This is a genomic window from Erythrobacter ani, from assembly GCF_019204025.1.
Classification (GTDB): domain Bacteria; phylum Pseudomonadota; class Alphaproteobacteria; order Sphingomonadales; family Sphingomonadaceae; genus Erythrobacter; species Erythrobacter ani.
The window spans coordinates 678,723-907,199 of the sequence record NZ_JAGSPB010000001.1 but is presented as its reverse complement, the minus strand read 5'-3'; the positions used below and the strand labels follow the sequence as shown (position 1 = coordinate 907,199).

Below are 228,477 nucleotides of genomic sequence, written 5' to 3'. Positions count from 1 at the left end.
GGTCGGGGATGCTCAGATTGCGAACATTGCTGGGCAGTTCGATCTCGCGAGCGAAGCTTTGATAGCCGCGCGCCGTACCCAGGTTGAACTTGCTGGATTTGAGCGATGCGATCGACTGGCCTGCTCCAGGCGCAGAATTAATGGCCGAACGTACCGAGATTGCCTGCGCAGTATCGGCGTCGACGCGAATTGCGACAGTCACCGTCTTACCGCTCAATGCGGGATTGGCGCGCGCCGGCGTGAACCGGATTCCCTTTTCGCGAGCCTTGCCAGCAACGCGTGCCGCAAGATCGGGATCAACCGACGCGGGGGTGAAGAAATCGAAAGCCGAAGCGTCCTCGGCAGACCCATCCGGGCCCAGACCAACAACGGCCAGACTTGCCGTTGGGAGAGCCAGCATCAGCGCACCGGCCATGCCAAGCAGCGGCAGCTGGCGCTGCACTTTCGCTGACTTGTTCACACCGCGTGACATGCTTGCTTCTATCCCTGTTGCCCGATCGTGACCGGGGTGCTCTGGTCGAGATCCGAATTAAACCACCACATGCCTTAACGCTGGCTGAGTGAGCTTTGATTCGAGTTACAACGACTTAACCGTAGAACTACGGAAACGATCCTAGCAATCTTTTCCCCGATTCCTCCGACTCTTATTGATAGGAGTGTTGCAACGCGCACACACGGTCATTGGGTCGGCCGAGCAATTCAGCAATGCTTAAGACGCCCAAGGGCTTGGTTAGCGCGGGTTTCAGGGCATTGGTGTGGGTAATTGGTCCTGCACAAAGCTTGCCGCGCGCGGTGTGCGGGTTATAGAGCCTGTGAAGACAAACAAAGGGATTTTCTTGCCGTGACACGCGCCAAAACCGCAATTTCGAAAACGACTCGGGCCGTTCTGGTCTGCGGCGCGCTCGCCAGCCTTGCAGCTTGCGGCGGTCGGGATCGTCCGAGGACCGAACTGCAATCGGCCCAGATCAACACGATCGGCGTCAATGCGTTTCTGTGGCGGGCAGCGCTCGAGACGGTGAGCTTCGCTCCGCTCGCGTCGACCGATAGCGCGGGCGGCGTCATCGCGACCGATTGGTATGCCAATCCGTCAAACCCCGAAGAGCGGGTGAAGGTCACCGTGACCATCTTGGACCAGGACTTGCGCGCCGATGCCTTGCGCGTCGCTGCAAGCCGCCAGGTCTCCCAGAACGGCAATTGGGTGGAAGCGCCGGTTCAGGCCGCGACCGTGCAGAAGCTGGAAGACATCATCCTTACCAAGGCGCGCGACCTGCGGCGCAAGGCTCTCGCTTCCTGATCTCGTTCGCATTAGCGGTGCGACATGACAGATAATCGATTCGATCCGTCGTCCGCCGACGGGCGCTGGCAGCGCGCGTGGGACGAGGCAGGCACATTCGTCGCCGATTCGGACAGCGACAAGCCCAAGAGCTTCATTCTCGAGATGTTCCCTTATCCCAGCGGGCGCATCCACATGGGCCATGTGCGCAACTATACGATGGGCGATGTGCTGGCGCGCTACAAGAAGATGCGCGGCCGCGAAGTGCTTCACCCAATGGGCTGGGACGCGTTCGGAATGCCTGCGGAAAACGCCGCGATGGAAAAGAAAGTCCATCCCGGCAACTGGACCCGGGCGAATATCGAAGGGATGAAGGCGCAGCTCAAACGGATTGGCTTCGCGCTGGACTGGACCCGCGAATTCGCGACCTGCGATCCCGAATATTATGGCCATGAGCAGGCCCTGTTCCTCGATATGTACCAGGCGGGGCTCGTTTATCGTCGATCGTCCGAGGTGAACTGGGACCCAGTGGACATGACCGTGCTCGCCAACGAGCAGGTGATCGATGGCAAGGGCTGGCGCTCGGGCGCGGAGGTCGAGAAGCGCAAGCTCGATCAGTGGTTCCTCAAAATCACCGACTTCGCCGAAGACCTGCTCGATGGTCTGGGTGAGCTGGAGGATTGGCCGGAAAAAGTGCGTCTGATGCAGGAGAACTGGATCGGAAAGTCATCGGGTCTGGAGTTTTCATTCGACCTCTCCAACGGCGAGAAACTGGCCGTTTACACGACACGCCCCGACACGATTTTCGGCGCCAGCTTCTGCGCCATCGCCGCCGATCATCCGATCGCGCAGGCCGTCGCAGCCGAAGATCCTCTGGCGGGCCCCTTCATCGAGGAATGCAAACGCGGAGGCACGACCGCAGCTGAGCTTGAAACTGCGGAAAAGCTCGGTTTCCGTACCGGCATCACCGCTACGCATCCCTTTAGCGGCGAAGCCATGCCGGTCTTCATCGCGAATTTTGTGCTGATGGATTATGGCACCGGCGCGGTCATGGGCGTGCCGGGGCACGACCAGCGCGATTTCGAATTCGCGACCAAATACGCGCTGCCGATCCAGCGCGTGGTCGCCAGCGACCCAGGTGAAGCAGGCGCGCCGATGGGCGACGAGGCCGAGCCTGGCGATGGAGTGATCGTCAATTCCGATTTCCTCGACGGAATGAGTGTGGAAGACGCCAAAGCCGCAGTCATCGGCCGCGCCGAAGATGGGGGCTGGGGTGAAGGCAAGACCGTCTGGCGACTGCGCGACTGGGGCGTCTCGCGCCAGCGTTACTGGGGCACCCCTATCCCCTTCATTCACTGCGCCACGTGCGGCGTGGTGCCGGTGCCCAAGGATCAGCTTCCGGTTACGCTTCCCGAAGACGTCGATTTCGAAACTCCGGGTAATCCGCTTGAGCGCCATCCGACATGGAGCAAGGTCGATTGCCCTACCTGTGGCGGGATGGCCCGGCGTGAGACCGATACGCTCGACACCTTTACGAATTCCTCGTGGTACTTCCTGCGTTTCGCCTCGCAGCCCGAGGGTGCGCCGTTCGACGCAGAGGAAGTCGCCAAGTGGATGCCGGTCGAACACTATATCGGCGGGATCGAGCACGCGATTTTGCACCTGCTCTATGCGCGCTTCTGGACCCGCGCGCTCAGCTCTATTGGCAAGCTCGACGTGAAGGAGCCGTTCGCCGCACTCTTCACGCAAGGCATGGTCACGCACGAGACTTACAAGCTCGGCGATGGCAGCTGGCTGTCGCCTGACGAAGTGCGGAAGAACGGGGCAGACTGGGTGACGATCGAAGATGGGCACCCAGTCACTGCCGGGCGCGTCGTCAAAATGTCGAAATCGAAGAAGAACGTCGTCGATCCCGACAACATCATCGACCAGTATGGCGCGGACGCGGTGCGGTGGTTCATGCTGTCCGACAGTCCGCCTGAACGCGACCTTCCCTGGTCCGAGAGCGGCATCGAAGGCTGCGGACGGTTCGTCCAGCGGCTTTGGCGCCTGTTTGACAGCTACGATGTGAATACGGCGGGCGCGGGAACAGGCGACGAAAAAGCACTGATGCGCAAAGCGCACCAGGCCATCGTCGCCGTGGCCGATGACATCGAGGCGCTCGGTTTCAACAAAGCGGTTGCGCGCATCTACGAATTGACCGGCGCTGCAGAGAAGGCCGGACCGAGCGAAGCCCGCAATTTCGCGATCCGCACCGTTCTGCACCTCGTCAGCCCGATGATGCCGCACCTTGCCGAAGAAGCCTTCGCCAGGATCGGCGGAAGCGGCCTGATTGCGGACGCTGCCTGGCCCGAGCACGATCCGGCTTTGCTGGTCGAGGATGAAGTCACGATCGCGATCCAGCACAAGGGCAAGCTGCGCGACACCATCACGGCGCCCAAGGGCGCGCCGAAGGAAGATCTCGAAGCGCTTGCGCTGGCGAGCGAGAACGTCCAGCGTTCGATCGATGGAGCGGACATTCGCAAGGTTATCGTCGTGCCCGACCGATTGGTGAATATCGTCACATGATGCGCCTGACGGGCCTTTGCGCTGCGTTGCTGGCGCTGACCGGCTGCGGACTGCAGCCGATGTACGCGGGCGGTAGCAGTTCCGGCATCGCACAGGGCCTTGCCGCGGTCGATGTGCCTGCCATTCCTGGCCGAGCCGGCTGGCTGGTCCGCAATGCGCTCGTCGAAAGGCTGGGCGCGGCGGGCGATGCCTCGCCCGCTTACCGCCTCGATGTCCGGCTCGACGATTCACTTCAGGCGCTCGGTGTTCTGAACGATGACACGATCAGCCGGGAGCGCCGCATCCTGCGCGCGCGTTACCAGCTTGTCGATCTGGCATCCGGTGAAATACTGCTCGATGCGACCGACGGCTTCGATGCCGGTATCGATGTTGTGTCGAGCGAATATGCGACGATCGCAGCGGAGCAGACGGCGCTCGAAGATCTGGCGAAGGAAATCGCGGACCGGATGACGACCCGGATCGCGCTGTCGCTCAGGAGCCAAGCCGAAGGGGCAGCCGCGCAGTGAGGCGGCGATGAAGGCCACGCAGAAAGACTTTGCAAGGGGCCTTCCGCGCGGTGCGGAGCAGGCCAGCATATTCTTCTTTTGCGGACCTGACGAAGCGGGCGCTTCGGCTGCAGCGGCAAAGGTCGTCGACGCCATACCCGATGCGGGAGAGCGGTTCGACATCGCCGGAGCCGATCTGAGGCGCGATCCCGCGATGCTGGGCGATGAGGCCCGCTCGGGATCGCTGTTTGGCGACAAACGGCACATCCTCGTGCGGGCCAGCGGGGACGAGGCACATGATGCGGTCAAGGCTTTGATCGAAACCGGTGACGCTGGCGGCGGCGACGCTGCGCCCGTGCTGATCGTCGCAACATCGGCGACCGATAAATCCCGCACCGCGAAACTGCTCGACAAGCGCAAGGACGCGCTTGTGGCGATGTTCTACCCTCCCGACATGATGAGCGTCGCGGCGTCGGTGCGGGCCATGGCGGATGCAGCTGGCCTCAGGCTCGGCGGCGATCTGGCCGAACGGATTGCCCGCGCCGCAGGTCTTGATGTGCGGCTGGCCCAGTCGGAAGTGACCAAGCTTGCGCTGTATTGCGATGCCGATCCGCAATCGCCCAAATCCGCCAGCGTCGAGGACTATGCCGAGATCGGCGCAGCGACCGAGGAAGACGGTTTCCAGCCGGTCGTCAACGCGGTGATGGGCGGAGAAGTCCAACGGCTCTCTGCCGAAGTTCGCCGGATGCGGGAGCTCGGCCTCAACCCGGTCGGTCTCCTGCTCGCCCTGGAACGGCGCGCGGCGCAACTTGCGCAAATCCTCGCAAAGCTCGGCCCAAGAGGCTCGTTCGACAATCTCAGCAAGGGTGAGAAGGCACAGCTCGGCATCTTCTGGAAAGAGGAGCGCGACATCCGCCAGCAACTCGCTCGCTGGCATCGCTCGAAGCTCGACCGGCTGATACCGCGCCTGGTTCGTCTCCACCGGAGCCTGCTTGCGAACAGCCAGTCGGCGGAAATTTTGCTCGCGCAGGATCTGGCCGAAATCGCGCGGTTTGCGATGAAGCGATGAATTATTGAGGAGAAGCAGCTGCCTGCGCTCGCAATGCGCGCGCTTTTGTGCGTAAAAGTGGACTTAGGGAAAACACTTAATTGGTGTTTATCGGGACGAGCACCGCATGAATAAGATAACGGGTCCGCTCCTCGAGGCAAAGAAGACCGACGGGATCGACGTGAAGGTTGTCCCTTCACTCGAGAAAACGCGCTTTCGCATCTACATCTCGATGATGGCGATGGATGCTGTCATCTTGCATCTTTCGTTTGTCACTGCAGCGTTCCTTTACGAAGGTTTTCGCTGGCAGAACCAGTCGCTGATCGCCGCACAGATCATCTTGCCGCTGTATTTCACGATTGCGCTTTACAACCGGTCGTACGGCGCACGCGCTCTAGCCGAATGGACTTACGCCGCACGGCAGGCGCTGACTTCGCTCATGCTGTCGGCGGCGTTCGTCAGTTTCGTCGCGTTCTACACCAAGTCGACAGCGCAGTTTTCCCGCGTCGGCGTGACTTTGGGGCTGCTGCTGACTGCAATGGCGCTGGTCGCCTCGCGGTGGCTTATCATCCGTCTGATCGAAAGGTTCTGGAACGGAAAAACGCGCAATTTCCTCATTATCCAGGATGGCGGTCCCGATTTCACGCTTGCCACGGCAGACGTGATTTCTGCGCGGGAATACCAGATCGATCCGGCTGCCGACGATCCCTATGTGCTCGACAGGCTCGGCAAGTTGCTTCGCAACAGGGACAAGGTCATCGTAAGCTGCCCGAGGGAGCGCAGGAATCAGTGGGCATTTCGCTTGAAATCCTCTGGCGTCCACGGCGAGATCGTAAGCGAACCGGCACGAGAATTGGGCGCACTGGGTGTACAGCGATATGATGATCCCGACCGCACGACACTGGTTGTTTCGACCGGTCCTCTCAGCGTCCGCGGGCGCGCCACGAAACGCGCCTTCGATGTCCTGGTCGCATCGTGCGGACTGATTCTGCTGTCACCGCTATTCCTGATCGTTGCAGCCTGTATCAAGCTGACGGATGGCGGTCCCGTCCTTTTCGTCCAGCAGCGAACCGGGCGCGGCAATCAGCTGTTCAAGCTGCTCAAGTTCCGCTCGATGCGGATGGATGGGCTCGACACGAATGGTGGCCGCTCGACAGCCCGGCGCGATGACCGTGTCACGAGGATTGGCGCGCTTATCAGGCGCACGAGCATCGACGAGCTGCCTCAGCTGATCAATGTCTTGCGCGGCGAGATGTCGATTGTCGGCCCACGTCCGCATGCCGTGGAAAGCCAGGCGGAAGACAAATATTTCTGGCAGATCCATGCGCTCTATTGGCAGCGTCATTGCTTGAAACCCGGCCTGACCGGGCTTGCACAGGTGAGGGGCCACCGCGGCGCGACCGAACAGGAGAAAGACCTGACCGACAGGTTGCAGTCGGATCTCGAATACATCGCTGGGTGGTCGCTGATGCGCGATTTTCAGATCATTGTGAGGACGCTTCGGGTGCTCACGCACGACAACGCATACTGATCGTCCTGCGGAGAGGGCCTTCCCGGGTTTTTCTAATCCTGCGGGACGGAGAACGATCCGGTAACGCGGCCTTCGGAAGTACCGGATGCGCCCGACCCGCCGGAGGCTCTTCCATCGACGCTCGAGACGCCGCTCTGCAGGTCGATGACGAGCCGACCGCCGTTCAAGGTATCGGAGCCGCGCCGCAAGCTGACATCGCCCGCCATCGTGATGATACGGCGATTGAAATCGTAAATCGCAACGCCGCCCGTGGCGCGTTCGTTTCCGCGCGTAACCGTGACTCCGCCTGTCGCCGTGATGCGCTGGATGTCGAGCGAGCCATCATCGGTGAAGTTCACCAGCATCCGATTGGATCGAACGGTCAGGCCTGCCTGCGTCACGATCACGCCGCCCGAAAGCGTCACGCGGTTCTGGCGATCCTGCAATTCGATCGAGCCAGCGTCGTAGGTCACCGGTGCGTTGGTGTTGTGCGATGCGATCCCCTGCGCCTGCAGTCCGATGTCGCCCGCGATTGCTGCGGTGAGCGCAAAGCCGCCCGCCATCCAGCCGAAGGCGACACTGCCAAGATGCTTTTTTCGGGTCGCAATATTGATCTTCGCGTTCATGGAATCCTCAACTCGCCAGGGATCATTTGTAGCCGGGCATTCCCGTCCAGCGTCACGGTGCGCGCCTCAAGACCGGCGCGCATGGTGTCTGCCGAAAAGCTTCCGGCCGGAACTTCGCCCTCGACACCGTTATCGCCGCTCATCGTGCGCTCTTCGAGATCGACAGAGACGCCGCGGGCCACCATGGAATAGCCATCGGCCGCTTGTAGACGGACTGCGCCGTTTATGGTGACGATTTCCTCGTTGATATCATACACTCCGCCAGGCGCGCTGATGCGGGCCGGGCCGTCCTGCAGCAGCATCTGCGCGATGAGCTCATCCATGCGGACCAGCCCTTCGGCGCTGGACCTCTGCACGGCCTCTCCGGCGCTGATCGAAAATGGCCTGCCTTCATTATCGCGACCGCGGTACATGGCGTTGTCGACGCTAAGGCGCTCATTGATCACCGCGACCTTGTTCCGGTCTAGCAGGAAACTGACTTCGCCGCGGGGGCTCAGCGGCGTGATGATCATCAGCGCCGCGAGTATGCCGACGCCCAATGGGAGTGCGCGCGCAAGAAAGCCGACGAGTTTGTCATGCGAGCCGCCGGGCGCAGCGAAGCGCTGGCGCCTGCTGCGCAGTTCCTTGGCTTCACTCGTTTCGATGCGGCGCTTGCGAACCATGGTGGACCCGAAAACCCTTATCCCTCAGGAATGGTTGAAGATATCGTGCTCGGCCCAGCCGGCAATGTCGAGCTCGGCGCGGGTCGGCAGGAAATCGAAACAGGCCTGCGCGATATGCATTCGACCCTCGCGCTCAAGCCGCGTGGTCAGCTCGTCCCTCAGCCGGTGCAGGAAGCGCACATCGGATGCAGCATATTCGCGCTGCGCATCGTTCAAGGCGGGGCCGCCCCAATCCGAACTCTGCTGCTGCTTCGAAATGCTCTCTCCGAGCAACTCGTCCGTCAGGTTCTTGAGCCCATGCCTGTCGGTGTAAGTCCGCACGAGCTTGCTCGCGATTTTGGTGCAAAACACCGGCGCGGCCATCACGCCCAGATAATAATGGATCGCGGCCAGATCGAAACGGCCATAATGATACAGTTTCGTCCGGTTCTGGTCGGCGAGCAGCGCGGTCAGATTGGGCGCTTCGTAATCGCTTCCCGGCGAAAAGCGCACGAGATGCTCATCCCCGGTCCCATCGCTGATCTGGACCACACACAGCCGGTCACGGTGCGTGATGAGGCCCATCGTTTCGGTATCCACGGCGAGCGCCGCTGTGCCTTGCAGGACGCCTTCGGGCAGGTCTTCTTCGTGAAAATGTACGGCCATATGTCCCTGCCCTACGCCACATGGGGATAGAGGGAAAGGGGCGAGTGGCATGGCGGACGGTCCTCGGTCTAAGCTGCGCCAGAGAATGGCCCACGACGATATCCCTGAAAGCTGGCGCCCTGCGCTTGAACCGGTGCTCCAGACCGCCGAAGCACGCAAGCTGGGCGGGTGGCTGCGTGCGCAAGAGGACGCTGGCAAGACGGTGTTTCCGCCGCGCGGTGAGCGCCTTACCGCCTTTGCCCTGACGCCGCTGGACGAAACGCGCGTCGTAATCCTCGGACAGGATCCGTATCACGGGCCGGGGCAGGCACACGGGCTCGCCTTTTCCGTGAAGGACGGCGTGAAAGTTCCGCCCTCGCTGGTCAACATTTTCAAGGAAATGGAGAGCGACATCGGTATCGAGCGAGCTCGAACCGGCGATCTGACATCTTGGGCAAGACAGGGTGTGCTGCTGCTGAACAACACGTTGACTGTCGAGGCCGCGAGCGCAGGAAGCCATGCGGGGCGCGGTTGGGATGCGATCACCGATGCGGCGGTGCAGGCGGTGGCGGAGCGCGGCGAACCGACCGTGTTCATCCTCTGGGGCAGCCATGCGCGCAAGAAAGCGGGGCGGGTAAAGGCACTGGGTTCCGGTCCGCATCATCTCGTCCTCACCGCACCGCATCCTAGCCCGCTTTCCGCGCATTCCGGATTCTTCGGATCGAAGCCGTTCAGTCAGGCAAACGCATTTCTGGAAGCGAACGGGCGCGGCACTATCGACTGGCGCCTGCCGTGACAGAGGGCGAAGCGCGTGAGGCTTTGCTCAAGCGTCAGGCCCAACTGGCGGAGGAGGACCGGATAAGTGCAGAGGGCCGCGCGCCAGTGACCCTGCAACAGGATAGCGTCGGCCGCCTCTCGCGAATGGACGCGATGCAGCAGCAGGCGATGGCACAGGCACAGGAGCGCCGCCGCGCAGCGGAGCGCGCCAGGATCGATGCAGCGCTGGAACGGCTGGATGCAGACGAGTGGGGCTATTGCGTGAAGTGCGGCGAAGAAATCGCGGCAAAGAGATTGGCGTACGATCCAAGCGTGGCACAGTGTGTGGGCTGCGCGGGCGGCGGATAGTCCTCTGGTATACCCCCGTTTTGTCTCTCTGGAGTGGGAAGCGGACGGCCTGGTTTTGGATTGTATGTCTTCGATGGCGGACACACGAGACATTCTCTAATAAGGCGCGCATGGATGGTGCTTCAAGAGTTCGAGAGGTGCTTAGGAATGACCCTGTTCGGCGAAAAGCGCTGGAGCTAGTCGCTGACCTAAATCTTCCAGACTGTTGGATCGCCGCAGGGTTTGTCCGAGACGCAGTGTGGGACCGTTTGCATGGCTATCCTATGAGCGAGCCATACGGAGACGTAGACGTGGTCTGGTTCTGCGACAACTCACAGGATGATGATGACGATCGGCTAATCGAACGTCGTTTGGTGACAAACATGCCCGAACTTGAGTGGTCTGTGAAGAATCAAGCCCGTATGCACCGTCGAAACGCCGACTATCCTTATCGGTCCGTCGCCGACGCCATGACATATTGGCCCGAAACCGCAACGGCCATCGCAGCGCGTCTTGACGGCGCGGGTGAAATTCAGATTACAGCTCCATTTGGACTTGAAGACTTACTTACGCTGAGGCTGCGGCCCGGGCCACGATTTTGGGACGAGAAGTTACCAATCTTCGTCGAACGCGTAGGTCATAAAAATTGGACCAAAAGATACCCAAAGCTCAAAATGAGTGTGGTTGCTTCTGGTGGGTCTTCGCTATCCCGCTGACATCAGCGATCAAGTTTTTGACACGACGCCCCTCGCCTCAGAACCTCGACGTTAAACGCATTCCCAGCAGTACGCCGGTATCGTCGCTGCCGATGGCGCCGTTTACCACCTGCGCATTGGCGGTCAATTCGAACCGTTTGGCAAAGCCGAGCGTGTAGAACACCTCGACTCCCTGCTCGTCTTCGAGGTCGAGGAAAAAGGCGACGTCATCGACCAGTTCGTCTGTCAGCGAGTAGCGGAAATAGGCGACCCCGAAACGGTCCTGCGGGCGGAAGCGCGGATTGCCCGCGATTCCGAAATATCCGCTCCAATCCAGAAAGGTCGGATCGCCGTCGGATAGCTGGAAGCGCGCGAGCAGGCCGATGCCTTTGCCAGGCGCCTCTGGATAGACCGAGAGAAACTGATATGCCGACAGCGAGACCGCGAGCTCGTCTTCCGCGTCGCCGAACTGGCCATTCGGCAGCAAGGGCAGTGGCAGCAGTTCTTCGTTGGGGGCGGAGCGAGTCGAACCGGCGAGGCCGATCGAATAAAAGCCGGGATTGTTTCCGATCCGGGTGATCTTGGTCGCGGCGGCAAGGAACGCGACACCGTCTTCGAAGGCGGTTTCGAAACCGGTCCGCTCGAATTGTGAATCAGGATCGAACACCCACGCCCTGAACACCCAGCCATTGTTTGTCGGGACGGTCAGATGAGCGCCGATCATCGTGTTTGGAATGATCGCGGTCGGCGGGAGCGCAATGCCCAGATTCTGGAATCCGGAATGCCCATCGCTGCCCACGATCGGGAGGGCACCTGCGATCGGCAGCGTGTTGATCTTTCCGATCTGTAGGCTGACGCCGGAATTCCATTGTTTCCTGAGATGGATCGAGACGTCGAAGTCACCTTTCCCGCCTGGGCGGAACAGGGCGGTGTTGGTCGGGATAACGCCGATCTCGCCGTTGGAATCCTCGCCCCATGTGAATTCTGGCTGGATGTTGAGCGTGAAGCTGTCGTCGAGGCCGAAGAGGCTCCCGCCAATATCGACATAGGCATCGGCCCGGCCGCTGTAACGAACGATATCAGGAGCATCGCCTGCCACGGGTATGTCGACGAATTGCGAGACCACAAGCTTGGCCCGGAACGATTCAGTCATCGGGGGAGCACCCGGCCCTCCAATGGGCATGGCGACGACGTTCAACATCGGCGCAGACGGATCGGGACTGGCTGTCGCGGCTGCAGCGGAGGCCAGGGAGAGCGACGGGCCGATCTGAAAATCGGCAGCGGGAAGCAGCGAATCCGCCGGGACAGCGAGCAAGCCGTGCTCTGCGCTCCCGTCACTCGCGTCCCCATTGGCCAGCGCAGGCGCGGCGTATAAGAGCGAAGCGGCAGCTAGCAGCGACCAGCGCCCGAAGTTCCGCGAGGCGCACGACTGGTTAGCCCCGCGATGAGGTGAAGCAATGACTGCCATAATCCTGTCCCGTCACGTTGACGATGAACAGTGATTCCATCGTCTTCTGTATAGTTTTCAGCTTTTTGCAGCCATCATTCTTGGGCTGCGCCAGCGAGGCTAACAGATTACGGACACAAGATTTTTCGAATTCGCGCGCGAATTATTGTAAAACCATGTTTGCAGGCAATTTATTTGAAAATGGGTGCCAATACTGCTCGCGACTTGCTCGACGCGAACCTAGAAAGCGGTCGTCAGCCGCATTCCGATCAGCACGCCGGTGTCGCGTGCGGCGATGGCACTGTCGATGATCTGCGCATTGGCCGTGAGTTCGAATTTATTGGCGACGCCAACCGTATAGAACAGCTCGACGCCCTCTTCGTCCTCCAGCCCGATGCGGGGGGCGAGAACATCCACCAACTCGTCAGTCAATGAATATCGGAAATATCCAGCGCCGAAGCGATCCTGCGGGCGGCCGCGCGGATTGCCGGATATGCCGAAGAAGCCGCTCTGGTCGAGAAAGGTCGGATCGCCGAGCGACGTGTAGACCTGACCGAAGAAACCCCAACCCTTGCCCGGTGCCTCGGGATACACTTGCAGGAACTGGTAGGCAGCGAGCACCGCTGCGAATTCTCCCTGAGTGTTGCCGAAGGTTGTGCCGGGCGGGGGGACCAGGACCGAAGGAAGGTTGGTCGCCGAGATGTCATCCCGTGTCGAGCCGCTCAATTTGAGCGCGTAGAATCCAGGAGCGCCGCCGATCTTGACCGGGAATGTGACCGAGCTGAGGAAGCCGACGCCGCTTTCGAAAGCGGTTTCGAAGCCGGTGCGCTCGAATTGCGAATCCGGATCGAACACCCACAGCCGGAACAGCGCATCATCGGTCGGCACGGTCAGCAGCGCGCCGGTGATGGTGTTGGGAATGACGGCCGAAGGCGGCAAAGCAAAGCTCAGGTTCTGAAACCCGTAATGCCCGTCGCTCCCCACAATTGGCAGTTGGCCGCCGAGATCGAGGACGTTGACCTTGCCCACGGTAAGGTTGGTCCCCGAATTCCACTGTTTGGAAAGGCTGACGGATACGTCGAAATCGCCCGAGTCCTCACCGCGGAACAGGGCCGTGTTGCTGGGGATGAGCCCGATCACGCCATTGGAATCCTCGCCCCAGGTGAATTCAGGCCTGATGGTCAGAGTGAAACTGTCATCCAACCCGAAAGCGCGGCCCTTGATGTCGATATACGCATCGACCCGCCCGGAATAGCGAAGCGTCTCCTCTGCATCGCCTGCGACCGGGATGTCCACGAATTGGGAGGCGACAAGGCGCGCGTCGATCAATTTGGGGGCGGCGGAAACGGGCGCCGATGCCTCCGCACTTGTAATTACCGGATCGCCTGCTGCGCTGTCTGCCTGCTGCTGTTCGTCATGGAAGGCCGCATCGAACGCCTCGGTAAGATCGAAATTCGCTTCATTCGCAGAAGCCGGCTGGCTGAATGCCAGAGCTGATGACGTCGCTCCGGCGAGACATGCTGCGCGCAGTATCGATCCACGAATTTCAAGTGAATGTGCGACCGTAATTTCCCCAACCCTGACAAACGAGCGCGATCCAGGCACCCGCCTATTTTTCGGTGCCCCCAATCGCAATTATCGCCTTCCCTCATCCATTCAGAGTGAAGTCGATGCGATGAAGACGTGCGGAGGATATTCGGGCATCAGCGCCCTGCAGGATTGTATTCAAGCGACATTTGGACGGGAATAACTGGGGCCGGGTAACTCGACACTAACCTTCACGCCGCTTGATGCACCCGTCAACGCGGCAATTCTGTCGTTCCCATCAACGCTTCATCCACGCTGCGCGCACATTGCCGCCCTTCGCGGATGGCCCACACAACGAGGCTCTGGCCGCGTCGCATGTCGCCGCAGGTGAACACGTTTTCGGCGCTGGTCGCATACCGATCGGTATCGGCTCTGACGTTGCCTCGCCCATCGAGTTCGACACCGGCCTGTTCGAGCAAACCGGCCTTTTTCGGGCCGACAAACCCCATAGCGAGCAGGATCAGATCGGCGGGGATCGTAAATTCGCTTCCGGCGACCTCGCGCATTTCGCGTTTGCCGTCTTCGCTCTCGACCCACTCGACCCGAGCGCATTCGAGCCCGGTAACCTTCTCGCCGTCGCCCACCACACGCTTTGTCAGGACGGCCCAGTCGCGCTCGACGCCTTCCTCGTGACTGGAAGAGGTGCGCAGCTTGAGCGGCCAGTCGGGCCAGGTCAGCGCCTTGTCTTCCTTCTCCGGCGGCTTGGGCATGATTTCGAGCTGCGTAACGCTCCTTGCGCCCTGCCTGTTCGACGTGCCTACGCAGTCGCTGCCGGTGTCGCCGCCACCGATCACGACCACGTCCTTGCCCGTCGCGAGCAGGCTGCCGCGCGGCGCGGCCCGGACTTCATCGTCACCCGCATTGCGCTTGTTCTGCTGCGTCAGGAATTCCATTGCGAGTCGGACGCCCGGCATTTCCGCTCCCGGGATCGAAAGCGCGCGCGCATCTTCGGAGCCACCGGAGAGGACGATGGCATCGAAATTCTCTTCAAGGCTCTTGAAAGAGACGTCGACGCCGACTTCCTTGCTTGTCCGGAATTCCACCCCTTCGGCTTCCATCTGGATGCAGCGGCGGCTGATGAGATGCTTTTCCATCTTGAAGTCCGGAATGCCGTATCGCAGCAATCCACCTACGCGGTCGCTCTTTTCGAACACGGTCACGCTGTGGCCGGCGCGCGCGAGCTGCTGTGCGCAGGCAAGACCGGCCGGGCCCGAGCCGACCACCGCGACCGATTTGCCGGTCTTCTTGTGGGCGATTTGCGGAGTGACCCAACCTTCTTCCCATCCGCGGTCGATGATGGCGCATTCGATGCTTTTGATCGTGACCGGCTGGTCGATGATGTTGAGCGTGCAGCTCGCCTCGCACGGGGCGGGGCAGATGCGGCCGGTGAATTCAGGGAAGTTGTTGGTCGAATGCAGCAGATCCAGCGCGTTCTTCCAATCGTCTTCGTAGACGAGATGATTCCAGTCCGGGATCAGATTGTTTACCGGGCAACCATTGTGGCAATAGGGAATGCCACAATCCATGCAGCGCGAGGCCTGTCCAGCCAGCGTTGCATTGTCCGGCTGGATCACGAATTCGCGGTAATTGCCTAACCGCTCCTTGGGATCGAGGTAATCGCGCTCACGGCGATCGAGTTCGAGAAAACCGGTATCCTTGCCCATTACTCGGCTGCCTCCATCTCGGCATCGCGTCGTTCTGCTTCGAGAGTTTCGAGAGCGTTTCTATAATCGCGTGGCATCACTTTGACGAAGCGGCTGAGCGCCGCGTCCCAATCGCTCAGAAGCTCGCCGGCGACCGTGCTTCCCGTGTGGAGCTGGTGGCGCTCGATCAGAATACGCAAACGATCCGCATCGTGACGCAGCATGTCGCCCATTCCGAAATCATGGACCGAGCGTGGGCGCTGAGACGGGCGTCCGGTGCCGTCATCCGTATCCGCTGCAGCGGAAATCGGCATCAGATCGACCTGCGCATGGTTGACCAATTCGCTGAATTCGCCGCCCGGATCGTAGACATATGCAACCCCGCCGCTCATTCCCGCAGCAAAGTTGCGACCTGTCTTGCCAAGCACGACCACGACCCCGCCGGTCATGTATTCGCAGGCATGGTCGCCCGCACCCTCGACCACGGCGATCGCGCCTGAATTGCGTACGGCAAAACGCTCGCCCGCGACGCCATTGAAAAACGCTTCGCCCGCAATCGCGCCGTAGAGGACGGTGTTGCCGACGATGATGTTGTTGTCGGAATCGCGCGGCACGCCGTCTGGCTGCCGTACGATAATGCGGCCGCCCGACAGCCCCTTGCCGACATAGTCGTTGGCATCGCCTGACAGATCGAGCGTGACCCCGTGGGCGAGCCACGCGCCGAAGCTCTGTCCCGCAACCCCGGTGAGGTTGATCCGGATGGTGTCGACCGGCAGACCTTCATGGCCATGCGCCTTGGCGATTTCACCCGACAGCATCGCGCCCACGGTCCGGTTCACGTTGCGAACCTCGTAATCGAGCTGCACCGGCTCTGCCGCCTCGATGGCGTCTTTCGCATCGGCGATCAGCGCATTGTCGAGCGCAGCGCCGAGCCCGTGATCCTGTGTCTCGGTGTTACGCAGCGGAGCGCCCTCCGAAATCTTAGGAACGTGCAGCAGACGCGACAGGTTTATGCCGCGCGCCTTCCAATGACGGTGCATGCGGCTCATATCGAGCCGGTCGACGCGGCCGATCATTTCTTCGACCGTACGGAAGCCCGTTTCGGCCATGATCCCGCGCAGTTCCTCGGCCACGAAGAACATGTAGTTCACCACATGCTCGGGTGTGCCGGTGAAGCGCTTGCGCAATTCGGGGTCCTGCGTGGCGACGCCAACGGGACAGGTGTTCAGGTGGCATTTGCGCATCATGATGCAGCCTGCAGCGATCAGCGGCGCGGTGGCAAAGCCGAATTCGTCCGCACCCAGCAGAGCCCCGATGGCGACGTCGCGACCGGTTCGCAGGCCGCCATCGACCTGCACGGCGATCCGGCTGCGCAGGTCGTTAAGCAGCAGCGTCTGCTGCGTTTCGGCGAGGCCGATTTCCCATGGTGATCCCGCATGGGTCAGGCTGGTGAGCGGTGAAGCGCCCGTGCCGCCATCGTAACCGGAGATTGTGACGTGATCGGCGCGCGCTTTGGAAACGCCGGCAGCCACCGTGCCCACACCGACTTCGGACACGAGCTTCACCGAAATACGCGCATCGTTGTTGACGTTTTTCAGGTCATGGATCAACTGCGCGAGGTCTTCGATCGAATAGATATCGTGGTGGGGTGGCGGAGATATCAGCCCGACGCCAGGGGTCGAATGGCGCACTGCGCCGATCCTTTTGTCGACCTTGTGCCCAGGCAGCTGGCCGCCTTCGCCGGGTTTCGCGCCCTGCGCCATCTTGATCTGGATATCGTCCGAATTGACGAGGTACTCGGTCGTGACGCCGAACCGTCCCGAGGCAACCTGCTTGATCCGGCTACGCATCGAATCGCCGTTGTCCAAAGGCGTGAAGCGAAACGGCTCCTCTCCGCCCTCTCCGGTGTTCGATCGGCCGCCAATGCGGTTCATGGCCACTGCAAGCGTCGAGTGCGCCTCATGGCTGATCGAGCCGAAACTCATCGCTCCGGTGGCAAACCGCTTCACGATCTCGCTCGCGGGTTCGACCTCTTCAAGCGGGATCGGTTCGTCGGCTTTTTTCAGCTCCATCAACCCGCGGATCGTGAGCAGGCGCTCGCTCTGCTCGTTTACGGATTTCGCGAATTCCTCGTAATTCTTGTGATCGTTGCCGCGCACCGCGTGCTGCAATTGCGCGACATTGGCAGGTGTCCAGGCGTGCTGCTCACCGCGCAGGCGATATTGGTAGATACCGCCGACATCCAGCATGTCCTTGTACAGCGGGTTGTCGCCATAGGCCTGCGCGTGGCGGCGCACGCTTTCCTCGGCGACCTGGTCCAGCCCGACGCCTTCGATGGTTGTGGCCGTGCCGGTGAAGTATTTCTCGATGAACTGGCTGGAAAGGCCGACAGCGTCGAAAATCTGCGCCCCGCAATAGGATTGATAGGTCGAAATGCCCATCTTCGACATGACCTTGCGAATGCCCTTGCCGATCGCCTTGATATAGTTCTGCTCGACTTCGTCGCGGGAGATTTCCGGGTGCTTGCGCGCCCTCAGGTCCTCGAGCGTTTCGAACGCCACATAGGGGTTCATCGCCTCCGCACCGTATCCTGCGAGGACACAGAAATGGTGGACTTCGCGCGGCTCGCCGCTCTCGACGATGAGACCGGTCTGCATTCGCAAGCCCTGACGGACGAGGTGGTGGTGGACCGCCGCTGTCGCCAGGAGCGCGGGCATGGGAACGCGGTTTTCGTCCTGCGCGCGGTCCGAAAGAATCAGGATGTTGTGATCCTGCAGGACCGCCTCTGTCGCGGCCCAGCACATCTCCTTCAGCGCGAGTTCGATACCTTCAACGCCTTCGCTGGCGTCCCATGTGATGTCGATGGTCTCGCAGCGGAATGCGCCGTCTACCATCGCTTCGACCGACCGAATTTTGGCCAGGTCTTCATTGGTCAGGATCGGCTGTGACACCTCAAGCCGCTTGTGCGTGCCAGCTTCGTGACCGAGCAGGTTGGGGCGGGGGCCGATCATCGACAGCAAGCTCATCACCAGCTCTTCGCGGATCGGATCGATCGGCGGGTTGGTGACCTGCGCGAAGTTCTGCTTGAAATAATCGTAGAGCAACCGCGCGCGGTCCGACAGGACTGCAATCGGCGTGTCGGTACCCATCGATCCGATCGGGTCGTCGCCCTTGACTGCCATCGGTTCGAGGAATCGCGAGACGTCTTCCTGCGTGTATCCGAACGCTTGCTGGCGCTGGAGCAAAGTCGTGTTCTCTTCCGGCAGATCCGAAAGCTCCGGCTCGATGTCGTGAATGTCTTCAAGCCGGACCTGCGCCTGCTCCAGCCATTTGGCGAAAGGTTCCGAGGTCGCGAGGTCGGCTTTCAGCTCGTCATCTTCGATGATGCGGCCTTGTTCGAGATCGATCAGCAGCATCTTACCGGGCTGTAGCCGCCATTTTCGGACGATGTCCTCTTCGGCAAACGGCAGCACTCCGCTTTCTGAAGCGAGGCACACGATATCATCCTTGGTCACGCAGAAACGTGCCGGGCGCAGGCCATTGCGGTCCAGCGTCGCGCCAATCTGGCGGCCATCGGTGAAACAGACAGCGGCCGGGCCGTCCCACGGTTCCATCAGGGCCGCATGATATTCGTAGAATGCCCGGCGCTCCGGATCCATCAAAGCGTTGCCGTTCCACGCCTCGGGGATCAGCATCATCATTGCATGGGCGAGGCTGTATCCGCCTGCGATCAGCAGCTCGAGCGCATTGTCGAGGCAGGCCGTGTCGGACTGGCCATGCGGGATGATTGGCCACATCTTGTCGAGGTCTGGCCCAAGGAGATCGCTTTCCATCGTGCGCCGACGCGCATTCATCCAGTTCACATTGCCGCGAACCGTGTTGATTTCGCCATTGTGCGCAATGAAGCGGAATGGATGCGCAAGCCGCCAGCTCGGGAACGTGTTGGTCGAGAAGCGCTGATGGACGAGGCCGAAGGCGGAAACGCATTCGGGATCACTCAGATCCTCGTAAAAGCTGCCCACTTGCGTTGCCAGCAGCAGCCCCTTGTAAACGATGGTGCGGCTCGAAAAGCTTGGCAGATAGGTTTCGGTCAGGCCTGGCAGACCGTGCTTTTCGGCGAGTTTGGCCAGGGGATTCAGAGTCTGCTTGCGAATGGCGAGCAGCTTGCGCTCGAAAGCATCCTGGTCGGCGCAATCCTCCCCCCTTGCGATGATCGCCTGCTGGATGACCGGCATCGAGGCAATCACCGCATCGCCCAAGCCATCGAGCGTGGTTGGGACGTCGCGCCAGCCGATGACGGTCTGGCCTTCCTTCGCCGCAAGCGTTTCGAAACGCTCGGCGACGAATTCGCGAGCCGCCTCGTCCTGCGGCAGGAAGCACATGGCCACCGCATAATCGCCTGCGGCTGGCAGCTCGATATCGTGCCCCGTCGCCCAACGCCGAATCAGGGCGTCTGGGATCTGCATGAGAAGCCCCGCTCCGTCACCGAGCAAAGGGTCGGCGCCGACGGCACCGCGATGATCGAGTTTCTCGAGGATTTCGAGCGATTGTTCGACGATGCCATGGCTGCGAGCGCCCTTGATATGGGCGACCATGCCTACTCCGCAGGCGTCATGTTCGTTGGCGGGGTCGTAAAGACCCTGGGAGATGGGGTGTCCCATGGCAAAATCCGATCTGTCAGATGCCGATACCCGAAACCGGTGGACCTTGGCCCTGCGGTTCGTGCAACGGCAGAATGTCGAGCGCACCGGGCGGATAGCCCGGACCGCGCTTCGTTCGCATTCCTATTGCCGATGGATTTGCTATTTTGCAACCGCGAAGAGCGAAGTTTTATTTCGCAGTGCCAAGCTTTATCTATGCTTTTAGTGCGCGTCTGCGACTGATCGGACCTGGATCAGGCTGCTCCGCGTATGCGCTGCAGTTTGGCGAGCGCTGCTCGCAGTTCTCGCGTGGTGTCCTGCAGATCCCCCATGGCCACAGGGATCGCATCGGATCGGTGTGCCTGGGCGTTGCCGCTTGCGAACTTTTGGCCCGTGAACATCGTGAGGCTCTTGAGCGCCTCGGCAAGCGTCGTGTCGCAATGCTTTCCAGCTATTTGATCGCGCCGCCCGGGCAATTTCTGCTGACGTTCATGCAATGCGGCGGCGAAGCGCTCAACCATCTGGATCAGGCTAAGGTCCCCGGGCGGAATGCCGCGCAGCTTCGAGATTGCGGCTTGCGGTCCCGGGCGCGAAGGCGCTTCTGCGGTTATCTCGGCTGACTCTGTTTCCGGGCTTACAGCAGTTGCGATAGGCTGGGCCGCAGTCGGCGCTGCTTCAGCCGGTTCCTGAACCCACACCGCATTCCGACCCGGTAGATCGGCAAAATCAGCGAGGCTCATATCGCGCGGCGCATCGTGATTGCTTTGAATGCTCGGGGCACAATCGCCTGCCGCGACGCTATCATCCGCAACGTGCAATCCTGAAGTCGGCTCGGCAAGCTGTTCCGGCGCATCGTCGCATTCTTGCCCGTCAAATTGTTCGGCTCCGTTGGCTCCGTCGCGGAGTTCGCCAGCTACATCGATGGATGCGGCCGAGATATCTTCCTCCAGTTCTACATCCAGATAGAGCAAATCATCGACGAGTGGTTCACCGAGCGTTTCGCTACCAAGGTCGGTCGCTAAGTCGAAGGGTTCTATTTGTCGATCGGTGCCGAATGCCATGCCCGCCCTGTTCGGCCACGCTGTGCGCTTTTGCACTGCGACCGCAGATCCCCAGGCCAGGAGACATCCCACGCAAGCTGCCAGAGCTGTCATCACGATCTGCGGAATGCTTGCCGCGATCCCGAGGCCCGCACCTGCCAGAAACTTCGATACCAGACTGTGCGGTATAACGAGCACGGACAGGCCGAACAACAATGCGCCCCAGACCGCCAAAAGGGGTGCGAACGCCCTGTGCCCGGCAATCGATCCGACATGGTCGGCAAAGCGATCTTTGATACTGCCCATACTGCCCCCGTGCGGGAGAAGCAGCGATGCCCTTACGCCGCTGCACTTCCCGCTTGCCCGTCCGATCGGAACCCCAATCGGCCCGCCGACACCGTTAAACTAATGGGGTTTGGTAAAGGCTTGGATAACGCCCATCTTCGCGGCGGATCTCGAATCGGAGCGGACCTATCCGCCGGGTCTTGCCGCCACTTGGTGCCGCCGCTCCGGCGCGTTGCGGGGAATCCCTACCTCCCTACCAAGCGATGCCGTAACGGCAGCGGCTGCGCATTGGCAGCTGCATTGCATCAACGCTTTTCGCCTGCCATGAAGCGAGCCGTATAACGCTTACGTAAACAGCCACGCGTCTTCGGGCTGCGCGGCGCAAAGAACCGAGGAGAGCTCAATGACACCGCAAGAATTGGCCGAGAAGACCGGCGAGAACATCGGCACCAGCGAATGGGTGGAGATGAGCCAGGACCGGATCAACCAGTTCGCAGATGCAACCGGCGATCATCAGTTCATCCACGTCAACGAAGAAGCCGCCAAGATGACGCCATTCGGCGGGACGATCGCGCACGGCTTTCTGACGCTGTCGATGATCCCCTATCTCGGTGCGAACAGCGAAACGCCCAAAATCGACGGCGTGAAAATGGGCGTGAATTACGGCGGCAACAAAACCCGCTTTATCGCGCCGGTGCGTGCAGGCAAACGCATCCGTGGTCACTGGAAGCTGACCGAAATGGTCGAAAAGCGGCCCGGTCAGTGGCAGCAGACCTCCGAAATCACCATCGAGATCGAAGGCGAAGACAAGCCCGCGCTGATCTGTGAATGGATCACGATGTATTTTGTGTGATTGCCACTCGTTTTTCCTGATCCTGCGCGGTCGGCTTAGCAAGGCCGCATTTTACCCCTATTGTCGCCGAAAATCCGGCGCCCCGACACTGATTGAAAGGTATTTTTGATGTCACGCGATGCAGTCATCGTTTCCACCGCCCGCACCCCTATCGGGCGGGCTTACAAGGGCGGTTTCAATGCCACCCCCGGCGCGACCCTCGGCGCGCTTTCGTTTAAGCCCGCTGTCGAGCGTGCCGGCATCGAAGGCGGAGAGATCGACGATGTCGTGTGGGGCGCTGTCCTCACGCAGGGAACGCAGGCTGGGAATATCGGCCGCCAGGTCGCGCTTCGCGGCGGCGCTCCGGTTACAGTCGCGGCGCAGACGATCGACCGTCAGTGTTCTTCGGGCCTGATGGCGATCGCCACCGCAGCCAAGCAGATCGTGGTCGACAATATGGATATCGTCGTCGGCGGCGGTCAGGATTCCATTTCGATGGTCCAGACCCCTGAGATGCGCGTTCAGATGGACCCATCGCTGCTCGCCATGCACAAAGACGTCTACATGCCGATGCTGCAAACCGCTGAAACCGTCGCTGCGCGCTACGGCATCAGCCGCGACGCGCAGGATGAATACGCGCTCCAATCGCAGATGCGCACCGCTGCGGGCCAGGAAGCGGGCAAGTTCGACGACGAGATCGTGCCGGTGACGACCACGATGATGGTCAAGGACAAGGAAAGCGGCGAGGTTTCGCAGCAGGAAGTCACCATCACCAAGGACGAAGGCAACCGCCCCTCGACCACACTCGAAGGGTTGCAGTCGCTCAATCCCGTCATGGGCCCCGACAAGGTCATCACCGCCGGCAACGCCTCGCAGCTGTCCGACGGTTCTTCGGCCAGCGTCCTGATGGAAGCCAAAGTCGCCGAGCAGAAAGGCCTGCAGCCACTCGGGCGCTATGTCGGCATGGCAGTCGCGGGTACCGAGCCTGACGAAATGGGCATCGGCCCGGTCTTTGCGATCCCGAAATTGCTCAAGCAGACGGGCCTCAAGATGGACGATATCGGCCTGTGGGAACTGAACGAGGCCTTCGCGGTGCAGGTGCTTTACTGCCGCGACAAGCTGGGCATCGACAACGACATCCTTAACGTCAATGGCGGCTCGATCTCGATCGGCCACCCCTACGGCATGACCGGCGCACGCTGCACCGGCCACGCGCTGATCGAAGGCAAGCGCCGCGGCGCGAAATACGTCGTTGTCACCATGTGTGTCGGCGGCGGCATGGGCGCAGCGGGACTGTTCGAGGTTTTCTAGGCGGTTGTTTGCGGTCGCGCTTTGACTGCCGTGACCAAGAAAATGAGGGGCGGCGCGGGAGCGATCCTGCGCCGCCTTTTTCTTTGCCCGCGTTTCTGGCTAGAGTCCCCCAATGGGGATCATGGAAATCATCGGGATCGCGGGGAGCGTCAGCCTGCTTTCGGGATGGCGGCTCTATTTGTGTGTGTTTGCGACGGGCCTCGCGATGCGGCTCAATGCGCTGCCTGTACCTGAGCATCTCGCCAGTCTTGGCGTGCTTGAAAATCCGTGGGTGATGGGTATCGCCGCGTTCGGCGCGCTGGCGGAATTCTTTGCCGACAAGGTGATGTGGCTCGATAGCGCTTGGGACACGGTCCACACGCTGGTCCGACCAGTCGGTGGTGCGCTGCTGGCACTGGCCATCGTTGATCCATCCGACCCGGCGATGCAGGTCATCGCATTTCTGCTGGGCGGCGGAGCAAGCTTTCTCGCACACGGCGGGAAGGCGAGCGCGCGAGCGGTGGTCAACACGTCGCCCGAGCCGGTGAGCAATGCGGTCGTTTCCAGCGCCGAAGATATTGCGACGGTCGGCCTCTTGTGGGCCGCCTACGAATACCCAGTGATCGCCGCCGGGATCGCGTTACTGCTTCTGGTCCTCGTGGTCGGCCTTCTCATGTTGGCACGGAAGGTAATCAAAAGGCTTTTCTTCGGAGCGCCGAGGCCGCGAGGCTGATTGCTCGATTGGCTGGGAGCCGAAACTACACGCGGATCGCGGCCCGAATGGGCTGCGGCAAATCAGGAGTGCGCCGCGATAAACTCCTCGACAACCGGTGCGACCTTGTCGCGCCAGCGGCTGCCGTTGAAGATGCCGTAATGTCCGGCGCCTTCGGCCATGTAGTACCGCTTCTTGCTTTCCTTGAGACCCGTGGCGAGCTTCAGCGCCGCGCGCGTCTGGCCAAGGCCTGAGATATCATCGCGTTCCCCTTCGATTGCGAGGAGCGCGGTGTCGGTGATCTGGGTCAGGTCTACGATCTCGCCCTTGTGGCGGAACTCACCATTCGGGATCGAGTGCTTCTGGAACACTTCTTCGACCGTCTGGAGGTAGAATTCCGCCGTCATGTCGCACACGCTGCGGTATTCGTCGTAGAAATCCTTTGTCGCCTGCGCGCTGTCCTGATCACCGGCATTGAGGTGTTTGAACATTTCGAAGTGGCTCATCATGTGGCTGCGCAGGTTCATGCTCATGAAAGCCGAAAGCTGCATCCAGCCGGGATAGACCTTACGTCCCGCGCCGCGATATTTCATCGGCACGGTCGCGATGACCGAGTTGCGGAACCATTCGATCGGGCGGTTCATAGCGTGGTCGTTGACCGAGGTCGGACATTCGCGTGTGTCGATCGGGCCGCCCATCATCGTCAGCGTCGCGGGGGCTGCCGGGGACTTGTGCTGGTTAAGCAGAGCCGTCGCAGCAAAGGCCGGGACGGATGGCTGGCATACTGCAAGCATGTGCGGCCGCTGGCCAGGTTCCTGCCCCTCGATATATTCGAGGAATTCCATCAGGTAATCGATGTAGGTGTCTAGATCGAAATCGCCCTCATGAAGCGGCACCGTCTTCGCGTCGGCCCAATCGGTGATGTACACTTCGTATTGCTGAAGCATCCGCTCGACCGTGCCGCGCAGCAGGGTGGCGTAATGCCCGCTCATCGGGGCGACGATCAGCATTTTCGGACGATTATCCGCAACTCCATCGAGCCGGAAGCGTTTGAGATCGCCGAACGGACGATTCACGACCGTCGCCTCGATCACGGGATAGAGCTTCCCGTCCACGTCAATCTCGGTGATGCCGAAAGCAGGTTTGCCGTAATCGGCTGTGGCGTGGGCAAACACGTCGAGCGCGCTCGCGGTGAGCGGAAGCGCACCGATCTTGTTAAACGGATTGGCGGGGTTCGTCAGGATCGAAGAACTGATGGAAGCCCACGAGCTGACGCTGTTCATCCAGCTGCGCTGTATTTCATAGGCGTGGTAAAGCATTGTGGGCCCCTTTAGGCTCGAACCGCAATAGTCGCGATGAGCTGTAATACGCCTTCAAACAGGCGCGCGTTACACCGTAGATGGGGTTTTTGCGCGTATTGTGCAATGCACAATAAGGGCTGGACCTGGAATAAGCGGGGGACCTGTGTGGTTTTTGCACGTGAAATTTGCGCGGCGCGTAGCTAGATCGGCGTGGAGATGGACGCGCAATCTTCCCACGATATCGAGAATGAAGGGGCAGGCCTGGCGGAGACGCCGCGCAAGCCGCGGTCACTGGCACCCTTGCGGATGGTCTACCGAGAAGCTGCGAAGTATCCCAAACAGGTCATTTTCGCGCTGATCGCGCTTGTCGTGACTGCCGCAGGCACCCTGGCCATTCCCGCCGCATCGCAATTGATCGTCGATCGCGGCTTTGGCGGCGCAGGCGGAGAGGCTGGCGATATCGGGCGCTGGTTCCGATATCTGCTGGTTATCGTTGTCGTGATTGCGCTGGGCACAGCAGCGAGGTTCTACTTCGTGAGCTGGATTGGCGAGCGCGTTGTCGCGGACATACGGCGCAAGGTGCATCGCAATCTCCTGCGCATGTCTCCCTCTTTTTACGAAGAGAACAGTCCGAAAGAAATTTCCAGCCGGATGACGTCCGATACCACCATCATCGAGACAGTGGTGGGAACGACCGTTTCCGTGGCGTTGCGCAACATCTTCCTAGGCATTGGCGGGACGATCTACCTGTTCTGGCTCTTGCCGGGTCTCACCATCTGGCTCGCCGTCGGTATCCCAGCGGTGATCCTGCCCATCGTGATTTTCGGGCGGCGGATACGCAGCATTTCCCGCGACAATCAGGACCGAGTCGCGGATGTCGGCGCCATGGTGACCGAAGTGCTGGGCGCGATGAAGATAGTTCAGAGCTTCGGTCAGCAGGAGCGCGAAGCCGACCGGTTTGGTGGTGCGGTAGAGCGAACATTCGAAACTGCGCGGCGAAGGATCGTTTTGCGCTCGATCATGACCTCGATCATCATCCTTGCAATTTTCGGTTCGATCGTTCTAATCCTCTGGCGGGGTGCGGAAGGCGTCGCTGCCGGGGACATAACCGGCGGAACCATCCTTTCTTTCATTATCGGCGCGATGATCGTTGCGGGCGCATTTGGTGCGCTGACCGAAGTTTACGGAGAACTGCTGCGCGGCGCTGGCGCGGCGAGCCGCCTAGCTGAATTGCTCGAAGCCAAGCCGAGCATTGCTCCGCCCGCGCGGCCCGAAAATCTGCCCCACCCGCCGCGAGGAAGCCTTTCGTTTCGCAACGTTACGTTCCGTTATCCCGCTCGGCCGGAAACGCCCGCGCTGAAGGATTTTACGCTCGAAATCGAACCGGGAGAAACCGTTGCGATCGTCGGACCATCGGGCGCCGGGAAGTCGACGATTTTCCAGCTAGTCGAACGATTCTACGACCCACAGCTTGGCACTATCCGGCTGGACGGGGTGCCGCTGACCAAGGCCGATCCTGCCGATATTCGCGAACGACTCGCGCTCGTTCCGCAGGACGGCGTACTGTTCAGCGCCAATGCCCGCGACAATTTACGCTATGGCCGCTGGGACGCGAGCGACGCCGAAATCTGGGAGGCCGCACGCGCCGCCAATGCCGAAGGTTTCTTGCAGGATCTTCCAGACGGCCTCGACACATATCTCGGAGAGGGCGGCACGCAGCTTTCCGGCGGACAGCAACAGCGCGTTGCCATCGCCCGCGCGCTTCTGCGGGATGCGCCGATACTTTTGCTCGACGAGGCGACCAGCGCTCTCGACGCAGAAAGCGAACAATTGGTCCAGCAGGCGCTTGAGACACTGATGCGGCAACGTACAACTCTGGTTATTGCCCACCGCCTGGCCACCGTTCGCGCGGCTGACCGGATCATCGTGCTGGAGGACGGCGAAATCGTCGAGCAAGGCAATCATGCCGAATTGTCTGCGACGGGCGGACTGTATGCACGGCTTGCAAAGCTGCAATTCGCTGCCAACGAAGCGGCATGACGAGCTGACCTAAGCCCATCCTCCCCAGCTCGTGCCGGGCGCAATTTCGACCAGCTGCTATTTGCATCGGACGAACGACCACATTGCCGCGCGCGATAAGGTAGGCCATCGCCGGACTATCAAGATCAGTTACAATCGGGACGCACCCTCATGATTCGAACGAAAGCTCTTCTGGGCGCCAGCATCGCTGCGCTCGCTCTTACCACGCCTGCCCATGCCGACAGCACGCATGCCGACACAACGCACACCATCGAAACAGTTCTGGAAGAAGCTGAGGCGAAGGGTTCCAGCACTCCCACCATGAGCTTCGGCACCTGGGGTGTCGGAACCGAATTGATCGACGAGACGGTCGATCCGGGTAATGACTTCAACGCCTATATCAATGGCAAGTGGGTCGCCGCGAACGAGATACCGGCAGATCGTCAGCGCTTCGGCGCGTTCGACCTGTTGCGTGAAGGCGCGACCGAAGATGTGCGCAAACTCGTGGAAACGCTGGTCGCGTCGAACCCCGAGCCCGGCACTCAGGCGCGACGCATTGTCGATGCCTATAACGCATATATGGACGTTGAGGCGATCGATGCCAGCGGGCTGGCCCCGGCGCAGCCGTATCTTACGGAGATTTACGGCGCGAAAGACCTGACCTCGCTCGTTTCGCTGTTCGGCAAACCGGGCTATCCCTCGCTCGTCAGCGCAGGCGTGACTATCGATGCACGCAATCCCACCGACTATGCTGTCGGGATCGGTTTCGACGGGATGGGCCTGCCCGATCGCGATTATTACCTCGTCGATTCAGAGAGCAATCTCGAAATCCGCGCCGCCTATATCGGTTACCTCACGACGGTTCTCGGCGCTGCGGGCTACGATGATGCGAAGGGCGCGGCTGAAGCCGTCTACGCTTTCGAAAGCAAAGTCGCCGCGCTCGAGTGGGCGCGCCCAATATTGCGCATGCCGCAGCTGACCTACAATGAATTGAGCCCCGAAGAACTGGCCGCGATGGCAGGCGATTTCCCGATCCAGACACTGCTCGCTTCTGCGCAGCTTGATGGACAGCCCCGTTTTCTGGCACGGCAGCTCCCGCCGACCGACGAAGAAATCGAAGCGTTGGGGCTTACGCAGGATCAGCTCGACACGATCGGCGGCGGTTTGCCCGCGATGATGCAGCTGCTCACCGAAACGCCGCTTTCGACGTTGAAGGCGTACATGGCGAAATCGTTCCTCAGGTCGAACGCAGCGGTGCTTTCGAGCGAGCTCGATGATGCGACTTTTGCGCTTTACGGGAAGACGATCAACGGACGCGAGGTGCAGCAGGAACGCTGGAAGCGCGCGATCGCGGCGGTCGAAGGTTCGCTGGGCGAGCAGCTCGGTGCGCTCTACGTCGAACAATATTTCCCGCCGGACAGCAAGGCACGGATGGATGAGCTGGTCGCAAACCTGCAGAAAGCGATGAGCGAGGCGCTCGATAACAATGAATGGATGACGCCTGCGACCATCGAAGAAGCGCGCGCCAAGCTCGAAGGGTTCGTGCCGATGATCGGCTATCCCGACGAATTCAAGACCTATGACGGGCTGGAAATTGCAGCCGACGATCCGCTGGCCAATTCGATCTCGACCGCCAAATGGTGGGACGAAGAAATGCGCTCACGCCTGGGTTCGCCGGTCGACCCCACCGAATGGGGCATGACCCCGCAGACGGTGAACGCATATTATTCGCCTCTCACCAACCGAATCGTCTTTCCCGCGGCGATCCTGCAGCCGCCATTTTTCAACGGCAGCGCGGATCCGGCGGTCAATTACGGCGGGATCGGCGCGGTGATCGGTCACGAGATCGGTCATGGCTATGACGATCAAGGCTCTCAGTTCGATGCGACCGGAACGCTCCGCAATTGGTGGCAGGATGAGGATCGCGAAGGCTTTGTCCAGTTTACCGACCGGATGGCGGAATTCATCGAATCCTATTGCCCGGTCGACAGTCCCGAGGGCCCGGTCTGCCTGCGGGGCGGCCAGTCCATGGGCGAAACACTGGGCGATGTCGTCGGCCTGCAGATGGCGTACCGTGCCTATCGCATGTCGCTGGGCGGTGAGGAGGCTCCGGTGATTGACGGATTGACCGGCGATCAGCGTTTCTTCCTTGGCTTCGGACAGATCTGGCGCGGCATGGAGCGCGAGGAATCGCTGCGTAACCGCGTGATGACGGCGAACCACCCTCCGGGCGAATTCCGCCTCAACAATGCGGTACGTCACCTCGATGCATGGTACGAGGCGTTCAACGTGACACCCGAGGACGATCTTTATCTGACCCCCGAAGAGCGCATCCGGATCTGGTAATTTTTACGGTCAAATCTCGCTAACGAATTGACTTGGCCCGCGCTTCATCCAAGGAGCGCGGGCCATGACTTTTCTACAGCTTTTCATCATTGCAGTTGTTCAGGGGATCACGGAATTTCTGCCGATCTCGTCCTCGGGCCACCTGATCCTGATCCCGTTTCTGACCGATTTTTCCGATCAGGGTCCGCTGATCGACGTCGCCGTCCATGTCGGATCGCTGCTGGCGATCATCGTCTACTTCTTCAAGGACGTGCTGGTGCTGGCCCGCGGAGGCTTCGCGAGCATCGGCGTCGGGACCGACGCACCCAATGCTCCGGCAGAGCGCAGGCTGTTCTGGTGGATCGTTCTCGGCACCATCCCTGCTGTGTTATTCGGTCTCGCGATCAAGCTCGGCGCGTTCGATTCGCTAGCGGAGACGTGGTTCGGGATTACCGTGGTTGAGGACGATCTGATGTCGTCCATCCGCTTTACCGATCTCATCGCATTCAACCTGATTGTATATGGGCTCCTCCTCGGACTTGCCGATTGGGTGGGGAAAGAGGTCAAATCGTTCGAGGACATGACGTGGCGAGACGGCCTGATCGTCGGCATCGCGCAGGCACTGGCGATCATTCCCGGAACCAGCCGCTCTGGCGTCACCATGACCGCGGCGCGGTTCCTCGGGTACAAACGCGTGGAGGCGGCGCGATTTTCATTTCTGCTGTCGATCCCGGCGGTTGCAGGTGCGGGTGTGCTCATCGTGCCCGAAATATTCGAGGCGGGATCGGTCCTGGCTTTCGATGCACTCATCGCCGGCGTGCTAACCTTCATAGCCGCATTTGCGACCATGGCGTTCCTGATGAATTTTCTGAAACGCGCGTCGATGATGGTTTTCGTGCTCTACCGCGTGGTGATGGGCTGCGCGCTATTCTATTTCTTCTGATCGTCACAGAACAAGGATTCTTGGAACCAGCACGCAATCACACGCGTTCCGCAGTTGAAGAGATAGTAAGAAAACGAAGAGTTGAGTGATGGCGTTGTTGGTGTTGATAGTAATGGGCGCGACTTTGGGCTGGCTGGCCTCGATCATCGCGCGCACCGAACAATCAGGCCAGATCCTGCGTCAGATCAGCATCGGGATCGCGGCGACACTCATTATCGGTCTGATTGCAAACAGCGGCACTTTTATCGGCGGACTTTCATTGGTTGCGCTCGGATCCGCGTTGGTCGCCGGGGTCGCCGCACTTGTCCTCTATCACACCGTGATTCGCCCCCGGATCGAAGCCTAAGGCACTGCTTCTTAGATCGTCGATGGATACCGGTCAGACCGGTGCCGCACCCGATCCCCTGCCACCCCTCAGATGATATTCCTGCGTCCCGCGGTGGATCACGTTGTCGACATCGATGATGGCAGAATTCGCGTAGGTGAAGCTCGGCGCAAGGCTGCGGTATAGCCGATCGAAATCACGCTCGACCGTCTGCTTGAACAGATCATCGAAGCTTTCGATAACGAAATAGGTCGGCTGAAGATCGCTGATGACGTAATCGGTGCGCATCACACGATCGACATTCAACATGATGCGATTGGGACTCTCGGCCTCGACTGCGAACCTCGCTTCCGTCGGTCCTGACAGGATGCCTGCTCCGTAGGCCTTGATACCGTCTGCTTCTTCGATCAGCCCGAACTCGACCGTGTACCAGTAGAGCGCGCCGAGCGCTTTCAGCCGGTTGTAATGCATCGCCTTCCACCCGGCGCGGCCATATTCCTGCATGTAATCGGCGTAGACAGGATCGGTCAGCATCGGAACATGCCCGAACACGTCGTGGAACACGTCTGGTTCCTGAATGTAGTCGAACGTCTCGCGTGTGCGGATGAAATTGCCCGCTGGAAAGCGGCGATTGGCGAGATGCCAGAAGAACACGTGGTCGGGGATCAGCATCGGGACCGGCACGACGCTCCACCCGGTCAACGTTTCCAGCTCCTCAGACAGCGCGCCGAATTCGGGAATACCGCCGCGCGACAGATCGAGCTTTTCAAGTCCTGCCATGAAGGCGCTGGCGGCACGGCCCGGAAGCACTTCCATCTGACGCGCGAACAAATCGTTCCAGATCGCGTGATCCTCGCTTGAATAATCGGTCTGCGCTGGCTCCAGCCAGTCATCGCCCAGATGCGCCGGCTTTGCGAGCGGCGCAGTAAATACGTCGCCCGGAAGATCGGGCAGGCGCGAGAAATCGGTGTCTGGATGAGCAAGTGTAGCCATGGGTACGTATTTGAGACTACCACTGACCGGAAACAAGGACAAATTGGGAGGCCGTATGGGTCTGAAAGGCAAGGATTACCGCGTACTGCTTGAACCAATGACCGAGGAACTGGTCGCCATGGCCCGCTGGGCGCGGATCACGGGCGCACGGGTCGTGGTCCTGTTCGAAGGGCGAGATACGGCCGGAAAGGGCGGTGCAATCCGGGCGGTGCGTGACAAGCTAAATCCGCGCCAGTGCCGCACTGTGGCACTCGGAAAGCCGACCGATGCCGAACGAACCCAATGGTATTTCCAGCGCTACATTGCTCACCTGCCGAGCGCTGGTGAGATCGTGCTGTTCGATCGCAGCTGGTACAACCGCGCAGGCGTTGAGAAAGTGATGGGCTTTGCAGACAACGAGCAGGTTGAGCTGTTCCTCCGCCAGGTGCCGACGTTTGAAAACATGCTGATCGACGATGGCATCCTGCTCTTCAAATACTGGCTCACAACCGATCAGGACAAACAGGAAGAGCGCTTGCGTGAACGCCTCGACGATCCGCTGAAGCGCTGGAAACTTTCGCCCATCGATCTTGCTGCACGCGAGAAATACGACGCGTATACAGAGGCTCGCGAGGCCATGCTGAGGACGACCCATACCCGTCATGCGCCGTGGACACTGGTCGATTTCAACGATCAGAAGCGCGGGCGGCTTACCCTGATCCGCGATCTGCTCGATCGATTGCCCGACACTCGCTGCGAGCCGCCGGAAATTGATTTTCCGGAACTTGGTCGGGAGCCAGAACCGGAAAGCTTCACCGTGCTGAAGCCGATCGAGAAATACCCGGTCAACGATTGACCTGCGCTCTCTTTCGATATAAAGATGATATCATAATTATATCGAAGGGGAAAACGTATGACAAATGATGCGCATGCGATGGCGATCAGCAAGGAACGTCGCGGTACCAGCTACAATGGCTATGTGATGATCCTGGTGGTGCTTGCCACGCTGGTCTTGCCGTTGTTTTTGGCGATCACCTTCGGCGCACCCAAGGAAGGCGTCGTTGCCAGTATCATTTCGGGCCTCGTCCTATCGCTCCTGTTGAGTATCGGCTTCTTCATGATCCAGCCCAACCAGGCGGTCGTGATAACCCTGTTCGGCGAATATCGCGGGACTTCTCGAAAGGAGGGGCTGCAATGGGTCTGGCCGTGGATGATGAAAGAAAAAGTGAGCGTTCGCGCTCACAACATCCATTCCGAGAAGGTCAAGATCAACGATCTGCGAGGCAATCCGATCGAGATCGCATGCAATGTCGTATGGCGCGTTTCCGATACCGCGCAGGCAGTGTTCGATGTCGATGATTACAAGGAGTTCGTGAACATCCAGATCGAGGCGGGCCTGCGGACAGTCGGTGCGCGCCATCCCTATGATGACATGTCAGACGAAGACAAAACGACGCTCAGGGGCAGCGCCGATGTCGTGAACCAGGAATTGATCGAGGAGCTAAACGAGCGTCTCAAGGTCGCAGGGATCGTGGTCGACGAGGCCGGGCTGACGCATTTGGCCTATGCTTCGGAAATTGCCGGTGCGATGCTCAGACGTCAACAGGCCGACGCCGTGATCGCGGCGCGTCAGAAAGTGGTCATTGGGGCGGTCGGAATGGTCGAGGATGCGCTTCAGAAGCTTTCGAATGACGGCATCGTCGAACTAGACGATGAACGCCGCGCCGCGATGGTGTCCAACCTCATGGTTGTCCTGTGCGGCGATCGCGAAGCACAGCCAGTCGTCAACGCCGGCACGCTTTACCAGTAACCTCCCGCAAAGGAGGCAGCCATGGCTGCGCCTTCCCAAAGACCGGGCAAGAAACCAGCGAAAAAAGCCTTCGCTCTCCGGCTCGACCCGGCGGTCCACGCTGCGGTCGAGCGGTTGGCGGGGGCCGAATTGCGATCGGCCAATGCACAGATCGAGATGCTGCTGCGCGAAGCGCTGGAGGCGCGCGGGGTCGATGCGGGACGAACCAGGCCGCCCCGACGCGGGAGGCCGCCGAAGAGCGGCGATGGCGGCTAAACCGCTGCGACCGCTTTCATGATTTGCCGACCATCTTGGGCGAATGCGCCCAGTTCATACTGCGAACCGCCTCCGCGCATGGCGAGGATCAATTCTTCTCCAGCGATCGCAGGAGACATACCGCGAAATTCGAAGGTCCTGAGGTGATTGTCGCCAAGCTTCTCTGCCGCAACTTGCAGTAACAGACTAGCGGTAAGCGGCCCGTGTACGACCAGCCCGCGATACCTTTCGACGGCGCGCGCATAGGGAGCATCGTAATGAATGCGGTGCGTGTTGAAGGTGAGCGCCGAGTAACGAAACAAAAGACGCGGATCAGGGGTCAGAGCCTTGTGGACGTCCCATGCATCGCGGTCAAAGTGTCCTTCTCCCAAGGGGGGCGGGCTGAGGGCGGCATCGGATAAGGCCGCCTCCCTGTAGACCAGGGTTTGCGTCTCCAGGACCGCTAGCGTTCCATTCGCTTGCGTTTCGTGCTCGACATCGACGAAGGCAAGCCGACCGGTGCTGCCCGTTTTCTCCGTGATCGAGGCGACCCGGCTGGTCCGCGTGACGACCGCGCCAATGGTCAGCGGCGCGCGAAAGTGCAGCCTGCTCGATGCCCACATTCGGCGCGGCATCGGGAAAGGAGGGAGAAAGCTGTCGGCACTCTCGTCGCGGGCCGGATGACCGTCCTCGCCCAGCTCCGCGGTGGGCGTATCGGGCGTGCAGAGTGCGAAGTGGATGCCCTGCGGCATTATGCCCGACGCCGAAGCGGGAAGGTCGAAGGTCGCGAGCCAGCGCTTTGCAAGTCCCTCGTCCAGCCGATCGCTCAATTGTTGCTCGCGACCGATCCACTTTTCGAAACCGCTCATTATGCCGCCCGTTCGAACACCGCTGCAATGCCCTGGCCGCCGCCGATGCACATCGTCTCCAGCCCATATCGGCTTCCGCGCCGGTGCATTTCGGCCGCCATATCGGCGAGAATCCGCCCGCCCGTCGCGCCGATAGGGTGGCCGAGCGAGATGCCCGAGCCGTTGACGTTGAGAATCTCGCGGCGACTGTCGTCCGTGCTCCAGCCCCAGCCTTTGAGCACTGCCAACACTTGCGGGGCAAAAGCCTCGTTGAGTTCGATCAAATCAATATCGTCCCACGAATATCCGCGCCGCTCGAACAGACGCTCGACCGCCGGGACGGGGCCGATGCCCATGCGGCTTGGATCGCAGCCTGCCGCCGCCCAGCCGCCGAACCACAGGGAAGGTTCGAGGCCGAGATCTTCCAGCTTGTCTTCCGCAACGACGAGGCAAGCCGCAGCCGCATCGTTCTGCTGACTGGCATTGCCTGCGGTGACGATCGCGTCGGGATCCCGCTTGCCATCAATGGGTCGCAATTTGGCGAGTGTCTCAATCGAGGCATCGGCCCGGTACCCTTCGTCATGATCGAAGACAACGGGATCGCCGCGGCGCTGCGGGACTTCGACCGGCACAAGCTGATCTTCGAACTTGCCCGCTTCCCATGCCGCCGCTGCATTCTGGTGGCTGCGCACCGCATAGGCATCTGCCTCTTCGCGCGAAATGCTGTAATCCTTGGCAAGATTTTCCGCCGTCTCGATCATGCCAGTGATGATTCCGAAGCGTTCTATCGGCTGGCTCATCAGACGCCCGCGCGAGAGCCGGTCGTGCAGAGTGATGTCTCCCATGCGCGCGCCGCCGCGACCTTGCAGCGTGTAATGTTCGACATTGGACATGCTCTCGCACCCGCCTGCGACAACCACGTCGGCCATGCCGGTTTCAACCATCATGGCCGCGTTGGCGATCGCCTGCAGGCCCGATCCACACCGCCGATCGAGCTGATAGCCTGGCACTTCAAGCGGAAGTCCCGCAGCCAGCCACGACCAATGCCCAATGGCAGGCGCCTCCGCATTGCCGTAGCCCTGCGAGAATACAACATCATCGACGCGCGAGGGATCGATGCCGGAACGCTCGACAAGAGCCTTCAAGATGATTGCCCCCAGTTCGCCTGCGTTTAGGCTGGAGAGCCCTCCGAGGAACTTTCCCACCGGCGTGCGCAGAGGCGATACGATCGCTGCTCTTCTGGTCATGCTCTGTCCTTGTCACTCAATGCCACTGTTCCTGCGTCAACCAGCTTGCCTATTGCGCCGCTGGAAAGGCCCAGCCGCTCGGCCAGCACCTCTTCGGAATGCTGGCCAAGATACGGAGCCGGAGCCGGATCGCCGACTTCCCGGCCTGGCAGATTCGCGAAGCTTCGCGTGGCCGGGTATTCGAACCCCGATGGATTTTTAGGGGAGGGACCGAAAAGCGGATTGTGGTCCACCAGCACGGGATCGGTCGCCGCTTCGTGTGCGGTTCGATAGCGTTCGAAAGTGCAGCCATTGGCCGCCATCAGCGATTCCAGCGCTTGGTAGTTGTGGCTGCCCGCGACCTTCTGGAACAGCTCGAAAAGCCGGTGGCGATGTTTGAATCGCGGATCATCGCCATCCGCAAACCTAACGCCGACTTCGGCTTCGAGTTGGCCGATGGGGGTCTCCAGCCCGAACGCCTTGACCAACCCGGCCCATTGTTTGGCCGTAAGCGCTGCGACCATGAAACGAATGCCGTCCTTGGACCGAAAATCGCGCCCGAACGCTCCCCAGATGGCATTGCCAAGCCGCTCCCGATCACCGCCGCGAAACAGCATTTCCGCCATCAAGCCCGAATTCGCTACGGTGCCGATGGCGACATCGCCCAGCGGCACGCGCACTTCGCTGCCCGGCCCGCCCGCGTCGCGGTGGCGCAAGGCCGCCAAAAGGGCGAATGCGCAATATGCACCAGTGATGAAATCCCATGCAGGTAAAACCTGGTTGACCGGCGGTGCGGTCTTCATGTCCCAGTCTTCGGGTCCGGCCATGAGCGGGTACCCGCTCGCTGCGTTGACGGTGAAATCCATCGCCTGACGTCCATCGTGCCAGCCCATGATCCGCACCGAGGTCATTTCTGGCGAGCCATCGGGCTGCGCGGCCTTCATCGCGGCGTGGCTGAGAAAACTTTTCTCCGGCAGGTTGGTGATGCATTGCCCGGTCTTTGCTGCGAGTTCGACGCAGATTTCTCGGCCCTCTCCGCTGCGCAGATCGAGGGCAACAGATTTTTTCGCCCGGTTGAGGTTCTCCCAGCTCAGCGAGCGCCCTTCTTCGGTTAGCATGTACCGATCGTAGTCGAGCCCGCCTGCCTTGTGATCGACGCGAATGACTTCGGCACCCATCTGGGCGCAATAGAGGCCGGCGGTTGGGGATGCGACGAAGCTCGACACCTCGATGATCGAGAGGCCGCTGAGAAGTTTGTACATTAAGCGGCGGACCCGTGCTGCGCTTCCCATTCGCGCAGCATATGCTTGGCGATCTGGAGCTGGAGGATCTGCGTGGTGCCTTCATAAATCCGATAAATCCGCGCATCGCGGTAAAACCGCTCGGCATCGTATTCGGCGAGATAGCCTGCGCCGCCGTAAATCTGCACTACCCGATCGACGACACGGCCGCACATTTCGGAAGCGAAAACCTTGAATGCGGCAGCTTTGGTAATGATGTTCTCGCCCCGGTCGGCGCGCTCGGTCACGTCCCTCATCATGCATTCGGCGGCATAAATCTCCGTCTCGCTGTCCGCGAGCATCGCCTGGATCAGCTGGAAACGGGCTATCGGTTCGCCGAATGCCTTGCGTTCATTGGCATAGCGCAGGGCGGAATTGAGAGCGCGGCGGGCGTAACCAGTTGCCGCTGCACCTACCGATATACGACCGTTGTCGAGACTTTGCATCGCGAACCGGAAACCCTTGCCGGTCTCGCCGCCCAGTAGCGCATCGCCCGTAACCTTCACATCGTCGAGCATGATGTCCGAGATATGGCTGCCGGACTGGCCCATTTTTCTGTCCGGCGATCCGGTCGAAATGCCCGGCGTATTCATCGGCACCAGGAAAGCACTGACATGAGCATTCTTGGGCAACGCCTCTTTGTCGGTGCGCGCCATGATCAGAGCGACGTCCGCGTGCGGTGCGTTGGTGATGTAGCGCTTGGTCCCGTTGAGCACCCAGCCATTACCATCGGGATTGGGCGTCGCGGTCGTCTGCATCGCCGCGCTGTCGCTGCCGGATCCCGGCTCGGTAAGGCCGAAACAAGCGATTTTTCCCTCGACCAGCTTGGGATACCATTCCTGTCGCTGTTCTTCGGTAGCGCCGTTTTTCAGCGCGCTCGCGAACATGCCGACATTGATCGAGAAGATGGAGCGGAACGCGGGCGCGGCGTAGCTCATGGCGTTTACCACCCGCGCATATTGCGTGACGTTGAGGCCCGCGCCGCCATATTCTTCAGGCACGCTGATGCCGAACAGACCCATTTCGCGCATCTCGTCGACGATCTCCGGCGGTACTGCATCGGCCTCGATCATGTCCGCTTCTGCTGGGATCAGCCGTTCCTTGACATAGCGGTCGAGCTGTTCAGCGAATTGTTCGAACGTATCGTCGTCCATGCCGGGATTGGATCGAACAGGATTGGTCGGGGCATTCATCGCACGTGGGTCCTTTGGGCTAGGATCGGCCTTGTGGCCGCATTTATTCGGCGCTGTCGCCTGTCAATTCGGAGCTTTGTCGCGCGGTCGGTTCGTCACTCGCCAGCTGGCCGGACTCTGGCGCTGCTTGTTCGGGAAAGCGGCGCTCGCCGAGCATCTCGGCTGCCTCCTCCAGCGCGCGCTTCTCTCCTGCGCTGACTTCACCAGGCGCGGCGCCCGGAGGTTCGCTGCAAGCGGCCAGCGCGGCGCACGCCAAACCAAGCCCCGCAATCCGACCTGTCCCAGATCGAAGCGCGAGCCTGGTGAGCGACGAGATCACTCGACCTCAAGCGATGAGGCTGCATCCGCTGCGGCTGCGGCATCGGCTGCATCGGCTGCAGCGGCTGCTTCTGCAGCCTCGGCGGCTTCAACGGCTGCCGCGACATCCTCGGCCGCGTCTGCGGCTTCGGTCGCTGTCTGGGTGTCGACCGCGGCGGGTTCTTCGACATTGTCGAGGTTGGCTGCGGGATCTTCAACTGGCTCCTCTGTCACCGGTTCGAGCGCTTCGTCGGCGGGAATTTCAACGGTATCGACTTCGAGGTCGCTCGATGCGTCATCGGAGCTTCCGCAGGCAGCGAGTGCTGCAGAGGCGGCGCCGACCAAGGCGAAGCGGGTGAAATTCTTCATGGATCATCCTCCTAATTATACGATCACGAACAAACGCAGCTGCTCGGTCTAGGCCGGGTGTAGCGAAGAGGGTGGCCAATCGCCAAGCGGGAATTGCGGTAGATGGGCGCGGCGATATGGAGCGCCGGCACATCATGGTTAACGTATCCTCAACCCTCTTTTGGTAGGGAGAGGCATGTCTCGATTGAACACTTCCGAGCGGCCTGAACCGATACTGTCCCAGCCTTTGATCTGGGCCAGCGTTGTGGTCATGGTTCTCTGTGTCACGGCAATCGTTGCGGCGGCCTTCCTGGCCTGACACCTTTTCAGCCAAAAGCAGGTGCGTAGCTTACTTCGCCCTTGGGCCATTCCCCATCGAGCAGAAGGCTCTGGAAGAATTCGGGCGGCGGTCCGGGATAGGTCAGCTGCGGCTTATGCTCGAATCCGAAGCGCGGGTAATACACATTGCTGCCGAGCAGGACTATTCCCTTCGCGCCCCTTTGACGCAGGTCCGCGATACCCCGCTTGATGAGCGCGCCGCCGATACCGCGCTGCTGGATTTCTGGCCAGACCGAGACCGGCCCCAGACCAAACCAGTCGTGCGCGCCGTCGGTTATGGTGACGGGGGAGAACGCGATATGACCGACGATCCGCTCACCGTCTTCGGCGACCAGAGACAAGGTCAGGTCGCCATCGCCGCGGAGACGATCGACCAGATGCTGCTCGTCGCCTTCGGAGAACGGCATCTCCTTGAAAGCTGCTTCGGTCAGCGCATGGATGATGTCCACATCGCCGGGCGCTTCCGGGCGGATCGTTATCGGGATTTCGGGGCCGTTCATTTCAGCAAGTGTCCCGATCTGTCGCGCTTCGTGGCCAGATAGTGCGCATTATGCGGATTATCGGGAAGCTGATGCTGAACCCTCTCGGTCACATTGATCCCTGCCTGCTCCAGCGCTTCGACCTTTGCCGGATTGTTGGTCATCAGGCGGATCGTCGTTGCGCCGAGCAATTGTAGCATCCGCGCTGCTGTCGCAAAATCGCGCGCTTCATCCGGCAGGCCCAGGCGCTGGTTTGCATCTACGGTGTCGAAGCCTTCGTCCTGCAGGCGGTAAGCGCGCAGCTTGTTCACGAGTCCGATTCCGCGACCCTCCTGCCGCATATAGAGAAGCGCACCCCAGCCGCCATCCGCCTCGGCATGGTCGGCCATCGCCCGCAGCGCCGCATCGAGCTGCGGTCCGCAATCGCATTTGAGGCTGCCGAGGATGTCGCCGGTGAGGCATTCGGAATGGAGCCTGACCAATGGAGCGCTGTCGCCGCGCTGCTTCCCGATGATCAGCGCGACATGTTCGCGCGTGTCCGCCGATGATCGGAACGCGACGATTTCGGCAGTGTCGCTCGCACTGACCGGCAACCGGGCCCGCGTGATGATTTTGAGCGCTCCTGCATCGGCGTAGTGAACGAGGTCGCTTGCGGCGATGGGCTGCGCCTCGCCCGCATTGTCGGGATCGACCATGAAAGCGGGGAGGATTCCGGCGATGCGGGCCAACTCCATTGCGGCTTTCGCTGCTACCTCCCATTCGATCGCCTCGGCTTTGAACGGTCCTTTCAATGGGTTGCGAAGGTCGAGCGCAGGGTCCGCAATCGGCACCGCCGCACTCATGTCGAACCGCTCGCCGCCGCGAATGAGGACCGGCTCATGCGGAGCCGCCGCCTCAAGCTGGTTGGCGAGTTTGAGCGTTACCGCGCGCGCCGATGAAATCAGCATGCGGCTTGCTGTGGCTCCGCTTGCAATGGCTGTCTCCACCGGAAGCAGCACGGGGCCATTCGCAAAGGCGAGTGGCCAGCCATGGCGCAAGGCATCGACCGCCTGCGCGGCTCGCCGGGCCGGTGTCGCGGATTCAATCAGAGAGCGAACTCCGTGACGAGTGGGATGTGGTCCGATGGCTTTTCCCAGCTGCGGGCTTCTTCGAGGATGCGGTGGGAGATCGCCTGTCTTGCAAGATCGGGGCTTGCCCACATGTGATCGAGCCTGCGCCCCCGGTCGTTCTTGCGCCAATCGGGTGAGCGATAGGACCACCAGCTGAAATAGCGTTCCGGATCGCGGATATGCTCGCGCCCGATGTCCGTCCAGCCATGCGCGTCCTTGAATTCCTGCAGGGTATCCACTTCGAGCGGAGTATGGCTGACCACCTTCAGCAGCTGCTTGTGGCTCCAGACATCGCTTTCGAGCGGTGCGATGTTGAAATCGCCCACGATCAGCGTCGGCCGATCGATCGATCCTGCCCAGCGCGTCATCCGCTCCAGAAAATCGAGCTTCTGGCCGAATTTCGCATTTACCTCGCGGTCGGGCACATCCCCGCCAGCGGGCACGTAAACGTTCTCGACAATCATGTCCTTGCCGATGATCTCCGCACCGACATGGCGAGCCTCGCCATTGTCCTGCCAATCATGCCGGGAAACTTCGCGCAGCGGCAGGCGGCTGACAGTGGCGACACCGTGATAGCCTTTCTGCCCATGGACCGCCTGATGTTCGTAGCCCAAAGCTGCCAACGCTTCGGCCGGGAACTGGTGCTCCTGGCATTTGATTTCTTGCAGGCAGAGAATGTCGGGCGCTTCTTCGCGCAGATATTTCTCGACGAGCGGCAAGCGCAGGCGGACGGAATTGATGTTCCAGGTAGCAACAGAGACCATGCACAGCGATTTAGGATGACATGCGCGGAAACTCCACCTTTCACTTTCCCGTAGCATTCGCATCCGATAGCGAAGGGCACGCCTTAGGAGATTCCAGCCGATGATACGTCCCTTCAAACTCGCCCTGCTGACCGCATCTGCCGCCCTGCCGCTCGCCGCCTGTACGCCTTCCGAAGGATCGGCCCCGCTGCAAAGTGCGAGCGCAACTGCGCCCGAAGCTCAGCGCACCGCCAAGAATGTCATCCTCTTCATTGGCGATGGCATGGGCATTTCAACCATCACTGCGGCACGCATTTACGAAGGGCAAAAACGCGGCGAGAGCGGGGAGGAAAACCTCCTGAGCTTCGAGGGTTTCGAGAATGTCGCGCTGGTGAAAACTTACAACACCAATGCGCAGGTTCCCGACAGCGCGGGCACAGCCACGGCAATGCATTCGGGGCAGAAAACACAGATCGGGCTTTTGGGCGTCGGCCCAGAAACAGTGCGCGGGGATTGCGCATCCGGCCTCGCCAATCCGCTTCCGCTGCTGGGTGAGGAGGTGAAGGAAAACGGTCTCGCGCTCGGCATCGTCTCCACTGCTCGCATCACCCACGCCACGCCTGCTAGCGTTTATGCGCGCAGCGCAGATCGCGGCTGGGAGGCGGACGCAGCTATGCCCGAAGATCAACGGGGCCTCGGATGCAACGACATTGCGACGCAGCTTGTAGAAGCGGAATGGGACGTCGCATTGGGAGGCGGCACTGCGGCGTTCTTCGGACCGGAAAAAGGCGGTCGCCGCGCCGAGCCGGGCGCAGACCTGCCGGCAGCGTGGGCCTCGCGAACGGGCGGGACCTATGTGACGGACAAGGCTTCGCTGGCCACTGCCCCCACGGACAGACCGGTGCTGGGCCTCTTCGACGCGAGCCACATGGATTACATGGCCGATGCCGAACGTGACGAGAGCGAGCCGAGCCTGACCGAGATGACCGCGCAAGCCATCGCAAGGCTAAAGAGCGATCCCGATGGCTATTATCTGATGGTCGAGGGTGGCCGTATTGACCACGCCCACCATGCGGGCCGGGCAGGCTACGCACTCGAAGAGACGCTCGAATTTGCGCGCGCCGTCCAGTACGCCATCGACAACACCGACCCGGATGAAACGCTCATCATGGTGACCGCCGATCACAGCCACGTATTCACGATCGCCGGCTACCCTCGGCGTGGAAACGATATCCTTGGTCTGGTGGTCCCGCCGGCTGAAGCGGGCGACGAGGTCGCGCAGGCCGCTACCGCCGAGGACGGGAAGCCATATACGACGCTCGGCTATGCCAATGGCCCTGGCTCGATTGCGAACCTCGCAGAACGGCCAGTTCCTGAAACCGGCATTGAGGCGCGCCAGCAGGCGGCAATACCCACCGGCAGCGAAACACATGCCGGGGAAGATGTGGCGCTCTATGCCAGCGGCCCCGGTTCCGAAAACGCACGCGGCGTGATCGAACAGAATGTCATCTACGACATCATTCGCAGCGCGTTCGGCTGGCAGTGATCGATTTTAATCGAAGTTAGCAAAAGAAAACCCCTGTCCCGGGGGCGGTGGGACAGGGGCTCCTTTTAGCGTTCGTCACGCTTGCACAAATCGGCTTTTTCAAAGAATGGGCAACAGGGGGGAAACCCGCTCCTCGACCGACTTGTGCAGTATTAATACTAGGTTTTCACTTGCGCGTACATGAATTTCGACTGGAACTTGTCGCAATCTTACAACTTCTAAAGGTTGAAGCGTTCACCGTGGTCGACGAGATGATCTGCGCGGATCGCGGAACTCGAAAGCACTCTCGGCAACCGTCATTCCATACCGGTGATTCGAAAGCCTGACGGTTGTACGGTAGTTTTGAGCATCGAGGGCGACCCAATGTGTCAGCTCGAGGCCTCCTGGCGCACTGGAATTGCGCACGAAAATAAGATTGATAACACCAAACTCGGGTCGATCCGGGTCACGAACCTCGATGCTGAGCACGTCCGGATTGCCAGTCGGGTTCAGTTTACCGTATTTCTTCATGTCGCGGCTGGGATCGAGCAGGGCGCCAAGAGGCGATTTCCTGATCGGCCAGCGTTCAACCTGCCGAACCTCGTAATCGACCATGTAGAGCGACCGGCCATTGGACACGACCAGCAGGTCTGCATCCTTACCATAATCGAACCGAATCTTGCCCGGTCGTTTTAATGTCATCGTGCCATTCGCGACATTGCCAGCACGGTCGGTCTGCGAAAAATTGGCGCGCATGGTGGAAATCGCGCGAAGCGCGGCGACGGCGCGGTCAAGATCGGCGTTGCTCGTCTGCGCTTTTGCAGCCGGTACGGGTTCGAATGGCAGAGCTGCGGGAAGCGTCAGCGCAAGCGCGCCCGCAATCCCAGCGGTGGTTATCCGGGCGAGCCGGCTGGAAAGAAAACTGTTCAGCATTGTCATGCCTCGATCACTAGGGACGAAGCGTTGAACTGTGGCTGAACTGGAGAGAATTCAAGGGGCAAGGTGAATGCGTCTCAAGCGCGGCTCACCTCGTTCAGACGAAGTCTTACTTGATCTTCGCTTCTTTGAATTCGACGTGCTTTCTCGCGACCGGATCGTATTTCCGGAACACCATCTTCTCGGTGATGTTGCGCGGATTCTTCTTGGTCGTGTAATAAAAGCCCGTGCCCTCGGTCGAGACGAGCTTGATCTTGACGGTTGCGGGCTTCGCCATGGCGGTATCCTAAATCTGTCTGGTGGGCCGATATCGGCCAGAAAATATAAAGCGGCGCGCCCATTCACGTGGTGCACCGCCATCAGATGCGCGCCAATTGCCGATTCACGGGGAAAAGTCAAGCATTGCGGCGCAGCAGGCTCACCAATCCGAGCGGCTTACCTTGCCGCGCTTTGCCTTCACCTCGCCGCGTGCTTTCTTGGATTTCAGCCTCTTGGTCTTGCCGATCCTGTTGACCCGCGTCTTGGCGCGCTTTTTGGGCTGGCGGTGCGCGGACTCAAGAATGTCCTCCAGCTTGTCACGCGCCGCCTGCCGGTTCGCATCCTGTGTGCGGTGCTGGCGCGCGGTGATCAGCAGATCGCCAGCGGAGGTAAGCTTCGATCCGGCGAGATCGCGCAATCGTGCGAAGACGGGCGGCGGCAGGCGCAGCGCGTAAATGTTCACTCGCAACTGGACTTCGGTTGCGACCTTGTTCGCGTTCTGCCCGCCCGGACCCGATCCTGCGAGGAAGCTCTCTTCGGCAAGAGCATGCGCGCGATCAATAAGGTCTTTATCCATTGTCCAGGGGTTCGGCAGGTGCCGGTTCGCGGATCGGCGAGGGCGGGGGCTCGGGCGCGGTCAGCCCGGCGCGCACGAAATCCTCTGGAAACGGCGCGAACGCGCTTACGGGATCCTTGCCAGGCCGTGTCACATGAATAGCCTCGGCATGCAGCATCGTGCGCGGTCCGCCCTTGTTCTGTCCTCGCACCGGGCCATAGACCGGATCGCCAAGCAGCGGTGCGCCCAATCCCTGCAGCGCGTGTACGCGCAATTGGTGGGTGCGGCCCGTTTCAGGGCGAAAGCGGATCAGCGATCGTTTCTTTTCGCCTTCCCCGATCGTCTGAAGCAGCTCCCAGTGCGATACGGCAGGTTTCCCTTTTTTTGCCGCGATCATCCGCCACCCTTTTTCGGCAGAACTGATCTTGGTCAGGTTCAATTCGATGGTGCCGGATTGCTCTGAAGGTTCGAAATCGATGATCGCGAGGTATGTTTTTCCGACAACCCGGTTCTCGAACGCCTTGTTGAAACGTTTAAGCGCCTTGGGATTGCGCGCCATGAGCAGGCATCCGCTGGTGTCGGTGTCGAGCCGGTGAACAGCCACGGGCGGGCGCTGGAAGCCGAGCTTGAGCTGTTCGATATGGTCGAACAGGGCCGGGCCGCCACGCTTGGGCCGGTCGACGGGCAGGCCAGCGGGCTTGTCGATCACAAGCGCCTCACCGTCTTCGAACAGAATCGGAATATTCATATCAGCGTGCCTTTGAACAGGCCGCGCACGGCATTGCCGAGCAAGAAGCCATCTGTGAGATCATCGAGCGTCAATTCAGATTCTACCGCGCGTTCTTTTTCAATCAGGAATTCGCGCAAGACGCCGGGCAGCAGGCCGAGGCGTGCGGGCGGAGTGAGTAAGGTGCCATTCCGCTCGACGAAGATGTTCGTATAGCTGCCTTCGGTGACCAGTCCATCCTTGCGCACAAGGATCGCTTCGGCGGCGCCTTCAGCCTTCGCAGCGGCGAGCGCATCCTCGTAAAAGCCCCGGTCACTGGTCTTGTGCGAAAGCCGCCAGTCCGACGGGTCGAGCGGATTCGGCAAAGCCATGACCGGCGCAGGGTCGGGGAGCGGCGCAGGCATCGGCGAAGTTTCAAGCGCAGTGGCTCCGCTGCGGGAAACGAGAAGGCGAAGCCTGGCTGGGCGGTCGAGCTCGAAACACAGCGCCTGGATCTGGTTGCGCGCGGCGTGACGGTCGAATTCGAAACCGAGGGCCGCCGCGCTTTTCTTCATGCGCGCCAAATGCAGTTCCAGCAGCGCAATCCCGATCTCCGGATTGAACTCCATCGTTTCAATCAGGTCGAATGCCGGGGCAGTATGGTCAGGCGAGGATCGGCGTGCAAATCCGGCTTTCACCTCGCACTCTCGGCGTTCGTCGAGCGGGTCGCTGTCCGCGACGATGGCAGAGCCTATGCCAAGCACCGCCGTGCCCTGCCCATTCTCGATGGGCGTCAATCGCAAGGTTCGGATCGCGACATTGAACGCGGCATTTCCGTCCGCATCAATCCTGCCGATTGCTCCGCAATAGGGGCCGCGCGCGTCGCGCTCGTGCTCGTTGATCAGCTCCATGGCCCGGATCTTGGGCGCGCCTGTGATCGATCCGCACGGGAAAAGCGCGCGGATGAGGTCCGCTGCATCCTTGCCCGGCGCAAGCTGCGCACGGACGCTGGAGACCATCTGGTGCACAGTCGGATAGCTCTCGATGGAGAACGGCGCGTCTACGCGCACGCTTCCCGGGACGGCGACGCGCGACAGATCGTTGCGCATCAGATCGACGATCATCAAGTTCTCGGCCTTGTCTTTCACCGAAGACGCGAGCTCTTCTGCCAAGGCAAGATCGGTCGCTTCATCGGCGTCGCGAGGACGGGTGCCCTTCATCGGTTTGGCTTTCGCCCGGTCACCGTCAAGCGCGACGAACAGCTCGGGCGAAAAGCTGAGCAACCAGTGCGAGCCATCGAACAGCATGCCGCCATAGCCCGCCTGTGCCGATGGGCGAAGCGCGGCATAGAGCGCGATCGGATCGCCGCGATACGAGCCTGCCAGAGGGTAAGTTAGGTTCGCCTGGTAGATATCGCCTGCATGGATCGCTTCGCGAAGCGCAGCAAAGGCTGATTCGTAACCGCCGGGCGACAATTGCGGATCGAGCGGTCCGATGCTCGCGAAACCTTTGCCCCGTGCGGCGAGCCATTCAGGCATTCGCGCTGCTTCGATGCTTTGCGAATCTTCGAACAGGCCGAGCCACACCAGCGGTCCCATATCTCCGCTGCGTGCTTCGGCCAGGCCAGACAGTTTTGGCTCCAGCGCAAGACCCGCTTCGTAAGCGATGAACCCCGCCAGAGTGCCGCGCTTTTCGGATTGCGCCTGCGCGGCCCGGCGCAGTGTATCCGCCACTTCGGATGCACGATAGGCGGAAAAGATGTCGCGCGGGCTCTCATACAATAGGGCGTCTGCGGCATTCTCCGCGCGCGCGTCATCCAGCAAAACGAATGGTGCATCGGAACCCATGGAAAACGCCTTAGCCCATTGGCAGATCAAGTCGAGTGCTTGACCGCTTCGTTCTGGCTCTGCATTCCCGCTCACCGACGAGACATGCATGAGGGGTTGTCGAGGCGATGAGCGATATTTTTCTTGGACTGGGCGGGAACGGCGAGAATCAGCATCTCGCGCTGAGCCGCGCGAACCGGCATGGCCTGATCGCAGGCGCAACCGGGACGGGAAAGACGGTCACGCTGCAGGGGTTGGCGGAGAGCTTCTCTGCGAATGGCGTACCGGTATTCGTCGCTGACGTGAAGGGCGACCTTTCCGGGGTCGCAATGCCCGGATCGCCGACTTTCAAGCATGCCGACAAGCTTGAAGGCCGCGCGAAGGAACTGGGCATGGAAGACTATGCCTATTCCGATAATCCGGTGATCTTCTGGGATCTCTATGGTGAGCAAGGACACCCGATCCGCACCACGATCAGCGAAATGGGTCCGCTCCTGCTCTCGCGCCTGCTCGATCTCAATGAAACGCAGGAAGGCGTGCTGCAGATCGTGTTCCGCTATGCCGACGAGAACAACCTGCTGCTCCTCGATTTCGGCGACCTGCAAGCGTTGCTGAAGTGGGCGTACGACAATTCACAGGAGCTGTCGGGTGTGTACGGCAATGTGTCGAAGCAATCGGTTGGGGCAATTCAACGGCAATTGCTTTCGTTCGAGGCGCAGGGCGCCGACAATTTCTTCGGCGAGCCAGCGCTGGAGATCGATGACTTCCTCAAACTCGATGAGTCCGGGCGCGGATATGTGAATGTCCTCGCGGCGGACAAGCTGATGCGCAGTCCCAAGCTTTACGCGACTTTCCTGCTGTGGCTGCTTGCGGAACTCTTCGAAAGCCTGCCCGAAGTGGGCGACCCCGAAAAACCCAGCCTCGTCTTCTTCTTCGATGAAGCGCATCTTCTGTTCGACGGTGCCCCAGACGCATTGCAGCAGAAAATCGAGCAGGTCGTTCGCCTGATCCGCTCAAAAGGCGTTGGGGTATTTTTCGTTACGCAAAATCCCATCGACATTCCCGAAGAGGTTGCCGGCCAGCTTGGCAACCGGGTGCAGCATGCCCTGCGCGCTTTCACCAAGCGCGATCAGCGCGCAATCAAGGCAGCGGCGGAGACATTTCGGATCAATGACGAGCTCGATACCGAGGAAGTGATCACCGAGCTGAAGGTGGGCGAGGCGCTCGTTTCGACCCTGGACGAAGAGGGCGCGCCAACCGTGGTCCAGCGGACGTTGATCAAACCGCCTCGCTCGCGTCTGGGTCCAGTGACGAAAAAGGAGCGCGCAATCATTCAGTCGGTCAGCCCTTTCGATGGCAAGTATGATGAAGCGGTTGACCGGGAGAGCGCCGAAGAAGTGCTGGCGCGGAAGGCAGTCGATGCCGCCGAGACAGCTGAAGAAGTGGAAGAAAAGGGCGAGGAGGAAGTCAGGAAGCGTTCCCGGAAATCGACCTCGCTGTGGGGCATCGATATTGGAAAGGCGGGCAAAAGCGCGATCAAGGCGGCAGCCGGTTCATTTGCATCAATTGCGGTCGCAACTGCACTCGGAAAGAAATCGCGCGCCGATCCCGTGCGCACGGGCGCGAACGCGTTTGTGCGCAACATTCTCGGCGGGTTGATGCGGTAGAAGCGATGGATCGGACGCTTGCTGAATTCCTTGCCGAGAACGAGCTCGCCGATCCGGAAGACTGGAGCGCGCTCCATGATGTCGAGAGAATTCACGGACTGCTGATCGCGGCAGCGCGCGCGAAACGCGCGATCAGCTATTCGGAAATGCTTGGCGAGCTGGGTTTCCGTTTCACGCGCCCGAAGATGCGCGCGCTCTGCCGCACTCTGGATGCGATTGACACCGCTGGTAGGCAGCGCGGCGAGCCGGAGCTTGCGGTGCTGGTCGTGCGCGAAAGCGACGGCTTGCCCGGCCAGGGCTGGTGGACTGGCCGGGACGATTACACCGGCGAATGGACGGGAGCCAAAGCGCGCAAATTCGTTTCCGAACTTCAGCGCGCGGCCTTCGACCATTGGTCTTGATGGCGCGCCTTGATTAGGCGACGACCAGCGTGTGGTCCTCGTAAGCAAGCCGAGCGGGCATGCCGAAATCGATCAGAGCTTCGCCGCCCATGTCTTTCAGGAGTGCTTCGCAAGCTGCGCGCTCATCGCCTTCGAGTGAAGCCAAGTAGTCGAGCGCGCGTTGCAGCATCCATAGGCTGAACACCCGTGCCGCGCCCTCGCCAGATACGCCTCCGGTCGTAAACGGAGCCATACCGACGGCGCGCGGTATCTCGGCGCCGGGATTGGCGGCATGCCATTCACCGAACATGCGCGCGGTCTCGGTAAGGAATGGGACATGCTCGCGCATCATCCGTTTCAGCACCGGGATAAGGGTATCGGGCACTGCGTCATCGGACAGGAATTCGCCGGACAGCGGCTCGGAAGGCTTGACCATGCGCTCGACCCATTCGGCCACGCGCGGTGCCAATCGCTCCATGATCTCGCCCGAGGCTGGGTCGCGGTAAAGGTGCGCGTAGAGCGGGCCGATCAAGCCATAATCGCCGATCGACGGACGGCTTCCGAACAGGAATGGGTGCTTCGCAAAATGCGCATCGAGATCGGCGAGCAGCGCTTCGTAGCTTGCCTCGATGCCGGGAATGGTGGCTTCATTGATGCCCAGCACAGGCACGAACCCGCGGAACTGCTGGCCGATCATCGTGCCTGCTGCGAGCTGCTGCTCGCGCGGCGCATCCGGCATCATGTTGCGTCCGAATTCCTCGAGAATCCATTCCTCATTGTAGTTCCAGCGATAATGCATCGCGGGCAGGACGAGCCATTCATCGCCAAAGCATTCGAGCAAGAGCGCGGCGAAGCGCTGTCGCGGCGTCCTGGGATAGACCGATGGGCCGCCCTCGGCTGTCTCGAAATGGTCGATGATGATCGACGTATCTTGCAGGATCGTGCCGTTGTCGAGCTCGATTACGGGAATGATCATGCGGCCCACCGCCGGAACGATCACCTCGTTGCGGATCTGGAGGTTGGGCGACACTTCGCGGTAGTCCACGCCCTTCCAATCGAGATAGGCGCGGGCCTTTCCGGAAAACAGGGAAGCGGGCGAGCCATACATTACATGCGTCATGGAGGTCCTTTCGCGCAGACGTCGTGCTCGGTTACGCGGCTCGGAATTATTTCGCGAGGGGAATTCTGATTTCAGCCCTCAGACCGCCTTCGTCGCGGGTCTTGAGCGCCAGTTCACCGCCATGTTGCTGCGCAATGGCGCGCGCAAGTGTGAGGCCCAGTCCCGCGCCACCGGTCGCACGGTTTCGCGACGCCTCGCCCCTTGTGAAAGGCTCCATCATGTCGGAAATGCGATCGCTAGGAATGCCGGGGCCGTGATCGTCGACGCGCAGAATTGCTTGCCCAGCTTCCATGAGAACCACGACCTCGGCGCTATCGCCATATCGAACGGCGTTGCTGACGAGGTTGCGCAAAGCGCGCTTCATCCAGGTGACCTGAACCGAGGCGACGACGCGCGCGGATCCCGTCATCGTGACCGGCCGACCCAAATCTTCGAATTCATCGACAATGCTGCCTGCGAGCGCACCCAGATCTACGTCTTCCCAGGCATGGTGCGAGCGCCCGACCCTCGCCAGGGTCAGGATATCGTCAAGCGTGGCAGTGATGTCCTCGATACTGTCCGCCATGCGTAGTCGTTGGACATCGTCGGGGACGCTTTCGATCCTGACACGCAATGCAGCGAGAGGTGTCTTGAGGTCGTGCCCGATCGCGCCAAGCATCACGTCTTTTTCATCCAGCAGGGCAGCGATACGTGTCTCCATCACATTGTGCGCCGCGATCAGCCGGCGGGTATCGGCAGGGCCGCTTTCCTCTAGCGTTACCGAGTAATCGGGGCGCTTGGAAAAATCGCTCATCCGGTCGGTCAGGCGGGCGAGCGGCTGCGTGATCCGGCGCAGGAAGAAGAACAGCACCGTCATCAGAACGATGAACAGGACAGCTGTCTGGATGATGATGCCGCCGATCACGCGCGGCTCTCTCTGCAGCATTGAAACCCGCGTGATGCGCCACGGGCCACCTTGCTCAAGCTGGATGCCGGCAACGATCAGCCTTTCGTCGGCCCAGCCCGGACGTGCGGCAAACCGAGTGTTGCGATCGGCTCTGGCCTGCATGGCGGGGTCATCCCCGGCCCGGCGCTCGGTCAGTTGAACAGCCACCGGCCGGAGGCCCTGGCTTTCCAGTATAGAAGCAAGCTGCTCGGCCCGGCCCGTCATGTTGGCTTCGCCCCGCATGATCGGTGGTGTGGCGCTAATCCGGGTACGGATCCTGCGCCACGGTCCGCGTATCGGTCCCATGGCTTGCCCGGCTGCTTCGATCTCTATCCGCCTTCTCAGCTCGCGAGCTTCGGGATCGACCAGCAGGGCCAGCGCTGTGCGGTTCAGGAGGTTTGCCTCCAGCCTGCTTTCCGCTGCGCGGTACAGAAGTGTGGCCGAGATCAGCTGCGTAGTCAGCAGGGCAACCCCGATGGCAAACAGCGTCTGACCCAGCAGGCTCTTGGGTAAGAACCGGCTCATTGAGGCCGATCCGGAACCTTGCGGCGCACGTCGGCGGCAAACCGGTATCCGCCGCCGCGCACCGTCTGGATAAACTGCGGATTGCGTGTATCGGCCTCGATCTTGCGGCGCAGACGGCTGACCTGGTTATCGACTGCGCGGTCGAACAGATGCGCAGTACGGCCCTGGACCATATCTAGCAGCTGGTCGCGGTCGAGGACAGCGCGTGGACGATCCAGAAATGCGCGCAGCAGGCGAAATTCTGCGGTCGAAACCGGCACGGTGACGCCTTCCGGGTCGCACAATTTTCGTTTGAGCGGATCGAGCTGCCAGCCTTCGAATTCGTAGAGCCAGTCCTCTGCCTCGGCGTCAGGGCTCGGTCCGCGCGCGACACGGCGCAAAACCGTGCGAATTCGGGCGACAAGCTCGCGCGGTTCAAACGGCTTGACGACATAGTCGTCCGCGCCAAGCTCAAGCCCGACAATCCGGTCGGTCGGCTCGCTGCGCGCGGTGAGGAAGATAACCGGCAATTTGCGTGTTTCGACGAGATGGCGGCAGAGCGACAGGCCGTCTTCGCCCGGCATCATGATGTCGAGCAGTGCAATGTCGGGCGCAGCGCTGGCGAGAGCGCTGCGCGCCGCCGCGGCGCTTTGCGCTTCGGTCACGGCAAAGCCTTGACCTGTCAGATATTCGGCCAGTGGTTCTCTAAGCGTCGGCTCGTCGTCGACCAAGAGGACCGAGATTGGGGTGTCGTTGCTCATCTGTCCTCTCGCGTCCCCGGTTCATGGCTTCAGCCGGGTCATGTAAGGAACCGGCCCGGCGCGCAACCCATGACGGGCGGCAGGCCAGGCCGGTGGAGGAGCGAGCCGGACCGACGGGGCAACCCATGTCCGGCCCGCGCCGCGGTTTAGTTCGAGCGATTGGCGCGACGTTCGGCTCTGCGGTCGGATCGGGCCTGCTGGCGAGCTTCCCTGGCGGCGGAACGTTCTTCCGCGCTTATGCTGCCCGAACCATCGGTATCGACACGGGCGAAGCGTGCCTGGATTGCCGCATCGAATTCTTCGCGCGATACTGCCTCGTCGCCATTGGTGTCGGCCCGGCGCAGCATGCGCATGGCCTTGCCGCCGTGATTTCCGCCGCGCCTGCCTTCTCGCATTTCACCGCGAGCCTGAATACCGGCTTCGAATTCGGCTTCGCTGACGCCGCCACTGTTATCGGTGTCGAGCCTCGCCATGCGCGCGGCCTGACGCTCGGAGCGTCGTTCCGACCGCTGAGCATGACGGGCTTCGCGCGCGGCTGTCATTTCGGCTGCTGTCAGTTCGCCATCGCCATCGGTATCGGCCTCTTCGAAGCGCATAGCGCGGCGCAGGGCGCGGTCTTCCTGGTCGATGACTCCATCTGAATTGGCGTCCATCCGTGCGAACCGCTCAGCCCCGTGGGCTGTCGCTTCAGCGAGAGTGATGATGCCATCTCCGTCTGCATCGGCAGCCATTGGGCCGCGCTTGTCGCCGTGATGGTCGGCGAGGGCAACGCCCGCACCGCCAAGGGCTAGCGCGGCAGCGGACAGGGTAAGTGTAAGTTTACGCATCGTGGGTCTCCAGAAGAGTTTCAGGAGAGTTGCGATGAGAAGGCCCTCGGCATAAAGAAGCGGCCTGGGGGAATTGCCGCTTGGCTCAGGGGGAGTTGATCAGCCTTCGGACCTCTCACCGCAACTCAGGACATCTGTCTAGAGCGCCCTTGTCGCAGGCATATGCCGAAACACCGCCTAATTGTCGCAGATTGTATCAGAACTGCGTGGGTGTTCATCTGCCCGAAATCAATTGGGCGCCGTCATGCAGAATACGTTCAGCTTGTTCCCGTCCGGATCGCGGAAGTACGCGGCGTAAAAGCCATCGTCGCCGCGCGAACCGGGTGCGCCTTCATCGCTGCCGCCATTGGCCAGAGCCGTGTCATACACGGCTTGCACCTTATCGGGGGTATCGACTGCGAGCGCGACCATCGTGCCATTGCCCACGGTCGCCTTTTCGCCGTCGAAGGGCTTGGTTGCAGCCACGCCGGGCGCACCGCCCGCCTCGCCCCAGGCAATGAACATGCCTTCGAAATCCATCATCCGGCCGACGCCGAAATGCTCGGCAATTGCGTCATAGAATTTCGCCGCGCGCGGCAGATCGTTGGTGCCGAGTGTTACGTAGCCTATCATGTTGAGTTCCTCCCGTATCGAATGGCCGCGCTGCGACTCGCGGTGGAAGAACATTACAGGAACAAATAGTAGTCGACAAGCGGCCTCAAAGCGGCCGTGTGTGACGGTCCAGCCAGGCAAGGTCATCGCCTTGTAATTGCGGCGCAATCAGTGCCGAAACGCGCTGGTGATAGCGATCGACCCACGCGATTTCGTCCACCGTCAGCAGGCCTTTTTCAATCAGGGTGCGATCGAGCGGCACGAATGTGAGTGTCTCGAACCCGAGAAAGCGCCCTTCGGCACCCTCGATATCTTGCTCGACGGTCAGCACGAGGTTCTCGATCCGAATGCCGTATTCGCCCGCTTTGTAATAGCCTGGCTCGTTTGAAAGGATCATGCCTGCAAACAGCTCCTGCGATGTGCCCGCCTGCCCGCCGCTCGGCTTGGCGATGCGCTGCGGGCCTTCGTGCACGCCGAGGAAGCTGCCAACACCGTGGCCGGTGCCGTGCGCGTAATCGACGCCCGCTTCCCACAGATATTGCCGCGCCAGCGCGTCGATCTGGCCGCCATTGGTCCCTTGCGGGAAGATGAGCTGGTCTATCTGGATGTGCCCCTTGAGCACGCGGGTGAAGCGGTCTTTCATATCCGTTGTCGGCTGCGCTGAACCGTCGGCCGAGTTGATCCATACGGTGCGCGTTATGTCGGTGGTTCCGGCCGGATATTGCCCCCCGCTATCGACCAGGTAGATCGAGCCGGGCGGGATTGGGATGTTGGTTTCTTCATCGACCTTGTAATGCGGAAGTGCGGCATGGCCCGTTGCGGCGCTGATCGTATCGAATGACGTATCGCGCAGGTCGCCGTGCTCGCGGCGAAACCCTTCGAGTTTGGCCGCAGCAGTGAGTTCATCGATTTCGCCGACAGGGGCGGTTTTTTCGAGCCAGCAGAGAAAGCGGCTGACTGCGGCGCCGTCGCGCTCCTGCGCGTCGCGCTGTCCCTGCTGTTCGGCAGGGTTCTTGATCGCCTTGGCCAAGATCGTCGGGTCTTGCTTGAATACGAAGTCAGCGCCGCCTGCGCGCAGACCCTGCGCAATGCCGACGACGCCGAAATCGGGATCAACGCTGACCCGCTTGCCCGAAAATTCGCCGAGAGCGGTTTCGAACTGATCGCGATCGCGTACGCTGACGGCATTCCCGAGGTGCTGGGTGACTTCGGGTGTGATCTTGTCGGGAGCGATGAATAGCTCTGCTCGCCCATCCTTGTGCGCGATGACATAGGACAGCGCGACCGGCGTGTGCGAAACATCGGCACCTCTGATGTTGAGCAGCCACGCCACCGAATCGAGCGCGGGGATGACCACCGCGTCGAGATCGTTTGCGGTGAGCCAGTCGGCAATCTCTGCACGTTTTTCCGCCGAAGGGCGGCCGGAAAGATCATTGTCATGGACGATTGCGGCGGCATTCGAAGGTTCCGGCTGATCACCCCATACGGCGTCGATCGGATTGCTGGTCGCGGGAACCATGGCGATGCCCTTGGGCCCCACGACCTCTTCCAGTGCCTCCACCCAGCGCCATGTATGCAGCCAGGGGTCGTAGGCGATCTTCGCGCCATTACCGGTGTTTTCGATCAGCCACGCGCCAAGGCTGTCGCCGGGGATGCTGCGATATTGGAACAGGCTTTCGTCCACCTGATCCCTCACCTGTACGGTGTATCTGCCATCGACGAAGATCGCGGCGTGGTTGCGCGTGACCGCAGCAAAGCCCGCCGACCCGCCGAATCCTGTCAGCCAATGCAATCTCTGCGCGTAGTCGCCCACATATTCGCTCATATGCTCATCCGAAATCGGGATGATGAAACCATCGACATCGCGGCGCTTCAGCTCTTCACGCAGGGCTTTCAGGCGGGCTTCATGGGTCTGCATCAGCATGGGGTTATCGTCCTGCTTTACGCGCGGCATTGTGCTGCGCGAAATTGTCATTACTACCCCATCACATAGGCCGGATCGCGGCCGCTTTCCACCCGAGCGATCTTGCGTCGCTCAAATGCGAGTTTTCCATGATGCTTCCTTTCATGACCCGACCAGCATTCGCGGCCGCGCTTGCTTTCGCCCTGCCGTTTCAGGCCAACGCAACCATCAATGAGGACCAAACCGGCGTGACCACATCCGACAATGCTGCTCCTACGTCTCCGCCCGTCGCCGAAAAGCGCGAGCATAGCTATACCCGTCACGGCATCACGATCTCCGATCCGTATGATTGGCTCCACGACAAGTCCTATCCAGTGGTGGATGACGAAAACGTACTGGAGTACCTCAAGGCCGAAAACGCCTGGTTCGAGGCGAAGATGGCGCCGCAGAAGGAACTGACCGAGGCGCTGTTCACCGAGATGCGCGCGCGCATCAAAGAGGACGACAGCACGGTTCCGCAGCGCCGGGGCGATTACCTTTACTGGTCCGAATTCGAAGAAGGCGCGCAATATCGCAAGCACTGGCGCAAACCGGTGGCGGGCGGCGACGACCAGCTTATCCTCGATGAAACCGCGCTTGCAGATGGCCTGGAATACTTTCGGCTCGGCGCGACTTCGGTCAGCAAGAACGGGCGCTATCTTGCCTATTCCACCGACACCAACGGGTCTGAACGCTTCACGGTCCGAATCAAGGATTTGCAAACCGGCGAACTGCTTGCCGACGAAATTCCCGAGACGCTTTCAGGTCTGACATGGCTGAAGGACGATACCGTGCTCGCTTACAGCAAGGTCGATGACAATTGGCGGGTCAATAATGTTCGCCTCCACACTATCGGCACACCGACCGGCGAGGATGTCGAGATATTCACAGAGGATGACATTTCGTTCCGGGTCGGCGCGGGACTGTCCGCGCAGGAAGACTATCTGATCATCGCGACCGGCGATAACGAAACCAGCGAAGTGCGGTTCGTGTCCGCCGACAATCCGACCGGCGAGCAGATCCTGGTCAAGCCGCGGGAAAAAGGTGTCGAATACAATATCGACATTCGCGACGGCGAGTTGTTCGTGCTTACCAATGACGATCACCTGAATTTCCGGCTCGCCAAGGCATCGATCGATGCGCCCGGCGAATGGGCGACAGTGATTGCGGGAACAGACGAATTTTATCTCACCGGTTTCGATCTCTTCAAGGATTTCTTCGTAACGGAAGGGCGCCTCAACGGACTCGATCAGGTGCAATTGCGCACTTACGATGCGCCGGGCAGTGCGAGCCCGATCGCGTTCCCTGAGGCGAGCTACAATGCGGGGCTTTCGAACAATCCGGAATACGACCAAACAAAACTGCGGTTGTCATACGAGAGCATGATTACGCCTGACACCGTATTCGATTACGACGTCGCGAGCCGCTCGCTCGAACAGCTCAAGCAACAGGAAATACCGAGCGGCTACGATGCCAACCTATACAAGACCGAACGGATCGAAATTCAGGCGCGAGACGGAACGATGGTTCCGGTGAGCATCGTCATGCGCAAGGATCGCCCTGCTGGCGGCCCGCTGCATCTCTACGCCTACGGAGCTTACGGCTATGCCGTGCCTCCGGGGTTTTCGACCACGCGCCTCAGCCTTGTCGATCGCGGGTTCGCCTACGCCATCGCGCATATTCGCGGCGGCGATGATCTGGGGCGGCGCTGGTATCTCCAGGGCAAGCTCAACGAGCGGACCAATACTTTCAACGATTTCGTCGATGTCGGGCGCGGCCTGATCGCGAAAGGCTACACCGCCGAAGGCAAGGTGACCGCCAGCGGCGGATCGGCAGGCGGCGAATTGATGGGAGCAATCATCAACCAGGACCCGGCGCAATACGGGGCGGTGGTCGCACACGTGCCGTTCGTCGACGTGCTGAACACGATGCTGAATGAAGAGCTTCCGCTGACGCCGGGCGAGTGGCAGGAATGGGGCAACCCGATCGAGAGCAAACAGGCGTTTGCCTATATCTTGTCGTACTCGCCATACGATCAGGTGACGGCGCAGGATTATCCGCCGCTGCTCGTCACTGCTGGCCTCAATGATCCGCGCGTGACGTATTGGGAGCCCGCAAAGTGGGTTGCCAAGCTGCGCGAGCACAAGACCGACGATAACGTGCTGCTGCTCAAGACCAATATGGGCGCAGGCCACGGAGGCAAGTCGGGGCGTTGGAACTCGCTTTACGAGACCGCAGAGGAATATGCCTTTATCCTGTGGCAGATGGGAATGGCCGAAGGCGTCGAGGACTAAGGGCGGTGGCGATCCGCAACATCGTCTTCGATGTCGGTAACGTTATCGTCCCGTGGGACCCGGTAGGAATCGAACGGGCCGCATTCGGGTCCGAACGGGTCGAGGCGCACGATTACGTCTCGCCCTTGAGAGGACATCCGATCTTCCTCGCGCTCAATCGCGGCGAATTGACAATTCCGGAAACGAAGCCTCGATATATCGAAGAGGGATGGTCACCCGAAGAGGTTGACCAACTGTTCCAAGCGCTTTTCACCAGCTTCCCGATCAAGTCCGATACGCTCGCCATGATGCACGCACTGAAGGATGCCGGATACCGGTTGTTCTCGATCACCGACAACGTTCACGAAATCGTCGCGCTCCTCAAAGATGTCCACGATTTCTGGCCGCTATTCGATGTCGCGGCGGTGTCCGCCGAGATCGGTGTGCTCAAGCCCGATCCGCGCATCTATCGCTGGTTGCTCGATACGGCTGGGATCGAACCGGGCGAAAGCGTCTTCATGGACGATGTCGAGCGCAATGTAGAAGGCGCCAGGGCCGCAGGGATGGAGGCTTTCGTCTTCACCGATGCGGCAGCCGCGCGCGACAGCCTGCGCGCTCTGGGAGTGGTAATGTGACAACTCGCTTCGCCCGGGTCTTCACCGCTGCTCCCGACCACATCGACGAGCTCGGCCACGTCAACAATTCGGTCTGGGTACAGTGGATTCAGGACCTCGCAACCGCGCATTGGGATGCGGTTGCGCGGCCTGTCGATCACGAGCAGTTCTTCTGGGTCGTGATCCGGCACGAGATCGATTATCGCGGCAATATCGCCGAGGGTGAAGTGGCTCACGGCGAGACATGGATTCCCGATCCGCCTCGCGGCGCGAAGTCGGTGCGCCATGTCGAATTTACCAGCGAGGCAGGAAAGCGGCTCGTTTCGGCTCAGACGACCTGGGCGATGCTCGACAAGGAAACCCAGCGACTGGCGCGGGTCAGACCCGAAGTGATCGCGCCGTTTCAGACAAGTTAGCTTGGTGCTAGGCGGCGCGGTTCCGTCTTCCACTTCGCGGGGCGGGGGCTTCGCTGAAGATTTTCATCCGCTCGTAATTCATGCGGTTGCGCCCGGCTTTCTTGGCGTCGTAAAGCAGCGTGTCGGCGCGCGCATAAAAATCCTCAAATGTCATCCCTCCGGTTGCCGATCGCGGCATCTCGACAACGCCCATGCTAGCGGTGAGGGGTTTTTCAAGTCCGGGTATCTTGCGCGCGACATGAAGAGGAATGGCGCGGCGTAGCGCCTCTACACGGTTGATGGCGTCGGGCCCTCTCAGAAGCACCACGAATTCTTCCCCGCCCAGCCGGACTGGAATGCTGTCGCGCCCACCACGAACCCGCAAGGCTTCGGCGGATGCGACCAGCGCTGCATCCCCGGCCTGATGCCCGTGTACGTCATTCACCTCCTTGAACCTGTCGAGATCGACGAGCGCAAACGTGTCGAACCCTTTGGCGATGAGTTCCGGGAACCGGGCCGTGATGGCGCGGCGGTTCATCAACCCTGTCAGGGAGTCGCGTTCGGACAGCCGCGACAATTCCTCGGCGTTCTCGACTGCTTCGTCGCGTTCGCGCCGGATCGCGAAGAACCGGTCAGCAATCGCGAGGCTTATGATCGTGACTTCGAATCCGGTCGCGACGAACAGCAGGAGATCGAGCTCCGGCGGACCGACATATACACCGAGACCGCGCCACAGGCGCTCGATTGAGGCGAGGATCAGGGGAATCCACGCGACGGTCACGAACCGGGCAGACCTGCTGCCGCGAAGAACTGCCTCTACCAGTGCCGCGCTGATGACGGCGATCGTTGGCATAAAGGTGTAGAAATACAGCCAATCGTCGAAAGTCTGCGTGGCGTGCAGTTGCAGGGCGAAGAAGCCAGGCACGATTATCGTCCAGATCCCGACCGCTTTGGTCAGGATGTGCATCTGTTTGGACTGCGCATCCACTTCCAGAAACTTGGCAAGAAACAAGGCGGAGGTCCCGCATCCCACTGCCCATGCAAGTGGTCCAGCGATGGCGACGACCGCGACCGGCAGGCTGACGACCAGACTGATCAGGCCTCCTGCAAAAAGCACATAGCAAATCATCGCGACGACCATCACCGCGTGAAGAGCGACGAAGCGTTCGCGCAAGACCGCGAAGAAGCCCAGATCGAACAGCAGCGGAAGCAGCAGCATTCCGATGACCATCGCCAGGACCATCATCTGCGTCATCGACCAGTGCGGGCTCAAAGGATCGGCCGCCAATCGTGCCTCTGCCAAAAGAGGCACTGAATGAGGGCGATCGATCCGCACGAGCAGGACCGCCGTGTCGGGCCGCAATTCCGGCAGCGGCAGACGGAAAACCGGACCGCCCGCAAAGGTTGTCGCTTCGTTTTCGGCGAATGTCGCTGTGCGCATGGTGCCGTCGTCGTCAACCGCTGCAAAGGCAATACTTTCGAACCGCGCGATCCGGCTGAAGAAAAAGCGTGGCGTGGGCTCGGCCTGCCAGTAGGCGGCATCGAAACGAAGCCATCCGACGGGTTGATCCGTTCTGAAGCCTTCAGCTTCGCAGCTCCACATTGCCGGCGCAGTCATTTCCTCAAACGTACGGGACTGCTCCGAGGAAGCATGGCACGTCGTTGGCAACACGGACTTGCCAGGCTCTTGCGCGCCCGCAGGCACGGCCAAAATCAGCGTGAGCAGCGCGGCGAGCGAAAAAAGCTGTCTGATGAAAGGTAGGTTCAGCACGCCCCAAAACTAGTCTGGAACCCCTTACAATGGGTTTACATCAGGGCATGTTAAGCGACAAAATACCTGCAATTGCAGCGAATATGGCCGCCTCAGTGACCGATTCATTAACCATGGCGCTGCCCGCTTGTCGGACGGTCTATCAGACAACGGTCATGCGGATGTCACAACCCGGCATTAGCGCACTTCTCTGCTTGGAGATGAAATTTGACAACCACTAGAGCTTTCATTCTGGGATGCCTTGGGGCCGCGGCCTTCACTGTTTCGGCGTGCGACGGCGGAGGCGGCGGTTCGCGCGATTCCATTCGGGCCGTGGGTTCTTCGACTGTCTATCCATTCGCAAAACAGGTGGCCGAGAGCTACGCGCGCTCCAATCCCGACAACAAATCGCCTCTCATCGAGTCCACCGGCACAGGCGGGGGCATCCAGCTGTTCTGTTCAAAGGTCGGCGCGGATTCCCCGGATATGGCCAACGCTTCACGCCGGATGAAGCTGTCGGAATTCGAACGCTGTCTCGCTAACGGCGTTGAGGAAGTCATCGAGCTGCAGGTCGGACTTGACGGGATTGCGTTCGCCTCTGCAGCCGGCGGTATCGAGCTGAATCTGTCACCGAGAATCGTATATGAAGCGCTGGCGGCGAACCCGTATGGTGAAGAGCAGACCGCGCAGAACTGGTCCGATGTCGATCCGTCGCTCCCGGATGTTCCGATACTCGTTTACGGTCCGCCCAGCACATCGGGTACACGCGATGCATTGAAGGAGCTTGTCCTCGAAGCCGGATGCGACAGCAATCCGCAAATGAAGGCGCTCAAGGAGCAGGACGAGGATCGCCACCAACAGATTTGCACCGAGGTGCGCTCCGATGGCTCGTACGTGGACCAGGGTGAACAGGACAATCTCATCGTCCAAAAGATCGAGAGCAATCCCCGGGCTGTCGGGGTATTCGGTTTCTCATACCTCGATGAAAATTCGGACAAGGTGCAAGGCCTGCCGATGAACGGGGTCGATCCGACCTACGAGAATATTGCCAATTTCGATTACCCGGGCGCCCGGCCGCTCTATGTCTATGTGAAAAAGGCGCATATGCGCGCCATCCCCGGCCTCGACGCGTTCCTGCAGGAATGGGTGAAGAGCTGGTCTGTCGATGGCCCGCTTGCGCGCATCGGCATGGTTGCATCACCGCCCGAGAAGATGGCGGAGAACGAGCGGAAGGTGAACGAACTGATCGTGATGACCCGAGCGGACCTTACCGGTGAAGCGGCGGACGCAGGACAGGCCGTCACGGAAAGCTAGTTTGGCGGCTTTCGAGCTACCTGAAATCTTCTCCGACAGCGGCCATTTGCGCCTTCAGGCCTAGTTGGCAGATGTTCTGGATTTCGATGCCAGGGTGCGCATTGACTTCGATGATGAGCGGGCCCTCGTTCTTGTCGAGCACAATGTCGGAACCACTATAACCAAGCCCGATGGCAGGCCCGCACTTGCTAGCAAGTTCGAGCACGCGGTCCCAGCCGGGCACTTCATACCCGATCAGCTTGGCGCCCGTATCGGGATGGTGAGTGATCGGCTCGCCTAGCACGAGTGCCCGAATGATCCGGCCGGTCTCCAGCGATATCCCGGCTCCAATCGCCCGTTGGTGGAGGTTTGCCTTGCCGTCGGACTCGTTCGTGGGAAGCCTGAGCATCGCCATGAGCGGCTCGTCATGCAGACAGATTACCCGCAGATCGGGCAAGCCTTCGGGTACAAGGTCGGCGAGGGTTGGGTCGGCGATGATCAGGGGCTCGATCAGCGCCGCATCTTCACTCGCCGTGTCGCCGGAAAACCCGCCATCGACGACTTTCTGGATGTGGTGCATGACATCCTGCTCGGTAAGCGGGGTGCCCGATCCCTTATACCAGACATCACCCTCCCTGCGCACCGCGAGGAGAATACCATCGCCCTGCGATCCTCGCGCGGGTTTTATCGCCCAGGAATCGGGCATGTCCCGGGTCGGTTTGAAGGCGTTCAGTTTCTGGTGATCGTCGATGACCGCGACGGTGCCAGTGCAGGCGATCCCTGCCGCTTCCAAAGCTACCTTGGCTGCGACCTTATCGCGGGCGCGTTCGATCGCGATGCGCGGATTGTATTTCGCAATCAGCGCATTGCGCATGTTGATCCCGAGGATCTCTTCGAACGGGGTCATCGTCAGCGGGCTGAGCGGCGCTTTCTGTTTGCGCCGTCCGAACATCTTGCCGAAGTCCATCAGCATCTCAGACATCCTCCTCCGACTTGATTATCCAGGCATTGTGAATGGGCGGCTTCCCAGACGCGCCAATGCGAGCCTCAAACTGAGCCTCGCTATCGGGTTGCCGTTGCAGTTCGGTTTGAGGGACTCGTCTTCGCCGGAATGGCCTGAGATCCTCGGGCGAGCTGATCACCCAGATACCGTCCAATGGTGGCGCACGTTCGCTTGCAGCGATCTTGGGTTTCTTGCGCGCGGGCTCGCCAATTGGCGCAGTGTCCGGTGCAGTTTTTCTTCGATCCTCTAGCACGCCTTCGGGCAGTTCATCCGGCTGTGAGCTTCGCCTTCGCTCCAGCCAGATCGGAGCGAAACGCCCGATCTCGGTGAGACGCAACCCGCGATAACGCCCGAGGATCGCGATAGCGACAGCGGTCGCGCCGGGCATGAGCAGCGGTGACGCCTCGATCAGGAGGAGCGCTATGTTTGAAACCATCACGAACTGAATCACGACCGAAATGATGAAGGTGTTGAAGGCCATGCGCGCGGCATCCACCGGGCCATCTTTTTCCCATTGCCGCCACCAACGCTCGACCACGAGAGCGCAGACAACCACGGGGAAAGCGTCGACCTGGAGTTGCGTATCGAGAATCATCTGCAGCGCCACAAGCACCAGTACGATGAGCGAGATGAGGACGCCCAAGAAGCCAACACGCGTCATGCGAAGCTTGAGCAGCGTGGGGGCGACGATCATCCCGACAAGCACGGACGATCCCAGCACGATCGGCCCCATGACCGGGCCGATCTGAAGAAAAGCGAGGGCAACCAGCATCGGCGTAAACAGGCCGAATGCCTTCAGACCGACGAAACTGCGCGCAAGCACCACGAGGAATGCGCCCAGCGGCAGCACCATCAGCAGGTTCGAAGGTTTGAGCCCCCAGATCGCCTGAGATGTGGCAATCCCCTCCAGTTCCGAGGGCATCGCGAAGAAGGATTCGGTATTCCTGAGGCCGAGCCCGACGAGCACGGCAATAGCCAGGCCGACTGCCAGCCCGATGTAGAAAGGACGCTTGACCTGCGGGGTCGCGCGTGCCCTTATATCTCTGATTTTCGAGATCAAATCAGAAAACATACCCGACCGTCAGCGTCAATCGGTACCCTTCACGGTCGCGAGATGGCAGATTGCTATTGGAAAAAATGTACTTTGCTTCGCCTTCCACACGCCATGGCCCAGGCCACCACATGACTTCCAGTTCAGGGGCGATCAGTTCGTCCGCACGTTGCTCGCCATCGGGTGCAAGGCGGTCGTCAAAACGGGTCTTGAGCAGCTCGATCGCTGGCCTGACCCGCAGATCACGGGTGATTGGCTGCGTGTAGGCGACCTTCGCGGATTCGCGCGAATGGCCGCGACGCGGATCATCAGAACTGATCGACTCCGCCCGTAAATCGAATGTGATGTAGTGATATCGGCCAAGGCGGTGCCGATATTGCGCATCGACGCGGGGACCTTCTCCGAAGGTTTCTGGGCCCCTTCTGTTCGCGTATTCGCGGTCGCGCCAACTGCCTCGCAGCTGAAACCGGTGAGCTCGCGACGGTTGATAGCTGACGCGCACCGAGCCTTGCAATTCGTCGGTGTCGCTCGATTCCACGGTGATCAGGTCGTCGTAATATCGCCCGCGCACCTGAATATCCAACGCATCGCTCAATTCCTGATCGAACTGGGCGGTGAAACGGTCACGGTTGGAATTGCTCCGCCCCTCTCCCAGCCGAACGACCTCGATCCTGTCCGCCTGCAAGCGGAACCGGGTATTGTCGTCCTTGATATCGGCTCCGCCCTGTATGCGGAACGTCAACGCATCGCCAGCAACCACAATCTGCTCGTCGCGAGTGGCAGTTTGTGCGCTGATTGCCGTCGTTTCGACCCGCGCTTTGGGCTCGATCACCCAACCGCCATCCTGCGCGGACGCGGCCCCCGGAAGGAGGATGGCAGCAGCCAGACCAATCAGACAGACAGACGCAAAGCGCGCGAGGTGCAGGACATGGTTTCCGAACATCTGCGTGGCTTTACGGATATGGGATTTAGAAATTCCTAACCGTAATTATCAACCACGCGCAGATCGGCGGCTGCCCCGCGTTTCAGCCTCGCGAAGGCGTATCCAATCATGCAAAAATTCATCATCTTTTTGAGCGAGATAGGTGGCAGCGCCGATCGCGCGACGTCAGTCCGCCATGCCGTCAGTTTGGTTTAGAGGGGGTTGCCGTCCTGATCGCGGAATATCTCGCGCCGCCCGACATGGTTTGCCGGACCCACCAGGCCTTCGCTTTCCATCCGCTCGATCCATTTGGCTGCGGTGTTGTAGCCGACGCCCATCTGACGCTGGAGCCATGAGCCCGAGGCTTTCTGGTTCTCGATCACGATCTGACAGGCCTGGCGATATTTCCGCTCTTCCGGGCTGTCAGACGCCGTGAGCTCATCCTCGAAGTTGAGGCCGCCGCCATCCTCGGGTTCTTCGGTGACCGCATCGATATATTCGGGCGAGCCCTGCGCCCGCCAGAAATCCGCAACGGCTTCAACCTCTTCGTCGCTGACGAAGGGGCCGTGGACGCGGACCATCGCGCCAGTATTGGGCTTGTAAAGCATGTCGCCCTTGCCCAGCAGCTGTTCCGCGCCCTGCTCGCCGAGGATCGTGCGGCTGTCGATACGGCTCGTCACCTTGAAGCTGATACGGGTCGGCAGGTTTGCCTTGATCACGCCGGTGATCACGTCGACCGACGGGCGCTGCGTCGCCATGATAAGGTGGATACCCGCCGCGCGCGATTTCTGGCTGAGGCGCTGGATCAGCACTTCGATCTCCTTGCCGACCGTCACCATCAGGTCGGCAAGCTCATCGACGATCAGTACGATCTGCGGCAGCGGCTCGTAATCGAGCTGCTCTTCTTCGAACAATTGCTCGCCGGTATCGGGGTCGAACCCGGTTTGCACGCGGCGACCGAGCGGTTTGCCCTTGGCCGCGGCGACGCGCACTTTCTCGTTGAAACTGTTGATGTTGCGCGAATTGACCGAGCTCATCATTCGGTAACGCCGCTCCATTTCCTCGACGGCCCATTTGAGTGCACGGACCGATTTGTGCGGTTCCGTCACCACGGGTGAGAGCAGATGCGGGATATCGTCGTAGCTTTTCAGCTCGAGCACCTTGGGATCGATCAGGATCAAACGGCATTCGGCCGGAGTGAAGTGGTAGAGCAGTGACAGCAGAATACAGTTGAGACCTACCGACTTACCCGACCCGGTCGTCCCGGCGACCAGCAGGTGGGGCATGGCGGCGAGATCGGCGATGATCGGCTCCCCCGCGATATCCTTCCCCAGGATAATCGGCAAATTGCCTTTGGATTCGGCAAATGCTGCGCATGCGGCGAGCTCTTTCAGCATCACCATCTGCCTGTCTTTGTTGGGCAATTCGATGCCCATCACCGTTTTTCCGGGTATTGGCGACACGCGCGCGGAGATCGCGCTCATATTGCGTGCGATGTCTTCTGCGAGGCCGATAACACGGCTCGCCTTGATGCCAGGCGCGGGTTCAAGCTCGTACATCGTCACGACAGGCCCTGTCCGGACGGCGGTGATCTCGCCTTTCACATTGAAATCATCGAGCACGTTTTCGAGCAGGCGTGCATTGCGTTCGAGCGCAAGCTTATCGAGCTTGGGCCCGGCATCTTCCGGCGGCGTGGCGAGAAGTTCGAGGCTGGGCAGATTGTAGGCCGCGAACATATCGCTTTGCTTTTGCTTGGGCGCAGCCGCCTTTTTCGGAGGAGATGAAGGGTCGCTGATTTCCGGCGCCCGGCGCGGAGACGGTTCCGGGGGGGCTTCCGCCGCGGTTCTGCTCTTGCGGCGCGCTTTCGGAGCAGGCGCTTCGTCACCATCATCGATGAATGTACGGCGTTCAGCGCGTTCACCTCGCCCGAATGGGAGGCGCGAGAGCACGGCGCCGCCGAGCGATCCTCCGCCAAGGAAGTTGGGCAAGGTCAGCAAAGCGCGCCAATCAATGGCAAAAATACGGGTTAGCAACGTCACACCGGCGGCGAGGCAGGCAATCGCCGCACCGAGGATAATCCAACCCGATGCCTGCTCACCGAACCGATCGGCCACAGCCTGAATGCCGCGTGCGCCCAGCAGTCCCGATGTCCCGCCTAATTGCGCGGGCAAGGTTCCGCCCGGGCTGTCAAATGCGAGCGAGAGAACGGTGCCGAGGCAAACCATCGCGATGAGGAGCAATCCCATGGGCAGCCACCAGCGCGTCGTTTCCGCTTCGCCATGAGCATTGTTGTCGTTTTCGACATCGCGCCAGAGACTGCGCGCGGAAATATACAGCAGTGGCAAGAGCAGCACTGCTGGCACGCCAAATACGAAGAGAGCACGGTCGGCGGCCCATGCGCCCCAAAGTCCCATCCAGTTGCTGACCTGCTCCGCGGACGCGGCGGTCGACGGGCTCGGATCGGTCTGGGTGTAGCTCGCGAGCGAGAGCGCGAGAAAGATCATGGCGACCAGCAGAATGCCGGCACCCGTCATTTGCGCGGCGCGGCGCATGCTGCGGCGCAGTCCTGCGCGCCAATCGGCATTGGATTTGCGGGTGTTGATAGCGCGGCTCGCCATTTTATGCTCCTACTAGAACACACCATGAATCCTCGCGGACTCGGGGTCAAGCGCCTGCGGGGTGAAGAGCGCTCTACGACAGACCATCAATCGCGGCCCAACGCGGCCAATCGACAGTGCGAGCGCGCCGAAAATCCATGCCGCCCAGCGCGATGACGGGCGCGTTTGCATGGCTCGCGAGCATCCTGAAGCGGGCAGGTCCATGGCTATCGGCTCCTGGATGCGAATTTGTGGCAAAAATTGGTGAAAGCAGAATGCCATCTGAACCGATACGGTTTGCTTGGCCGATTTCACCAAGATTGTGCGCCGTCGCGAGATACAGCAATCCGTGCCTGCGTGGCCACAGAGATTTCGGCGCACCGTATATTCCGTCCGCGCCCCATTCGGCAGCGGTGAGCGCGCTGTCGGCGAGCACGACCGTGTGCCCGAATGCATTTGCGATGAGCTGCAGGCAGCGAAACCGCCGATACCTCTGCTCATCGTCCAGGTGGTAATGGCGGTAAATGAACCCCGAGCCGCGCGGCAACCGGCCGAGCGCCCGTTCGAGTACAGCATCGTTGCGCTCATCGGAGATCAGCCAGAGGTTCGCGAGGGATTGGTCTTGCCGCACGGTGGCCCTATAGCTCCGCTCGATGGAAAATGCAGCCTCCCGCCTCGCAGAAGTCGAAGCCAACATCGCGCGCGTTTGCAAGCCTGCGCGCCGCGAACCACGAGAGATAACCCTTATAGCAGTGAGCAAGACCCACCCTTCGGACAAGATCTTGCCTCTGCTCGAAGCGGGCCACCGGGTGTTCGGCGAAAATCGCGTGCAGGAGGCTCAGGAAAAATGGCCTGCGCTTACCGAGCGCTTTCCCGACACCGAGCTGCACCTGATCGGACAGCTGCAGTCGAACAAAGCCGATGATGCGGTTGCCATGTTCGATTGTATCCATGCGCTCGACCGCATGAGCTTGGTCAAGGCACTCGCCAAGGCGATGGATAAGGCGGGCAAGCGGGTGCCCTGTTTCGTACAGGTCAATATCGGCGATGAAGATCAGAAAGGCGGCTGCCCGATAAACGAGCTTCCCGATTTCCTCGCGAAGGTCCGCGATGCCGACATTCCGATTGCGGGGCTGATGTGCCTACCGCCTGCCGATATCGAGCCGGCACCGTTTTTCGCGCTCTTGGCAAAGCTCGCGCAGGACAACGGCGTCGAAGGGCTCAGCATGGGAATGAGCGGCGACTACGAAACGGCCGTGCAATTGGGCGCGACCCATGTGCGCGTGGGTACGGCGCTATTCGGAGCGCGCGGTTGAAGATGTCTTCTGGCGCGCTTGAATCGCTCGATGCGTTTATCGAGAAATGGCGCGCGTCGTTGTCTGAGCAAGCGCAAATCGCCTTCGAGACCCGCATGCTGGACGATGTCTCAGGATTGCACTCCGCGATTGCGGACCATTTCGCCGCGTCTCTTGGTCTGAAGTCTATTGGCGCGAATTGGGAGTTGCTCGACCCGAGCGGCGATGAAGCGGTCCCTCGATCAGCCATCGCCGCGTTTCAGGAGGCTTTCGCCAAGAACATGGCGTTGCCCGGCACCCAGTGGCTCGGCGAAAGCCGCGCGCGGGAATGTGGGCGGGACTTTCTTGGCGCTTTCGATCCCGCGTCCCGAACCATCGTGACCAACCGGATGTATTTCGGCTGGCATCCACTCACAGACGCACAAATGGAGTGGGCCTTCATCGGGTTCGACGATCGCGCCATCGCGCTGTTGCTCGCGGTGACCGCCGACTGATCAAGAAAAAGGGGGCGCTCCGAAAAACGCCCCCATTCCTGTTTGGTATTCCCGCTCGGATCAGAATTCGAACAAGGCCTCGATGCCGATGTTCCGGCCGCGCGACAGCGGCGAGAATGTCCCGGCCGCGGGAGCCGTGGTGAATGGCTGGTTCACTCCGCTGGAAAGCGGTCCGCCAAACGGGACCTGGGTGTCACCGCCAGCCTGCACTTCGTCGAACAGATTACGTCCGTAAACCGACAGCGAGAAGCCTTCGACCGGAGTAACCCAGGTGATATTGGCTTCGAGATTGTCGGACGACTGGATGAAGCCGAAATTGTTGTCGGTGAAGGCGAACTCGTCGCGGAACTGATAGTTCACGCGGGTAAGGATTTCGTTCTCGCCGAGGAACAGCTCGTGAATGAAGCCCATGCCCCAGGTGACTTCGGGCACACGTGGGAGCCGCAGAGCGAGATCGTTCTCATCGACCAGACCATCGCTTGAAATGTCGAAGAACACCTCATCGTAATCGTCGTCGATGATGCCGACATTTGCGGTCACGATGAAGGAATCGGTCAATTTCATGCGCGCTTCGGCTTCGAAGCCGAGGATGGTCGCATCGGCGGTGTTGAGAACGTTCTGGACGACGCCGGCGCCTGGGTCGGCAAGGTTCACTTCACGCTGCAGATCCGAAATGTCGGTGAGATAACCTGCGACGTTGAGAGTGAACGTGCCGTCGACGGACTCGAATTTCCCGCCGATTTCGTAGCTGTCGACCCGTTCTTCATCGAAGAAGAAATCGCCGGTCGCCTCGACCGCGCGCAGGAACACCGGAATGTCAGTGATACGGAAATTGTATCCGCCCGAGCGGTAACCGCGGGTCCAGTGCGCGTAGACCTGACTGTCGTTCCACTCGTATTGCAGGCCGACTTTCGGTGACACGTTGCGAAAACGCACCCGGTCCGAAAAACCGTTTGGCTCAGTCGGGATGAACGGGTTGGTGCCGGTCGTTGGGCAAGTGCCATCGAGCACCGAGCATTCCGGACGCGGGCGGATGAAGGTGATGTCAGCATCCTTGGTTTCCTGGCTCCAACGGATCCCGCCGATGATGGAGAGGGCATCGGTCAGATAGAACTGTCCGTTGGCAAACAGGCCGAGAACCTCGTGATCCTGCGCGCCGCCGCCGAAGAACGTGAGCGGCGTTGCGACCGGGATGTCGCGGACTTCGGTGTATTCGAGCCTCTGGTCGAAATAGAATCCGCCAACAGTGATGTCGAACCGATCCGTCGAAACCGCGTAACGGATTTCGTTCGAGATCTGGTCCTGGGCTGTTTCCGTGTTCGAGTGGAACAGGAACAGCGAGGTCGCGTCGATGTCTGCGTCCGTGGTCGCGTCGTAATCGCGGTAGCCGAAGACATTGGTCAGCGTGCCGGGGCCGATATCCCACTCCGCCGTGAGCGAGACGTTGATCGTCTCGTTGGTGTACGAACCCGCATTGTCGATCGCGAAATCGAACGTGTCACGCTCGAAGATACCGCGGTTTTGCGCACTCGGGCCGTCGCCGTCACTGTCGAAATAGTCGACTTTACCGGTCACCGTGAGGTCGCCGAGCCGCGCTTCGAGTGCGCCGCGAAGGATGTAGGTTTCCGCCGCACCATGGTTCGATCCATCGAACAGGTTCTGGAAGTAACCTTCATCGTTGTTGTAATAGGCGCCGACCTTGAACAGCAGCACGTCCTCGATCAGCGGGCCCGACACTACGCCCGATGCGGTGTAGTTGGCACCGCCGCGTCCGCCGTCAAGCAGAGGGCCGTCCACGGCTGCGCGGAATTTACCGGTCAGGTACTCGGTCGGGTTGCCGGTGTTGATGAGCACCGCGCCGCCGGTGACGTTGCGACCGAACAGCACGCCTTGTGGGCCGCGAAGAATCTCGACGCTTTCAAGGTCGAACAGGTCGAACACGACGCCGCCATTGATGCCGAGATAGACACCGTCAACGAACACGCCGACGGTCGGATCGATCGATGGGATGGACGAGTTGATGCCGAGTCCGCGGATCGAGAAGTTCGCCTGACCGCGGCTGGTGCCGATCTGGTCGAGGGACACGTTGGGTGCCTGGAAGGTCAAACCTTGGATGTCGCGAACCTTGAACGCTTCCAGAGTGTCAGCGTTGAACGCGGTGACCGCGAGCGGGACATCCTGCACATCTTCGGGGTTCTGGGTTTTCGTACCGGTGACGACGATATTGCCGATATTGGCGATCGATCCGCGCGCCTCGGGCTGCTCACCTACGGTGGCCTCGTCCGAAAGGTCGGGCTCGTCTTCACCAGGAGCCTGTTGCTGGGCGTGGGCAGCGATCGGGGTGGCTGCGGCGGTGCAAAGCAAGAGCGCAAGGGTACGCTTCGTTGCGGTACGAAAGTTCATTATTGTCATCTCCCTGACGTAAGGGAAACGCGCAATACCGATCAGTTCATGAAATGCAACCTAATTTGGCCGAGCTTTCGACGAACGGCGATGGGGCGGCGACGTTAGGCGTTTTCGAGCTGCTGCTGCTTCCGGTCACTCGCCGCCTCGAGCAGCGCTGCCTCGATTTCTGCAAGCCTTTCCGGGGCCTTGATCTTGCTGCCGGTGAGATCGGTTATGTAGAACGTATCGGCAGCGGCTTCACCATATGCCGTGATATGCGCCGACTGGACGATCAGGTTCGCCTTGTAGAGCGCGTGGGCAAGCCGGTTGAGCAGAGCGGGCCGGTCGCGTGCGGTAACTTCGACGACCGTGAAATGGTTGGAAGCCGAATTGTCGAAATTCACGCTCGGCGCGACTTCGAACGCCTTGGCCCGGGAATGCGAAAGAGGGCGCGCGGCAAGTTTCGGCACCAGCTCGCCTTCACCTTTCAGCGCCTTTCGAATGCCATCCTTCAGACGGGCGATCTGAGGCGCCTCCCTGAATGGTTCAGCGTTCAGATCCTGCACCAGGAAATTGTCGACCGCGTAGCCGTTCATCGCGGTGTGAATGCGCGCATCGATAATGTTCGCCCCGGCAAGGTGGATGCCGCCTGCCATGCGGTAGAACAAGCCCGGATGATCGGCTGCGATCACACTTACAAGCGTTGCGCCGCGTTCTTCGTCCACCTCGCAGTGGATCGAAAGATGATCTTCGATCCGCCGGGCTTCCTCGTACTGGATCAGGTTTTTGGCGATGATGTCCTCGGGTTCGGCAATCCAGTACGCATCGGCGAGTAGCTCGCCCACCTGCTCGACCAGATAGGCTTTGTCGCCCAGAGCCTCTGCTGTGACTGCCTTCTTGGCAGCGACACGTTCAGCCCGCCCGCGCCGCTTGTGGCCGAGACGCAGCCGCTCCTTGGCGGCATCGTATAGCTCGCCGAGCAACTGCCCTTTCCAGCTGTTCCAGGTGCCAGGGCCGACCGCGCGAATGTCCACCGCCGTCAGAATGGCAAGGTTGCGCAGCCGCTCGAGGGTCTGAACCTCGGCCACGAAATCCTCGATCGTCTTCGGATCGGTCAGGTCGCGCTTCTGCGCGGTGGAACTCATCAGCAGGTGTTGCAGCACAAGCCACGCGACCAGTTCGGTTTCCTTCTGATCGAGGCCGAAGCGAGGGCAAAGCTCACGCGCCACTTCCGCGCCCAATACAGAGTGGTCGCCGCCGCGCCCCTTGGCAATGTCGTGCAGCAGGACCGCGACATAGATCGCGCGGCGCGAGGCGACCTTGTGGATCTCGCGCGTGTTGCGGGGATGGTCTTTCTTCAGCAGTCCGCGTTCCGTTTCACTCAGCAGGCCGATCGCCCGGATCGTATGTTCATCGACAGTGTAGTGATGGTACATGTCGAATTGCATCTGCGCATTCACACGTCCGAAATCGGGCACGAAGCGGCCGAAGACGCCGGCCTCGTTCATCCAGCGCAGCGCCGTTTCAGGATCGTTGCGGCCGCTGAGCAGTTCGACAAACAGCGCGTTGGCGCGCGGGTCCTTGCGCACCTTGGATTTTATGAGCCGCGAATCCCGGTCGGCGAGCCGCATGGTTTCGGGATGGATTTCCACCCCCTCGGCTTCCGCCAGCTGGAATATCTCGATCAGGCGGACGGGGTCTTTCTCGAACCAGTCATCGCTGGGCGCGCGAATGCGTCCCCCGGAAATGACGTAGCCTTTGAGATCGCGGCTTTTCTGGCTCCACCCGGCGAAAAAGCCGGTGCGGACTTTGGAGCGGATCGTCTCTTCTTCGAGGTGCGACAGGAACACCCCCGTAAGGCTGCCGACGCGCTTCGCTTGCAGGAAATAGAATTGCATGAAGCGTTCAACCGCGCTCTTGCCTGGCCGGTCGGCAAAGTTCATCCGCTCGGCGACCTGGCGCTGCAGGTCGAATGTCAGCCGGTCCTCGGCCCGGTCGGTGATGACGTGCATGTGGCACCTGACGGCGAGCAGGAAGCCTTCGGCGCGGCGGAAGCTGCGATATTCGGTCTGCGTGAAGAGGCCAACCCCCACGAGGTCTGCTGCGGTTTCTACCCGGTGCTCGTTCTTACCGATCCAATAGAGCGTCTGAAGATCGCGAAGCCCGCCTTTGCCGTCTTTCACGTTCGGTTCGACGACATAGCGGCTGTCGCCCATGCGCTTGTGCCGCTGATTGCGTTCTTCGAGCTTTTGCGAGAGGAATTGCCGTTCGGTGCCCTTGACGACTTCCTGCCAGAACCGGGCGCGCAACTCGTCGTAAAGCTCCTGATCGCCCCAGACGAGCCGCCCTTCGAGAAGGGCCGTGCGGATGGTGAGGTCTTCTTTGGCCATCCGCATCGTATCGGCGATCGTGCGGCTTGAATGACCCACTTTGAGGCCAAGATCCCACAGCAGGTAAAGCATCGCCTCGATCACCTGCTCGCACCACGGAGCACGCTTCATCGGAGTGATGAAGGCGATGTCGACATCCGAATGCGGCGCCATTTCAGCGCGCCCATATCCGCCAACGGCGACAATCGAGACCCGTTCTGCGGCGGTGCGATTGGCGACCGGGTAAACATGCTCCGTCACATAGTCGTGGATCACGCGCAAAAGCTGATCGATCAGGAAAGCGTGCCCCGCGACGCAATCGTGCCCCGCAGACGGCTTTTCCAGCAATCGCCCTGCGAGTTCCTCCCGTCCGGCATCGAGAGCTTCGCGAAGGGCGACGACGATCTCCTGCCGACTCCCTCCGGCATCATTTTCCGCAAGCGCAGAGATACGCTCAGTCAGCGCACGGCGATCGATAATGGCGCGCTGTCCGGAGACACGTCTGCGGGTCAAATATAGCTCCTCTGGGTCTCCCCGGATGGCGGCGCGAATTGCCGGATCAGGCGGAGGCCATCTGCTCGGTATACTGGGCGCGCAGCGTTTTCTTATCGATCTTCTGCGTGCCGAGGCGCGGCAGGACTTCGCTTACCGGCCAGATATGTTCTTCCAGCGGGACTTTGAAGGGCGCGATCTGTCCAAGCAGGAATTCGCGCAATTGGCCTGCGCTCATCGGATCGCGGCCTTGCTTCACGCGGAAAACCGCTGCCGGTACCTCGCCCATGCGTTCATCGGGCAGGCCGAACACCGAACATTCGGCGATATCGTCATGCGCATAGATCGCGTCTTCGACTTCGATGCACGAAATGTTCTCGCCGCCGCGAATGATGATGTCTTTCTTGCGGTCGACGATGAAGAGGTAATCGTCTTCGTCGAGATAGCCGAGGTCGCCAGTGCGGAAGAACCCGTTTTCGGTAAAGGCTTCTTTCGTTGCCTCGTCGTTGTTCCAGTAGCCGCGGAAATTTGCGACCGATCGGATGCAGACCTCGCCGACATCGCCCTGTGGCAATTCGTTTCCGTCATCGTCGAGAATGCGCAGGTCGACGATGGGTTTGGACGCGCGCCCGGTGGAGCCGGGTTTCGCCATGTAGTTTTCGTTGAAGTTGCCGCAACCGACCGCATTCGTTTCGGTCAAGCCGTAGCCGAGCAGCGGAAACCCTTCCGGAAACGCTTCCTTGATCTTGTTGACATGTTCGACCGGTCGCGGTGCGCCGCCCGCCGCGAAGCTTTTGCATGCCGAAAGGTCGTATTTGTCGCGATTCTCATGCGTCGCGATTTCATAGCTCATGAGCGGAACGCCCACGAAGTAAGTCACTTTCTCATTCTGCATCAACCGGAGCGCTTCTTCCGCGTCCCATTTCGGCATCAGGACAAGCTTGCGAGCAATCGCATAGCTTTGCAGGAACAAGGGTATCTCGCCGGTCACGTGGAACAGCGGCACAGCAATCAGCGCGCAAGGCTGATCGGCCAGCTTTTCACCCCTGCTTTCCAGCAATATTTTGGCCATCGCGCTCTGGCTGACGTAGCTCATGACGCCGGCCACGACGCCGCGATGATCCGACCACGCTCCCTTGGAATTGCCGGTCGAGCCCGAGGTGTACAGAATGGTTGCTATGTCATCGGGGCCCAGCTGGCCGAGCATCTGCATGGCGACCGACGGGCTGTCTTCGCCCGGTTCTGCCCAGATACTCGAAAGACCATCCGACGGGACGCCACCGTGTTCGAACAATACCAGCTTGGCCGGATGGTCCGTTCCGTCGAGCCGTTTGGCGCGCCCGGCATCGGCAAGCACCATTTTGCAATCGGCAAGCCGGATGCCGTATGCAAGCTCGTCACCCGACCAGAAGCCGTTGAGCAGCGTTGCACAGCCGCCCGCCATGACGATGCCCATATAGGCGATCATCCAGTTGCCCGAATTGCGTGCGGCTATCCCGACCCGGTCGCCCTTTTCGACGCCGTGATGCTTCGCAAGACCCTCGGCCACGCAAACCGCCGCCGCGTATGTCTCGCCGAAAGTCAGCCTTAACTCGCCGTCGACGATGAACGGCACATCTTTATGCTCGTTGCAAAAGTGCGCGAAATAATGCGCAAGGGTGGGCGGGGCTGCAGCAAAGGCCGGCATTTCGGTTCCGTCCCGTTCATAGGGCACGGTCATGAATGGCTGACCTTCCTTGGTCAGTTCGCCAATGATCGTTTCGAGCGCGTTGTCCAACTCTGTGGGCATACTGGCATTCTCTCCTTCAGGTCTCTCTCGTGTCTTGCCGGTCTAAGCACGAAATGGTGCTGCCGCGCGATTCGTTCCGGAACTGCTCTGCGCTTGGTAAGCTTTCCCCAAAGCTCTTCCCCCCAACGCGTCGCTGTGCCACAAGCCGCGCGACTTGGTGGCCCGCGCGGCTTTTCCACGGCTATTAAGAGGTTCCTTTGTTGCTGTCACTACTTGCTGCAAGCGGCGCCGTCGCCGATCCAATCTACTGGTCGGACCTTGGCTTGCGACCGGGCATCGATCTCGGGTTCTTCACGCTTCGGTTCTATTCCCTCGCCTATCTCATCGGCGTAATTTTCGCCTACTGGCACCTTTCGAAAATGATCAAACAGCCGGGCGCGCCACTGGCACAGCGCCATGCCGATGACCTTTTCTTCTATTGCACCCTTGGCGTGATCCTAGGCGGGCGTCTGGGTTATGCTATCTTCTATCAGCCGGGCCTTTGGGACAATCCGCTCGACGTGCTCAAGCTGTGGGAAGGCGGGATGAGCTTTCACGGAGGGCTGGTCGGCGTGCTGGTCGCGATTGCTTGGGTTACGCGGCGCGGCAATCTCTCTTTCCTGCGGGTCTGCGACTACATCGCTGTCAATGTCCCACTGGGCATGATGCTGGGACGCCTGGCGAACTTCAACAATGGCGAGTTGTGGGGACGACCCACCGATGTGGCGTGGGCGATGGTGTTTCCCGATCCGCGTGCGGGCGATATCGCGCGCCATCCAAGTCAGCTGTATCAGGCCGGTCTCGAAGGATTGGCACTGCTGGTTGTGCTCATGCTCTTGTTCTGGAAGACAAAGGCGCGCTATCGACCGGGCTTGCTGGTTGGTGTGTTCACACTGGGAATGGGGCTCGCCCGCTTTGTTAACGAATTTTTCCGCGAACCTGATACTCAACTTGCGGAATTTGCAGCCCGAACCGGGCTATCGATGGGGCAATGGCTGACAATACCGCTAATCTTGATTGGGTTGATTGTAACGCTTTACGCCGTGACGAGGAAGCCGGTGGGAACCGGCAGCGTGAGCAGCACACAGACCGCCTGAACGATGAGGGCAGGGCTTGGAACCCGCCCGCACTTCGACTGATCGAACCGGACGGAACCGAAACCGAGGTTCCGGCTGCGGCGATGCTTGCCGACATGACCGTGATCGATCCCGCTGCCGCGCAGGCGGCGGCCGAGAAAGAGGCTCGAGAAGAAGCTGCGATCAAGCTCGCCACCGAAAAGAAGGCTAAAGCCGAGGAAGAGGCGAGAGCAAAAGCGGAAGCGGAGAAACAGAGGAAAGCGGCGGCCGAGGCGAAAGCGAAGGAGGAAGCCGAGGCCAAGGCACGAGCGGAAGCCGCGAGGAAAGCTGAACTCGAAAAACACAAAGCGGCCAAGGCCAAGGCCGAGGCGGAGAAGAAGGCAAGAGCCGAAGCAGCGGCTAAAGCGAAGGCCGAAGAGAAGGCGCGGCGCGAGGCTGAAGCGGAAGCGAAACGAGAAGCTGAGGCAAAGCTGGAGGCGGAGAAGAAAGCCAAAGCCGAAGCAGCGGCCAAGGCAAAAGCCGCGGCCGAAGCAAAGGCCAAGGCGGAAGCAGAGGAAAAAGCACGAGCCGAAGCCGAGGCTAAAGCCAAGGCCGAAGCCGAAAAGAAAGCGCAAGCAGAAGCCGCGGCAAAGGCAAAAGCGGACGCAGAGAAAAAAGCCAAAGCCGAGGAAAAGGCGCGGCGCGAGGCCGAAGCGAAGGCGAAAAAAGAAGCGGAGGCGAAAGCCGCAGCGGAAGATGCCGCTCGGGCCAAGAAGGAAGCAGAGGCCAAAGCGGCAAAGGAGGCTGAGGCCGCGGCCAAGGCCGAGGCTGAAAAGAAGGCCAAGCTAGAAGCGGAAAAGAAGGCGAAGGCAGAGGCTGAGGCCAAAGCCAAGAAAGAAGCCGAAGCAAAAGCCAAGAAGGACGCAGAGCAAAAGGCCAAGGCCGAAGCTGAGAAAAAAGCCGCTGAAGAAGCTGCCGCACGGGCCAAGGCGGCCGATCTCGGCCAGACATTCCGCCGCCTAATCCGCGAAACCGGTCCGATCAGCCTCGCGCAGTATATGGGCGAGAGCAATGCGCGCTATTACGACAGCCGCGACCCTCTCGGCGATGAAGGCGATTTCATAACTGCACCCGAAATCAGCCAGATGTTCGGAGAGCTCGTCGGCTTGTGGATCGCCGATATCTGGGTCAAAATGGGCGCATCTGACAATATTCACTACGTCGAATTGGGCCCGGGCCGCGGTACGCTCGCCACGGACGTGCTCAAGACGGCAGGTAAATACGGGTTCGATCCGCACATTCACTTCGTCGAGGGCTCGCTCGCGCTGCGCAAGGTTCAGCGCCAGGCGGTGCCTGCGGTCCGGTTTCACAATGACCTTTCGACCCTTCCTGAAGACCGCCCGCTGCTGATCGTCGCCAACGAGTTTTTCGATGCGCTCCCGATCCATCAACTGGTGCGGTCTGCCAGTGGCTGGCACGAACGCCTGGTCGGGCTGGAAGGCGACGCGCTGGCGTTCGTTGCCGGTGACAAGCCGATGGATTCGATCGTCCCGACGAGCTGGAAAAGCGCTTCGCAAGGCTCGATGATCGAAACCAGTCCGGCGGCCGCCACGATCATGGCGGAGATCGCTCAGCGTCTTGCCAATCAGGGCGGGGCCGCGCTGATCATTGATTACGGCCCCAGCGAACTGCGGGCCGGATCGACCCTGCAGGCGCTGAAGGATCACAAGAAGGTCGATCCGTTCGAGGCTCCTGGTGAGGCTGACCTAACGGCCCATGTCGATTTCGAGATGTTGCAGGAAGTCGCGGAAAAGAACGGCGCAGAAGTGATGGGTCTGCAAATGCAGGGCGAGTGGCTGAGGCAATTGCACATCGATACGCGGCTGGAGGCCCTGAAACGCAAGTCGCCGAAAATGTCCGACCAGTTTCAACGCCAGCGTGATCGCCTCGTCGAAGACGACCAGATGGGCGTCCTGTTCAAGGTTCTGGGTGTGTGCGGACGCAGGTGGCCGCGCGGTGAAGGGTTCGATTGAGCACTGTAACCTTGCAGCTGGCGCGGACGAATATCGAGCGATCGACCTGGAGAATGAGATGACCATGCGCCTTGCCGCCGCCGCCACGCTGACAGCGGCGCTCGCCACGATTTCGACGCCTGCACTCGCTGCGGATTCCATCGCAGGGCGCTGGGTTACCGCCGAAAAGGATGCGGTGGTCAGCATCGGCAAATGCGGCGAGAGCACTTGCGGGCGCATCGCGAAATTTCTGGTCCCCCCGCCAGATGGCGTCGATCAGCGCGACATCAACAATCCGGACCCGCGCCTGCAGACCCGCAAGCTGCTCGGCCTGCCGGTGCTGTTCAAATTCACGGAAGATCGAGACCTCTGGCGCGGGCGGATCTATGATCCCAAATCCGGCAAGGATTACCGCTCGGTCGTGCGGCGCAAGAACGCGGACACTCTTGAAGTGAAGGGCTGCATCGGCCCCTTCTGCCAGACCCAGTTCTGGCGCCGGGCGAGATAGCCGTTTCTAAAGACCGATCCGCGCAGCGAGGTCGGCAGCCGCTGCCTTCGGGCTGAGCTTGCCTTCGCCTTCTCGGTCTACCGCGAAGTTTGCTTCGCGCATCGCCTCCACGCTGATGGCCCCGATGAGCGGTTGGAGTGCGGCCGCGACATCTTCGTCTCCGGCAATACGCGGGGACATCATCACCATCGCATCGTAGGATGGGAGAGCCTCGCGCGGGTCTTCGAGAACAACCAGCCTGTCAGCCGCAATCCGCCCATCCGACGTGTAAGCGCTGATCACATCGGCTGCACCGGAACGCAGCGCATTGTACATGAATGTCGGCGAGAAATTGCGGGTCTCGCCGAACCTCATCCCATAGGCTTCGCGCACTGCGTCCCATTCGGGCCGTTCGAAAAATTCCGGATCGCCGCCAACTGTCAGCTGCCCCGCCACGGGTACGAGATCATCGAGTGTCGCCACGCCCAGTGCGTCGGCGCGGTCTTCGCGCATCGCGAAGGCGTAGGCATTCTCGAAACCGAGCCGACCCAGAACGCGGACGCCGTGCTCTTCGGCTTCCCACTGCCTGATCGTTTCATACATCGCATCGCGGCCCGGATTGTCGGTGCGCTTGAGATTGTTGGTCCAGATCGTGCCGGTGTAATCGACCGAAATGTCGATGGCCGAAGAGGTGACCGCATTATGCACCACTGCCGATCCAAGGCCGTCGCGATATTCCACCTCGTAGCCCGCTTGTTCAAGTTGCGATCCGATCAGCTGGGCGAGGATGTATTGCTCGGAGAATTGCTTGGACGCGATGACGATCGCGTCGTCATTCTTTCCGCCGGACTGATAGGCGAGCGCTGCCGATAACCCTAGCACCACGGCAAGCATGCCCCCGGCCCATTGCCAGCGTTTCCGGTCTGCCAGGCCGCGTTCTATCAGACCAAGCAGCAGGTCCGTGACAAGCGCCAGCCCCGCACTCGCGAAACACCCCGCCAGCACCAGCGCCCAGTTCTGTGTTTGCAGCCCGGCGAAGATCGGATCGCCAAGACTTGGCTGGCCAATCGTCGTCGAGAGAGTCGCTGCGCCGATCGTCCACACGCTCGCTGTGCGAATGCCCGCCATGATGAACGGAGCTGACAACGGGGCTTCGACGAGCCGCAATTTTTGCCAGCCTGTCATTCCGACGCCATCAGCGGCTTCCAGTACACCGGGATCGAGATTGGCCTGCGCGGTCACTGCGTTGCGCAGGATCGGCAGCAGCGCATAAAGCGCCAGTGCAAGCAGCGCGGGCAGAAAGCCGAGCGTCGGCAGTCCCTCCCCGAACACCGCGCGAAGCGACAGCAGGATCGGGAAGAACAGCGCCAATAGCGCAAGCGCAGGTATGGTCTGGACCAGGCTGGCAAAGCCCAGAGCAACCCGGCTAACGGCCGCGGACCGGCTGGCCCAGACCGCAAGTGGCAGCGCGACCCCAATGCCGAGAGCGATCGCGCTGGCGGCGAGCACCACGTGCGCAGCCAGCTTGTCGCCGAGGCCCAGCAGGATGTCCGCGAAGCTTTCCATCAGGCGAGACGTCCTTCCATCGCTGCAAGCTTTTCAGCTTGCTGCCGGGGCACCGAAACGAGGCCTTGCGCGATGTCCCCTCCGTCCCCCATCAGCAATTCACGCGGGGTTGCATCGGCAACCAATTGCCCTGCATCCATGACCAGTACGCGGTCGGCGAGGAGGAGCGCCTCGGCCATGTCGTGCGTTACCATCACCGTCGTCAGGCCGAGCTTTTCGTGCAGTTCGCGCACCTTCTCTCCCAAGGCATCGCGGGTAATCGGGTCAAGCGCGCCGAACGGTTCGTCCATCAAGAGAAGCTCGGGATCGCCCGCCAGCGCCCGGGCCACACCGACCCTCTGACGCTGTCCTCCGGAAAGCTCGTCGGGCACACGGCTGGCCATGTCTGGTTCCAGCTCGACCAGGCTGAGCAGTTCCCCAATCCGCTCGGATGAAAGCGTTTCGCCTGCAAGGCGCGGACCGATGGCGATGTTCTCGCCGACGCTGAAATGGGGAAACAGCCCGATGCCCTGAAAAACGTAGCCGACGCGGCGGCGCAGCTGGGACTGGCCCTGTGTCGTAACGTCTTCGCCGGCAAACAGCACTCGCCCTGCGGTCGGCGTGACCAGCGTGTTCACCATCTTGAGCAGCGTCGATTTGCCGGAGCCCGATGCGCCGACCAGGGCCACGAAACTCCGCGCCTCGATCGAGCAATCCACGCCGCCGACAGCGATGATCTCGTCATCATCGCCATATCGGCGTTCGACGCGGTCGAAGGTCAGGATGGGGTTTTTTGACGGATCGGGCGCACTCATGTTGCAGCAGCGATAACGATCGCTGCCCTATTCGGCCAGTCGCGCGGTGGGCAACGTGATGAGCACGGTCAGGCCTTCGTCGCGCCAATCCTGCTCGATCGAGCCGCCAAGCTGGTTGTTGATCGTTGCCATCAGCAGACGAGAGCCGAAGCCTGTCCTGTCCGGAGCAACAGCTTGAGGCCCGCCGGTTTCGACCCAGCCTATGGCGATGTCAGTCTCCGATCGTTTGATGGACACCGACAGCCTGCCCTCGCGGACGCTTAGTGCACCATATTTGGCAGAATTGGTGGCGAGTTCGTGAAATACCAAAGCAAGCGGGGTTGTCGCGCGCGCGCCAACCACGGCGTGGTCGCCTGTGATGACGATCGTGTCCTGATTGCCGGCTCCATATGGTTCCATCAGAGCGGCCAGCAGGCCGTGAAGATCGCTGTCGGCGGGGTTTTCGACCCTCAGGGCATATTCCTGCGCCCGCGAAAGGGCCCGGATATTCTCCGCCAGCACGTCGCCGAACACTTTCAACACTTCATCACCACGTGACCGCAGCGAGATAAGGCCGATCACGACCGAAAAGATGTTTTTGATCCGGTGCGCCAACTCTCCAGCGAGCAGTTCGCGTTCTTCCGACATGCGATGAGCGTCATCGATATCTGTGAGCGTACCGAACCAGCGGGCCGTTTTGGGATCGCCGGTCGAAGGTATCGCCCGCGACAAGGTCCAGCGATAGCTGCCGTCGGCATGGAGCATGCGCCATTCGTCTTCGAACATTTCAGCGTTCCGCAAAGCCTCGGCGAATTTTTCCGATGTCCGGTCGTAATCATCGGGATGAATGGCTTCTCGCCAATCGTCGACACTCTTGGGCCGCGAGAGTCCGGTTATCTCCTCCCAGCGCGCGTTGAAATAATCGAACACGCCGCCTGCTGCCGATGACCAGGCGATATCCGGCATCGAATCAAGGACGAATTTGACGCGCCCCGTGCTCTCTTCGATCTCTTCGGAAGCGCGTCCAAATTCACGGTGAGCATCGAGCCGCCTGCGCACGGCCATTGCGAGAACCTCCAGACCTTCGATCTGAAACGCGTCGAGCCCTTCGGGCCGCGCATCGGTGTCGATCACGCACAAGGTGCCGAGCGGCGCACCTTCACTGCTGATGAGCGGAATGCCAGCATAGAAGCGCACATGGGGAGCACCCGTCACCAGCGGATTATCGGAAAAGGTCGGATGCTCGCGGGCATCGCGAATGATCGTCGCGGTGCCGCCGATCATCGCGTGTGCGCAAAAGCTCCATTCGCGCGGGGTCTCGGTATCTTCCAGCCCGGTCCGGGCGAGGAAGCGCTGGCGATCCTTCTCGACGATGCTGACCAGCGCTATCGGCGCCGCGCAGAGTTTTGCCGCGAAGGCAGCGGTGCGGGCCAACTCCTCGTCACCGTCAAGCGTATCCATGCCGTAGCTTGCCAAGACCGTGAGTCGCTTGTCCTCGGCGCAGAATTCACGCGCAGGCGCGGTGCCGGTCGGCCAGGTCTTGGTTTCGGAACAGGTCAGTATGTCATGCCTTTCGGCCTTGTTTCGCGCTCGCCATACAGCAACAAGTGTTCCCGTCAAAACGGACGGAAGCCCCTCGTACAACACCGCGGTGTTTCAGGGCGTTGGCGTTTTCGAGCCGCGTTGCTAAGGCCGCTGCATAGCAATTATCAACCGCCGCACCGATCGTTCCGAACAGGCGGCGCACACGAGCAACGAACGGACATATCTCACATGCGAGCAACCCCTGAATTCGATTTCCAGCTGGGCGAAAGCGCCGCAATGATCCGCGACAGTGTCGGCCGGTTTGCCGACGAACAGATCGCGCCGCTTGCCGCGAAGATCGACCGCGAAGACTGGTTTCCGCGCGAACTGTGGCAGCCGATGGGCGAGCTTGGCCTCCACGGGATCACCGTTGAGCAGGAAGATGGCGGGCTGGGCCTCGGCTATCTCGAACACGTCATTGCCGTAGAAGAAGTAAGCCGCGCCAGCGCTTCGCTGGGCCTCTCCTACGGGGCGCATTCGAACCTGTGCCTCAACCAGATCCGCCGCTGGGGCAATGATGAGCAGAAGGCGAAATACCTGCCCGGCCTCATCTCCGGCGAGCATGTCGGGTCGCTGGCGATGAGCGAGGCGGGCGCCGGTTCGGACGTGGTTTCGATGAAGCTCAAGGCCGAAGCCGTTCAGGGCGGGTACGTCCTCAATGGCACCAAGTTCTGGATCACCAACGCTCCGGAAGCCGATACGCTGGTGGTTTACGCGAAGACCGACGGGCAGGCCGGATCACGCGGCATCACCGCCTTCCTCATCGAAAAAGGCGACGAAGGGTTTTCAATCGGGCAGAAGATCGAGAAGGTCGGGATGAAGGGCTCGCCCACGGCAGAGCTGGTGTTCGATGACTGCCATATCCCCGAAGACCGTGTGATGGGGCCGGTCAATGGCGGCGTGGGCGTGTTGATGAGCGGACTCGATTACGAGCGCGTGGTGCTCGCCGGATTGCAGTTAGGGATCATGCAGGCGTGTCTCGACACGGTCATCCCGTATCTGCGCGAACGCAAGCAATTCGGCAAACCCATCGGCAGCTTCCAGCTGATGCAAGCGAAAGTCGCTGACATGTATGTCGCGCTGCAATCGGCCCGCGCATACACTTATGCAGTGGCCAAGGCCTGCGATGCGGGCAATACGACGCGCTTCGATGCGGCGGGCGTGATCCTGCTCTCAAGCGAGAACGCATTCCGTGTCGCAGCCGAGAGCGTGCAGGCGCTGGGCGGCGCGGGCTACACACTCGACTGGCCGGTGGAGCGCTATATGCGCGATGCGAAGCTGCTCGATATCGGCGCAGGCACGAACGAGATCCGCCGCATGCTGATCGGCCGCGAGTTGATCGGGGCGGCGGGGTGAGCGCGTCTGTTCTCACCTCGAAGCTCGACCGCGAAGCACCCGACGCCAAGGCGCGGTTTGCGCATAACAAGGAGCTCGCGACCGACCTGCGCGCTGCCGTCGCCGAAGCCGCGCTCGGCGGGCCGGAGCGCTCGCGCGAGCGGCATGTATCGCGCGGCAAGCTGCTTCCGCGTGAGCGGGTGGAGCGTCTGCTCGATCCGGGCTCCCCTTTTCTCGAAATCGGGCAGCTTGCGGCGAACGGCATGTATGAGGGCGACATCAATGGCGCCTCGCTGATCTGCGGGATCGGGCGCGTCTCGGGCCGTCAGGTGATGATCGTGTGCAATGATGCCACGGTGAAAGGCGGCACCTACTATCCGATGACGGTGAAGAAGCACCTGCGCGCGCAGGAGATTGCGCAGGAAAACCGGCTGCCGTGCATCTATCTGGTCGATAGCGGCGGCGCGAACCTGCCGCATCAGGCCGAGGTCTTCCCTGACCGCGATCATTTCGGGCGCATCTTCTTCAATCAGGCGAACATGTCGGCGCTCGGCATTCCGCAGATCGCCTGCGTGATGGGTTCGTGCACCGCGGGCGGCGCTTATGTGCCCGCCATGTCGGACGAGACGGTGATCGTGCGCAATCAGGGGACGATCTTCCTCGCCGGCCCGCCGCTGGTGAAAGCCGCGACGGGCGAGGAAATCAGCGCCGAGGATCTGGGCGGCGGCGACCTCCACGCCAAGAAATCGGGCGTGGTCGATCACTTGGCCGAAAATGACGAGCACGCGCTCACCATCGTGCGCGATATCGTCTCGCACCTTGGCGAGAACACGGGTGCGGCGAAAGACATCGCGCTCAAAGACCCGCGCCCGCCTAAGTTCGATGCGGACGATCTCTACGCCATCGTGCCCGACGATGTGCGCGCGCCCTATGACGTGAAGGAAGTGATTGCGCGGCTGGTCGACGGCTCCGAGTTCCACGAGTTCAAACAACATTACGGCAGCACTCTTGTGTGCGGCTTCGCCCATATCTGGGGAATGCCGGTGGCGATCCTTGCAAACAACGGCGTGCTGTTTTCCGAAAGCGCGCAGAAAGGCGCGCATTTTATCGAGCTCGCCTGCCAGCGCCGCATACCGCTGCTCTTCCTGCAGAACATCTCGGGCTTCATGGTCGGCGGGAAGTACGAGGCCGAAGGCATCGCCAAGCATGGCGCAAAGCTGGTTACGGCAGTTGCGACCGCGACTGTGCCTAAAATCACTGTCGTGATCGGCGGCAGCTTTGGCGCGGGCAATTACGGCATGGCGGGCCGCGCTTACTCGCCGCGCTTCCTGTTCACCTGGCCCAATGCCCGCATCAGCGTGATGGGCGGCGAACAGGCCGCCAGCGTGCTCGCGACCGTCCACCGCGATGCCGGCACTTGGACCGAGGAAGAGGCCGAGGCCTTCAAGGCTCCGATCCGTCAGAAATACGAAGACGAAGGCAATCCCTATTACGCCACCGCGCGGCTGTGGGACGACGGCGTGATCGACCCGGTGCAGACCCGCGACGTGCTGGGGCTGGCCTTCGCCGCGACGCTGGAGGCGCCGATTGCGGAGCGGCCCGCGTTTGGCGTGTTCAGGATGTGACACCTGCCGCAGCTTTTCGCGGATGGTGCCTCGCATTGTTGTTGGCGGTATTGGTTCATAATGCCGAGGAGGCGATTGCGCTCGCGATCTATCCGTCGGCGCCCACAGATTTGGCGAATGCGACCGGGTTTTCTATCGCAATTCCGTCACCTGGCCGCATTTACGCAGGGCTTGCCCTGTTCACGTTCATCCCTGCACTGGTTCTCTTGAGAGCGCGCCGCAATGCGGCCCCGGGGCTCGTTTTCATGAGCTGTGTCATCGCCACCATGATGGCGGCAAATGCGGTCGTCCCACATCTTGCAGGCGCGCTTTGGATGCAAAGCTACCAGCCGGGGCTCGTGACCGCATTGGCATTCAGCCTGCCTGCGGGTGTCGTGTTCTTGCATACCGCGCGCCGTGCACAATGGCTCAGTCCCGGAAGATGGCGCGCGGCTGTCGGGTTGGGAGCGATGCTGCTGCCTTTGGTCCTGTTTGGTTTCTGGGCGCTGGGCGAACTGATAGCCGAGATCGGCGGATGAACGCCAATCGATTGATCGCATGAAACCCCCTCGCATTCCCTTGCGTAACTGCTAGTCAGAACGCTTCGGGGGAGAGAGAAAACACTTGCGACACAATGAAACCCGCAACGTCACGCTGCTTTCGCGGATCGTGAACCGCATCATCCTGTTCCTGTATCGCTGGAAGGGATGGAAGATCGAAGGGCACCTTCCGAAGCATCTCAAGAAATACGTGATCGCCGGCGCGCCGCACACGTCCAACTGGGACTTCGTGTTCTTCGCAGGCGCCACGCACCATGAACAGGTGCAGCCCAATTTCATGGGCAAGCACACCTTGTTTCAAGGGATGATGCGCAACTTCATGCTCGACATGGGCGGTATATCGGTCGACCGCACGAAGAAGGCCAACACGGTCGATCAGATGAAGGCCGAATTCGAGCGGCGCAAGGAGCTTGCTCTCGTAATGGCGGCCGAAGGGACGCGCTCCTCCGATGGCAAATGGCGGTCAGGGTTCTACAATATCGCGCAGGCTGCGGCAGTTCCGATCGTTCCCGCCTACGCGGATAACGAGAACATGATCATCGGGTTCGGTGAACCGCTGATCCCGTCCGGGAATTATGGTGAGGACCTGCTGAAACTGGCGCAATGGTTCCGCTCCCAAATGCCCGATTACGACCGGTTCAAGGTGCTCGAAGCTCAGGCAAAGGCAATTATCGAAGGCAGGAACGATGTTTGAAGCTTTGGCGATCAATGCCGCGGTTCTGGTCGTGCTGGTGCTGATCCAATGGGTTATTTCCGTGCGGATCAATGACGTCTCGTTCGTCGATGCGTTCTGGGGCGCGGGGATGGGTGTGATGGCGCTCGTCAGCTGGATACAACTCGATGAACCGGGGCCGCTCGCGACCTTGCTGCTGGCGATGACGGCGGCCTGGGGCTTCCGCCTCGGCATCTATCTGTTCGCGCGCTGGTGGAAACATGGCGAAGACAAACGCTACAAGATGATCCTCAAGAAGGACCGCGAGAAAGGCAATTTCGTCATCGCCGCGCTGACCAAGGTCTGGCTTGGCCAGGCAGTTCTGCTGTTTGCGGTATCGAGCCCGGCGCAGGTCGGCATTCTCGCAAGCGAAGCGCCCGCGCCGATCACCGCGCTCGCCTATGCTGGGGTTGCCGTCTTTTTGATCGGCATCTTTTTCGAATGGGTTGGCGACTGGCAGCTGACCCGCTTCAAGAACAATCCCGAAAATGATGGCAAGGTGCTTGATACGGGCCTGTGGCGCTATACTCGCCACCCGAATTACTTCGGCGATTTCATGGCCTGGTGGGGCATCTGGCTGGTCTGCGCGAGCGCCGGTTGGGAATACGCGCTCTACACCGTGATAGGTCAGATTTTCCTCACATTCACTCTGACAAAATGGTCGGGGGTGACGTTGTTGGAAAAAGGGATGGATAAATCCAAGGGCGACAAATACGCCGATTACAAGCGGCGCACCTCGGCATTTGTCCCCATGCCTCCGAAAACCGCGGACTGATCGGACAGGCTGACGCAGCGCGTCGCTGCGTCGCACAATTTTTGTGAGCCAAAAACCTTTAAGCAGGCACCATTGTGTCCTATTTACGCGTGACGGAGGAGGTCGCGTCGCAAATGGTTTTGAGCGAACAGACAAGAGAGAGCGAGCGAGCGCGGATCGCGGAGCTTGTTCTCGATCTGGTGAAGGAGCGCGGCGCCGAAGTCCCCTATCCGGCTGCCATCGCCGAGAGCGGCGTATCGCGCGCGCGGTTCGAACAGATCTTCACCGATTACGACGACATGTTCGATGCGATCGCACAAAGCTGGCTCAGGCCCCATATGGTGGCGATGGAAGAAGTCCTCGCGACCGATCTGCCGCCCAATCGCAAACTTTACGAGTTTTTCCGGCGCCGCTTTATCATTTCGCGCGACCGGTTCCGTGACGACCCGGAGTTTTTCACCAATATCTGCGAGATGGGCGCCGCCAATTTCGAGCGGGTCAGGTCCTATGTCGACCTCGCCGATCATTATCAATGCGAGCTCATCGCCGAGGCGCAGGCTGAGGGATATTTCGCCGGGCTCGAAATTGACGAGGCGCTATCGCTCATCAACCAGATGGTGTCGAACTACACAATCCCGGATTCGCTGATCTATCTCGGCGATAAACTGACCGAGGAAAAGCTGGCGCGGATCATCGATACGATCTTCATCGGCCTTTCGGTGGAAGCGGGCGGAGAGGCGGCCGGGATCAACACGATCCGCATCGCGACCTAGCTTTCACTCGCCCACCAGTCGTAGGATGGATCGCCAGGCGCTCGCGCGCCATGGCGGTTCAACGTATCGAACAGGCCGCCGCGATGCTGCATGGTCGAGGCCTGCTGGCGGTTCCAGTCCATGATGTAAATGCGGTTGGCGATGCGCCAGCGCCCGTCGCTTTTCACAAGGCGATCGAGATATCGGCCACCGACAACAAGCTCGACATCGGGTTCGCCATCCGTGCCGGGCAGGATGTGGAGCGCCACGCAATAGGTTTCGGCGCGCGCCGCATCGCCGTCAACATCGCAGAGCACATTGCCGATATTGTGCTGCGTCAGGCGCATGGCGCCGAGCCCCGCCATCAACCCGTCGATCGTGGCGTCGACCGGTTTCGGACCATCGCCATAATCGATCTCCGCATCGTCGGTGAAGACCCGAGCCAGTTCATCCGCATCGCAGCGGTCGATGCCGCGGCAATACCGCGCGAGCACTTCCTCAATCGCAATGCGATCCGCGAGAGCGTGCAGTGACTGGTCGGCAGATGTGCTGGTCATGGCGGCAGGCTAGCGAGGCCGCGTCGCTCCGCCGATTATCATTTTCGCTTGGCCTTTAAAAACCAGCGTGTCAGCGCTTTCGCTTGAACTGGAGTACATTGGCTGGCCGTTTCGGCTCGCGCGCCTGGACCCGCCTTTCGTTCAAGGCATATTTCAGGCTGGCGCCGACCATGGTGGCCGACGTGAGCAGCAGCAGCGTGGCCCAGATCCAATGCGGCAGGGCGAGGGCAGCTTCGATCTGGCCCGTATCCGACAGGATGCGATTACCATCGATCACTGCCACTTCGGTGAAGAGATAGTCGAAGTCGGATATCATGCTCATCGCCGCCAGAATTCCGATGAACTGAAGCGTGAAGCGCACAAATTCTGCGCGGGCGCGCCAGGCGATCGCCGCCAGGACAGCGCCGACGGATGGCAGAACGGCGTAGCCGACAACCGAGCGGACATAGATGATGACGGAGACCAGGATGGCCCCGGCGACGGCCCACAGCATGGGGCGCCACAGTCTGGGATGGGCGCTCGTCATGATGAGGCCCGCCCCGACGAAGCTCGGCGCAAGCGGACCGCCTGCGGCGATTGCCGCTCGTGTAAAGACCGAGGCGTCTGACGAAACCATGCTTTCCGCGACGCCGGAACCGTTCGCAAAGATCATGAGCCTGACAAACTCCTGCCCAAGAGCGAGCGCGGTCAGGCCGTGCCCCATTTCGTGAAACCACGTCGTCAGGATGACGAAAGGGTAGATCAGGTAATTTCCGAAAGGGAGTGCTGGCAGGAAAAGCACGATCGCGACCGCAAGCAGCAGCCTGCCGACTTGTTCGGCCTGACTGCCCGGTTCCACCAGCGATTGCATCGCTCAGGCGTCCTCGTGCTGCCGGACAGGCTCGGGATCTTCCGGGTCGTCGGTATCAGGCCGCGCCTTGCCGTCGACGCCCACTCGGGTCCGGTATCGTGCAGCCGCTTCTTCGTCTTCAGCACGCTGTTCCTGAAGGATGGACCAGCTGGCCAGGAACAGGCCTGCAACCAGCGGACCGAGCACGATGCCGGAGAAGCCCGCAATCGAAAGCCCTCCCAGAGTGGTCACAAGGATGATCCAGTCAGGAATGCCGGTATCGCGCCCAACGAGTATCGGGCGAAGCACGTTGTCGGCCGAACTTATCACGATAAACCCCGCGCCCAGAACGAACACGCCCTCCCAGATCGATCCGGTCACGAGCAGCCAGATCCCCACCGGGCCCCACACGAGCGCCGTGCCGACTGCCGGGATCAGGGCGAGTATCGCCATCAACACGCCCAGAAGCAGCGCAGACTGCATGCCGACAATCGCCATGGTAATCCCGCCGAGTGTCCCTTGGACAAGACCGACGACGCCGGACCCCTTGATCGTGGCGCGCACAATCCCGAGGAAACGTTCGGCGAGGCGATCGGCAATCTCACGCTCGATCGGCGCGGAATGAAGGATTGTCTCCCCAATGCGCGATCCGTCGCGGAGCAGGAAGTATGTGACATAAAGCGCCAGACCGAAGCTGAGGACGAAGCCCAGCGCTCCGCTGCCGATCGACACAGCTTCGCTGGCGAGCATGCCGGCGCTTTCGCCGAGGATCTCCTGCAGCCGAGTTTGCGCCTCGGTCATGTCGTTCCAGCCGCTGCGGTCGACCATTTCCTGGAGCGTGGTAGGGAGCATCGCATAAATGTCGCTCGCCATCGCAGCGAGGTCGATCGGATCCTCTTGAAGCGCGGCGATCACCGCCAATGCCTCGCGAACCACCAGCGTCCCTATCCATAAAGCCGGGAGGATGACCGCGAGCAGGATGACCATGAGCGAGAGAAGCGCCGCCGGATTGCGTCTCCCGCGGCATTTCTTCAGAGCCCATTTGTAGAGCGGCTGGAACATGATCGCTGCCAAGGCAGACCAAAGGAGCGGTGTGGCGAACGGCCACGAAATCCAGATCAGCAGGAACGTGACAGCCGCCAGCACAAGCAGGAAACTGACCTGCTGGAGTTCGCTGGTATGGTGTGATTCAGTGGTCATGACGCTCGATGTCGGACCATAGAGTCCAAACATCAAGCGTCAAAGCGACTTATCAACTCGGGCCCCGGCGGGCGCTAAACGTCCAGATTCGCGACGTTGAGCGCGTTGTCCTGAATGAATTCCCGGCGCGGCTCCACCACATCGCCCATCAGACGGGTGAAGATTTCGTCCGTCACATCGGCATCCTCGACCTTGACCTGCAGAAGAATGCGGGCCTCTGGATCGAGCGTTGTTTCCCAAAGCTGTTCCGCGTTCATCTCACCGAGACCCTTGTAGCGGGCAATCGCCAGACCCTTGCGGCCCGCTGCCAGAACGTTGTCGAGCAGCTCGGTTGGCCGGAAGATGGCGTCTTCGGCGCTGGCGGCGATGACCTCCTCTTCTTCCTCGGCAACCGCCGGTTCTTCTGCTTCCACGGCCTTTGCCTTCACCAGCTTGGCCGCCTGGGCGTAAACCTCTGCATGCTGCGCTGCCAGCGAGTGCAGCTTGCGCGCTTCGGCGCTGTCGAGGAATTTCGCCTCGATTTCGTGGGCATCGGTCACGCCGCGCCAGATACGCTTGAACATGAGGGATCCGTCCGCGCGCAGATCGGCGGACCAATCCGCATCTTCGTCAGCCAGTGCGAGACGCTGCGCTGTCAAATCGAGTGCCGCTTTGCGTGTTGCCTGGTCCAAGGCTGGATCGAGCGCGCCGGAGAGCGCCATCTGCTCCACAATCGCGACATCGTATTTACGCGGGACAAAGGCGATCAGATTGCGGATCCTCAGGGCGTGTTCGACAAGGCCGTGCAAGTCGTCGCCTGAACGCGCTCCGGTTGCGGTTTCGAGGACGCGGCCGGAAAGCCCGGCATCTACAAGGTAGCGATCGAGAGCAGGCTGGTCTTTCAGATAGACTTCGCTGCGTCCCTTCGAAACCTTGAACAAAGGCGGCTGCGCAATGAAGAGGTGTCCGGCTTTCACGATTTCCGGCATCTGGCGATGGAAGAACGTGAGCAGCAGCGTGCGAATATGCGCACCGTCGACATCGGCGTCGGTCATGATGACGATCTTGTGATAGCGCAGTTTTTCGAGATCGAATTCGTCCCTGATCCCGGTTCCCATCGCCTGGATGAGCGTGCCGACTTCCTTGGACGAAATGATCCGGTCGAAACGCGCACGTTCGACGTTGAGGATCTTGCCCTTGAGCGGCAGGATGGCCTGCGTCTTGCGGTCGCGGCCCTGTTTGGCCGAACCGCCTGCAGAATCGCCCTCGACCAAAAAGAGTTCTGCCTTGGTCGCGTCGCGTTCCTGACAATCGGCGAGCTTGCCGGGGAGGGAGGCGACCGACATCGCGCCTTTGCGGCTCATTTCGCGTGCACGCTTTGCAGCCTCGCGCGCGGCGGCGGCGTCGATGATCTTCTGGATGATGATTTTCGCGTCGGCCGGATTTTCCTCCAGCCAGTCGTTCATCTTCTCGCTCATCAGCGATTCCAGTGGCTGGCGGACCTCCGAAGAAACCAGCTTGTCCTTGGTCTGCGAAGAGAATTTCGGATCGGGCAGTTTGACCGAAACGATTGCGGTCAGTCCCTCGCGCATGTCTTCACCCGAAAGCGAGACCTTCTCCTTTTTGAGCAGCCCCGATCGGTCGGCATAGCCATTGAGCGTCCGTGTTAGCGCCGCGCGGAATGCGGCGAGGTGCGTGCCGCCATCGCGTTGCGGGATGTTGTTCGTGAAGGTGAGGACGTTCTCGTAATAGCTGTCATTCCATTCGAGAGCGACATCGATGCCGATCCCATCCTTCTCGGCCGAAACCGAGATCGGTTCGGCAATCAGTGCATCCTTGTTCCGGTCGAGATATTTGACGAACGCGGCGATGCCGCCTTCATAGTAGAGATCGTGCTCCTGCACTTCCTCGTGCCGCTTGTCGCGCAGCAGGACGCGCACGCCCGAGTTGAGAAAAGCGAGTTCGCGGTAACGGTGCTCGAGCTTGTCGAAATCGAACTCGGTCACGTTCTTGAACGTGTCGGTCGACGCCTGGAAAGTGACGCGGGTGCCCTTTTTGAAGCCGTTGTCATCGGGGTTCTGTTCAACCTTGGGTGCGGGGCCTTTAACCTCGAGACTGTTCACCGCGTCGCCATGCTCGAACCGCATCCAGTGTTCTTTGCCGTCGCGCCAGATGACCAGTTCGAGCCATTCGGAAAGCGCGTTCACAACCGATACGCCCACTCCGTGGAGGCCGCCAGACACCTTGTAGGCGTTGTCGTCGGAGGTGTTTTCGAATTTCCCGCCAGCGTGCAGCTGGGTCATGATGACCTCGGCGGCGGACACACCCTCTTCCTTGTGCATGTCCACCGGAATGCCGCGGCCATTGTCCTCGACCGACACGCTGCCATCGGGGTTCAGTTCGATCAGGACAAGGTCGCAATGCCCGGCCAACGCCTCGTCGATGGCGTTGTCGGACACCTCGAACACCATATGATGGAGCCCCGACCCGTCATCGGTGTCGCCGATATACATGCCGGGTCGCTTGCGAACCGCGTCCAGCCCCTTGAGAACCTTGATGGAATCAGCGCCATATTCGCCCATCTGTTTGACTTTTTCGGGCGGCGTATCTTTGTCGTCGGGAATGTTTTCGTCCATGTCGATTATATAGGCGCTGGAAGGGGGGAAACCAAACTTCGCTCGAATGTTTTTGCCGGTTTTTCCACCGACCGGCAGCCATCCGTCGGCGCCAGTCTAGAAAGCGCTGCGGAAAGCCACTTCACCCTTCCACACAGCAGCATGGAAGCCGGGGACCAGCGCGCTGCGCGTCGCGTCATCGAACTGCGTTTTATGACACTGTGTCGCGGCTGCCGCCGCGGCGAGATCGGCATCTGAATATGGCTTGCGGACAAGCGCCAGATCGGGCGCGGTCGTTGTCCAACCTTGTGCTTGAAGGACATCAGGCAGAGGGGTGTGGATCATGGCAGGGAATAGCAGGTCTGGCCGGCTGCCTTCGGTGCGCTGCTGGATCGATTGAGTGACAAGCGCGCTCACCATCCGGTGGTCGCCGTGGCCATAGCCTCCGTCGGGTCCCCATGTGACGACGATATCCGGGGCGCGATCGACGATTTCGTTCTTCAGTATGCCAAGCAGTTTCTTCGCCGGGCTGCCATCCGCCCGGGGCCTTGATGTCAGCGTGCCGTCACCGAGCCGGAGAAAATCGACGGTTTCCGCCCCCAGCGCGTCGGCGGCGCACGTCGCCTCGGCTTCGCGCGCCTGCGCCAGCGCGTTGCCTTTGGAAAAGTCGCTCACTCCCGGACCAGCATCCCCGGAGGTCGCGTAGAGCAGCCGCACTTGCGACCCGGCACGCGTTTCCGCCGCGATGGCAGGCGCGAAGACCAGTTCATCGTCAGGGTGCGCGAGCACGATCAGCACTGAGCGCGGCTCGCCGTCAGGCTGAGCCATCGCTCCTGTTACTGGCGCGCCCAAGAGCAAAATGGCAGCGATCGCCCAACTGGTCTTTTTCATGGGCCCTCCGCTCTGGCCAATTGCAGCTGCCGACCTTAGGCCTGAGGCGAAACAAGACAAGTCGGCACGGAGGCCCGAACCGGTATGAAAGAAACGCTAGTCCAGCCCTTCGGCTCTTTTCCCGCAGTGCTACAAGGCCACGCGCAGGCGCATCCGGACAAGATTGCGCTGGTCGATGACAACCGCGACATCGCCTGGGCCGAATTGATCGGGGAGGTCGAACGTCTCGCCGCGCGTCTCGTGGAAACGGGGCTGGAGCGGGGCCAGTCGGTCGCGATCCTCGGCACGTCCTCGATCGAATATGCGCTTGTATTTCTCGCAGCCGTCCGCGCCGGCGGGGTTGCGGCGCCGCTCACCACCAGCGCCTCGCCCGAGCAGCTGGAGGGCATGGCCAGGGATTCGGGCGCACGCCATCTCTTCATCGACAGGGCGAAAGCCGCAGAGCTCGGCGCTGATTTCATGGCGGGTCTCATTCGGGTCCCGCTCGAAGATATCGGCATGTGGATGGCACCGCCGGGCAGCAGAGCGCCCGCGTTCGAGCCGGAGCCCGCAGACCCTTTCAACATCATCTATTCGTCCGGCACGACTGGCATTCCGAAAGGGATCGTGCATTCGCACCAGATGCGCTGGCGGCAGTTTGCCTCCACCGCTTTGTCCTATCTCGAAGGGGGGTTGCCGGTGCGCTCGCTTGCCTCCACGCCGCTCTATTCGAACACGACGATGGTCGCCTTCCTCGCTCCGCTGTTTGCAGGCGGGACCGTGCGGATCATGGGCAAGTTCGACTGCGCCAAATGGCTGCGATATGCACAGGATGACCGCACGACCGTCACGATGCTGGTGCCGGTACAATATCAGCGCCTGATGGACTTTGCCTCCTTCGATGAATTCGACCTGTCGTCGCTTGCCGTCAAATATTGCACCTCTGCTCCGTTTTCTCCCGAGTTGAAGCGCGAAGTGCTGGACCGGATGCCCGGCGCACTGGTCGAAATCTATTCGATGACCGAAGGCGGTGTCGTCTGCCTGCTTCAGGCGGATCAGTTTCCGGACAAACTGCATACCGTCGGACGGCCAGCGCCGGGAAGCGTGATGAGGGTGGTCGATGACGATGACAACGAAGTCCCGCCAGGTACGCCGGGCAATCTGATCGGGCGCAGCGAGACCATGATGTCGGGCTACAAGAACCGCCCTGACAAGACCGCCGAGGCGCAATGGACCGATCCCGAAACGGGCGAGGTCTGGATGCGCATGGGCGATATCGGTGCGGTGGATGCAGACGGCTTTGTCGAGCTGGTCGGGCGTGCGAAAGACATGATCATTTCGGGCGGGTTCAATATCTACCCGAGCGATCTGGAAGCCGAGCTGGAAAAAGAGCCGGACGTGGCCGAAGCCGCCGTGGTCGGCATTGCGTCCAAGCAGTGGGGAGAAACCCCGGTCGGCTTCGCAGTGCTCAAAGAGGGCGCTCGCAGCTGCGAGGAGATATGCGGCGCAGTCAATGCGCGGCTCGGCAAAACGCAAAGGCTGTCGGCGCTTTACCCGATTGACGATATGCCGCGCAGCCATATCGGCAAACTGCTGAAGACCGAATTACGGGACCGCGCGCAAAAACTCGGATGAAGCGAGTGGAGACGCGGCCACCGGTTCGGGGGGTGAGGAAAGAGTGGCCGCGTCTCGCTCGCTGCTGCGTTGCCGCATCGGCTGAGCGCGATGCCTGGATATCCGATTTCGCGCTCATCCGGGCGCGTGGGGACATCCGCACCGCGTTCCCAAAAAGCAGCCACAGCGCATGGGGAAATACGCTTATAACCGCGAGGCTGCTCGGGCGGGTCCTGGAAGATACCCGTTCCGTGTCTCGCGTCCGGCTGCTTGCTGGCAACAAGCAGACTGCATCCCTGGCTCGTTGGCGAACACAGGATTGCAAATAGCGCTGGGCCGAGGTGGAGAGAGATACCGCTGCCCGTCGCTGACACCCAAATGATGTTCGGTTGCATCAAACTCAAATGCGAAAACTCGCAAGTTCAATGCAAAATATGCAACTTGCAGCATGCCCCGACGTCAGCCCATGTGCTTTCACCCCATCGCCCAAAGAAAACGGCCGCCGGATCGCTCCGGCGGCCGCATCCGACCCGATTGGATCATGCTTTCTCAGCCGAAATCAGTTTGCTGCGACCTCACGGCCGGCGCGCGCCTGATTTGCAGCTACGCGCTCGACCTTCGCGAGCGCGTCTGCGCGGGCATCGCTGAAGCACTTTTCATCGATTACATCGCGGCCGTAATCGTAGCGCGAATTCGATGCGACTGTGCACGCCTTTTCAAGCTGTGCGTCGATGCGCTGCTCGAGAGCGGCGCGGCCTTCGGCGGTGTTGAGGTTGATGTCGGCGATGGCGATCCGCACGTCGACGATTTGCTCGCCGGTCTGGGCGGAAAGCGGCGCAGCGACAGCTGCAAGAGCGAGGAGGGGGAGAGTAAAACGCATGGATAAATGCTCCGGTTGAAGAGGGTTGGCGACACCGTTGACCGGCATTCGGTTGTTCTTTGAAACTCTGGTGCATCGCACAAGATGATTGTGCAAATGCGAAGAGCGCAGCATAGGTTCCCTGTTTTGCAACCAAAAAGTTACATTTTCTGCCGAAATTTCCACGCTGCGCTGCAATATCTGTCGAATGCTGCGATAATGACGTTACGGCATGCTGGACAGTGCCGGACGCGCTCCGTAACTCGTCAAAAATGGACGCAGAGCATATTCCAGATTCGATTTTGATCGTCGATTTCGGCAGTCAGGTTACGCAGCTTATTGCCCGCAGGGTGCGCGAAGCGGGGGTGTATTCCGAAATCGTGCCGTTCAGGGGCGCGAGCGAAGCCTTCACCCGATTAAGTCCGAAAGGCATCATCCTTTCCGGCGGCCCGGCGAGTGTGAACGACGACGATCCGCCGCTCGCTCCCGAAGAGTTTTACGAAGCGGGAGTCCCTATACTGGGCATCTGTTATGGTCAGCAGGTCATGGCGAAGCAGCTCGGCGGAAGCGTGCTTAGCCATGATATGGGCGAATTCGGACGCGCATTTGTCGATGTCGATAGCGACTGCACGCTGTTCGACGGAATGTGGAAGCCGGGTGAGCGCCACCAGGTCTGGATGAGCCACGGCGACAAGGTTACCGAACTCGCGCCCGGTTTCACGACGGTGGCTACCTCCGACGGCGCGCCTTATGCGATCACCGCGGACGAGGAACGGCGCTTTTACGGCATCCAGTTCCATCCCGAAGTGGTCCATACGCCCGACGGGGCCAGGTTGCTGGCGAATTTCGTGCGCCATGTCTGCGGCCTTGCGGGCGACTGGACCATGGCGGAATTCCGCAAGACCAAGCTGGAAGAAATCCGCGCGCAGGTTGGTGACGGAAAAGTCATTTGCGGCCTTTCCGGCGGGGTCGATTCGGCTGTCGCTGCGGTCCTCATCCATGAAGCGGTGGGCGACCAGCTGACCTGCGTATATGTTGATCACGGCCTGATGCGGCTGAACGAAACCGAACAGGTCGTTTCGCTGTTCCGCGATCATTACAACATCCCGCTTGTTGCGGTCGATGCGGAGGAGACATTTCTGAATGGGCTCGCCGGCGTCACCGACCCTGAAAAGAAGCGTAAGTTCATCGGCGGTGCTTTCATCGATCTGTTCGAGGCCGAGGCGAAGAAGGTCGGCGGGGCAGACTTCCTGGCGCAGGGCACGCTCTATCCCGATGTGATCGAAAGCGTCAGCTTCACCGGCGGGCCAAGCGTCACGATCAAGAGCCACCACAATGTCGGCGGCCTGCCCGAACGCATGAACATGGAACTGGTCGAACCGCTTCGCGAATTGTTCAAGGACGAAGTGCGCGACCTTGGGCGCGAGCTGGGCCTTCCCGAAGGTTTCGTCGGCAGGCACCCCTTCCCCGGTCCCGGCCTTGCCATCCGGATCCCGGGCGAGGTCACCAAGGAGCGCTGCGATATCCTGCGCAAAGCAGACGCGATCTATCTTGAGGAAATCCGCAATGCCGGGCTCTACGATGCGATCTGGCAGGCATTCGCCGTGCTGCTGCCGGTCAAGACCGTCGGTGTGATGGGCGATGGCCGGACCTATGACAGCGTTTGCGGGCTGCGTGCGGTGACATCGACGGATGGCATGACCGCCGACGTCTATCCGTTCGATTCGAGCTTCCTTACACGAGTCGCGACCCGCATCGTCAATGAGGTGCAGGGGATCAACCGGGTAGTTTATGATTATACGTCGAAACCGCCGGGCACGATCGAGTGGGAGTGAGGCGAGCATGTTTTGCCGCTCGTCGAAAATCGCGAAATTGGGTGTTGCTGCCTGCGTGATCGCTTTGTCAGCACCATCGCTCGCGGGATCGTTTGCTTACGCCGAGCTGGACAGCAACGGTCAGATCACGAGCGATATCGCGGGCGAGGACGAGCCGGGTGCGCTTTACGAGGCCGGGTCGATCGGCAAGTTCGTTTGCACACTGGCGGCGCTGCGTCTCGCGGATCGAGGCGTCTTGTCCATCGACGACACGATAGGCCAATTGCTGCCGCGATTTGCCGACACCGCCATCGCTCCGATCAAATTGCGAGATGTGCTCGCCAGTCGCAGTGCAATTTCCGACGGCTTGCTGCCCGCGCTTCAGGCGGATCCGCAAGCGGTCATGTCGACGCCGGATGCCGCGACCGCCGTTGAACGGTATGCGACCGGCGATCTGAATGGCGCCTCCGGGAGCCGGTGGTCTTACGATCTCGTCAATTGGGTGGTCGTCCAGGCCGTCATCGAGAAGCAAACGGACCGCCCGATCGCCTCGGTCATGGATGAGTTGGTCATCCAGCCCGCAGGTCTGGGGGACAGCCGCGTCTTCGTCAGGCAAATTGGGCCGGGTGCCCAGACCCCTGCGTCGCCGCCGCGCCCACTGCCGGGGTTCCTTACATGCGCGGGCGGTCTTGCCAGCACGCCGCGCGACCTCATCGCCTTGGCACGGTTTCCCCACAAGGGCGGGCTGACTGCCGGTTCGCTCGAGCAGTTGACGACCATCACGGCGCCTGAAGAAGGCTACACCCTCGGCGGCCGGTTTCTTCAAACGAGCGCCGGGCAGTTGCTCAGCTGGCAGAGCGGAAGCAACGGTGCCTACAAATCGGTCGTCACCTATGATCCTTCGACCGATACCGGCTTTGCGGCGATGACCGCCAGCGGATCGAATGAAAGCATTCAGGCGGCCCGCACCGAATGGATGGAGCGCCGCACGCGCTGATGCAACTTCCCCTCGGCTCCGATCCCCGCACCGAGACACTGCGCATAGCGCAGGCGGCGCTGATCGAGCGGTTCGGACGGATCATCCGCCCTGGCGACAAGCGCAGGTCGCCCGAATGGGTTCTGGTTCACGGCGTGATCGGCGCGCAGACCAGGACGGCGGCGTCCAATGCTTCGACGGATGCGCTGCTCGCCGACTACGAATCGTGGGAGACCGTGGCTGCGCTACCGGTTGAAGAGCTAAAGGCGCGCCTGATACGCCAGACTTTCCCGAGCGTCGCGGCGACGCGTTTGAAAGACTGCCTGAACCGTATCATCGAACTGCGCGGCAGCGTGGATTTGCGCCACCTGTCCAATCTCGAAACGGCCGATGCGATCGCATGGCTCGAAACCCTGCCAGGTGTCGCGCGCAAGATCGCCGCCGGAGTGATGAATACGAGCGTATTCAACCGCCGCGCGATGGTGATCGACGGGCATCATCGGCGCATTATGCAGCGCATGGGGATCGTGCCGGCCAAGGCGGATACCGCGCGTACCTATGATGCGCTGATGCCGGTCCTTCCGCAGGAGTGGACTGCGGAGGATATGGACGAACATCACCTGTTGCTGAAAAAGCTTGGCCAGACCTATTGTCGCCCCCGCAAACCGCATTGCGAAGAATGCCCCGTGCGCCCCGATTGCGCGACGGGAACCGGCAAGGAGGCCGTTCGCTGAATACCTATGCTCAGCGAACAGCAGATCGAGGAAGTCTATTGCAAATTGTCTGACGCGATGCCGGGCCGCACGAAAAATGCGAAGGGCCCCAAGGGCCAGCCAGACGCATTCCGCTCCTGCATTTCCTGCATGCTCTCCGCCCAATCGCTGGATCGCAATACGGCGGCGGCGACCAGGGCTCTCTTCAAGCTTGCGAAGACCCCGAAAGACATGCTGGCGCTCGACGACGAGGCGATAGCGCAGGCGATCAAGCCATGCGGGCTCTACAACAACAAGACGAGGAATATCCGCAAGTTCTGCACGGCATTGCTCGATGACCATGGCGGCGTGGTCCCGGACACTCGCGAAGGATTGATGAGCCTGCCGGGGATCGGCCGCAAATGTGCGGACATCGTGATGAGTTTTACTTTCGGCGAAGACGTGATCGCGGTCGATACCCATGTGCACCGGGTCTGCAACCGGATCGGACTGACAGAGGCCAAGACTGCGGAAAAGACCGCCGCGCAACTCGAAGAGCGGAGCCCCGAATGGGCACTGCGCGACGGGCATTTCTGGCTGATCCAGTTCGGGAAGAAAGTGTGCCGGGCGCGTATTCCCAAATGCGAAATCTGCGTCGTGAGCGACCTGTGCGAGACCGGCCCGATAACGCGAGATGCAAAAGGCAATCCGGCCAGCTAGGTAACTTTCGCAAGGATCTGCGCGAAGCACGCAGTCCTGTTCAGGAGAAACCCGATGCGGGGCGCCCCCCTCACCTTGACCCTTGCGACATTTGCGATAATGGCATTTGCCGGTAATTCTCTGCTCGCGCGGGCAGCCCTTGCCGATGGAGCGATCGAGGCAGGGGCTTATTCGGCGATCCGCCTTGCCGCAGGCGCGATCGTTCTCCTGCCATTGATCGGCACCAGGCCCGGCCTGAAAGACGCGCCCGGAGCGGTATCGCTCGCCATTTACGTCGCCGGATTCTCTCTCGCCTATCTCAGCCTCGGTGCGGGGGTGGGTGCTCTCATCCTGTTTGCATGTGTCCAGGCGACGATCATCGCCGCCGGTTATTTCCGCGGGGAAAGTCTGAGTATGCCGGGATGGCTTGGCCTTATGCTCGCCTCTGCCGGTCTGTTCGTGTTGCTCGCACCGGGAGGCGAGGAGACGAACTTCACCGCCGCAGCGCTCATGGCTGTCGCTGGGATTGCGTGGGGCACTTACACACTCATCGGCCGATCCAGCGGTGATGCTACCGGCAGCACGGCGCGCAATTTTCTGCTCGCAACACCCTTGGTCCTGCCGATGCTGTGGTTCGATAGCGGGATGCCGAGCTGGCATGGTGTGCTTCTCGCCTTGACATCCGGCGCGGTGACATCCGGGCTGGGGTATGTGCTCTGGTACAAGGTGACGCCCCGCCTGGGCCTCGGGACAGTGGCGACAGTTCAGCTTGCCACCCCGGTGATGGCCGCACTCGGCGCTGCGGCGCTGCTATCCGAGCCGCTCACCTTGCGATTGGCCGTCGGCGCCGCCGCAATTATCGGAGGGATCGTGCTGACATTGCTGAAGCCGGGGAAGACGGCGGGGTAAGTCGCCCTGCTGACGCTACGGTTTCCGCCCCCCTCAAAACCGAGCTTGCAAGGCCAGCCATTCTCCGCTTCTCTCCCGCCTGAAAAGCCACTCACGGGAGATCAGAAGACATGAAAACCGCCATCACTGAAATGTTCGGCATCCAGCATCCCATCATCCAGGGCGGCATGCATTATGTCGGCTTTGCCGAAATGGCGGCGGCGGTTTCCAATGCGGGCGGACTGGGCATAATCACCGGCCTGACTCAAGGCACGCCCGAAAAGCTCGCGAACGAAATCGCGCGATGCCACGACATGACGGATAAGCCGTTCGGTGTGAACCTCACGATCCTGCCGACACTGACGCCGCCCGATTACCCGGGCCTCGTGAAGGCGGTGATCGACGGCGGCGTGAAAGTGGTCGAGACTGCCGGACGCAATCCGGTCGAGCTGCTCGGCCCGCTGAAAGATGCCGGGATCAAGGTGATCCACAAATGCACCAGTGTGCGGCATTCCCTGAAAGCGCAGGAAATCGGCTGTGACGCGGTTAGCGTGGACGGCTTCGAATGCGGCGGCCATCCCGGTGAGGACGACATTCCCAACTTCATCCTGCTGCCCCGCGCTGCCGATGAGCTGGAAATTCCGTTCGTCTCCAGCGGCGGAATGGCTGACGGGCGTAGCCTCGTGGCGAGCCTGGCCATGGGCGCGCAGGGGATGAACATGGGAACTCGCTTCATCGCAACGAAGGAAGCGCCGGTTCATGAGAATGTGAAGAAGGCGATCGTCGAGGCGTCCGAGCTCGACACGCGCCTCGTGATGCGCCCGCTGCGAAACACCGAAAGGGTGCTTCACAACGAGGCGGTCGACCGTCTGCTCGAAAAGGAGAAAGAGCTGGGCGATGCAATCACGATCCAGGACATCCTGCCCGAGGTCGCCGGCGTCTACCCGTCGATCATGATGGAAGGCAATATGGACAAGGGCGCGTGGAGCTGCGGCATGGTCGCAGGCCTCATCAACGACATTCCCACCTGCCAGGAATTGATCGACAATATTATGAGCCAAGCCGAGGAAATCCTTGGACGAATGACCGCCATGTCGAAAGGTTAACACCGGACTTCCCTCGGTAAAACCGCGCCAACATGGTGGTTCTACCTATCAGGGTATCAAGACCTCTTTAGGCCGGCCCTCCCTAGTTTTCTCGAACCCGGACAGCCGCCGTCATACGGACTGCCCTCCGGGTGTAGGGATCGATTTGGGGACTGAAATTCGGACACGTGCGCGTGGGCCGGGGAGGGAGCTTTATGGTACAGAATTTATCGCTCGAAATGTGGCTCTTGCTGTTTGCAGGGGTGAATATCTTGAGCTGCTTGTCAGGCGAAATCTACGGAACCTGGCGCATGGGAAAGCAACTGGAGGCTATCGAAGCGGACCAGCTTTCGGACGGCTCGACACTGATATTACAGAAAGTCTCGAAAGTCGCATCAACAACGCGGGCGGCGCGCTTACCGCTTTCCGGTTACGGGAATATACAGCGAAATCCTAAAGCCAGTTCACACTTGGCATCGGATTTGCCCGGCCTTGATGAGATGCATCGCAAAATGCGGACGCCACGCACCCGTTCGCGTAGCCGAAGCGATACGTGGCCCCTCTGGGAGTGGAATGAAGTCGCATCAGGCGAAGCCCAGGCGCAGGTGATCGAGCGTTACCGTAGCTCGATCCGGAAATTGGACGCAGAAGCTGCTCCGCTCGGGCAAAGGAGCGACTTCGAAAGCTTGCCTGCGCGAACAGAAGTCACGCCCGAACCGAATCGGACGCAGAACCATCTCGCCGCAAAATCAGCCGCGCAGATGGAAAGCGTCGGCATCAGCTGGTGAGAGAGCAGGCGGGGCCAGTGTGCCTAGCTGGCCTCGTCAGCCTGCTCGACCCGTGTGTACGGGATGAAATCCTCGAAAAACACCGCGCCGGAGAAAAATCCGGTCAGACGGTCGACCGTGGTTGCGGTATCGAGCCGGCAGAGCCGGGTTCCGTTGAATTGCTGCGAAATGATGACGTCGCTGCGGTCGATCTGTTCGGGATTCCGCGTGCGCTGAACATAGATCGTCTTGCCGCGGCCATAGACATAGGCCGTGTTTTCGATGGTGCGCAGCGGACTGTTCAAGCGGTTGCGGATGCAGTTCACAGGCTCACCCGCCACGCGCCCTTCGAGCAATTTCGCGAGTTTTTTCTCACCCTTGCTCAATTCTTCAACCTGCGTTTCGGTCTCGACCGGCTCGTCTGCCGCGGCGGGAGCGCTGGCGATCATGGCGAGCGCTGCAGCGGTGCCTGCGCAAGCAGATGCGATCGGGGTTTTGGGAAGGAAGCGTGTGCGGGGCATGGCATTCTCCTTGAGTCTGACTCAGATGATACACCAATTCGCGCCTTAATGCACGCTGACCGGTGGCGCGTGCCCGTTCGGCCGTGCGCCGGATCAACGGTGGCCGGGATCTGCGCCCTCGGAGATATCGGGTAGCTGCGACTGGTCGACACCGTCGGCTGGACCGCCTTTCAACACGAACCGGCGGTCGCAATATCCGCAATCGACATATCCGTGTTCGTCGATCTCCAGATAGATGCGCGGATGGCCGAGCGCGGCGGGACGATAATCCTTGCCGCCGCGAATGCCACTCGCACCGTCGCAGCTCACACGTCTGGTTTCGACCATCAGCACTTCGGGAGGAGGTATGTTCATAGGGAGGCGGATAATCGCGAGCGCGGCCGAATTCAATTGCTGTTTGCGCTAAATCGCCTCCCATCCTAGGGCGGCAATCATGCCGACACCGCCCGCAATCCGCATCAACAACCTCGTCAAACGCTATGCCGCGCCGAAGGGCGCCAAGGGCGAAGAGGCGGAAGGAAAGCTGGCGCTCAATGGTGTGAGCTTCGATGTTCCCGAAGGCTCGATTTTCGGACTTCTGGGTCCAAATGGCGCAGGCAAATCGACGCTCATCAACATTCTGGCCGGATTGGTGAACAAGACGGGCGGATCGGCGGAGATATGGGGCTTTGACATCGATACCCAGCGGCGCAATGCGAGCCGCGCGATTGGCATCGTCCCGCAGGAAATCGTGTTCGATCCGTTTTTCACGCCATACGAAGTGCTTGAAAACCAAGGCGGGTTTTACGGCATTCCGGGCAAAGATCGACGCAGTGAAGAATTGCTCGCCGCCGTGCGCCTTGCCGATAAGCGCAACGCCTATGCCCGCACATTGTCGGGCGGGATGAAGCGTCGGCTGCTGGTGGCCAAGGCGATGGTCCATTCGCCGCCGATCCTCGTCCTCGATGAACCCACCGCAGGCGTCGATGTCGAATTGCGCCGCCAGTTGTGGGAGCTGGTCACCGAGATGAACCGCGAGGGCGTGACGGTGGTGCTGACAACGCATTACCTCGAAGAGGCCGAGGAACTGTGCGATCGGATCGCGATCATCAATCACGGCGAGCTGATCGCGAACAAGCCGACCCGCGAACTGATCGAGATGGCGCGTGAGAAGATCGTCCGGGTGGAAACCGAGGCCGATATTGCCGTCACGCCCGCTCACGAGACCTTCACCAAGGTCGAACGGCTGGACGACCGCGCTCTCGAGGTGACCTACGACAAGGATAGACTGAGCGCGGGGCAGGTGCTCGCCATCCTTCAGGACCAAGGGTTGACGATCGAGGATGTCACCACGCGGGAAGCCGATCTCGAAGACGTGTTCGTCCAGCTCACGGGCACTCAATAAATCAAGGTATTACTGCCAAATCGCATGTGATTCTCCTGCTGCCGGGCGCTAGGATTGCGCCTGATGGTCATCGCAGGAACATCTTGAACAAGCCGCAAACCTTCCGGAATGCAGGCGGTCGCCATGGCGCTGGCAGAGCAGCTGGCGCCGATGGTGCCATAATCGCTGCGCGCCTGGCAGACGGGTCGAGACTGCATTTCCTCGACACGATCAGAGCGGCCGCTATGCTCCTGGGCATCCCGTTTCATGCGGCGCTGATCTACGCGGCAGGCCCGAGCTGGTTCGTTTCGTCGGATGTCAGCCATGTCGCCTATAGCTATTTCGGCGGCATTTCGAGCGGCGTGCGCATGCCGCTTTTCTTCTGTGTTGCAGGCATGCTCAGCGCGATTGTTCTCGAGCAGCGCGATCCGCGCGCATGGCTGCGCAAAAGGTTCTTCCGCCTCGGGCTCCCCCTGCTCGCGGCGACCTTGCTCATCGGCCCCGCAGTCATGCTGGCCAAAGCAAACATAGACCCATCACCGGGCGCTTTCGATCGGTGGATCGCCCTCATGTCGACGCCGGGGAAAGACTGGGTAGGGCACCTCTGGTTCCTGCAGGTGCTGATCGGCTGTTCGGCTCTGGCAGCTGTTCTGGCTTTGCTAAAAGGCCGGGGCGACAGCCAGGGCGAGGATGCGTCCAGCAAACTTGGCTTTCTCCAATCGATCAGACCGACTCTCGGCTTTTTCCTCTTGGCCGGTGTTGCGGTTTCGCTCTGGCGGCTGGGCGTGAACGGCGTTTTCTATTTCGGCGAAACCCGGCTTGGACTGGGCGGGTGGCTGCACGAGACCGTGCGGCTTGAAGCCCTGCTCGAATACACGCCCTATTTCATTATCGGACTCATCCTCGCCGGAAGACCGATCATGAAGTCCGGCAAGACAGCGGCCGCTTGGGCTCTCTTGGCGGTGTGCGGCGCTGTCTATGCGTCCGTATGGATGACACCGGAGGTGCCGGCACGTGTCATGAAATACATCGTGCTTGGGCCGTTTAGTGTCCTTGGATCGATCCTGGTACTCGACGTCTTGCGCGGAGTGATATCGCGCCGCTCCGCCGTGACCGATTACTTCGTCCGCGCCTCCTACAATGTCTATCTCTTTCACTATCCGATCGTCGTCGGGCTCGGTGTGTATTTCCTCCGGATCGATCTCCCGATCCATCTGGAATTCGTCACGATCGTGATGGTCACACTTCTGGTAACGCTGGCGATCGACGCGATTATCCGGCGGACAGCCTTGCTTGAGCTGCTTTTCAACGGAGTGTTGCAAGAAAAACGCTTTTCCATCAGGTGATGCTCATGCCTTGGGCAGCAATTCGAGATGCTGCTCGGCCAGGAGGGAGCGAACGCATGCAATTTGCCGGTTGGTTGGGAATGTTCGCTGCAAGCACGGCGGTGTTGGCAGGGTGCAACGGGACGGACGCAGCCGATCAAAGCGTCGCGGCGTCACAGCTCGCGGCCGATGAATGCCCATCCGAAGGTGTAGCTTTGCAAGTTCTGGGCAGCGGCGGTCCGATTGCCGAAGCGGCCCGGGCGGGCACATCTTACCTGCTCTGGATCGACGGGGAGCCGCGCCTGCTGATTGACGCAGGCGCCGGCAGTTTCCTGCGTTTCGCCGAAGCGGGCGGCAATCTGGCCACGCTCGATGCGATACTCCTCACCCATCTTCATGCGGATCATGCCGGAGACCTCGCGGGCATTCTCAATTCGGGCGGGTTCGAGGGGCGTACCGATCCGCTGCCCGTCATCGGCCCGGATGCCGCGCCGCGGTTTCCCGGCACGAGCGAGTTCCTCGAACGGTTGATGTCCAAGGAAGGCGGCGCATTCGCCTACAATGGCGGTTATCTCGACGGAACGGAGAACAAGCCGCTGCTGCGAGCGCGCGACATTACCACGGCAGACGGCAGCGGCGAAGCGTCAGTGCTCGATATCTCCGACGACTTCTCTGTGACGGCGCACCCGGTCAATCACGGAGTGGTGCCCGCGCTGGGATACGTCATAGAAGCGGGCGGCAAGTCCGTTGTGATCACAGGCGATCAAAGCGCGGCGAGCACCCTGTTTGCTGAACGCCTTGCGGCCACCCGGCCAGCGATCCTGTTCGCGCATCATGTGATCAACGGTGAGCAGGGGCAGCCGCGCGGCCTGCACCGTACCCCTTCTGAAATCGGAGAGCTGGCAGGTGTGATGGAACCCGATCAGCTGGTTCTTACCCACAATATGAACCGGTCGCTCAGCCGGATCGATGACAGCCGCGCTGCCATTGGAGAAAGCTATTCGGGAAACATCAGCGTCGCTGCTGACCTCGATTGCTACCCGTTTTGACGGGGAACGCGGCGATCTGACCAATCTGAGCTGGCAGCTGCGAGCTAATCGCCGCGCAGGCGCTCGATATCCTGACGCAGCTGGCTCTTGCGAAAGCCTCCGCCCGATATCAGTCGCTTCCAGTCGGAAAGGTGGTCGAAATGCTGCAATTGGCGATGATAGTAATTGACGTATTCGAGCGCGGCGAGGGTAGCGGAAGCGGTCGCGACCCATCTATCTGCGAGGCCAAGAGCGAGACCTTCGATAGTCCATGCAACTATAGCGCATGCGATCGCCAGCGCACTGGCAACAAGCATGGGCCTATCAAGCGCAGCGATCCTTTCGATCGTCTGGTCCGGTGATGCGCCATGTTCAATGTGGTGCAGCTTCGCGCGCCAATAGATTGCTCCGATAGCGAGCAACGCCATCATCGGAGCCATGGCGATGATCGAAAGAATGCCGATCTTGCCGCCCGCCAGGAACAGCATGATCCCAGGCACGAACACCACGTTACCCGCCTCCATTTTCCAATATCCCGAAAGCCGCGCAATCAGCGCCTGACGGTTCGAAGGGGGATGCGATTTGGCCATCGCAGCGGCCTGACGCGCAATCCGCTTCGTTTCAAGTGCTCTCTGCCAAAGCAGGTTTGCAAAACCGGACCGGTCTTCGCAATTCACGCTCTTTGCTTGCCCGGTTCGGCGGTTCTCGGCATGACGCGCCCATGAACCACGCAGAATACGATGTCGTCATTATCGGCTCCGGCGCTGCCGGCCTAACCGCAGCGCTCGAACTGGCGGAATCGAAACGCGTCCTCGTGCTGGCGAAAGGGACGTTGACGGGCGGATCGACGGCGTGGGCGCAGGGCGGGATCGCTGCCGTGCTCGATGCGGGCGATACGTTCGACAACCATGTGCGCGACACTATGGTGGCGGGCGCGGGCCTCAATGACCTTGAGACGGTCGAATTCGTGATCGAGCGCGCGCCTGCCAGTATCGATCGGCTGTGCGAACTCGGCGTACCCTTCAACCGCGACGAGGATTCGCTGCACCTCACCCGCGAAGGCGGCCATTCGCACCGCCGCATCGTCCATGTCGATGATGCGACCGGCTGGGCTGTGCAGGAAGCGCTGCTGAAAGCTGCCGATGCGAGCCCCAATATCACCATGCTCGCCGGGCGCACCTGCATCGATTTCATCACCGATCGCCACCGGGAGAAATTCTCGGCCGCCGGGCGGGTCTGGGGCGTCTATGCACTCAACGAGGAAACGGGGCGGGTCGAACGGCACATTGCGAGAGCCACGATCCTTGCCGCAGGCGGAGCAGGGCGCGTGTACCAGTTCTCCACCGCGCCGCGCGGCGCAACGGGAGACGGCATCGCAATGGCATGGCGCGCAGGGTCACGGGTCTCCAACATGGAGATGATGCAGTTCCACCCGACCTGCCTCTACAATCTCGAGGTCAAGAATTTCCTCATCACAGAGGCCGTCCGCGGCGAGGGCGGACATCTGCTGCATCCCGAGACAGGACACCGGTTCATGCAGGATTACGATGCCGAGCGGATGGAACTCGCCCCGCGCGATGTCGTCGCCCGCGCGATCGACGATCAGATCAAGCGGTTCGGGCTCGATTACGTCCACCTCGATATCAGCCATCAGCCCGCCGAGTTTGTGACCGAGCATTTCCCCACGATCCACGAAAAGCTGTCCGGGCTTGGCATCGACATGACCAGGGAGCCGATCCCGGTCGTTCCGGCGCAGCATTATACCTGTGGCGGCGTGGTGGTCGATTTGTACGCCCGCACCGACTTGCCGGGCCTATGGGCGGCAGGCGAAGTGACCGAGAGCGGGTTGCACGGCGCAAACCGCCTCGCGTCCAATTCCCTGCTCGAATGCTTCGTCTTTGGCGAGGCCGCAGCCAGCGATATCCTGACCATGTGGGACGAGCTTGAAGAGCCGCCCGCGATCCTCCCGTGGGATGAAAGCCGCGTGACCGATTCCGATGAGGAGGTCGTTATCAAGCAGAACTGGACGGAAATCCGCCGCTTCATGTGGAATTATGTCGGGATCGTGCGCACCACGAAAAGGATGGAACGCGCCCGCAATCGCATCGCGCTCCTGAAAAAGGAGGTCGAGGATTACTACGGCAGTTTTCGGGTGACGACCGATCTGATCGAGCTGAGAAACCTGCTTCAATCAGCCGAGCTGATCGTCGACAGCGCGCTCAACCGCGAGGAAAGCCGCGGCCTGCACTACACGCTCGACTACCCGGAAACCGATGAAAAGCCGCGAGATACGGTGCTGGTGCCCTGACTATGGCTCGTCGGCGTCGCGATACCGCTTTACCCCCGCCATTCCTCAAGCGTGTCTGGCTTCCCGAGCGCGAGGAGCAGGAAGGGCCGGACGAGGTCGACTGGGACCGCTATCCCTTCAATCTGCCGATGATCGGTAATTCGGGGATTGATATAGCGTTCGATAGCCCGATCACGATCATCGTCGGCGAAAACGGCTCCGGCAAATCGACCATTCTGGAGGCGATCGCTCATGCTTGCGGATTCAGCGACAAAGGCGGCGCGCAGCAAATGGGTGCGGTCTCCCAATCCATTGCTCACGACACAGATGGCGGTGCCCTGGGAGAGTTGCTCAAAACCTCTTGGCTTCCGCAGGTCCGCAATGGCTGGTTCTTTCGCGCCGAAACGTTCTTCGATGTCGCCCGGTATCTTGACGAGGCGTCGATCGAATCTGGAAAGACACCTCCTCAGTTTCTAAAGGCTTCGCACGGGCAGGGATTTCTGGGCTTTTTCGAGGAGCGATTGAACAATCAGGGTATCTATTTTTTCGACGAACCGGAATCCGCCCTCTCGCCTATGCGGCAATTCGACTTCCTGAAGATTCTGCGGCGAATGCAGCGCGAGGGCAAAACGCAAGTCATCATGGCAACCCACTCACCGATCCTGATGGCGCTGCCTGACGCCGCCTTGTGGGATATCAGCCGTTTCGGCCTCCAACCGATCACTTTGGAGGATACCGAACACTTTCGCATCTACCGCGAATTCATGCTTTATCCGCATGACACCGTTGAGGCGATGATCGAGTAGATCGGTACAGACTGGAGCAAGGCGGCCCGCCCTATCGCCCTCACTTATGTTGGCTCGAAAGAAATTCCTCGCGGGCGTCGCAGCCGCACTGGCTTCTGCACCCGCTTCGGCGCAGGACGAACCCGCGCCGCCCACCCAAAACCAGATCGTCGTCACGGCTCAGCGATCCGGTGCGCCGATGTGGACGATCTATACCGAAACCGGCACCGTCGTTCTCGTCGGGGAAATCCGTGCCGTTCCCAAAAGCACGCCGTGGCAGCCGGACCGGCTTGAGGAAGCGACTGGCGAAGCGCAGCGGGTCATCATCCGCTCGCAGCCCAAAATCTCCCCCGGCGACATTTTCCGTCTGATTTTCCGAGGTGGGCGCTTCACCAAATTGCCGGACAAGACTGTCGCTGCCGACTATCTCGATGCGGCGCAGCTCGAACGGCTGGCCGCGCTCGAAGCCGAGTACGACAAGGATTATTCGCGCGGCAGCTTCCTGATGACGGCATTTGACCTGCTTGCGCGGCGGCTCGATTTCGACGACGACACCGGCGATGATGCGACCGATATCGTCAGGGAGGCGGCCGAAGATGCGGATGTCCCGATCGAACGACCCGCCCGGTTTCGCGGTGAGGACCTGCTCGACAATCTCGCCGAAGCCGAACCCGAAAGCCACATACCCTGTCTCGAGGCAGCGATGACCGCTACCGAAGCAGGACAGAGCATCATCGAAGCGCGCGGCGATGACTGGCGCCGCCTGGACGTCCCCGCGGTAATGGCCAATCCGCTCGAAATCGCGCTCGGCCAGTGCTGGCCGTGGGCTGATCGGCAATTGGGCGAGGAGATCAGAGGCATCTGGAGCGATGCGATCGAGAATGCCGCGCGCTCGGACGGCACCACTCTGGCTGTCGTCCCCCTTCGGGTCCTCGCTGAACAGGACGGCGTGCTGGATGAACTGGAAAATCGCGGATTTGAAATCGGCGGTCCGAACTGGCGTTGAGCCAATTTCTGCGATTACGCCGGTCGAGGCCGGTGAGCAGTTTATCGATGCACGAAGCTGTTGAGGCGACATAAAAAGCCTTCTGGCGATGCATAATTGTAATTTTCGTCCAATCTGGCATCCCTCCTATCGACGCGGTGAGCGGCACCTTGAAACCCCTTAAGGTGAAAGTGCGACATCCGCTCACCGCGTCTGATCGACCGACAGAGCCACTGCACGAGTGAACGGGACTGGTGTTCGGCAAGTCTTTGCGATCGGTCATCTTCGAGTTTTTTTTGAGAGGATGATCCAATGAAAGCCGTCACGAAAACCATCTCCGCTGCTGCGCTGGCTGCCGCCCTTGCGCTGCCGTTCTCCGCCCCTGCCCATGCTGGCGACAAGCCTGCCGCTGCATCCGATGATATCGTCGTCCGGTCGGCAAGCGCGATGGAGCAATGGCAGAAGGAAACCACGCAGGATTTGAACCGCGCGCTCGAAAGAGAGCCCATTTCCAGGAAAGTGCGTCCGAATAATGCCATTGTCGATGTGGCGTTCACCATGGGTGCGGACGGAAGTGCCGAAGACATCCGGGTGCTCGACGGGAAAGGGAACTGGGCGGCGCGCCGTGTCGCCCGCCATGCCGTCGGCAAGCTCGATACGTTGTCGGACGTCCCGGTGGTCAATCCCGAAGGCAAAAAGTTTCTCGCGCGGATCGTGTTCGCCGACAATCTTGAGATCAAGAAGCAGCTCTATGCCGAGATGAAGAGATCCCAGCCGGAGCGCTTCGCTGCTGGAAAGAGCAAATACATCCTGCTTGGCGGTTGAGGGAGGTACCAATCTCCTGACGCCGAGGCCGGCCCCCTAATCAGGGCCTGCGCGCCGCATCTCTCTGCCTCCAGTCCCGCTTGGTAAGTACCGAGGGGCAGGGCGGGTGCGGCGCGTTTTGGTGTCCGCTGTTCATTCGGGGACTTGGGTCATCGGCATTTTTCGGGCATCCCTCCTCTGGAAGAACCAATTTACGGAGTGAATGCATGCCGACCATCACCGCCAATGGCGTCGAATTGTTTTACGAAGAGCAGGGGAATGCGAACGACGATCCGATCCTGCTGGTGATGGGATTGGGTGCGCAGATGATCCTGTGGCCCGACGAATTTGTCGAAGCACTGAGGGGCCATGGCTACCGCGTCATCCGCTACGACAACCGCGATATCGGTCTTTCGCAGAAATTCGACGGTGCGAAGGCTCCGGGTCTCAAGACACAGGTTCTTCGCAAGCTTATCGGCTGGCCCGCAAAGGTTCCTTACACGCTCGCCGATATGGCCGCAGACGGCGCAGGGTTGCTCGACGCTTTGCAGATCGAGCGCGCGCATGTGGTCGGTGCATCGATGGGCGGAATGATCGCGCAGCTGATGGCGATCAATCACGCGGACAAGCTGCACTCGCTCACCTCGATCATGTCGACCACCGGTAACCGCAAGCTCCCGCAGGCAGACAAGCCCGCGATGGATGCGCTCATCGCGCCGCTCCCCTCGCTCGAGGAAGAAGACTTGGTGGCGCACGGGATCAAGGTACAGCAGGCGATCGGCAGCCCCGGCTTTCCCGCCGATCCCGAGCGCCGGCGTGAGCGCGTGACGAGGCTCGTCAGGCGCAGCGTCTATCCCGCAGGCCTTCCGCGCCAGCTCGCAGCGATCATCGACGATGGCGACAGGCGAGACCGTCTGAAATCCGTGACCACGCCGACCCTCGTGTTGCACGGAGAGGATGATCCGCTGGTGAAGCTTGAAGGTGGTAAGGACACCGCCGCGCATATTCCGGGTGCGAAGCTGGTAACGCTGCCGGGCTGGGGCCACGACCTGCCGCCGGAACTGATCGACCGGCTGGCTGAAGAGATAGCGGCCCATGCCAAGGCTGCGGCCCAGCAGAAGGCGGTCGCGGCCTAACCTTCGAGCAGGGCGAGTGAGCGGGCCAGATTGGCGCGCGCCTGGCTTTCGAAGCGGTCCTGCCCCCACGCACTGAAATAAAGCCGTTTGCGCTGCGAGAAATGGCGCAGAACCTTCGCTCGACCAGTGCGAAAGGCATCATCGGGCACGTGGGCATATTCGGCGCGGATCTGCTGTTCGTAAATGTCGAACCGGTCCGGAGCCGCGCCGAGTATGCCGAGATCCATGTCGAGGAAATGCGCGCAGTCGTCTCGGGCGGCGCCTGAAAGGTCGTTCGGCAGATGATGACCCTCCGTCGCCTCGATCATGCGGCGCGCGTTCGACAGGCTGGAGATCGGCATCGGCGGCGATATCTCGGTCAAGAGCGCTGCGCTGCGCCGTTCATTGTCGTTTGCGCGCGGATCGTAGACCGCGTCGTGGAACAGAATCGCATAGAGGACCGCCGCGCGATCACCGATCCGATCCTCGACGGACTCGAAACGGCCGAGCAGCGCTTCGATATGCGACCAGTCGTGATAGCGCCGCTGCGGTTCGCCGTGGCGCCGGCGCAGATCGCTGAGCAGTTCGGGCGGGACCGATTCGAGCATGCCGCGAGGTTACCTGCAATGCCGGGCGCCGTCGCCTCAATTCATCGCAGCGCCATTTTGCGGGAGAGGTTTGCGAGCTGCCGCCGAACCAATCCGGATTCGATTGTTGCGCGCCGAGATTCGATTGATTCACAAGTCCGCCAAACACCTTTTGCCCGCCAAAATTTTTTCGCAGATTCCTTTTTGGGGTTGCGCGTTCGACAAGCCTAGGAGTTCTGCCGCGTCGCGGCGTTGCACTTGGGTAATACACTGCATTCCGCCACGTAAACTTTTATGAATTTGGCATTTACCCTCTTGCGCGCGAGCGGCGCCTGATTCATCATTTAGTGGTTGTTCGGGGCTGCACACCCACAAGACCTAGTGATCGCAGCGCATCGACCCCATATGACCTAATGGGGCTTTTGCGCAGGGGATCGGAGTCTCAATTGTGGGGCGATGCAGCACTGGACGGGGAGATCATGGGGATAAGAAGCGGGACAGGCTGTGGCTTTCTTGCGGATATTCTGTTGATCGGTCTGTAGAGAACAGAATCGGAACATGCGCAATTCTTCGCTAGAAGGTCGCGTAGCGCCGATTCGGGGGAGACGAACGGGGCTGATATGGAATTTAAAGCGAGTGATAGCGTGCCGAACGAAGCAACAGGCGACGTGCTGACCGAATCAGACACGGCCGCGGCAACCGATGCCCCCGCCGCGAAAGCGCGCGCCAAGCAAACAAAGGCTGTAAGCATGAAGACGAGCGACAAGGGCAGCGAAGAGCTGGTCGCGGAAAAGGCCGGGGAAGCGCTCGCCAGTGCAATCGGCGAAGCGGCCAAAAGCGCTGCCGACAGCAGCAGCAAGAAAGTCAACGATCGCCGGTTCGACATCACGATCGATGAAAGCCGCGATGCGAACCTCACCGAATTCGGAAAGGAAACGCTGACCGATCGTTATCTCCTGCCGGGCGAGAAGTATCAGGATCTGTTTGCGCGCGTCGCCGATGCCTATGCCGACGATCAGGAGCACGCCCAGCGGCTCTACGATTACATCTCGAACCTGTGGTTCATGCCGGCAACGCCGGTCCTTTCGAATGGCGGCACATCGCGCGGCCTGCCGATCAGCTGCTATCTCAATTCCGTGTCCGACAGCCTCGACGGGATCGTCAACACCTGGAACGAGAATGTCTGGCTCGCCTCCAAGGGCGGCGGCATCGGCACCTATTGGGGCAATGTCCGCGGTATTGGCGAGCCGGTGGGCCTCAACGGCAAGACCAGCGGCATCATCCCGTTCGTGCGCGTCATGGATTCGCTCACCCTCGCGATTTCGCAAGGGTCGCTGCGGCGCGGGTCTGCGGCGTGCTATCTCGATGTCTCGCACCCGGAGATCGAGGAATTTCTCGAGATCCGCAAACCGAGCGGGGACTTCAACCGCAAGGCATTGAACCTGCACCACGGCGTGTTGCTGACCGATGCGTTCATGGAAGCGGTGCGCGACGGCGCCGAATTCGAACTCAAATCGCCCAAGACCGGCGAAGTTCGCGGCAAGGTCGATGCGCGTTCGCTGTTCCAGAAGTTGGTCGAATGCCGCCTTGCCACCGGCGAGCCCTACATCGTCTTCAACGATACCGTGAACCGCATGATGCCAAAGCATCACCGCGATCTCGGCCTGAAGGTCTCGACCTCCAACCTGTGCAGCGAAATCACCCTGCCAACGGGTGTCGATCACCTCGGCAACGATCGCACCGCCGTGTGCTGCCTCTCTTCGCTCAACCTGGAAAAATGGGATGAGTGGAACGGCGACAAGCAGTTCATCGAAGACGTGATGCGCATGCTCGACAATGTCCTGCAGGATTATATCGACCGCGCACCCGACGAGATGGCGCGCGCCAAATATTCCGCCGAGCGTGAACGTTCGGTTGGACTTGGCGTGATGGGCTTCCACTCCTTTCTCCAGCAAAAGGGGCTGGGTTTCGAAAGCGCGATGGCGAAGGCGCTGAACCTGAAAATGTTCAAGCATATTCAGGCCAAGGCGTCCGAGGCTTCGATGCTGCTCGCGCAGGAGCGCGGCCCATGCCCCGATGCGGCGGAAATGGGCGCGATGGAACGCTTTTCCTGCAAGATGGCGATCGCGCCGACCGCGTCGATCTCGATCATCTGCGGCGGCACATCGGCTTGTATCGAGCCGATCCCGGCGAACATCTACACGCACAAGACCCTGTCGGGCAGCTTCATCGTGAAGAACCCGTATCTGGAGAAGGTGCTCGACAAGAAATCGAAGAATTCGAACAATGTGTGGAATTCGATCCTGGAGCAGGGCGGCAGTGTCCAGCACCTCGACTTCCTCACCGCGGAGGAAAAGGCGAGCTTCAAGACCAGCTTCGAAATCGACCAGCGCTGGCTGCTGGAATTCGCTGCCGACCGCGCGCCATACATCGATCAGGCGCAGTCGCTGAACCTGTTCATCCCGGCTGATGTCGACAAGTGGGATCTGATGATGCTGCACTTCCAGGCGTGGGAGAAGGGTATCAAATCGCTCTATTACCTCCGCTCGAAATCGGTGCAGCGCGCAGGCTTTGCCGGCGGCGTCGAAGCGGACAACACCAAAGACGCTCCCGAAATCGCGCTGAAAGCCGAACTGGGCGAACAGCAGACCGATTACGAGGAATGCCTGAGCTGTCAGTGAGCCGGTCTAGGAACATCTGAGAAACCCCGCGAGGCGCTGGTCTCGCGGGGTTTTTCTTTGCCAGGCTCCAGCGTTTACGCCGATTTAAGCACCGCGCGCTAAGCCAGCGGGCACCATGCAGACCCGCAAGAAACCGCGCAAAACCATTACCCTTCCCGGCCGGTATTTCACCGGGCTCGGAAGTCCTGTCGATGTGATCCTGACCGAGCTTTCCGTCGGCGGGTGCCGCTTTCCGGCTTCGGGCAAGAAGCTGATCCCCGGTGCGCCGCTGCAGATCTATGTCGGCACCTCCGGTCCGCACCGCGCGAATATCCGGTGGGCGGAAAATGGTGAAGTCGGCGTGACCTTCACAGTCCCGCTGACCGAGCAGCAAATCAGCGAGTTCGACAGCAGCGATCTCCCCGCATTTTCCGGCAAGACCGGTGCCGATGAATTCGAAGAACTGCCCGGTGCGAGGCCGCACCGGTTCTGCTGATCGCGCCTGCCGGGAGCCGGCGATCCGAGGCCGTCCGCGCCTCTCGCACATCGCACCAATCTGTGGCATAACCTCCCCCTCGACACACGGAGAGGGAGGGCAAACAGACATGACGTCCACACTTTGGATCGGGCTCGCCGGGACCGTTTTGGGCCTGGCATTCCTCATCAACGCATACCGCACCTTGCGCGTGAGCATTCACGGCCACGCCGCCAATGCCGCGCGCATTCACATACCGGTGGTCATCATGTTTCTGCCGGTGCTGTGGTTCATCGTCGCGGTGAAATACTTCTCCGGATGAGCCGCCCGGCGACCGTACGGATCGGGGCGGCCTGCGCGCTCGCCCTGCTGGTATCGGCCTGCGCGTCGCAGATCGATGCCGGTGTCGGCGCGGGCGCGGATGTGCCCGGTTTCTGGTGGGGGCTGTGGCACGGGTTCGTATTCCCGTGGGCCTGGATCGGATCGCTGTTCAGCCCGGACATCGCGGTCTACGCCGTCCCCAACACCGGCGGCTGGTATGATTTCGGCTTTTTCGTGGGCGTCACCGTGCTGGGCGGGGGCAGTTTCTTCGGATCGAAAAAGCGCGGATCGGGATAGGGCGAGAGGTTCTCGCCGGAGGAAACGGCGGCCATCGGCCCGACTCGGATTTTGCACGGTTTATCCCCGCATGAATCTGTGTGCTTGCCTTCGAATCCGGGCTCTGATTCCCTATATGAGTCGTTCACGCCAGACAAAGGGACCACAACATGTCGTTGCTCGAAGCCAGAAAGACCTACAAGCCCTTCGAATATCCGTGGGCTTACGACTTCTGGAAACGCCAGCAGCAGATCCACTGGATGCCAGAAGAGGTGCCGCTGGGTGAGGATTGCCGCGACTGGGCGCAGAAAATCACCGAGCATGAGCGCAACCTGCTCACCCAGATCTTCCGCTTCTTCACCCAGGCCGATGTCGAGGTGCAGGATTGCTACCACGACAAATATGGCCGCGTGTTCAAGCCGACCGAGATCAAGATGATGCTCACCGCGTTCTCCAACATGGAGACGGTGCACATCGCGGCGTATTCGCACCTGCTCGACACGATCGGCATGCCCGAAAGCGAATACAGCGCCTTCCTCGATTACGAGGAGATGAAGGACAAGCACGATTACATGCAGCAATTCAGCGTCGACAGCGACGAGGATATTGCCCGCACGCTCGCCATGTTCGGCGGCTTCACCGAAGGGCTGCAGCTGTTCGCAAGCTTCGCGATGCTGATGAACTTCCCGCGCTTCAACAAGATGAAGGGCATGGGCCAGATCGTATCGTGGTCGGTCCGCGATGAAAGCCTCCACTGCGAAGGCATCATCAAGATGTTCCACACCTTCTGCGAGGAACGCAACTGCCTGACCAAGGCGGTGAAGGAAGACATCATCGATGTCTGTCAGAAGACCGTGCGGCTGGAAGATGCCTTCATCGACCTCGCGTTCGAAATGGGCCCGGTGAACGGGATGACCGCGACCGAGATCAAGCGCTACATCCGCTACATCGCCGATTGGCGGCTGAAACAGCTGGGCCTGCAGCCGGTCTACATGATCGAAGAGCACCCGCTGCCATGGCTCGCCCCGCTGCTGAACGGCGTGGAGCACGCGAACTTCTTCGAAACCCGCGCAACCGAATATTCGAAAGGCGCAACCACCGGCAACTGGAACGACGTGTGGTCAAGCTTCGACAAGCGCCAGAAAGCGAAAGCGGTCAACGAAGACGCCGAGGGCGAGGACGGCCCGGATATGTTTGAAGCGGCGGAGTGAGGGATTGTGCTCGAGCAATTCCGGGTTTCCGATTTTTTGGAGTGGCACGACAACAAGGCGCTTCTGATTAACCGCGAATTTCAGCGGGGGTCAGTATGGTCGGCCGCTGCGAAAATCATGCTGATTGACACAATTTTGAGAGATCTACCGGTTCCAAAAATCTACATGAGATCCTTCATTGATCGTGACTCAAAGCGCACACGCCGCGAAGTTGTCGATGGTCAGCAAAGGCTCCGAGCAATCATAGATTTTGCCGCAGATAAGATTACTCTGAGCAGTCGTGCAAAAGAGTTTGCTGGCAAAAAGTTCTCGACATTGGATGACGAGAAAAAAGATCGATTTCTTCAATATGCTCTCTCAGTAGACCATCTTGCGAATGCTGATGATCAGCTTGTCTTGGAAATATTTGCTCGCCTCAATTCCTATAACGTCAAACTAAATGCACCGGAACTTCGCCATGCCGAATTTCAGGGCGAATTCAAATGGTCTGCTCACGAAAAGGCGAACGAACTGTATGCTTTTTGGGAGCAAACAGGGCTGTTTAGCAAAGCTAGGATGGTGCGCATGTACCATACCTCATTTGTAGCTGAATTGTACGGCCTGCTTTTGCGGGGTGTTCAAGACGGCGGGCAGCCGAACGTTCGCAAACTCTACAGCCAATACGATGATCATAAAGACTTCGACAGGGAAGAAGTTGAGGGCGAATTCGACACAACTCTTAATTGGATAAAAGAGAATGTTTTGGAGGACATCGAAGGGTCTGCACTATTGCGCCCGGCACATTTTATTATGCTCTTTGCTGCTGTGGCGCACTGTGAGGTCGGAATTCCCCAAGGTGCGTTGGAGGATGACGAATTTGATGAAGACGCGGAAACCGATGCCGATATAAATGCTATCAGGGCTCGATTGAACGATCTCGCTGTTGCGATTGAGGCAGAGGATGAGCCTGAAGATCTCGCCGAATTTTGGAGCGCTTCGTCGTCATCAACTCAGAGAATAGCAAGCCGCAGGGTAAGATTTCCTCACTTTGTTGAAGCTATCTCTGGTGAGTGATGAGTGCCCGAGTGGCTCAAGAATTCCTTAGGAAAACGCATAAGCTGCTGACAGTATTTCCTAGCAGTCCTTCATTGGCTGCGTGGAATCGTGATACTCCCAAAGACGTTCAGCATAATGCGGCATATTGCATCATTGATCTAAACGATCTTTGGGGGGACTTCTGTCGCGAGCTTATCATTGACAACGCATCGGGGCACGCGACCGATCTCTCCGGAGTCCGGGTGCATCCTACTAACCGCTTTGGCCGGCGCGACATCTTGAATGCTGTGTCCAACAATCTTGGACACGAACCCAAATGGCATTCGGCTAAAGCGGCTGTCAAAGCCGAGAAAAAATGCGATTCGAACAAGAGCGCCCAGATTCAATTGGCACTATTTGCAACTTCATCGCCTGCTCCATTTATAAATACGGTCAGGAATTACTTCTGTCATCGAAGGTCGAACTGCCGCGAAAGGCTCGGTGCTCATTCCGCTTATGATAGTCGCATGAATTACGACGCTTATAGGATTGGTAATTTTCTCCGAGCGGACGGGCGACGAAACATTGAGTTTTGGATTGATGAGCTTCGGCTTATTGCAACTGCCTGCGCCGCCTAGCGTTAGTGTCAGGTGCAGCCTAGATGCTCAAGGCTAGCTACTCTGAGTGTAGGCAGACTTTGTGATGTATACCTAACGACGTTTTATCCCACCCAACAGCATCCGCGAGTACCACACATGCGCGGCTAACATCGCGCGCCAGCCCGACTGGTCGATCCCTCCAACCCACGATCCAAAGTAAAGGCGCGTCCCGCCCTCTCTCGGCTCCACGCAAAACCAGCTCGCAGTGTTGGTGTCCTTGCTTTCCAAAAGCGCTTGCGCGTTTTTTCGCGCTACCGCTCCGCTACTTGAGCGCGCGTCCTGCCGCTCCACCAGCTTCCACGCGCCGAACCGCTCCATCTCACCCCTCGCCAGCGCGCGGGCGTCGGCTCGGGAGGCGGGGGTGCCGAGGGCCTTCAGGATCAGGCGCTCGGGCAGGAATGCCATGCTGCAATAAAACCGCTCGATAAACCGCGCGAGCGTCACCTCGCGCCCTTCAATGTTGGGAACGTCTCGGACAAAACAATCGCGGTAATCACCCGGCCCGCCGAACTGGGCGAGCAGGCTGCCTTCGGGCACTTTGCAGGCGATTACCTTTGCCATGGCTCCCCGCATACGCCCTCATCGCAGGCACATCAAAAGCCCGTGCTTTGCACGGCCCAAAGCCCCCTTCTCGGAACATCACCCCGGCTCTCCGCGTTGAACGGGCAAACAGACACAACAGACAGGCTGACCATGACCACTCGTTTTCCCCTTACCGCCAAGCTGATGACCGCCGCCACGGCGGCGTCTTTCGCCCTCGCCGCGTGCACCGCCGAAACCGATGACAGAACCGCCGATACGGATGCGGGCGTCACCGCTCCCGCAGAAGGTGCCGATCTGACCGGCGCCGAAATCGAGCAGGCCGTGCCCGGTATCGAAGACGCCGATCCCGAAGGCGATACCGGCGTGACCGCCGATCTCGGCGAGGAAGAGAACGTCGAATACACCGACGATCCCGACAGCAACCGCGCAGCCGATACCGCCCGCGACTGATCCGGGCGCGCCGTTGCGGGCGCTCCTTCGCGGATTTTCCTACAGCCGGGCCGCCGTGATATCGCGGCAGGCCATGCTGGCGCCATTGACTTCGGACCCCTGCCCCCCTTCGCGCGCGTCCCCGCCGCGCGGAAGGGCGTTTGCTGTTGGAAAAGTGTCACCCATGCGCGGCATGCCTAACCCGCTCAAACCAAACGATAACCGCCCAAAAAACTGCATGACACTCTGGCAAATGTGTCAAGCGGTTTGGGCCCATTCGGCCAGGTGCCCGGCACATGGTCAGCATGATGACCGGAGCGTCGCCCATATATTCGGGCGGCGGCTTTCAGCCCCGCCCGCCGGGCCTGCACGCCTCTTGCGCAAAAAACATTGCCGAACAGCGGTTCTTGCGCGGCGCGATAACGCTTTTTTCATGTCCGGCCGCGATAGGGTGGCCTCGTTAATTCAATGGGGGTCTTCAATGGTTTTTCTGGAAGCAGTCGGCGGATGCGTGCTCGGCCTGATCGGCGGATTGTGCGTGTTTGCCTATGTCATGTAAGGCGCGGCTCCAGATCGGCTGACCCCGTCACGGCGGCGCATCGCGCGCGCTTTGACCCACATCAAAGACAGGTCCGGCAGCGCGCCATAAGCTCTCCTTCGAAAGCAAAGGAGAACGCCCGTATGTCCGCTCACACGCCGCATGAACTGCATGACGAGTTTCCGCACGACATCGAAGCGATGCATTGGCTGAAACTCGGCAATGCTCATTTCAGCAAGCTTGCCGACCATTACCATGCGCTCAACCGCGCGATCCACCGGTTTGAAACCGAAGTGGAGCGGTGCAGCGATTTCCATGTCGAGCGGCTGAAGAAACAGCGGCTCAACCTGCTCGATGAAATCGCGGTGATGCTCGAAGATACAGAGCCGGAGCCGATCCGTGCGTAGAGGGTTCGTTTCCCCCGGTCGCCGCCGCGCAAATCCCATCACTCAGCTCGCGCGGCGGCGGCGATTGCGGCATGCGGGCGTCGCAGCGATCGGCGCGGTGATTGCGGCGCGCAGGGCGGCCAAGGCGGCTCGGATGCTGGCGCGCAGAATGGGCTGAATTGAAGGATAACCGCCCTGTCGCCTCCTCGCAGGAAAGGGCGTCATCCGCGCCGGGCCGAGGCCCGTGGGAGAGAGGCGCGGACCTATGGGGGCAGTGCATGAGGCGATGCGCTGCCCCCGCCATGGCCTGCGCCACGTCCCGCCCCCATGCGGCGCGAGGTTGTGAATTTCTTCGGACCCCGACCGGGTTTTGCGCATTGTTGAGGTGAAATCGAAACCATTACGAAAGCCCGACCATGCGAACTCATCTGCGATATGCCGCACCCTTGTGCCTCACCATCCTCGGCCTGACCGCGTGCACCGGCGAGACGATGCCCGATAGCGGAGACGAGGTGAGCGACGAAGTCATCGATGCGACGTCAGGCGATCTCGACATCGAACAACCGGTCGCGCGTGAAACGCCCCTGCCCGTCGATGGCAATGGCGCCAAGAGCGCGGAAACCGATCAGCCCGCTGTTGGCGCAGACGCCGTCTCGGGAGAGGTGGGCTCCGGGGCCGAAGCGCCCAATCCTCCGGGAAGCTGACGCTAGCGGGCTTGCCGCGTCACTCATGCCCCCAGGCAGACGGAGGCGCATCGACCGCGTTCGTCACATCGAATTCGACCCGGAAAAAGCGCGGTTCGGGAGCGCCGCCCGCGACCGTGCGGCGTAACTGGTAAGCGAAGATGCCGTCCCGGGCTTCGACCGGATCCACCTCCACGCTCCAGACATTCGTGACCGACGCGGTCAGCCCTTCCTGCTGGAACAGCGCGATGCTTTCCGCGTCGATCGGAAAGTCTTGCGCGCGCGCCGTTCCTTCCTGCGCGGTGTCGCCGCCGTACATCGTGACCGCGTCTCTCTCTCCATCCTTATGGCGGTGGTCATGTTTGAGACGGAGGCCTGTATCGCTGCGCGTGATCAGCCACGTGCGCGACCGGTCCCACTCATCGCCCGTTTTCACATGAAAGGGGATGGCGATCCGATTGTCCGAGCATTCGCGCACATGCATGACCATGTCGGCGTCAGCGAAATCGGCATCGGCCTCATCATCGCTGACAAGGCTGCCGGCATAGGCATTCCCGCAATGGCTTGAGAGCGCTTCCCAAAATTCATCCTGCGGGCTTTCCGACTCTGCGGTTGCTGGTTCCGATGGCGCGTCGGCGCACCCGGCAAGAGTGAGCGCAACGGCCGAGGCCGACAATATGAAATGTTTCCCTATCATTGGTGCGGTGTAGCGCCTGCCCACGGGCATTCATACTCGCAAGATCAAAGAGGCCATACTTGCTGCTCACCGGGCAGGCCTTATACCGGCGGACGGGACGCGAGTTTGGGGACAGAATATGAGTAGCGAGAAAATCGGCCAGGCACGCACAATCGAAGGCTTTGGCGAAGTGATGGGCGCCGCGTCGCAAGGCGAACGGCCCAATCACCGGCCCTACGAACCGCAGACAGGCGATACCTTCATCACCAGTTGGGCGAAGAGCGGCACGACCTTGATGCAGCAGATGTTTCATCAGCTGCGAACCGGTGCGGATGGCGGCGACATGCAGTTCGACGATATCAGCCGGGTCGTGCCGTGGGACGACACGGCCTACCTGCTCGATTTTGACATGAATTCCGAGCAGCCTGCCGCCCCGCGCGGTTTCAAATCTCACCGCGAATATGAGCGACTGCCACGGAGGATGCGCTACGTCGTCACCGTGCGCGATCCGAAGGAGACGTTCGTCTCGTTCTACCGCTTCATCGATGGCTGGCATCTCGAACGCGGCGCTGTCTCGATGGAGGAGTTCATGCCGCTATGGATGAGCGGAGGGCCCGGCGGTTGCGACTACTTCACGCATCTCTTGAGCTGGTATGACAGGCGCCGCGAACCCGATAGCCTTGTCATGACTTACCGCTGGGCAGTCACGCACAAGCCTGCAGCAATCCGCGCGCTGGCGCAGCTCTGCGAGATTGAACTGACGCCTGAAATCGAGGCGCTCGTGATGCAGCGGACGACGCGCGAGTTCATGCACGAACACAAGGACAAGTTCGATGACGGCATGATCTGCCGCGTGCTTGATGAAAAGTGCGGGATTCCTGCGGCAAGCGACTCGAGCAAGGTGCAGTCCTCGGGCAGCAGTGCAGACGCGTTACCCGGTTCGGTGGCGCAGGCGATTGATGCGCTGTGGTCAGAACGCGTCGAACCAGCGACCGGGCACGCGGATTTCGCCTCGCTTGCAGCGGAGGTCGATGCAATCCACGGCGCCGGTTGAAACCCCGACGCTTTTCAGAAAGCCTGCAATTTCTAGCTGCACCAGTCGGTAGGGATCGCTTCCCAGCCGTTATCTGAGGCAAGGTTGCGATCCACCAGAACTCGCCCGACATATTCGCGCGATCCGTCAGGCAGCACCCGGCGGACCTCTCGCAATTCCCTGCCATATTGATCGCGCGGGGGATCGATGTCGCCGTTCCATTCGAATGGGCCGCGTGACAGCCAGTCGTGAAGCGCGCGGCGCGCGTCTTGAGCGCGCTCCGTCTCGGCAGCGCAGGCTCCGTTGAGCTCGGGCGCGTCAAACCCTGTGAGCCTGACGCGTCGGCGGTCTCGGCCATTGCCGATGACGATTGTGTCGCCATCGACGACACAGCCTGCGGCACCTGACCAAGGCTCGCCGCAGAGTGCGAATTCATCCGCGACTTTCACCCAACCTTGCTCATGCACGTAAGGACGATAAAGAAACCACCACGCCGCGCTCACGATCACGAGCAGCGCGGGCGTGCGCCAGAGCATCCACCACGAGCGCAATCTCGCATGACGGAGGGTGCTATGTCGGATTGGGCGGCGCCTGACCATTGGCTGCACAGCGTAGCAGCATCGGCATTCAACCCAAACGCCTGACCTCGGGAAAAGCGCCTGCGATGATCTCGCTCACGGTCAACAAAAAAGCCGCCGAGGTATTCCCCCGAGCGGCCTGATTGTCGGCGCAGCAGGTGCTGCGCTATCGAATATAAAGCTTACGCTTCGATCGGCTCAAGCGAGCCGGTGCCGTTTGGCGTGGTGATGTCGAGGCAGGTGCCCGCATCGACATATGTCCATGCATTGCCCTGATAATCGACGACCGAGGTGCCCGCACAGCTGGTGCCCGGACCTGCGGCGCAATCGTTTTCGCCGGCTTTGGAAACACCGTAGCATTTTTCCTTTTCGCCGGTGCCGGCTGCTGCAAGAGCGGCTTCTTCGGTGTTGGCTTCAGCGGCAGTGCCTTCGGCAGGTGCATCGGCACCGCCGGAGCATGCTGCGGCAAGGCCGGCTGCTGCGGCCAGGGTGATGGTGCCTTTGAGACGTGCGGTGTTCATAAAAATTCCTCCAATTCAAGATCTCGATGAGAGCGCAAACAGCGCCTCCACCAAGCGATTCGTACTGAACAGGCAAAAGGTTACACTGCCAAGCGCAAAATGTTGAATGGTGCCTGAAGTGCAGCGTGATGCCCTTGCACTTTGCAGTCGGCGGACGAAGCGGCTAAGCGCCCGGCGTGTTCGAAGCATGCTGTTGCACCTCAACGCCGAAGGATTGCCCGAATGACGAAGAAAACCGACCCGCCCGCCGAGGAGAATCCCCGGGCGCTCGACCTGTCCAAGGCAGAGACGCTCATCGAAGCTCTTCCGTATTTTCAGCGTTATGCGGGGCGGACCTTCGTGGTGAAATACGGTGGCCACGCTATGGGTGAACCCAAGGCCGCGCGCGACTTTGCGGAGGACATCGTCTTGCTCAAGGCGGTCGGCATCAATCCCGTGGTGGTGCACGGCGGCGGTCCGCAGATCGGCGATATGCTATCCCGGCTTGGCGTGGAGAGCACGTTCGTCGACGGTTTGAGGGTGACCGATGAAGCCACTGCGAAGATCGCGGAAATGGTACTGTCGGGCGCCATCAACAAGGAGCTGGTCGGCTGGCTTTCGGGTGCTGGCGGAAAAGCCATCGGGATATCGGGGAAAGACGGCGGGCTGGTAACCGCTCGCAAGGTGGAGCGCACCACGCGCGACCCCGAAAGCCTGATCGAAAGCGTGGTGGATCTCGGCTTTGTCGGAGAGCCCGCCCACGTCGATACCAGTGTGATCGATACGGCGGTTGCCGCGGGCATGATCCCGGTGATCGCGCCGATAGCGGGCGGCGAGGACGGCGCGACGTACAACATCAACGCCGATACGATGGCGGGCGCGATCGCCGCCGCTCTGGGTGCGGCGCGTCTGTTCCTGCTTACCGACGTTGCAGGCGTGCTCGACGGGGAGGGAAATCTGCTGTCTGATCTGTCGCCCGCCGACATTGCAAACCTGCGCGAAGATGGCGTGATCAAGGGCGGAATGGTTCCCAAGCTTGAAACATGCGTTTCTGCTGTCGAATCGGGCTGCGAAGCGGCGGTCGTGCTCGATGGGCGCGTGCCCCATGCCATGCTGCTCGAATTCTTCACTGCGCGCGGTGCCGGTACTCTGGTGCGCGCCTGATCGCGCTGCTAGAGGCTTGATACTGGATTTTAGCGTATTACATCGGTAACACGCCTAGGGGCGGTGCACTTGAGTAGCGAAATAGAAGACTGGGAATTCACGAATGTCCGGATTGGTTGCAGTTCAACAGATCATCAGCCTGATAACCAGCGCGTTCATCATGCTGATTATTATCCAGTTCGTGATCGGGCTGTTGTTCGCGTTCAACGTTGTTAACACCTCGAACCAGTTCCTGATGCAGGTGTATGAATCGATCAACCGCCTGCTCGACCCGGTCTTGCGCCCGATCCGCAACCTGATGCCCAACACGGGCGCGATCGATTTCTCACCCTTGGTGCTCATCATCCTGTTGCAGATTCTGCAGATCGTGATCGGTTCGGTGGTCAGTTCGGCTGCTTACTGATGAGCGCAACCCGGATTGACGGCAAAGCGTTCGCGGCCCGTCTGCGCGAGCGCGTGGGTGAATACGCCGCGCGCTTCGCCGAGGCCGCGGGGCGCCGCGCGGGGCTGGCCGTCGTGCTCGTCGGCGATGATGCGGCAAGTCAGGTTTACGTTGGCGCGAAAAACAAGGCGACGCTCGCTGCGAACATGGCAAGTTTCGAGCACCGGCTGCCTGCAGATACGTCCGCTGCCGCGCTGCTTGCGCTGGTCGAGCGGCTCAACAACGATGACAACGTCGATGGCATCCTCGTGCAACTGCCCTTGCCGGATCATATCGACGAACAAAGCATCATCGCAGCGATCAGCCCGGAAAAGGATGTTGACGGTTTCCACGTCATCAATGCCGGGCGTCTCAGCGTCGGGCAAAGCGGCTTTGTACCGTGCACACCGCTTGGCTGCATGATGTTGCTCACCGATCGCCTGGGCGATCTGTCGGGCCTCGAAGCGGTGGTCATCGGGCGTTCGAATATCGTGGGCAAGCCGATGGCGCAGCTCCTGCTCGATGCCAATGCGACTGTCACGATTGCGCATAGCCGGACCAAAGATCTTGCTGCTGTCGTGCGCCGCGCGGACATCGTGGTAGCCGCGGTCGGCAGGCCTGAAATGATCCGCAAGGATTGGCTCAAGGATGGCGCGACAGTGATCGACGTGGGTATCAATCGGCTGCCTCCTGAACCGGGTCAGGACAAGGGCAAGCTCGTCGGCGATGTGGCCTTCGACGAGGCCAGCGAAGTCGCCGCTGCGATCACGCCTGTGCCCGGCGGGGTCGGACCGATGACCATCGCCGTCCTGCTGCGCAACACATTGGTCGCCGCTCACCGAAATGCGGGCCTGGACGTTCCGGACGACCTTTAGACGCGGGCAGGTTGCACCGCGGGTCAGCTCGGGTAAATCGGGTGGGCTGCATCCCTGCGGCAACGTTCATCTGGAGGTTCGATGAAGAAACTGTCCCTTGCCCTGACGGCTGGTGCCCTCACGCTTGTTCTGACCGCGTGCGGAGGCGGCCAGCGTCCCATCGGTCCTCCCACTCAGGTCATCAATCGCGTGCTGCAAACCGCACCCGGCGCGGCTCAGCCCAGCGCCGTCGTGAAAACCGAGCTTGCCTTTGCGAGAGCCGCGCGAGAAGAGGGGCAATGGACGGCTTTTCGCCAATTCGCCGCGCCGGGCGCACTCCTTCACGGTCGCAGCGGAGCGATCGACGCCGCCTCGTGGCTCGCTCCGCTGAGCGACCCTGAAAAGGCCGTCCAATGGGCTCCCAAAACTGTGGTCATGAGCTGCGATGGTTCAACGGCCGTCAGCCTCGGCCGATATCAGGATCCGGAAGGGATTGTCGGCGATTTCGTGACGGTATGGGAACGACAGCCGGACCTTGCCTATCGCTGGGTTTACGATGTTGCAGGGCCTGATGTCCCGCAGCCGCCTCCGCGCAGGCAATTCGAGGACGGAGACATCGTCGTGACTGCAATCGACGCTGTGGAAGGGCTGGTTGCAACTTGTCCAAGAGCGGGGACTGCCATTCCGCCGCCGCCTTCGGATTCGGCAGTAGGGATACGCGCGCAGGACGCGAGGCTTTCGGGTGACGGCACGCTGCGTTGGCGCTTTCAGCATCGCGGGGACGGTGAGAAATACGTCGCAGCTGAATACTTTTACAACGGGGAATGGGTCACCGCAGTTGAAGAAGTGCTTGCATCGCCCGCCGAAGAGTGATGAGGGCGGCGCGACTTTCCTAGCGCAATTTTTCGGGTGAGCCCGGCACATGGTCCTGACCGAACTCTTCATTTCCGCCTTTATCACGCTGTTCGTCGTGATCGATCCGCCCGGCTGCGCGCCGATCTATGCCGGCCTTACCAAGTCAGCGCCGCCTGCACAGGCGCGCAACATGGCTTTGCGGGCAACCGGGATCGCGACGATCATCCTCACCATCTTCGCATTCTTTGGCGAGGATCTGCTTAAGGCGCTGCATATCGAGCTCGACAGCTTCCGCATTGCCGGGGGCCTGATGCTGTTCTTCATCGCGTTCGAGATGGTGTTCGAAAAGCGCACACAGCGCCGCACCGAACGTGCGGAAAGGGTGACCGCTTCCGAAGTCGAGGACGTGTCGGTTTTCCCGATGGCCATGCCGATGCTCGCAGGACCGGGCGCGATTGCGGCCATCATGTTGCTCATGAACGAGGCAGACGGGGTCGAACAGACGATCGAAGTCTTCGCCGCGCTTGCCGCCGTCCTGATCATCACCGCCGTAGCGCTCGTGGCGGCGGGGCCGCTCATCCGGCTGCTCGGGGACAAGGTAGAGGCTGTCATCACCCGGTTGCTGGGCGTGTTGTTATCCGCGCTTGCCGCGCAATATGTTATCGACGGATTGCGCGGCAGCTTCGGAGTCTGACGGGCCGCTCTCGGCCAGGTTCAGGCCAGAGTGCTCGCGATACCAAAGGCCGACCCAAGCGCAACGCCGAGCGTGCCGAAAGCGCCCATCGCGCGCATTCCGGCAAAGGCTTTGCGCGCGCCAGTGAGGTCATCGCCGTGCGACCCGGCGAGCGAGGAGAAGCCGAGCGCGTGAAGCAAGCGGGCGGCTGCGAACACCAGGCACAGAACCAACACATAGGTCGTCTGCCCAACCAGCATTTCGAACAGCGCGATCACGACCAGGAAAAGGCCGGAATTCTCGGCAAGGTTGCCATGGCGCCGCACCTTGCGTTCAAGGTCGCGGTCCTCGCCTATGCCAATGAATTGCCCCTTGGATCGGTGTAAGCCCACGCTCAGCATCAGTGCGACCTGAAGGACTATGACAAACGCGCCCAAGGCGGCGGTGTATACGGGCAAATTCATGAGCCTGACTGTTCCTTATTGAGGATCGATTTTTCGGGGAATCCGATCAGTTCAAGCGACGCATGACCGGCATCCAGGATCCTCGACGGATCGGATGCCACACGGGCCGACGCGAATGCTCCGTGCAGCAGCTGAGTCAGCGTGCGCCCTTGCGATTCTGCGTTGGCGTCGCGGTTCAAGCGCGCTGCTGCAGCCGCTGCAATCCGGCTCAGATAGATTTCGACCTGATCGAAAATGCGCTGCGCTTCCTCTCGGATCTCCGGCATGTCCTGGCCCAGTTCGAGCGCCAGACCCACGATCGGACAGCCATGGAGATCGCCGGTGTCCTGCTGCATTCCAAGATGCGCGCCGTAGACCATTCGGTAGATGGCAGCGAGACAATCCTGAGGCTCCGCAAGATTTTCGAAATTCGCCTCGAAGACTTCGGCGATAGTCATTTCGCCATTGTACCGGATCACTGCGAGGGCGAGATCGCGCTTGTCGGCGAAATAGCGATAGACCGTCGCCTTGTTCACATCGGCCGCTTCAGCGACCAGGTCCACCGAAACGCCGTGGAAACTGTGGCGCCAGAACAGGCCAGAAGCCGCAGCAACGATGTGTGCCCTGGTGCGTTCACCTTTGGTCGGGAAGGCGGCGATGTTCATAAGTAACTGGATAGTTACTTATTGCCCTTCGGCAAAGCGCTCTCATGCGACAGATTGTCGCGGTATCTGCCGATCGTCCGTTATTGCAGTGTCATGATCTCTTCGCCGCCATCGCTGCGACCGAAGAATTGCATCAGCTGGACCAGTAATTCGCACCGTACAGACAAGTTCTCCGCCTCCAGCAGCGCCTGCTTCGAGGCCGGGTCGAACGGCGCAATCTGCGACACTCCGTTGATAAGCGATTGGTCGTCGAGACGTTCCACTGAATCCCAATCGACTGAATACCCCTGCCGGTCGGCGAATTTGCGCGCCTCGCTCTCGAACCCGCCGCGCTGCGCATAGCTGAGCGTTTCATTCTCATCGTCCTCGATGAGCTCGCCTTCGACCTGCCTAAATGCGGTCGCCACATCGAGTTCGCGGAGCAACTTGAAACGGCTCTGGCCTTCCAGGATGAGATTGTAGCGCCCATCATCCATCGCTTCGATCTCACCGATCCGCCCGACGCATCCCACCGTGTAGAGCGGCGCGCCCTCGACAGGTTTTTGCGGCTGGATCATCGCTATCTGGCGGTCACGCACCAGCGAGTCACCGATAAGCGCCTGATAGCGCGGTTCGAAAATGTGTAGCGGTAATTGCAGTCCGGGGAAAAGGACCGCGCCGGGAAGAGGAAAGATCGAAAGACGGGTTTTCATGGCTGGAGGTCGCGCGCTCACCCGAACAGGATTTTCGAAAGGCGGCGGCGGGTCGCAACCACCCATTCGTCTTCGAGCCCGACAGCCTCGAAAATCTGGAGCAACTTTGCCCGCGCGGCGCCTTCATTCCATTCGCGGTCGTCTTGGACCATGGACAGAAGTGTATCGGCAGCGACATCGCGCTCCCTCGCGGCGAAGGCCGCTTCAGCGTAGGCAAGCTTCGCATCCATATCTGCACCGTCCGCTTCGGCAGCGGCTTTCAGGTTCGCCAGCTCGCTGTCATCGACCTGCGTGCCGGCCAGTTCGAGCGCGCTCCTGGCCGCCGCAATTGCGGGGTCTTCTGCCAATTTCGGATTGGCCTCGATCGCCGACATCACCTGTTTCGCCTCGTCGACCTGACCAAGCTGGACGAGGGCGCGGACAAGGCCGGCGTGGGCAGGACCATGGTCAGGAGCGAATTCAGTCACCTGCGCGAAAATGCCCGAAGCGCGCTGGGCGTCTCCCTCGGCAAGCGCGTCCTCGCCCATCTTGACGAACTGTTCGATCTCCTCAGCCGACGGTCCCTGCTGGCCATTGGCATTCGCATCGCCTCCCGCGACAGGAAGCTGCGAAAGCAATTGGTCGAGCGCCTGCTTCAGCTGGGATTCGCTGCGAGCGCTCGTCAGGTCGGCCACGGGTTGTCCCTGAAACATGGCGTAGACGGTGGGTATCGATTTGACCTGAAACTGACTGGCGATGAACTGTTCTTCATCGACATTCAGCTTTGCAAGGACGACGCCTTTATCCGCGTATTCGGCCGCAACCTTTTCGAGCATGGGGGCGAGCGCCTTGCACGGCCCGCACCATTCCGCCCAGAAATCCAGGATCACCAGCTTGGTCTGCGACGGGTCGACGACCTCCGTACGGAACCGCTCGACTGCTTTCTGCTCTTCGATATTCAGACCCATGCTGGCCAAGTGTACGCTCCTGAAACTGCTCGGTTGAGTTTATACGTGCCTTATGTGGGGCGTTTCGGCCCGATTTGAAGCGCGCTTTTGCCTTGCCCGAATTGCTGGCGGGTTGCGGAGGGGCGATCAAGGCAAATTTGCGTGAACTTTGGGCTTGCAGCGTGCGCGCCCCGCTGTTAATTGCCCGCCTCCCCAGCGGATGGAGTGGCTTTTGCCCGAATCTGCTGAGCGCCAGTGAGCGGGCGTAGCTCAGGGGTAGAGCACAACCTTGCCAAGGTTGGGGTCGGGCGTTCGAATCGCCTCGCCCGCTCCATTATTTTCGACAGATGCGATGATCTCGGCTCGCCCGCGCGCGGCAATCATGCTCGCAGCGTCTGTGAGGCCAGCTGTGAGGCCTGGCCTACATCGGAAAGATTGACTGACCGCCATCGATCACGAGCGAATGGCCGGTCACCAGATTGCTCTGCTGCGACGCCAGAAATACCGCGACACCTTCCATATCTTCAAGCGTGCCAAGCTTCCCCGATGGCGTGCGGCGCAAGCATGCGTCGCGGAATGCTTGAGGAGTACTCATCGACATTTCGGTCTCGATAAATCCCGGTAGGATTGCGTTGGCTTGGATCCCCGCGGGCGCAAGCTCGACTGCGAGACTGCGGACGAGGCCGGATACCGCGGCCTTCGTTGCCGAATAGCCGCCCCCGGGAATACCCATGAGCGCTGCTATCGACGATGTTACTATTAACTTCCCGCCAGAGCCCTGCGCGATGAACTGCTTGGCCGCCGCCTGCATGGTTGAAATGACGCTGTTCACGTTCAGGTCCATAGTCGATTGCCAGTCATCGAGCGTGTGCTCGGTGAAGGGTTTGCGCACGCCCGATCCGCCCGCATTGGCGAAGCAGCTGTCGAGCCTGCCGAACCGCTCCAGGGTCTTATCCATGGCCGAGGCGACCTCTTCCGGATCGGTAACATCGCACGCAAAATCAGCAGCTTGTATGCCAATGGATCGCAATTCTTCGGCCGCAGCATGATTGCGTTTCGCATTGCGACCCCAGATCGCAATATCGGCTCCCGCCTTTGCAAGGCCCCGGGCCATACCAAGGCCAAGACCGCCATTGCCCCCGGTCACGAGCGCCACGTGTCCCGCCAAATCGAAAAAGCCGCGCATCCGTAGTCCCCATGTCCCGCATCAACCAAGATTGAACAATAACTACAACTATTGTAGAAAACGTCAATTAATTGAGGGGAGGCTGGAATGCGAGTGGCACAGGACCCTGGGGCTGCATTTCTGGGGGCGTTGCTCATCGCGCTTCTGCTCGCAGGAGCGGGTGAGGCGACCGCAGGCTCCGTAGCCGCAGCGACCAACCATACCATGCCTACTGTATGCGAGACGGACGAGCTGCGACTGCCTCCGGAATTCGACCGGCGGCTGGACTTGCGCCTTACCGAACTTACGGATGAGATGATTGACCACGGAATAGCGCCGGGTGCAGTCCTAATGATCGAACAGGACGGCGTGTTAGTCTATTCTCATGCGAGCGGCCTGGCCGATGCGGAGGACGGCCGCGCAATGGCCGATGACGCCCTTTTCCGACTCTATTCCATGACGAAGCCTGTCACGTCAATTGCCGCCCTGAGGCTTGCCTCAAGTGAAGCGTTGCACCTGCGCGATCCGGTTTCAAAGTTTATCCCGGAATTCGCGGCTGTGCGGACTGCCAATGGCTCCGTCAGCCGCCCCGTGACGATTGCCGACCTGCTGACCCATCAGGCCGGTATCATCTATCGCACCGATACCGAACGCAGTGGCGGCGAGTTATACCGTGCGCGCGGTATTCCCGCCGGCCCCGGCGTGGACGCGCCTCCCACTGACGGAGGTGCTCCGATCACAACATCAGCAGATCTGTCGGGCGCAATTGCAGGTATCGCATTGGCAAATGATCCTGGTGAGGCGTTTACCTATGGCAATGCCACCGATGTTCTGGGCCACGTGATCGAAGTGGTTACCGGCCAAAGCCTTGGCGAGGCGCTGGACGATCTGGTTTTTGTGCCGCTTGGTATGACCGATACGGCGTTCTATGTTCCGCAAGACCGCTGGCACTTGTTGACGAGCGCTTATACAGCCGCTTCGCAATTTCCGGAGGAAACGCGCGCCGTGCTGTCCGGCGTCGATCGGGAGCGACTTGGTCCAGCAAAGTTGACGAAGGTGGACGACGACGAGAGCAGCATATTTCTGACCAGACCGGCGATCGAATATGGCGGGGCCGGGCTCGTGGGGAGCGGGCGCGATTATCTGAAGTTCATGCGCGGTGTGCGTACCGGACTGGACCGCGCAGGGCATCCGCTGCTCACGCCGGAGATCGCAAGGCTCACACGATCAAACCATCTGACGCGTGCCGCTCGCGCGGATGCACAATATCTTGACGGGTTGGCCTTTACCTACGGATTCGCGCTCAAAATGCGCCCGACAACCGATCATCCCGTGTTCCCCAAATGCGGACTGTTCTGGGGCGGGGCGGCCTCGACCTATTTCTGGATCGATCCTGATGGGCGCACGTCCGGCGTGTTCATGACGCAGGTGTTCGGCGGGGACGTCAAAAGCTATTTCATCGAGATGGTCCGCGCTATCTACGATCAATAGAATTCCGATTCACAAAGAAAAGCCCGCCGTCGCGCGAAGGCGGACGGCGGGCTGAAAGTCTGGAGAGTTTCTAGAACCCGACGCGAAGCGCCACGCCGTAGATCCGAGGGTCGATCAGGAACGCGCTGCGGAAGCTTCCGACGAGATTGGAGTTCACTTCGAGGAAGGTGATGTCGTCGTTATTGGTCACATTCTTGACGAACCCGGTCACGCTCCAGTCGCGGTCCTTGAGCGCGACCTGGACAGACAGGTCGAGCTGTTCCCAGCCGTCGACCAGGTCGGCCGGCACGTTGAATTCGCGGCTGAAGAATTCGTCCTGAATATAGAAGTCCACACGCGGACGGATGGTCCAGTTGCTGCCACCGTCAAAGGTGTATTCGCCTGCAAGCTTGAGCGTATAATCGGGAGCGTTGGGTAAATCGTTGCCCTGCAATTGAAAAAACGCCCCTCCGCGAGACGGGTCGGACGATTCGAAATCCGAACGGATATCCGTATCGAGCAGGCCGAGCGCCCCCTCCAACCTCAAGCCGTCGATCGGCTCCGCGATCGTTTCGAGCTCGAAGCCTTGCACCCGCGATGACGGGATGTTGACGTTCGTTGCAAGGGTCCCGACGATGTTGCCGACGATCAGGTCGGAATAATCGTAGCGAAAAATCGCTGCATTAACCGTCACTCGGTTGTTCCAGAAAGTGTTCTTGGTGCCCAATTCGTACGAGTCGATTGTCTCGGATTTGAAAGTCGGCACTTCGGCGTTGCCCGGGTTGAAGCCGCCCGATTTAAAGCCGCGCGAATAGGTGAAATACACGTTGTTGTCTGGCGTCGGCTGCCAGCTGATGCTGGCGCGCCCGGTCACGTCGTCAAAGTCGGTCGAATCCGAGAACGGAGTTCCGAGCGTGATGAACCCGCTCGCCGTCGTGATCGATTTGTCGTCATTTGTGTAACGCAGCCCGCCCAGAACGCTCAGTTCGGGGGTGATGTCGTAATAGACCTCACCGAAGATTGCGGTGCTTTCCACATCGGCATCGTCGGTCTTGCCGCTCGCGGTAAAGCCGAAGGTGCGATTGACCGGCAGATAGGTCGTCACTTCGCCAGAGAAATCGGCCCACAGGTAATACCCGCCGATGATGAAGTTGAACGGGCCATCGAAATCCGATCCGAGCCGCAATTCCTGGCTGAATTGTTCGCGCGTGCCGAACGCTTCCTGCGTCGTGATGTAGTCGGTTGTCGTGACTGTCTCACCGCCAGCGCGGATATTGTAGGTCAGCACTCCGTTACCGTTGCCGTCATCATTGATGGTCAGCGGGCCGAAAGCGGTGGCGAAAGTCCCGGGATTGAAGGCATTCGGCCTTATGCCCTGGTCGAAGTCGCGAAAGGATTCGCTTTCTCCAGAGCGATAACCGGTGACCGATGTCAGTCGCAGGGAGCCGACATCCTGATTGATCTCGAGCGTTGCCAGGAAGTCGTCGTTATCTTGCTCGGGGTCGATATCGATCCGCACTTCGCGAAGATCGGAAGGGTTTTCGCCAAACGATCCCACCCGCACCGCGGTGCTGAGCAGGCCGAAGTCGAGCGGGAAGAAATTCGGGAACAGGGTGTCGACGGTCTCGGACGAACAGACGAACGTCGGATCGGGCGTGCACAGGCTTTTCACTGCATTGGCGCGGTTGCTGTCTTCGTTGAAATAGTTGAGCACTAGGTCGACGGTAGTGGTCGGCGTCGGCTCGAACCGGGTGCTTGACCGCAGGCTGTACTGGTCGCGGCCATCGATCGGATTGCCATCTACGAGATTGAGCGTGTAGCCATCGCGGTTGAGTACATGCGCAGAAAAGCGCTGATAGAATCCTTCGGCAATGGGGATGTTGATCGCACCTTCGGCGCGGCGACCATCGAAGTTTTCGAGCTGCACCGTTACATAGCCTTCGAACTCGTCGGTCGGGCGCTTGTTCACGATATTGATGAGGCCGCCCGTGGTGTTGCGGCCGAACAGGGTGCCTTGCGGACCGCGCAGCACCTCGATCCGTTCGAGATCGAAGAATTCACCGAAAGTGCTTCCCGCCTGGAGGAAGACGCCATTGATGAGCACGCCGATGTTTGTGTCAGCGCTGCCACCAAAAGATTGCGATCCGACGCCGCGGATCGTCAAATTGCGGTTGGCCGACAGGATTACGTTGGGCGCGTTGAACTGCAAATCCTGGGCATCCTCGATCCGGGCAGCGGCAAGAGTGTCGCTCGTAATCGCCGTGATCGAGATCGGAACGTCCTGGATGTCTTCCTCGCGCAGCTGCGCGGTGACGATGATGACATTGTCATCTTCGAAATCCGTGGCGCCTGTATCTGAGTCTTGCGCACTGGCCGGCGCACAAGCCATGGCCGCGCCAAGCGCAGCAAGCGAGCACAGCGGTGCTGTGTGATTGAACCTCATGAAACCTCTCCCCTTGATGTCGGAGAAGTGACAGGAATTGTATAAGTAGTCAATAAGCGGCGATCCCGATCCCGAAATTGGCGCATGGGTGTGGCTTCAGCGCCGCTTATTGCGGGCTGGGTCAGTAAGTTTGCAGACCTTGAAGCTTCAGAAAATCGCGGGAATTATCAGCAATGCGGCTAGCAACGATGCAAGCGTCGCGGCGGCTACGGGTGCGATGGGGCGCCAGCCCTGGGTTAGGGCGACCCGCAGGTTCGCGCGGAGGACAGTGGCGATAATGCCGGCCAAGATCAGGATCTTCGCGGAGTCGAGCGCCGCTTCGCTCACCGGCGCAGGGATGCTGGCAACGGAATTCACGATCACGACCGCGATATAGGCGAGCACGAAGATCGGCAGCTTCAAAGCCCGCGTGGCGCCGCCCGGTCTGCTCTCGCTACGACGGCCTGCCCAAGCCGCTATTGCAAACGCAATGGGAGCAAGCAGCATGACACGGGTCATCTTGATCGCGGTCGTTGTCTGACCGGCATTGTCCGAAATCCCATAGCCCGCCCCCAGCGCTTGCGCGACGTCGTGGATCGTCGCGCCGGTCAGAAATCCCGCTTCGAGGTCCGAATAATTCAAGGCAGCGGCAAGAACGGGATATGCGATTGCAGCCAAGGCGCTTGCCAGCAGGATGCCGAGGATGATTGCCGCGAACTGGTCTGGCCCGACCTTGTTTTTACCGATCAACGCATAAAGGAGCAGCGCGGCCGACGCGCCGCATATCGCTGTCGCGCCGCCGACTATCAGGCCGAATTCGCCCGAGAGCCGCGTCAGGCGGGCGGCGACAACCGCCGCGACCAACGCCGTGGTCATTATCGCCAGCAAGGACAGCAATCCAGTCACGCCGAGTGCGCCGAGGGCCTCGAGCGAGACCTGAAAACCCAGCAGCACTATCGCCAGGCGCAGCAAGGTTGAGCTGCAAAATTCGAGGCCGGGCTGGGTTGTCCGGACGCCCGAAAGAAAGTTCAGGGCAGAGCCTGTCAATAATCCGGCAAGGACAAGCGGGACGGAATAGTAAGTCGAAAGCCACCCCGCCGCGGCGGCCGAGGTCGCCACGAGCGCCAGGCCGGGCAGCAGGGAAGCCAGCCGAGGCTTTGCCGCGCCAGCGCCGTGCTGGTCCGCGATGTATATCTCGCCGTATAGATCGCCTGCAGCAAGGAATGGATCACGCTCATCACGCTTGGCCATCATGCCTCTCCAACCCGGCGGCGAACGATCGTCCATATTACCAGATTGATCACTACGAGCCCGCTGCCAAGCACGTAAAACGCGCCGCTGAACCCTCCGGTCGAGGCCAGTGCCAGGGGTGAGAACAGCAGGTATAGCGCCACGACGCATGAAAAGAGAGTGATCGCCAGCGGCTTGGCAAATCGCCACTCGGTCAAATCCACTTCGTCACGCACGGTAAAGGTCCACGCCTGTGCCAGCGGTTTCCAATATCCCACCGCCAGCATGATCACGACTTCGGCGATGAACAGCAGTGCATATTGATGGATGAAATGCAGAGTCACGGCATCATCGAAGACGAAGCGCAGCAGGCCGTAGGTGATGACATGGAAGATTATAGCGATCTTTGCACCGAGCGCGGGGACCCGCGCGGTAAACAGACCGACGATGACGATCGCGATGGTTGGTATGTTGTAGAAGCCGGTGAAGATGCGGATGACCTGCCACAATCCCGCTTCGGCGAAATGCAATAGCGGCGCGACAGCGAAAGAGAATAGCGCGATGACCACGCTGGCGATCTTGGCAATTCGTACCAGTGCCTTGTCGTCCACCTTGCCCCCGCGCGCTGGCGCATAGACATCGAGCGCGAACAGCGTAGCGGCGCTGTTGAGCAGTGAATTGAACGAGCTAAACACGGCGCCCAGCAGGACGGCGAGGAAAAATCCCGTGAGCCAGATCGGCAGCAGGTCGTTGACGAGCCGCGGGTAGGCCTGGTCGATGGTCGCGAAACCGGGGCCGTAGAGGTGGTAGGCGATGACGCCCGGTATCATCATCATGAACGGCACCATGATCTTGAAGAAGCCGGACGCGAGCACGCCCTTCTGCCCCTCTGCCAGCGATCTCGCGCCCAATGTGCGCTGGATCACGTACTGGTTGGTGCACCAATAGAAGAGGTTGGCGAAAATCATTCCGGTGAAGAGTGTGCCGAAGGGAGTCGGATCGCTGCTCGATCCAATAGCGTTGAGCTTTTCGGGATGCTCTGTCGTCAGCCTCGCCAGACCCCGAGTGAACTCACCGTCGCCGAGTGCTACGAGGCCGAGAACCGGGATCAGTATGCCGACAATCAGCAGCCCGATACCGTTGACCGTGTCCGAGATTGCAACTGCCTTCAGCCCGCCGAGCACCGCATATATTGCGCCTGTGACGCCGATCACAACCACCGTGGTCACGAGCGAGGGCACGTAATCGAGCCCGGTGAGCGCGGGAACATCGAACAGCTGCATCACCGCGATCGATCCCGAATACAGCACCGAGGGGATCGTCACGAGGCCATATCCGAGCATGAACAGGACAACCGACATGCGCCGCACCCCGTCATCGAACCGGTCGGCGAGGAATTGCGGCAGTGTGGTGAAGGCGCCTGCGAGATATCGCGGAAGGAAAACGAGCGCCATCGCGATCGTCGCCACGGCGGCGGTGACTTCCCAGGCCATGCTCGACATGTTGTGCCCGTACGCAGAACCATTCAGCCCGATGAGCTGTTCTGCGGACAGGTTCGTGAGCAAAAGCGAACCGGCGATGAAGGTCGCGCCTAGTCCGCGACCGGCGAGGAAATAGCCGTCCTTGTCGTCAACCGTACCGCGCGTTTTATACCAGCTGATCCAGCCCACAAGAGCCATGAAGAACACACAGGACGCCAGCGTGAATAGGATACTGCCCTGCATCGCGCGTGCGCCCCCTTTGCTTCAATCGCGTCTCGCCGGAGGTGACGGTAAAAGCGCACCTTGGCAAGTTTGCAGGCGATGGTGCGGAAACTTCTGACGGGTGTTCGGCGCAATCGGTCGCCGCCGATGTGCCGCTTGTCGAAACCAGCGCTTGAAATCTCCAAAACAGGGTTGCGATCTGAAATCATCCTGCTAGGGGAATGATACGTTATCACATGTTGTGCAGCTGACTGACGGGGTCACCATGAAAATCATTACTTCTCGCATTGCGCTTGCGACAGCGCTGTCGTGTGCGTTTGGCGCCAGCGCCGCTTTGGCTGGCACAACGACTGACGCCGAGACTGCTTCTGCTGAAGAGCAGCAATCCCAGCGAGAGGCTGATCGCCAAGAGGCTGAGGAAGGCGATCCGCACTATCGCAGCGATATTCTCGTTTCCGCCGACGGGCTTCAGGAACTGGACTTCATTGCGGGTCAAGACGTTATCGGACCAGATGTTATCCAGCGCGATCTGACCGGTCAGATCGGCGACCTGCTCGTCAAGATCCCCGGCGTTTCTGCAACCAGCTTTGCCCCCGGTTCCTCGCGACCGATCCTGCGCGGGCTCGATGCAGAGCGTGTCCGGGTTCTGATCGATGGTGTGGGAACGGCTGACGTCGCAAACACTTCGGCAGACCATGCGACCCCGATCGATCCGCTTACGACAGCGCGCGTCGAGGTGTTGCGAGGGCCGACCGCGCTCCTCTACGGCAGTCAGGCAATCGGCGGTGTCGTGAACGTGATCGACCGGCGAATCCCTATCGAGGTTCCCGAGAACGGAGTTCACGTCGACGCGCTGACCGCCTTCGATACGGTAAGCGATCTGCGCAGCGGCGGAGCATCGATCGACGTGGCCGCCGGCGAAAGCGTGGTCTTCCATCTCGACGGGTCGTTCCGCGAAACCAACGATCTGGAAATTCCGGGCTTCCAGATTGCGCCAGAACTGCGGGCAGAGCTCCTCGCAGAGGTTGCCGAGGAAGAAGCGGAGGGTGAGTTTGAAGAAGCCGCCGAGATTCGCGATGCGGCCAATCAGACCGAGTTCCTACCCAACAGCGCGACCGAAACCTGGACAGTGAATGGCGGGGTCGGTTTTTTCTTTGGCGATTCAACGATTGGCGCGTCCGTCGGCTATTTCGACACCGACTATGGCGTAGTGGGTCGCCCTGGCGCCGAGCATGCTCATGGCGAAGAAGAGGGCGAAGACGCCGAGGAAGAAGAGGAGGGCGAAGAGGTCGTCACGATCGGTCTCGAACAGCTGCGCGTGGATTTCCGCGGCGATATTGCGCTGGGAAGCGGTTTCCTGTCCCGACTGAAATTGCGCGGCGTTTATTCGGACTATGAGCACACCGAGTTCGAAGGTGCCGAGGTCGGAACGGTGTTCGAGACGGAAACGGTCGAAGTTCGGGCCGAATTGTTGCAGCAGCAGGGCGGGGTGATCGGTGCCCAATTCGTGTCGCGCGATTTTGCTGCGGTCGGTGAGGAAGCCTTCGTCGCTCCCAACGAAACGACTTCTTTCGCGATCTTTACTGCGCAGGAAGTGAACTTCGACGGTTTCCAGATAGAAGGCGCTGCGCGTTACGAGAATGTCGACGTCAGTTCGGATGTCGTGGGTGTCGACCGCAATTTCGATCTCTTCTCAGGAGCTCTGTCCTTTGTCGCGGTACCAGGTGACGGCGACGTCCGCCTGGGCCTGACCGGTTCACGGTCCGAGCGCGCTCCAGCAGGTGAAGAGCTGTTTGCCAACGGACCGCACATCGCCACGCAGGCTTTCGAAATCGGCGACCCGACATTCGATACCGAGAGTGCCTGGGGCCTTGAGGCTTTCGCCCGCGGCGAGGTCGGCGAAGTGCAGTTCAGCGCTTCGGTGTACGCGCAATGGTTCGACGATTTCATCTTCCTGCAGCCCAATGGCGAGGAAGAGGACGACCTGCCGGTGTTCCTGTTCCTGCAAGAGGACGCCAACTTCTTCGGTTTCGAAGGACAGGTCACCTTCCCGCTAGTCGAGACCAACACGTTCGGACTCAGCGCCGATCTGCGCGCGGAATATGTCGAAGCCGAGCTCGACGATGATACCAATGTCCCGCGCATCCCGCCGTTCAGCCTCCTCGGCGCGCTCGATGCGGAAATGGGCCAATTCGATGTTCGCGGCGAGGTCCAGTGGTTTGCCGAGCAGGACGAAATTGCCACTTTCGAAACGCCGACCGACGATTTCGCGCTGGTCAATCTGTATGTCTCGTGGCGCCCACTCGAAAACAATCGGAACGTTGTGCTGCAGCTGGCCGGTGAGAACCTTTTTGACACCACCGGTCGCCGCCATTCCAGCTTTACCAAGGATTTCGTGCCGCTCCCCGGGCAGAATATCCGGGCAAGCGTTCGTCTGAGTTTCTGATCGACTGCTGAAAAATGTGAGAGGCGGGGCGGGTTGGCTGGCTGGTTCGAACCGTTCGACCAACCAACCGATCAACCCCGCTTTTTTCATGCGAGCTGCCGGATCAGTTTTCGGCAGCAAAAGTCAGTTCGGCGTTCGCCTCCAGCCGTTTGACCAGCGTTTCGCCGAGGAACGATCCCGGCGTTCCGATACCGCCCGGTGCGTCGCTTTCGCTGAGCGCGATTGCGGTTTCCGCGATCATCCGGCTGGTCGAACCATATCCCGGATCGTACTTGCCCTTGACGCTGTAATGCAGCGCCTGACCGTCGGGCATTTCGGCAACGAAAAGCACATCGTAAAATCCGTTCTCGCGCTCCTCTTCGGTCGGGCCTTCACCCGGTTTGGGAGGTTTCGCGCCGAAGGGATTTTTCATCATCTCGGTCGCGGCCTCGGCCATCTTCTTGCCCGCTTCGCCCGGGCTGGTGAGGACCATTTCATCGTACTTGAAATCTTCGCCATAGGGATGACCGAGCAGGAAGTTCGTCCGGTGCACGTTCTTCGTATTGATCGGCGCCATCACGAACGGCGCGGCCCATTTGTCCAGATCCTTTTCATGCCTCGGGACCATGCCGGATGGCTGATCCGGCCCTTCGAAACCGGGTGTCAAAGCAAAGGGATCGCGCAGGACGTTGATCAGCCTCGGGTTCTTTGCCGCCGCTTTCATTGTCGCGCCCAGGCTGGCCGCGGTGCCGCCCGAGAACGTGCCCTGCATCGCGCGCACCCGGCCGCGAATGCGGGGGGCGGGCTTGCCGAAGCGCTTCTTCGCTTCTTTCTGAGCCATCAGCACGCCCAGATCGAACGGGATCGAATCGAAGCCGCTGGAGAAACAGATCCGCGCGCCGCTTTTCTTCGCAATGTCTTCGAGTTCCTCAATCTTCTCCGCCATCCAGGCAGGCTCGCCCGAAAGATCGGTATAGTCAGTTCCGGTGCGCGCGCAGGCGGCAACCAGTTCATCTCCGTAAAGCTGGTACGGACCGACCGTGGTGATGACGACTTTGGTCCGCTTGCACATCGCCTCGACCGCTTCGCGGCTGTCTGCATCGGCAACGACCAGCGGAGTATCGTCCGGCGCGCCAATCAGCGTGCGAACATCTTCCAGCTTGGCCTTGTTGCGCCCTGCCATCGCCCATTTGGGCGCGTCCGCCTTGCCGCCGTACTGACGCACGAAATGTTCGGCGACGAGACGCCCGGTATATCCGGTTGCGCCGTAGATGATGATGTCGAATTCGGGTTCAGCCATGTGTCTCTCCGTTGATCGGGTGTCCGGCGAAGGCCGGTTCCGGATGCAGCCTAGTTAGTCATTCTGGCCGCGACTGCCAGCTTGTGCTTTCAATCATGCGGCTGGCGGCTTGTTCCGGGATAAGTGCGGCACTCGCGAAGAAGGGTGACAAAGTTGACACCGTGTCAAGCGGCTCAAGAAGGTCTTTATCTTTTGTCTTCAGTGCCTTGAGGCAAATGCGCCCGGTTGACACTTTTCCAACACGGATCGCCTTGGGCAGATTGAGGATGAGGTTCGCCATCATGGTGGTGCGACCATGTCAGGTGGGCGCGGTGTAGGAAATGGCGAAGGTCTTGATGTGGGTGGGGAGCGGAATGCCTGCTTTTGGAAAAGAACATCAGAATAGCGAACTCTCTAATGCTGAGGTCCTTGCGACTGCGAACGACCCCGTTGCGGTCGTTCGCATAACTCGTCGTCAACAGCTTCTAAGTTGGCGCGGCCAGATATCTTTCGATCAAGCCCGGCGCTAGCGCTGCGCTCTGCTCGATGATAGGATACGATAAAGAAGAGCGGCCTAGAACGGCTTGACCTCGCACCAACGCCATCACGATTGCGGAAAGTGCGTGAGTATCCGTCTCATCAGCAATCTTGCCATCCGCCTTCCATCGTTCGAATGCGGCGACGAGCTGATCATGCTGCTCTTCGATCATCGCTCTCATCTGCTCGCTTAGCTGCCCTTCAGACCGATTAGCGAGCTCTTGCTGCCCTCCAGCAACGAAACAGCCAGCGGGTTGGTCCGCATCGACTAACACGGCGAGTTGGGCCGCAAAGAATTCGCGAAGGGCGATTACGGGGTCGGCATGGTCCAGAGTGGCAAAGAGCTTACGCGATACTGCCATGTCGTAACGATTGCTGGCCAGTTCAAACATCGCGTCCTTATTGCCGAAGGCGTTGTAGAGGCTTTGCCTCTTAAGCCCCGTCGCTGCTTCCAGGACCTGGATTGAAGTAGCCTCATATCCGTGTTCCCAGAAGGCGTTCATGATCTTTTCGATGGTTTCTTCGCGATCAAAGGAGGCGGCACGCATCTTTTTTGACCTTTCGTTCAAAATAGTTCTTGACTGATCGTTCAACGTGGCCTAGCTGAACTTTACCGATCAGTCAAGAAAAGGAATATCACCATGTCAAATCAAACCAACAATGCTCGTCTGGCCGCAAAGAAAGCCGTCATCACCGGCGGTACTACCGGCATTGGTCTTGCAACCGCTCGTCGTTACGTCGAGGAAGGTGCTGAAGTGATCATCACGGGGCGCAAACAGGAGGGGATCGACAATGCCCTGGCCGAACTGGGTGAACGGGCACTGGGCTTCGTAGCGGATTCGACCTCAATCTCGGATCTTAGCGCTCTGGCAGAGTTTGCGAAACGCGAGTTCGGCAAGGTCGATATCCTGTTTGCCAATGCTGGTAACGGCATGTTCGCTCCTATCGATCAAGTGGATGAAGCACTTTACGCACGCCAGTTTGACCTCAATGTCAAAGGCGCTTTCTTCACAGTGCAAGCCCTTCTTCCGGTTCTGTCTGACAACAGCTCCATCATTCTGACAGCCTCGGCAGTCCACGAGAAAGGCGCTCCTGGTGGGACGCTTTACTTTGCCAGCAAGGCCGCGGTTCGCAGCTTTGCCCGAACCATGGCTGCGGAACTGGGTGGTCGCGGTATCCGCGTGAACACGCTCTCACCCGGCATCGTGCCGACCAATTTCTTCGAGAACTCGAACGCGCCCGCCGAGCTATTCAACGACTTTGAAGCAATGGCCGGACATGGGGCTCCCTTGGGCCGCGCAGGCAAGCCGGCCGAGATCGCCGAGGTGGCGGTGTTCCTTGGCTCAGACGAAGCCAGCTTCGTGACAGCTGCGGACTATGTCGCAGACGGAGGCTGGATGAACGTTTGAGCTCCGGGCTACCGATCCAAGAGAGGGTGCTCTTGCGCTAGCGCGAGTGCTCTCTCTTCTTTGTACAAAGCCTCCTGAAAGAGCGAATGCGCAGATCACATCGGCTTGGATTGAAGGCGGACTGTCAGCTTCCACCACCAGTTTACGACATATGCAATTAGCAGAAAGCGCGTCCGCTTTTAGCACCAGATTCTCCGTGGCTTGATGACAGCAATTAAGGTCGAAAGCAGACGCTCGTGCCTCGCGAATCAACCTTGATCGCGCGCCTCCTAAAGCCGCGGCAGAGTCACCCCGCGCTGGCCCATATATTTGCCCGCGCGGTCCTTGTAGCTCGTCTCGCAGCGCTCGTTACCCTTGAGAAACAGGAATTGGCATGCGCCTTCATTGGCGTAGATCTTTGCAGGTAGCGGCGTGGTGTTGGAGAATTCCAAGGTCACGTGGCCTTCCCACCCCGGCTCCAGCGGGGTGACATTCACGATGATGCCGCAGCGCGCATAGGTGCTCTTGCCAAGACAGATGACCAGCACGTCCTCGGGCACGCGGAAATATTCTACAGTGCGCGCGAGCGCAAAGGAATTGGGCGGGATGATGCAGACATCGGTTTCCCGGTCTACGAGGCTTTCGGCGTCGAACTTCTTCGGGTCGACCGTGGCCGAATTGACATTGGTGAAAATCTTGAATTCAGGCGCGACCCGCGCGTCGTAACCATAGGACGACAGGCCATAGGAGATCACCCCTTCGCGCCGCTGCGCCTCCACGAACGGCTCGATCATGCCATGCGTCTGCGCCTGTTCCCGAATCCACTTGTCTGAAAGAATTGCCATAGAGAAGTGATTCCCGATTGTGGCGAGCGCGGCAAGCGGAGGCGGGGTATTAGGTGTGGGAGTCTTCACCGCGATGACCCCGGCATGCGGCGAAACGCCGGATTTGCGGGGGGTACAGCGCCGCGCTAACTCGCCAGCAGGCTCGCATTGCCTCCCGCGGCGGTCGTGTCGATGCATGTCACCCGCTCGGTTGCGAAGCGCGCGAGATAGTGCGGGCCTCCCGCTTTGGGTCCGGTGCCCGAGAGCGCTTCGCCGCCGAAGGGCTGGCTTTCGACGATGGCGCCGATCTGGTTGCGGTTGACATAGAAGTTACCGACTTTCGCGCGCGCCTGCACGAACTTGCGGGTCGCAGCGATCCGGCTGTGCAGGCCCAGCGTCAGACCGTAACCGGTCGCGTTGATATCGGCGATCACCTGCCCGAGATTCTCGGATGCGTAGCGTACGACGTGGAGGACCGGGCCGAAATTCTCCCGGCGCAGGTCGAGGATCGAATCCAGCTCTATGATTGTCGGCGCCACGAAACAGCCATTTGCGGTGCTTCCATCGAGATCGAGCCGCCAGACGGTGCGGTCGTTCTGCTGGCGGCGCGCCACATGCCGTTCCAGCGCGGCCTGCGCATCGGGATCGATCACCGGGCCCACATCGGTTGCGAGGTCGGCGGGGTCGCCCACGGTCAGCGCCTCGAATCCGCCGCGGATCATCTCCAGCATCTCATCGGCGATGTCGTCCTGCAGATATAGCACCCGCAGGGCCGAGCAGCGCTGCCCAGCGCTCTGGAACGAGCTGGCGACAACGTCGCGCACGACCTGTTCGGGTAAGGCGCTGGAATCGACGATCATCGCGTTCTGCCCGCCGGTTTCGGCGATAAGGGTAGCGATCGGGCCTTCGCGTGCGGCCAGCGCCTGATTGATCAGCCGCGCAGTCTCGGTCGATCCGGTGAAGGCGACCCCGGCGATGCGCGGGTCCGAAGTGATCGCCTGACCGACTTCGCCCGCGCCGGGCAGCAATTGCAGCGCTTCGGGCGGGATGCCGGCCTGATGGCAAAGCTTCACCGCGAGCGCGGCGATCAGCGGGGTCTGTTCGGCGGGTTTGGTGACAACCGTGTTGCCAGCCGCCAGCGCCGCCGAGGCCATGCCGATGAAGATCGCGAGCGGGAAGTTCCAGGGGCTGATCGTCGCGAACACGCCGCGGCCATGCAGGCTCAGTGTGTTTTCCTCGCCGGTCGGGCCGGGCAGCGGCATTGGCTGTGAAAATTGCCGCCGGGCCTCGCCCGCATAGAAGCGCAGGAAATCGACCGCCTCGCGCAGTTCGAGCACCGCGTCGAGCAACGTCTTGCCCGCCTCGCGCTGACACAGCGAGAGAAATTCAGGCGCGTGATCCTCGAACAGATCGGCCGCTTCTTCGAGCAGCAGCGCGCGCTTTTCGCCGCCCAGTGCGTCCCAGCCCGGCTGGATCGCCATCGCACGGGTGATCGCGTCCTCGACCTCGGCGGGGGTGGTATCGCGGCGAGTGCCGACTTCGATGCGTGTGTCCTGAGGCGAGGTAATCGGCGCAATTTCTCCGGGCTCGTCGCTCGGAAAGGTCGGCTCGGCACTCCAGCTTTGCTGCGCGAGTTCTGAGAGCCTCGCCTGCAATGGACCCAGAACCAGCGGATCGGACAGGTCGATCCCGGCGCTGTTCAGGCGCTCGCCGAAGATGTCTTCGGGCAGTGGGATGGCCGGGTTGCGATAGGGTGACAGTGCCGCAAGTTCGCTGACCGGATCGCCAACCAGTTCCTCCGCCGGCACGTCTGCATCGCCCATCCGGTTGACGAAACTGGTGTTGGCGCCGTTTTCAAGCAGGCGCCGCACGAGATAGGCGAGCAATTCCTTGTGCCCGCCGACCGGCGCGTAGATGCGCACCGGCGTGGGCGAATTGCCTTCGAGCTTGTGCAGGGCTTCATAGACTTCCTCACCCATGCCATGCAGCCGCTGGAATTCGAACGCGCGACCCGCACTCATCTGCTTCACCGCCGCCACTGTGTAAGCGTTGTGTGTGGCGAAGGCCGGACGGATCACATCGTCATGTTCGAACAATCGCGCGGCACAGGCGAGGTACGACACGTCGGTCGCGATCTTGCGGGTGAAGACCGGATAATCGTCATACCCGCCCACCTGGCTGATCTTGATCTCGCTGTCCCAATACGCCCCTTTGACGAGCCGCACGAACAGCTTGCGGCCGTGCCGCCGGGCGAGCTTGGCCACCCAGTCGCACAGCGGCACGCCGCGCTTCTGATAGGCCTGCACGGCGAGGCCAAAGCCCTCCCAGCGTGATCCGTCTGCGCGGGCGAACAGCTCGTCATCGGCGACCAGCGTCTCGATAATGTCGAGCGAGAGTTCGAGCCGTTCGGCTTCCTCTGCGTCGATGGTGAAGTGGATGTTTGCATCGCGCGCCTTGATCGCCAGTGCCTTCACAATCGGCACGATCTCGGCGCGGGCTTTCTCGGCGTGAAAAAAATCGTATTTCGGATGCAGCGCCGACAGCTTGACCGAAATGCCGGGCGAGGGGCCGATCCCGCCCTTTGCCTCTTTCGCCAGCCGGTCGAGCGCGCCTTCGTAAGCGCGCGCATACCGCGCGGCGTCGGGATAGGTCATCGCCGCTTCGCCGAGCATGTCGAACGAATGGGTCAGGCCTTTTGCGCGTTCGGGCGCGGCGCGTTTGAGCGCCTCTTCGATGGTGCGGCCAAACACGAATTGCCCGCCGAGGATCTTCATCGCTTGCAGGGTCGCAGTGCGTATCACCGGCTCACCCATGCGGTTCATCGCGCGCTTCAGTGTCGAACCCATCCCGCGCTGGTGCTCATCCGGCTGTTCCAGAACCTCACCGGTCAGCATCAGCGAGAATGTCGCGGCGTTGACGAAAGTGGACGAGCTCTCGCCCAGATGTTCGCCCCATTCGATCTCACCGATCTTGTCGCGGATCAGCGCGTCGGCGGTTTCATGGTCAGGCACGCGCAGCAGCGCCTCGGCGAGGCACATCAGTGCGATTCCCTCTTCGGTGTCGAGCCCGAATTGCTGCAGGAACGCGTCGATCCCGCTGGCCTTGCGCGCCCGTGCCCCTTCGATCAGCTTGATCGCAAGCGCGGCGGCCCGATCGCTGACCTTCGCCGCCGGTCTGGCCTGTTCCAGCCGCTCGGCCACGCAAGCGTCTTCATAGGCGCGATACGCCCGGCGCAGATCGCTGCGGTCTAGCATGTGGGCGGTTGCGGCAGGCAGATCAGGGGTTGTCACCAAGCAGAGACCTTCGTCATGTGAATCGCGTTCCTCGCGATCTGGACCTGCGCATTATAGCAATCAAGAGGCGTTAGTCGCATCCATTTGCGCTAGGTCAATGAATGGCAGCACCGGAACGGTCAGCGTACCGTTTGAGTTGACAAACCACAGGCTTCTGGCAAATTTGTCCGGACAACTTTTAAAGGGTGAACCCATGGCTTCCGATCTGCCCCCCCCGTACACTGCGTTGACGCGCCACCCGATGATGCCGCGCACCAATCACGACGAGGCGGCGCGGTTCAATTTCCTGACCCATTTCAACCGCTATCTGTCGGGCACGGTCGGGGCGGGGAACAAGCTGGCGTATGAAAAACGCGTGCTTCCGGCATTTCGCGCCGAACATGGCCGCGATCCCGAACACCGCTATGAGATCCGCGACGGGATGAACAAGGACGCCTGGCATCGCGTATGGTCAGCGTTGAAGCGCAATTCGATGGAGATGCGCCAGCACAATGGTCGCCAGATCGTGCTGCGCCAGCTCGATGAGCTCGACGCCATGGCCAAGCAGTTCAACGAGCATTCGGGCATGCTCGAACTCGATCCTTCGGTCGAACAGCCGCATTACCAGACCTCGGTCGATATCCATTGCCAGCCCGGCGGCTATCACAGCGAGGAGCGCGAAGACGATGTGACGGTCGGTGCGAATTACGATGTCGGTCTGTTCGCGACGACCGGCGGTGCGCTGGGCGGGTTGAACGATGGCGGGGGAACCGCCGTGGTCGGCTGGGCCAAGCAGGAGCGCCCGGATTGGGAGCCCAAGCGCATCCTCGATATCGGTTGCACCGTCGGGCACAACGCCGTGCCGATCGCGCAGGCCTATCCGCAAGCGGAAGTGATCGCAATCGACACGGCTGCCGCATCCTTGCGCTATGGCGCGGCGCGCGCCGCTGCGATGGGTGTTACCAATATCAAGTTCGTACAGGCCTCGGGCGAAGACCTGTCGCGCTGGGATGATGGATCGTTCGATTGGGTGCAAACCACCATGTTTCTGCACGAGCTATCGTCGAAAGCGATGCCGCGCATTCTGGCCGAGGCGAACCGTGTGCTCGCGCCCGGCGGGCTGATCCTTCATATCGAACAGCCGCAATATTCGGACGACATGCCGCTGTTCGAACAATTCATGCGCGACTGGGATGCGTTCAACAACAACGAGCCGTTCTGGTCGGCGATGCATGGCCAGGATTTGAAGCAGGTGATGGCGGAGGCGGGCTTCCCGCGCGAAAGCCAATTCGTCGCCGGGGTCCGCGCGGTTGTCGATCCGGAGATATTCCCACCGTCGCCCGATGAGGGTGAAGAGGATTTTGGACGTGCCGCGATCTGGAATGCCTATGGCGCGTGGAAGCCATCCGAACAGGCGGTGGCGGCGTGAGTGAGGAAATGGACTGGGTCGCGCTGTCGGGCAAGCGGGCCAAGGGCAAGCGTCCTGAATATTTCGAAGACCCGGCGCTCGACCGGCTCTATTCCACCGTCTTCGCCATGGCCGCCGAAGTTTCGGCTTTGCGAGAGCGGCAGGACACGATCGAGCGGCTGCTCGACGAAAATGGCGTGGTGAAACGCGAGGATATTGAGCGCTACGAACCGACCCGCGAAGCCGCGGACGAGCGCGGATTGGCGACGCGCGCCTATGTCGCGCGGATCATGCGCGGGTTCCAGCAGGAGGTCGAAGCGATGGAAGCGAGCGATCCGCCGATCATGGACGTGGTGGAGCGGCTTTCTCGGGAATAATCGCCGCGCGCTTGGGGGAACGGGATCATGGAATTTCTCTATCTGAACGAACTCAGCATCCTGCGTTGGGTTCATATCCTTGCGATGGTTTACTGGCTGGGCGGCGAGTGGGGCGTGTTCCAGACGAGCTATCACGTGACCAATCCTGCCCTGTCGTTGGAAGAGCGCAAGCGGCATATGGAAACCGCCTACCGGATCGACATTCTCGCGCGCACCGGGATCGTCTTGCTGCTGCCGCTGGGCCTGCATATGGGCAAGATCTATGGCTTCGTCCCCTTGCTGGATGGCGCGGGCGTGTGGCTGATGTGGCTGTTCTTCGCGGTGTGGCTGGCAATGACCTGGACCGCCTTTATCAAGCGCGAGACCGATATCGGCATCACTGTAACGCGGCTGGAGGAATGGCTGCGCTACCCACTGATCGCGGCGCTGCTGGTTGTGTCTTTCATGGCTTTTGCCGGGAGCGGACCGATCAAGTCGGGCCTCGGCAATCACTGGTATCCGGCGAAGATGGCGCTCTATGCTTTCGCACTGTGCATCGGCCTGTTCCTGCGGCTGGTGATGCGCCGCTGGACCGAGCGGTTCCGCATCCTCGCGATGGGGCCGAATGCCGAACAGGAAGCTGCGCTGAGTCGCGAGATAGGCATGGCCCGGATCGCCGCCTACATCTATTGGATCACCATCGCTTCGGTGTGCTTCCTCGGCGCGGTGAAGCCATTTTGACAGGAGCCACGCCATGCCAGCCTATATGATCGTCACCGCCGCCATCCATGATCGCGACAAGTTCGTCTCCGGCTACGGCGCCGCAGCGGCCGCGTTGATCGAGAAGTTCGGTGGGCAGTATCTACTGCGAGGCCCCGGCGCGGAATGCCTCGAAGGAGACTTCGGTGACGGCGCGTCGATGGTGATCTCCAAATGGCCGGACCGCGATGCGATCAAGGCGTTCTGGAACAGCCCGGAATATGCCGAGGCCAAGAAGCTGCGCGACGGGCTGGCCGATGTTCAGGTGCTGGTGATCGACGGGCCGGACCTTATTCCAGGATCTGGTTGAGCTCGATCAGGATCCCGTCCGGGTCGAAGAAATTGCAGCCCATCACGCGAATGTCCGGCCCGCCGTCGCGCCCCGGATAGACCTGCAATCGCGCCTCGGCAGTGAAGGTCACGCCCGGAACCGCCATGGCCGCCTCGCAGCGTCCCTCGACATCGTCTGTGTTGAGGATAATCACCACATCGCCCGGCCCCATTCGCTTGGGATATTCGTCTGCCGGGATTGCGGGATCGACCCATTCCATCAGTCCGATCCACCCGACCCACGCATCGTTGGCATTGAGCAGCACCAGCCGCGCGGTCGCACCTGGCTCGCCTGCTGGCAAGGCAACGCCTGATGTGGTGACGGTGGTGTCGTAATTGATTTCCAGCCCAAGCACGTCGCGATAGAGCTTCAGCGAGTTTTCTATCGAACGCACAATCAGGGTTGTACGCCGAACATCGGTGGGCAGTCGCTCTGCGGGAGCATCGACCCCGACGGCGCTTGGCGGGTTGTCGGAAGCGGACGCGGCGGTGCCGTTGTAATTGTTGGTAACGGTGCAACCCGCCAGCGCCACAGCGCCAAGCGCCAATACCGACATCCTCGCCTGCATTCTCATGTGCTTTCCCCCACAGCGCCGTTCCCGATCAGTGCATCGATCCTGCCAGCGTCATAGCCCAGCCCTTCGAGCACCGCACGCGCATCGCGGCCCGGCTTTGGCAAATGCTGTGGAGACCCGATCCGCTTGCCATCCATTTCCAGCGGGATCGTCGGCAGGCGCACCTCGGTTCCGTTGTCGAGTGTCACATCCTCCAGTCCGCCTTCGTTGAGATGCGGATCGTCGAACATGTCCTGCGGCTTTCCGATCGGGGCGAAGGGCAGGCCTGATCCGTCCAGCTTGGCGATTACCTCGCCCGCAGTCATACCGCCGATCAGCGCGCGGATTTGGGGCATGATCCGGTCGCGCGCTTCGACCCGAGCGTTATTCTCACGCAGCGTCTGGTCCTCCCAAAGCTGGTCCAGTCCGAACAGCTTGCAGAATTTCTCCCACAGCGCGTCGGTCACGACACCGATAAACACCGGCTCGTCCTTCGTCTCGAACACATCGTAAATCGCCCAAGCCGAAACGCGCGCGGGCATCGGCGCGGCGGGCGTGCCGGTGACCGCGTATTGCGCCATGTGCTGGCCGACGAGGTAGATCGTCGTTTCGAACAGGCTGGCTGTGACTTTCTGACCCTTGCCGGTGCGGTGGCGCTGCTCCAGCGCTGCCAGCACTCCGATCACCCCGAACATCCCGCCGGTGACGTCGATCACGCTGGCCCCGGCGCGCAGTGGCTTGCCCGGCGGGCCGGTCATATAGGCAAGCCCGCCCATCATCTGCGCGACCTCGTCCAAAGCGGTGCGCTGTTCGTAGGGGCCGGGCAGGAAGCCCTTCTCACAACAATAGATCAGGCCAGGATTGCCCGCCGAGCAGCTTTCGTAATCCAGCCCCAACCGATCGAGCGCACCGGGGCGGAAGTTTTCAACGAGGATGTCCGCGCCAGCGATCAGATCCTTCGCCACAGCGATCCCATCCTCGCTTTTGAGGTCGAGGCAGATCGATTGCTTGCCGCGATTGTACATCGGGAAATAGCCCGCGCCCGATCCCATCAGCCGCCGAGTGCGATCTCCACCGATCGGCTCGATCCGCACGATCTCAGCGCCGAGGCCTGCGAGGATATGCCCGACGGTCGGCCCCATCACCATGTGAGTGAATTCGACGACTGTGATGCCCTTGAGAGGTTGCGGCGCGCTCATGCTGCTACGCGGTCCTTGTAATCGAGCATCGGCCCGGCATCGGGCGTGAAGCCGTAGAGCGGCTCGCCCGGCAGCGCTTCCTCGATAATCGCACGCACTTCGAGCAATTTTTCGAGGTCGATCCCTGTGTCGTAGCCCATCGAATTGAGCATCAGCACAAGGTCTTCGGTCACGAGATTGCCGCTCGCACCCGGCGCGAAAGGGCAGCCGCCGAGACCCCCAAGCGAGGCATCGAAGGTGGTGATGCCTTCCTCCAGCCCCGCGACGACATTCGCGAGACCGAGCCCGCGCGTGTTGTGGAGGTGCAGGGTCGTCAGCATCTCATCGCCGACCGCCGCCTTCACCTTGCGGGTCAGCCGACGGACTTGTGCCGGGTCGGCATAGCCGGTCGTGTCCGACAGGCTGAATTCCTGCGCCCCCGCCTCGGCGGCTTGCTCTGCCAGCCGCACCACCTGATCCTCGCTCACCGCGCCTTCCATCGTGCAGCCGAACGCGGTGGAGAGGCCCACGGCGAAATGCACGCCCGCACCGCGCGCGATCTCAGCCGCAGCCGCGATCTCTGCGAGCATGGCGGGGTGATCCTTGCGCACATTCTTGATCGAATGCGTCTCGCTCATCGAGAACGGGATACTCATCCCATCGACCCCGGCATCGATGGCGAATTGCGCGCCCCTGGCATTGGGCACCAGCGTGACCACTGTCAGGCCAGCTATACCCTTGGCAAAGGCGACCAGTTTGGCAGTGTCGGCCATTTGCGGCAGCAGCTTGGGCGGGACGAAGCTGCCGACCTCGATTTCCTTCACGCCAGCCGCCGCTTCGGCCGCGATCCAGCGCTTCTTGGCTTCGAGTGGCATCACCCGTTCGATTGATTGCAACCCGTCGCGCGGGCCGACTTCGGAGATGAGAATTTCAGTCATCGGGTTGGCTCCAGATACACCCATGGGCGCGCCGTGCGGTCGGCGGCGGTCCATTGTTCAATCTCGCTCGCCTGAGCCAGCGTCAAGTCGATGGCGTCCAACCCTTCGGCGAGCATCTGCTTTGCCTCGGGGTCGATGTCGAAGGCATGCACATCGGTCTGCGTGCGCACTTCCTGCGCGGCAAGATCGACGGCGATGGTCTTGCCTGCAAGTGCCTCGACCGCCGCGCGATCGAGCGTCACCGGCAGAACGAAGTTGCGCAGGCAATTGCCGTGGAAGATAGGAGCGAAGCTTTCGGCGATGATCGCCCTGATCCCGTATTCGGCGAGCGCCCACACGGCGTGTTCGCGGCTGGACCCGCAGCCGAAATTCGCGCCGCCAAGCAGGATCGGCGTTCCGCGATAGTCCGGCTGGTTGAGCACGAAGTCTGGGTTCTCGATACGGGCATCGGCGTCGGAATAGCGCCACGGGGCGAACAGCCCTTCGGCAAGACCGGTGCGACCGGTGCTGCGCATCTCGCGGCTGGGGATGATCGTGTCGGTATCGACGTTGTCGACCAGCAGCGGTGCTGCGCGCCCGGTCAGCGGTTGCGGGAAGGCGCTCATGCCGCCTGCTCCTCGCGCGCGTACTCGCGCGGATCGGCGATAGCCCCGGCGATGGCGCTGGCGGCAACCGTTTCGGGCGAAGCGATGTGCGTGCGGATGCCCGGTCCCTGCCGCCCTTCGAAATTGCGGTTGGTGCTGGAGATGACGCGCGATCCTTCGGGAAAGCCTTCTCCGCCCGCGTAAAAGCACAGCGAGCAGCCGCTCATCCGCCATTCGAACCCGGCGGCTTCGAACACTTTGTCCAGTCCCTCCGCCTCGGCCTGTCGTTTGACGGCGAGCGAGCCCGGGACGACCAGTGCTTTGCGGATCGACGGGGCAATACGGCGCCCTTCGAGGATGCGCGCGGCGCGGCGCAGATCGGAGATCCGCGAATTGGTGCAGCTGCCGATAAAGGCGGCGTCGAGTGGCGTTCCGGCGAGCCGCGCGCCTGCATCGAGGTCGATATAGTCGTGGGCGCGGGCCGGACCTTGAGGGACGGATGCGTCGACGGGCACGGCCTGTTCGGGGCTGGTGCCCCAGCTCACCATCGGCGCGATCGCGCTGGCGTCGATTGCGATCTCACAGTCGAATGCTGCGCCTTCGTCGGTGGCCAGACTGCGCCAATAGGGGTCGCCAAAATCGTCCGGCGCATAGGTGCGTCCGGAGAGGTATTCGAAGGTCTTAGCGTCCGGCGCGATCAGCCCGGTCATCGCGCTGAATTCGGTCGCCATGTTGCACAGCGTCATGCGCGCCTCCATGTCGAGCGCGGTGACGGCCTCGCCTGCAAACTCGACCACATGGCCCGCCCCGCCGCCCGCGCCATGCTGGGAGATCAGCGTCAGGATCATGTCCTTGGCGGTCACCCCCGGTGAAAGCGCGCCGTGGATCCGCACCCGCATCGTCTTGGGTCGTTCGAGCCGCAGCGTGCCGGTGACCATCGCATGCTCGGCTTCACTGCTGCCGATGCCCCACGCGAGCGCGCCGAAAGCCCCTTGTGTGCAGGTGTGGCTGTCAGGCGCGACCAGCGTGACGCCGGGCAACACGATGCCCTGTTCGGGCGAGATGACGTGGACGATCCCCTGATCGCGATCGTTGACGTCGAACAGGGTAATCCCGGCTTCGCAGCAGGCGGCGCGCGTTTCGGTGATGAAGCCCTCGCCGCCCTGCATAAGCGTACCGTCGCCGCGCCCGATGCGCGTGTCGACGATATGATCCATGACGGCAAAGACCCGCGCCGGATCGCGCACTTTGCGGCCCATTTCGGCCATACGCTTGAGCGCCGCCGCCCCGGTGCGCTCATGCAGGAAGACGCGGTCGATCGCGATCAGGGTCGAACCGCCAGCGGTTGTCGCGATGGCGTGTGTGTCCCAGATCTTTTCGAACAGCGTCTTTGCCATAAACGGTCGGTCAGGCGGAGGCCTTCATCTCCGCATCGATTGCGCGCCAGTCCTTCGTCACGAAGGTTTCCTGAATGGCAGTGCGCGTCTCCAGCATACCATCGCGAATCCAATGCCATGTGCGGCAGCGGTTCTGGCCGTCGTCGGATATCTGGATCTGCTCGTAGAGATAGAGCGAGGGATCGCCGGTGCGCTGCCAGTAAAGCATCATGGTGCGGTTATACTCGTCGAGCGGCACTTCGGCAGCCCAGCCTTGAATCAGCTCGTTGTCCCACCAGATGCGCCCGTCGCGATAGGTGGCGGGGAAGTCGCGGACCTCGGTTTTGCCGTCTGGCCAGGTGTAGTGATTGGTCTGATGATACGGGATTTCGTCTTCGCCCGTCATACGGCACAGCAGGCGGCTCGCATGCTCATCGATCTTCTCGTTATGCGCGTTGAAGTACGAATATGTGCCGTCCCACACGCCTTCGTGGCGGGCAAGCAGCGGCATTCGTTCGGCGAATTCGGCATAGGTCGTCATTGAGTGGCTCCGTCGATTGCAATCAGGGTTTCGTGCCAGCGTCGCGCCGCGTCGCCGGCTCGGATACGGGCGAGCGCTCGGGCGTGAAGGGCGGCGGGATTGAGCGCGGCTTCGTCGAGCGGTACCGCGCTGGCGGCGCTCGCTTCATACCACGGTTCGAAAAACACTTCGGCTCGCGCAACGGCCCATGCGCGCTGGAGGTATTGTCCAAAACGATCGGGCATCGTGTCGGGATAGAGCTTGGCAGGATCGCCGCTCGGAAGATCAGGCCACAGGATCTGGGGCGAGCCAAGTGCCTGCGCCGTTGCTTCGACTGCGCCCCGCATATCCTCGAAATCGTCCGACTGGCCATGACCTGGCACATCGATAGTGATCTCGCCCGCGGCGGGTTCTGCGAGTTCGCCTGCCGGGCCGTGCAGGACCAGCTTGCCGCCCTTCTCGCCGCGCCAGTGGATCAGCCCGCCATCGAGCGATAGCCAGCCCTCGTCGCCGTCCTCGGGCAGATCGGGTGACGCTTCATCCGCGGCATGGTCCTGAAGAAACGCGAGGCTTGCCGCCTGATGATCGGCGGGAGTGCGCACCTTTTCCGCTTGCCAGCCTGCGGGCATCTCGCCCAGTCGGTCGATATGCTCCTGCAACGGATCGCCATCATAGGCGGTGATCAGGCATGGCGGCACGTCTGCATCGGAGGGCGGAATGTCGCGCGGTGCGCGCAGAACGGCTCCATAGCCCGCCTGATACGCGTTGCCCGCATCGAGCATCTCGGAGACGGCCTGCGCCACGCGCGGTATATCGGCATGCGCGACCGACAGCCGTGCTTCCTCGCGCGTGTCGAACCATGGGAAGACCCAGCTTTGTTCGAGCATACGGTTCCACAGCCAGGTGAGGTGCTCGCCGTAATCGCTCGGGTGAAATTCGGGCAGATAACGCTCGCCAAAGATGCGCATTTCCTGCTCGTTCCAGATCGCATAGCCGCCGACCGCAAGGCAAGCGAAACGCTGCGGCTGGCGCTTCAGCGCGGTGACGAGAATGATCCCGCCCGAATGGAAGCCATAGGCGGGCACGCGATCAACGCCGAGCGCGTCGAGAAATTCGCATAATGCATCGGCAAAGTCGGCGATTTCGGGTTTTGCATCATCGGTTTCCGGCAGAGGATCACTTTGGCCGAATCCCGGCGTGTCGGGCGCCACACAGGTGAAGCGAGCGCCCCATTGCTGCATCAGCGCGGTGTATTCGGCGCTCGAACGCGGGCTTTGATGGACCATCAGCAGCATCGGACCACTGCCGCACCGGCGATAATGCACGCGTCTACCGGTTCCTGATATCGTCAGCATGTGCCGAGTGATGGGGATGCTCACGCGCGCCTCAAAGTTGTCCGGACAAATTTTGCTCGACAAGCCACTACGCAAGTTTATGGTTCGCGTCAAAGCAGAATCGAGGGGTATTCACGTGGGCGAAATGATCGGAACGAAGATGGTCGAGGACGGCAGGACCGCCCGCCAGATATTCGACGAGGTGATGGCCAATCCGGCGCGCAAGAAGTTCGGGTTTGGCGAAAGACTTGCGATCGTCAATGTCGATGTGCAGCAGGCCTATACCCGCACCGATCTGTTCAAGACCGCTTACGAGACCGATCCGCGCCAGATCGAATATATCAATACAATCAGTCGGATGGCGCGCGAAAAGGGCATGCCGGTGATCTGGAGCCGGGTCGCTTACAAAGCCGATGCAGGCGATGCCGGTGTCTGGGGCACGCGCACCGATACCGAAGACAGTCTTCAGAACATCAAGTATGAGAGCGAACGGCACCAGTTCGACCCGCGCTGTGAGATCGATGCCGATGACTTGCAATTCACCAAGCGGATGCCGAGCGTGTTCTTCGAAACCCCGCTGGCGAGCTATCTGACGTTTCACAAAGTCGATACGGTAGTGGTGACCGGCGGCTCTACCAGCGGCTGCGTGCGCGCCACCGCAGTCGATGCGCTGAGCCACGGATACCGCACGATCGTGCCGATCGAGACCTGCGCCGACAAGCACGAAAGCTATCACTTCGCCAACCTCACCGACCTCCAGCTGAAATACGCCGATGTCGAGCCGGTGCAGGCCGTGATTGACTGGCTGGAGGCGCGCTGACTGTGTCGATTGAATTGATCACGCGGAGACGCGGAGACGCGAAGGGAATGGGTCACGCCGAAGGCGCTTTCCGATCCAGCCAAGCGCGCATCAGATACGTTGCTTCCGAGATGGCGGCTACGCCGTGGGTGAGATTTCTCCGCGTCTCCGCGTCTCTGCGTAAGTCTCATCGACGGAGCGGCGCATGAACGAAGGCGCGCCCGATCCCGGCCTATATGATCACCACCCCTATCGAGGCCGTCCGACGATCGAATGGCCCGGCGGCAAATCTGTGGCCGTCTGGGTAGTGCCCAATCTCGAATATTACGAGATCGATCCGCCGATCCATCCCAAGCGCAAACCCTGGCCGCATCCTGCGCCGAGCGTGGTCAATTTTGCGCATCGAGACCATTCCAACCGCGTGAGCCACTGGCGTATGGCCGAGGTCATGAGCAAGCACGGCTTTCCCGGCTCGGTCAGCCTGTCGGTCGCGCTGTGCCAGCACCATCCCGAGGTAGTGGCGGATGCGAATGAGCGGGGCTGGGAGTTCTTCAGCCACGGCATCTACAACACCCGCTATTCCTACGACATGACCGAAGCGCAGGAACGCGCGATCATCGAGGATTCTATCGCAACGGTCGAGGACGCGACCGGGCAACGCATCCGCGGCTGGCTTGCGCCCGCGCTAACGCACACGCCGCGCACGCTGGACCTGATCGCCGAATACGGGCTCGACTACACCTGTGATCTCTATCACGACGATCAGGTGCAGGAGGTCGAGGTCGCGAAAGGTAAGCTCGCCTCGATCCCATACAGCCTCGAAGTGAACGACCATTATGGCTTCTTCGTCTACAATATGTCGGGCCGCGAATATGCCGATACGCTGGTGCGCCAATACGAACGATTGGCGACCGAAGGTAAGAAATCGGGCACGGTGATGTGCATCCCGCTGCACGCCTACCTGATCGGCCAGCCGCACCGGATCGGCCCATTCGAAGAGGCGCTGGAGCACATCGCCAAGGATGGCCGCGCATGGATTGCGCGCGCGGGCGAGATTGTCGATGCGTGGCGGGAGCAGGTCGCATGAGCATCCTCCCCGACAGCTACACCCAGTACCCCAAGCGCGGCGAAGGCTACGACCACGATCTCTACCCATGGTCGAACATGCATCAGCGCGCGCCGGTCCACTGGCCGCATGACAAGAGCGTGGCGGTGTGGCTGTGCGTCAGCCTCGAATGGTTTCCGATTGTGCCTGACGGCCCGTTCAAGGCGCCGGGGCACATGGTCACCCCTTATCCGGATTATCGTCATTACACGGCGCGCGATTACGGCAATCGGGTTGGCGTGTGGCGGATGCTTGATTCGTTCGAGCAGGCGGGGGTCAAAGCAAGCTTCGCCACCAACGCCGCCATTGCCGAGCGCTATCCCGAGCTGATCGAAGCGATCCAGACCGGCGGGCATGAAATCATCGCGCATTCGACCGATATGAACGGCACGATCGACGCGACGCTTGGCGAAGCGGCTGAGCGTGCGCTGATCGGCGATGCGATGGCGCGGATTGAGAGAGCAACCGGCACGCGGCCCAAAGGCTGGCTTTCGATTGCGCGACAGCAGAGCTTTCAGACGCTCGACATCCTCAAGGATGAGGGGCTGACCTATTGCTGCGACTGGGTGAATGACGAGCTGCCCTATCGCTTTACCAATGGCCTGATCGACCTGCCGCTCAACCATGAGCTGTCCGATCGGCAGATCATCACTGTGCAGCAGAAAGGCGCCGACAGCTGGGGTGAGAGCATGCGCGATGCGTTCGACTGGTTGTCTGCCGAGGCTGCGCGCGAAGGTTCGGGCCGGATGCTGCCTATCCATCTGACGCCCTACATCATGGGTCTGCCCTACCGGATCGGCGCGCTCGAATGTCTGCTCGCTGATCTGGCGAGCCGGAATGAAGCATGGTTTGCGCGCGGCGAAGATATCGTCGGCGAGTGGGAGAAACAGATTGAAGGCGCGTAATCCACGGACCGGCGAGGAAGACTACGAATTCGCCGCCAGCACCCGCGAAGAGATCGCCGCCGAAGCCGCCCGCCTGCGCGCCGCTCAACCCGCCTGGGAAGCGCTCGGCCCCGACGGGCGCGCTGCCGCCCTCAATCGCTTTGCCGACGCCATCGAGGCCGCCGCACCGCAAATCGCCGCTGCACTCACCGTCGATACGGGGCGCGGCGCGGTTTCGTGGATCGAAGTGCAGGGCTGTGTGGGTAATATTCGCGGTTGGGCGGCGAAAGGTCCCGCGCTGATCGCAGGGCTGGATCGCGGCCCCAAGCCCTCGGCGACGCCGGGGATCGAGATCGTCACCGAATATTCCGCCTTTCCACTGTTCGGCGCGATCTGTCCGTGGAATTTCCCGGTAATCCTGAGCCATATCGACGCGGTTCCGGCGCTGATGGCGGGATCGGCGGCGCTGATCAAACCCTCCGAAGTGACCCCGCGCTTTGTCGAACCGATGTGTGAGGTTCTTGCTCAAGTGCCCGAACTGCCGCTGGCCTATGTCATGGGCGGACCGGAGGTCGGTCAGTCGCTGATCGAAGAGGTCGATTATGTCTGCTTCACCGGCTCGACCGCGACCGGGCGCAAAGTCGCCGAGGCCGCTGCGCGTCAGCTGATCCCGGCCAATCTCGAACTGGGCGGCAAGGACCCGATGATCGTCACCGCCAGCGCCGAACCCGAATGGGCGGCAGGAGTGGCGCTGCGATCATCGGTGGTGGCGACCGGTCAGGCATGCCAGTCGATCGAGCGGGTGTTCATCGCGCGCGATATCGCAGAGCCATTCCTGCTCGCATTGGTAGAGGCGGCAAACGCGATCGAGATCACCTATCCCGACCCGGCGCAGGGTCATATCGGCCCGTTCATCTTCCCCGCTCAAGCCGCCAAGGTGCAGGCGCAGATTGATGACGCCGTAGCGAAAGGCGCCCGCGTCCTTGCTGGCGGTCAGGTTGAGCAGCTGGGCGGAGGGCAATATCTGCGTCCGACGGTGCTGGCAGATGTCACGCCCGATATGGCGGTGATGCGCGAAGAAACGTTCGGCCCGGTCATCCCCGTGACGATCTACGACGACCTCGACGCGGCCATCGCGCAGGCCAACGATACCGAATACGGCCTGTCGGCGGCGGTGCTCGCCGGATCGCTCGAGGAGGCTGCCAGCATCGGTCCGCGCCTCGATGCGGGCGCGATCTCGCTTCAGGACGGTGCGCTCACCAGCATGGTCGGCGATGCGGCTAACCAGTCGCGCAAGGCATCGGGGCTTGGCCCCAGCCGGATGGGCAATTCGGGCCTGCTGCGCTTCCTGCGCGAACAGGCGATGATCCGCCAGACCGGGCAGCCGCTCCCGATCGACGCCTATCGCGAAGGCCAGACGGATGAGTAATCGTGCGGCGCTTGAGGCCGTGATGCCAGCGATGATGCTGCATCAGGGCTGGTGGGACGGCTGGTATCGCCATGTCGACGCGGACGGCACCCCGATCGACGCGCACCGGGTCAAGACACACTGCGAGTTCCCCGATTCCGGCGAGTGGCACTACGTCCAGCACAACTGGCTAAGCTGGGATGATGGACGCGAGGTGACCTACGAATTCGGCGGCAAGCTCGATGGCAAACGCATTCGCTGGGACACCGACCGGTTCAGCGGATATGGCTGGCAGACCTGCGAGGATACGTTGATGCTCAAGCTTGACCGGCTCGACGAACCCGGTGCCTGGTATATCGAGATGATCAACATCGCGCCCGACGGGCAGAGCCGCGCACGGACCTGGCAATGGTTCAGGGACGGCCGACCGTGGAAGCGCACCCTGTGTGACGAATGGAGAATAGACGCACCATGATATCCGCCACGCTTGCATTGTTGTTGCAGGGGGTTGCGCCGGGGGCCGCTCCGCCGCCGCCTGCCTCGACCTGTGACACCCCGGTGTACATGGTGGTGGAAGGGCGCACGCTCGATCGCGACCGGATGATGGCCTATGGCCGCGCGATTGCGACAAGCGAGATATACCAGAAGCTCGGCGGATATTACGTCACGATCCCCCGACCGATCGAGGTGTTCGAAGGCGACATCCCACCTGACTACGTCAATCTGACTGTCCGCTTTCCCTGCATCGAGAACGCCCGTGCGTTCTGGAACAGCCGGGTCTATCAAGAGGAAATCCTGCCAATCCGCCAGAACCCGAGCGCGGGCGATTACACGGTTAGCATTTATGCCGAGGCGCCCTTGCGCGTCGATATGGTAGGACGCGTGAGCGACAATCGTTTCACGGCCGATTTCGCCGGGCACGGCGTGCCGCAGGTTGATAATCCGGTCGTAGGCCCAACCGAAGGAGACACTCCATGACGGTCGAACTCCAGCACCCGATGAAGGCGGATGCCACGCCCGACGAAGTGGCGCGCGGGCGCTTCGTTTCGGGAATGCGCAGCCTGATCCTCAACGATCTCGCCGGCGACATGCGCTCCGCCTATGAACGCCGCGCTGCTCCTGCTTTCAAAAAAAAGCATGGCCGTGAGCCGGAAAGCAGCCGCGAGGCACATCAGGCGCTGCGCGGCGATCCGGCGTTCAACATCTATTCGGCGATGCGGGTGCAGGCGCAGAAGATGGTCTGGGCCAGCGTCGCCGACAGCGTCGAGCGTGAAAGCGACCGGTTGGCAAGCGAGGCCGAAAAAGCGGCAGGAGCGCTCGGTTCGCTGGAACTGGACCCGGCGCTGGAAGTGCCAAAGAACGTCCACGCGATTGACGTGCACCTGATGCCGGGCAGCTACACCCGCGGGGCCGATAGCCTTGAGGCTGGCGCGGTTTACGACCGCGGGCTCGCGGTGTTCTCGATGGGGCTGATGGGAGCAAATCTCGACGACATCGGCCTCTCGATGAGCCAGTACATCAAGCAACGCCATCCCGATTTCGCGCCGCAGCGCATCCTCGATACGGGCTGCACGATCGGCCACAACACGCTGCCGTGGAAGCAGGCTTATCCCGATGCTGAGGTGATCGCGATCGACGCCGCGCCGGGGCCGCTCGCCTATGGCAGCGCGCGGGCGAAAATGCAGGGGCAGGAGGTCGCCTTCCGCCAGATGTGCGCCGACGATCTGGCGTTCGAAGACGAAAGCTTCGACATCGTGTGGTCGAGCATGTTCCTGCACGAACTATCGAAGAAACAGCGCGCCAAAGCTTTCGACGAGGCGTATCGGGTACTCAAGCCCGGCGGATTGGTGATCCATATGGAATTGCCGCCGAACGAGCAGATGGGCGCGTTCGATGGCTTCTACCTCGATTGGGACAGCTATTATAACAACGAGCCCTATTACAAAGGGTACCGCGACGAAGTGCCGCGCGAGCTTTGCACGCGCGCCGGATTTGCCGACGACCAGTTCTTCGACTTCGTCGTCCCGTCGATCGGCATTTACGGTGATCAGGCGGTGGCCGATGCCGCGAAAGGCGACCGCGCCGAGGGAGTCTGTCAGGAAACCACCGGGCGTCTGGCGGAGGGCGTAATGTGGTACGGTTTCGGAGCGTGGAAAAAGTGAGCGATGAGAAGCTTCGCCCCGAAGACGCTCCGCCAGGCCTCTATGACGATCAGGGCAATCCGCGCTTCTTTGCCGATCCCGGCATGGACCGGTTCGTGGCGGTGGTGATGAACCTCGCGCAGGAGGTGTGGGTGCAGGAAGAGCGCCTGCTCGCGCTCGAAGAGGCGAAGAGCGGCGATGCGATAGACCGCGACGCGAAGGCGAAGGAATTCATCGACCGCGTTTTCGCTCCGATCCGGGAGGCCTGAGCATCATGAAAGCATGGGAAATCGGACCACGAGGGGGCGTGGACAGCCTGCGGCAAGTCGAGCGCGCCGATCCCGTGGCGGGTCCGGGTCAGATCGTGGTCAAGGTGATCGCCGCGGGTCTCAACTACCGCGATCTGATGATCCTGCGCGGTCACTATGGCACCGACCTGCCCGAGGATCGCATCCCATTGACCGATGGTGTTGGCGTGATCGAAGCGGTGGGCGAAGGTGTCGAAGGCTTTTCCGTGGGCGACCGGGTGGTGGCTGCCAACTTCGTCGATTGGGATCCTGAGGGCGGCTTTGGCTTTCACATTTTCGGGCGCGATATCGGCGTGACGATGGATGGTTGGCTGGCCGAAAAGGTGGCCCTCCCGGCCAAAGCAGCGATCAAGTTGCCTGGCGAAATCAGTGACGAGACTGCCGCAACGCTCGCCGTGGTCGCCTGCACCGTATGGCACGCAATGGTTGCGTTCGGTGAGGCGGCGCCCGGAAAGCTGGTGCTGGCGCAGGGAACCGGCGGCGTGTCGATCTTCGCACTTCTGTTGGCCAAGGCGATGGGCGCGGATTTCGCGATTACATCATCAAGCGACGATAAGCTGGCGAAGGCGTGCGAGATGGGCGCCGATTTCACGGTGAATTACCGCGACCGCCCCGATTGGGCTGCGGCTCTGCTCGAAGCGACCGGCGGGCGCGGCGCAGACGTGGTCGTCGACACGATTGGCTTTGGCGAGTTCGAACAGACGCTTGCAGCAACCGGGATCGAAGGGCGGATCGGCACTGTCGGCGCGCTGTCCGGTTCCCCGCAGGACCCGGCGACGTTCGGTCAGGGCGCGATTCTGGGCAAGAACATCACGATCAAGGGGATCACCAGCGGTCATCGCGGCATGTTCGAAGAGGCGCTGAAGGTGATGGCGGAGAAGGGCGTCGAAACATTGGTCGAAAGCACCTTCGCGTTTGACGATGCGAAGGCTGCCTACGCCCATCTCGAAAGCGCGGCGCATATGGGCAAGGTGATGATCCGCGTCTCGAGTTAAGTGAACTCGGCCGTGGGGTCGAATTCCATCATCTCGCGATTGTTCACCGGCGCGCCCGCGAGTGCGAAATTGTCCGGGTCGATGCTCTGGGTGATCTGGCCCTGAACCTTCGATGCGTGATGGACTTGCGAGGTGCGCGGGATGCGGCGCTTTTCGTACCCGGCAAAGGCGCTTGCGACGTCACTGTGCCGTGCGATCATCTGCGCCAGCACATAGCCATCCTCGATCGCCATGGCCGCGCCCATCCCGAGAAAGGGCAGCATCGCATGCGCAGCGTCGCCGAGCATCGTGACGCGGCCCTGCGACCAGGTGCCGAGCGGCGCGCGGTCATACAGGCCCCATTTGATGATCGCCCCGGCTTCTCCGATCAGCCCGGTCACGTCCGGATGCCATCCTTCGAACGCCGCCTGAAGTTCCTCGAGCGGCGCGGGTGTGGACCAGCCTTCGGGTACTTCTTCGCCGGTTTCGACCAGTGCCGCTCCATTGACGATGCGCCCCTGCGCCATCGTATAGCGGTTGAAGGTACGCTGCGGCCCGATGAAGATCGCGCTGCGTCCGAGATCCATGAACGGTTTGGCGCGATCCATGGGCACCAGGAATCGATACGCGACATGGTCGGTAAAGCGCGGCGCGTCCCCCGGCACCAATTTGGCGCGGATCGCGGAACGTACGCCATCGGCACCGATCAAGGCGCGTGCGCTCGCGCTGAAACCATTGTCGAAAAGCGCAGTGGCGGTGTCTTCGGTTTGCTCAAACCGCGTCAGGCGATGCCCCGTATGCGTGGCGCCGCCGAGGCGTCCGAGTTCCGCCAGCAGCACCTTCTGCAAATCGGCGCGGTAGATGTGGCGAATGATATTGGCGCTGCCATCGTCCCCCAGCCCGTCACCCAGGTCGAGCGCGCCCATCAGCGCCTTGCCGGTGCCATAATGCAGGAAGGGCAGGTTGCCCGCCGGACACGCCTTGGCCGCGACCGCGCCCTGTACACCCAGCGCCCGAAACACATGCTGCGCGCCGAGACCAAGCGTCAGCCCAGCACCGGTCTCCTCGATCCGTTCGGCAGCTTCGTAAACATCGACCGCGAGGCCCCTTCGCCGCAGCGCGATCGCGCAGGTCAGCCCGCCGAGCCCCGCTCCGATGATCGCGACGCTATCGGCTGCCATCAGCGTTCGAGTTCCACCAGCTCATAGCGGTTCATCATATACCCGTCGATCGAGCCATAAACGAGCACGCTGTCGTCATCGGCAGTCACCCACATGTCGAAATCGGGATGCCGAGTGCCGCCCATCCCATCGTCGCTGTCATCGACATAGCGATAGTGACGGCACTGGAATGTCCCGGCTTCGACCGTCTTTTCCTCCTCACCGACATACTCCATCACCATCTCAAGCTCGGCAATCTGCGGCGGGGTCGCGCCGCGATGATCGGGTGAGGGGAGGAAGAAGCGCAGCTTGCGCCGATGCGGGCCCTTGCTCACGTCCATCAATCGGGTGGTGAAGCCGTCGCCCGCGATGGGGTGGGTGCCGAAGGCGTCGAACTCGCCTGCCTTGCGGCTTTCGGAATTGCATCCGATCGATGGGCCGTAACTCTCGCAGGTGATCCGGTCGCCCTTCGCATCGTAAGCCATCCAGCCCGAGCCGAGAAACTCATCCCCCAGCGTCAGATGCACCAGCAGGTTCTGCGGTTTGCGATCCGGGCCGATGTGGCAGATGATGTTGCGCAGCACCGCGGGATCGGGGTCTTCGATCTCGCACTGCGCGCTCATGATGACCGAGCCATCGGCGTGATGCGAGAAATTGAACCATTCGCGCCCGCGTTCTTTCCCAGCCATTTCGGGCTTGGCCGAAGTGTAGCGGATCTTCCCGCGCACGTTACGGTGTTTCATGGGCGGTGCCTCATGGACGATCTCTCATCGTTGCTGCTCCATCAGATCACTCCGGATTTATCGAGCCGCTCGATCACTTCGGCCTGCGCGCGGCGGAAATAGTCGCGCTCGGGGATCGACGGCGCACCATCCTGCATCATGCCGTCCGGGCCGCGGAACGGCTCGGCAGCGGCGGCGTAGGCCTCGGCGAAGAGTGCGGGGCGCTGGCGTGCGAGGTAGTTGGTCATCGCCGGAGTGCGGCGAGCCTCTCGCAATGCGCCAAGGTCGATAGGAGCGAAGGCGGTGAAGGTCTCGCCGTCGCCCGATTGCGCGATAACGTTGCCCTTCCAGTCGACCACCTGGCTGTTCCCCTCGGCGCTCGAAAGCGGCATCGCCGTCCCGCTGATCCCGGCGGTGTTGGCTGACACGACATAAGCAAGGTTTTCGAATGCGCGGGCCTGTTTGGCGATATCCTTGTTGGTGGCGATCGGCGAGCCGACTTCGGACGAGGAATGGCAGAACACTTCCGCGCCGCGCAGGGCCAATGCTCTTGCGATCTCCGGGTAGAGCACTTCCTCGCTCGCAATCGCGGCAAGGTTGCCGATCTCGGTGCGCGCGACGGGGAACACCCCTTCGAGGCCGTATTTGTCGAGATAAGCCTCCCACACATCGTGCGGGCTGGGCGCGAACATCGAGAGCAATCGCCGATAGCGCAGCACCACATTGCCCGATGGCGCGACGATGAAGCAGGTCTGGAAATAGAAATCGGGGAAAGCTGCATCGGTCTCATAGGCATTGCCCGCGACGAACATGCCGAGCCGCTGCGCGACGCCCCCGAGCGCTTCGTATTCCGGGCCATCGGCAGCAAAGCCCACCCGTTCGGCAAAGCCGGGGATCGAGATGCGCCCCGGATAGGATGTGAACAGATATTCCGGCAACACCGCGAGCTTCACTGGCTTGCCCGAATATTGCGCGACGAAAATCGAGCTGGTGCGGATCGGCGCTTCGATCTCTCCGATATGTTCGAGGATCGCGGCACGGGCGGCGCCGGTGTCGGGCAGCTGCTCCAGCGATCTCGCGGTCAGCTGCATCGCAATCGCGGAATAATTCGAAGTGTCTGTCACATTGTCCCCTTCAGCTGCCCCAAGCGGCGCATGCGCGGCGATGGCGGCGCAGGCTCCGGCGGCGAGTGCCCGCCTGCGATCGAGCTCCAGCGTCATCTATAGTCCCAGCGATCCCGGATTCATCAACCCGCGCGGATCGAGTTCGGCCTTGGCGGCTTTCAACAGAGCATCGGCGCGCGGCTCCAGACTATCGCGATAGCGATATGTTCGCCCGATCTGAAAATGCGCGGCGTCGTGCTCGAAGAAGATATCGACGATCCGCTGTTTGAGCGTTTTTGTAAGCGCCCAAGCCTCTTTGTTGGTTTCCAGCTTCGGCAGCTTCTTGAGGTGCGCTTTCTCGATTGTGTCCTCGATCAACGGGTTGTGCGCATCGGGCCAGTAGAGGCACGGCTCGATCACCATACCCGCACCGCCCACGGTGGCGATCAACGTACCGTAGTGCACACCAAGCTGGTCCATCGCCTCGGCATGCTCGGCAAACAAAGCTTCGAACGCTGCGAAACATTCGGCGGATCGGCCATGCGAGACAAGGCCGTGGATCGGTGCCCAGCGCTCGCCATCAGGACCAAGGATCGAATTCAAAGGCCCGAAGGGATTGGCGCGGATGATCTTGGGAATCGTGTTTTCGACCTCGCGCCCGCCATAATGCGCGACCAGTTGCCGGGCGATCTCTATATCGGCATCGGCTGCGGCCTGAATGCGTCCCTCGGCCAACACATGCAGCGAGAAGTTCGCGTCTTTCAGGAAATCGCGTCCGGCGGCGACGACCTTGGCGCCTTCTTTCAGCGCCTTCAGCATGCCGCCCTGTTGCTTCATCATACCGACCAATTGCTTGGCATCGCTGGTCAGGCTGTCGCGCTTCATCCGGATCGCGTTGAGATAGGGGTCGAAACCGAAGCATTCGGTTGCGATTCCGCGCCGTTCGATCGCGCTGGAGGCGGCGAACCAGCTGGCCGCGTCGTCGAAGGCGAAACTGGCATAGCCGTGGAAGTCTGCTTCGGGGATCAGCTTGAGCGTGACCGTCGCCTTGATCCCCAACGCGCCGGTGTCACCCAGAAACAGCCCGGTCAGATCGGGGCCATAGGGGCGGGTGTGCTTCTTGCCGGTGTTGAGCAAGGTGCCATCCGCCAGCACCACTTCGAGCGCAGTGCAGCTTTGCACCGCCGAGCCATAGCGCCCGGTGCCCCAGAAAATGCCGTTCTGGCTCATCCCGCCACCGATACTGGCCTTGAGGCCCGAAAGCGTGCCCCACATTGGGGTGCGCAGCCCGTGGTGGGCAAGCCGCTCACGCAAGGCCGCCCAGGTGCATCCGGCCTCTACCGTGACGGTCATCGAGACATGGTCGACGTCGAGCACGCGGTTCAGCTGCGCGAGGTCGAACAGGACAGCGCCCGCCTGATCCTGCGTGTAGCCTGCGGTGTAGCTCATCCCGCCGCCGCGCGGGGCCACTGGGTGCCCGGCATCGGTCGCGGCTTTGACAGCGGCGGCCAGTTGATCCGTGTCCTTGGGCCGGACAACGGCGGCAAGGTCTGCGCCGCGGTCGTAAATATCGTGCGCGTAGAAATTAAGGCTCGCTTCGTCGGTGAGCACTTCGGCTCCGGAGGCAGACAGCGCCTGAGCGAGGTCGGGCGAGGGGGTTGCAAGAGTAGCCATCAGGCAGGCTCCATTTCTGGGACGGGGATCTCGTCTTCCGCCTCGGGAAATTCGTCGGGATAGCGCCCTAGCAGCAGCAGCAACGCGCCGCCTCCGACGAACACGAAAATCGCGATCTCAAGGATCGGATCGTAGCTCCCCGTCCGGTCGAACACCTGCGCGTAGATCACCGGTGAGGCGGCGGAGAACAGGCCGAAGGGCATGTAAAGCATGCCGTAGATTTTGCCGTAATTGGCCATCCCGAAATACCGCCCGGTAAGGTACGCGATCAGGTCGCTTTCAGCGCCAGCCGCAAAGCCGAGCAGGAACCCGGCCAGCGCGGCGATGGGGAAAGTGATCGTGTCGCCCAGCAGCAGCCAGGCGGATAAAGCGGGCAGGCAGAGCAGCGGGAAGGCAACGAAACCCTGCCAGAACCGGTCGAGCAGTGCGCCGGTGATCAGCCGCCCGGCAAAGATACCGATGCCAAGGATGCCCATCACGCTGGCGGCGGTCGAAGCTTCGACCCCGCGCAGGCCGAGGATGGTGGGCATGTTGATGAACGCCCCGCCAAACGCTCCGGCAATCGCTGCGATAGAGAGCCAGATCAGCCAGAACCGATAATCCATCAGCGCGGTGCCGAGCGACACGCCGGTCAGCTTGCCACTGTCGCTTTCGATCGCCTTGGGCCGTTCTTCAACGGTCGGCTCGCGGAACAGGAAGAATACAATCGCAAGGGCGATAAGCGGGAACATGCCCACCGCCGCAAACATCGAGCGCCAACCATAGGTCTCGATCACGAACACTGCGAAGCGCGGCACGATGATCGCCGCAAGGCTGGTGCCCATCAGTAGAATGCCGAGCGCCAGCCCGCGATTCTTGAAGAACCACAGATTGATCGCGCGGCTCCATGTGACGGGGGTCGATCCGATCCCGACGACGCCCACAACGATCCAGAACGCGTAATATATGTAGAGGGTCGAGCGCTCATCGGCGGTCGGTGTCAGCGAGATCGCCGCGAAGGCCAGGCCGAAAGCGAACAGCGACCATAGAGCGACCGGGCGCACGCCGAAGCGGTCGGCCATCCAGCCGAATACGGGCGCAAGCAGGCTCGCGATCACGCCGAATATGGTGATGGGAAGCAGGATTTCGGTTTGGCTCCAGCCGAACTCCGCGCGCAGCGGATCGGCGGTAAACCCGATAACGTTGAACGGTATCGGAGACGCGCCGCACATGACACCCAGCACGCCTGCCAACAGGACTTTCCAGCCCTTGGCGAATTCGCCAGCCTCGGGTGCAGGCGGTGGCGCGGTTGCTGGCGTCAAGACGTCTCTCCTGTGGATGCTGGGCAGAGCATAGCCGTCATGCACCCTCTTCGCGAAGGGTTTCGGTCCGGGCGGCAGTGCGGAGTATTTGCGCGACGCCTTCGGGGTCCGTCACCATCGCATCGTGACCGGTTTTCAGCTCGGCATAATTCCAGCTCGGATCGTTCGAAACCTGGCTCGCGATCCATGGGAATTGGGTTTGGGCCATCACCGGATCGGTGCAGTGAATGTAAGTTTGCGCCAGACCCTCCGGCCCGCCATTGGCAAGCTTGATCGGGTCGAGCCAGGTCTTGAGCGGGTGCGGGGTCAGCCGCTCGGCCACCCAATCGTGGCGCGGGTGACCGGCAGGGATGCCCAGCACGCTGGGCGGGAAAACGCCGATGGCCAATCCGTCCGGTGCCAGCCCGCGCATCGCCGCCGTTGCGCCGTCGATCGCGGCCTGCGGACGAGGTTCGCCGTAGCTGAGCATGCTCTCGCCGTCTTTAGGCAGGGCGGCGTCGAGATAGACGATATGCGCGACACGCTCCTTCAAGCGGTCGGCGACCCCGGTGATGACCATGCCGCCATAGGAATGGCCGCACAGCACGAAATCGGTGAGGTCTTCAGCGAGGATCGTCGCGACCACATCGTCGATATGCGTGTCGAGGCCGATCTGCGGCGTCAGTTCGCCGGCGCGTTCGGCGAGGCCGGGCAGGGTCGGAGTGAACACCCGGTGGCCGTCCGGTTCGAGCAGCGCGCGCACCATCTCCCAGCACCAGCCGCCATGCCACGCCCCGTGGACAAGGACGATGTCGCGTTTGCGGAGCGTGGCGCTAGCAAGCGGGTTGGTGGCTCCGCCGGTCAGCGCGGCAGCCGAAATCGCGCCCGCCGCGCTCATCAGAAAGGCGCGCCGTCCCGTGGCGGCGACAACTGATCGATCCACGCCGCTAGTCCGCATGGTAAAACTCCGTCAGATTGCCGTCAGGATCGCGTACCGCCATCAAATCGACAAGGCCCAGCCCGGATACTGGCACATCGCTGGCGGAATATTCGGGCGCGAGGCCTCGCTGTTCGAGCATGGCGCGATAGGCGTCGAGCTCGCCGACCGGATAACGCACAGAGATAATCCCGAGATTGGGCGGCGAGGCGAATTGCGAGTAATCGCGGCCTTCGAAGCCTTCGAACTCCATCAGCTCGATCCGCCCGTCCTCACCGGGTAGCTCCGGCTGGACCACAGCGGCGCGGCGGGTCAGCGTGGTCGCGAGATTGGCGGGGACCGAGAAGTTGTTGGCGCGGGGTTCAGGATCGGTGAAGGGCGCATCGAACAGCACTTTCAGGCCAAGCAGATCGCGATACCACGCAATGCTGGCGGACTGATCCTTCACCATTCGCATCGTGTTGAACGCCTGGCTGAGCGGGCCGACTGGGAAACCGGTGAATGCCGGGGCTTCACGTTCGTAGAGCGCGTAATTCACGCCATGTGGCCCGCGTACTACGACATTGACGAGATCCGAGCCGCCGAAGCTGAAGCGGTAGGGCTGGCTCTCCGCCCACCAGCCGCGCGCGATTGCCGCGTCGAACAGCGCTTGCGTATCCTCGCTTCGCAGCATGATCGAGAAGATGCCGCCTGTATCCCATGGCCGTGCGGCAAGGCGGATGGGACGTTGGTTTTCAGCTCCGTCGAACCGGACGAAGCGGATGCAGCCGGTTTGCGCCTTTGCAGCGCAGACCTTACGGAAAATGCCAGAGATGTTCGCCGGTAGCTTCCAGTATTCCAGCTCGGCACGCGAAACCGCGCCCGCGCCGACAATTCGCCAATCGCCATCCTCGATCAGCCACGTTGTGCTTTCATCCAGATCGGTGACGCTGACCAGCGCCTCGTTCCACGGCTCCAGCCCGAATGAGACGGCATCCTGCGATGCGCCCGATGCCGGAGCCGGTGCATGCGCCAGTGCGTGGACCAGTGTTGGGGCCGCTGCGGTGAGCCCGAAAAGTATCGCCGCAGCGGCCTCGCGCATCAGAAGTCGTACTTTGCCCGGACGATCCAGGTGCGCGGCGGGTTGAGATAGCTGAAGTTTGCCAGCGCGCTCTCGACCGCTTCCTCGTCGAAGCAGTTGCGGCATTCGGCAATCAGCGACCAGCCGCCCATATGGCTGAGCGTGAGACCTGCGTTGAAGATGAAGCGCGATGGGCTGAACGAACCCGAAGCCGGGTCGATCGGATCGCCCAGGCCAAGCGTGTTGGTCGGGAAGACCGTGCCCGAAGGCCCGGTTATCGGCTGGTCGAACAGGGTCAGCTCGCTGGTCCCCACTTCGCTGTCATTGCGCCAGTTGGCGTTGGCCGACGGCGTCAGCGTGAGGTCGCCGAACTCGATATCGTAGCTGCCGCCGACCGCGATGGTGAGGTCGGGTGTGCGAACCGGCTCTGCGATCGATCCATCAGGCGCGACGATGCCGACCCCGCAGGCCGCCGCGTTGTCAGCACCGGTCGCGTTCGGGATCAGCCCGCCTGCAAGCTGCGCAAGACAAGCGGCTTGCTGGGCGGCGACCGATTGCACGCCGAATTCGTCAAGCGCCGGAGCGTTCTGGTCGATCCTGTAATTGTCATCCTGGTACCCGAGCGAGGCGAACAGGTTCAGCCCGTCGATCGGCACCGTAGTCAGCTCGACCTCGATACCGCGGTTGCGATAATCGGCGAAGTTGCGGGTGAGGAAGGCCAGCGAGCCATCATCCCGGATGAATGCGGATGGGGTCTGAAGTCCGTCCACATCGAGGAGGAACGCCGTGACATTCAGGCGCACCGCATTGTTGAACAGTTCCGATTTGAAACCCGCTTCGTAGCTCCACGCGATCTCCGGCCCGAACGGCAGCAATTCGGAAGGCGAAGTGCCGCGCGCGTTCCAGCCACCCGATTTAAACCCGCGTGTGGCCGAAGCAAACAGCAGGATATCGTCGGTCAGATCGTAATTGATCGCGAAGCGCGGCGTGAAGATGTCGACCGATTGCTCGGTCGGGATCGCAACGCCGTTGGTCGCGACAAGGTTAGCCGTGTCGATGCAGGTCGAAGGTCCGAACTGCGCCGCTGCCTGACACAGACCCCCGCCCAGACGCGGGCGATTGTCGCGGATATCGAACGACTTTTCCTCGTCGGTGAAGCGGATGCCAGCAGTCAGCGTAAGCCGGTCGGTGATATTCAGATCGCCCTGCAGATATGCCGCCCATGCCTCGGTTGTGTTGTCGAGGATGCGGTCGGCCAGGACCAGCGGGAAGCCGTCAGGCGGTGCGAACGGGCCAGGGCCGAGATTGAGCGAGAAGATATCGCCAAAGTCTGTCCGGTTGTCCTCGAAGAAGTAATAGACCCCCCCGACCAGATTGATCAGGCCGTCGGCGATCGATCCGTTGAACTTGATCTCCTGGGTGAACTGCGTGTGGTCGCCATCATTGGCGATGGTGAAGCCACCAAAGGTAAAGCCTGTGACGGGCGGCACGGGGTTTCCGATGCTCGGCAGGCCGCGACCATCGGCGAAGTCGATTGCGAATTGCTGGTTTACATCGACCAGTCCGGTGATGATGTTGACCGACCAGTCTGGCGACAGCTCGAATTCGAAATTGGAAGACACGAAATCCATCGTCGTTTCGTTGCCCAGCCCGAATTCGTTTTTCGCGCCTGCCAGCAGCGGACCGAACACCGGGCTGTTGAAGGTGCTGTCTTCGGTCAGACCCGTAGAAACGAAGCGTCCGTCACAATTGGCCGGGTTGGTCGGATCGCAATCGAAATTCAGGATGTTTCCAGCATCGGCGAACGTGTGGATGTAGGAACCAGTCCAGCGCGCGGAGTCCGACAATTCGCCGCGAATGCCGAGGCGCACGCCCCAGCCATCGTTTTCGTTGGTGCGCTCGCCGGTCAAGTTGTTGATCGCATAGCCATCATCGTCGTGCCAGTAACCCGACACCTTGATGGCGAGACTGTCCGCCAGTGGCAGATCGAGCGAGGCGCGGGCGAGTTTGTTATCGAAGCTGCCATAGCCGATTTCGGCATAGCCACCGAACTCATCACCCGGCTCGTTCATGACAACGCTGATCGCGCCGCCGGTCGTGTTCCGCCCGAACAAGGTGCCCTGCGGACCGCGCAGCACCTCGACGCGATTCACGTCGAACAGCGACAGGTTGTTGGCGTTCTGACGCGCCAGATAAATGTCATCGACATAGGTGCCGATCGGCGGGTCGAAGGTCGCGATCGATTCGGTGTTGCCGATACCGCGCAGAAAGTACGAGTTCGCCGTGCCGAGCCCGGTGTTGTTCAGGCCGACAAGGTTGGGCACGAATTGCGCCACCTCCAGCGCGTTGGCGATCCCCCGGCGCTCCAGCTCTTCCTGACCGAAAGCGGTGATGGCGATCGGCACATCCTGCACGCTTTCCTCACGGCGCTGTGCGGTGACGATGATCGTCGAAACACCTGACTGTTCATCGGCGGAGTCATCGGTGTCCGCGTCCTGCGCAAATGCCGTGCCCGGCATGGCAGCAAGCGCGAAAGCGGAAGTCATGCCGGCAAGCGCCAGCTTCGTCGGGATCTGCAGTTTCATTGCGATGAGCTCCTAAACCCTGTTTCGAGATCGGCCGCCTTGTGACGGTCCGCTGCTTCAGTCCTGCTTTTCAAATTTGTCCGGACAAATGCTTGCTTGTCAAGCGCAGAGATGCAATTTGTCCGGACATCTTGCATGAAAGTGTCGCTTTGCGTGATCTTGACGCAACACTTTTGCGAAAGGGCTGAAATGGAATTTTCCGGTCTCGCTTATCCTGCGCTGGTCTATGCGCATTTGCTACTGTTCGTGCTGTGGCTGGGCGCGGATGTCGGTGTGTTCGTGCTGGGTCAGCATTTCCGCCGGCGCGAGGATTACACGCTCGAACAGCGTATCGCTTTGCTCAAGCTGCTGGTGGAAATCGACATGGTTCCGCGCAGCGCCTGGGCGCTGATGGTGCCCTTGTCGCTGAGCGTGGTGGACCTTGGAAATTGGTGGGATGTGCCGGTTTGGCTGCTTGTCGGAGCGTGGGTCGTCGGGGTGTTCTGGCTGGCGCTGGTGTGGGATTCGCACTGGCACGACCAGACCCCGCGCGCGGCGCGCAACCGCCGGATCGAGGGCTGGCTGCGCTGGCTCATCGGTGGATTTTACCTATGGCTTGGCGGGCAGAGCCTGTTGATCGATGCTCCGCTGACGCCCGATTGGCTTGCGTGGAAAGCGCTGATGTTCGGCCTCATTTTTGTGGCCGCGATCATGATCGATGTCAGCTTCAAACCGGTGGGCGCGCAGCTTACGGCAGTGCTTGAGCAGGGATCGAGCGATGAGACCGAGGTCCCGTTGCGCAAGACGATGGACAAGACCCGCATCTGGGTCTGGGCGGTCTACGTCCTGCTGCTGATCACCGCGTTTCTGGGCAATGTGAAGCCGTTCTGACGCGGTTTGCGCCGGGGCGCACAGGACGGCGCGCGGCGTTGCTCTCAGAACTCGATTGTTCGGCAAATCGGGGCATAGGGTAAAAATTTGTCTGGACAAATTTTCGAGTCCGGGCAGAAATATGAAGAGGGACGGAAATATCACTGCGCGGGATCGCAGTGAGTTGAGGGAGGCAAAACATGAAAATGATCGTGCGTAGCGCGTTGCTCGCAGCCACAATACTTACGCCAGGGGCGCTTGCGGCCCAGGACAATGACAACGCATCCAGCGCTGATGCCGCCGAACAGGATAACGACCCGGACAGCGGCAATGTTATCATCGTCACAGCCCGCAAAAAGGAAGAGAGCATCCAGGATGTTCCCGTTGCGGTGAGTGCTTTCACATCGGAGGATCTGTTCGAACAGGGCATCCGCGACATCGAGGATCTGTCGCGCCGGACGCCAGGATTCGTGTTCGACACCCCGTTCGGGCGGCAGTTCGACCGTCCGATCATTCGCGGACAAGCTAACATTCTGGGCGATTCCGGCGTGTCGGTGTTTATCGACAACGTCAACGTGACCCAGTCGATCCGCAGCCTGAACTTTGGCGATATCGACACGATCGAGATCATCAAGGGGCCGCAATCCGCGCTGTTCGGACGCAATACCTATTCGGGCGCGATCAACATCACGACGCGCCAACCGACCAATGATTTCGGCGGTGAGTTCAGCTTCGAAATCGGCGAGGACAACCTCTACGAGCTGCTCGGCAATGTCCGCGGCCCGATTGTCGAGGACAAGGTGTTCTTCTCGATCGCCGCGCGGTATTACGATTTCCAGAGCGAATTCGACATTCCAAGCAACGCCAACCCATCGGTTGGTAATGAATCTTCATTCAGCATCGGTGGCACTCTCGAAGTACGCCCGACGCCGGGGTGGACGACGAAATTCCGCCTTGCCTACAACGAGGATGATGACGGGCACTTCCCGATCGGATTGCTTGGCTTCGAGGATCTGAACGTCAACGTTCCGGGCGGAATCGACCTTGGCGGTGATCAGCCGTTTTTCCAGGGCGTCGTCCCCACAGCTCCGCCCAACCCGAGCGGTCCGCCACAGATCCCTGACGTGATCGGACCTGGAGGCGGGCTTGAGCGCGAGGAGTTCTTCTTCTCGATGAATAACGAGTTCGAGCTGGGCGAATACACGCTCGTTTCGACCTTCGGCTATACGCGTGAAGATTTCCGCGACCTGATCGACAGCGATGGCCAGCCCGAATCCTTCGGCACGGCGCGCATATTCGGGCCGTTTCCGGCGGTGTTCGCTCCTCCCCCGGCTCCTCCGGGAACGATTATCGGCGTTGGTGTCGGGCTGCTGCCGTTCGACTTCACCACGAACGATGACGATTTGCAGGAAACCTATGTTGCGGAAATCCGCCTCGACTCGCCGCAGGATCGCCCGTTCCGCTGGCGCATCGGCGGGTACTATTTCCGCAACGATGAGGAAGACGATGTCTTGCTCGACGCATTCACGCCCGAGCGGGATGCGGCTATCATCGCATCAGAACAGGCAACATTGTCGCAAGTCGCTGCCGCATTCGGCGCCGCCTTCGCATTCAACGCCGCTGGACCGCTCGATCTCGCACCGCCGCCGCCCGAAGAATCGACCATCGAGAACTTCTCCGTTTTCGGCTCGGTCGCCTATGATTTCAGCGATCGGCTGACTGCCACCGCGGAGCTTCGGTGGGCCGAGGAGCAGCAGCGCCTGCGTGTGTTCGACCGCGATACCGGGGTGCTCACCAGCCTCGCCGACGGAAGCCCGTTCGACGTCGAAGCGACCTTCAATGCGGTTACGCCGCGCTTCATCATCGATTTCGACGCGACGCCTGACAATCTGGTTTACGCGAGCGCTTCTCGCGGGACCAAGCCGGGCGGGTTCAACGGCGCACAGGGCTTTGAATTCGGCTTCGGCACGTTCGATGAAGAATCGGTCTGGCAGTTCGAGCTCGGGTCGAAGAATGCGTTCTTCAACAACCAGTTGATCTTCAACATCGCCGGTTTCTTCTCGACGTTGACTGACTATCAGCTGACCGAAAACCTCGCCGCATTGGGCGCGGCGAGCACCGTGGGGTCGGTCACGGCCAACCTCGGCGATGTGGACATTTTCGGCGTGGAGATCGACGCGATCTGGAGCCCGCAGGCTCTGCCCGGTGTGACGCTGGGCGGGAACTATGCCTGGACCGATACCGAGTTCACCGATGGCACCGAAGCGACGCAGGGTGCGGTGTTTGGCGATCCCGATCTGACCGGACAATCACTGCCGCGTCAGGCCCGGCATCAGGCTTCCTTCTACGCCGATTACGATGTCGAACTCACCGACGACTTCTCGGCGCTGTTTTCGGTCAACGGGAACTACCTCTCCAGCCGCTTCGCGCAAGTTCAGAACCTCGCGGAGACCGGAGAATCCTTCGAACTCGATGCCCGGATCACGTTCGACTATCGTGATAATCTGAGCCTCACCTTCTACGGCAGAAACCTCACCAACGAAGATGCGCCGCTCGGTGTCTTGCGCTTCCTCGATCCAAGCGGCGGCAATGGCAGCTTCGTCGTGAACGGCGTGGTGATCGAGAACGGCTTCAACCTTGCATCGGCAGGCCAGTCGCGCGGGTTCCAGTACAACAATCGCCGAAGCCGCCGGTTCGGGGCGATCCTGCGGTATCGTTTCTAAACGCGCGACACCGACAATAAAAAGGGGGCGGGAAGCTGTAGCTCCCGCCCCTTTTTCATGTGTTAGCCCCATCCGCTTCGATCAATGACCAGCTTCATCTTTGGGCGCGTCCGCTTCGGCTGCGCGCGCCTGATCGGTGAGCATCTTGAACTTGGTCCAGGTGGTCTCGTTGCGGCGTGTATCGTCCTTTGGCGGGGCCTGTTCGTAGATCGGGTAGTTTGCCCTGATCTCGGTCTTGAGCACATCGGGCAGCTCTTCGAACCCACCTGGCAGTTTCTGACCCATCGCATTAAAGACCATTTGACCGGGACGTCCGCCCATCTCCATCCACGGAGCCCATGGCGAAATGCGCACCCAGCTGATCATCGGATAGGCCGTCGGGGTAGAGGCGTCGTAAAGGTCGTCCTTCAACGCGGCGAAGTCGAAGATTTCCATCGCGTGATAGGAATTGCCGACATACTCCTGATACGCCCCCGCAAGCGGGTTCGGGTAGAACAGCGGCACCTCGAACGGGATAAAGACATAGGGGCCGGATTCCTTCAGCGTCGAAAGTTGGAACGGCGATCCATCGCTGCCGACTGCGAAATTGGGCCTGCCGTTCACCGGATCGTTGTGGATCTGCATCACCGACACGGTTTCACCGGTATAGGGGTTCTCCCATTCGTTCACGACTTCGCCGGTTTCCGGGTCGAGCATCAGCATGACCTCGCGGCTGATCAGCCGCCAGCCGGTGCCGCGCTCGGGATCGGTCACCTCGACGCAGCGACGGATGTTCATGCCTTCGCCTTTGAACAGCAGCTTGTCGCGCTGGCCCGGCGCGCGGCCATAGATGTTGCCCGACCAATGATAGACCGCGGGTTCGTCGGCAGAAACGCCGCATTGCAGCCGCTTGGAAATTTCCAGCGCGTCTTCGGGGACGGACGGGTCGAGCATCTGCGCTTGCGCCGGAGCGCCTGCGATCATTGCCGATCCGGCAAAGCCTGCTGCAACCAAAAGCGATCTCATGAATTTCATCTGTTCCCTCCCCAAGCGATGTATATACCGGAAATTGTCCGGACATTTGCGCATTTCATCCTTGACTTTAGATTTGTCCGGACAAATTGTGAAGTCTCAATTCGGGCTCACTTTCCGCTTTTCACTGGAGCTACGCAAGAACGTGTTCACTGCCGCCAGCCTCCTGTTCGTTCCCGGATCGCGATCCGACCGCTTTGGCAAGGCGCGCGCTGGTGGAGCCGACCTGACGATCATCGATCTGGAAGATGCGGTCGCGGCCGAAGACAAACAGAGTGCGCGCAACGCGGCGCTGTCAGAGATTGCCGAGGAGCGGCAGGGCTGGGCGATCCGGATCAACGCTGTGACGACGGCTGCGGGTATTCGCGACTTGGCTGCGCTGGCCGATGCAGGCACCTTGCCGGAGACATTGCTTGTGCCGATGGTCGAGGCGGTGGCCGAGATCGACGTCGTCGCAGGCGCGTTGAGCGATAAATGTCCGGCATTGGTCCCCTTGATCGAAACGCCCAAGGGGTTGCGTGGCGCGCTCGACATCGCATCGCATGAAGCAGTTGCCGCCGTTATGTTCGGTGGCGGGGATTTTTCCGGTGAGCTTGGTGTCGAGCTGGCGTGGGAGCCGCTGCTGGCCGCGCGTCAGCATGTCATCCTCGCCTGCGCCGAAGCGAAGAAGCCCGCGATCGACGTTCCCTTCATCCAGCTTGATGACGCGGAAGGGCTGGCCGAAGAGGCTGCCCGCGCCCGCGCCATCGGGTTCAGCGCCAAGGCCGCGATCCATCCGCGTCAGGTGCCCGCGATCCAGTCCGCCTTCGCTCCGAGCGACGCAGAAGTGGCCGAAGCGCGCGAGGCGCTTGAAGCCTATGAAGCGGGCGGTGGCCGCGCGATCCGGTTCAGGGGGCGCATGCTCGAAGCGCCATTTATCAAGAAATATCGCGCGGTGATCGCGCGGCATGAGGAGCAAGCACATGCGTGACGGCGTAATCGAAGTATCTCCGGGCCGCTTTCGCGAGGTTCAGGGCCGTTACTTCGAAGATTTCGTGGAAGGCCACGTCTATGAACACCGCCCCGGTCGGACCATCACCGATGCCGACAATGTGTGGTTCACGCTGCTCACCATGAACACCCATCCGGCGCATTTCGATTACGAGCTTTCGAAGGACACCGAGTTCGGCAAGCCGCTGGTCGTGTCGCCATTCACCATCGCATTGATGACCGGGATGAGCGTCTCCGACACCAGCGGCAAAGCGATCGCCAATCTCGGCTGGGACGAGGTGCGCATGACCAAGCCGTTATTCGTCGGCGATACGCTCTATTGCGAAAGCGAAGTGCTCGAAAAGCGTGAAAGCAAGAGCCGCCCCGAACAGGGCATCGTTACTTTCAAGACCATCGCCAAGAACCAGCATGGCGACATGGTCAGCCACTATAAACGTACCGTTCTGGTCTGGAAGCGCGGCTTTGGCGGCCTCGACGACTAGGAATCGACAGACACACCCCCTCAAGGACTCTACTATGGCTACCGCCGCAACTCTCGACGATCAGATCCGCACCATCGAACCGGACGAAGAACGCGCCTTCATGGACGCGATCGACCGGTGGCTTGAACGCGAGGTGATCCCGGTCGTGCGCCATCACGATCATGGCGATATCTGGCCAGAAAAGCTGGTCGAGCAGATGGCCGAGATGGGCCTGTTCGGCGCGACAATCGGTCAGGAATATGGCGGGCTGGGCCTGCCTGCGACGACCTATGCCAAGATCGTGATGCGCATCTCCAGCTACTGGATGGCGATCACCGGCATCTTCAATTCGCACCTCATCATGGCAGCCGCTGTCGAGCGGTTCGGGACGCCCGAGCAGAAGATGAAATGGCTGCCGAAGTTTGCCACGGGCGAGATTCGCGGCGGGCTGGCTCTGACCGAGCCGAATGCCGGGACCGACCTTCAGGCGATCCGTACCGTCGCCAAGCGCGAAGGCGACGACTATGTGCTCAACGGCACCAAAACCTGGATTTCGAACGCGCTCAATGGGCAAGCCTTCGCATTGCTGGCGAAGACCGATCCGGGCGCCGATCCGCGTTACAAGGGCATGAGCCTGTTCATCGCCGACAAACGGGACGGGCTGACCACCGGTAAGAAGTTCGATAAGCTCGGCTATAAGGCGATCGACAGCGCCGAACTCATTATGGAAGATTATCGCATCCCGGCAGACCAGCTGATCGGCGGGGTCGAGGGGCAAGGCTTCTTCCAGGCAACCGGCGGGCTTGAGCTTGGCCGCATCAATGTCGCCGCGCGCGGTGTGGGCCTTGCCGAAGGATCGCTGCGTCTCGCCACCGAATACGCGCAGCAACGCGAGACCATGGGCAAGCCGATCGCGCAGCATCAGGCGATCCAACTAAAACTCGGCGAAATGGTCACCCGCGCCCGCGCCGCCCGTCTGCTGACGCTCGATGCCTCCGAAGCCTATGACAAGGGTGAGCGCTGCGACAAGGAAGCGGGTATCGCCAAATACTTCGCCTCCGAAGCGGCGGTCGACAACAGTCAGGAGGCGATGCGCATCTATGGTGGCTATTCCTATTCCAAGGAATACGACATCGAACGCTATTATCGCGACAGCATGCTGATGTGCATCGGAGAGGGGACCAACGAAATGCAGCGGATGATCATCGCCAAACAGCACCTCAAAGAAAACCAGATCTGAGCGCGGCGGGGCAGGCGCCATGCATCTTCCGCTAAAGGGCTTTCGGGTCATCAGTGCCGAGCAGTACGGTGCCGGTCCCTATGGCACGATGTTCCTCGCCCAGATGGGCGCGGAAGTGATCAAGATAGAACCGCCAGGCAAGGCGGGGCCCGACGGCAAACGCCGCGGTGCAGGAGACACGGCGAGAGCCGTCGGGCCGCACTTTTTGCGCGAAGGCGAAAGCATCTATTTCCAGAGCTTCAACCTCAACAAGCGCTCGCTGACCCTCGACTTGGGCAGCGACGAGGGGCAGGCGATCCTGCGCAAGCTGGCCGCGACCTGCGATGTGGTTGCCAACAATATGCGCGGCGATCTGCCCGATCGGTTGGGGCTGACCTATGAAGCGCTGAAGGCTGTGAATCCTGCGATCGTGTGCGCGCACCTCTCCGCCTATGGCCGCGACAATGCGCGGGCGAAATGGCCGGGCTATGACTATCTGATGCAGGCCGAGGCGGGCTATTGCCAGATGACCGGGGAGCCGGGCGGCGATCCGCAGCGCATGGGTCTGTCGATGGTCGATTTCATGACCGGCACGATCTTCTGCATTGGGTTGCTTGGCGCCCTGGTCGATGCGCAAAGGTCGGGCAAGGGCCGCGATGTCGACACCGATCTGCTGTCAGCGGCGGTGCATCAGACCAGCTATCCGGCGTTGTGGTACATGAACAATAATGACGAAACGCAACGCACGCCGCGCAGCGCACATCCGACCGCGACGCCCAGCCAGATGTTCAAAGCCGCCGATGGCTGGATGTTCGTCATGTGCCAGCTGCCCAAATTCTGGGACATCCTGACCACGCGGATGGGGCGCGCAGACCTGAAGGACGACCCGCGCTTTGCGGACAACGCCGATAGGCTGGCGAACCGCGATGCACTGACCGAGTTGCTCGATGCGGAGTTTTCAAAACAGCCGATGGCGCATTGGCAGGATCTGCTCGCCGGGCATGTTCCGGTCGCGCCGGTTTACGAACTGGGCGATGCGCTCGACAATCCGTGGCTCCACGAAATCGGGATGCGCGATGAGGTCGCCCACCCCGATAAGCCCGATCTGCAAGTGCTCGCCAACCCGCTGAAATTCGATGGCGAGCGCCTCCCCAATCGCGCCGCTCCCTTGCTGGGCGCGGATAGCGACGCCATTCTCGATGATCTTGGCTATGATGCGAACGCCATCGCTGAGCTGCGCGCCAGCGGTATCGTCTGAAGCGGAGGTCTGTGGGGGTATGGGAAAGCTATCGGGGATCAAGGTTGTCGACCTGTCGCTGTTCCTGCCGGGGCCGATGCTGACGGTTATGATGGCGGACCAGGGCGCGGAAGTAATCAAGGTAGAGCCTGCCGCAGGCGATCCTGCGCGCCATCAGGCCCCGTTCGATACCTATGGCGATGCGGAGCATTCTGTGTGGTTCGCCAACCTCAATCGCGGCAAGAAAAGCGTGGTGCTCGACCTTAAAAGTGAGGAGGGCAAGGCGGCGTTGCGCGATCTGATCGCGGATGCAGACGTGTTCGTCGAAGGGTTCAGGCCGGGCGTGATGCAGCGGCTCGGTTTCGACTATGACAGCGTGAGAGCGATCAAGCCGGACATAGTCTATTGCTCGATCTCGGCGTTCGGACAGGAGGGCGCGCTGGCGCACCATCCGGCGCACGACATGGCGGTTCAGGCGCTGGCCGGGTTTCTTTCGGTCAATGATGGCCCGGATGGCACGCCTGTTGTCCCCGGCGCGCCAAGCGCCGACCTTGCCGCCGGGCTGACGGCGCTATCGGCGGTGCTGATGGCGCTGGTCGGGCGCGAGAGAACCGGCGAGGGCGCGTATGTCGACTGCGCGATGTTCGACAGCCTGCTGCCATGGTGCGCGCATACCGCAGGGAGCGCCATCGCCGGAGGTCCCAGCCCGGTCAGCCGCGCACAGCGGTCGCTCGGCGGGGCGGGGTTTTATCAGGTGTACGAGACCAGCGACGGCAAACACGTCGTGCTCGGCGGGCGCGAGATCAAGTTCGCGCGCAATCTGCTCGGCGCGCTGGATCGCGAAGACCTGATACCGCTGGCCGAAGCACCGGCAGGCGAACAGGACGAGCTGATCGCCTTCCTGCGAGAGACCTTCGCCACCAGGACGCGCGAGGAATGGGTGGAATGGTTCGCCGACAAGGACGTCGCTTTCTCACCAGTGCTCGATTTCCGCGAAGCGCTCGATGAACCGCATATCGCCGAACGTGGGCTATGGGTCGAAGCCGATGGGGGAGGCAGGCATATCGCCCCGGCGATCCGGTTCGCAGGCGAGGACTGGCAACCTGGTGCGGTTCCCAATTTCGGCGAGGATACAGAGTGAGAGGCGCCGCTCCCCTAAACGTCGATATGCATGGCGTAGGCGAAGCGATCGCCGGGGTGGTGGCTTACCGAAATCTCGAAAATGCGGCCCTTGGGGTCGAAATAGCAGCGCAGGATGCGCAAGACCGGGCTGCCCTCGTCGATCTCAAGGGCACTGGCCGTGTCGCCGTTCGCTGCAATCGCCTGAATATCCTGCGTGACCTTGCCGATCTGGACGCCGGTGAGTTGCTCGATCTGGCTGAACAACGTCCCCGCGCCAAGGTCCAGCTCGGCCACGGCGTCTCCCAGCATTTCGTGGAAGTAGGCGTGGGTCGCGGCGATCGGCAGCGTGTCGCCCGCATGGCGGCGGACACCGGAAAAGCAGCTCCACTTGCCCTTCGTGCTTTCCGCGATCTGCTCGGCAATGCCGGACGGCAGTTTGCATTCGCCAAGATGCGCATAGGTCACCTTGCTGTCGCGCGAATATTGCAGCAATTCACCGACATTGGAGAGCGGCTGGTGCAGCGCGCCGCCGCGCGCGGCGGCGGGTTGCACGGTCGTGCCCGATCCGCGTTTGCGCTGGATCAGACCCTCGGCCTCGAGTCGCCGCAGCGCTTCGCGCACGGTATAGCGGCTGACATCGTGATCCCGGCAAAGAACGGTCTCGGTCGGGAATTGCCGACCATTGGCATATTCGCCCGCAAGGATCGCTTCGCGCAGCTGGCCCGCCAGTTGCAGATAGCGCGGGATACGTCCCGTCGGTTGCTTCTCGGCCTTCGTCGCCAAAGCTTACTCCATCGACCTGTCGGCCATCGACCCATTGGCAAATCGGCGCTGAGCGCATGAGCGAGCCGCACCTTGCCAGACTTGCGGCGAGCCTAGCGCGCCCGCCTGCGAAAAGCGAGCGCAAGCGCGCGCGTCTCCACTTGCTCGATTGGCTTGCCTGCGTCGCCGGGGCGCGGGGGAGCGAGGCGGCGCGCGTGGCGAAAGCGATTTCGGGCAGCGGGTGGGAGCGCGCGACCTATCTCGGCAATGTGCTGGAGATGGACGACGTGCACCGCACGGCACTGCTGCATCCCGGCCCGGTGATCTGGCCTGTGGCGCTCAGCCTGCCGGATACTGACATGACTGCGCGGCTGGATGCAGCGGTTCGCGGCTATGAGGCGATGATCGCCATCGGGGCCGCGTTCGATGCACATCACTACGCCCATTGGCACCCGACCGCGACGATGGGCGTGTTCGGTTCGGCGGCGGCTTTCGGATCGCTGATTGCGCTCGATGCTGGGCAATATGCCAGCGCTCTTGGAAATGCCGGATCGGTCGCGGGTGGGCTGTGGCATATGCGGCACGACAGCGGCGTCCTGACCAAGCAATGGCACATCGTCCACGCGGTCCGCACCGGACGCGACGCGGCGCTGCACGCCAAACACGGGGCGACCGGGCCGCAGGCTCTGCTCGAAGGGCCGCAGGGGCTGTTTGCCGCGATGACGAAAGAGCCCGGTGATCTCGCATCGGCGGGTTCTGGCTGGTTGATCGAAGCGGTCAGCTTAAAGCCCTTCGCCGCCTGCCGCCACGCGCATCCGGCCATCGACGCGGCGCGGGAGTTGCGAAAGGCAGGCAAGCTCGAAGCGCCCTTCCTTGTCGAGACATTCAAGGATGCGCTGACATTTTGCGACCGCCCTGACCCGCAGACCGAGCTTGAAGCGAAATTCTCGCTGCAACACGCCGTCGCCGTGATCGCCGATGGTCGCGATGCGGAGCCTGAGGACTTTTCGCCCGAAGCGATTACCGAGCTCGCCGATCTGCGGGCGCAGGTCTCGGTCGTCGAAGACCCGGCTATTACCGCGCGTTATCCCGCGCATTTCGGGGCGCGGGTGAACGGGCTGGAACTGATCGATACGCTTGGCGATCCCGAGCGTCCGGTTGGCGAGGATGCGATCATCGCCAAGCTGCACAGTCTCGCTCGCTGGGGCGGCGTTTCCGGCAATGACGCGGATCGCGCGGTATCGCTCGCGCTCGAAGGCGATGATCCACAGGCGCTGGATGCTCTGATCAAGGAGTGGACCAGATGAGCGCGACCGTCGATATCCTCGCCTTCGCCAGCGCGCGGCATACTTTGCCCGCACAAGTGCGCGGCGATGCCCTCCGGCTGCTTGGCGATACGCTGGGAGGCGGTGCGGCTGGGGCGAAGTCTACCGAGGCAGCCAAGCTGATGCAGGCAGTGCGCGGGTTTGGCACCGATCCCCAAGCTCGCCTGCTCAGTGGCGGCCATGCCCCGGCGGCGTCTGCGGCGTTTTTCAACGGGTTCGCGATCCACTGCCTCGAGTGGGATGCGGTGCATGAAGGCGCGGTGGTCCATGCATTGTCCGTGGTGACGGCGGCTTTGTTGGCGCAGGCCGACCAAAGGGGTGGATGCGACCCCGATGTCTTTCTGACTGCGCTCGCTGTCGGTGTCGATGTCGCCAGCGGGCTGGGCATCGCGGCGACGGGGCCGATGCAGTTCTTCCGCCCGGCAACCGCAGGCGTGATCGGCGCTGCGCTGGCTGCTGCACGGCTCGCGGAACTTCCGCCGGAAAAATTCGCCGATGTGATGGGGCTGGCCTATTCCTTCGTCAGCGGAACGATGCAGGCGCATGTCGAGGCATCCATCGCGCTGCCGCTGCAAATCGCCAACGCAGCGCGCGCCGCGATCACTGCGGTAGCGCTGGTGGAGGGCGGCTTGGATGGCCCGCACGACGTGCTTGATGGCCAGTTCGGCTATCACAACCTGATCGAGCCGCTCGACCTCGCCCGCTACACCGCCGACCTCGGCAATGTGTGGCGGATTTCGGAAGTCGCGATCAAGCCGTTTCCCTCGGGCCGGGCGAGCCACGGAGCGCTCGGCGAGTTGAACGTGCTTCACCGCAACGGTTTGCGGCTGGCGGATGTCGACAAGGTCGAGCTGTTCGCCCCGCCGCTGATTCAACGGCTGGTCGGGCGACCCTATAAACCCGATATGAGCGCCGCCTACGCCCGGCTGTGCCTGCCGATCCTTGCGCCGCTGATGCTGCGTGACGGGGTGATCGACCCGGCTACGTTCGATGGCGATACGCTGCACGATCCGGCCCTTGTCGAATTAGCACAGCACGTATCGGTCGAGCTGGACGACAATCCCGATGGCAACGCCATGGCACCGCAGCGACTGGTCGTCACAACGTGCAATGGCCAGGCGTTCGAACACGCCATCACCGCCAATCTCGGCAGCATCGCCAATCCGATGGACGCCGATCAATCCGCCGCGAAATACGATCTGTGTCGCAGGCTCGCCGAGCCTGACGCGGACTCTCGCCTATTCGACGATCCTCTCGCCTACGCCACGGAACCGAAATGACCTATCCGACCTATTTCGAAGCGCTCGATCATCAGCAGTTGCTCAAGGATTATCCCATCGGGGATGCCTTTACAGCGCGCTATACACGCATGAGCCGGGACGAGCTGTTCGCAATTCAGAATGCGCAGTTCAAACGCTTGATGCAGCGCGGCTGGCAGGTGCCGTTCTACCAGAGTCTATGGGGCGCGCAGGGGATCGAGCCAGGCGATATTGGGGGGCTTGAGGATATCAGCAAGCTGCCGGTTTACGACAAGTCCGACCTCATGACCTCGATCGCCGAGCACCCGCCCTATGGCGATTTTCACGGTATGGGTCATCCGGCGACCCGTTCGCCCACAATCTTTCACACCACCTCGGGCACTACGGGCAAACCGCAGACCCTGATGTTCGGTCCCAAGGGGCGCGAGGTTGGCAATCTGCTGGTAGGGCGTATGTATCGCTGGATGGGCCTCTCGCCCGATGATGTGGTGCATTCGGTCTATGGTCACGGCATGATCAATGGCGGTCACTATATCCGCGAGGCGGTGACCCATTTTACTAACAGCGTGTTCCTGAGCGCGGGCACGGGGATCGAAACCCGCAGCATCAATCAGGTCCGGCTGATGGCCGATTTCGGCGTCACGGCTATCGTCGGCTTCGTCGATTACGTCCGCAAACTCGCCGCCACTGCCGAAGCCGAAGAGCTGTTCGACAAGATCAACATCCGCATGATCATCGGGCATCTCGGCACCGAAGATCGCGCCAGCACCGAGGCCGCATGGCATGGCGCGAAGGCCTATGACTGGTACGGCGTCGGCGACACCGGCTCGATCGCGGGCGAAGGGCCGGAGCGCGATGGCATGTATGTCTGGGAAGACGCGCAATATCTCGAACTGCTCGATGTCGATAGCGGCGCGCCGGTTGCGCGGGGCGAGACCGGGGACATGGTCGTCACCTGCCTTTACAAGGACGACATCGCGCCGTGCATACGTTTCAACACGCACGACATCACGCATGAACTCGACGGGCGCGGCGAGATCGCGTTCAAGCGGATTGCCGGGTTCAAGGGCCGTAGCGACAACATGGTCAAGCTGCGCGGGATCAACGTATTCCCGCATGCGATAGGCGCAATCATCGAGAACCGCACTGATTTGACCGGCGAATATGTCTGCCATCTGCGCCGCGATACGAACCAGAAAGATCATATGACGGTAACGCTGGAAAGCCGCGCTGCGACCGACGAGGCGGCGCTCGCCGAAACACTCAAACAGGGGTTAGGCGTCGAGGTCGAGATCGCGCTGGTAGGACCGGGCGAGACGGCCAAGGCGACCGAGATCGACACGCGGCAAAAACCGCTCCGCCTGATCGACGAGCGGAGTGTATGATCGCGGGATGATCGACTTTAGTGATCTTGAGAAGCGCAACGAGCCGCTCAACGCCTTTACCGATTTCGACCGCTCGGCTGTATTCGGAGAAGGTGCGTTGGCGGGGCTGACGGTCGGGGTAAAGGCTAACATCGCGGTCCGCGGCCTGCCGTGGCATGCTGGGCTTGCAGCCTTCGAAACACGTATTGCCGAGCGCGATGCGGAGGTCGTCGCTCATCTGCGGAAGGCGGGCGCGGCGATCCTTGGCGTGCTGAACATGGAAGAGGGCGCGCTCGGCGCGAAGACCGACAACCCGCATTTCGGTGCGGTCCAAAACCCGCATCGGCCAGAAGGAAAGGGCGACTATTCTCCCGGCGGCTCATCCGGCGGCAGCGGTGCCGCGGTTGCTGCAGGCCTGTGCGATGTCACGCTGGGCACCGACACGATGGGATCGGTGCGCATTCCAGCGGCGCATTGTGGCGTCTACGGCTTCAAGCCAGCGACCGCGAGCATCAGTCATGAAGGGCTGGAACCTGCCGATCTCACGCTCGATGCGATTGGACCTCTGGCGCGCGATCTCGATACGCTGGAGCGGGTTGCAAGGATCATCTCGGGCTTTGGCGACGATCCGATGCCGGGTGCCGGGGCTACGCTGGCCGGGCACGAGGTCGAGGTGGAGGCTCAGGTCGCGGGCGTGTTCAAGGCCGCCCGTGCAGCCCTGCCAGAGCCGCCAACCAAAATAACGCTATCGCACAAACCGGGCCGCATCCGGTTCGCCGGGTTCATTCAGGTCTCACGCGAAATGGCCGGGCATCTGCGGGGCGTCGCGATGTCGGATCACCTTGCCAGGCTGCTGACCTATGGACCCAAACGCTCGATCACCGATTGGACCGAGGACAAGGATATTCTCGCCGCTACCCGCGACGAAGTGCGTGCGCTTGTCGACACACACGGTTTCCTGATCCTGCCCACTGTTCCCAATCCCCCTTTCCTGCACGAAGCGCCCGAACCAGCTGCGCAGGCGGACTTCACCTGCCTCGCCAATATCGCCGGACTGCCTGCTATCAGCATCCCGGCGGGCTGGACCGATGACGGCCTGCCGATCGGCATTCAGCTGGTCGGCCCGGAGGGAGCGGAGGCGGGCCTGTTCGCGCTCGCCCGCCAACTCGACGACACATTGCGCGCCTATCGCGCACCCAACGAAGGAGCCTGAACCATGCGCATTATTGTTCCGTTCAATCTGAAGCCCGGCACGGATATCGCCGAATACGAGGAGTGGGCGAAGACCAAAGACGTGCCCACCGCCAGCGCTCTGCCGTCGGTCAACAGCTTCACGATCCACAAGGCGACCGGCCTGTTCGGCGATCCCGACACCCCGCCGCCCTATCGCTATTTCGAAGTGCTCGACATCACCAATCTCGACGATTTCGTCGCTGATGTTTCGGACCCGGAATTTCAGGCGAAGGCCGCCCCGTTTCAGGATTATGCCGACGGGCCGCAATTCATTCTGACCGAGGATCTTTGACGTGTCGAAATTTGCGGGAAAAACGATCGTCGTCACCGGTTCCGGCAAGCAAAAGGGGTTGGGCCAGGGCATCCTGCAAGCCTTCGCAGACGAGGGCGCGAACTGCGTCGTCTCGGACCTGACCATCGATGACGAGGCGGATGCGGTTGCCAAAGAACTGCGCGGGCGGTCGTCTGCATCGGGGGTGAAAGTCACCACCATCGCCTGCGACGTTTCCAAGGCGGAGCAGTGTCGCGCTCTGATCGACGAGACGATCAAGACCTTCGGCAGTGTCGATATTTTCGTCAACAATGCAGGCATAGGGTTCAAGATGAAGCCGCTGCTCGATGTCGACACGGTGGATGAGTGGGATCAGGTGCTCGCGGTCAATCTGTCGGGTGCGTTCTATTGCACGCAGGCGGCGGCGCGCGCGATGGTCGAACAGGGCAACGGCGGACGGATCATCAACATTGCCAGCCAAGCCGCCAAGACCGGCTTCCCGCATCTCCCCGCCTACGTGTCTTCGAAACACGGCATGGTCGGCCTGACGCGGGCGAGCGCGGTCGAGCTCGGCGCGCATGGCATCACGGTCAACGCGGTGTGTCCCAACCACGTGACGACCGGACTTGGCGCGCGGCAGAACGCGTATTTCTCCAAGCTGCTCGGCTTTGATACGGTCGAGGACTATCTCGCGAATATGAGCGCCAAGAACCCGATGGGGCGGCCCGGTTTGCCCTCCGATACCGCTGCAGCCTGCGTATGGCTGGCGAGTGAAGAGGCATTCTACGTCACGGGTGAAGCTCTGAATGTATCTGGTGGCGAGGAGATGCACTGATGGCGCTCACCGAAGAACGCATGGACTGGCCCGACAATGCCAAGATGGCGCTGAGCGTCGTCGTCAATATCGAGGAAGGCAGCGAGATGACAATCGCGCGCGGGGATCGCGGGATGGAGCCGGTCGATGAGTTGGGCGTGTTCGTGAAGTCGAAGATGCGCAATTACTCGAACGAGAGCAATTATCTCTACGGCATCAAGGCGGGCGCGCCGCGGATCGCCAAGCTGCTCAAGCGCTACGATATCATGGCCAGCTGGACCATCGCGGCACTGTCGCTTGAGAACCATCCGGAGATTGCCGAAGCCATTGTCGAGCTCGGGCATGAGCCAGTCAGCCACGGCTGGCGCTGGGTGCATCAGTTCAAAATGGATGAGGATCAGGAACGCGACTTCATTCGCAAAGCCGTGATCAGCATCGAAAATACCTGCGGCGTGCGCCCCTATGGCTGGCTGTCGCGATATCTGCTGACCGACAATACGCGGCGGCTGCTTTCCGAAGAAGGCTTCACCTATCACATGGACGATTACAGCGGCGACGTGCCGTTTTGGGATCGCGACACTATTCCGGGCAAGCCCATGTGCATCGTGCCGTATCAGCTCGACAACAACGATATGAAAATGTGGACTGATCCGGCACTCACCCCGCACCAATGGCTGGACTATGCCAAGGCGAACTTCGATCAGGTCTATCGCGAGGGCGAGGAGGGCAACCCGAAGATGATGAGCCTGGGCCTGCATCTGCGAATCATCGGGCGACCCGGCCGCATCTGGGCGCTGGAGGAGTTCTTCAAGCATGTGCGTGCGCATGAGGGTGTTTGGGTGACGACACGCAAGGCTATCGCCGATCACTTCATGGAGAAATCACCCGCATGAGCTTACGCCTCGAAACAGATGGCCGGGTCGCTCATCTGCTGATCGACCGGGCGGACAAGCGCAATGCCTTCAACATGGATATGTGGGAAGCGATGCCGGGCCTGCTCGATCAGGCCGCTCGCAGCAGCGATTTGCGCCTGCTGGTGGTCCGCGCTGCGGCAAGCGGGCCATTCTGCGCGGGTGCCGACATCAAGGAACTGCTCGCCAAAAAGGACGACAATGCCTGGCGTGCGAAAAATCAGGCTGCGATCAATCGCGTGCAATTCGAGCTTGCGCGGCATCGCCTGCCGACGCTCGCCTTTATCGAAGGCGACTGCATCGGAGGCGGCTGCGGGATTGCGCTCGCCTGCGACCTGCGCGTGGCGACAACGGCGGCGCGGTTCGGCATCACGCCAGCCAAGCTCGGCCTCGTCTATCCGCTGCACGATGTGAAGCTGCTCACCGATCTCGTCGGGCCGGGGCAGGCCAAGCGCATTCTCTACACCGGCAGCCTGATCGGCGCAGACGAGGCTTTGCGGATCGGTCTGGTGGAGCAACTGGCCGAAGACTCTGCCGAACTGGTCGAGGCGATGGTCGCCGCCAGCCCGCATTCGATCCGAGAGACCAAACGCTTTGTGCGCCGCGTGCTCGACGGACAGGCCGAAGATGACGAGGAAACTCTGCGCGTGTTCGCGGAAGCCTTCACCGGGGCAGACTTCCTTGAGGGGACCACCGCTTTTTTGGAAAAGCGCAAGCCGAGGTTCGGGAAATGACGATTTCACACGGTACGATTTTGGGCGGCCTGTCGACCGTGCCCGATCTTGAGCCCGCGCTGACCGGCTATCGCGACGTGCTCGGTCTGGAACTGGTCGAGGAGGGTATGCTCGCAGAGGAACTGGCAGCGAGTTGGAACTGCCCCGCCAACACCGGATCGCCCTACGCCGTGCTGCGCCCGAAAAGCGGCGCGCCCTGCTGGTTTCGCCTGATCGAGCAGCCCGCTCACCCTCATTTCAAGCCGACAACCACTTATGGCTGGGCGGCGTTTGAAACCACGGTGGAGGATGTCTGGCACTGGCCCGATGCGCTGCCCGCCGACCTGTTCGAGATCGTTGGCCCGCCCAAGGTGCTGGAGAACATCGAGCCTGCTTTCATTCCGATGCAGGCGCTCGGGACTGGGCGCGAGATGATCTACCTCAACCAGGTACTGGGCGATCTGCCCGATACCGATCTGCCGCGTGCTGCATCGCCGGTCGACCGGATCTTCATCGTCGTGCTGGCGACGCCCGACCGCAATCGCTCGATCGCGTGGTATTGCGGCCGGCTCGGCCTGACGCGCGGTGCGGATTACACGCTCCCTTATTCGATGATCAACGACGCGTTCGGCCTTTCGCCGGACACGCAAACGACCATCACCATGGTCAGCGAAGGGCGTATGCCGATCGTCGAGGTCGATGATTACCCTGTCGCAGCCACCGTCCGTGCGCGGCATGACGGAATGCTGCCTCCGGGCAATGCGCTGGTTACGCTGGCGGTGCGCGATATCGATGCTTGTACCGTCGACTGGATCGCGCCACCTTCCGTCCGCGACGGCGCGCTGTATGAAGGGCGCCGCGCCGCCTGCGCCATCGGCGATGGCGGCGAGTTGATCGAATGCGTGGAGGTCGGATGATGCCGCTGTTTGCTTTCTATTGCCGTGATGGCGAGCACGGAGCGAAGCTGCGAGAGAGATTGCTCGCTGACCATCTCGCCCATGTCGAAGCGCATCTCGACGATTACGCCGTGGCCGGTCCGCTCAAGAAAGGCGACGACACGATCGGTTCGCTACTGGTGATCAAGGCGGCGGACGAAGACGAAGCGCGCGCGAAATTCGAAGTCGACCCCTATTTCCATGCAGGCGTGTGGCAGTCGATCAGCGCGTCGGCCTTCATGGGTGTTGCAGGCGAGTGGGTCGGCGGGGCTGCGTGGAAGCGGTGACTCTAGTGCTCGCCTCGTTCCCAACCTTTTGAAACCAGGTCATCTTCGGCGAAGGTCGCGGGCACGTCTTCCAGGTTCGTCGCAAGCGTGTCGTTCCAGCGGTTGAGAAATCCGAACATCGCGATCACCGCCATGATTTCCACCTGACTACGCTCATCGAAATGCTCGCGCAGGCGCTCGAAATGCGCATCGGTTGCACCATTCGGCTGCGCTCCGGCGGCAAAGGCCAGCGCCAGCGCGGCGCGCTCGGCTTTGTTGAAAGCGTCCGATCCTTCGAAAACGTACAGAGCTTCGAGCTTGGCCTGATCGATCCCCTGCTCGATTGCGCTGTGTCCAGTGTGCGCCTGGCAGTACCGGCATCCTGCGGCGAGGCTCGCCGCGTGTCCGATCAGCCGCTTGAACCCGTTGTCGAGCTCGCTCTTGCCATAGATCACATCGACCAGCCCGCGAAACGCACCGAGAAGCTCGGGCCAATGCGCCATTGTGAGCACCGAATTGGGGATGTAGCCCATCATCCGGCGCGCGAACTCGGCCGCTTCAGGTCCGCCCAGCGCCTCGGCAGGATCACGCGGTGCGATGCGGGTCATTCGAAATCCTCCGGTTTTACGTCGGGCGCAAGGTTGTCGATATCGCGCCACAGCTTCCAGCCATCCGCGCTCCATTTATAGACGAGGAAGGAGCGACCCACGATTGTGGTTTCCGGATCGGCTTCGGGAAAGGCGATGTCCATGCGGTATTTCGCCGTGACAAAGCCGAGATTGGCCGACCCGAAATTCTCCTGCACGACGACTTCCTCGTTCTCGAAACGGAAGGCCACCACCGCTCCGGCGTTCGAGAGCCTTTTCAGGAAGGCGACGATATTGTCCGCTCCCTCGATCTTGGCCTGCCCCTGCGTCATCAGCACCGCATCGTCGGTGTAGAGCGCGCGCAAGCCCTCCCAATCGCCCGCTTCATAACGTTCGCGCCAGCGCTCCCCGGCTTGGGCAAGTTGCGCCTCTTGTTTCTGGTGCATCGCCGCCCATTGCTGGGTCATCTTTTCCGACGGCGGACAGGTCATCACTGTGAGCGCCAGCGGCAGGATCGCGAGCGCGCGGATCATCGGCGGTCTTCTCATGGGATGAGGACAGTCGAGCCGGTGGTCTTGCGAGCTTCAAGATCGCGATGCGCCTGCGCCGCCTCGGCCAGCGGATAGGTCTGGCCGATCGTCACGTGGACCTTGCCGCTTTCGATCATTGCCCACACTCGCGCCATGCCGGCGGCCCGCTCATCGGGCGTGGCATAATAGTGAAATAGGGTCGGGCGGGTGACGAACAACGACCCTTTCTGCGCGAGGATACCGAGATTGACGCCATCGACGGGGCCGCTGGCATTGCCGAAACTGACCTGCAAACCGCGCGGAGACATGCTGTCGAGCGATGCCTCGAAGGTCGCCTTGCCCACGCCATCGAACACGGTCGGGACGCCCGCGCCTCCGGTGATCTCTCGCACACGCGCAGCAATATCCTCGTGATCGTAGCGGATGACGTGGTCGCAGCCGGCTTCGCGCGCGGCGGCTTCCTTTTCGGCTGAGGAGACGGTGCCGATCACGTGCGCGCCGATGGCTTTGAGCCATTGCACCATGATTAGCCCGACGCCGCCCGCCGCCGCATGGACCACCACGGTATCGCCCGTGTTCACATCGGCGCAGCGCTCGACCAGACCCTCGACCGTGGCGGCTTTCAGGATCGCGGCTGCCGCGACCTCGTCCGATACGCCATCGGGCACGTTAAACAGCGCGTCGGCAGGCATTACCCTGTGCGTGGCATAGGCTCCCAGACCCGGCCCCATATAGGCGACACGGTCGCCGATCGAATAATCATTCACCCCTTCACCGAGCGCGGTGATGGTCCCAGCTGCCTCCAAACCAAGACCGCTGGGCAGTTCGACCGGGTAGAGGCCGGTGCGGTGATAGGTGTCGATGAAATTGAGGCCGATTGCGGTGTGTTCGATCAGCACTTCGCCCGGACCGGGTGACGGCACCTCGTGCTCGGCCCACTCTATCACTTCCGGGCCGCCGAACTGTGTGAACTGCGCGCGTGTTACATTCATGCGATCATTCCTCTTCCATCCGGCGACAACTGCCCTGCATCCAGCGCAGGTTGATCCCGACCAGCGATGCATCGGGCGAGGCCCAGCTGTAGCTTTCGGCGCGGTCAGGGTCATCCTTGTGAACATACAGAACGAGCGAGGGTCGGTTGCGGCTGCCCTTGGCCCATGTGACGTTGCGCATGCGGATGGTGACGTCCGGCGCCTCGCCACTGCCGGGAACCAGCACCCGGCCACCCTGATCGAACATCGGGAGGTCGTTGGCGAAGGTCCAGTCGGCCGATCCGTCCGGCTTGGCAGCGAATTTCTTGACCGACACCCAGCAGGTGAACGGGCGGGCCTTGCGAAGCTCGCTGCCCTTTATGGTCCAGATGACATTGCCATCTCCATCGGCGCCGCGAGCGAGCCCGTTTATCGGCATGGTTCGCCACTCGCTCTGGGCTTGGCCGAACGCGGTGATAACCCGCCATGTTCCATCGCCGCGAACCTCGAACCCCCAGCCATCCGGCTTTTCACGACCTTCCTCCTCGGCGAAATAGCTGTCTTCGGTATTGGTCCAGATGCCCGGTGGTAATCTCTCCTCTGCCATGGATGGAGAGGCGGATATGAATGCGCCCAAGGCGATGCCGCAAGTGAGTTTTCCCATGCTCCTTGCGTATAGCAGCGCAGCATGGTTGAAAAGCTGTCCGGACAAATCGCGGAGGTTCCTTTGCGGAAGTTAGTGGTGATCCTCGCCGCCGTGCTGGCAGCGTTCTCGGGAATGTCGTATGCGCAAGATCCGGCTGCCCCCCGGCAGATAGTCGAGCGCGCCATCGAGGCGCATGGCGGAGAGCTGTTTCTCGAACCCGGCACGCTCCAGCTGAGCGGGAGCGCCGCTTTCTATGACAGCGAGACAGGGGAGGTACGCTCGGTCGCCGACGATTATCGCATGTGGCGCGTCATGGATGCGGCGCGGACAAGCGCCCACGGGGCTACGGGCAAGGTTCGCATTCGCGCCCAGACCAACGCGACCGAGTATGGGCGGGTGATCTTCGAGGTCGGCTATGATGGCGACACGACCTGGACCGAACGCGGTATCATGCCCAAGGATCAGGCCGACGCCTATTGGGCGAGCAATTTCGGCTTCGGAATTATCCGCTCCGCGCTCGATGACGGGTTCACGCTGCGCAATCTTCCGCCGCGCGACTTGGGCGGGAGGTCGACCGATATAGTCCGCATCACCGATCCACAGGGGCAAGCCACATTGTTCGGGTTCGACGCGGAGAGCGGTTTCATCCGCTACATGGCGTTCGACAGCCCGCGCGGGTTTCACGAGCGGCTCTATGACGACTTCGTCAAACTCGACAATGGCTGGGTGCAGGCGCGTTCGGTCACGTTGCTTTACGATGGCGTTATCAGCAACAGCGTGTTCTGGAGCGAAACGCTGGTCGGCGAAGCGATCGACCCTGCGATCTTCGCTCCGCCGCCAGACATGACGCTCGCCGAATAGGCGCTATTCGGCAGCTTCGGCTAGGTTCGCGGTCCATTCGGGCTGGACCGGCGCGGGCAGGCCGGTTTCCTCTTCACACGATGCCCTGAGTTCCTCGATGCCCGGACCGTAATCGAACAACGGCAATTCCCCGCGTGACGATTTCATTTCCTCGCGCAGGCTTTCGGTTGCGTCCGCATCAATCGCGCCTTTGATATCGGCCACTACGCCATACTCGCGCGCGCCTTCGGGTGTGACGAGACCCTGTCGGATTTCGAGGCCCACCGTTTCCGGATCGCGCTCCAATGGATCACCCCATCCTCCGCCACCCCAAGTGATAAAGTGCAGCAGGTCGCCCGCCTTGACAGCCACGTCCTCGATCTTGTTGCCGACGATTTCGGTCGTGCCGTCGGCGCGTTCCAGAACTTTCTTCGCGCGCTTGCCGGGATGACCGCCATTCACTCCCCATGGGGGCACGAACCAGCGGTCGTCGTGGATCGCGATCTCGCCATCGGCAAGGAAGCGATAGGTCATGTGGATGCCGTTGCCGCCGCGATGCAGGCCTGCGCCGCCGCTGTCGGGTTCGGTCGAATAGCGCTCGATCCGCAACGGGAAATAGCGCTCGAGAAATTCGTTGGGCACATTGGTAAAGCCCGGCCACAGCGAATGCCCGTCCGGCCCGTCGCCCAGCGGCCTGCCGGGTATCCCGCCGAAGCCGATCTGGAACAGCTGGAACCATTCGCGCGAATTGCTCTGCCGAGTATCCCAGCCCGAATAGAACAGGTGCGGCGATGACGAGAACCCGGCAGCGTTGAGGAATTCGGGCGTCCCCTGACCCAGCAATCCGCCGAGAATGTCGAAGATTCGGCCGAGCGCGTGGGTCCGGCCCGAGAGCGCGGCGGGGAATTGCGGCTTCAGCAGCGATCCTTTGGGAATGCGGACTTCGATCAGGTCGTAGAACCCGTCATTGAACAGGATCTGCGGATCGAAGACCATGATCATGTAGATGCCGAAGAACATCTTGAACATGTTCTCGTTCAGCAGGAAATTGATCGAGGCGGCGCTTTGCGGGTCGGTCCCTTCGAAATCGAGGATCACCTTGTCGCCTTCGCGCCACATGGTGCATTTTATCTTGTACGGGCCATATCCCTTGCCGTCGTCGCAAAGGTAGTCTTCGAAGCTGACCGGCTTTTCCCCGACCGCCTGGCTCAGCAGCGCTTTCATCGCGCGGTGGTTGCGTGCGAGCAATTCCTGCGTGGCCGACACATAGACATCGTCTCCAAACCGCTCGGCCATTTCGATTACGCGTTTCGAAGCAACGCGGCATGACGCGATCAGCGCGTTGAGATCTGCCTGACACCAATCGGGTTTGCGGGTCTGGTGCATTACGAGCTTCATCAGGTCGTCATTGTATTCGCCCTTCTTCCAGATCTTCACTGGCGGGATGCGCACGCCTTCTTCGAAGATCGAGCTCGCGTTGATCGGCATCGAACCGGGCACCGAGCCGCCGATATCCGATTGATGGCCGAACATGGCGGTGAACGCGATGAGGCGGCCGTCCTTGAACACCGGAAGCAGCACCAGCCAATCGTTCGAGTGGCTGACTGCGCCGTCGCAGGAATAGGGATCCGACAGGAAAATCATGTCGCCGTCTTCCAGCGTGTCGTCATAGCCTTTCAGGAAGCCGTCGATAAAGCTGCCGAACTGGCCGACGATCATCTTGCCAGCCGGATCGGCGATCAGCGGAAAGGCGTCGCCCTGTTCGCGGATGCCGGGCGACATGGCGGTGCGCACCAGCGTCGCGTCCATTTCGATCCGGGCGTTGCGCAAGGCGTTTTCGATGATGTCGAGCGTGACTGGATCGATATCGATTTTCTCGAAAGGCGTGTCGTTGGTTTCGATGATTTGTGCAGGCATCGGATCAGCCCTCGCTCGTCAGATTGATAAGAATGTTTCCCACTGCATCGACCGTGGCCGTACAGCCCGTTTCGACCAGAGTGGTCGAGTCCATTTCGGTGATGATCGCCGGGCCGGGGATGCGGTCACCCTGTCTGAGCTTGGCGCGGTCGTAAATCGCGCCGGCCTGCTCCTTGCCATCCATCCAGAGCGTGTGGTCGCGGATTTTCGCGGCAGAGGGATCACCATCACCCTTCGGCAATTCGTTGGCGGGCAGGGCCGGAGCCTCGCCCAATGCAACCGCGCGCAGGTTCACGATCTCGTGCGGGGTATCCATGTTGAATGTGAACAGCCGCAAATGCTCCTCGTCGAACCGGGCGAGGATACCGTCGATGCCGTCCGCATCGAGCACGCTTTTGTCGATGGTGAGCGGCACCTCGAAAGCCTGTCCGGCATAGCGCACGTCGACTTCGAATTGCACGACGATCTGATCCTCGGGCACGCCATCGGCGAGCAATTCGCCGCGGATTTGCTGCGCCATTTCATCGAGGACCGACTGAAGGTCGGCAATCGAGGTATCGCGCGCCAATTTCGAGAAGCTTCGCGCGGTTTCGGTACGCATCTGCGTGGTCGCGTCCCCGAGCGCGCAAAGCACACCTGGTGAAACAGGCGAGATTGCAGGCCAGCTCCCCATCAGGCGCGCCACCGCATTCACATGCAGCGGCCCTGCGCCGCCAAAACCCATCAGCGCAAATTCGCGCGGGTCGTAACCCTGCTGTACGCTGATCATTCGCAGCGCGCCGAACATGTTCTCATTAACGATATCAATGATCCCGCGCGCGGCCTCCATCAGCGAAACGCCGAGCGCATCGGCGATGGTCTGAACCGCCGCCTTTGCCCCTTCGCGGTCGAGCTGGAAGCTCCCGCCGAGCAGGTCTTCGGGCAGGTAACCGAGCACGACGTTCGCATCGGTGACCGTCGGCAGCTCGCCGCCTTTGTTATAGGCGACCGGGCCGGGCACGGCGCCCGCGCTTTCCGGGCCGACGCGCAAGGCTTTGGTCAGTTCGGGGACGTGGGCTATCGAGCCGCCGCCTGCGCCCACGGTTTTCACGTCGAGCGCGGATGCGCGGACCGACAGGTGCCCTACCTCGGTCGTCCGCACGCGGCGCGCCTCAAGCCCTTCGATCAAAGCAACGTCGGTCGATGTCCCGCCGACATCCAGAGTCAGGATGTTCGTCAGGCCCGCATTCTTCGCCACCCATTTCGCGCCGGTCACGCCGCCTGCGGGACCGGACATAAGAATATTGACCGGATGCTCTTCGGCTTTCTGGCTACTCATCAGGCCGCCATCGCTGCGCAGTAGCGAAAGCCTGCCCTCCAGCCCTTCATCTTCCAGCTTGTCGCGCAGATTCGATACGTATTTGCTGACCACGGGGCGCACCGCCGCATTGGCAACGGTTGAAAGAGTGCGCTCATACTCCTGCATTTCGGGGAGCACTTCGTGGCTTAGCGAAACGGGAATACCGGGCAAGTCCTCGGCCGCGATTTCGCCGATGCGGGTCTCGTGGGCGCCGTTGACATAGGCGTTTATGAGGCTGACCGTCAGCGCTTCGATGCCCTGATCCTTGAGCTGGCGGAGCACCCCGCGCACCGCATCTTCGTCCAGAGCACGGACTTCTTCCCCGTCCGCTCCGATCCGACCTGGCACTTCGAGAGTGTCTTCCAGATGGGCAAGCGGCTGCGGCTTTGGCCAAACGATCCAGGCAGCAAGCCCGCCGGGCACGAAGCTGCGAGCGATCTGCATGATGTCGCGATAACCCTCGGTCGTGATGAGGCCGACTTTCGCGCCCTTGCCTTCGAGCACGGCATTGGTCGCGACCGTTGTGCCATGGAGGAAATAGGCGATATCCTTGGCCGAAACCCCGGCCTCTTCGGTGATCGCTTTGACCCCGTTCAGGATCCCTTCCGAGCTGTCATGCGGGGTCGAGGGCGTCTTGTGGCGCCAGAATTTGCCGTTCTCCTCGTCGAACAGCAGCAAATCGGTAAAAGTGCCGCCGACATCGACGCCCAGCCTGTAAGTCATAAAGTCACCCTGCTCCTCAAACGTTTCAGGCCGCGCGTGCGACCCGCGATGGCAATTCGCGCCCCAAGCGTCCGGCGAACCAGCGGTTGGCGGCGATAGCGGCATCGAGATCGATGCCTGTGTCTACACCGGAACGCTCCATCATGTTGATGAGGTCCTCGGTCGCAATGTTTCCGGTGGCGTTCGGTGCGAAGGGGCATCCGCCAAGCCCGCCCAAGCTCGCATCGAATATCCGTACGCCAGCTTTGTAGGCCGCCCATGCGTTGGCGATGCCGGTGGCGCGCGTGTCGTGGAAATGGCAGCGCATCGGAATGCGCCCGCCCAGCAGGTCGCCGAGCCTCCCGAAAAGATCTTCGACCTGAGATGGAACGCCGACACCGATCGTATCGGCAAGCGCGATTTCTTCCGGCTCTTCTGCGGCCATCTCCTCCGCGATGGCGAGCACCGTATCCGGCTCCACCGCGCCTTCGAAAGGGCAGCCGAATGCGGCGCTGATCGTGACCTGCGCGCGCAACCCCTCGGATTTTGCAAAGCGGATCATGTCGCGGTTCTCGGCAATGCCTTCCGCGATTGTCTGTCCCTGGTTTTTCTGTCCGAACGTATCGCTTGCGACAAGGACGCAGCCCGCCTGATCGATGCCGGGCTTCCCGCCCTCCTTCGTCGCGAGACCTCGCATTACCCCGCGCTTGTTCAGGGTGAGGCCGATGTAGGTAACATCGCTGCGGTCGGGCAGTCCGGCGATCACCTCTTCGGCATCCGCCATCTGCGGAACGCGTTTCGGATGGACGAAGCTGGCGACTTCGAGCCGCCGCGCTCCGTAACCGATCATCCGGTCGATCATCGCCAGCTTGTCCGCGGTCGTGATGATTTCGGCTTCGTTCTGCAGCCCGTCACGCGGACCGACTTCGACCAGTTCGATACTGTGTGTTGCCATGACCGGAATCGCTCTTGGGTGTTGAGGTATGCCGCGCCTGATACGCAAATTGTATACAAATGCAAATGGTCAGACTATAGGCCCGGTCCGTCGGATCGACACGAGGGGTGCGGCGATTCCGATGCAGGCGCGCGGTTCTGCGGGTAGCGAATCAGAAAGGCAGCAAATGGCTCAAGGTGCATTAGACGGACTGCGGCTTATCGAAATGGGGCAGTTGATTGCCGGCCCTTTCTGCGGGCAATTGATGGGCGACCACGGCGCGGAAGTCATCAAGGTAGAGCCGCCCAAAGTCGGCGATGCGATGCGCAATTGGGGTCAGGGCATCCCGCTGTGGTTTTCCGTCGTCGCCCGCAACAAGAAATCGATCACCTTGAACCTGCGCGAAAAGGAAGGGCAGGCCATTGTCAAACGGCTCGCTGCTAAGGCCGATTTCCTGCTCGAAAACTTCCGGCCCGGCACACTCGAGCGGTGGAACCTCGGCTGGAATGAACTTTCCGCCATCAACGAAGCGCTCATCATGATCCGCGTCTCGGGCTACGGGCAGAGCGGGCCCTATTCGAGCCGTGCGGGCTATGGCGGAATTGGCGAGGCGATGGGCGGCATGCGCTACATCGCCGGCGAGCCCGACCGGCCGCCGAGCCGCGCCGGGCTGTCGATCGGAGACTCGCTCGCGGCGACCTATGCCTGTCTGGGCGCGCTTATGGCGCTCAACCACAGGCACAAGACCGGCAAGGGTCAGGTCGTCGATTCCGCAATCTACGAATCCGTGCTGGCCATGATGGAATCCACCATTCCCGAATTCACCGTGGCAAATCATATCCGCGAGCGCACCGGATCCATCCTCCCCAAGGTCGCACCGTCCAATGTCTATCCGACGAAGGACGGAAGCGTGCTGGTCGCAGGCAATCAGGACAGTGTGTGGAAACGCATGGCGACGATGATGGGCATGCCGGAGCTGGGCGATGATCCGCGCTACAATTCGCATATGGGCCGCGGTGAGCGGCAGGGCGAGCTCGATGAACTCATCTCCGGCTGGACGAAGCAGCATACGAGCCGTGAAGTGCTCGACCTGTGCGAGGAACACGGCGTGCCTGCAGGCAATATGTACCGCGCGCCGGAAATGCTCGACGATCCGCATTTTGCCGCGCGCGAGGCAATCATCGAAGTGCCGCATCCGCGCCACGAGAATTTCAAGATGCAGAACGTCGCGCCGAAGCTGTCCGAAACGCCGGGCCATGTCGATCACGTCGGACCGGAGCTTGGCCAGCACAATGAAGAGATTTACGGCGAATTGCTGGGCATGGATTCGAAGGCGATGAGCGATCTCGAGGAACGCGGCATCATCTAGATCGCATCCTGCCGCGCATCGCCGTGGGACAAGGGGATCTCGCTGACTGTCCAGATCGTTCCCGATCCCTCGGGGCCGATCTTGCGCTCGATCTTCCCGCCGATCTGTCTCGCAAGATCATCGATCAGCGACAAGCCGATGCCGTCTCCCCTCGCAATGTCGCCAAAACCGACACCGTCGTCCGAAACCTTCACGGCCGCCCGGCTGCCTTCTGCGTCGAGACGCATCGAAACCGTCCCTTCGGTTCCCGGGAAGGCATGCTTGTAGGCATTCGTTACCAGTTCACTGACCAGCAGCCCGAGCGGCGCGGCAATGTCCGCTTCGATCGAAACATCGTCGAAATGCCCTTCGAGAGAAACTTCCTCGCGCCCGAGGCTGCTTTCCAGCAACTCCTGTAGCTCGGTCAGAAACGCGCTCGCCCCGACGAGCGTCCCGCTTTGCCGCGCGCGCAATTTCTCATGCAGCAATGCCATCGTCCGGAGGCGTATTGCGGCATCGGATTCCGGCGCGTCGGCGATGGGACGATCCGCTGACTTTCGGCGGGCTTCGATCCTGAACAGGCTAAGCAGCGTTTGCAGATTGTTAGCCACCCGGTGGTGCATTTCGGTGAAGAACATGTCCTTTGCCGAAGATGCCGCCATTTCGGCGCGATAGGCGCGGTACGCAGCGAACGCGACCAGGCCGGCGGCCAAAAGCAAGGTCGCAGTGAGTGCCGCCATGATGGTCGCGCGTTCGCTCGTCGCCGCTGCCAGCTCCCGCTCCTTTTCCGCCAACTGGGCGGCTTGGGCGAGATTGAGGGCACGTTCTTCTTGGTCCTCTAGCGCGAAAACGAGATCGGCATTGCCAACAGCGCGCAGCTTTTCCTTTTCGAACCGTTGCTCACTCAAATCGAGCGCGGCAGCCGCATATTTCGCCGACTCTTGGTAATTGCCGAGCCTGCGCTGAAGTTCCGCCATGCTGCGAAGATAGGGCAAGAGAAATGCGCGATCCTGATCCTCCGGCTTGATATTGTCAGGGTCGATTTCGGTCCCGAGCGCCTCTTCAGCTTGTTGAAGCATCTGCTGCGCATCGCCGAAGAAACCCTGTTCCAGATAGCTTTCGGCAAGCCATGCGAATGCTTCGGCGTGGACGGATTCGGTGAAGTAATCAGCTTCGTACAATTCAGTGGCTGCTTCGCGCCCGAGCGCGAGGGCATTGGTGATCTGCGGTCCGCCCTGCCGATATTGAATTCGCGCCAGTTCGAACCGCGAATTGGCGAGCCCCGGCCTGGCTGCGCCCTCGGTGCTTCCGGCTTCGACATGATCCGCGAATTGCTTAATGGCGACCTTCACCGCCGTTTCGGCATCGTCGAGGCGATCGGCAGCCGAAAGTGCCAACGCCCTGTTCAGCTGTATCTGGCCTGTCGTGAGCGGGTGGTCGTCACTGACAGCCAAACCGCGGTCATAGAGCGCCACGGCGCGCTCGTGATCGCCGATCTCGTAGAAGAGGTAAGCGAGCGAACTCAGCGCATTCATCCGCACCAGGTTGAATCTCGGTTTATCGGAGTCTTCGATCACCTCGGTGAGCAGGCGGACCGCTTCGGCATAGTCGCCTGATTGCTTGGCCAATGTCGCCTTGAAGTTCAGCGCGAACAGACCGATCCGCATCACGCCGCCCCGCCTTCCGGCATCGAAGGATTCCTGTAGCAGAGCGTCCCGCTGTTCGTCCGTCTGCTCGTGCTTCTCGCTGACCGATCTATAGTACGCCCAGTAATACGCGAACCGCGACCGTGACCGGTCGTCTTCAAGGCGGCGCGCATCTTCCAGCCATTGCCCCATCTGGTCCGCATCCTGAACGAAAGGAGACAGGACGAAGGGTACGCGTACGGCGTTGACCTTCAGACGTGCACGATCGGACCAACGCTTAGAGGCTCGTCGAAGGTTCTCCGGATTGATGAAATTTTTCGCCGAAAGGAGATAGTCATCGAGCAGCCGCAATCGCTCGGAATCGCTCAATTCGGTCAGCTCCTCGATACAGCTCCTGCTGGCCTCACGAAACGCGTCAGTGATGGATGCGGGATTCTGCCAATTTCCCGGCGGACTGTTCTCCATCCAGTCGGCGCAGGACTGGCCTGTCTCCTGCGCAGAGGCCGGGAGTGACAGGCCGATCACGGCGCTCGCAAAAATCGCCGCCATCTTGAACAGGCGTCGCACGTTGTGTTGCCTCCAGTGGCGCGCTCTTGGAAAGGAGGGGGCGCACGCGCCATGAACCTGCCGCGCGTTGTGCAACACTATCCATGGAGAGGGAAGCCCTTTGCCGATGGCGGGGCCGGTGAAGAGGACCGCACCTGCACCGTGGGTACGCTGAAAGGCTACTCCGCCACAGCGTCATCTTCGGCGGCGCCAGCGAAAGTGTGAAACGCACGGCGCAGATGACTGCCCATGACGGCCTCCGCCCAGCCGGGGTCGCCTGCGCGAAATGCGGCGATCAGCTCGTCGTGATCGCGCGCCGACTGCTTGAGATCTTCCGCCGAATACTGGCGCGCGGTTCGAAGCACCACCGGCTGTTCGACGAGCATTGCCAGCACCTGCCCCAGCCGCGGTGAATGAGCCGCCTCGGTGATCGCTTCATGAAACACGCGGTTGGCATCCAGGAACCGCACAATGTCCGGGGTCTCCCCGTCGACCGCTTCGTGCAGCTCCTTATTGACCTCCTCCAGGCGGTCGATTTCCGCATCGGTAAGGCGCCTTGCCGCGCGGTTTGCGGCGTGACCCTCCAGCATCTGCCGGAGGGTGAACATCTCGTCGATGTCGTCACGCGACCAGTCTGCGACGAATATCCGTTTCGAAGGACTGCGGACAAGCAGCATCTCCGCCTCCAGCCGCCGCATCGCTTCGCGGACGGGCGTTCGGCTGACGCCCGCAACCTCCGCGAGTTGCTCTTCCGTCAGCTGGGAGCCCGGCTGGACTGTCCCGCCAAGCAGAAATCCCCTGATCTTGGCGTAGGCCTGTTCGGATGCCTTGCTCATTGCGCGCTGTCGAACCTGCAAGTGTGGCTGAAAATCATCATCGGCAATCCCATACCTATGCAATTTGACAAGGCTATCAATTCTCCTTGACGCAGGCAAATTGTATACAATAGGAGGCCATCCCATGGAGACCGCCTCGATGGCCGATGACCAGCGAATAAAAGTGATTGTGCCTATCCCGATGGATGAGGCGGGGGTCGCCAATCGCGCCCAGCAATTGCCCGATGATTTCGTTCGGCCAGGTTTCAAACCTGAGTTCGAAGCGGTGCGCTGGGGTGCGGCGCTCGGCGATTCCTACCACGATACGATGCTCATGGACTGGACGGTCTTCCAGGCCGGTGTGACCGCAGAGCAAGAGGGGTATGCAGGGGTCCTGATCGACACGGTCAGCGACAGTGGATTGCGGCCCCTGCGCAGCGCGTTGTCGATACCCGTGGTCGGGCCGGGCGAGGCGAGTTTTGCCATGGCGATGATGCTCGGCAAGAAATTCTCGGTGCTGACCATGTGGCCCGAATGGTTCCCGCTCTACGAAAAGACACTCACCGAATATGGTTGGGGCGGCCGCTGCGCATCGATGCGTTCGATCGACACGCGCCCCGACGTGACCGAGCTTCTCGAAGGCAAAGAGGAGGTCGTTTTCGGGAAACTGAGAGAGCAGGCCACTATCGCGATGGAGGAAGATGGTGCGGATGTGATCGTGCTGGGTTCCACCACGATGCACCAATCGGCCGCGTTTCTGGACGGCGAGCTGCCGATCCCGGTGCTGAACCCCGGCCAGGTCGCCTACAAGATGCTCGAGACGCAGATCGAGCTCGGCCTGTCCCATTCGAAGAAAGCCTTTCCCGCACCCGAGGTGCCCAAGCACGAAGACATTCGAAAAGGGTGGTACTGATGAGTGAATTGAGCGCCGACAATTGGAAAGAGGGCGGTGCCGGACAGGTGCCGCTCCCCTATCCCTTCTACGTCGATATCGTGACGAAGAGATATTTCGACGGGGTCGATAACAAGAACCTCGACAAGGTGCTGAACTGCTTCACGCCCGATGCCATTCTCCGGGAAGCGACCAGCGAGACCGTGCATGACGGCCGCGATGCGATCCGGTCTATGTTCGAAAAGCTTTTCGCCGATTTCGAAAACATCTGGCACGGCAATTTCGTTCACACCGCCGATCCACAGACCAACACAATCAATTCTCAGTTCACGGTCTTGATTACGCCCAACGGCGGTGAGCAGCTGCGTTATGAGAACTGCAATCGCTTTTACCTGAAAGACAGGCTTTTCCACCGCGTGTATGTCTACATGAGCGGCGACAACCTGCTGAAGGAAGGGGACGCCTGATGCAGTATGAACCCACTTTCGGACGCGATGAGCTGATCGAGTTCGCAACCAAGACATATTTCGGGAATGTCGATGCCAAGAATATGGACGCGGCGCTCGATTGCTTTCACGACGAAGCGTTGTTCTGCGTCCAGACCGATTTCACGCGGCACAGCGGCAAGGGCGAGATCCGCCGCATGTTCGAGGACTTCTTTGCCGCTTACGAGACCATAATTCACCGTGATTTCGTATGCACCGTCGATGAAGCCAACGGGCGGATCTCCGCCTGCTTCGTCGCCGAGCTGCACGATTCCGACGGGCAGGTAACGCTGCTTAACAACACCAATTTCTGGCGACTCCGGCCCAGTAGCGAAGAAAGCGGCGCCGGGCCGAAATTTCAGGAAGTGTACGTTTACATGAGCGGAGCGAACGTACTGACGTGATCCATATGACCGGCGGGGGCCGGGCAAGACAGGTTCGATTCAGGGAAGGACCGGCTATGAAAAATGTAAAGTTCAATCTCGTCAGTGGAACGGCGCTGGCAGCTATGGCGATCGCCGCGCCCGCCCATGCACAGGACAGCGATGCGCCTGGTGCGCAGCCGGTCGCGAGCGATCAGAGCGCAGCCAGTGACAACGCGATCATCGTGACAGCGCGCCGGCAATCGGAAACGCTTGCCGAGGTGCCGAGCTCGGTCACGGTCTTCACCGCCGACACGATCGAGAAGACCGGCATCGAACGCGCCGACGAATTCGTTCAGCTGACGCCGGGTGTGACGATCGTCAGCGGCACTGCCGAGGCTGGCGACACCCAGATCAACATTCGCGGGATCAACGGCGCGCGCGATGCGGAAAGCTCGGTCGCGCTCGTGGTTGACGGAATCCTGAAAACCAACACGGCCCAGCTCAACCAGGACCAGGGCACCCTGCGCCAGATCGAAATCCTGAAAGGCCCGCAAGGCGCGCTTTACGGGCGCAACGCAGCCGCGGGCGCGATCGTGATCCAGACGCTGAAGCCAAGCGACTTTCTCGAAGGGGGAATCGAGGTGTCGGCGGCGGAAGACAACACTTACAATGCGAACGGGTACATCTCGACCCCGATTGGCCAGAATGCCGGCCTGGTGTTGTCGGGCAGCTATTTCACGACCGACGGCTTCTTCTTCAACAGGTTCCTGAACGACGACGTCGTGGACGATCAGGAAATCTGGTCGGTCGATGGCCGGTTCGTGGCCAATCTCAGTCCCGCGACCGAAATCGATATCAAGGCCCGCTACGCCGATCTGTCGGGCGCTTCGATCAACTTCAACGCGGCGTTTCAGCTGCCTAACTTCGCCGCTGTCGATCCGGCGTTCTTCGAAGACGTCAATGATCACCCGTTCGACTTTTTCTCCAATATCCGCCCGACCAACGACCAGCAGACATTCGAAGTATCGGCCAAGATCGAGCATGAATTCGATGCGATGACGCTGACTGCCTGGGCGCTATACGCCGATGTGGATCAGGAATTGACTGCGGACGGGACATCGGCCGACTTTGCGCGTTTCACCTTCCCCGGTGTCACGCAGGCATCGATCGACGCATCCAATGCGTGCTTTGCGTCGACCGCTGCGCTCACCGGCTTCCCGATCAACCCGCCGACCTTCATCGGCCAGACGCCTGTACCCTTCATCTTCGACCCGGCGACCGGATCGACATTCGGACCATACAGCCCGACGACGTGCGATGGCACGCAGTTCCAGATCCGCGAGCAGACCGATATCAGCGGTGAAATCCGCCTGGCATCGAACACCGATAGCCCGCTGCAGTGGCAAATCGGGGCCTATTACCTTCACATCGACCGTGAGACGGGTGTCAGCCTGGGCGCCGATCTGGGCGAAGGAATCACACGGCAATTGTTCAACGGTCCGGATTCATCGAACCCGACGACCCAGCTGTACAATGATGACTTCTCGACGGACGTCTACGCGGCCTTCGCTTCGATCGATTACCAGGTGACCGACCGGTTCGAAATCGGATTGGCTGGCCGTTACGATATCGAAGATCGCTCCGTCACCAGTCTGGTGCCCGATGCGGTCGATCCGTTCAGCCCGACCGGCGCACCGATCAATCCCGGACAGGCGTTTGGCCCGATCCCGGACCAGTCCGAGACGTTTCGGCCGTTCCAGCCGAAAATCTCCCTGCGTTACGAGCTTAGCGACAATTTAAATCTCTACGCCAACTGGGGGATCGGCTTCAAATCCGGCGGTTTCAACAACCAGGGTTCGGCAGCGATCGTTGATCAGGCATTCAACCAGTTCATCGGTACGAACGTGCTGATCGAGGACCTCTACGACAAGGAAACGTCGAGCGCGTTCGAAGCCGGTTTCAAAGGCTCGGCGGCGAATGGCAGGGTGACTTTCGATGTCGCGGGCTACTACACCGAAATCGACGACATGCAGTTCTTCGAATTCTTCGTCGGCGGGTTCGGCCTGCTCCGCGTTGTTTCGAACATCGATGAAGTGGAAGTCTACGGGGCGGAGGCCAATCTGAACTTCGAAGTCGTGCCGGGTTGGGATTTCTTCGGCGCTGTCAATGTGACCGAGAGCGAGATTCTGGAGAACGCCTCGCGCCCTGTCACCGTGGGCAACGAATCTCCCTACACCTCCGACTACACGATCAACCTCGGCACACAGGTCGTGGCGCCTCTTGCGCCCACATTCGATTTCGTGATGCGCGCCGATTACCGCATCACGGGGCCGACATGGTTCCATACGGTGCAGAACAACACCTCACCGACGCTGTTCAGCGGACTGCTTCCAGGCTCTGCCCTGGCGCTGCCTGCATTTGTCGGAGATGCCGACTATTCGATCACCGAACGTGAAGCATTCGGCGTGCTCGATATGCGCGTCGGGCTCGAAGGGGAGAGTTGGCGCATCACCGCTTTTGCCGATAACCTGCTCAACCGGGAGTATCTCAACGAGGTGATCCCGGCTATCGAGTTTGGTGGATCGTTCATCTCGCCCGGCGGTCGCCGCCGGTTCGGGGTTGAGCTGGGTTATACTTTTTAGGGGAGCCGTTCGGGTGGAGAGCAGCGAAGACGTACAGAGCAACTACGCCGGCGTCTTCGAAGGAAGGATAGGGTTCGGGCAGCGCCCGGCCCTGATCCTGATTGATTTTGTGGAGGCGTATTTCGCGCCGGACAGCCCGCTATTCGCGGATGTCGAACCGGCGCTTGCGGCAGCAATCGCGCTACGCAATGCGGCGCGCGCTGCCGGTGTTCCGGTGATTTACACCAATGTCGAGTTCCACCCCTCCATGCGGGATGGCGGTGTTTTCGCGAAGAAAATCGGTGCGCTTTCAAGCTTCGCGCGCGGGAACCCGCTGGGCGCATGGCCTGCGGGCCTTGAGCCGAGCGACGATGAGCTCGTCATCTCCAAACAATATGCCAGTGCGTTTTTCGGTACGTCGCTCGGATCGACCCTGACTGCGCAAGGCCATGACAGCCTTGTTATATCGGGGCTTTCCACCAGTGGCTGCGTACGCGCCACCTGCGTCGATGCATGCCAGCACGGCTTCATCCCCATCGTCGTCGAAGAGGCCGTGGGCGACCGCCATGAAAACGTCCACCGCGCAAACCTGTTCGACATGAATGCGAAATACGGCGACGTGGTAAGTCTGGCCGAGGCATGCGAGCACTTCGCGAGCCTCACGAAGGATTAGTCTTCGCCGAGCAATCGTCCTGCGATCGCTCCCAGCTTTGCCAGCAATTCGGGATCGTGTTCATCGGGTGCGGTGATAACGGCATCATCGAGAGCCGTATCGATTTGTGAGGCTTTGCGTTTTTTCGGCAGGCTGGAGATGAATTTCGCGACCGTTTCGCGGGCGAGTTCGCCATTGGCCTCCATCTGAGCGATGACCTGCGCGACATTGACCGCCTCGCCAACCCCGTTTTCATCGACGCGCCAGCAATCGTAGTCGGTCGCCATTCCGATCAGCGCGTAGGGCAGTTCGGCTTCGCGCGCGAGTTTGGCCTCGGGCATGGCGGTCATGCCGATCACGTCCGCGCCCCATTGGCGATAGAGGCGGCTTTCGGCGCGGCTGGAGAATTGCGGCCCTTCGATTGCGATATAGGTCGCGCCGACGGCGACCTTACCCCTGCAGGCGGAAATCGCTTTCGCCGCCATTTCCGACAGGCGCGGGCAGACGGGATCGGCCATGGAGACGTGGGTCACGAGGCCGCTAGTAAAATAGGTGCTTTCGCGCTTCACCGTGCGATCGATGAATTGTTCGACCACGGCGAAACGCCCCGGTTCGATTTCTTCGCGCAGGCTGCCGACGGCAGAGATCGCAAGGATATCGGTGCAACCGGCGCGTTTCAGGGCATCGACATTTGCGCGCGAATTAAGCTCGGTGGGGCTGATCGGATGGCCCCGGCCATGGCGCGGCAGGAACCGCACTTTCACATCGCCGATGCGGCCGCATAATATCTCGTCGGATGGCTCACCCCACGGGGTGTCGATTGCGATCCATTGTTCGTCTTCGAGACCTTCGATATTGTACAGGCCCGACCCGCCGATGATCCCGATACACCATTCGCTCGCCATGTGTGTGCGTGCCCCGTCAGATACTTGAAGTCGTTCGGCCTTAGGTCAGGTCGAAGCGCTCGGGCAAGGCCTTGCGGATAAAGCCGTCCGCTTTGGCGAAGGGACCTGCGATCGAAGGCCGCGCTTTCATGCGTTCGAAATGCGCGGCAAGTGCGGGATAATCATCCAGCGGAGTTTCGGCAACGAGCGAGATCTGCATGAACACGCAGGCGACCGTGATGTCCGCGATGGACAGCTGTCCGCCCGCGAAGAATTCCTCATCACCCAATGTTGTGTCGAGATACGTGAGGATCGGTGGCAATTGCTCCGCCCATGTCCCGCGCGCCTTGTCGAGATCGGGCTCCTTGCCTTGGGTCACCGCGAAGAAGATCGGCCGGAATATTCCAAGCCCGCCCGATGCGGCGAGGTTGGTGTCGGCAAATTCCTCGATAAACAGCGCGCGTCCATGGGCAAAAGCGTTCTCGGGGTACAGCGCAGGGGAAGGATGCTTCTTTTCGATATAGGCGCAGATTGCCGAGCTGTCCGGGATCGTTCCGGCTGTTCCATCCTCCGCAATCGAGCGATCACGCATGACAGGGATGCGTTTCATCGGAGAGATGTCGCGAAACCATTGCGGCGGGTTGAACACGTCGACCGGCTCGACATCGAAATCGACTTCTTTTTCAAGGCACACTGCGGATACTTTGCGCACGAAAGGCGAAACCGGGCTGCCATAGAGTACGAGGTCTGCTTGTGAATCGGTCATGGTTCTCTCCTGTTGCACACTGCTTAAACTTCAGGTTGCGCAAAGCAACTGGTATGGCGCAACTGATAGGCGATACCGTTCATCGCAGGCTGTAAGATCGCTTCGTAATTCCCGATTGATTTCTCCCTGTGAATGGCCACCTTCTGTGCCAAGAGGAAATCGCGCTTACGCAATTCGAGAGAGGATTTAGACATGGTCACCCAGTACAAGAACCTGATCAACGGCGAGATGGTGGACACCGGCCAATGGCTGGATGTCGTCAACCCGGCCACGGAAGAAGTGATCGGACAGGTTCCATCCTGCGGCAAGGATGAACTCGACAAGGCTGTCGCCGCCGCGCGTGCCGCGTTCAAGACGTGGAAGAAAACCCCCATCGAAAAGCGCCGTGAGGCGATCATGGCGGTATCGGGCGCGATCAAGGAAAATGCCGACGAGCTTTATCGCCTCCTGACATCCGAACAGGGCAAACCGCATCAGCAAGCCCAGCAGGAAATTTACGGCGCGGCCGGGATTTCGGCGGCGCAGGCTACGCTCGAGCTGGAAGACGAGATCATTCAGGACGATGACACGCGCCTTTCCCGCCACCGCCGCGTACCTGTCGGTGTGGTCGGCGGCATCGTGCCGTGGAACTTCCCGGTGATGATGGCGATCCAGAAAATCGTACCGGCCATGCTTTCAGGTTGCACCATTATCCTGAAACCTTCGCCCTTCACCCCGCTTACCACGCTTCGCATCGCCGAACTGATCGCGGACAAGGTGCCTGCGGGCGTCGTCAACATCATTACGGGCGAAGACGATCTTGGGCCGATGATTACGGCGCATCCCGACATCGACAAGATCACCTTCACCGGATCGACAGCCACGGGCAAGAAGATCATGGAAGGGGCCAGCGCTGACCTGAAACGGATCACGCTGGAACTGGGCGGCAACGATGCCTCCATCGTGCTGCCCGATGCCGATCCGAAAAAGGTCGCCGAACAATTGTTCTGGTCAAGCTTTTCGAACGCTGGCCAGATCTGCATCGCCGCCAAGCGCGTCTATATTCACGAGGACATCTACGACGAATTGTCCGAAGCCATCGCCGAATACGCGAAGAACGTTAAAGTCGGAGACGGCGCGCAGCAGGGCACCGGCGTTGGCCCGATCCAGAACAAGAAACAGTACGACCGCGTGCTGGAGCTGATCCAGGATGCCAAGGACAATGGCTACAAGTTCCTGCTCGGCGGCGACGCCGACCCATCGGGCAGTGGATATTTCGTGCCGCTCACGATCCTCGACAATCCGCCTGAAGACGCGCGTATCGTGGCGGAGGAACAATTCGGCCCGGTCATGCCGCTGATGAAGTTTTCCTCCGAAGAGGAAGTCATCGCGAAAGCGAACAATTCGGAATACGGTCTTGCGGGTGCAGTCTGGACTGCAAACCCTGAAAAGGGTGTTGAAATCGCAGAGCAGCTGGAAACGGGTACTGTCTGGGTCAACGAGTTCCTGCACCTGTCGCCCTTCGCGCCTTTTGGCGGGCACAAGCAATCGGGCTTCGGGGCGGAATACGGCACGGAAGGTTTGAAGGAATTCACCTATCCCCAGGTCATTACGGTGAAGAAAGACAACGTCCCGGCCTAAGCTCGACATTCATGAATAATCAAAAGGGCCGCTCCGGAAACGGGGCGGCCTTTTTCGTGGTGGTGGGAATGCCGCTCTATTCGCCTGCCATTGTGCTGTACATGTCGAGGCCGAGTGCCCAGCGGCGTTGAAAACCGCGCCAATGCTCCGGCTCATCATCGCCAGCGAGTTTGCCGTTGAGCTGTTCGCCAAAAGATGTTTCCCACTGGCTGTCATTCGAGTTCTGCGTTGGCACATCGAGATAGGCGGCTTTGGCGGCGTCCCCCTTGAGGTGCAGATCGAGAAACGCGGCAACGAAATGCTGGTTGATACCGTTGATCCGATCCTGCCGCCAGACAGGTTCGTTCACGAATTCGATGGCCTGAAACGGCACGTCCGTGGACTGCTGGAAGGCATTGCCTACGATATTGTGACGAGCCTCGCGGAACACCAGCATCCGGCGATCGGTTCCCGTCATGGAATCGAAAATCCAGCTGATCCCGTTGTCGAATCCGGACACGTCGTCCTGGTTCCCGGCCACGATCAGCACCGGCGCTGTGACCTGCGCCAATGTATCGGCGCTCCATACGCGGTTATCCGGCGCGCCGCCCCAAGGAGCAAATGCGATCAGCGCATCGATTCCCGCATCTTCGCTGGCGGAAGCGCGCACAGGCTCAAGCGCGGCATCCGGGACGGTATCAAAGGTTCCGCTTTCGTAATCGTAATCGCCGCCCGCTGTCGCGATGGCTCCATAACCGCCCATCGAATATCCGATCAGGCCGATCCTGTCGGTGTCGATCAGCGCATACGGCCCGGTTTGATTTGCGTCCGCACTCGAGAGGATCTGAGAAATGACCTGCCGCTGATCGAGCGACCGGCTCGCAAGCACGTTGGCGAAGGAGTGGATGAAATCGGTCGCGCCCTCCAGCTTGCGGTCGGCATGGTCGATCGACGCCACGACATAGCCGCGCGAGGCGATGTGCTCTGCCAAGGTGCTGAACTGGGTGCTCCACCCGTTGAAGCCATGCGACATGATGACCAGCGGAAGCTTTCCGCCGAACTGTTCGGCTCGCAAAGCCGGCGCGTCTGGATGAGCGCGCCCTTCATACTCGAATGTCACCGGCTCCATATTGGGCGGCTGCATCGTGTGTGTGTGTAGGTGATCGGCGGGGCCACCGAAGGCGCTTCTGCCGGGTAATAGATCCGCACCTTCAATTTGCGCGTTTCGGAGTCGGTCGCGCCGGTGGCCATGCCTATTTTGCTGAAAGTTACGCGATCCGGCATTGCGACCGTCAGCTCCTGCGTGCCGATCGAATATTCGCCAAAGCGCCCCAGTTCTGGGGTTTCGCCTGGCGCACCTTCGTGCACTGTCGGTGTCGCAACATAGGCTGCGGTCCCGGCTCCGATACCGACCACGGCAAGCGCGGCGAGAGCGATATGGCGTTTCTTCATCTGTGTTCCCGTTTCGAAACTGGCATTTGTTGGCTTGCCCATTGGCAGCGTTCCGGGGCACTCATGCCAGCGAATGAGGAGAGAAGGAAGCGATGGCGGCTACGCCTGAGGACTTGATCGGAGGATTGGCGCGGGCTTGCGCGCGAGCCGGGTTGACCGCGCCTGAGGGGCTCCACCGTCTGACCGGCGGCGCGACGATGGAAAGCTGGCGGTTTTCGTGTGGGGCGGAAGCCTTCGTGCTGCGCCGCGCGCCGAGCCTCGAATTCATGGAAGATCGCCCTTACGGTCACGCTGTTGAAGCAGCTGTGATCCGCGCGGCGCATGCGGCAGGCGTTACAGCCCCTCGGGTCGTCGTGGAACTCGAACCGGAAGACGGTATCGGCTCCGGGTTCGTGATGCAGGCGCTTCCCGGGACGCCGAACCCCAGGGAGATTCTGCAATTCGACGATGCCGACACCTTGTTGAAGCAGGCGGCGCGCGATCTGGCTCGCATCCACTCGCTTGGGCGCGAAGATGTGCCGGACGCGGTGCCGGTGATGGACTACCGGGAGGCTATCGCCGATCTGCGCCAGCAATTCGATGAAGCGGGCGGCGACAGGCCGATCATCGCTCTCGGACTCAAGTGGATGGAGGACAATTGCCCCAAGCCGGTCGAGCCGGTGCTGGTCCATGGCGATTACCGTATGGGCAACCTGCTCGCGCAGCCAGGCAAGCTCACCGGCGTGCTCGATTGGGAGCTGGCGCATTTCGGCGACCGGCACGAGGACCTTGCCTTTGGCTGCATGGCGGTGTGGCGGTTCCACCGCTACGACAGGCCTGCATTGGGCCTGGGGAGACTTGAGGACTACTTCGCCGCTTACGAAGCCGAGGCGGGCATGAAAGTCGACGCCAAGCGCTTCCGCTATTGGCTGATCCACCGCACCGTATGGTGGGCGCTCGGCTGCCTCAAAATGGCGAAATACTGGCGCAGCGGCGAGGACCGGATGCTGGAGCGGGTGGTGATCTCAAGGCGGACCAGCGAGCAGGAACTCGATTTGCTGATGTTGCTGGAGGGGGACGCGCTGGCCGATGGGATCGTTCCGAAAGAACGTATTCCCAATAATGAATTGTATTTTGGCGAGGCTCAGACCGGCGAGATTGCAACGGCGGTCGCGGAGTGGCTCAGCACAATCAAGGATAAGGTTGAAGGCCATGACCGTTTCCAACTCGCCGTGGCTCGCAATGCGCTGGGCATGCTAGCCCGTGAGTACGCAATCGTGCCCAGAGTCTCGGATCGCGAACTGGCGGAGGATTTCCTGACGGGCCGACGCAAGATGATGACCGATCCGGCCATCACACGACTTCGGCGGGACGCCTTGGACAAGCTGGAGGCTGACTCTCCCAAATACCCCGCACTTGCGGTTGCACGCGAGCTTTGGAGCAAATCTACAGAGGTGACCTGATAATGGACTTTGCAATTCCCGCCGACCTGCAGGCGTATCTCGACGAGCTCGACGCTTTCATCGAGGCCGAGATCAAGCCGCTTGAACAGCAGGACGACAATATCCGTTTCTTCGACCACCGCCGCGAATACGCGCGGACGAATTTCGAGGCGGGCGGATTGCCGCGCGAGGAGTGGGAGGAGCTGCTCAAGGAAGCCACGCGGCGTGCCGACAAGGCCGGACACTGGCGGTTTTCAGCGCCGAAAAAGTACGGTGGCAAGGACGGGTCGAACCTCTGGATGGCGGTGGTACGCGACCATTTCGCTCGCAAGGGCCTTGGCCTCCACAACGACCTCCAGAACGAGCATTCGATCGTCGGTAACTTCCCCTTCGTCGCGATGTTCGATCAGTGGGGGACAGAGAAGCAAAAGCAGGAATTCATTCTCGGCGGATTTGAACGCACGCGCCGCGTCGCCTTTGGCCTCACAGAACCACATCACGGCTCTGATGCAACCCACATGGAAACCCGCGCGGTGCGCGAGACCCGCGACGGCATCGATGGCTGGCTCATCAACGGGGAGAAGATGTGGATCACCGGCATGCATGTCGCGACCCATTGCGCGATGTTCTGTCGCACGTCCGGTGAAGCGGGCGATGCGAGCGGGATCACCTGCCTCCTCGTCCCCAATCCGACCGAAGGCCTGGAGATCGAGGAATGGATGTGGACCTTCAACATGCCCACCGACCATCCGCGCCTCTCGATCAAGGACGTCTGGGTGCCTGACAGCGCGATTCTAGGCGTCGAAGGGCGCGGCCTTGCGCTGGCGCAGAGCTTTGTCCACCAGAACCGCATCCGGCAGGCGGCGTCGAGCTGCGGCGCGGCGCAATTCTGCGTCGATGAGAGCGTTAGATATGCGCGGACCCGCAAACCTTTTGGCGAGGCGCTGTCGAAGAACCAGGCGATCCAGTTCCCAATGGTCGAGCTCGCCACACAGTGCGAGATGCTGCGCCTGCTGATCCTCAAGACCGCGTGGGAGATGGACAACATGCCACACGAAGAGATCGAGCGCACGATCTCCGACAAGGTCTCGATGTGCAATTACTGGGCGAACCGGCTGGTGTGCGAAGCCGCCGACCGCGCGATGCAGGTGCATGGCGGAATCGGCTATTCACGGCACAAACCGTTCGAGCACATCTACCGCCATCACCGCCGCTATCGGATCACGGAGGGCTCCGAAGAAATCCAGATGCGGAAAGTGGCGGCCTACCTGTTCGGGTATCTCGGGCCGAAGAAGGGGACGATGGGCTAGAAGCTGCGCCCCTCAGGCAGGTCGATGCCGTCCTGCTTTACGGCGGAGCTTTTTGAAAGCCAGTAAAGGGCGATCCCTATCGCCACCATAACGCCCATATAAATAACCGATGTCGCCTCCAACTGCGACATCAGCCAGAGGATATACCCGGTCGCGACGGGCACGATAATGGCCCAGCGCAAGTCCATCGTTTTGCGCAGTCCCGCGTCATTGCGGCGCCACATGGTTACGAGCGCGGCGATGACCGCCAGGAAACCCAGCTGTTCGACGCTGACTACAAGTACGGCGAGGATTTCGAACGTACCCGATAGCGTGAGCGCAGCCACCACCGCTGCGAACGCTGCGATTGCAACGGCCGGCGATTTGAAGCGAGGGGACAGATAGGCAAGACTGTGCGGAAGCAATCCTCTGCGCGCCATTCCGTAGGCAAGGCGAGGGATCAGGAAGAATGTGTTGATCTGGTAAGTGGCGATAGAGAAAATCGCGGCGAGACTGATCATCAAACTTCCCGCAGGGCCAAGCAGTTTTTCGCCCATCGCTGCGAGCGGAATATCGACTGCTGTGGGATCAGGCGCAGTCGCGGCGTAAGCAAGTTGGACCAATGCATAGAAGATTGCGACGCCGCCGAGATTGAGCATCAACGCACGGGTCATCGTCTTTCGCGGCTCCTTTGCCTCTCCGGCGGCATAAACCGCGACGTCGCAGCCTGAAAAGGCGAAGGCGAGCAAGAGCGCAACGGATTCGAAATTGCTGAAAGTAGGCAGGTTTACCTCTACGGGCACTCCGTTCTGCGCAAAGCCAATGGCTACAAGCAGTGCGATCGGGCCGATTTTCAGCACGGTCCCGATGGCGAGAGCCCTGATCGAACGGGCTGCACCGCTGACGCTGATCGATGTGAATACGAGGATCAAGGCAGTCATGGTCACGAGCCGAATGGCCGGATCATCGAAGAACGGAAAAATCGCCGCGACATATGAAACGAGCACGTGAAAGTTGGCCGCTGCCGCAGACATGTTCACTGCGAGCGAGAACCATCCGACCTGGAACCCGACCGCCGGGCCGAACGCATGCTCGGTGTAAAGTTGCGCGCCGCCGGATTGTCGGAATACCGTCGAAAGTTTGGCGACGACCAGCAATACGCTGCCATACAGGCATGCAAATATCAGGATCGCGACAGGCGAAAACGATCCTGCCGCCGCAAACAGCAGTGCGGGCAAGGCAAAGATGCCCGACCCTACAACGCCATTGAGACTGGTCAGGATCGCCCCGCCAAGCCCGACCACGCGTGGCGGTTTTTGATCGTATGAAATGTTCCGTTCCCCCGTTGGAACGCGCCCCGCATAGCGTTTGAAAGAAAAGCGCAGGGCGTGTCAATCAAACGGGGTGCCTGCTCCCCCTAGCAATATCGTTTCTCGCCGCTAGTCTCCGGGTCGGACTGGGGAGAATAATCTGATGCGCCAAATCACCACCGCACTTCTTGCAGGCTCTATGCTTACAATTCCGGCAGCAGCCTTCGCCGATAATCACGAGGGCAAGGACGCGAAGTGGGACATTATGGCGCCCAGGGGGGCCACCATCGAACAGGTGCAGATCCAGACCGATGAAGGCACCTGGATGGATGTTGACGTCTCTCCCGATGGGCGGACCATCGCCTTTGCCCTGCTCGGCGATATCTACACCATGCCGATCTCAGGAGGCACTCCCACCCGCATCGCAGAGGGGCTTGCATGGGAGGTGCACCCACGCTTTTCGCCCGACGGCTCGCGCATCGCTTTCACCTCGGATCGCGGCGGCGGCGACAATATCTGGGTCATGAACAGCAACGGTTCCGACAAACGGCAGGTGACGAAAGAGGAATTCCGCCTCCTCAACCAGCCGACCTGGTCGCCCGACGGGCGTTTCATCGCCGCAAAGAAGCATTTCACCACCCAGCGCTCGCTCGGTACGGGCGAAATCTGGATGTACCACGTCTCCGGCGGGGGCGGCGTGCAGGTGGTCGAGCGCGCCGACGAAGCTCTGCAAAAGGAGCTGGGCGAGCCCACCTTCGCGCCAGATGGCAGTGCGATTTATTACACGCGCAACACCACTGACGGGAATACCTTCATCTATGCGCAGGATTCCAACAGCGGAATCTTCGCGATCGAGAAATATGATCTCGAAACCGGCGAGGTCACGACCGCAGTCGATGGCTTTGGCGGCGCGGTGCGCCCTGCGCCTTCGCCCGATGGCAGCGAGATCGCCTTCGTGCGGCGGGACAAGGATCAAAGCCAGCTGTGGATCAAGGATATTGCCAGCGGTGCCGAGCGGATGATTTACGGCGAACTCGATCAGGATGTGCAGGAAACCTGGGCGGTGACCGGGGTCTATCCCAATATGGACTGGACGCCGGATAGCGCCAGCATCGTGTTCTGGGCAGGGGGGAAACTCAACCGGATCGACCGTGATGGAGCGAACTTTGCCGAGATCCCGTTCACGGTGAACGATACGCGTGGCATTGCCGATGCGCCGCACCCCGTCATCGACGTCGCGCCCGACCGCTTCACCACTAAAATGGCAAAATTCGGCACGCTGTCGCCCGATGGTACGCGCGTCGTGTTCGAAGCGCTGGGCAAGCTCTATACGAAGTCGGCGAGGGGCCACGATGCGCCGCGTCCGCTTACCGGAGATGGCAGCGATGCGATCGAGGCGTTTCCGGCGTTCAGCCGTAACGGATCTCGCCTCGCATTCGTGCGCTGGACCGACGAAGGACTGGGCGAAATTATTGTCGCCGATGCGAATGGAGGAAACGCGCAGACGGTCACCTCTAAACCGGGCCATTACGCGAACCCGGCCTTTTCGCCTGACGGGCGAATGCTCGCTTTCGAGAAGCGCTCCGGCGGCTATCTCACTGCGCCAGAATACTCGGATAATACCGGCATCTTCACAGTTCCCGTGGGCGGCGGGGAGACAAGCCGCGTGACCGGTTCGGGTTCGAACCCGCAATTCACCACCGACACGGGGCGAATATTCATGAACGTGGCGAGCGGCGGCAAGCTCGTGCTGCAATCCACCGATTTGAGCGGAGAGGCGAAACGCACGCACGCTCGCGGTGAGCTGGCCAACGATTTCCGCATTGCGCCCGATGGACGGACTATTGCCTTTCGGCAGAACTACGAAGTGTTCGCCATGCCCGTCATACCTGGCGGGAAGCCGGTCGATGTCAGTGAACAGGGCGGCGCGCTGCCAGTTACCAAAGTGAGCGAAGGCGGCGCTGACTACCTCGGCTGGTCAGGCGGAGGGGAGACATTGTTCTGGTCGATGGGACCGGAATTGATGCGCGCTCAGGTATCCGATTTCTTTTCCAGCGCGCCCA

At 61.0% G+C, this 228,477-nt stretch carries 214 protein-coding genes and 1 tRNA gene (2 of these 215 running past the window's edge); 113 read left to right on the top strand and 102 right to left on the bottom strand.

The features are described 5' to 3' along the window. Positions 1–472, bottom strand: the 5' portion of a protein-coding gene (locus KCG45_RS04295; RefSeq protein ID WP_218315850.1) for a hypothetical protein. It extends 281 nt beyond the left edge of the window; only the first 472 of its 753 coding nucleotides appear in the window; it begins with the start codon at positions 470–472; its stop codon lies off the left edge, out of view. Positions 473–841: 369 nt separating this feature from the next. Between KCG45_RS04295 and KCG45_RS04290 the strand changes: the two genes are divergently transcribed. The 5 genes from KCG45_RS04290 (at position 842) to KCG45_RS04270 (ending at position 6,905) form a co-directional block, all read left to right on the top strand. After that, positions 842–1,294 carry a DUF3576 domain-containing protein gene (locus KCG45_RS04290; RefSeq protein WP_218315849.1) on the top strand — a complete coding sequence of 151 codons (453 nt, stop codon included), beginning with the start codon at positions 842–844 and terminating at the stop codon, positions 1,292–1,294. Positions 1,295–1,318: 24 nt separating this feature from the next. Then, complete coding sequence (gene leuS / locus KCG45_RS04285; protein WP_218315848.1) at positions 1,319–3,841, top strand: leucine--tRNA ligase; 2,523 nt, start codon at positions 1,319–1,321, stop codon at positions 3,839–3,841. Next, a complete protein-coding gene (lptE, locus tag KCG45_RS04280; protein ID WP_218316433.1) occupies positions 3,841–4,347 on the top strand; it encodes an LPS assembly lipoprotein LptE in 507 nt (168 codons plus the stop codon). The genes leuS and lptE overlap by 1 nt, the downstream gene beginning before the upstream one ends. 7 nt (positions 4,348–4,354) lie before the next feature. Further along, positions 4,355–5,395, top strand: coding sequence for a DNA polymerase III subunit delta (gene holA, locus KCG45_RS04275; RefSeq protein WP_218315847.1), 1,041 nt, complete (start codon positions 4,355–4,357; stop codon positions 5,393–5,395). A gap of 106 nt (positions 5,396–5,501) precedes the next feature. Beyond that, positions 5,502–6,905: a sugar transferase gene (locus KCG45_RS04270; RefSeq protein ID WP_218315846.1), complete on the top strand. Its 1,404-nt coding sequence runs from the start codon at positions 5,502–5,504 to the stop codon at positions 6,903–6,905. Positions 6,906–6,937: 32 nt separating this feature from the next. On the opposite strand, the gene KCG45_RS04265 is transcribed toward KCG45_RS04270, so the two are convergent. Genes KCG45_RS04265 through KCG45_RS04255 form a run of 3 tightly spaced genes read right to left on the bottom strand, consistent with a single transcriptional unit; the run spans position 6,938 to position 8,817 of the window. Beyond that, complete coding sequence (locus KCG45_RS04265; protein ID WP_439648901.1) at positions 6,938–7,510, bottom strand: LptA/OstA family protein; 573 nt, start codon at positions 7,508–7,510, stop codon at positions 6,938–6,940. After that, entirely contained in the window at positions 7,507–8,172 is a 666-nt protein-coding gene (gene lptC, locus KCG45_RS04260; protein WP_218315845.1) for an LPS export ABC transporter periplasmic protein LptC, read from the bottom strand. Before lptC ends, KCG45_RS04265 begins: the two co-directional genes overlap by 4 nt. A 24-nt stretch (positions 8,173–8,196) precedes the next feature. Continuing rightward, positions 8,197–8,817, bottom strand: a complete 621-nt coding sequence (locus KCG45_RS04255; protein ID WP_218315844.1) for a ribonuclease D — start codon at positions 8,815–8,817, stop codon at positions 8,197–8,199. 85 nt (positions 8,818–8,902) lie between these two features. Between KCG45_RS04255 and ung the strand changes: the two genes are divergently transcribed. The 3 genes from ung to KCG45_RS04240 all read left to right on the top strand — a co-directional run bounded on the left by ung (position 8,903) and on the right by KCG45_RS04240 (position 10,616). Next, a complete protein-coding gene (ung, locus tag KCG45_RS04250) occupies positions 8,903–9,592 on the top strand; it encodes a uracil-DNA glycosylase (RefSeq protein WP_218315843.1) in 690 nt (229 codons plus the stop codon). Further along, positions 9,589–9,921: a TraR/DksA family transcriptional regulator gene (locus tag KCG45_RS04245; protein ID WP_218315842.1), complete on the top strand. Its 333-nt coding sequence runs from the start codon at positions 9,589–9,591 to the stop codon at positions 9,919–9,921. The genes ung and KCG45_RS04245 overlap by 4 nt, the downstream gene beginning before the upstream one ends. Positions 9,922–10,031: 110 nt before the next feature. After that, positions 10,032–10,616 (top strand): nucleotidyltransferase family protein, encoded by a 585-nt coding sequence (locus KCG45_RS04240; RefSeq protein ID WP_218315841.1) that lies wholly within the window; start codon positions 10,032–10,034, stop codon positions 10,614–10,616. Between the two features lie 37 nt (positions 10,617–10,653). Here the strand turns inward: KCG45_RS04240 and KCG45_RS04235 are convergent, their stop codons facing one another. The 5 genes from KCG45_RS04235 to KCG45_RS04215 all read right to left on the bottom strand — a co-directional run bounded on the left by KCG45_RS04235 (position 10,654) and on the right by KCG45_RS04215 (position 21,258). Further along, a complete protein-coding gene (locus KCG45_RS04235) occupies positions 10,654–12,063 on the bottom strand; it encodes a carbohydrate porin (RefSeq protein WP_255547944.1) in 1,410 nt (469 codons plus the stop codon). Between the two features lie 219 nt (positions 12,064–12,282). After that, positions 12,283–13,671: a carbohydrate porin gene (locus tag KCG45_RS04230; RefSeq protein WP_255547943.1), complete on the bottom strand. Its 1,389-nt coding sequence runs from the start codon at positions 13,669–13,671 to the stop codon at positions 12,283–12,285. Between the two features lie 170 nt (positions 13,672–13,841). Continuing rightward, a complete protein-coding gene (locus KCG45_RS04225) occupies positions 13,842–15,293 on the bottom strand; it encodes a glutamate synthase subunit beta (protein ID WP_218315840.1) in 1,452 nt (483 codons plus the stop codon). Then, positions 15,293–19,933 (bottom strand): glutamate synthase large subunit, encoded by a 4,641-nt coding sequence (gene gltB, locus KCG45_RS04220; protein WP_218315839.1) that lies wholly within the window; start codon positions 19,931–19,933, stop codon positions 15,293–15,295. Before gltB ends, KCG45_RS04225 begins: the two co-directional genes overlap by 1 nt. A 233-nt stretch (positions 19,934–20,166) precedes the next feature. After that, the gene (locus tag KCG45_RS04215; RefSeq protein ID WP_218315838.1) at positions 20,167–21,258 is read right to left on the bottom strand and encodes a hypothetical protein; all 1,092 of its coding nucleotides are present in this window, start codon (positions 21,256–21,258) and stop codon (positions 20,167–20,169) included. Positions 21,259–21,640: 382 nt separating this feature from the next. Between KCG45_RS04215 and KCG45_RS04210 the strand changes: the two genes are divergently transcribed. From KCG45_RS04210 to KCG45_RS04200, 3 genes are all read left to right on the top strand, one after another. Next, positions 21,641–22,090 (top strand): MaoC family dehydratase, encoded by a 450-nt coding sequence (locus tag KCG45_RS04210; RefSeq protein ID WP_218315837.1) that lies wholly within the window; start codon positions 21,641–21,643, stop codon positions 22,088–22,090. A 108-nt stretch (positions 22,091–22,198) separates the two neighbouring features. Beyond that, entirely contained in the window at positions 22,199–23,380 is a 1,182-nt protein-coding gene (locus KCG45_RS04205) for an acetyl-CoA C-acyltransferase (RefSeq protein WP_218315836.1), read from the top strand. A 112-nt stretch (positions 23,381–23,492) separates the two neighbouring features. Further along, on the top strand, positions 23,493–24,092 hold the full coding sequence (locus KCG45_RS04200) for a DUF4126 domain-containing protein (RefSeq protein ID WP_218315835.1): 600 nt from the start codon (positions 23,493–23,495) through the stop codon (positions 24,090–24,092). 62 nt (positions 24,093–24,154) lie between these two features. On the opposite strand, the gene KCG45_RS04195 is transcribed toward KCG45_RS04200, so the two are convergent. After that, the gene (locus KCG45_RS04195) at positions 24,155–25,390 is read right to left on the bottom strand and encodes a polyhydroxyalkanoate depolymerase (protein ID WP_218315834.1); all 1,236 of its coding nucleotides are present in this window, start codon (positions 25,388–25,390) and stop codon (positions 24,155–24,157) included. Between the two features lie 198 nt (positions 25,391–25,588). Between KCG45_RS04195 and KCG45_RS04190 the strand changes: the two genes are divergently transcribed. From KCG45_RS04190 to KCG45_RS04175, 4 genes are all read left to right on the top strand, one after another. Further along, positions 25,589–27,412, top strand: coding sequence for an ABC transporter transmembrane domain-containing protein (locus KCG45_RS04190; protein WP_218315833.1), 1,824 nt, complete (start codon positions 25,589–25,591; stop codon positions 27,410–27,412). 150 nt (positions 27,413–27,562) lie between these two features. After that, positions 27,563–29,737, top strand: coding sequence for a M13 family metallopeptidase (locus KCG45_RS04185; protein WP_218315832.1), 2,175 nt, complete (start codon positions 27,563–27,565; stop codon positions 29,735–29,737). A gap of 64 nt (positions 29,738–29,801) precedes the next feature. Then, entirely contained in the window at positions 29,802–30,659 is an 858-nt protein-coding gene (locus KCG45_RS04180) for an undecaprenyl-diphosphate phosphatase (protein ID WP_218315831.1), read from the top strand. 88 nt (positions 30,660–30,747) lie between these two features. Further along, positions 30,748–31,005 carry a hypothetical protein gene (locus KCG45_RS04175; protein WP_218315830.1) on the top strand — a complete coding sequence of 86 codons (258 nt, stop codon included), beginning with the start codon at positions 30,748–30,750 and terminating at the stop codon, positions 31,003–31,005. 33 nt (positions 31,006–31,038) lie between these two features. Here the strand turns inward: KCG45_RS04175 and phhA are convergent, their stop codons facing one another. Continuing rightward, positions 31,039–31,977 (bottom strand): phenylalanine 4-monooxygenase, encoded by a 939-nt coding sequence (phhA, locus tag KCG45_RS04170; protein ID WP_218315829.1) that lies wholly within the window; start codon positions 31,975–31,977, stop codon positions 31,039–31,041. Between the two features lie 55 nt (positions 31,978–32,032). On the opposite strand from phhA, the gene ppk2 reads away from it, so the two are divergent. Genes ppk2 through KCG45_RS04155 form a run of 3 tightly spaced genes read left to right on the top strand, consistent with a single transcriptional unit; the run spans position 32,033 to position 34,021 of the window. Continuing rightward, on the top strand, positions 32,033–32,812 hold the full coding sequence (ppk2, locus tag KCG45_RS04165; protein WP_218316429.1) for a polyphosphate kinase 2: 780 nt from the start codon (positions 32,033–32,035) through the stop codon (positions 32,810–32,812). A gap of 57 nt (positions 32,813–32,869) precedes the next feature. Next, entirely contained in the window at positions 32,870–33,766 is an 897-nt protein-coding gene (locus tag KCG45_RS04160; protein WP_255547942.1) for an SPFH domain-containing protein, read from the top strand. 21 nt (positions 33,767–33,787) lie between these two features. Continuing rightward, positions 33,788–34,021, top strand: a complete 234-nt coding sequence (locus tag KCG45_RS04155) for a type II toxin-antitoxin system antitoxin (protein WP_218315828.1) — start codon at positions 33,788–33,790, stop codon at positions 34,019–34,021. Here KCG45_RS04155 and KCG45_RS04150 read toward each other — a convergent pair. From KCG45_RS04150 to KCG45_RS04110, 9 genes are all read right to left on the bottom strand, one after another. Beyond that, positions 34,018–34,869, bottom strand: coding sequence for an HTD2 family dehydratase (locus tag KCG45_RS04150; RefSeq protein WP_218315827.1), 852 nt, complete (start codon positions 34,867–34,869; stop codon positions 34,018–34,020). The genes KCG45_RS04155 and KCG45_RS04150 overlap by 4 nt on opposite strands. Continuing rightward, positions 34,869–36,095 (bottom strand): acetyl-CoA C-acetyltransferase, encoded by a 1,227-nt coding sequence (locus KCG45_RS04145; RefSeq protein ID WP_218315826.1) that lies wholly within the window; start codon positions 36,093–36,095, stop codon positions 34,869–34,871. The genes KCG45_RS04150 and KCG45_RS04145 overlap by 1 nt, the downstream gene beginning before the upstream one ends. After that, positions 36,092–37,336 (bottom strand): CoA transferase, encoded by a 1,245-nt coding sequence (locus tag KCG45_RS04140; protein ID WP_218315825.1) that lies wholly within the window; start codon positions 37,334–37,336, stop codon positions 36,092–36,094. Before KCG45_RS04140 ends, KCG45_RS04145 begins: the two co-directional genes overlap by 4 nt. Further along, positions 37,336–38,547 carry an acyl-CoA dehydrogenase family protein gene (locus KCG45_RS04135; protein ID WP_218315824.1) on the bottom strand — a complete coding sequence of 404 codons (1,212 nt, stop codon included), beginning with the start codon at positions 38,545–38,547 and terminating at the stop codon, positions 37,336–37,338. The genes KCG45_RS04140 and KCG45_RS04135 overlap by 1 nt, the downstream gene beginning before the upstream one ends. Before the next feature lie 43 nt (positions 38,548–38,590). Then, positions 38,591–38,803, bottom strand: a complete 213-nt coding sequence (locus tag KCG45_RS04130) for a hypothetical protein (protein ID WP_218315823.1) — start codon at positions 38,801–38,803, stop codon at positions 38,591–38,593. 59 nt (positions 38,804–38,862) lie between these two features. Next, positions 38,863–39,213 (bottom strand): hypothetical protein, encoded by a 351-nt coding sequence (locus tag KCG45_RS04125; protein WP_218315822.1) that lies wholly within the window; start codon positions 39,211–39,213, stop codon positions 38,863–38,865. 305 nt (positions 39,214–39,518) lie between these two features. After that, positions 39,519–40,031 carry a GNAT family N-acetyltransferase gene (locus KCG45_RS04120; RefSeq protein ID WP_218315821.1) on the bottom strand — a complete coding sequence of 171 codons (513 nt, stop codon included), beginning with the start codon at positions 40,029–40,031 and terminating at the stop codon, positions 39,519–39,521. Then, positions 40,028–41,047, bottom strand: a complete 1,020-nt coding sequence (gene ribA, locus KCG45_RS04115) for a GTP cyclohydrolase II (protein ID WP_255547941.1) — start codon at positions 41,045–41,047, stop codon at positions 40,028–40,030. Before ribA ends, KCG45_RS04120 begins: the two co-directional genes overlap by 4 nt. 47 nt (positions 41,048–41,094) lie before the next feature. Beyond that, positions 41,095–41,883, bottom strand: coding sequence for an exodeoxyribonuclease III (locus KCG45_RS04110; RefSeq protein ID WP_218315820.1), 789 nt, complete (start codon positions 41,881–41,883; stop codon positions 41,095–41,097). 100 nt (positions 41,884–41,983) lie between these two features. On the opposite strand from KCG45_RS04110, the gene KCG45_RS04105 reads away from it, so the two are divergent. Continuing rightward, positions 41,984–43,408 (top strand): alkaline phosphatase, encoded by a 1,425-nt coding sequence (locus KCG45_RS04105; protein WP_218315819.1) that lies wholly within the window; start codon positions 41,984–41,986, stop codon positions 43,406–43,408. Between the two features lie 234 nt (positions 43,409–43,642). On the opposite strand, the gene KCG45_RS04100 is transcribed toward KCG45_RS04105, so the two are convergent. The 5 genes from KCG45_RS04100 to pabB all read right to left on the bottom strand — a co-directional run bounded on the left by KCG45_RS04100 (position 43,643) and on the right by pabB (position 47,690). Then, positions 43,643–44,326: a LolA family protein gene (locus KCG45_RS04100; protein ID WP_255547940.1), complete on the bottom strand. Its 684-nt coding sequence runs from the start codon at positions 44,324–44,326 to the stop codon at positions 43,643–43,645. 106 nt (positions 44,327–44,432) lie between these two features. Continuing rightward, complete coding sequence (gene rpmG, locus KCG45_RS04095) at positions 44,433–44,600, bottom strand: 50S ribosomal protein L33 (RefSeq protein ID WP_108789883.1); 168 nt, start codon at positions 44,598–44,600, stop codon at positions 44,433–44,435. 141 nt (positions 44,601–44,741) lie between these two features. Beyond that, entirely contained in the window at positions 44,742–45,158 is a 417-nt protein-coding gene (gene arfB, locus KCG45_RS04090) for an alternative ribosome rescue aminoacyl-tRNA hydrolase ArfB (protein WP_218315818.1), read from the bottom strand. Beyond that, positions 45,151–45,885 (bottom strand): RluA family pseudouridine synthase, encoded by a 735-nt coding sequence (locus tag KCG45_RS04085; RefSeq protein WP_218315817.1) that lies wholly within the window; start codon positions 45,883–45,885, stop codon positions 45,151–45,153. Before KCG45_RS04085 ends, arfB begins: the two co-directional genes overlap by 8 nt. Then, the gene (gene pabB, locus KCG45_RS04080) at positions 45,882–47,690 is read right to left on the bottom strand and encodes an aminodeoxychorismate synthase component I (RefSeq protein WP_218315816.1); all 1,809 of its coding nucleotides are present in this window, start codon (positions 47,688–47,690) and stop codon (positions 45,882–45,884) included. Before pabB ends, KCG45_RS04085 begins: the two co-directional genes overlap by 4 nt. A gap of 107 nt (positions 47,691–47,797) precedes the next feature. Here pabB and KCG45_RS04075 point away from each other — a divergent pair, with 107 nt between their 5' ends. Together KCG45_RS04075 and KCG45_RS04070 are read left to right on the top strand one after the other, a co-directional pair. Beyond that, complete coding sequence (locus KCG45_RS04075; RefSeq protein ID WP_218315815.1) at positions 47,798–49,336, top strand: helicase HerA-like domain-containing protein; 1,539 nt, start codon at positions 47,798–47,800, stop codon at positions 49,334–49,336. 5 nt (positions 49,337–49,341) lie between these two features. Then, positions 49,342–49,737: a ribose-phosphate pyrophosphokinase gene (locus KCG45_RS04070; protein ID WP_255547939.1), complete on the top strand. Its 396-nt coding sequence runs from the start codon at positions 49,342–49,344 to the stop codon at positions 49,735–49,737. 13 nt (positions 49,738–49,750) lie between these two features. Here KCG45_RS04070 and KCG45_RS04065 read toward each other — a convergent pair whose 3' ends face one another. The 6 genes from KCG45_RS04065 to KCG45_RS04040 form a co-directional block, all read right to left on the bottom strand. Next, positions 49,751–50,836, bottom strand: a complete 1,086-nt coding sequence (locus tag KCG45_RS04065) for a glutathione S-transferase family protein (RefSeq protein ID WP_218315814.1) — start codon at positions 50,834–50,836, stop codon at positions 49,751–49,753. A 46-nt stretch (positions 50,837–50,882) separates the two neighbouring features. After that, the gene (locus KCG45_RS04060; RefSeq protein ID WP_218315813.1) at positions 50,883–52,286 is read right to left on the bottom strand and encodes a sensor histidine kinase; all 1,404 of its coding nucleotides are present in this window, start codon (positions 52,284–52,286) and stop codon (positions 50,883–50,885) included. Beyond that, on the bottom strand, positions 52,283–53,026 hold the full coding sequence (locus KCG45_RS04055) for a response regulator (RefSeq protein ID WP_218315812.1): 744 nt from the start codon (positions 53,024–53,026) through the stop codon (positions 52,283–52,285). Before KCG45_RS04055 ends, KCG45_RS04060 begins: the two co-directional genes overlap by 4 nt. Before the next feature lie 146 nt (positions 53,027–53,172). Then, complete coding sequence (locus KCG45_RS04050; protein ID WP_218315811.1) at positions 53,173–53,853, bottom strand: EF-hand domain-containing protein; 681 nt, start codon at positions 53,851–53,853, stop codon at positions 53,173–53,175. A 228-nt stretch (positions 53,854–54,081) separates the two neighbouring features. Continuing rightward, positions 54,082–54,465: a VOC family protein gene (locus KCG45_RS04045; RefSeq protein WP_218315810.1), complete on the bottom strand. Its 384-nt coding sequence runs from the start codon at positions 54,463–54,465 to the stop codon at positions 54,082–54,084. 85 nt (positions 54,466–54,550) lie between these two features. Further along, positions 54,551–56,368 carry an aminopeptidase P family protein gene (locus tag KCG45_RS04040; RefSeq protein WP_218316421.1) on the bottom strand — a complete coding sequence of 606 codons (1,818 nt, stop codon included), beginning with the start codon at positions 56,366–56,368 and terminating at the stop codon, positions 54,551–54,553. 143 nt (positions 56,369–56,511) lie between these two features. Between KCG45_RS04040 and KCG45_RS04035 the strand changes: the two genes are divergently transcribed. From KCG45_RS04035 to KCG45_RS04025, 3 genes are read left to right on the top strand one after another with little or no spacing between them, the layout of a single operon-like run. Further along, positions 56,512–58,680: a S9 family peptidase gene (locus KCG45_RS04035; RefSeq protein ID WP_218315809.1), complete on the top strand. Its 2,169-nt coding sequence runs from the start codon at positions 56,512–56,514 to the stop codon at positions 58,678–58,680. A gap of 5 nt (positions 58,681–58,685) precedes the next feature. Next, complete coding sequence (locus KCG45_RS04030; RefSeq protein ID WP_369410730.1) at positions 58,686–59,294, top strand: HAD family hydrolase; 609 nt, start codon at positions 58,686–58,688, stop codon at positions 59,292–59,294. Then, positions 59,291–59,689 carry an acyl-CoA thioesterase gene (locus KCG45_RS04025; protein WP_218315807.1) on the top strand — a complete coding sequence of 133 codons (399 nt, stop codon included), beginning with the start codon at positions 59,291–59,293 and terminating at the stop codon, positions 59,687–59,689. Before KCG45_RS04030 ends, KCG45_RS04025 begins: the two co-directional genes overlap by 4 nt. A 7-nt stretch (positions 59,690–59,696) precedes the next feature. On the opposite strand, the gene KCG45_RS04020 is transcribed toward KCG45_RS04025, so the two are convergent. Continuing rightward, complete coding sequence (locus KCG45_RS04020) at positions 59,697–61,286, bottom strand: GGDEF domain-containing protein (protein ID WP_255547938.1); 1,590 nt, start codon at positions 61,284–61,286, stop codon at positions 59,697–59,699. 360 nt (positions 61,287–61,646) lie between these two features. Between KCG45_RS04020 and KCG45_RS04015 the strand changes: the two genes are divergently transcribed. After that, on the top strand, positions 61,647–62,732 hold the full coding sequence (locus tag KCG45_RS04015; protein ID WP_218315806.1) for a substrate-binding domain-containing protein: 1,086 nt from the start codon (positions 61,647–61,649) through the stop codon (positions 62,730–62,732). A gap of 16 nt (positions 62,733–62,748) precedes the next feature. On the opposite strand, the gene KCG45_RS04010 is transcribed toward KCG45_RS04015, so the two are convergent. The 5 genes from KCG45_RS04010 to KCG45_RS03990 all read right to left on the bottom strand — a co-directional run bounded on the left by KCG45_RS04010 (position 62,749) and on the right by KCG45_RS03990 (position 68,915). Continuing rightward, on the bottom strand, positions 62,749–63,693 hold the full coding sequence (locus KCG45_RS04010) for a sugar-transfer associated ATP-grasp domain-containing protein (protein WP_218315805.1): 945 nt from the start codon (positions 63,691–63,693) through the stop codon (positions 62,749–62,751). Beyond that, a complete protein-coding gene (locus KCG45_RS04005) occupies positions 63,686–64,786 on the bottom strand; it encodes a 7TM domain-containing protein (RefSeq protein WP_218315804.1) in 1,101 nt (366 codons plus the stop codon). The genes KCG45_RS04010 and KCG45_RS04005 overlap by 8 nt, the downstream gene beginning before the upstream one ends. Then, positions 64,776–65,708 carry a hypothetical protein gene (locus KCG45_RS04000; protein WP_218315803.1) on the bottom strand — a complete coding sequence of 311 codons (933 nt, stop codon included), beginning with the start codon at positions 65,706–65,708 and terminating at the stop codon, positions 64,776–64,778. The genes KCG45_RS04005 and KCG45_RS04000 overlap by 11 nt, the downstream gene beginning before the upstream one ends. A 191-nt stretch (positions 65,709–65,899) precedes the next feature. Continuing rightward, complete coding sequence (locus KCG45_RS03995) at positions 65,900–68,305, bottom strand: DNA translocase FtsK (RefSeq protein WP_218315802.1); 2,406 nt, start codon at positions 68,303–68,305, stop codon at positions 65,900–65,902. A 73-nt stretch (positions 68,306–68,378) separates the two neighbouring features. Continuing rightward, positions 68,379–68,915 (bottom strand): thiamine phosphate synthase, encoded by a 537-nt coding sequence (locus KCG45_RS03990; protein WP_369410728.1) that lies wholly within the window; start codon positions 68,913–68,915, stop codon positions 68,379–68,381. Between the two features lie 22 nt (positions 68,916–68,937). On the opposite strand from KCG45_RS03990, the gene KCG45_RS03985 reads away from it, so the two are divergent. Then, positions 68,938–69,600 (top strand): YggS family pyridoxal phosphate-dependent enzyme, encoded by a 663-nt coding sequence (locus KCG45_RS03985; protein WP_218315800.1) that lies wholly within the window; start codon positions 68,938–68,940, stop codon positions 69,598–69,600. Beyond that, positions 69,597–70,073: a hypothetical protein gene (locus tag KCG45_RS03980; protein WP_218315799.1), complete on the top strand. Its 477-nt coding sequence runs from the start codon at positions 69,597–69,599 to the stop codon at positions 70,071–70,073. The genes KCG45_RS03985 and KCG45_RS03980 overlap by 4 nt, the downstream gene beginning before the upstream one ends. Before the next feature lie 60 nt (positions 70,074–70,133). Here the strand turns inward: KCG45_RS03980 and KCG45_RS03975 are convergent, their stop codons facing one another. From KCG45_RS03975 to KCG45_RS03965, 3 genes are all read right to left on the bottom strand, one after another. After that, on the bottom strand, positions 70,134–72,476 hold the full coding sequence (locus tag KCG45_RS03975; protein ID WP_218315798.1) for a TonB-dependent receptor: 2,343 nt from the start codon (positions 72,474–72,476) through the stop codon (positions 70,134–70,136). Between the two features lie 104 nt (positions 72,477–72,580). Then, entirely contained in the window at positions 72,581–75,340 is a 2,760-nt protein-coding gene (locus KCG45_RS03970) for a [protein-PII] uridylyltransferase (RefSeq protein WP_218315797.1), read from the bottom strand. Positions 75,341–75,386: 46 nt separating this feature from the next. Beyond that, positions 75,387–77,108 (bottom strand): class I adenylate-forming enzyme family protein, encoded by a 1,722-nt coding sequence (locus KCG45_RS03965; protein WP_218315796.1) that lies wholly within the window; start codon positions 77,106–77,108, stop codon positions 75,387–75,389. 200 nt (positions 77,109–77,308) lie between these two features. Here KCG45_RS03965 and lgt point away from each other — a divergent pair, with 200 nt between their 5' ends. The 3 genes from lgt to KCG45_RS03950 are packed head-to-tail and all read left to right on the top strand — an operon-like array spanning position 77,309 to position 80,662. Further along, positions 77,309–78,184, top strand: coding sequence for a prolipoprotein diacylglyceryl transferase (lgt, locus tag KCG45_RS03960; RefSeq protein WP_218315795.1), 876 nt, complete (start codon positions 77,309–77,311; stop codon positions 78,182–78,184). Next, a complete protein-coding gene (locus tag KCG45_RS15590) occupies positions 78,079–80,175 on the top strand; it encodes a class I SAM-dependent methyltransferase (RefSeq protein ID WP_369410726.1) in 2,097 nt (698 codons plus the stop codon). The genes lgt and KCG45_RS15590 overlap by 106 nt, the downstream gene beginning before the upstream one ends. Continuing rightward, positions 80,159–80,662 carry a DUF2147 domain-containing protein gene (locus tag KCG45_RS03950; RefSeq protein WP_439648900.1) on the top strand — a complete coding sequence of 168 codons (504 nt, stop codon included), beginning with the start codon at positions 80,159–80,161 and terminating at the stop codon, positions 80,660–80,662. The genes KCG45_RS15590 and KCG45_RS03950 overlap by 17 nt, the downstream gene beginning before the upstream one ends. Positions 80,663–80,668: 6 nt before the next feature. Here KCG45_RS03950 and KCG45_RS03945 read toward each other — a convergent pair whose 3' ends face one another. Genes KCG45_RS03945 through KCG45_RS03935 form a run of 3 tightly spaced genes read right to left on the bottom strand, consistent with a single transcriptional unit; the run spans position 80,669 to position 84,600 of the window. After that, the gene (locus KCG45_RS03945; protein ID WP_218315794.1) at positions 80,669–82,207 is read right to left on the bottom strand and encodes an ABC transporter permease/substrate-binding protein; all 1,539 of its coding nucleotides are present in this window, start codon (positions 82,205–82,207) and stop codon (positions 80,669–80,671) included. Beyond that, positions 82,207–83,001, bottom strand: coding sequence for an ATP-binding cassette domain-containing protein (locus KCG45_RS03940; RefSeq protein ID WP_218315793.1), 795 nt, complete (start codon positions 82,999–83,001; stop codon positions 82,207–82,209). The genes KCG45_RS03945 and KCG45_RS03940 overlap by 1 nt, the downstream gene beginning before the upstream one ends. Positions 83,002–83,028: 27 nt before the next feature. Further along, positions 83,029–84,600 carry a sensor histidine kinase gene (locus KCG45_RS03935; protein ID WP_255547937.1) on the bottom strand — a complete coding sequence of 524 codons (1,572 nt, stop codon included), beginning with the start codon at positions 84,598–84,600 and terminating at the stop codon, positions 83,029–83,031. A 153-nt stretch (positions 84,601–84,753) separates the two neighbouring features. Between KCG45_RS03935 and KCG45_RS03930 the strand changes: the two genes are divergently transcribed. From KCG45_RS03930 to KCG45_RS03905, 6 genes are all read left to right on the top strand, one after another. Next, the gene (locus tag KCG45_RS03930; protein ID WP_218315792.1) at positions 84,754–85,920 is read left to right on the top strand and encodes an isovaleryl-CoA dehydrogenase; all 1,167 of its coding nucleotides are present in this window, start codon (positions 84,754–84,756) and stop codon (positions 85,918–85,920) included. Beyond that, positions 85,917–87,524 carry a carboxyl transferase domain-containing protein gene (locus KCG45_RS03925; protein ID WP_218315791.1) on the top strand — a complete coding sequence of 536 codons (1,608 nt, stop codon included), beginning with the start codon at positions 85,917–85,919 and terminating at the stop codon, positions 87,522–87,524. The genes KCG45_RS03930 and KCG45_RS03925 overlap by 4 nt, the downstream gene beginning before the upstream one ends. Further along, positions 87,521–88,042: an HXXEE domain-containing protein gene (locus KCG45_RS03920; protein ID WP_218315790.1), complete on the top strand. Its 522-nt coding sequence runs from the start codon at positions 87,521–87,523 to the stop codon at positions 88,040–88,042. Before KCG45_RS03925 ends, KCG45_RS03920 begins: the two co-directional genes overlap by 4 nt. A gap of 85 nt (positions 88,043–88,127) precedes the next feature. Then, positions 88,128–88,757, top strand: coding sequence for a lysophospholipid acyltransferase family protein (locus KCG45_RS03915; RefSeq protein ID WP_218315789.1), 630 nt, complete (start codon positions 88,128–88,130; stop codon positions 88,755–88,757). Continuing rightward, a complete protein-coding gene (locus KCG45_RS03910; RefSeq protein WP_218315788.1) occupies positions 88,750–89,550 on the top strand; it encodes a DUF1295 domain-containing protein in 801 nt (266 codons plus the stop codon). Before KCG45_RS03915 ends, KCG45_RS03910 begins: the two co-directional genes overlap by 8 nt. A 113-nt stretch (positions 89,551–89,663) precedes the next feature. Further along, complete coding sequence (locus tag KCG45_RS03905) at positions 89,664–90,302, top strand: TetR/AcrR family transcriptional regulator (protein WP_218315787.1); 639 nt, start codon at positions 89,664–89,666, stop codon at positions 90,300–90,302. On the opposite strand, the gene KCG45_RS03900 is transcribed toward KCG45_RS03905, so the two are convergent. The 5 genes from KCG45_RS03900 to KCG45_RS03880 form a co-directional block, all read right to left on the bottom strand. Continuing rightward, positions 90,299–90,838, bottom strand: coding sequence for a nuclear transport factor 2 family protein (locus KCG45_RS03900; protein ID WP_218315786.1), 540 nt, complete (start codon positions 90,836–90,838; stop codon positions 90,299–90,301). The genes KCG45_RS03905 and KCG45_RS03900 overlap by 4 nt on opposite strands. 70 nt (positions 90,839–90,908) lie before the next feature. After that, entirely contained in the window at positions 90,909–91,688 is a 780-nt protein-coding gene (locus KCG45_RS03895) for a M50 family metallopeptidase (RefSeq protein ID WP_218315785.1), read from the bottom strand. A gap of 3 nt (positions 91,689–91,691) precedes the next feature. Beyond that, the gene (locus KCG45_RS03890; RefSeq protein ID WP_255547936.1) at positions 91,692–92,867 is read right to left on the bottom strand and encodes an AI-2E family transporter; all 1,176 of its coding nucleotides are present in this window, start codon (positions 92,865–92,867) and stop codon (positions 91,692–91,694) included. A 74-nt stretch (positions 92,868–92,941) separates the two neighbouring features. Beyond that, positions 92,942–95,482 carry a DNA topoisomerase (ATP-hydrolyzing) subunit B gene (gene gyrB, locus KCG45_RS03885; RefSeq protein ID WP_218315783.1) on the bottom strand — a complete coding sequence of 847 codons (2,541 nt, stop codon included), beginning with the start codon at positions 95,480–95,482 and terminating at the stop codon, positions 92,942–92,944. A gap of 96 nt (positions 95,483–95,578) precedes the next feature. Then, a complete protein-coding gene (locus KCG45_RS03880; RefSeq protein WP_218315782.1) occupies positions 95,579–96,352 on the bottom strand; it encodes a PIG-L family deacetylase in 774 nt (257 codons plus the stop codon). Between the two features lie 84 nt (positions 96,353–96,436). On the opposite strand from KCG45_RS03880, the gene KCG45_RS03875 reads away from it, so the two are divergent. Further along, on the top strand, positions 96,437–97,966 hold the full coding sequence (locus KCG45_RS03875) for a class I adenylate-forming enzyme family protein (protein ID WP_218315781.1): 1,530 nt from the start codon (positions 96,437–96,439) through the stop codon (positions 97,964–97,966). A 538-nt stretch (positions 97,967–98,504) separates the two neighbouring features. Here the strand turns inward: KCG45_RS03875 and KCG45_RS03870 are convergent. Further along, on the bottom strand, positions 98,505–98,825 hold the full coding sequence (locus KCG45_RS03870) for a UrcA family protein (protein ID WP_218315780.1): 321 nt from the start codon (positions 98,823–98,825) through the stop codon (positions 98,505–98,507). Positions 98,826–99,076: 251 nt separating this feature from the next. On the opposite strand from KCG45_RS03870, the gene guaA reads away from it, so the two are divergent. From guaA to KCG45_RS03835, 7 genes are all read left to right on the top strand, one after another. Continuing rightward, positions 99,077–100,639 carry a glutamine-hydrolyzing GMP synthase gene (gene guaA / locus KCG45_RS03865; protein WP_218316410.1) on the top strand — a complete coding sequence of 521 codons (1,563 nt, stop codon included), beginning with the start codon at positions 99,077–99,079 and terminating at the stop codon, positions 100,637–100,639. A 7-nt stretch (positions 100,640–100,646) separates the two neighbouring features. Continuing rightward, positions 100,647–101,615, top strand: a complete 969-nt coding sequence (locus KCG45_RS03860; RefSeq protein WP_218315779.1) for a serine hydrolase domain-containing protein — start codon at positions 100,647–100,649, stop codon at positions 101,613–101,615. Next, positions 101,615–102,328, top strand: a complete 714-nt coding sequence (locus tag KCG45_RS03855) for an endonuclease III domain-containing protein (protein WP_218315778.1) — start codon at positions 101,615–101,617, stop codon at positions 102,326–102,328. Before KCG45_RS03860 ends, KCG45_RS03855 begins: the two co-directional genes overlap by 1 nt. A 6-nt stretch (positions 102,329–102,334) precedes the next feature. Then, on the top strand, positions 102,335–103,006 hold the full coding sequence (locus KCG45_RS03850; RefSeq protein WP_218315777.1) for an endonuclease III domain-containing protein: 672 nt from the start codon (positions 102,335–102,337) through the stop codon (positions 103,004–103,006). 54 nt (positions 103,007–103,060) lie between these two features. Beyond that, entirely contained in the window at positions 103,061–103,894 is an 834-nt protein-coding gene (locus tag KCG45_RS03845) for a DMT family transporter (RefSeq protein ID WP_218315776.1), read from the top strand. Between the two features lie 110 nt (positions 103,895–104,004). After that, positions 104,005–104,979 (top strand): NAD(P)H-dependent flavin oxidoreductase, encoded by a 975-nt coding sequence (locus KCG45_RS03840; RefSeq protein WP_218315775.1) that lies wholly within the window; start codon positions 104,005–104,007, stop codon positions 104,977–104,979. Positions 104,980–105,146: 167 nt separating this feature from the next. After that, positions 105,147–105,746 (top strand): hypothetical protein, encoded by a 600-nt coding sequence (locus KCG45_RS03835; RefSeq protein WP_218315774.1) that lies wholly within the window; start codon positions 105,147–105,149, stop codon positions 105,744–105,746. 23 nt (positions 105,747–105,769) lie between these two features. On the opposite strand, the gene KCG45_RS03830 is transcribed toward KCG45_RS03835, so the two are convergent. Further along, entirely contained in the window at positions 105,770–106,246 is a 477-nt protein-coding gene (locus KCG45_RS03830) for a hypothetical protein (RefSeq protein ID WP_218315773.1), read from the bottom strand. Positions 106,247–106,339: 93 nt separating this feature from the next. After that, entirely contained in the window at positions 106,340–106,600 is a 261-nt protein-coding gene (locus tag KCG45_RS03825) for a zinc-finger domain-containing protein (protein ID WP_218315772.1), read from the bottom strand. Positions 106,601–106,679: 79 nt separating this feature from the next. Between KCG45_RS03825 and KCG45_RS03820 the strand changes: the two genes are divergently transcribed. The 3 genes from KCG45_RS03820 (at position 106,680) to KCG45_RS03810 (ending at position 109,983) form a co-directional block, all read left to right on the top strand. After that, positions 106,680–107,630: an ABC transporter ATP-binding protein gene (locus KCG45_RS03820; RefSeq protein ID WP_218315771.1), complete on the top strand. Its 951-nt coding sequence runs from the start codon at positions 106,680–106,682 to the stop codon at positions 107,628–107,630. An 83-nt stretch (positions 107,631–107,713) separates the two neighbouring features. Next, positions 107,714–108,955 (top strand): acyltransferase family protein, encoded by a 1,242-nt coding sequence (locus KCG45_RS03815; RefSeq protein ID WP_218315770.1) that lies wholly within the window; start codon positions 107,714–107,716, stop codon positions 108,953–108,955. Positions 108,956–109,011: 56 nt separating this feature from the next. Continuing rightward, positions 109,012–109,983, top strand: coding sequence for an MBL fold metallo-hydrolase (locus tag KCG45_RS03810; RefSeq protein WP_218315769.1), 972 nt, complete (start codon positions 109,012–109,014; stop codon positions 109,981–109,983). Positions 109,984–110,027: 44 nt separating this feature from the next. Here the strand turns inward: KCG45_RS03810 and KCG45_RS03805 are convergent, their stop codons facing one another. Next, complete coding sequence (locus KCG45_RS03805) at positions 110,028–110,639, bottom strand: hypothetical protein (protein ID WP_218315768.1); 612 nt, start codon at positions 110,637–110,639, stop codon at positions 110,028–110,030. A gap of 44 nt (positions 110,640–110,683) precedes the next feature. Between KCG45_RS03805 and nadB the strand changes: the two genes are divergently transcribed. From nadB to KCG45_RS03780, 5 genes are all read left to right on the top strand, one after another. Next, a complete protein-coding gene (gene nadB / locus KCG45_RS03800) occupies positions 110,684–112,270 on the top strand; it encodes an L-aspartate oxidase (RefSeq protein ID WP_218315767.1) in 1,587 nt (528 codons plus the stop codon). 2 nt (positions 112,271–112,272) lie between these two features. Beyond that, positions 112,273–113,055, top strand: coding sequence for an AAA family ATPase (locus KCG45_RS03795; protein WP_218315766.1), 783 nt, complete (start codon positions 112,273–112,275; stop codon positions 113,053–113,055). 46 nt (positions 113,056–113,101) lie between these two features. Continuing rightward, positions 113,102–114,040, top strand: a complete 939-nt coding sequence (locus KCG45_RS03790; protein ID WP_255547935.1) for a TraB/GumN family protein — start codon at positions 113,102–113,104, stop codon at positions 114,038–114,040. A 291-nt stretch (positions 114,041–114,331) separates the two neighbouring features. After that, positions 114,332–114,844, top strand: a complete 513-nt coding sequence (locus KCG45_RS03785) for a hypothetical protein (protein WP_218315765.1) — start codon at positions 114,332–114,334, stop codon at positions 114,842–114,844. Positions 114,845–115,050: 206 nt separating this feature from the next. Further along, positions 115,051–115,959, top strand: coding sequence for an alpha/beta fold hydrolase (locus tag KCG45_RS03780; RefSeq protein WP_218315764.1), 909 nt, complete (start codon positions 115,051–115,053; stop codon positions 115,957–115,959). On the opposite strand, the gene KCG45_RS03775 is transcribed toward KCG45_RS03780, so the two are convergent. Continuing rightward, positions 115,956–116,546, bottom strand: coding sequence for an HD domain-containing protein (locus tag KCG45_RS03775; RefSeq protein ID WP_218315763.1), 591 nt, complete (start codon positions 116,544–116,546; stop codon positions 115,956–115,958). The genes KCG45_RS03780 and KCG45_RS03775 overlap by 4 nt on opposite strands. A 599-nt stretch (positions 116,547–117,145) precedes the next feature. Here KCG45_RS03775 and KCG45_RS03770 point away from each other — a divergent pair. The 7 genes from KCG45_RS03770 (at position 117,146) to KCG45_RS03740 (ending at position 123,120) form a co-directional block, all read left to right on the top strand. Continuing rightward, positions 117,146–119,206, top strand: coding sequence for a ribonucleoside-diphosphate reductase subunit alpha (locus KCG45_RS03770; RefSeq protein ID WP_218315762.1), 2,061 nt, complete (start codon positions 117,146–117,148; stop codon positions 119,204–119,206). A 115-nt stretch (positions 119,207–119,321) separates the two neighbouring features. Then, positions 119,322–119,681, top strand: coding sequence for a PilZ domain-containing protein (locus KCG45_RS03765; protein WP_218315761.1), 360 nt, complete (start codon positions 119,322–119,324; stop codon positions 119,679–119,681). Between the two features lie 109 nt (positions 119,682–119,790). Beyond that, entirely contained in the window at positions 119,791–119,982 is a 192-nt protein-coding gene (locus KCG45_RS03760; protein WP_190788360.1) for a hypothetical protein, read from the top strand. Beyond that, complete coding sequence (locus tag KCG45_RS03755; protein WP_218315760.1) at positions 119,979–120,278, top strand: hypothetical protein; 300 nt, start codon at positions 119,979–119,981, stop codon at positions 120,276–120,278. Before KCG45_RS03760 ends, KCG45_RS03755 begins: the two co-directional genes overlap by 4 nt. A gap of 149 nt (positions 120,279–120,427) precedes the next feature. Further along, complete coding sequence (locus tag KCG45_RS03750) at positions 120,428–121,468, top strand: ribonucleotide-diphosphate reductase subunit beta (protein ID WP_218315759.1); 1,041 nt, start codon at positions 120,428–120,430, stop codon at positions 121,466–121,468. 6 nt (positions 121,469–121,474) lie between these two features. Beyond that, positions 121,475–122,521: a GmrSD restriction endonuclease domain-containing protein gene (locus KCG45_RS03745; protein WP_218315758.1), complete on the top strand. Its 1,047-nt coding sequence runs from the start codon at positions 121,475–121,477 to the stop codon at positions 122,519–122,521. Between the two features lie 11 nt (positions 122,522–122,532). Beyond that, positions 122,533–123,120 carry a hypothetical protein gene (locus KCG45_RS03740; RefSeq protein WP_218315757.1) on the top strand — a complete coding sequence of 196 codons (588 nt, stop codon included), beginning with the start codon at positions 122,533–122,535 and terminating at the stop codon, positions 123,118–123,120. 72 nt (positions 123,121–123,192) lie between these two features. Here KCG45_RS03740 and KCG45_RS03735 read toward each other — a convergent pair whose 3' ends face one another. Continuing rightward, positions 123,193–123,702, bottom strand: a complete 510-nt coding sequence (locus KCG45_RS03735; RefSeq protein ID WP_218315756.1) for a hypothetical protein — start codon at positions 123,700–123,702, stop codon at positions 123,193–123,195. 132 nt (positions 123,703–123,834) lie between these two features. On the opposite strand from KCG45_RS03735, the gene KCG45_RS03730 reads away from it, so the two are divergent. Beyond that, positions 123,835–124,134, top strand: coding sequence for a hypothetical protein (locus tag KCG45_RS03730; RefSeq protein ID WP_218315755.1), 300 nt, complete (start codon positions 123,835–123,837; stop codon positions 124,132–124,134). Between the two features lie 39 nt (positions 124,135–124,173). On the opposite strand, the gene KCG45_RS15425 is transcribed toward KCG45_RS03730, so the two are convergent. Beyond that, a complete protein-coding gene (locus tag KCG45_RS15425) occupies positions 124,174–124,299 on the bottom strand; it encodes a hypothetical protein (protein ID WP_255547934.1) in 126 nt (41 codons plus the stop codon). Positions 124,300–124,794: 495 nt separating this feature from the next. Here KCG45_RS15425 and KCG45_RS03725 point away from each other — a divergent pair, with 495 nt between their 5' ends. Together KCG45_RS03725 and KCG45_RS03720 are read left to right on the top strand one after the other, a co-directional pair. Then, positions 124,795–125,058 (top strand): HP1242/YdcH family protein, encoded by a 264-nt coding sequence (locus KCG45_RS03725; protein WP_218315754.1) that lies wholly within the window; start codon positions 124,795–124,797, stop codon positions 125,056–125,058. Between the two features lie 395 nt (positions 125,059–125,453). Next, positions 125,454–125,741: a hypothetical protein gene (locus KCG45_RS03720; protein WP_218315753.1), complete on the top strand. Its 288-nt coding sequence runs from the start codon at positions 125,454–125,456 to the stop codon at positions 125,739–125,741. Between the two features lie 19 nt (positions 125,742–125,760). Here KCG45_RS03720 and KCG45_RS03715 read toward each other — a convergent pair whose 3' ends face one another. After that, a complete protein-coding gene (locus KCG45_RS03715; RefSeq protein WP_218315752.1) occupies positions 125,761–126,417 on the bottom strand; it encodes a hypothetical protein in 657 nt (218 codons plus the stop codon). A 118-nt stretch (positions 126,418–126,535) separates the two neighbouring features. Here KCG45_RS03715 and KCG45_RS03710 point away from each other — a divergent pair, with 118 nt between their 5' ends. Then, entirely contained in the window at positions 126,536–127,450 is a 915-nt protein-coding gene (locus tag KCG45_RS03710) for a sulfotransferase domain-containing protein (protein WP_218315751.1), read from the top strand. 32 nt (positions 127,451–127,482) lie between these two features. On the opposite strand, the gene KCG45_RS03705 is transcribed toward KCG45_RS03710, so the two are convergent. Together KCG45_RS03705 and KCG45_RS03700 are read right to left on the bottom strand one after the other, a co-directional pair. Continuing rightward, positions 127,483–127,965 carry a thermonuclease family protein gene (locus tag KCG45_RS03705; RefSeq protein WP_218315750.1) on the bottom strand — a complete coding sequence of 161 codons (483 nt, stop codon included), beginning with the start codon at positions 127,963–127,965 and terminating at the stop codon, positions 127,483–127,485. 224 nt (positions 127,966–128,189) lie between these two features. Then, positions 128,190–128,528, bottom strand: a complete 339-nt coding sequence (locus KCG45_RS03700; RefSeq protein ID WP_218315749.1) for a BufA1 family periplasmic bufferin-type metallophore — start codon at positions 128,526–128,528, stop codon at positions 128,190–128,192. A 222-nt stretch (positions 128,529–128,750) separates the two neighbouring features. On the opposite strand from KCG45_RS03700, the gene argB reads away from it, so the two are divergent. The 5 genes from argB (at position 128,751) to KCG45_RS03675 (ending at position 132,495) form a co-directional block, all read left to right on the top strand. Next, on the top strand, positions 128,751–129,671 hold the full coding sequence (gene argB, locus KCG45_RS03695; RefSeq protein WP_218315748.1) for an acetylglutamate kinase: 921 nt from the start codon (positions 128,751–128,753) through the stop codon (positions 129,669–129,671). A 103-nt stretch (positions 129,672–129,774) separates the two neighbouring features. Further along, positions 129,775–130,074, top strand: coding sequence for a YggT family protein (locus KCG45_RS03690; protein ID WP_218315747.1), 300 nt, complete (start codon positions 129,775–129,777; stop codon positions 130,072–130,074). After that, the gene (gene folD, locus KCG45_RS03685) at positions 130,074–130,967 is read left to right on the top strand and encodes a bifunctional methylenetetrahydrofolate dehydrogenase/methenyltetrahydrofolate cyclohydrolase FolD (protein WP_218315746.1); all 894 of its coding nucleotides are present in this window, start codon (positions 130,074–130,076) and stop codon (positions 130,965–130,967) included. Before KCG45_RS03690 ends, folD begins: the two co-directional genes overlap by 1 nt. An 81-nt stretch (positions 130,968–131,048) precedes the next feature. Continuing rightward, a complete protein-coding gene (locus KCG45_RS03680; protein ID WP_218315745.1) occupies positions 131,049–131,819 on the top strand; it encodes a hypothetical protein in 771 nt (256 codons plus the stop codon). A gap of 55 nt (positions 131,820–131,874) precedes the next feature. Further along, positions 131,875–132,495: a MarC family protein gene (locus KCG45_RS03675; RefSeq protein ID WP_218316406.1), complete on the top strand. Its 621-nt coding sequence runs from the start codon at positions 131,875–131,877 to the stop codon at positions 132,493–132,495. A 20-nt stretch (positions 132,496–132,515) separates the two neighbouring features. Here KCG45_RS03675 and KCG45_RS03670 read toward each other — a convergent pair whose 3' ends face one another. The 4 genes from KCG45_RS03670 to trxA form a co-directional block, all read right to left on the bottom strand. Beyond that, a complete protein-coding gene (locus tag KCG45_RS03670) occupies positions 132,516–132,938 on the bottom strand; it encodes an MAPEG family protein (RefSeq protein WP_218315744.1) in 423 nt (140 codons plus the stop codon). Continuing rightward, complete coding sequence (locus KCG45_RS03665; RefSeq protein ID WP_218315743.1) at positions 132,935–133,582, bottom strand: TetR/AcrR family transcriptional regulator; 648 nt, start codon at positions 133,580–133,582, stop codon at positions 132,935–132,937. Before KCG45_RS03665 ends, KCG45_RS03670 begins: the two co-directional genes overlap by 4 nt. Before the next feature lie 80 nt (positions 133,583–133,662). Beyond that, entirely contained in the window at positions 133,663–134,274 is a 612-nt protein-coding gene (locus tag KCG45_RS03660) for an LON peptidase substrate-binding domain-containing protein (RefSeq protein WP_218315742.1), read from the bottom strand. Between the two features lie 17 nt (positions 134,275–134,291). After that, positions 134,292–135,221, bottom strand: coding sequence for a thioredoxin (trxA, locus tag KCG45_RS03655; RefSeq protein WP_218316403.1), 930 nt, complete (start codon positions 135,219–135,221; stop codon positions 134,292–134,294). Between the two features lie 238 nt (positions 135,222–135,459). Between trxA and KCG45_RS03650 the strand changes: the two genes are divergently transcribed. After that, positions 135,460–135,534: transfer RNA gene (locus KCG45_RS03650), tRNA-Gly, on the top strand. An 87-nt stretch (positions 135,535–135,621) separates the two neighbouring features. Here KCG45_RS03650 and KCG45_RS03645 read toward each other — a convergent pair. Then, on the bottom strand, positions 135,622–136,386 hold the full coding sequence (locus tag KCG45_RS03645; RefSeq protein WP_218315741.1) for an SDR family NAD(P)-dependent oxidoreductase: 765 nt from the start codon (positions 136,384–136,386) through the stop codon (positions 135,622–135,624). Between the two features lie 87 nt (positions 136,387–136,473). Between KCG45_RS03645 and KCG45_RS03640 the strand changes: the two genes are divergently transcribed. Continuing rightward, entirely contained in the window at positions 136,474–137,856 is a 1,383-nt protein-coding gene (locus KCG45_RS03640) for a serine hydrolase domain-containing protein (protein ID WP_218315740.1), read from the top strand. 70 nt (positions 137,857–137,926) lie between these two features. Here the strand turns inward: KCG45_RS03640 and KCG45_RS03635 are convergent, their stop codons facing one another. The 3 genes from KCG45_RS03635 to KCG45_RS03625 form a co-directional block, all read right to left on the bottom strand. Beyond that, on the bottom strand, positions 137,927–140,278 hold the full coding sequence (locus tag KCG45_RS03635; RefSeq protein WP_218315739.1) for a TonB-dependent receptor: 2,352 nt from the start codon (positions 140,276–140,278) through the stop codon (positions 137,927–137,929). A gap of 147 nt (positions 140,279–140,425) precedes the next feature. Further along, positions 140,426–141,511: a YeiH family protein gene (locus KCG45_RS03630; RefSeq protein ID WP_218315738.1), complete on the bottom strand. Its 1,086-nt coding sequence runs from the start codon at positions 141,509–141,511 to the stop codon at positions 140,426–140,428. Further along, the gene (locus KCG45_RS03625) at positions 141,508–143,211 is read right to left on the bottom strand and encodes a solute:sodium symporter family transporter (RefSeq protein ID WP_218315737.1); all 1,704 of its coding nucleotides are present in this window, start codon (positions 143,209–143,211) and stop codon (positions 141,508–141,510) included. Before KCG45_RS03625 ends, KCG45_RS03630 begins: the two co-directional genes overlap by 4 nt. Before the next feature lie 244 nt (positions 143,212–143,455). Between KCG45_RS03625 and KCG45_RS03620 the strand changes: the two genes are divergently transcribed. After that, entirely contained in the window at positions 143,456–145,636 is a 2,181-nt protein-coding gene (locus KCG45_RS03620) for a TonB-dependent receptor (RefSeq protein ID WP_218315736.1), read from the top strand. Between the two features lie 103 nt (positions 145,637–145,739). Here KCG45_RS03620 and KCG45_RS03615 read toward each other — a convergent pair whose 3' ends face one another. The 3 genes from KCG45_RS03615 to KCG45_RS03605 form a co-directional block, all read right to left on the bottom strand. Beyond that, positions 145,740–146,915, bottom strand: coding sequence for a saccharopine dehydrogenase family protein (locus KCG45_RS03615; RefSeq protein WP_218315735.1), 1,176 nt, complete (start codon positions 146,913–146,915; stop codon positions 145,740–145,742). A gap of 58 nt (positions 146,916–146,973) precedes the next feature. After that, a complete protein-coding gene (locus KCG45_RS03610) occupies positions 146,974–147,198 on the bottom strand; it encodes a hypothetical protein (protein ID WP_218315734.1) in 225 nt (74 codons plus the stop codon). 181 nt (positions 147,199–147,379) lie between these two features. Then, positions 147,380–148,024, bottom strand: coding sequence for a TetR/AcrR family transcriptional regulator (locus KCG45_RS03605; protein WP_218315733.1), 645 nt, complete (start codon positions 148,022–148,024; stop codon positions 147,380–147,382). A 48-nt stretch (positions 148,025–148,072) separates the two neighbouring features. Here KCG45_RS03605 and KCG45_RS03600 point away from each other — a divergent pair, with 48 nt between their 5' ends. Then, positions 148,073–148,840, top strand: a complete 768-nt coding sequence (locus tag KCG45_RS03600) for an SDR family oxidoreductase (protein WP_218315732.1) — start codon at positions 148,073–148,075, stop codon at positions 148,838–148,840. A gap of 269 nt (positions 148,841–149,109) precedes the next feature. On the opposite strand, the gene dcd is transcribed toward KCG45_RS03600, so the two are convergent. Then, positions 149,110–149,664: a dCTP deaminase gene (gene dcd, locus KCG45_RS03595; protein WP_218315731.1), complete on the bottom strand. Its 555-nt coding sequence runs from the start codon at positions 149,662–149,664 to the stop codon at positions 149,110–149,112. Between the two features lie 125 nt (positions 149,665–149,789). After that, on the bottom strand, positions 149,790–152,897 hold the full coding sequence (putA, locus tag KCG45_RS03590; RefSeq protein WP_218316402.1) for a bifunctional proline dehydrogenase/L-glutamate gamma-semialdehyde dehydrogenase PutA: 3,108 nt from the start codon (positions 152,895–152,897) through the stop codon (positions 149,790–149,792). Positions 152,898–153,129: 232 nt separating this feature from the next. Here putA and KCG45_RS03585 point away from each other — a divergent pair, with 232 nt between their 5' ends. From KCG45_RS03585 to KCG45_RS03570, 4 genes are read left to right on the top strand one after another with little or no spacing between them, the layout of a single operon-like run. Beyond that, positions 153,130–154,344 carry a class I SAM-dependent methyltransferase gene (locus KCG45_RS03585; RefSeq protein WP_218315730.1) on the top strand — a complete coding sequence of 405 codons (1,215 nt, stop codon included), beginning with the start codon at positions 153,130–153,132 and terminating at the stop codon, positions 154,342–154,344. After that, positions 154,341–154,700 carry a hypothetical protein gene (locus KCG45_RS03580; protein ID WP_218315729.1) on the top strand — a complete coding sequence of 120 codons (360 nt, stop codon included), beginning with the start codon at positions 154,341–154,343 and terminating at the stop codon, positions 154,698–154,700. Before KCG45_RS03585 ends, KCG45_RS03580 begins: the two co-directional genes overlap by 4 nt. A gap of 27 nt (positions 154,701–154,727) precedes the next feature. Then, positions 154,728–155,420, top strand: a complete 693-nt coding sequence (locus KCG45_RS03575) for a hypothetical protein (RefSeq protein ID WP_218315728.1) — start codon at positions 154,728–154,730, stop codon at positions 155,418–155,420. A gap of 13 nt (positions 155,421–155,433) precedes the next feature. Next, complete coding sequence (locus tag KCG45_RS03570; RefSeq protein ID WP_218315727.1) at positions 155,434–155,748, top strand: DUF1330 domain-containing protein; 315 nt, start codon at positions 155,434–155,436, stop codon at positions 155,746–155,748. Here KCG45_RS03570 and KCG45_RS03565 read toward each other — a convergent pair. The 7 genes from KCG45_RS03565 to KCG45_RS03535 are packed head-to-tail and all read right to left on the bottom strand — an operon-like array spanning position 155,729 to position 162,297. Continuing rightward, the gene (locus KCG45_RS03565; RefSeq protein WP_218315726.1) at positions 155,729–156,325 is read right to left on the bottom strand and encodes a VOC family protein; all 597 of its coding nucleotides are present in this window, start codon (positions 156,323–156,325) and stop codon (positions 155,729–155,731) included. The genes KCG45_RS03570 and KCG45_RS03565 overlap by 20 nt on opposite strands. Positions 156,326–156,339: 14 nt before the next feature. Continuing rightward, positions 156,340–157,521, bottom strand: coding sequence for a CaiB/BaiF CoA transferase family protein (locus KCG45_RS03560; RefSeq protein ID WP_218315725.1), 1,182 nt, complete (start codon positions 157,519–157,521; stop codon positions 156,340–156,342). Then, the gene (locus KCG45_RS03555) at positions 157,518–158,438 is read right to left on the bottom strand and encodes a hydroxymethylglutaryl-CoA lyase (RefSeq protein WP_218315724.1); all 921 of its coding nucleotides are present in this window, start codon (positions 158,436–158,438) and stop codon (positions 157,518–157,520) included. The genes KCG45_RS03560 and KCG45_RS03555 overlap by 4 nt, the downstream gene beginning before the upstream one ends. Further along, positions 158,435–159,043: a 3-isopropylmalate dehydratase small subunit gene (gene leuD, locus KCG45_RS03550; RefSeq protein WP_218315723.1), complete on the bottom strand. Its 609-nt coding sequence runs from the start codon at positions 159,041–159,043 to the stop codon at positions 158,435–158,437. Before leuD ends, KCG45_RS03555 begins: the two co-directional genes overlap by 4 nt. Then, positions 159,040–160,419: a 3-isopropylmalate dehydratase large subunit gene (locus tag KCG45_RS03545; RefSeq protein ID WP_218315722.1), complete on the bottom strand. Its 1,380-nt coding sequence runs from the start codon at positions 160,417–160,419 to the stop codon at positions 159,040–159,042. Before KCG45_RS03545 ends, leuD begins: the two co-directional genes overlap by 4 nt. 10 nt (positions 160,420–160,429) lie before the next feature. Then, entirely contained in the window at positions 160,430–160,939 is a 510-nt protein-coding gene (locus tag KCG45_RS03540; protein WP_218315721.1) for a DUF3598 domain-containing protein, read from the bottom strand. Next, the gene (locus tag KCG45_RS03535) at positions 160,936–162,297 is read right to left on the bottom strand and encodes an alpha/beta hydrolase (protein WP_369410723.1); all 1,362 of its coding nucleotides are present in this window, start codon (positions 162,295–162,297) and stop codon (positions 160,936–160,938) included. Before KCG45_RS03535 ends, KCG45_RS03540 begins: the two co-directional genes overlap by 4 nt. A 100-nt stretch (positions 162,298–162,397) precedes the next feature. Here KCG45_RS03535 and KCG45_RS03530 point away from each other — a divergent pair, with 100 nt between their 5' ends. The 9 genes from KCG45_RS03530 (at position 162,398) to KCG45_RS03490 (ending at position 169,892) form a co-directional block, all read left to right on the top strand. After that, on the top strand, positions 162,398–163,072 hold the full coding sequence (locus KCG45_RS03530; RefSeq protein ID WP_218316400.1) for an isochorismatase family protein: 675 nt from the start codon (positions 162,398–162,400) through the stop codon (positions 163,070–163,072). 184 nt (positions 163,073–163,256) lie between these two features. Beyond that, complete coding sequence (locus KCG45_RS03525; protein ID WP_218315720.1) at positions 163,257–164,138, top strand: polysaccharide deacetylase family protein; 882 nt, start codon at positions 163,257–163,259, stop codon at positions 164,136–164,138. Then, the gene (locus KCG45_RS03520; RefSeq protein WP_218315719.1) at positions 164,135–165,061 is read left to right on the top strand and encodes a polysaccharide deacetylase family protein; all 927 of its coding nucleotides are present in this window, start codon (positions 164,135–164,137) and stop codon (positions 165,059–165,061) included. Before KCG45_RS03525 ends, KCG45_RS03520 begins: the two co-directional genes overlap by 4 nt. Next, on the top strand, positions 165,048–166,469 hold the full coding sequence (locus KCG45_RS03515) for an aldehyde dehydrogenase family protein (protein ID WP_218315718.1): 1,422 nt from the start codon (positions 165,048–165,050) through the stop codon (positions 166,467–166,469). The genes KCG45_RS03520 and KCG45_RS03515 overlap by 14 nt, the downstream gene beginning before the upstream one ends. Next, the gene (locus tag KCG45_RS03510) at positions 166,462–166,923 is read left to right on the top strand and encodes a hypothetical protein (RefSeq protein WP_255547933.1); all 462 of its coding nucleotides are present in this window, start codon (positions 166,462–166,464) and stop codon (positions 166,921–166,923) included. Before KCG45_RS03515 ends, KCG45_RS03510 begins: the two co-directional genes overlap by 8 nt. After that, positions 166,920–167,426: a DUF1330 domain-containing protein gene (locus tag KCG45_RS03505; RefSeq protein ID WP_218315717.1), complete on the top strand. Its 507-nt coding sequence runs from the start codon at positions 166,920–166,922 to the stop codon at positions 167,424–167,426. The genes KCG45_RS03510 and KCG45_RS03505 overlap by 4 nt, the downstream gene beginning before the upstream one ends. Continuing rightward, a complete protein-coding gene (locus tag KCG45_RS03500; RefSeq protein ID WP_218315716.1) occupies positions 167,423–168,610 on the top strand; it encodes a class I SAM-dependent methyltransferase in 1,188 nt (395 codons plus the stop codon). The genes KCG45_RS03505 and KCG45_RS03500 overlap by 4 nt, the downstream gene beginning before the upstream one ends. Continuing rightward, positions 168,607–168,858, top strand: coding sequence for a hypothetical protein (locus KCG45_RS03495; RefSeq protein WP_218315715.1), 252 nt, complete (start codon positions 168,607–168,609; stop codon positions 168,856–168,858). Before KCG45_RS03500 ends, KCG45_RS03495 begins: the two co-directional genes overlap by 4 nt. Positions 168,859–168,863: 5 nt before the next feature. Continuing rightward, the gene (locus tag KCG45_RS03490) at positions 168,864–169,892 is read left to right on the top strand and encodes a zinc-dependent alcohol dehydrogenase family protein (RefSeq protein ID WP_218315714.1); all 1,029 of its coding nucleotides are present in this window, start codon (positions 168,864–168,866) and stop codon (positions 169,890–169,892) included. Here the strand turns inward: KCG45_RS03490 and KCG45_RS03485 are convergent. From KCG45_RS03485 to KCG45_RS03450, 8 genes are read right to left on the bottom strand one after another with little or no spacing between them, the layout of a single operon-like run. Further along, positions 169,889–171,052, bottom strand: a complete 1,164-nt coding sequence (locus KCG45_RS03485; RefSeq protein ID WP_218315713.1) for an FAD-dependent monooxygenase — start codon at positions 171,050–171,052, stop codon at positions 169,889–169,891. The two genes, KCG45_RS03490 and KCG45_RS03485, sit on opposite strands and share 4 nt — an antisense overlap. After that, complete coding sequence (locus tag KCG45_RS03480; protein WP_218315712.1) at positions 171,052–171,774, bottom strand: DUF3108 domain-containing protein; 723 nt, start codon at positions 171,772–171,774, stop codon at positions 171,052–171,054. The genes KCG45_RS03485 and KCG45_RS03480 overlap by 1 nt, the downstream gene beginning before the upstream one ends. Before the next feature lie 41 nt (positions 171,775–171,815). Next, entirely contained in the window at positions 171,816–172,973 is a 1,158-nt protein-coding gene (locus KCG45_RS03475) for a nitrilase-related carbon-nitrogen hydrolase (RefSeq protein ID WP_255547931.1), read from the bottom strand. After that, positions 172,974–174,530: an FAD-binding oxidoreductase gene (locus tag KCG45_RS03470; RefSeq protein ID WP_218315711.1), complete on the bottom strand. Its 1,557-nt coding sequence runs from the start codon at positions 174,528–174,530 to the stop codon at positions 172,974–172,976. It lies immediately after the preceding gene. Continuing rightward, a complete protein-coding gene (locus tag KCG45_RS03465) occupies positions 174,530–175,831 on the bottom strand; it encodes an MFS transporter (protein WP_255547930.1) in 1,302 nt (433 codons plus the stop codon). Before KCG45_RS03465 ends, KCG45_RS03470 begins: the two co-directional genes overlap by 1 nt. 37 nt (positions 175,832–175,868) lie before the next feature. Beyond that, complete coding sequence (locus tag KCG45_RS03460; RefSeq protein ID WP_218315710.1) at positions 175,869–176,768, bottom strand: alpha/beta fold hydrolase; 900 nt, start codon at positions 176,766–176,768, stop codon at positions 175,869–175,871. Next, positions 176,758–177,828: a VOC family protein gene (locus KCG45_RS03455; RefSeq protein ID WP_218315709.1), complete on the bottom strand. Its 1,071-nt coding sequence runs from the start codon at positions 177,826–177,828 to the stop codon at positions 176,758–176,760. The genes KCG45_RS03460 and KCG45_RS03455 overlap by 11 nt, the downstream gene beginning before the upstream one ends. Further along, positions 177,828–180,392 carry a TonB-dependent receptor gene (locus tag KCG45_RS03450; protein ID WP_218315708.1) on the bottom strand — a complete coding sequence of 855 codons (2,565 nt, stop codon included), beginning with the start codon at positions 180,390–180,392 and terminating at the stop codon, positions 177,828–177,830. The genes KCG45_RS03455 and KCG45_RS03450 overlap by 1 nt, the downstream gene beginning before the upstream one ends. A 189-nt stretch (positions 180,393–180,581) precedes the next feature. Here KCG45_RS03450 and KCG45_RS03445 point away from each other — a divergent pair, with 189 nt between their 5' ends. Both KCG45_RS03445 and KCG45_RS03440 read left to right on the top strand, forming a co-directional pair. Then, on the top strand, positions 180,582–181,262 hold the full coding sequence (locus tag KCG45_RS03445; protein ID WP_218315707.1) for a hypothetical protein: 681 nt from the start codon (positions 180,582–180,584) through the stop codon (positions 181,260–181,262). Positions 181,263–181,441: 179 nt separating this feature from the next. Continuing rightward, a complete protein-coding gene (locus tag KCG45_RS03440; protein WP_218315706.1) occupies positions 181,442–183,964 on the top strand; it encodes a TonB-dependent receptor in 2,523 nt (840 codons plus the stop codon). An 81-nt stretch (positions 183,965–184,045) separates the two neighbouring features. Here the strand turns inward: KCG45_RS03440 and KCG45_RS03435 are convergent, their stop codons facing one another. Beyond that, complete coding sequence (locus KCG45_RS03435) at positions 184,046–184,978, bottom strand: DUF1838 family protein (protein ID WP_218315705.1); 933 nt, start codon at positions 184,976–184,978, stop codon at positions 184,046–184,048. An 88-nt stretch (positions 184,979–185,066) separates the two neighbouring features. Between KCG45_RS03435 and KCG45_RS03430 the strand changes: the two genes are divergently transcribed. Genes KCG45_RS03430 through KCG45_RS03410 form a run of 5 tightly spaced genes read left to right on the top strand, consistent with a single transcriptional unit; the run spans position 185,067 to position 190,023 of the window. Continuing rightward, on the top strand, positions 185,067–185,945 hold the full coding sequence (locus KCG45_RS03430) for an HpcH/HpaI aldolase/citrate lyase family protein (protein WP_369410721.1): 879 nt from the start codon (positions 185,067–185,069) through the stop codon (positions 185,943–185,945). After that, the gene (locus KCG45_RS03425) at positions 185,938–186,447 is read left to right on the top strand and encodes a MaoC family dehydratase (RefSeq protein ID WP_218315703.1); all 510 of its coding nucleotides are present in this window, start codon (positions 185,938–185,940) and stop codon (positions 186,445–186,447) included. Before KCG45_RS03430 ends, KCG45_RS03425 begins: the two co-directional genes overlap by 8 nt. A gap of 34 nt (positions 186,448–186,481) precedes the next feature. After that, positions 186,482–187,666 carry an acyl-CoA dehydrogenase family protein gene (locus KCG45_RS03420; RefSeq protein WP_218315702.1) on the top strand — a complete coding sequence of 395 codons (1,185 nt, stop codon included), beginning with the start codon at positions 186,482–186,484 and terminating at the stop codon, positions 187,664–187,666. Between the two features lie 19 nt (positions 187,667–187,685). Continuing rightward, positions 187,686–188,903, top strand: a complete 1,218-nt coding sequence (locus KCG45_RS03415) for a CaiB/BaiF CoA transferase family protein (protein WP_218315701.1) — start codon at positions 187,686–187,688, stop codon at positions 188,901–188,903. A 19-nt stretch (positions 188,904–188,922) separates the two neighbouring features. After that, positions 188,923–190,023 (top strand): CaiB/BaiF CoA transferase family protein, encoded by a 1,101-nt coding sequence (locus tag KCG45_RS03410; protein WP_218315700.1) that lies wholly within the window; start codon positions 188,923–188,925, stop codon positions 190,021–190,023. Between the two features lie 14 nt (positions 190,024–190,037). Here the strand turns inward: KCG45_RS03410 and KCG45_RS03405 are convergent, their stop codons facing one another. Then, the gene (locus KCG45_RS03405; RefSeq protein WP_218315699.1) at positions 190,038–190,787 is read right to left on the bottom strand and encodes a GntR family transcriptional regulator; all 750 of its coding nucleotides are present in this window, start codon (positions 190,785–190,787) and stop codon (positions 190,038–190,040) included. A gap of 56 nt (positions 190,788–190,843) precedes the next feature. On the opposite strand from KCG45_RS03405, the gene KCG45_RS03400 reads away from it, so the two are divergent. Genes KCG45_RS03400 through KCG45_RS03355 form a run of 10 tightly spaced genes read left to right on the top strand, consistent with a single transcriptional unit; the run spans position 190,844 to position 199,878 of the window. Then, on the top strand, positions 190,844–192,073 hold the full coding sequence (locus KCG45_RS03400) for an MmgE/PrpD family protein (protein ID WP_218315698.1): 1,230 nt from the start codon (positions 190,844–190,846) through the stop codon (positions 192,071–192,073). Further along, positions 192,070–193,371, top strand: a complete 1,302-nt coding sequence (locus tag KCG45_RS03395; RefSeq protein ID WP_218315697.1) for an MmgE/PrpD family protein — start codon at positions 192,070–192,072, stop codon at positions 193,369–193,371. Before KCG45_RS03400 ends, KCG45_RS03395 begins: the two co-directional genes overlap by 4 nt. Then, complete coding sequence (locus KCG45_RS03390) at positions 193,368–194,735, top strand: phenylacetate--CoA ligase family protein (RefSeq protein ID WP_218315696.1); 1,368 nt, start codon at positions 193,368–193,370, stop codon at positions 194,733–194,735. The genes KCG45_RS03395 and KCG45_RS03390 overlap by 4 nt, the downstream gene beginning before the upstream one ends. 7 nt (positions 194,736–194,742) lie before the next feature. Further along, positions 194,743–195,927: an amidase gene (locus KCG45_RS03385; RefSeq protein WP_218315695.1), complete on the top strand. Its 1,185-nt coding sequence runs from the start codon at positions 194,743–194,745 to the stop codon at positions 195,925–195,927. 3 nt (positions 195,928–195,930) lie between these two features. Further along, positions 195,931–196,239: a RedY/HapK family protein gene (locus tag KCG45_RS03380; protein ID WP_218315694.1), complete on the top strand. Its 309-nt coding sequence runs from the start codon at positions 195,931–195,933 to the stop codon at positions 196,237–196,239. Between the two features lies 1 nt (position 196,240). Beyond that, complete coding sequence (locus KCG45_RS03375) at positions 196,241–197,053, top strand: SDR family NAD(P)-dependent oxidoreductase (RefSeq protein WP_218315693.1); 813 nt, start codon at positions 196,241–196,243, stop codon at positions 197,051–197,053. Beyond that, entirely contained in the window at positions 197,053–197,925 is an 873-nt protein-coding gene (locus KCG45_RS03370) for a polysaccharide deacetylase family protein (RefSeq protein WP_218315692.1), read from the top strand. Before KCG45_RS03375 ends, KCG45_RS03370 begins: the two co-directional genes overlap by 1 nt. Beyond that, a complete protein-coding gene (locus KCG45_RS03365) occupies positions 197,922–198,677 on the top strand; it encodes an enoyl-CoA hydratase/isomerase family protein (RefSeq protein ID WP_218315691.1) in 756 nt (251 codons plus the stop codon). The genes KCG45_RS03370 and KCG45_RS03365 overlap by 4 nt, the downstream gene beginning before the upstream one ends. Next, complete coding sequence (locus tag KCG45_RS03360; protein ID WP_218315690.1) at positions 198,674–199,573, top strand: hypothetical protein; 900 nt, start codon at positions 198,674–198,676, stop codon at positions 199,571–199,573. The genes KCG45_RS03365 and KCG45_RS03360 overlap by 4 nt, the downstream gene beginning before the upstream one ends. Then, entirely contained in the window at positions 199,570–199,878 is a 309-nt protein-coding gene (locus KCG45_RS03355) for a YciI family protein (RefSeq protein WP_255547929.1), read from the top strand. The genes KCG45_RS03360 and KCG45_RS03355 overlap by 4 nt, the downstream gene beginning before the upstream one ends. 2 nt (positions 199,879–199,880) lie before the next feature. Here KCG45_RS03355 and KCG45_RS03350 read toward each other — a convergent pair whose 3' ends face one another. From KCG45_RS03350 to KCG45_RS03335, 4 genes are read right to left on the bottom strand one after another with little or no spacing between them, the layout of a single operon-like run. Next, positions 199,881–200,465 carry a carboxymuconolactone decarboxylase family protein gene (locus KCG45_RS03350; protein WP_218315689.1) on the bottom strand — a complete coding sequence of 195 codons (585 nt, stop codon included), beginning with the start codon at positions 200,463–200,465 and terminating at the stop codon, positions 199,881–199,883. Then, on the bottom strand, positions 200,462–200,977 hold the full coding sequence (locus tag KCG45_RS03345) for a YybH family protein (protein WP_218315688.1): 516 nt from the start codon (positions 200,975–200,977) through the stop codon (positions 200,462–200,464). The genes KCG45_RS03350 and KCG45_RS03345 overlap by 4 nt, the downstream gene beginning before the upstream one ends. Before the next feature lie 11 nt (positions 200,978–200,988). After that, positions 200,989–201,966, bottom strand: a complete 978-nt coding sequence (locus KCG45_RS03340) for a quinone oxidoreductase family protein (RefSeq protein ID WP_218315687.1) — start codon at positions 201,964–201,966, stop codon at positions 200,989–200,991. 4 nt (positions 201,967–201,970) lie between these two features. Then, a complete protein-coding gene (locus KCG45_RS03335) occupies positions 201,971–202,609 on the bottom strand; it encodes a hypothetical protein (RefSeq protein ID WP_218315686.1) in 639 nt (212 codons plus the stop codon). 24 nt (positions 202,610–202,633) lie between these two features. On the opposite strand from KCG45_RS03335, the gene KCG45_RS03330 reads away from it, so the two are divergent. Further along, positions 202,634–203,452: a hypothetical protein gene (locus tag KCG45_RS03330; RefSeq protein ID WP_218315685.1), complete on the top strand. Its 819-nt coding sequence runs from the start codon at positions 202,634–202,636 to the stop codon at positions 203,450–203,452. A 3-nt stretch (positions 203,453–203,455) separates the two neighbouring features. On the opposite strand, the gene KCG45_RS03325 is transcribed toward KCG45_RS03330, so the two are convergent. The 3 genes from KCG45_RS03325 to KCG45_RS03315 are packed head-to-tail and all read right to left on the bottom strand — an operon-like array spanning position 203,456 to position 208,344. Continuing rightward, a complete protein-coding gene (locus KCG45_RS03325; protein WP_218315684.1) occupies positions 203,456–205,348 on the bottom strand; it encodes a hydantoinase B/oxoprolinase family protein in 1,893 nt (630 codons plus the stop codon). A gap of 4 nt (positions 205,349–205,352) precedes the next feature. Beyond that, positions 205,353–207,410 (bottom strand): hydantoinase/oxoprolinase family protein, encoded by a 2,058-nt coding sequence (locus KCG45_RS03320; RefSeq protein ID WP_218315683.1) that lies wholly within the window; start codon positions 207,408–207,410, stop codon positions 205,353–205,355. Positions 207,411–207,435: 25 nt separating this feature from the next. Further along, complete coding sequence (locus KCG45_RS03315) at positions 207,436–208,344, bottom strand: hydroxymethylglutaryl-CoA lyase (protein WP_218315682.1); 909 nt, start codon at positions 208,342–208,344, stop codon at positions 207,436–207,438. A gap of 166 nt (positions 208,345–208,510) precedes the next feature. Here KCG45_RS03315 and KCG45_RS03310 point away from each other — a divergent pair, with 166 nt between their 5' ends. Next, positions 208,511–209,692: a CaiB/BaiF CoA transferase family protein gene (locus tag KCG45_RS03310; RefSeq protein WP_218315681.1), complete on the top strand. Its 1,182-nt coding sequence runs from the start codon at positions 208,511–208,513 to the stop codon at positions 209,690–209,692. Here the strand turns inward: KCG45_RS03310 and KCG45_RS03305 are convergent. Continuing rightward, a complete protein-coding gene (locus KCG45_RS03305) occupies positions 209,689–211,884 on the bottom strand; it encodes a histidine kinase dimerization/phosphoacceptor domain -containing protein (protein WP_218315680.1) in 2,196 nt (731 codons plus the stop codon). The genes KCG45_RS03310 and KCG45_RS03305 overlap by 4 nt on opposite strands. Positions 211,885–212,042: 158 nt before the next feature. Continuing rightward, positions 212,043–212,699 carry a GntR family transcriptional regulator gene (locus KCG45_RS03300; RefSeq protein WP_218315679.1) on the bottom strand — a complete coding sequence of 219 codons (657 nt, stop codon included), beginning with the start codon at positions 212,697–212,699 and terminating at the stop codon, positions 212,043–212,045. A gap of 124 nt (positions 212,700–212,823) precedes the next feature. On the opposite strand from KCG45_RS03300, the gene KCG45_RS03295 reads away from it, so the two are divergent. The 5 genes from KCG45_RS03295 to KCG45_RS03275 are packed head-to-tail and all read left to right on the top strand — an operon-like array spanning position 212,824 to position 217,714. After that, positions 212,824–213,591: an aspartate/glutamate racemase family protein gene (locus tag KCG45_RS03295; RefSeq protein WP_255547928.1), complete on the top strand. Its 768-nt coding sequence runs from the start codon at positions 212,824–212,826 to the stop codon at positions 213,589–213,591. After that, on the top strand, positions 213,591–214,037 hold the full coding sequence (locus KCG45_RS03290; protein WP_255547927.1) for a nuclear transport factor 2 family protein: 447 nt from the start codon (positions 213,591–213,593) through the stop codon (positions 214,035–214,037). The genes KCG45_RS03295 and KCG45_RS03290 overlap by 1 nt, the downstream gene beginning before the upstream one ends. Beyond that, on the top strand, positions 214,037–214,459 hold the full coding sequence (locus KCG45_RS03285; RefSeq protein ID WP_218315678.1) for a nuclear transport factor 2 family protein: 423 nt from the start codon (positions 214,037–214,039) through the stop codon (positions 214,457–214,459). The genes KCG45_RS03290 and KCG45_RS03285 overlap by 1 nt, the downstream gene beginning before the upstream one ends. 56 nt (positions 214,460–214,515) lie before the next feature. Then, the gene (locus tag KCG45_RS03280) at positions 214,516–217,062 is read left to right on the top strand and encodes a TonB-dependent receptor (RefSeq protein ID WP_218315677.1); all 2,547 of its coding nucleotides are present in this window, start codon (positions 214,516–214,518) and stop codon (positions 217,060–217,062) included. A gap of 13 nt (positions 217,063–217,075) precedes the next feature. Further along, on the top strand, positions 217,076–217,714 hold the full coding sequence (locus KCG45_RS03275; protein ID WP_218315676.1) for an isochorismatase family protein: 639 nt from the start codon (positions 217,076–217,078) through the stop codon (positions 217,712–217,714). Here KCG45_RS03275 and mtnP read toward each other — a convergent pair. Together mtnP and KCG45_RS03265 are read right to left on the bottom strand one after the other, a co-directional pair. After that, positions 217,711–218,598: an S-methyl-5'-thioadenosine phosphorylase gene (gene mtnP / locus KCG45_RS03270; protein WP_218315675.1), complete on the bottom strand. Its 888-nt coding sequence runs from the start codon at positions 218,596–218,598 to the stop codon at positions 217,711–217,713. The two genes, KCG45_RS03275 and mtnP, sit on opposite strands and share 4 nt — an antisense overlap. A 40-nt stretch (positions 218,599–218,638) precedes the next feature. Further along, the gene (locus KCG45_RS03265; protein WP_218315674.1) at positions 218,639–219,343 is read right to left on the bottom strand and encodes a glutathione S-transferase family protein; all 705 of its coding nucleotides are present in this window, start codon (positions 219,341–219,343) and stop codon (positions 218,639–218,641) included. A 192-nt stretch (positions 219,344–219,535) separates the two neighbouring features. Here KCG45_RS03265 and KCG45_RS03260 point away from each other — a divergent pair, with 192 nt between their 5' ends. Then, positions 219,536–220,963, top strand: coding sequence for an aldehyde dehydrogenase family protein (locus KCG45_RS03260; protein WP_218315673.1), 1,428 nt, complete (start codon positions 219,536–219,538; stop codon positions 220,961–220,963). Positions 220,964–221,039: 76 nt separating this feature from the next. On the opposite strand, the gene KCG45_RS03255 is transcribed toward KCG45_RS03260, so the two are convergent. Both KCG45_RS03255 and KCG45_RS03250 read right to left on the bottom strand, forming a co-directional pair. Continuing rightward, on the bottom strand, positions 221,040–222,062 hold the full coding sequence (locus tag KCG45_RS03255) for an alpha/beta hydrolase family protein (protein ID WP_218315672.1): 1,023 nt from the start codon (positions 222,060–222,062) through the stop codon (positions 221,040–221,042). Further along, on the bottom strand, positions 222,059–222,436 hold the full coding sequence (locus KCG45_RS03250) for a hypothetical protein (protein ID WP_218315671.1): 378 nt from the start codon (positions 222,434–222,436) through the stop codon (positions 222,059–222,061). The genes KCG45_RS03255 and KCG45_RS03250 overlap by 4 nt, the downstream gene beginning before the upstream one ends. 50 nt (positions 222,437–222,486) lie before the next feature. Between KCG45_RS03250 and KCG45_RS03245 the strand changes: the two genes are divergently transcribed. After that, positions 222,487–223,836: a phosphotransferase gene (locus tag KCG45_RS03245; protein ID WP_218315670.1), complete on the top strand. Its 1,350-nt coding sequence runs from the start codon at positions 222,487–222,489 to the stop codon at positions 223,834–223,836. A 2-nt stretch (positions 223,837–223,838) separates the two neighbouring features. Further along, entirely contained in the window at positions 223,839–225,125 is a 1,287-nt protein-coding gene (locus KCG45_RS03240; RefSeq protein ID WP_218315669.1) for an acyl-CoA dehydrogenase family protein, read from the top strand. Here the strand turns inward: KCG45_RS03240 and KCG45_RS03235 are convergent. Then, the gene (locus KCG45_RS03235; protein ID WP_218315668.1) at positions 225,122–226,408 is read right to left on the bottom strand and encodes an APC family permease; all 1,287 of its coding nucleotides are present in this window, start codon (positions 226,406–226,408) and stop codon (positions 225,122–225,124) included. The two genes, KCG45_RS03240 and KCG45_RS03235, sit on opposite strands and share 4 nt — an antisense overlap. Positions 226,409–226,577: 169 nt before the next feature. Between KCG45_RS03235 and KCG45_RS03230 the strand changes: the two genes are divergently transcribed. Then, a protein-coding gene (locus KCG45_RS03230; RefSeq protein ID WP_218315667.1) for an amidohydrolase family protein crosses the window boundary here: on the top strand, positions 226,578–228,477 show its 5' portion. 1,337 nt of this gene lie beyond the right edge of the window; 1,900 of the gene's 3,237 nt are visible here — the first part of the coding sequence; it begins with the start codon at positions 226,578–226,580; the stop codon falls past the right edge of the window.

Excerpts from the sequence above, each read along its gene's own strand:
- leuS (WP_218315848.1), top strand. The coding sequence starts at position 1,319 with ATGACAGATAATCGATTCGATCCGTCGTCCGCCGACGGGCGCTGGCAG.
- lptE (WP_218316433.1), top strand. The coding sequence starts at position 3,841 with ATGCGCCTGACGGGCCTTTGCGCTGCGTTGCTGGCGCTGACCGGCTGC.
- holA (WP_218315847.1), top strand. The coding sequence starts at position 4,355 with ATGAAGGCCACGCAGAAAGACTTTGCAAGGGGCCTTCCGCGCGGTGCG.
- KCG45_RS04270 (WP_218315846.1), top strand. The coding sequence starts at position 5,502 with ATGAATAAGATAACGGGTCCGCTCCTCGAGGCAAAGAAGACCGACGGG.
- KCG45_RS04265 (WP_439648901.1), bottom strand. The coding sequence starts at position 7,510 with ATGAACGCGAAGATCAATATTGCGACCCGAAAAAAGCATCTTGGCAGT.
- lptC (WP_218315845.1), bottom strand. The coding sequence starts at position 8,172 with ATGGTTCGCAAGCGCCGCATCGAAACGAGTGAAGCCAAGGAACTGCGC.
- KCG45_RS04255 (WP_218315844.1), bottom strand. The coding sequence starts at position 8,817 with ATGGCCGTACATTTTCACGAAGAAGACCTGCCCGAAGGCGTCCTGCAA.
- ung (WP_218315843.1), top strand. The coding sequence starts at position 8,903 with ATGGCCCACGACGATATCCCTGAAAGCTGGCGCCCTGCGCTTGAACCG.
- KCG45_RS04240 (WP_218315841.1), top strand. The coding sequence starts at position 10,032 with ATGGATGGTGCTTCAAGAGTTCGAGAGGTGCTTAGGAATGACCCTGTT.
- KCG45_RS04235 (WP_255547944.1), bottom strand. The coding sequence starts at position 12,063 with ATGGCAGTCATTGCTTCACCTCATCGCGGGGCTAACCAGTCGTGCGCC.
- KCG45_RS04225 (WP_218315840.1), bottom strand. The coding sequence starts at position 15,293 with ATGGGCAAGGATACCGGTTTTCTCGAACTCGATCGCCGTGAGCGCGAT.
- gltB (WP_218315839.1), bottom strand. The coding sequence starts at position 19,933 with ATGGGACACCCCATCTCCCAGGGTCTTTACGACCCCGCCAACGAACAT.
- KCG45_RS04215 (WP_218315838.1), bottom strand. The coding sequence starts at position 21,258 with ATGGGCAGTATCAAAGATCGCTTTGCCGACCATGTCGGATCGATTGCC.
- KCG45_RS04210 (WP_218315837.1), top strand. The coding sequence starts at position 21,641 with ATGACACCGCAAGAATTGGCCGAGAAGACCGGCGAGAACATCGGCACC.
- KCG45_RS04205 (WP_218315836.1), top strand. The coding sequence starts at position 22,199 with ATGTCACGCGATGCAGTCATCGTTTCCACCGCCCGCACCCCTATCGGG.
- KCG45_RS04200 (WP_218315835.1), top strand. The coding sequence starts at position 23,493 with ATGGGGATCATGGAAATCATCGGGATCGCGGGGAGCGTCAGCCTGCTT.
- KCG45_RS04195 (WP_218315834.1), bottom strand. The coding sequence starts at position 25,390 with ATGCTTTACCACGCCTATGAAATACAGCGCAGCTGGATGAACAGCGTC.
- KCG45_RS04190 (WP_218315833.1), top strand. The coding sequence starts at position 25,589 with ATGGACGCGCAATCTTCCCACGATATCGAGAATGAAGGGGCAGGCCTG.
- KCG45_RS04185 (WP_218315832.1), top strand. The coding sequence starts at position 27,563 with ATGATTCGAACGAAAGCTCTTCTGGGCGCCAGCATCGCTGCGCTCGCT.
- KCG45_RS04180 (WP_218315831.1), top strand. The coding sequence starts at position 29,802 with ATGACTTTTCTACAGCTTTTCATCATTGCAGTTGTTCAGGGGATCACG.
- KCG45_RS04175 (WP_218315830.1), top strand. The coding sequence starts at position 30,748 with ATGGCGTTGTTGGTGTTGATAGTAATGGGCGCGACTTTGGGCTGGCTG.
- phhA (WP_218315829.1), bottom strand. The coding sequence starts at position 31,977 with ATGGCTACACTTGCTCATCCAGACACCGATTTCTCGCGCCTGCCCGAT.
- ppk2 (WP_218316429.1), top strand. The coding sequence starts at position 32,033 with ATGGGTCTGAAAGGCAAGGATTACCGCGTACTGCTTGAACCAATGACC.
- KCG45_RS04160 (WP_255547942.1), top strand. The coding sequence starts at position 32,870 with ATGACAAATGATGCGCATGCGATGGCGATCAGCAAGGAACGTCGCGGT.
- KCG45_RS04155 (WP_218315828.1), top strand. The coding sequence starts at position 33,788 with ATGGCTGCGCCTTCCCAAAGACCGGGCAAGAAACCAGCGAAAAAAGCC.
- KCG45_RS04150 (WP_218315827.1), bottom strand. The coding sequence starts at position 34,869 with ATGAGCGGTTTCGAAAAGTGGATCGGTCGCGAGCAACAATTGAGCGAT.
- KCG45_RS04145 (WP_218315826.1), bottom strand. The coding sequence starts at position 36,095 with ATGACCAGAAGAGCAGCGATCGTATCGCCTCTGCGCACGCCGGTGGGA.
- KCG45_RS04140 (WP_218315825.1), bottom strand. The coding sequence starts at position 37,336 with ATGTACAAACTTCTCAGCGGCCTCTCGATCATCGAGGTGTCGAGCTTC.
- KCG45_RS04135 (WP_218315824.1), bottom strand. The coding sequence starts at position 38,547 with ATGAATGCCCCGACCAATCCTGTTCGATCCAATCCCGGCATGGACGAC.
- KCG45_RS04125 (WP_218315822.1), bottom strand. The coding sequence starts at position 39,213 with ATGAAGAATTTCACCCGCTTCGCCTTGGTCGGCGCCGCCTCTGCAGCA.
- KCG45_RS04120 (WP_218315821.1), bottom strand. The coding sequence starts at position 40,031 with ATGAACGGCCCCGAAATCCCGATAACGATCCGCCCGGAAGCGCCCGGC.
- KCG45_RS04110 (WP_218315820.1), bottom strand. The coding sequence starts at position 41,883 with ATGGTCTCTGTTGCTACCTGGAACATCAATTCCGTCCGCCTGCGCTTG.
- KCG45_RS04105 (WP_218315819.1), top strand. The coding sequence starts at position 41,984 with ATGATACGTCCCTTCAAACTCGCCCTGCTGACCGCATCTGCCGCCCTG.
- KCG45_RS04100 (WP_255547940.1), bottom strand. The coding sequence starts at position 44,326 with ATGACAATGCTGAACAGTTTTCTTTCCAGCCGGCTCGCCCGGATAACC.
- rpmG (WP_108789883.1), bottom strand. The coding sequence starts at position 44,600 with ATGGCGAAGCCCGCAACCGTCAAGATCAAGCTCGTCTCGACCGAGGGC.
- arfB (WP_218315818.1), bottom strand. The coding sequence starts at position 45,158 with ATGGATAAAGACCTTATTGATCGCGCGCATGCTCTTGCCGAAGAGAGC.
- KCG45_RS04085 (WP_218315817.1), bottom strand. The coding sequence starts at position 45,885 with ATGAATATTCCGATTCTGTTCGAAGACGGTGAGGCGCTTGTGATCGAC.
- pabB (WP_218315816.1), bottom strand. The coding sequence starts at position 47,690 with ATGGGTTCCGATGCACCATTCGTTTTGCTGGATGACGCGCGCGCGGAG.
- KCG45_RS04075 (WP_218315815.1), top strand. The coding sequence starts at position 47,798 with ATGAGCGATATTTTTCTTGGACTGGGCGGGAACGGCGAGAATCAGCAT.
- KCG45_RS04070 (WP_255547939.1), top strand. The coding sequence starts at position 49,342 with ATGGATCGGACGCTTGCTGAATTCCTTGCCGAGAACGAGCTCGCCGAT.
- KCG45_RS04065 (WP_218315814.1), bottom strand. The coding sequence starts at position 50,836 with ATGACGCATGTAATGTATGGCTCGCCCGCTTCCCTGTTTTCCGGAAAG.
- KCG45_RS04060 (WP_218315813.1), bottom strand. The coding sequence starts at position 52,286 with ATGAGCCGGTTCTTACCCAAGAGCCTGCTGGGTCAGACGCTGTTTGCC.
- KCG45_RS04055 (WP_218315812.1), bottom strand. The coding sequence starts at position 53,026 with ATGAGCAACGACACCCCAATCTCGGTCCTCTTGGTCGACGACGAGCCG.
- KCG45_RS04050 (WP_218315811.1), bottom strand. The coding sequence starts at position 53,853 with ATGCGTAAACTTACACTTACCCTGTCCGCTGCCGCGCTAGCCCTTGGC.
- KCG45_RS04045 (WP_218315810.1), bottom strand. The coding sequence starts at position 54,465 with ATGATAGGCTACGTAACACTCGGCACCAACGATCTGCCGCGCGCGGCG.
- KCG45_RS04040 (WP_218316421.1), bottom strand. The coding sequence starts at position 56,368 with ATGCTGATGCAGACCCATGAAGCCCGCCTGAAAGCCCTGCGTGAAGAG.
- KCG45_RS04035 (WP_218315809.1), top strand. The coding sequence starts at position 56,512 with ATGACCCGACCAGCATTCGCGGCCGCGCTTGCTTTCGCCCTGCCGTTT.
- KCG45_RS04020 (WP_255547938.1), bottom strand. The coding sequence starts at position 61,286 with ATGACTGCGCCGGCAATGTGGAGCTGCGAAGCTGAAGGCTTCAGAACG.
- KCG45_RS04010 (WP_218315805.1), bottom strand. The coding sequence starts at position 63,693 with ATGTCTGAGATGCTGATGGACTTCGGCAAGATGTTCGGACGGCGCAAA.
- KCG45_RS04005 (WP_218315804.1), bottom strand. The coding sequence starts at position 64,786 with ATGTTTTCTGATTTGATCTCGAAAATCAGAGATATAAGGGCACGCGCG.
- KCG45_RS04000 (WP_218315803.1), bottom strand. The coding sequence starts at position 65,708 with ATGTTCGGAAACCATGTCCTGCACCTCGCGCGCTTTGCGTCTGTCTGT.
- KCG45_RS03995 (WP_218315802.1), bottom strand. The coding sequence starts at position 68,305 with ATGGCGAGCCGCGCTATCAACACCCGCAAATCCAATGCCGATTGGCGC.
- KCG45_RS03985 (WP_218315800.1), top strand. The coding sequence starts at position 68,938 with ATGGAAAATGCAGCCTCCCGCCTCGCAGAAGTCGAAGCCAACATCGCG.
- KCG45_RS03975 (WP_218315798.1), bottom strand. The coding sequence starts at position 72,476 with ATGAACTTTCGTACCGCAACGAAGCGTACCCTTGCGCTCTTGCTTTGC.
- KCG45_RS03965 (WP_218315796.1), bottom strand. The coding sequence starts at position 77,108 with ATGCCCACAGAGTTGGACAACGCGCTCGAAACGATCATTGGCGAACTG.
- KCG45_RS15590 (WP_369410726.1), top strand. The coding sequence starts at position 78,079 with ATGGCTGACAATACCGCTAATCTTGATTGGGTTGATTGTAACGCTTTA.
- KCG45_RS03945 (WP_218315794.1), bottom strand. The coding sequence starts at position 82,207 with ATGGAAAGCTTCGCGGACATCCTGCTGGGCCTCGGCGACAAGCTGGCT.
- KCG45_RS03940 (WP_218315793.1), bottom strand. The coding sequence starts at position 83,001 with ATGAGTGCGCCCGATCCGTCAAAAAACCCCATCCTGACCTTCGACCGC.
- KCG45_RS03930 (WP_218315792.1), top strand. The coding sequence starts at position 84,754 with ATGCGAGCAACCCCTGAATTCGATTTCCAGCTGGGCGAAAGCGCCGCA.
- KCG45_RS03910 (WP_218315788.1), top strand. The coding sequence starts at position 88,750 with ATGTTTGAAGCTTTGGCGATCAATGCCGCGGTTCTGGTCGTGCTGGTG.
- KCG45_RS03905 (WP_218315787.1), top strand. The coding sequence starts at position 89,664 with ATGGTTTTGAGCGAACAGACAAGAGAGAGCGAGCGAGCGCGGATCGCG.
- KCG45_RS03900 (WP_218315786.1), bottom strand. The coding sequence starts at position 90,838 with ATGACCAGCACATCTGCCGACCAGTCACTGCACGCTCTCGCGGATCGC.
- KCG45_RS03895 (WP_218315785.1), bottom strand. The coding sequence starts at position 91,688 with ATGCAATCGCTGGTGGAACCGGGCAGTCAGGCCGAACAAGTCGGCAGG.
- KCG45_RS03890 (WP_255547936.1), bottom strand. The coding sequence starts at position 92,867 with ATGACCACTGAATCACACCATACCAGCGAACTCCAGCAGGTCAGTTTC.
- gyrB (WP_218315783.1), bottom strand. The coding sequence starts at position 95,482 with ATGGACGAAAACATTCCCGACGACAAAGATACGCCGCCCGAAAAAGTC.
- KCG45_RS03880 (WP_218315782.1), bottom strand. The coding sequence starts at position 96,352 with ATGAAAAAGACCAGTTGGGCGATCGCTGCCATTTTGCTCTTGGGCGCG.
- KCG45_RS03875 (WP_218315781.1), top strand. The coding sequence starts at position 96,437 with ATGAAAGAAACGCTAGTCCAGCCCTTCGGCTCTTTTCCCGCAGTGCTA.
- KCG45_RS03870 (WP_218315780.1), bottom strand. The coding sequence starts at position 98,825 with ATGCGTTTTACTCTCCCCCTCCTCGCTCTTGCAGCTGTCGCTGCGCCG.
- guaA (WP_218316410.1), top strand. The coding sequence starts at position 99,077 with ATGGACGCAGAGCATATTCCAGATTCGATTTTGATCGTCGATTTCGGC.
- KCG45_RS03860 (WP_218315779.1), top strand. The coding sequence starts at position 100,647 with ATGTTTTGCCGCTCGTCGAAAATCGCGAAATTGGGTGTTGCTGCCTGC.
- KCG45_RS03855 (WP_218315778.1), top strand. The coding sequence starts at position 101,615 with ATGCAACTTCCCCTCGGCTCCGATCCCCGCACCGAGACACTGCGCATA.
- KCG45_RS03850 (WP_218315777.1), top strand. The coding sequence starts at position 102,335 with ATGCTCAGCGAACAGCAGATCGAGGAAGTCTATTGCAAATTGTCTGAC.
- KCG45_RS03845 (WP_218315776.1), top strand. The coding sequence starts at position 103,061 with ATGCGGGGCGCCCCCCTCACCTTGACCCTTGCGACATTTGCGATAATG.
- KCG45_RS03840 (WP_218315775.1), top strand. The coding sequence starts at position 104,005 with ATGAAAACCGCCATCACTGAAATGTTCGGCATCCAGCATCCCATCATC.
- KCG45_RS03830 (WP_218315773.1), bottom strand. The coding sequence starts at position 106,246 with ATGCCCCGCACACGCTTCCTTCCCAAAACCCCGATCGCATCTGCTTGC.
- KCG45_RS03825 (WP_218315772.1), bottom strand. The coding sequence starts at position 106,600 with ATGAACATACCTCCTCCCGAAGTGCTGATGGTCGAAACCAGACGTGTG.
- KCG45_RS03820 (WP_218315771.1), top strand. The coding sequence starts at position 106,680 with ATGCCGACACCGCCCGCAATCCGCATCAACAACCTCGTCAAACGCTAT.
- KCG45_RS03810 (WP_218315769.1), top strand. The coding sequence starts at position 109,012 with ATGCAATTTGCCGGTTGGTTGGGAATGTTCGCTGCAAGCACGGCGGTG.
- nadB (WP_218315767.1), top strand. The coding sequence starts at position 110,684 with ATGAACCACGCAGAATACGATGTCGTCATTATCGGCTCCGGCGCTGCC.
- KCG45_RS03795 (WP_218315766.1), top strand. The coding sequence starts at position 112,273 with ATGGCTCGTCGGCGTCGCGATACCGCTTTACCCCCGCCATTCCTCAAG.
- KCG45_RS03790 (WP_255547935.1), top strand. The coding sequence starts at position 113,102 with ATGTTGGCTCGAAAGAAATTCCTCGCGGGCGTCGCAGCCGCACTGGCT.
- KCG45_RS03785 (WP_218315765.1), top strand. The coding sequence starts at position 114,332 with ATGAAAGCCGTCACGAAAACCATCTCCGCTGCTGCGCTGGCTGCCGCC.
- KCG45_RS03780 (WP_218315764.1), top strand. The coding sequence starts at position 115,051 with ATGCCGACCATCACCGCCAATGGCGTCGAATTGTTTTACGAAGAGCAG.
- KCG45_RS03775 (WP_218315763.1), bottom strand. The coding sequence starts at position 116,546 with ATGCTCGAATCGGTCCCGCCCGAACTGCTCAGCGATCTGCGCCGGCGC.
- KCG45_RS03770 (WP_218315762.1), top strand. The coding sequence starts at position 117,146 with ATGGAATTTAAAGCGAGTGATAGCGTGCCGAACGAAGCAACAGGCGAC.
- KCG45_RS03765 (WP_218315761.1), top strand. The coding sequence starts at position 119,322 with ATGCAGACCCGCAAGAAACCGCGCAAAACCATTACCCTTCCCGGCCGG.
- KCG45_RS03760 (WP_190788360.1), top strand. The coding sequence starts at position 119,791 with ATGACGTCCACACTTTGGATCGGGCTCGCCGGGACCGTTTTGGGCCTG.
- KCG45_RS03755 (WP_218315760.1), top strand. The coding sequence starts at position 119,979 with ATGAGCCGCCCGGCGACCGTACGGATCGGGGCGGCCTGCGCGCTCGCC.
- KCG45_RS03750 (WP_218315759.1), top strand. The coding sequence starts at position 120,428 with ATGTCGTTGCTCGAAGCCAGAAAGACCTACAAGCCCTTCGAATATCCG.
- KCG45_RS03735 (WP_218315756.1), bottom strand. The coding sequence starts at position 123,702 with ATGGCAAAGGTAATCGCCTGCAAAGTGCCCGAAGGCAGCCTGCTCGCC.
- KCG45_RS03730 (WP_218315755.1), top strand. The coding sequence starts at position 123,835 with ATGACCACTCGTTTTCCCCTTACCGCCAAGCTGATGACCGCCGCCACG.
- KCG45_RS15425 (WP_255547934.1), bottom strand. The coding sequence starts at position 124,299 with ATGGGTGACACTTTTCCAACAGCAAACGCCCTTCCGCGCGGCGGGGAC.
- KCG45_RS03725 (WP_218315754.1), top strand. The coding sequence starts at position 124,795 with ATGTCCGCTCACACGCCGCATGAACTGCATGACGAGTTTCCGCACGAC.
- KCG45_RS03720 (WP_218315753.1), top strand. The coding sequence starts at position 125,454 with ATGCGAACTCATCTGCGATATGCCGCACCCTTGTGCCTCACCATCCTC.
- KCG45_RS03715 (WP_218315752.1), bottom strand. The coding sequence starts at position 126,417 with ATGATAGGGAAACATTTCATATTGTCGGCCTCGGCCGTTGCGCTCACT.
- KCG45_RS03710 (WP_218315751.1), top strand. The coding sequence starts at position 126,536 with ATGAGTAGCGAGAAAATCGGCCAGGCACGCACAATCGAAGGCTTTGGC.
- KCG45_RS03705 (WP_218315750.1), bottom strand. The coding sequence starts at position 127,965 with ATGCTCTGGCGCACGCCCGCGCTGCTCGTGATCGTGAGCGCGGCGTGG.
- KCG45_RS03700 (WP_218315749.1), bottom strand. The coding sequence starts at position 128,528 with ATGAACACCGCACGTCTCAAAGGCACCATCACCCTGGCCGCAGCAGCC.
- argB (WP_218315748.1), top strand. The coding sequence starts at position 128,751 with ATGACGAAGAAAACCGACCCGCCCGCCGAGGAGAATCCCCGGGCGCTC.
- KCG45_RS03690 (WP_218315747.1), top strand. The coding sequence starts at position 129,775 with ATGTCCGGATTGGTTGCAGTTCAACAGATCATCAGCCTGATAACCAGC.
- folD (WP_218315746.1), top strand. The coding sequence starts at position 130,074 with ATGAGCGCAACCCGGATTGACGGCAAAGCGTTCGCGGCCCGTCTGCGC.
- KCG45_RS03680 (WP_218315745.1), top strand. The coding sequence starts at position 131,049 with ATGAAGAAACTGTCCCTTGCCCTGACGGCTGGTGCCCTCACGCTTGTT.
- KCG45_RS03670 (WP_218315744.1), bottom strand. The coding sequence starts at position 132,938 with ATGAATTTGCCCGTATACACCGCCGCCTTGGGCGCGTTTGTCATAGTC.
- KCG45_RS03665 (WP_218315743.1), bottom strand. The coding sequence starts at position 133,582 with ATGAACATCGCCGCCTTCCCGACCAAAGGTGAACGCACCAGGGCACAC.
- KCG45_RS03660 (WP_218315742.1), bottom strand. The coding sequence starts at position 134,274 with ATGAAAACCCGTCTTTCGATCTTTCCTCTTCCCGGCGCGGTCCTTTTC.
- trxA (WP_218316403.1), bottom strand. The coding sequence starts at position 135,221 with ATGGGTCTGAATATCGAAGAGCAGAAAGCAGTCGAGCGGTTCCGTACG.
- KCG45_RS03645 (WP_218315741.1), bottom strand. The coding sequence starts at position 136,386 with ATGCGCGGCTTTTTCGATTTGGCGGGACACGTGGCGCTCGTGACCGGG.
- KCG45_RS03640 (WP_218315740.1), top strand. The coding sequence starts at position 136,474 with ATGCGAGTGGCACAGGACCCTGGGGCTGCATTTCTGGGGGCGTTGCTC.
- KCG45_RS03635 (WP_218315739.1), bottom strand. The coding sequence starts at position 140,278 with ATGAGGTTCAATCACACAGCACCGCTGTGCTCGCTTGCTGCGCTTGGC.
- KCG45_RS03630 (WP_218315738.1), bottom strand. The coding sequence starts at position 141,511 with ATGATGGCCAAGCGTGATGAGCGTGATCCATTCCTTGCTGCAGGCGAT.
- KCG45_RS03625 (WP_218315737.1), bottom strand. The coding sequence starts at position 143,211 with ATGCAGGGCAGTATCCTATTCACGCTGGCGTCCTGTGTGTTCTTCATG.
- KCG45_RS03620 (WP_218315736.1), top strand. The coding sequence starts at position 143,456 with ATGAAAATCATTACTTCTCGCATTGCGCTTGCGACAGCGCTGTCGTGT.
- KCG45_RS03615 (WP_218315735.1), bottom strand. The coding sequence starts at position 146,915 with ATGGCTGAACCCGAATTCGACATCATCATCTACGGCGCAACCGGATAT.
- KCG45_RS03610 (WP_218315734.1), bottom strand. The coding sequence starts at position 147,198 with ATGATGGCGAACCTCATCCTCAATCTGCCCAAGGCGATCCGTGTTGGA.
- KCG45_RS03600 (WP_218315732.1), top strand. The coding sequence starts at position 148,073 with ATGTCAAATCAAACCAACAATGCTCGTCTGGCCGCAAAGAAAGCCGTC.
- dcd (WP_218315731.1), bottom strand. The coding sequence starts at position 149,664 with ATGGCAATTCTTTCAGACAAGTGGATTCGGGAACAGGCGCAGACGCAT.
- putA (WP_218316402.1), bottom strand. The coding sequence starts at position 152,897 with ATGCTAGACCGCAGCGATCTGCGCCGGGCGTATCGCGCCTATGAAGAC.
- KCG45_RS03585 (WP_218315730.1), top strand. The coding sequence starts at position 153,130 with ATGGCTTCCGATCTGCCCCCCCCGTACACTGCGTTGACGCGCCACCCG.
- KCG45_RS03575 (WP_218315728.1), top strand. The coding sequence starts at position 154,728 with ATGGAATTTCTCTATCTGAACGAACTCAGCATCCTGCGTTGGGTTCAT.
- KCG45_RS03570 (WP_218315727.1), top strand. The coding sequence starts at position 155,434 with ATGCCAGCCTATATGATCGTCACCGCCGCCATCCATGATCGCGACAAG.
- KCG45_RS03565 (WP_218315726.1), bottom strand. The coding sequence starts at position 156,325 with ATGTCGGTATTGGCGCTTGGCGCTGTGGCGCTGGCGGGTTGCACCGTT.
- KCG45_RS03560 (WP_218315725.1), bottom strand. The coding sequence starts at position 157,521 with ATGAGCGCGCCGCAACCTCTCAAGGGCATCACAGTCGTCGAATTCACT.
- KCG45_RS03555 (WP_218315724.1), bottom strand. The coding sequence starts at position 158,438 with ATGACTGAAATTCTCATCTCCGAAGTCGGCCCGCGCGACGGGTTGCAA.
- leuD (WP_218315723.1), bottom strand. The coding sequence starts at position 159,043 with ATGAGCGCCTTCCCGCAACCGCTGACCGGGCGCGCAGCACCGCTGCTG.
- KCG45_RS03545 (WP_218315722.1), bottom strand. The coding sequence starts at position 160,419 with ATGGCAAAGACGCTGTTCGAAAAGATCTGGGACACACACGCCATCGCG.
- KCG45_RS03540 (WP_218315721.1), bottom strand. The coding sequence starts at position 160,939 with ATGACGACCTATGCCGAATTCGCCGAACGAATGCCGCTGCTTGCCCGC.
- KCG45_RS03530 (WP_218316400.1), top strand. The coding sequence starts at position 162,398 with ATGATCGGAACGAAGATGGTCGAGGACGGCAGGACCGCCCGCCAGATA.
- KCG45_RS03525 (WP_218315720.1), top strand. The coding sequence starts at position 163,257 with ATGAACGAAGGCGCGCCCGATCCCGGCCTATATGATCACCACCCCTAT.
- KCG45_RS03520 (WP_218315719.1), top strand. The coding sequence starts at position 164,135 with ATGAGCATCCTCCCCGACAGCTACACCCAGTACCCCAAGCGCGGCGAA.
- KCG45_RS03510 (WP_255547933.1), top strand. The coding sequence starts at position 166,462 with ATGAGTAATCGTGCGGCGCTTGAGGCCGTGATGCCAGCGATGATGCTG.
- KCG45_RS03505 (WP_218315717.1), top strand. The coding sequence starts at position 166,920 with ATGATATCCGCCACGCTTGCATTGTTGTTGCAGGGGGTTGCGCCGGGG.
- KCG45_RS03500 (WP_218315716.1), top strand. The coding sequence starts at position 167,423 with ATGACGGTCGAACTCCAGCACCCGATGAAGGCGGATGCCACGCCCGAC.
- KCG45_RS03490 (WP_218315714.1), top strand. The coding sequence starts at position 168,864 with ATGAAAGCATGGGAAATCGGACCACGAGGGGGCGTGGACAGCCTGCGG.
- KCG45_RS03485 (WP_218315713.1), bottom strand. The coding sequence starts at position 171,052 with ATGGCAGCCGATAGCGTCGCGATCATCGGAGCGGGGCTCGGCGGGCTG.
- KCG45_RS03480 (WP_218315712.1), bottom strand. The coding sequence starts at position 171,774 with ATGAAACACCGTAACGTGCGCGGGAAGATCCGCTACACTTCGGCCAAG.
- KCG45_RS03475 (WP_255547931.1), bottom strand. The coding sequence starts at position 172,973 with ATGACGCTGGAGCTCGATCGCAGGCGGGCACTCGCCGCCGGAGCCTGC.
- KCG45_RS03470 (WP_218315711.1), bottom strand. The coding sequence starts at position 174,530 with ATGGCTACTCTTGCAACCCCCTCGCCCGACCTCGCTCAGGCGCTGTCT.
- KCG45_RS03460 (WP_218315710.1), bottom strand. The coding sequence starts at position 176,768 with ATGCGGACTAGCGGCGTGGATCGATCAGTTGTCGCCGCCACGGGACGG.
- KCG45_RS03455 (WP_218315709.1), bottom strand. The coding sequence starts at position 177,828 with ATGCGCGAGGCCGCTGCGGCGATACTTTTCGGGCTCACCGCAGCGGCC.
- KCG45_RS03450 (WP_218315708.1), bottom strand. The coding sequence starts at position 180,392 with ATGAAACTGCAGATCCCGACGAAGCTGGCGCTTGCCGGCATGACTTCC.
- KCG45_RS03445 (WP_218315707.1), top strand. The coding sequence starts at position 180,582 with ATGGAATTTTCCGGTCTCGCTTATCCTGCGCTGGTCTATGCGCATTTG.
- KCG45_RS03440 (WP_218315706.1), top strand. The coding sequence starts at position 181,442 with ATGAAAATGATCGTGCGTAGCGCGTTGCTCGCAGCCACAATACTTACG.
- KCG45_RS03435 (WP_218315705.1), bottom strand. The coding sequence starts at position 184,978 with ATGAAATTCATGAGATCGCTTTTGGTTGCAGCAGGCTTTGCCGGATCG.
- KCG45_RS03425 (WP_218315703.1), top strand. The coding sequence starts at position 185,938 with ATGCGTGACGGCGTAATCGAAGTATCTCCGGGCCGCTTTCGCGAGGTT.
- KCG45_RS03420 (WP_218315702.1), top strand. The coding sequence starts at position 186,482 with ATGGCTACCGCCGCAACTCTCGACGATCAGATCCGCACCATCGAACCG.
- KCG45_RS03415 (WP_218315701.1), top strand. The coding sequence starts at position 187,686 with ATGCATCTTCCGCTAAAGGGCTTTCGGGTCATCAGTGCCGAGCAGTAC.
- KCG45_RS03410 (WP_218315700.1), top strand. The coding sequence starts at position 188,923 with ATGGGAAAGCTATCGGGGATCAAGGTTGTCGACCTGTCGCTGTTCCTG.
- KCG45_RS03400 (WP_218315698.1), top strand. The coding sequence starts at position 190,844 with ATGAGCGAGCCGCACCTTGCCAGACTTGCGGCGAGCCTAGCGCGCCCG.
- KCG45_RS03395 (WP_218315697.1), top strand. The coding sequence starts at position 192,070 with ATGAGCGCGACCGTCGATATCCTCGCCTTCGCCAGCGCGCGGCATACT.
- KCG45_RS03390 (WP_218315696.1), top strand. The coding sequence starts at position 193,368 with ATGACCTATCCGACCTATTTCGAAGCGCTCGATCATCAGCAGTTGCTC.
- KCG45_RS03385 (WP_218315695.1), top strand. The coding sequence starts at position 194,743 with ATGATCGACTTTAGTGATCTTGAGAAGCGCAACGAGCCGCTCAACGCC.
- KCG45_RS03380 (WP_218315694.1), top strand. The coding sequence starts at position 195,931 with ATGCGCATTATTGTTCCGTTCAATCTGAAGCCCGGCACGGATATCGCC.
- KCG45_RS03370 (WP_218315692.1), top strand. The coding sequence starts at position 197,053 with ATGGCGCTCACCGAAGAACGCATGGACTGGCCCGACAATGCCAAGATG.
- KCG45_RS03365 (WP_218315691.1), top strand. The coding sequence starts at position 197,922 with ATGAGCTTACGCCTCGAAACAGATGGCCGGGTCGCTCATCTGCTGATC.
- KCG45_RS03360 (WP_218315690.1), top strand. The coding sequence starts at position 198,674 with ATGACGATTTCACACGGTACGATTTTGGGCGGCCTGTCGACCGTGCCC.
- KCG45_RS03355 (WP_255547929.1), top strand. The coding sequence starts at position 199,570 with ATGATGCCGCTGTTTGCTTTCTATTGCCGTGATGGCGAGCACGGAGCG.
- KCG45_RS03350 (WP_218315689.1), bottom strand. The coding sequence starts at position 200,465 with ATGACCCGCATCGCACCGCGTGATCCTGCCGAGGCGCTGGGCGGACCT.
- KCG45_RS03345 (WP_218315688.1), bottom strand. The coding sequence starts at position 200,977 with ATGATCCGCGCGCTCGCGATCCTGCCGCTGGCGCTCACAGTGATGACC.
- KCG45_RS03340 (WP_218315687.1), bottom strand. The coding sequence starts at position 201,966 with ATGAATGTAACACGCGCGCAGTTCACACAGTTCGGCGGCCCGGAAGTG.
- KCG45_RS03335 (WP_218315686.1), bottom strand. The coding sequence starts at position 202,609 with ATGGGAAAACTCACTTGCGGCATCGCCTTGGGCGCATTCATATCCGCC.
- KCG45_RS03330 (WP_218315685.1), top strand. The coding sequence starts at position 202,634 with ATGGTTGAAAAGCTGTCCGGACAAATCGCGGAGGTTCCTTTGCGGAAG.
- KCG45_RS03325 (WP_218315684.1), bottom strand. The coding sequence starts at position 205,348 with ATGCCTGCACAAATCATCGAAACCAACGACACGCCTTTCGAGAAAATC.
- KCG45_RS03320 (WP_218315683.1), bottom strand. The coding sequence starts at position 207,410 with ATGACTTACAGGCTGGGCGTCGATGTCGGCGGCACTTTTACCGATTTG.
- KCG45_RS03315 (WP_218315682.1), bottom strand. The coding sequence starts at position 208,344 with ATGGCAACACACAGTATCGAACTGGTCGAAGTCGGTCCGCGTGACGGG.
- KCG45_RS03310 (WP_218315681.1), top strand. The coding sequence starts at position 208,511 with ATGGCTCAAGGTGCATTAGACGGACTGCGGCTTATCGAAATGGGGCAG.
- KCG45_RS03300 (WP_218315679.1), bottom strand. The coding sequence starts at position 212,699 with ATGAGCAAGGCATCCGAACAGGCCTACGCCAAGATCAGGGGATTTCTG.
- KCG45_RS03295 (WP_255547928.1), top strand. The coding sequence starts at position 212,824 with ATGGAGACCGCCTCGATGGCCGATGACCAGCGAATAAAAGTGATTGTG.
- KCG45_RS03290 (WP_255547927.1), top strand. The coding sequence starts at position 213,591 with ATGAGTGAATTGAGCGCCGACAATTGGAAAGAGGGCGGTGCCGGACAG.
- KCG45_RS03285 (WP_218315678.1), top strand. The coding sequence starts at position 214,037 with ATGCAGTATGAACCCACTTTCGGACGCGATGAGCTGATCGAGTTCGCA.
- KCG45_RS03280 (WP_218315677.1), top strand. The coding sequence starts at position 214,516 with ATGAAAAATGTAAAGTTCAATCTCGTCAGTGGAACGGCGCTGGCAGCT.
- mtnP (WP_218315675.1), bottom strand. The coding sequence starts at position 218,598 with ATGGCGAGCGAATGGTGTATCGGGATCATCGGCGGGTCGGGCCTGTAC.
- KCG45_RS03265 (WP_218315674.1), bottom strand. The coding sequence starts at position 219,343 with ATGACCGATTCACAAGCAGACCTCGTACTCTATGGCAGCCCGGTTTCG.
- KCG45_RS03260 (WP_218315673.1), top strand. The coding sequence starts at position 219,536 with ATGGTCACCCAGTACAAGAACCTGATCAACGGCGAGATGGTGGACACC.
- KCG45_RS03250 (WP_218315671.1), bottom strand. The coding sequence starts at position 222,436 with ATGGGCAAGCCAACAAATGCCAGTTTCGAAACGGGAACACAGATGAAG.
- KCG45_RS03245 (WP_218315670.1), top strand. The coding sequence starts at position 222,487 with ATGGCGGCTACGCCTGAGGACTTGATCGGAGGATTGGCGCGGGCTTGC.
- KCG45_RS03240 (WP_218315669.1), top strand. The coding sequence starts at position 223,839 with ATGGACTTTGCAATTCCCGCCGACCTGCAGGCGTATCTCGACGAGCTC.